Origin of the sequence: Streptomyces sp. NPDC000404, assembly GCF_040300365.1 — a bacterium.
GTDB lineage: Bacteria > Actinomycetota > Actinomycetes > Streptomycetales > Streptomycetaceae > Streptomyces > Streptomyces ramulosus.
The window spans coordinates 1-228,694 of the sequence record NZ_JBEPDN010000009.1; the positions used below are offsets into that span (position 1 = coordinate 1).

Here is a 228,694-nt window from a genome sequence, read left to right on the forward strand (position 1 = left end):
GGTCTCCCCCTCCCGTCCGTGCAGGTCAGCGCAGGCCCATGGCCTCACGCAGGGTGCTGAACAGATCCGTCTGGTTGCTGCAACACCACCCCCGACCCCGCCACCGCACCCACCACGCACCGCGGCCCCCGCCCTCCCCCCGCCGGGCAGGCGCCCCCACGCTACGGTCAGAACAAAGACCTGCAAGAGCGGAGACGCAAGTGACCGGTACGCCAATGGTCCGCGGGGAGACCGAGGGCTCCGACCCCTTCGGCACCTCACGGCTGCGGCGCGGAGTGCTGGAGGCCTGGGCGGCCTCCCCCGCCCGCTTCCGCGAGGACGCCAACGCCGAGGAGGACCTCGCCCTCGGCGGCTACCGCGACCGCCTCGTCGTCGAGCTGGCCCAGAACGCCGCCGACGCCGCAGCCCGGGCCCAAGTGCCCGGCCGCCTGCGGCTGACCCTGCACCCGGCCGAGGCCGACGACCCCGCCGTGCTCGTCGCGTCCAACACCGGCGCCCCGCTGGACGCCACCGGCGTCGAATCGCTCGCCACCCTCCGCGCCTCCGCGAAGCGCGAGGCCGGCGTGGCGAGCGGCGCGGTCGGCCGGTTCGGCGTCGGGTTCGCCGCCGTGCTGTCGGTCTCCGACGAGCCGGCGCTGATCGGCCGCACCGGCGGCGTCCGCTGGTCGCTGGCCGAGGCGCGCGAGCTGACCCGCGAGATCGCCGCCCACAGCCCCGGCCTCGGCGGCGAACTGCGCCGCCGCGACGGCCATGTCCCGCTGCTGCGCCTGCCGCTGCCCGCCGAGGGCACCGCGCCCGAGGGATACGACACCGCCGTGGTGCTGCCGCTGCGCGACGGCGCCGCGCTGGACCTCGCCGAGCGGCTGCTCGCCGGCATCGACGCCGCCGTCCTGCTGACCCTCCCCGGCCTCGCCGAGATCGTCGTCGAAACCCCGGACGGCGTACGGGAGTTGCGGCGCGCGGACGACGGCGAGCTGGTCCGGATCGAGGACAGCGTGCGCGGCGACACCCGCTGGCGGGTGGCGACCGACGGCGGCCCGCTGGAGCCCGCCCTCCTCGCGGACCGGCCGGTCGAGGAGCGGCTGCGCCCGGTGTGGTCGGTGACCTGGGCGGTGCCCGTGGACGCCGACGGCGCCCCGGCGGCGCCCGGCACCGCGCCCGTGGTGCACGCCCCGACGCCGACGGACGAGCCGATGGGCCTCCCGGCGCTGCTCATCGCGTCGTTCCCGCTGGAGCCGACCCGGCGCCACGTCGCGCCCGGCCCGCTCGCCGACTTCCTGGTGGAGCGCGCCGCCGCCGCGTACGCCGCGCTGCTCGGCGCCTGGCGCCCGCTGACCACCGCCGCCCTGGACCTGGTCCCGGGCCCGCTCGGCAAGGGCGGGATCGACGGTGAACTCCGCGGCAAGATCCTGGAGTTGCTGCCCCGGACGCGCTTCCTGCCCGCCGCCGCCCCGGCCGCCGCCCCGCCCACGGCGCTCGACGACACCTGGGACGAGCCCGAGGGCGCCGCCCGCGACGGACTGCGCCCCGCCGACGCGGAGATCCTGGAGGGCGGCGGCGCCGCCACCGTCGCCGTCCTCGCCGAACTCTTCCCCACGCTGCTCCCCGCCGGGCTCGAACGCCGCCCGGAACTGCGGGCGTTGGGCGTCGCCCGGGTCCCGCTCGGCGAGATGATCGACCGGCTGGCGGGTGTCGAACGCGCCCCGTCCTGGTGGTGGCGGCTGTACGACGCGCTGGCCGGCACCGACCCGGACCGGCTCTCCGGGCTGCCCGTCCCGCTGGCCGCGCCCGGCGGCGGCGCCGTCCGCACCACGCTCGGCCCGCGCCAGGTCCTGCTGCCGGTACCCGGTGAGGAGGCGGCGGACGCGGCGGACGACGCGGCGGCCCGGTACGCCACGCTGACCCGCCTCGGCCTGAAGGTCGCCCACCCCGACGCCGTCCACCCGCTGCTGGAGAAGCTCGGCGCGCTGCCCGCCTCACCGCGTGCGGTGCTGACGACGCCGCAGGTCAGGGCCGCGGTCGCGGGCTCCCTCGACGCCGACGAGGACGCCTGGGACCTGCTCGCCGACCCGGACGGACCGGGCGCGCCGCCCGGCGCCGACGAGATCGCCGAAACGGTCCTCGGCCTGGTCCGCGACGCCCGCCTCGCGCCCGGCGACGAGCCGTGGCTGGCCGCGCTCGCCCTCCCCGACGAGGACGGCGAACTGGCCCCCGCCGGCGAACTGGTCTACCCGGGCAGCGCCTTCGAACAGGTCCTCCGTGCGGGTGAACTCGCCGCCGTCGATGCGGAGTTGGTGGACCGCTGGGGCGAACAGCCGCTGACCGCCGTCGGCGTGCTGGCCGCCTTCGCACTGGTCCGCGCCACCGATGTGGTCCTCGACCCGGACGAACTGGAGCCGCGCGAGGGCGACTTCGCCGAACCGGACGACGCCGGACTGCTCGACGCCGTCGACGTCTGGTGCGAGGACATCCTCGACGCGCTGCCCGACACCCCTGTCCCGCCCGTCGTCACCGAGCTGATCGCCGTCCGCGACCTCGACCTCGTCGACGACGACGCCTGGCCGCAGGCGCTCGCCCTGCTCTCCCAACCGCCGCTGCGCGACGCCCTGACCGGCCCCGTGCGGGTCCTGCTGCCCGACGGCACCACGGAATCCGTCCGCCCGTACACCGCCTGGTGGCTGCGCGGCCATCCCGTCCTCGACGGACGCCACCCCGCCGGACTGCGCTCCGCGGGCGGCGATCCGCTGCTCGCCGGGCTGTACGAGGCGGCCGACGCCGGGGACGTCGATCCGCAGGTGCTGCGGGCGCTCGGGGTGCGCACCTCGCTGGCCGCGCTGCTGGACGAGCCGGGCGGCGCCGCCGAGCTGCTGGGCCGCCTCGCCGACCCGGACCTGCCGGTCACCGCCGCCCAACTCCACGCGATCCACGGCGAGTTGGCGCTGCTCGACCCGGAGGCGGTGACGCTGCCGGACGCGCTGCGCGCGGTCGTCCCGGACGCCGACGGCGGGCCCGGCGGCGAGGTGCGGGTGGTCGACGCGGCCGAGGCGCTGGTCGCCGACGCGCCGGACCTGATGCCGCTGGCGGCCGGGCGGGCGCTGCTGCCCGTCGCCCCGGACCGCGCCGCCGCACTGGCCGAGCTGCTCCAGGTCGCGCGGCTGAGCGAGGCGGTGGCGGCCGAGGTGCGCTCCGCGGGCGTCCGGCACGCGGTGCCGGACGAGGTCCGGGCGCTGCTGGGGCCCGCCACGCCCGAGGCGTACACCGAGCACGAGGAGCTGCTGGTCGGCGACGGCGACGCCACGGCCGAGCTGGACTGGCGGCTGACGCCGGACGGCGACCTGCACGCGGCGACGCTGGAGGGCGTGGCCGCCGGACTGGCCTGGGCCGCCGGCCAGTGGCCCCGCCGCTTCGAGGTCGCCGCCCTCCTGGAGGAGCCGGACCGGGGCGAGGAGCTGGCGCGGGCGCGCTGGTTCGACTGACGGACGCGACGCGGGGCGGCCCCGGCCATCGCCGGGACCGCCCCGCGTCCTGCGCCGAGCCTGGGCGGTTCAGCGCCTCATCCGGCGAACTTCCTGATCAGCCCCCAGATGATGGCCCCCGCGCCGACCAGCAGGATGAGCCATTCCCACCACTGGATCGGCCCGGAGCCGCCGCCGGACGAGTGGTAGGAGTGGTGGTAGTGATGCGACCGTGCCAGTACCTCGTGGGTGAGGTCCCCCGTGGAGAAAGCCATGGGCAGGGACCCTAGGTGGCGAGGCGGCGAGGGCGCCAGCCGGGCGAGGGCACTGTGACAGGGCCGGTACGCCCCGCCGTACGGCCGCCCCACCGGCCCCCGTAGCACGCCTGTGACGCACAACGGACATTCGGCGCAAGGGAGTTCACGCTTCCGCCAACCGGGCCGGATAGATCTGCGGGCATGCCGCGGTGGATCCGCCACCGCCTCACGAAAGCGTCCGCCATGCCCTCTTTCCTCACCCCTCGCCCGGCCCTGCGCGCCGCGGCCGCCCTCGCCCTCGTCCTGACCGCCGGGGCCGCCGCCCCGAGCGCCTTCGCCGCCGCCCCGCAGGCCACCGCCGCCGTCGCCGGCAACGGCCGGGAACTCGCCTACACGGCCGCCCCGGGCCAGGCCAACGACGTCACCGTCACCGAGACCTACGACGGGGACGACCGCACCCGCCTCATCTATGTGATCGACGACCGCGTGCCCGTCACCGCAGGTCAGGGCTGCACCCACCCGGACGCGGCGGACGCCACCAAGGTCCGCTGCACGGTCGGGACCGTCGAGAGCCAGTCGCCCTACGCCGCCCTGACGATGGACCTCGGCGACCGCGACGACCGCCTCGCGCTGACCAACACCGCCGGGGAGACGTACTTCTTCAACCGCATCCTGCTCGGCGCCGGCAACGACACCGCGACCACCGGCGGGAGGGCCGACGGCAGCACGGTCGTCGGCGGCGCGGGCGACGACCGGATCACGGTGGGGGAGGCCGCGACCGTCCTCGGCGGCGAGGGCCGCGACACGATCGAGGCGAACGGCGACTCCGCCCTCGCGCAGGGCGGCGCCGGCGACGACGTCCTCAAGGGCGGCCCGGGCGACCAGGACCTCTCCGGCGACGACGGCGACGACACGATCTACGGCGGCCCCGGCGACGACATACTCAACGGCGGCGCGGGCGACGACATCCTGTACGGCAACAGCGGCAACGACCACCTGTACGGCGGCCCGGGCAAGGACCAGCTCTCCGGCGGGCCGGGCGAGGACGTCGTCCAGCAGGACTGAGCCGGGCGGCGGGGGAGCGGGCCGTCACCGCTGCGAGGCGGCGAGCGCGGCGCCCCGCGCGGCGACGGCTCGGCCCGCCCACCAGTGTCGCCGCTCGCCCCGGAGCCCGCCCCGCTCCGCACGGCAACGCCCGCCCCGGGACCCGCCCCTCATGGCAACGTGCGCCCCAGCCGCCGCCAGACGATCTCCAGCGTGATCCCGGCGGCCGCCGCGACCCCCACGGCCGTCCACGGCAACACCGTCCCCACCAGCCGCAGCGCGAAGAAGTGCTGCAGCCACGGCACGGCCAGCACGATCAGGAAGGCCGCGCCCATCGCCGTGACCAGCGCGATCCGCCACCAGGTGTAGGGGCGGGCGATGATCGCCAGCACCCACATCGCGGTGAGGAAGAGCGTCAGCGTCGCCGCGCTGGTCTCGGCGGGCAGCGCGCCCGGCCCGGTGTAGTGGTGGCGCGCCAGCAGATACGTCACGAACGCGGCGACGCCGGCGATCAGCCCGGACGGCACCGCGTACCGCATCACCCGGCGGACGAAGTGCGGCCGCGCCCGCTCCTTGTTGGGCGCCAGCGCCAGGAAGAACGCCGGGACGCCGATGGTCAGCGTCGACAGCAGCGTCAGATGGCGCGGCAGATACGGGTACGGGATCTGCCAGCAGGCCACCAGCAGCGCCAGCAGCACCGAGTAGACCGTCTTCGTCAGGAAGAGGGTGGCGACGCGGGTGATGTTGCCGATCACCCGGCGGCCCTCGGCGACCACCGACGGCAGCGTGGCGAAGCTGTTGTCGAGCAGCACGATCTGCGCGACCGCCCGCGTCGCCTCGGAACCGGAGCCCATCGCGACGCCGATGTCCGCGTCCTTCAGCGCCAGCACGTCGTTGACGCCGTCGCCGGTCATCGCGACATGGTGGCCGCGCGACTGGAGGGCGGTGACCATGTCCCGCTTCTGCCGCGGCGTGACCCGGCCGAAGACCGTGCCGTCCTCGACCGTCGCGGCCATCGACTCCGGCGCGTCGGGCAGCTGCCGCGCGTCCACCGGCGCCGCCGCCCCCGGCAGCCCCAGCCGCCCGGCGACCGCGCCCACCGACACCGCGTTGTCGCCCGAGATGACCTTCGCGGCCACGTCCTGCTCGGCGAAGTACGCCAGCGTCGCCCCGGCGTCCGGCCGCAGCCGCTGCTCCAGCGCCACCAGCGCCGCCGCCTCCACGTCCCGGGCGAGCGCCGGATCGTCCAGCGCCCGCGCGCTGCGGGCCAGCAGCAGCACCCGCAGCCCCTCGGCGTTCAGCTCCTCGGTCTCGGCGAGCGCCGGATCGCCGGGCGGCAGCAGCACGTCGGGCGCGCCCAGCAGCCAGGTCGCGCGGCCGCCCGCGGGGTCGTCGAGGACGGCGCCGCTGTATTTGCGGGCGGACGAGAACGGCAGCGCGGCGGCGCACCGCCAGCCGTCCTGTTCGGGGAAGGCCGCGATGATGGCCAGCAGGGAGGCGTTCGGCCGCGGGTCGGCGCCGCCGAGCGCGCCGAGGATCTGCCGCAGCCGCGCCTCGTCGGCGCCGTTCAGCGGCCGCAGCGCGCTGACGTCCATGCCGCCCTCGGTGAGCGTCCCGGTCTTGTCCAGGCAGACCACGTCGACCCGGGCCAGCCCCTCGATCGCCGGCAGCTCCTGCACCAGGCACTGCTTGCGTCCCAGCCGGATCACCCCGATCGCGAACGCCACCGACGTCAGCAGCACCAGCCCCTCGGGCACCATCGGCACGATCCCGGCGACCATCCGCCGCACCGCGTCGTCGCCCGCCATGTGCAGGGTGAACAGGTGGCTGAGGATCAGCCCGAGCGCGGTCGGGACCATCATCCACGTCACGTAGCGCAGGATCGTGCTGATGCCGGAGCGCAGCTCGGAGTGGACGAGCGTGAAGCGGCTGGCCTCCTCGGCGAGCTGCGCCGCGTACGCCTCGCGGCCGACCCGCGTCGCGGTGAACGCGCCGCCGCCGGCGACCACGAAGCTGCCCGACATCACCGGCTCTCCGGGTTTCTTCAGCACCGGATCCGCCTCGCCGGTCAGCAGCGATTCGTCGATCTCCATGCCGTCCGCCTCCAGGACGGTGCCGTCCACGACGACCTTGTCGCCGGGCCCCAGCTCGATGACGTCGCCGAGGACCACCGCGGAGGTGGAGAGCGCGGTGGCCCGCCCGTCGCGCCGGACGGTCGGCTTCGCCTCCCCGACGACCGCGAGGCTGTCGAGCGTCCGCTTGGCGCGCAGCTCCTGGAAGATGCCGATGCCGGTGTTGGCGAGGATGACGAAGCCGAACAGCCCGTCCTGGATCGGGCCGACGATCAGGATGATCACGAAGAGGACGCCGATGATGGCGTTGAAGCGGGTGAAGACGTTGGCCCGCACGATGTCCGGCACCGAGCGCGAGGAGCGCACCGGCACGTCGTTGACCTCGCCGCGGGCGACCCGCTCGGCGACCTCGGCGGCGGTCAGCCCCGGATGCGCGGGCGGCCCGCCGCCGCGCCCGGGCGCCGTGCGGGCGCTGCCGCCGTCCGGCCCCGCGGAGCCGCTGTCGTCCGGCGCCGGGCCACCGCCGGGTTTCGCCCACTGCGTCATGGTTCGACGGTACGGGGACGGGGCCTGGCGCACCCGCTGGGCGGGTGGCGCGGTGGATCAGGCGGCGTCGGGTGCGCTCTCGGCGGCAGCCTCGGCGGCGCGCTTGATGGCGGCGTCCCGCTTGCGGACGTACCAGATCCCGAGGCAGCCGAGCCCGCCGCCGGCCAGGCAGGTCCACACCCACCAGGCGTGGCCGGCGCGGGCGAACAGCGGATAGAAGGGCAACTGGCCGAGGAAGAGGACGAACCAGATGATGGTGCCGCCGGTGATCGTGCCGACGACCGGCCCCTCAAGCGGCGCCGGAGCCGCGCGCAGTTCGGACTTCTTCCACATGGGCCCCAGCTTACGGGGGCCGTCCGGCGGACCCGCGCCCGGCCGTGGCCGGTTCCCGCGGCCCGGGGGCGGTCGTGCGGCGCCGGGGTCTACGCGCGAAGATAGCGATCAACGAATTGTTTATTCATACTGAACTCTTCCGGATCTGACTGGTTTGAATCGTTGATTGCTCCAAACTGATCGGGAAACTAGCTGTCCGTGCACCCGTCCCGGGATCCACCCGGGCCGAGCCCCCGCGCCTGACCCAGGCCCGTCCCACAAAGGTCCCGCCCATGTCGTCCTCGGCCACCACACCGGTCGAAAATGCTCTTCGGAGCCCAGGTCACCCGCCCAAGAACGGGCTCGACCGCTTCTTCAAGATCTCCCAGCGGGGCTCGACGGTGGGCCGCGAACTCCGCGGTGGCCTGGCGACCTTCTTCGCGATGGCCTACATCATCGTGCTGAACCCGATCATCCTCGGCGCTGGTGTGGACAAATACGGCCACCAGCTCGACAACGGGCAGCTGGTCACCGCCACCGCCCTGATGGCCGGTCTGAGCACCGTCCTGATGGGCGTCATCGGCAACGTCCCGATCGCCATCGCCGCGGGCCTGGGCATCAACGCCGTCGTCTCCCTCCAGCTTGCCCCCAAGATGAGCTGGCCGGACGCGATGGGCATGGTCGTCCTCGCCGGTCTGGTGCTGATGATCCTCGTCGCCTCCGGTCTGCGGCAGCGCGTCATGGACGCCATCCCGCCGGGGCTGCGGCGCGCCATCGCGATCGGCATCGGCATGTTCATCTCGCTGATCGGCCTGGTCGACGCCGGGTTCGTCAGCCGCAACCCGGACGCCGCGCACACCACCGTGCCGATGGGCCTGGGCCAGGGCGGTCAGCTCAAGGGCTGGCCGGTGCTGGTCTTCGTGCTGGGCCTGGTGCTGATGTTCATGCTGGTGGTCCGCAAGACCAAGGGCGCGATCCTCATCGGCATGGTCGTCATGGCCGTCGTCGCGATCATCATCAACGCCATCGCCACCATCCCGGACGCCGCCTGGGGCCTCGCCGTCCCGAACGTCCCCGACAAGATCGTCGACACGCCGGACTTCGGGCTCATCGGCCACATCAGCCTCTTCGGCGGCTTCAAGGAGGTCGGCTGGCTGACCGGCTGCCTCTTCGTCTTCACCGTGCTGCTCTCCGGCTTCTTCGACGCGATGGGCACCATCATCGGCGTCGGCGAGGAGGCGGGGCTGACCGACGAGAACGGCAACCTGCCCGGCATGGGCCGCATCCTGATGGTCGACGGCATCGCCGTCGCGGCGGGCGGCGTCGGCTCCGCCTCCGCCAACACCTGCTTCGTCGAGTCCACCGCCGGTGTCGGCGAGGGTGCCCGTACGGGCCTGGCGAACGTCGTCACCGGCGGGCTCTTCCTGCTCGCGCTGGTCTTCACGCCGCTGGCGACCGTGGTGCCCGCGCAGGCGGCGACGCCCGCGCTGATCGTCGTCGGCTTCCTGATCATGGCGTCCAACGTCCGGGACATCGACTGGGGCGACTTCACCGTCGCCATCCCGGCGTTCCTCACCATGATCGCGATGCCGTTCACCTACAGCATCACCAACGGCATCGGCATCGGCGTGCTCGCCTTCATCCTGCTGCGCACCGCCACCGGCCGCTTCAAGGAGATCCCCTGGCTGCTCAACGCCGTGGGCCTGTGCTTCCTGGTGTACTTCCTGCTCAACCCGATCGAGCAGCTGCTCGGCAAGTAACCGCTTCCCGGGAGGTGCCGGCGCCGCGTCAGCGGGCCGGCACCTCCGGTGTTTCCGGGGCCGCGTCGCGCACCGTGCGGGCGGCGCCGATCAGCAGCAGCGGGGTGGTGAGGGCCAGGAGCCCGGCGGTGAGTAGCGCGGTCCGCGGCCCGGCGACGGCGGCGAGCAGACCGCCCAGCGCGGTCAGTGCCGCGATCGACGCCCGGGACGTCACCGACCACGCCGCCAGCACCCGCGCCACCCGGTCCGCCGGAATCCGTTCGAGCCGGTACGTCACGAGCACCGGGTTGTAGACCCCGATGCAGCAGATCATGGCCAGCTCGACGGCGACGACCAGCGCGAAGCCGCCCACCCCCGGCCCGGTCAGCGCCAGCCACGGCAGCCAGCACACCCGCAGCGTCCCCGCGGTGAGCAGCACCGCCCGGCGGCCGTAGCGCGCCACCAGGGGCCGGGCCAGCCGGGAGCCGAGCAGCCCGCCCGCGCAGGGCAGCGCGAAGGCCAGCCCGTACGCCCAGGGCGCGAAGCCCAGGCGCTCGACGAGCAGCACGGTCAGCAGCGGCTCGGTCGCCATGATCAGGCCGTTGACCAGCATGGTGTTGAGGAACAGCGGCCGCAGCGCCGGGTCGCCCAGCAGGAACCGCCAGCCGGTGAGCAGATCGGCGGCGCGGGTACGGGGACGGGCCGCGGCCTCGCCGGGCTCCGGGGCGCCCGGTCCGGAGCCGTCGGCCTCCGCGCCGCCTGCCCCGGGCCCGCCCGCCTCCGCGCCGTCCGGTGCCCGCCGCCCCGCGTCCGTGTCCCCGCCGGGCGCGCTCTCCGTGCGCGGCCCCGGGACACCGCCCGGCCGGGGCTCACCGCCCCCGACCGCACGCAGCCCCAGCGCGGACAGCAGATAGCTGACAGCGTCCACCGTCACCGTCAGCATCGGGCCCAGCACGCCGACCGCGGCGCCGCCGAGCGGCGGGCCGAGCATGGTGGTGGTCCAGGTGGTGGCCTCCAGCCGGCCGTTGGCGCGTAGCAGGCGCTCCGGCGGCAGCAGCGACTTGAGGAACGCGCCGCTCGCCGCGGCGAAGGCGATGTCGGCGGCGCCGACCACGACGGAGACCACCAGGAGCTGTACGAATCCCAGGAGGCCCAGCGCGTACGCCGCGGGGATGCTCAGCATCGCCGCGCACCGCACCAGGTCCGTCGCGATCATCACGGGCCGTTTGCGGCGCCGCTCCACCCAGGGCCCGAGCGGGACGGCGGCGACCGCCCCGACCGCGGCGCCCACCGCTGACAACGCCGCCACCTGCGTGGGCCCGGCGTGCAGCAGGAGCAGGGCGGTCAGCGGCAGCGCGTTGAACGCCAGCCGGGTGCCGAAGGCGCTGACGGTGTACGCCGCCCACAGCCGGTTGAACCGCCGCCCGAGCGGCTCCCTGGACCCCGTCACGCCCGCGCTCTCCTCGCCCTGCGGCCGCACCTCGCGCGCGACCGGCCGAAGCTAGCGGGCCGCGGCCGCCGGAGCAAACGGATTGACGGGGAGCGGCGCGGCGGCCGGGCGGCGGCCCGCCGCGGTCACCGGGGTGAGGCACCCGGAGCAATCAACCGCGCACCACGGGCGACCCGCCCGGAGTCGTCAACCGCGCACCACGGGCGGCCCGCCCGGAGTCGTCAACCACGTGCCGCGGGCGGCCCGCCCGGGACCGTCAACCGTGCGCCGCCGGAGATCCGTCGGCCGCCTCCGCCTCCGCCGCCGTGTCGCCCCAGCCGCCGAGGCGTTCCGTCGCGTCGACGGAGGACTGGAAGCGTTCGTCGAAATCCTCGCGGACGAGCGTCCGGACGACGTAGTCCTGGACGCTCATACCGCGTTTCGCCGCGTGCTGCCGGATGCGCTCCAGCAGTTCGTCGTCCAGACGCAGGCTGAGCACTCGCGATCCCATGAGGACACCGTCTCCGCAGACACCCGTCAGGTGCGTCGTTTTCCCGCGCGTCCTCACTCGTACGGGTGATGCGGATGCGTCCGTCTCCCATGGCTTTCCTTAGAAAGGGTAATGAGTTACGCTAACAAACATGCCGGACCTGTCCCGCGGCGACGACGCTGCCGCCGTGAGCGCCCTGCGGGGCGCCGTGATGCGCCTCTCCCGCCGCCTCAAGCACCAGAGGGTCGACGAGTCGCTGAGCCCTACCGAGATGTCGGTGCTCGGCACCCTCGCCCGCTGCGGCCACGCGACCCCCGGGGAGCTGGCCCGCAAGGAGCATGTGCAACCGCCGTCGATGACGCGCATCGTGGCCATGCTGGAGGCCAAGGGGCTCGTCCGGCTGGAGCCGCACCCCGACGACCGCCGGCAGAAGGTCGTCACCCAGACCGAGCAGGCCGAGGCGATGCTCGCCGAGAGCCGCCACAAACGCGACGCCTGGCTCGCCGAGCTGGCCACCGGGCTGGACGACGACGAGTGGGCGAAGCTGCGCGCCGCCGCGCCGGTCCTGGAGAAGCTCGCCCAGCTGTAGCGACACCGAGCCGAGGAGGCGAACCGACGTTGAGTACGGGATCCGGATCAGACTCCGTCCCCGCACCGTACACCCCGCACGAGACGGCCCCCGGCACCTCGCCCGAGGCCACCGGGCGCGGGGCGCCCCCGAGCGCACCCGCGGCCGCCCCGCGCAAGGGCATGTTCAGCTCGCTGCGCGTACGCAACTACCGCCTCTTCGCCACCGGCCAGGTGGTCTCCAACACCGGCACCTGGATGCAGCGCATCGCCCAGGACTGGCTGGTGCTCAGCCTCACCGGCTCCTCCGCCGCCGTCGGCATCACCACCGCCCTGCAGTTCCTGCCGATGCTCCTGTTCGGGCTGTACGGCGGCGTGCTCACCGACCGTTTCTCCAAGCGGAAGCTCCTGCTGGTCACCCAGTCCGCGATGGGCGGCACCGGGCTGGCGCTGGCCGCGCTGACCCTCACCGGCTCCGTCCAGGTCTGGCACGTCTATCTGACCGCGTTCCTGCTCGGGCTCGTCACCGTCGTCGACAACCCCTCGCGGCAGGCGTTCGTCGTCGAGATGGTCGGCAAGGAGGACCTGCGCAACGCCGTCAGCCTCAACTCCGCCAACTTCCAGTCCGCCCGCCTCATCGGCCCGGCCGTCGCCGGTGCGCTGATCACCGCCTTCGGCAGCGGCTGGGCGTTCCTGCTCAACGGCCTGTCGTTCGCCGCGCCGATCGCCGGACTGCTGATGATGCGCACCGCCGAGCTGCACAAGGTCGAGCGGGTGCCGCGCAGCAAGGGGCAGCTGCGCGAGGGGCTGCGGTACGTCTCCGGGCGGCCCGAGCTGATCTGGACGATCGTCCTCGTCGGCTTCATCGGCACCTTCGGCTTCAACTTCCCGATCTGGCTGACCGCCTTCACCTACCACGTCTACCACCAGGGTCCGGGCACCTACGCGCTGTTCAACTCGCTGATGGCGGCCGGTTCGCTGGTCGGTGCGCTGCTGGCCGCGCGGCGTGCGTCGTCCCGGCTGCGGCTGCTGGTCGGCGCCGCCGTGCTCTTCGGCGTCCTGGAGATGGCCGCCGCGCTCGCCCCGTCGTTCTGGATCTTCGCGGTGCTGCTCGCGCCGATCGGCGTGGTCGGCCTGACGATCAACGTCACCGCCAACTCCAGCGTCCAGCTGGCCACCGACCCGCTGATGCGCGGCCGGGTGATGGCGCTGTTCATGATGGTCTTCGTCGGCGGTACGCCGCTGGGCGCGCCGCTCGTCGGCTGGATCACCGACACCTTCGGCCCGCGGATCGGCTTCCTCTCCGGCGGTCTGGTCTCGCTGCTCGCCGCCGTCCTCATCGGACTGATCCTGGCCCGTACGGGTGGACTGCGGCTGAAGATAGACCTCCGCCGCGGCCACCAACACGTCGCCTTCGTGCCCCGTGTCGCCCTCCCGGAGGACGGCGCGGAGCCGGCCGCCTCCCGGGACAAACCGCTGCCGGTCGCCTGACCCCGGCCGCCCGCTCGCCGGCCCCCGCCTCCCGAGGCGGGGGCCGGCGGCTTTCCGGGGCCGCGGCCAAAGCCGTTTCCGTGCGGCGGCGCCCGCGCGACACTGGCCGGATGAGACTCTTCGCCGCGGTGCTGCCGCCCGGATCAGCCGTCGCCGAGCTGGCCCGGCAGGTCGAGGCGCTACGCACGCTGCCGGGCGCCGGGCGGCTGCGCTGGGCCGGGCGCGACGGCTGGCACTTCACCCTCGCCTTCTACGGCGAGGTCCCCGACGAAACCCTGCCCGAGCTGCGCGAACGCCTGGCCCGCGGCGCCCGTCGGCACGCCCCGTACGGGCTGCGGATCACCGGCGGCGGACGGTTCGACGACCGGGTGCTGTGGGCGGGCGCGGACGGCGATCTGGCGGCGATGCGGAAGCTGGCCGGCACCGCCGCGGCCGCCGGCCGCCGCACCGGCCTCATCGTCAACGGGCGCCACGGCTACACCCCGCACCTCACCCTGGCCCGCAACCGCGACCCGCGGGTGGACCTCGCACCGTTCGCCGCCGCGCTGGAACCCTTCGACGGCAGCCCCTGGACCGCCGCCTCGCTCGCCCTCGTCCGCAGCCACCCGCCCGCCCCGGGCGTCGCGGGCGCCCACCCCCGCTACGAGACGGTGGAGGCGTGGCCGCTGGGCCACCCCGGTCGCTGAAACGTTCGGAACGGGCCCGGTACGCTCACAGGGTGGACCCGAAAACCCGGAACCGGATCATGTCCGGCCTGCTCGCGCTGCTGCTCGTCGTCGTCATCGTGGCGGCCGCCCTGCGCTGATCCGTATCCCGCACCCGGCGGCCCGCCCCCGGGAGGACGGACCGCCGCATCAGGGCCGCGCGGTCACCGGGCGGCGGCACGGTCACCAGGCGAACGCCTCCGGGGAGGCACCCGGTCCCGGGAAGATCTCGTCCAGGGCCGTCAGCAGCTCCGGCGGCAGCTCCAGGGCGACGGCGCGGAGCGCCGAGGCGAGGTGTTCCGGGGTGCGCGGGCCGGTGATCGGGCCGGTCACGCCGGGGCGGGTCAGCAGCCAGGCCAGCGCCACCTCACCGGGCTCCAGACCGTGCTCGGCCAGCAGATCCTCGTACCGCGTCAGCTGTGCGCGCACCACGGGATCGGCGAGCGCGTCGGCCGCCCGGCCGGAGGTGGTGCGCGCCGCGCCGCCCTCCCGCTCCTTGCGCAGCGCGCCGCCCAGCAGCCCGCCGTGCAGCGGCGACCACGGGATGACGCCGAGGCCGTAGCTCTCGGCCGCCGGGATCACCTCCATCTCGGCCCGCCGCTCCGCGAGGTTGTACAGGCACTGCTCGCTGACCAGCCCGTACGAGCCGCGGCGGCGGGCGGTCTCGTTGGCTTGTGCGAGATGCCAGCCGGCGTGGTTGGAGGACCCGGCGTAGAGGATCTTGCCCTGCTGGACGAGGACGTCGATGGCCTGCCAGATCTCGTCCCACGGCGTCGCGCGGTCGACGTGGTGGAACTGGTACAGATCGATGTGGTCGGTGCCCAGGCGGCGCAGCGAGGCGTCGACCGCGCGGCGGATGTTCACGGCGGAGAGCCTGTCGTGGTTGGGCCAGGCGGGCGCGCCGTCGGGGGCCATGTTCGCGTAGACCTTGGTGGCCAGCACCACCTTGTCCCGGCGCCCGCCGCCCCGGGCGAACCACGAGCCGATGATCTCCTCCGTACGGCCCTTGTTCTCGCCCCAGCCGTAGACGTTGGCGGTGTCGAAGAAGTTGATCCCGGCGTCCAGGGCGGCGTCCATGAGGGCGTGGCTGCCGGCCTCGTCGGTCTGCGGGCCGAAGTTCATCGTGCCGAGAACGAGACGGCTGACCTTGAGTCCGGTGCGTCCGAGCTGCGTGTACTCCATGCAGGCAGCCAACGCCTTCGAGCGCGCTCGAAGCAAGGAGGGGCGGGGTGTGGCGGCTCAGCCCGCCGCGTACTCGGGGGTCCGGGCGCCGGGCGCCGCCGCGTACGGGCCGCCGATGCCCCATGCCGCGTGCAGCGTTTCCGCGAACGCCGCGGCGAGGGCGTGCTCACCGGCGGGGGAGGGATGGGTGCCGTCGTAGGTGTGGTGGGCGAGGTCCCAGGGGCTGGGGGCCGGGGCGAGGAGGAAGGGGGAGGCGGGGGTGGTGAGGTCGGCGGCGGTCTCGGCGAGGAGAGTGTTGAAGCGGGCGCACTCGGCGGCGAACTCCGGGTCGTCGGCGGCGCGGGAGTTGGCGAGGACGGGCAGCAGCACGGCCCGGATGCGCGGGTCGGCGCGGCGGGCCGCGGTCAGGAACGCCCGTACGTTCGCCGCGGTCTGGGCCGCGTTGGTGTAGAAGCCGAGGTCTATCAGGCCGAGCGAGACCAGCAGGGTGCCGGCGCGGTGGGCGCGTACGGCGTCGCCGATCAGCGGCGCCATGTGCAGCCAGCCCTCGCCCCACCCGGCGAGGTGGCGACGGGCCTCCGGCGGGAAGGCCGGGTCGGCGTAGCGCTGCGAGGTGGCGGCGTCGGCGGCGGTGTCGTGCAGCCCCGCGCGCGGCCCGACCAGCGAAAACGGCCCGTCGTGGGTGGCGCGCAGGTGCTGCCACAGGCGGTAACGCCAGGTGAAGTCACCGCAGCTGCCGATGGTCATCGAGTCACCGACGGGCATGATCCTCATCCCGCCATGATCTCCGACGCCGTTACCGGGCGGTACGTGACCCTGCCCACGCGGGTCGCATATCGGGTGCGGGCGGCGCACCGGGCGCGGGCGGCGCCGCGCGCCCCGCGCCCGCTCCTCCCGGGGTTGTCCACAGGCTGTCCCCTGCCGGACCGCGGGATGGCACCCTGAGCCCATGCGTTCGCTTCTGTGCGCGGCCGGTGCCGCGGGGCTTTTGATGAGTGGGGCCGTCGCGCCCGCGGCCGCCGACGAGCCGGACGGCTTCCGGATCAGCGACCACCGGATCACCGAGTCCAGCGGCCTGATCGCCAGCCGCACGCACCCCGGCGTCTACTGGACCCACAACGACAGCGACGACGGCCCGTACGTCTACGCCGTCGACTCCCGCACCGGCCGCACCGTCGCCACCGTCACCCTGCGCGGCATAGGCGACCCCCGCGACGTCGAGGCGATCTCCATCGGCCCCGACGGCAACATCTACGTCGGCGACATCGGCGACAACCTCGACGGCACCTGGGACCACGTCTGGATCTACCGCTTCCCGGAGCCGAAGCAGCTGCGCGACCAGACGGTCACCGCCACCCAGTTCGACGTGAAGTACGCCGACGGCCCGCGCGACGCCGAGGCGCTGATGGTCCACCCGAAGACCGGCCGGGTCTACATAGCCAGCAAGAAGCAGGGCGGCGGCGGTGCGCTCTACGCCGCCCCCGAGCAGCTGTCGACGTCCCGAACGAACGTCTTCCGCAAGGTCGCACCGATCGACCTGTGGGTCACCGACGGCTCGTTCTCCCCCGACGGCACCCGGCTGATCCTCCGCAGCTACTTCGGCGCCCGCATGTACGCCTGGCAGGACAACCGCCCCAAGGACCTCGGCAGCGTCGGGGTCCCGGTCCAGCAACAGGGCGAATCGGTGAGCTTCACCCCCGACGGCCGCACCCTGATGTTCGGCTCCGAGGGCGCGAACAGCCCCGTGGAGCCGGTCGGCCTGAGCGGCAATCAGCTACCCGAGTCGGCAGCGGGCCAGGGCCCGGACAACGGCAAGAACGGCTCCGGCAGCTCCGGGGACGACACGACCCTCAGCCCCGGACTGATCAAGGCGGGCCTGGTGCTCGTCCTGGCGACGGTGGTGGTGACGGGGCTGCGGAGGGTGTTCAGACGGAAGGGGTGAGGGGCTGTTCCCTGGTCGAGGGGGCGCACCTTCTGGCCGCGGCAGTTGTTCGCCCTGCCCGCGACGATGGCTGCGGCGACTGTCTTCCTGGATAGGGCTGATCACATGGGCAAGAGCACCGAACTGGCGCCGGGCGTGAACCTTGCCGGGCTGAGGAAGGAACGCGGGCTCACCCAGAGACGGCTGGCGAGGCTGGCCAATGTCAGCGTTTCTTTGCTCTCCAAGATCGAAGTGGGGGACCGCACCCTGACCCCGGCCATCGCTGCCGATCTGGGCAGGGCCATGGGAGTGAGCATGGCCGAGGTGCTGGGCCAAGCCTCGGTGCCCCAGGGGGATGAAGCGCGTCTGGCGGGCCTCCGGTCGGCGGTCCGGGATTACGATCTGCCCGGGTGTCAGGCAGTCGAGGGAGACGCTCTCCGGGCTTCCGTACGTGCCGCCGGACGCCACCGGGACAAGGCGGAGGTGGACCGGCTGCTGGCGCTGCTCCCCGGGCTTCTGCGGAACGCGACGACGTATGCGTATGCGGCCCACACGACGGAGGGCTGGATGGCGCTGTCCGAGGTCTACAGCAGCGTCTACTGGCTGGCCGCCCGGCATCGTTGGATGGACATGGCCGAGCCGGCCGTGACGCGTCAGAGCTGGGCCGTCGAGCAGAAGGCCACCCCGCTGGGCAGGGCCATTGCCGCTAGGGACAGGGCCGGGGCCTATCTGAACGGCGGCGACTTCGAGGGCGGCCTCATGGTGGTGGACCGGGCCATCGGTCAGGCGCAGGCCGGTCTGTCGGGGCAGGAAAGGGCCTTCGCGGTCGGACTTCTGAACCTTCGGGGGATGACCTTGGCCGGACGTCTCAAGGACAAGAAGGAAGGAAAGAAGGAAAGAAGGAAGGAAAGAAGGAGGCGGAGCGCCACATCGCTTCGGCCTGGGAGGCCTCCGCATGGTTCCAGCGGGACCGGAACCGGCACAGCATGATCTTCGGGCCCCGGAACACGACCACGCACGTTCTGGCCACCCGGCTCGACCTGGGGAGGCCCCGCGAGGCGCTGAAGGTGGCGGAAAACCTGGATGCGGCCCTGGCGGGCCTGCCCGCCACCCGTGTCGCGCCGTCCCGGATGAACCTCGCCAGGGCCCGGCTGGACGTGGGGGACCGCGACGGGGCTCTGGAGTCCTTGTCGGACGCGTGGGAGGCCGCTCCGCAGATGGCCCGGATCCACCCCATGGCGATGGAGGTCTTCCGCGTCCTGTCCGCCCTGCACCGCCGCAGCAATCCGGAGCTGCTACGACTGTCCAAGTTGTCCGGCATCCCGGTGTGAACCAGCGTCATCCCGCTGTCCGGCGAGGGCGGTCGTCAGGCGAGGGCGTTGGCCCCGCCCCTGCGGCACGAGGCCAATGCCCCCGCCGGCGAGCCCCCTCACGGCCCCGAGCGGAAGCGGCTCCGGCTCAGCGCGGTGTGCCGAGGATGCAGAACTGGTTGCCTTCCGGGTCGGCCAGGACCTTCCAAGGGGTGTCGCCCTGGCCGACGTCGGCGGTGGTGGCGCCCAGGGCCTGCAGGCGGGCGGCCTCGGTCTCCTGGTCGTCGCCGCGGTACGGCATCACGTCGAGATGGGCGCGGCTCGGCGCGGACGTCGGGCCGGTGCGGCGGATGAGTTCCAGGTAGGGGCCGACGCCCTGGGCGGAGCGCAACACCGCGCGGTCGTCGGTCACTTCGTGCAGGGTCCAGTCCAGCGCCTCGTCCCAGAACCGGGCCAGGGCGCGCGGGTCCGCGCAGTCGACGACCAGCGCGGCGATCGGGCCGGTGTCCCGGTAGATCTCGCGCGGCTCCAGCACGCAGAAAACATTGCCTTCGGGATCGGCGAGGACCGTCCACGGCACGTCGCCCTGACCCACGTCGGCGGGGGTGGCGCCGAGTTCCAGCAGGTGTGCGACCAGCTCCTTCTGGTGGTCCGCGGAGGTGGTGGCGAGGTCGACGTGCACGCGGTACCGCACCGTTTCGGGGTCCGGGACCTTGACGACGTCGACGCAGACCGCCTCGGGGGCGGGCCAGCGGAAGTCATGGGGCTCCACGTTGGTCACCCCGGGGCCCTCGCTGGACAGGCCCCAGCCGAGGGCCGCCGCCCAGAAGCGGCCGAGCGCCGCGTCATCGCGCGCCTTGAAGTTCACGTTCACCAGTCGCAGTGCCATGCGGTCGATCGTATGTGCTGGTCGTTGACGGGGGACGGTGGTGGGGGATTGGAGTGTGGGTGTGGCAACTCGCGTGCCGGTGGCGGCAGTTGGTGGTCGGCGGGTGGCCGTTTGGCCGTGGCCGTGATCGTGGCCGTGGTGGTGGCTGTGGTGGCTGGTGTGACGGAACGGGTGAAGGCGGGCGGTGGGGGCGAAAGTGCAGGTCCGGGGCTTCCGGGTGATCATCGGCATGGGGCCGGCAGGGGTCCGGCAGGGGTCCGGCAGGGGTTTCGGGAGGTGTTAGCCGCGCGTTAGCGGGACGCCAGCGCGAGGGCGCACCTTGGAGGGGTCGAACCTCACGGCCCGGCGCTCCGGGCAGGCCGCTCCCCCCATGGCAAAGGAACGCACCCTCATGTCGCACCGCACCCTTCTCCGTCCGGTCCGTACCACCGCAGCTCTCGCGCTCGCCGCGGCCGCCGCCTTCGGCCTGACCGCGTGCGACAACTCGGACGGCGGCGCGGACGCGGCCGGCAAGTCCTCCGCAGCCTCGGCGTCCGGTGCCTCGGGCGGTCAGGCGTCGAGCGGCGGTCAGGCGTCCGACGACGCGAAGCCGGGCGCCGCCGGGACCTCCGGCGGCTCGGGGACCTCCGGCGGCTCGTCCGGCGGTTCGACCGGTGGCTCCGGCGCCGGTGCGGCGACCGCGCGGGAAGCGGCGGCGGCCGCCTCGCAGGACAACGCGAGCGACCGCTGCGAGGCCGACGTCCTGCGGCTGGAGCTGGGGCAGAGCGACACGGGCGCCGGCAACATCCGCTACCCGCTGTCGTTCACCAACACCGGCAAGAAGACCTGCACCCTGCGCGGCTACCCCGGCATCGCCCTGCTCGCCAAGGACGGCTCGGCCATCGGGCACCCGGCCGACCGCGAGGGCTCCGTGGACGGCGCCGTGACCCTCGCCCCGGGCGGCTCCGCGCACACCGTGCTGCACACCATCAACGAGGGGCTCAAGGACGGTGGTTGCTGGAAGGACGCCGCGCTGGTCCAGGTGTACGCGCCGGGCTCGAAGACCAAGATGACCGCCCGCGCCGCCGACGGCCTGCGGGTCTGCGGCAACGAGTTCCTGGTCTCCGCCCTCGCCTCGGGCAGCGGCAGCTGACCCCGGGCCCGCTGCGGGCCCTTCGCGCCCGGGCCGTCGCGCCCGGGCCCACGAACCCGGCTCAAGGGAGTGCCTGCCCCCTTGAGCCGACCCACGGCCCCGGGTCACCCGGCGCCGGCACCGGACCTCCCCCGCACGGTCCGGCGCCGGGTGGCGACCGGGGCCAACCCTGCCGGATGCCGGCACCGCCCCCCGTCGGTGCCGGCCTCCGGTGCGTTCACCGCCGTACGGATGCCGGGTGCCCGGGCCGCGGCGCCGGCCGCTACAGCGCCCCGCCCTCGTTGTCCCAGCGTTTCTCCGCCGCCGCGTCGGCGTCCCTGGCCTCGGGCTCCTTCAGGCCGGTCAGGCGCAGTTCGTAGTGGAGCGTGGTGTCGCGCATGATGCGGTGGGCGATCGGGACGAACAGGCCGTGCAGCAGCGGGTACTTGCGGGTCAGGCTGCGGCCGGCGCGGCGGTACTCGCGGGTCGCCGGATCGAGCAGCCGCACCCGCGCCCGGTAGGTGGGGCCGGTGGGGCGGCCGCGCCAGGTGGAGCAGCAGATCTCCACCTCGGGGAAGTTCCGCATCCGCTTGACCTTCGCCGCCTTGCCGTACGTACGGAAGTACGCGTGGTCCCCGTCGACGGAGAGGTTGACCGGGGTGCCGACACCGGTGCCGTCCCGTTTGAAGGTGGTGAGCAGCACCGCGCCCTGGCGTACGAAGGAGGCGAGGTCGGGGTCGGTGGGTGGAGTGCTCATACCTCCCATGGAGGCACAGGCGGCGGCGTTCGGCCCGTGGGGGCGGGGCCGTTCGGGCGGACGGCCGCCCCCGGGCACGGACGCGGCGCGGCCCCCGGATCCGGGCGGGATCCGGGGGCCGCGGTGCCGTACCGCTCCGGGGCCGGCCGCCGGACGGCCGTGCCCCGGGAGGGTCAGAGCTTGCCGATGACGTGGTCGATGCAGACCGTCAGCGCCTCGACGTCCGCCGGGTCGATGGCCGGGAACATCGCGATGCGCAGCTGGTTGCGGCCGAGCTTGCGGTACGGCTCGGTGTCGACGATGCCGTTGGCGCGCAGCGCCTTCGCGACCGCGGCGGCGTCGACCGAGTCGTCGAAGTCGATGGTGCCGATGACCTGCGAACGCTTCGCCGGGTCGGTGACGAACGGGGTGGCGTACGACGACTTCTCGGCCCAGCCGTACAGGGCGGCGGCGGAGGCGGCGGTGCGGCCCGTGGACCACTCCAGACCGCCCTGGCCGTTGATCCACTTCAACTGCTCGTCGAGCAGGAAGAGGGTGGCCAGCGCCGGGGTGTTGTACGTCTGGTTCTTCAGGGAGTTGTCGATCGCCGTCGGCAGCGAGAAGAACTCCGGGATGTGCCGGCCCGAGGCGTGCACGGCGCGGGCGCGCTCCAGCGCGGCGGGGGAGAAGGCCGCGAGCCACAGGCCGCCGTCGGAGGCGAACGACTTCTGCGGGGCGAAGTAGTAGACGTCGCTCTCGGTGATGTCGACGGGCAGACCGCCCGCGCCGGAGGTGGCGTCGACCAGCACCAACGCGCCCTCGTCGGCGCCCGCGACCCGCTTGATCGGGGCGGCGACACCGGTGGAGGTCTCGTTGTGGGTCAGGGCGTAGACGTCGGTGCCCGCCTCGGCCCGCGGCTCGGGGTGGGTACCGGGGTCGGACGCGACGACGGTGGGCTCGGCGAGCCACGGCGCCAGCTTGGCCGCCTTGGCGAACTTCGAGGAGAACTCGCCGAAGGTGAGGTGCTGCGACTTGTTCTCGATCAGGCCGTGGGTCGCGATGTCCCAGAAGGCGGTGGAGCCGCCGTTGCCGAGGATCACCTCGTAGCCCTCGGGGAGCTGGAACAGATCGCGTACGCCGTCGCGCACCGAACCGACCAGGTTCTTGACCGGGGCCTGGCGGTGGGAGGTACCGAGCAGGGAGGAGCCGGTGGCGGCCAGCGCGGCCAGCGCCTCCGTCCGCACCTTGGAGGGGCCCGCGCCGAAGCGTCCGTCGGCGGGCTTGATGTCAGCGGGAATCTGGATATCAGCCACGCAGGCAGCCTAATCCGTCCCCGATCCGGGCCCGACGCCCCGTCCACCGGGTGAGATGGGCCGTCCTGCGTGTGGGTGGGCACGACGGGGGCCATCGGTAATGAGCAGGTAAAAGGACGACAAGGATTTCTGCCGGCCCCCGGTTTCACGGCGCGGGCGGACGGCGCGCCATCCCTCGTGAGGGTGACCGTGCGTACCCGTGTTGACCTGGGGGAAATCGCTTCGTCCAGGAGGGCGGAACGACGGATCGGCTTGCGTGTCGCAAGGCAATCAACGGGCAAAATTTGCAAAGTTCTCTACGGCCCCGCAACGAGCGAGGACTCCCCTTCCTTTCGATATGACGCCTCCCTTCGGCGTGCCCGCCAAACGCCGGGTGCCGACGGGGAGGGGTGATATTCCCGCCTACCCGAAATGAGGACCCCATGACGTACGGAAACGCGCTGCGCGAGGAAATCCGATCTCCCGGAACGACCCCGCTCATCGGCGTCTACGACATGTACTCGGCATCCATCGCGGCGAGTCGGTACAACGGTTTCTTCGTCTCCGGATTCGGCTTCGCCGCCTCGCATTACGGGCTGCCCGACATCGGTTTCATCGCCTGGCCCGACATGGCCGCCTTCGTCGAAAGGCTGCGGCTGGCCTTTCCGGACCACCATCTGCTGGTCGACATCGACGACGGCTACGTGGACCCCGAGGTCGCCTGCCACGTGGTGCAGCGCCTGGAGCGCGGCGGCGCCTCGGGCGTCATCCTGGAGGACCAGATGCGCCCGCGCCGCTGCGGGCACGCCGACGGCAAGCTGGTCCTGCCGCTCGACACCTATCTGGAAAAGCTGAACCTGGTGCTGGCGAGCAGACAGGACATGGTGGTCGTCGCCCGCACCGACGCGACGGAGGAATCCGACATCCTGCGCCGCGCCGCGGCACTCGCCGAGACCGACGCGGACGTGGTTCTCGTCGACGGCGTCCGCAGCGTCGAATGGATCCGCCGTATCCGTAAGGTCATCGGCGACAAACCGCTGCTCTTCAATCAGATCGCCGGCGGAAAATCCCCCCGCCTCTCCCTCTCCGAACTCGCCGATCTGGGCTGTCAGGTCGCCATCTACAGCACGCCCTGCCTTTTCGCCGCGCACCGTGCGATCGATGTCGCCCTCGAAGACATTCAGCATTCCGACGGCCGGTTGCCGGAATTCTCCGGAGCCGGGGCGATCGGCGTCCAGCGCTCCACGGAATTGCTGGAGAAGAACCTCAGCCGGCATCGCGCTCCGCAACGGGCGACGGCCCGCGTCTGACGGCCTGCGGGGCGCCGGACCCGGTGGCCGTGGTCCGCGCCGCGCCCCCGGGCCGTGGCCGGAGAGAGGGCAGAGGAGAGGAACGACATGAGCGGACGGAGAACACAAGTGGCGGGAGCGACGGGCCGCAGGCGGCGGAAGCCACCGGGAACAGGGCCGATCCGGAAGGCGGGGGCGGCCGTGGCCGTGGCGGTCGGCGCCTGCTGTGGGGTGCCGTGGGGCGCCGCCCCGGCCGCCGCCGACGCCCCCGACGGCGGGATGGAGACGCACCACGGCCCGGCGCTGCTCTGGATCGACAACTCCAACGCCGACTCCTGGCTGGAGGTCGACCGCACCCTCAACATCCTGGCCCCGCTGAGCAAGGGCACGGCGGGCAGCGACCACGACGGGGGCGGCGGCGCGATCGACCAGCGGGTGGAGAACGGAGAGGGCGTCAAACAGAAGACGGTGCCGCACGACGATCCCCGCTCGGAGGACGAGGACGAGGAGGAGGACACCCCGCCGCGCCACGAGAGCGCGGCCACCGGGGGCGACGACCCCGAAGGGGACGCGGACCACGACGACCGGCCGTCGCGTCGGGAGGCGGCGAAGCGGGGCTGACCTGCGGCTCCGAGCGTGGCCGTGGTGGCGCCGGGGGATCCGGTCGGTCCAGGACCGCGATGGCTTCGGCCTCGACCGGATGCCCGGGGCGTCGAGCGCCGCCACGCCCAGCAGAGCTGCCGGGGCCGACCGGTTGGCCCCCGGCCTCGCGGTCACCCGGTCCGACCGCCCTCGTCCCCCGCCGCCGCTTTCCGGACCCGTGCCCGGGAGGGACCATGGAAGGAGGACACCTGCGGGCGCCCGCCGTGAAGCAGCCGCTGACGTGGGGAAGTGAGCCGTGATGATGTTCTGGTACGGGAACGGCGGCGGATGGCTGTGGCCGTGGATGCTGGTCGGCCACCTCCTGTTCTGGGCAGTGATCGTCATCGTCGCCGTCCTGCTCTTCCGCGCCGTCACCCGCCGCCCCGGCCCACCCGCCGGCGGACACCCCACCTGGGGCACCCCGCCCGCATCCGGCGCTCCCGGCACTCCTGGCCACGCGCCCGGCGCCGAACAGATCCTCGCCGAGCGCTACGCCCGCGGCGAGATCGACGAGGAGGAGTACCGCCGCCGGCTGGCCACGCTCCGGGGGGAGCCGCCGGGTGCCGGGCCGCAGCCGGGGGCCGCGCCGCCGTCGGGGCCGGAGCCTCCGTCAGGGTCGACGGGGCAGTGAGCCGGTCCGAGTTCTACGACGACCCGCCACCCACCCCACTACGCCGTCCGCCCCCCCCATCCGCCCCACCCGGCCACGCCGTAACGCGGGAATCGGGTGTCCCGTGGGCAGGCTGCCTGCATGGGTGAACGTACCGAGAAGCAGCGGCAGGACCTGGTCCGGGAGTTGGCGGGGGTGGTGCGGGGGGAGGTCTCCGGGGACCCGGGTGAGCGGGCGCTGGTGACGATGGACGCGTCGAACTACCGGCGGGTTCCGGAGGCGGTGGTGGCGCCGCGGGATGCGGGGGACGTGGCGGAGGTGTTGCGGGTCTGCCGGGAGCGGGGGGTGCCGGTGGTGCCGCGCGGGGGCGGGACGAGCATCGCCGGGCAGGCCACCGGGGTCGGCGTCGTCCTCGACTTCACCCGGCATCTGCGGGGCATCGCGGACCTCGACCCGCAGACGCGGACCGCCACCGTCGAGCCGGGCGTGATCTGCGACGACCTGCGGGCCGCCGCCGCCCGGCACGGGCTGACGTTCGGACCCGACCCGTCCACCCACAGCCGCTGCACCGTCGGCGGCATGATCGGGAACAACTCCTGCGGATCGCATTCGGTCGCCTGGGGCACCACGGCCGACAACGTGGTGGAGCTGTCGCTGCTGACGTACGGCGGGGAAGCGGTGCGGGCCGGGCGCGGCACCGATGCGGCGGGCGCGCCGACCGGGCTGCCGCCGCGCCTCGCGGACGGCGTACGGACGCTCGTCGGGCGGGAATTGGCCCTGCTGCGGACCGGGTACCCCGAGCTGCCGCGGCGGATCTCCGGCTATGCGCTCGATGCGCTGCTGCCCGAGAACGGAAGCGATCTGGCCCGGGCGCTGACCGGCAGCGAGGGCACGCTCGGGGTGCTGACCGAGGCGACGGTGCGGCTGGTCGAGGCGCCGGCCGCGCGGGCGCTGGCGGTGCTCGGGTACGCGGACGAGTCCGGGGCCGCGGAGGCCGCCCACACGCTGTTGCCGTACGGGCCGCTGACCGTCGAGGGGATGGCCGCCGACCTGGTGCGGGACGCCACCGGGCTGCCCAGGGGCGGGGCCTGGCTGTTCGTGGAGACCGGCGGGGGGAGCCCGGCGGAGGCCCTCGCGCGGGCCGAGGAGATCTGCCGGGCGGCGGGCGGGGAGACCACCGGGCACACCGTGGTCGCCGATCCGGCGGGGCAGCGGGCGCTGTGGCGGATGCGGGAGGACGCGTCGGGTACGGCGACGCGCATGCCCGACGGCAGTGAGGCGTGGCCCGGGTGGGAGGACTGCGCGGTGCCGCCCGCCCGGCTCGGGCCGTATCTGCGGGAATTCCGGGCGCTCCTGGCCCAGCACGGGCTGCGCGGCACCCCGTACGGGCACTTCGGGGACGGCTGCATCCACGTCCGGATCGATTTCGATCTGCTGAGCGCGGCGGGCGTGCGGCGCTTTCGGGAGTTCTCCGTCGATCTCGCGGACCTCGTCGTCGCGCACGGCGGGTCGCTGTCCGGGGAGCACGGCGACGGACAGGCGCGGGCCGAGCTGCTGCCGCGGATGTACGGGCGCGAACTCATCGGCGTCTTCGAGGAGTTCAAGGCCCTGTGGGATCCGGCGGAAGGGCTCAACCCGGGGATGTTGGTGCGGCCCGCGCGGCTCGACGAGAACCTGCGGTTCGCGGCGTTGCCGCGCGGACCGGTGCCGGTGGCGTTCGGGTACCCGCACGACGGCGGGGACTTCTCCGCCGCCGTACGCCGCTGCGTGGGCGTGGCCCGGTGCCGTACGGAGCAGGTCGCGCCGGGCTCGTCGGAGGTGATGTGCCCGTCGTTCCGGGCCACCCGGGAGGAGAAGCACTCCACGCGGGGGCGGGCGCGGCTGCTGCACGAGATGCTGGCCGGGGAGGTCGTCACGGACGGCTGGCGGTCGCCGGAGGTGCGCGAGGCGCTCGATCTGTGCCTGGCGTGCAAGGGGTGCCGCAGCGACTGCCCGGTCGGCGTGGACATGGCCACGTACAAGGCGGAGTTCCTGCACCACCACTACGCGGGGCGCAGGCGGCCCGCCGCGCACTACAGCATGGGGCGGCTGCCGGGCTGGCTGCGGGCGGCCGCGCCGCTCGCGCCGCTGTTCAACGCCGCGGCGCGCACCCCGCTCGCCGCCCTCGGCAAGCGGCTCGGCGGCATCGCGCCGCAGCGCCGGATCCCGGAGCTGGCGGCGGAACCGTTCACCCGGTGGTTCGCCCGGCGCTCCCGGGGGCGGACGGCGCCGCTCGACGCCGCGCGGACCGTCGTGCTCTGGCCCGACACCTTCACCACCTACCTCGCGCCGCAGGTCGGCCGGGCCGCCGTCCGGGTGCTGGAGGACGCCGGGCAGCAGATCGCGATGCCGGGGCCCGGCGTCTGCTGCGGGCTGACGTACGTCTCCACCGGGCAGCTCGATGCCGCGCGCACGGTCATGCGCCGCACCCTGGACCGGATGGAACGCGCGGCCGGCCATCCGCTCGTCGTCCTCGAACCGAGCTGTGCGGCCACCCTCCGCACCGATCTGCCGGAGCTGCTGCCCGACGATCCGCGGGCCGCCGCGCTCGCCGCGTCCGTACGGACCTTCGCCGAGGCGCTGGAGGAGCGCGCCCCCGACTGGCGGCCGCCGCGGCTGGACCGGCCGGTCGTCGGCCAGACCCACTGCCACCAGCACGCCGTCCTCGGTGACGCGGCCGACCGGCGGCTGCGCGAGAAGGCGGGCCTGACCGGGACGCTCAGCGGCGGCTGCTGCGGGCTGGCCGGCAACTTCGGCTTCGAGGACGGCCACTGGGACGTCTCCGTCGCCTGCGCCGAGGAGCAACTGCTGCCCGCCGTACGGGACGCACCGGACGGCGCGGAGGTCGTCGCCGACGGGTTCTCCTGCCGCACCCAGCTCGACCAGCTCGGGCCGCGCCCCGGGCGGCATCTGGCGGAGGTGCTGGCCGAGGGGCTGGACGCGGCGGAGCGGGGCACGGCGGGCGGCTGAGGCGGGGCCGGGGCCCGGGAGACGGGCCCCGGGCGGGTCAGGGCCGGGGCGGGCCGTCGCCGAGGATCTGCTCGGCGGTCGCCGTCAGATCGGCACGGCCTGAAGCAGGAACCCGGTGGCGGGCCGGATCCGTACGGGACTTGACCCGGCGCACGGGGAGCGCGAGGGCGCGCTCTCAGCGGCTCTCCGGCGCGCCCAGCACCTTCCGCGCCAGGCGCCGCAGATCCGCCAGCACCGGATGCCCCGGCTCGTCGCGCCAGGCGAGGACGACCGGGACCGGCGGGGCGTCGGTCAGCGGGACGTACGCCATGGCCGGCAGCGGATGCATCCGGGCGGTCGCGGTGGTGGTGACGCCGACCGCCCGGCCGCCGGTGATCGCGGCCAGCCAGTCGTCGGTGTTGCCGATGGTCACCGTGGAGGCGGGCCGGGCGTGCGGGGGCCACAGGTCGAGGGTGGTGGTGCCGGAGACGGTGTTCAGGGCGAGGGTGCGGTCCGCGAGGTCGGTGAGGGAGAGGTGCGGGCGGGCGGCGAGCGGGTCATCGGCGGCGAGGCCCGCCACCCGTTCCTCGGTGAGCAGCTGTTCGGTGACGAGCCCCGGCGTGCGGACCTCGCCGCGCAGCAGCGCCGCGTCCACGTCCCCGCGCGCCAGCCCCGCCGTACGGTCGTCGATCCGCAGCAGCTCCAGCGGCGTCTCCGGGTGCTCGCGGTGCCAGCGGCGCAGCAGCCGCGGGGTGTACGGGCCCGCCGCCGACCAGGCGTGGCCCAGCCGCAGCGGCCAGGCGGCGCCGCGGGCGAGGCGGAGCGCCCGGTCGAAGGCGGCGGTCGCGAGCGCCGCCTGATCGCGGAAGCGCAGCCCCTCGGGGGTGAGCGCCAGATGGTGGGTGGAGCGGTCGACGAGCCGGACGCCCACCTCCTGCTCCAGCTGGCGCAGGGTGCGCGAGACGGCGGGCTGCGTCAGATGCAGCCGCTCGGCGGCGCGGGTGACGCTCAAGGTGTCGGCGATGGCGAGAAAGCAGCGGAAGTGACGCAGCTCGATGCTCATACGCGCGGAGCATAACAACAGGAAAAACGGCATTTCACGGACCGGATCGGCGGGCCTTAGCGTGGTGGCGTGAATTCCTCGTCCCCCCGTCCCGACGGCGCCCGCGCGCCCGCCTCCGCCTCGTCCGCCGCCGCACCGCGCCCCGGTCCGGCGGCCCCGGACCCGGCGGGCCTTGAGCATGCCGTTCCGCCCTCGCCGGAGGTCGCCGCGGCCGAGGCGGCGGACGGTGCGGGCGCGGCGCGCGGCCGGTTGGTGTCGGCGGCGCTGGTGATCGGCGGGATCGTCTCGCTGCAGTTCGGCTCGTCGGTCGCGGTGCTGCTCTTCCCGCGCGCCGGGGCACTGGGCGTCGTCACGCTGCGTCTGGTGGCGGCGTCCCTGGTGCTGCTGATCGCCTGCCGCCCGAAGCTGCGCGGCTACGGGCGCGGCGACTGGGCCACCGTCGTCGGCTTCGGCTTCGCCCTGGCCGGCATGAACTCCCTCTTCTACCTGGCGATCGACCGCATCCCGCTGGGCGCGGCGGTCACCTTGGAGTTCCTGGGCCCGCTGATCCTCTCGGTCGCCACCTCCCGGCGGGCGCTGAGCCTGCTGTGGGCGGCGCTGGCCCTGGGCGGCGTGGTGCTGCTGGGGCGGGAGGGCTTCGACGGGCTGAACCTCGCCGGCGCCGCCTGCGCGCTGGCCGCCGGCGGGCTGTGGGCCGCGTACATCCTGCTGTCGGCGCGGGCCGGGCAGCGCTTCCCGCAGGCCGACGGGCTGGCGCTGGCGATGACCGTCGCGGCGCTGCTCACCCTGCCGCTGGGCATCGCCACCGCCGGGCGCGCGCTGCTCGACCCCGTCACCATCGGGCTGGGCGCCGCCGTCGCCCTGATGTCGTCGGTGGCGCCGTACACCCTCGAACTCCTCGCCCTGCGCAAGCTCCCGGCCTCCGGCTTCGCCGTGATGATGAGCCTGGAGCCGGCCGCCGCGGCCACCGCCGGGTTCCTCGTCCTCGGCCAGGCGCTGGGCTGGGCGGAGATCGTCGCCATCGGCCTGGTCGTCGTCGCGAGCGTGGGCGCGGTACGGAGCGCGCGGGGCGGGCACGGCTGAGCCGGTCCCCGTACGACGCGCGGGGCGCGGGCCGGACGGCTCGCGCCCCGTTTCCGTACCCGGCCCCGCTGCGCGCTTCCGGGCGCCCGCCCGTCCGGCCAAAAACCATGCAGGCATGCTTGATTGTTTCTCCGGGTGCTGCCACGCTCGGACCGCACCCCGGGCCCGCCGCCGCGACCGGGCGGACGCGGGCGCTCCCCGGGTGCGTACGCCGAGCACCTCGGCATCAGCAAGCAGCACGTCGCACGCAGAACGCAGGCAGGGCAGCTGATCCGGGTCCGTCCACGGCGGGCCGGGGAGGGAGTGTCGCGTGGCCGATCCCGGCGCCGTACTGGCGGATCTCAGGGACGAGAGCGAGGAGCTGGACGCGCTGGTGGCCGCGTTGCCGGCCGGGCGGTGGGCGGAGCCGACACCCGCGCCCGGATGGTGCATCGCGCACCAGATCGCCCACCTCGCCTGGACCGACCGGCAGGCGCTCGCCGCCGCGAGCGACCCACGCGCCTTCGCGCGCGCCGTCGAGCACGCCCTCGCGGCGCCGGACACCTTCGTCGACGAGGGCGCCGAGGAGGACGCGTGGCAGGAGCCCGCCGCGCTGCTCGCCGGCTGGCGGGCCGGACGCGCGGCGCTGCTCACCGCGTTGCGGGCGGTGCCGGACGGGGTGAAGCTGCCGTGGTTCGGCCCGCCGATGAGCGTCGCGTCGATGGCCACCGGGCGGCTGATGGAGACCTGGGCGCACGGCCAGGACGTCGCCGACGCGCTCGGCGTCGTCCGCACGCCCACCGCCCGGCTGCACCACGTCGCCCGGATCGGCGTCCGGGCCCGCAACTTCGCCTACACCGCACGCGGCCTGACGCCACCGGACGAGGAGTTCCGCGTCGAGCTGCGGGCGCCCGACGGGACGGTGTGGGCGTACGGGCCGCCGGGCGCCGGGCAGCGGATCACCGGCGACGCGCTGGAGTTCTGCCTGCTGGTGACGCAGCGCGCGCACCGCGACGACCTGCCGTCGCTGCGCGCCGAGGGCGCCGACGCCGACCGCTGGCTGGACATCGCCCAGGCCTTCGCGGGCCCGCCGGGGCCGGGCCGGGCGCCGTCCGGCAGGGGCGGGGGAGCGGCCGGATGAGCGGGCGGACGAGCGGGCAGGCCCGGCAGGACCGGGACGTGCTGCGGATCGGCAACGCCTCCGGCTTCTACGGCGACCGCTTCGACGCGCTGCGGGAGATGCTCACCGGCGGGCCGCTGGACGTCCTGACCGGCGACTATCTCGCCGAGCTGACCATGCTGATCCTCGGCCGCGATCGTCTCAAGGACCCGAGGCGCGGCTACGCGAAGACCTTCCTGCGGCAGCTGGAGGACGGCCTCGGGCTCGCCGCCGAGCGCGGCGTCAAGATCGTCACCAACGCCGGCGGGCTCAACCCGGCCGGACTCGCCGACGCCGTGCGGGAGCTGGCGGACAAGGCCGGCGTGCCCGTACGGGTCGCCCACGTCGAGGGCGACGACCTGCTCGCCACCGGGGACCGCACCCGCTGGGGCGACGGCGTGCTCACCGCCAACGCCTACCTCGGCGGCGACGGCATCGCGGCGTGTCTGCGGGGCGGCGCCGATGTGGTGGTCACCGGGCGGGTCACCGACGCCGCGCTGGTCAGCGGCGCCGCGGCGGCCCACTTCGGCTGGGGACCGGACGACCTCGACGCGCTGGCCGGGGCGGTCGTCGCCGGGCACGTCCTGGAGTGCGGCACCCAGGCCACCGGCGGCAACTACAGCTTCTTCGGCGAGCTGGACGTGCGCCGCCCCGGCTTCCCGCTCGCCGAGATCGCCGCCGACGGCAGCGCCGTGATCACCAAGCACCCCGGCACCGGCGGCGCCGTCACCACCGGCACCGTCACCGCCCAGCTCCTCTACGAGACCGACGGCGCCCGCTACGCCGGACCGGACGTCACCGCCCGGCTCGACACCGTACGGCTGCACCAGGAGGCGCCCGACCGGGTGCGGATCGACGGGGTGCGCGGCGAGGCGCCGCCGCGCGCGCTGAAGGCGGGGCTGACCCGGCTCGGCGGCTGGCGCAACGAGGTCACGTTCGTGCTGACCGGGCTGGACGTCGAGGCCAAGGCGGCGCTGGTCCGGGCGCAGATCGAGGCGGCGTTCGAGGCGGCGGGCGCCCGCCCGGCCGAGGTGCGGTGGACGCAGGCGCGCACCGATCACCCCGACGCGGCGGTCCAGGAGGAGGCGAGCGCGCTGCTGCGGCTCGTCGTCCGCGACCGGGACGAGGCGGCCGTCGGCCGGGCGGTCAGCGGCGCCGCCGTCGAACTGGCGCTGGGCAGCTACCCCGGCTTCCACGTCACCGCACCCCCCGGCAAGGGCGCCCCGTACGGCGTCTTCGAGGCGGTGGCGGTGGCGCGCACGGAGGTGGCGCACACGGCGGTGCTGCCCGACGGCACCCGCCGCGCGGTGGCGCCGCCCGCCGCCACCCGGGAACTGGTGCGGCTGCCCGACCCGGAGCTGCCGGAGCCGCCTGCCGCCGGGCTGCCGGTCCGCCGCGCCCCGCTCGGCGCGGTCTGCGGCGCCCGCAGCGGCGACAAGGGCGGCTGCGCCAACGTCGGGGTGTGGGCGAGGACGGATGCGGCGTGGCGCTGGCTCGCACACACCCTGACCGTCGAGAAGTTCCGTCAACTCCTGCCGGAGACACGGGAGTTGACGATCGACCGGCATCTGCTTCCCGAACTCCGGTCGCTGAATTTCGTGGTCGAGGGGCTGCTGGGGGAGGGCGTCGCCGCGCAGGCGCGCTTCGATCCGCAGGCCAAGGCGGTGGGGGAGTGGCTGCGCTCCCGGCACCTGGAGATACCGGAGGTATTGCTGTGACCGTCCTGGCGACCGCGCTCGACACCGCGGACGAGGCGTACGCACAGCGGCGTGCGGAGATGCTGGCGAAGCTCGCGGAGGTCGAGGAGGCGCACGGGCAGGCGCTGGCGGGCGGCGGCGAGAAGTACCTCGCCCGGCACCGCAAGCGCGGCAAGCTGCCCGCCCGGGAGCGCATCGAGCTGCTGATCGACCCGGACACGCCGTTCCTGGAACTGTCGCCGCTGGCAGCCTGGGGCAGCGATTACGCGGTCGGCGCCGCGCTGGTCACCGGTATCGGCGTGGTCGAGGGCGTGGAGTGTCTGATCACCGCCAACGATCCGACGGTGCGCGGCGGCGCCTCCAACCCCTGGACGCTGAAGAAGGCGCTGCGGGCCAACGAGATCGCGTACGCCAACCGGCTGCCGGTGATCTCGCTCGTCGAGTCCGGCGGCGCCGATCTGCCGAGCCAGAAGGAGATCTTCATCCCGGGCGGGGCGCTCTTCCGGGACCTCACCCGGCTCTCCGCCGCCGGGATCCCGACCGTCGCCGTGGTCTTCGGCAACTCCACCGCCGGCGGCGCGTACGTCCCCGGCATGTCCGACCACGTGATCATGGTCAAGGAGCGCGCCAAGGTCTTCCTCGGCGGACCGCCGCTGGTGAAGATGGCCACCGGCGAGGAGAGCGACGACGAATCGCTGGGCGGCGCCGAGATGCACGCCCGCACCTCCGGGCTCGCCGACCACCTCGCGCTCGACGAACCGGACGCGCTGCGCCAGGCCCGCCGGGTCGTCGCCCGCCTCAACCGGCGCAAGGCGCACCCCGATCCGGCGCCCGCACCGCCGCCGAGGTACGACGCCGAGGAGCTGCTCGGCATCGTGCCCGGCGACCTCAAGGCGCCCTTCGACCCCGGCGAGGTGATCGCCCGGATCGTCGACGGCTCCGACTTCGACGCCTTCAAACCGCTCTACGGCACCAGCCTGACCTGCGGCTGGGCGGCGCTGCACGGCTATCCCGTCGGCATCCTCGCCAACGCCCGCGGGGTGCTGTTCAGCGAGGAGTCGCAGAAGGCCGCGCAGTTCATCCAGCTGGCGAACCAGCGGGACATCCCGCTGCTCTTCCTGCACAACACCACCGGCTACATGGTCGGCAGGGAGTACGAGCAGGGCGGCATCATCAAGCACGGCGCGATGATGATCAACGCCGTCGCCAACTCGAAGGTCCCGCACCTCTCCGTCCTGATGGGCGCGTCCTACGGCGCCGGCCACTACGGCATGTGCGGCCGCGCCTACGACCCCCGCTTCCTCTTCAGCTGGCCGACCGCCAAATCCGCCGTGATGGGCCCGCAGCAACTGGCCGGGGTCCTGTCGATCGTCGCCCGCGCCTCCGCCGCCGCGAAGGGGCAGCCGTACGACGAGGAGGCGGACGCCGGGCTGCGGGCGATGGTCGAGCAGCAGATCGAGTCGGAATCGCTGCCGCTCTTCCTCTCCGGGCGGCTCTACGACGACGGCGTCATCGACCCCCGCGACACCCGCACCGTTCTCGGCCTGTGCCTGTCCGCCGTGCACACCGCCCCCGTCGAGGGCGCGCGCGGCGGCTTCGGCGTCTTCCGGATGTGAGGCAGCAATGACCGATCGGACCCCAACGCCCCCTTCCCCCCTCACTCTTTCGAGTGTTCTTGTCGCCAACCGCGGGGAGATCGCCCGCCGGGTCTTCCGCACCTGCCGGGAGCTGGGCCTCGCCACCGTCGCCGTGCACTCCGACGCGGACGCCGACGCCCCGCACGTCCGCGAGGCCGACACCGCCGTCCGGCTGCCCGGTGACGCCCCCGCCGACACCTACCTCCGCGGCGACCTGATCGTGAAGGCCGCCCTCGCCGCCGGCGCCGACGCGATCCACCCCGGCTACGGCTTCCTCTCCGAGAACGCGGCGTTCGCCGCCGCCGTCACCGACGCCGGGCTGACCTGGATCGGTCCGCCGCCCGCGGCGATCGAGGCGATGGCGTCCAAGACCCGCGCCAAGGAGCTGATGGCGGCGGCCGGGGTCCCGCTGCTCGACGCCGTCGACCCGGCCACCGCGACCGCCGCCGACCTTCCGCTGCTGGTCAAGGCCGCATCCGGCGGCGGCGGTCGCGGAATGCGGATCGTCCGGGAACTCTCCGCACTGGACGGCGAGTTGACGGCCGCGCGGGCCGAGGCCGCCGCCGCGTTCGGGGACGGCGAGGTCTTCGCCGAGCCGTACGTCACCGGCGGCCGCCACATCGAGGTGCAGATCCTCGCCGACGCGCACGGCGGCGTCTGGACGCTCGGCACCCGCGACTGCTCCCTCCAGCGCCGCCACCAGAAGGTCATCGAGGAGGCGCCCGCGCCCGGGCTCCCCGACGGGCTGCGCACCACGCTGCACGAGGCCGCCGCCCGCGCCGCCCGCGCCATCGGCTACCGCGGCGCCGGCACCGTCGAATTCCTGGTCTCCGCCGACGGCCGCGCCTTCTTCCTGGAGATGAACACCCGCCTCCAGGTCGAACACCCCGTCACCGAGGAGATCTACCGCCTCGACCTCGTCGCCCTCCAACTCTCCGTCGCCGAGGGCCGCCCGCTCGACGCCGCCCCGCCGCTGCCGCGCGGCCACGCCGTCGAGGCGCGCCTGTACGCCGAGGACCCGGCGGCCGGCTGGCGGCCCGGCACCGGGAAGCTGCACCGCCTCGCCGTCCCCGGCGCCGTCCGCCTCGACTCCGGCGTCCGGGACGGCTCGGTGATCACCGCGCACTACGACCCGATGCTCGCCAAGGTCATCGCCTGGGCCCCGACCCGCGCCGAGGCCGTCCGCCGCCTCGCCCACGCCCTCGAACGCGCCCGCATCCACGGCCCGGTCACCAACCGCGACCTGCTGGTCCGCTCCCTGCGTCACCCCGCCTTCACCACCACCGACGGCCTCGACACCGGTTTCTACGACCGCCATCTCGCCGACCTGACCGGCCACGACCCGGCGCACGAGGCCCGCGCCCGGCTCGCCGCACTGGCCGCCGCCCTCGCCGACGCCCACGGCCGCTCCCGCTTCGGCGGCTTCCGCAACCTCCCCTCCCAGCCGCAGGTCAAGAGGTACGAGGCCGGTGGCGAGACCTACGAGATCCGCTACCGGCTGGTGCGCGGCGCGCTGCACGCCGAGGACTTCCCGGGCGTACGGCTGCTGGCGCAGGCGGCGGACTCGGTCGTCCTCGACGTCGACGGGCTGCGCCGGGAGTTCGCGGTGGCGCGCTACGGCGACCGGGTCCATGTCGACACCGCCACCGGCGGCCACGCCCTCACCGCGCTGCCCCGCTTCCCCGACCCCGCCGACCGCACCGAACCCGGCTCGCTGCTCGCCCCGATGCCCGGCACCGTCGTCCGCCTGGCCCCCGGGCTCGCCGAGGGCGACCGGGTCGAGGCCGGGGCGCCGCTGCTCTGGCTGGAGGCGATGAAGATGGAGCACACCGTCACCGCCCCCGCCGCCGGCACGCTGACCAGCCTGCCGGTGCGCGTCGGCACACAGGTGGAGGTCGGCGCGCTGCTGGCGGTGGTGAGCGCCTGACACCCGCCCGCGCCGGACGCCCGCCCGCGCCGGACGCCCGTCCGTGCCCGACGTCCGCCGGACCGTGCCCGACGCCTGCCTGCGCCGGACGCCCGCCGACCCGCGCCCGCCCGGCCCCGCCCCCGCGCGGCCCCGGGCCCCGCCCCCGTACACCCACTCCTCCCGACACCCCACTCCTCCCGCACGTCTCCAGCACCTCACCCACCGCACAGAGGGAGCCGTCATGAGCACCGCCCTGCGCAACTTCGTGATCGAGACCGAGGAACAGCGTGATCTGCGCGCCGCCGTCGCGGCGCTCGGCAAGCGGTACGGCCGGGAGTACTTCACCCGCGTCGTCGCCGAGGGCCGCCACACCGACGAACTCTGGGCGGAGGCCGCCGGGCTCGGCTACCTCGGCGTCAACCTCCCCGAGGAGTACGGCGGCGGAGGCGGCGGAATCGTCGAACTCTCCCTCGTACTCGAAGAGTTGGGCGCCGCGGGCTGCCCGCTGCTGATGATGGTGGTCTCCCCGGCCATCTGCGGTACCGTCATCGCCCGCTTCGGCACCGAGGAGCAGAAGCGCGCCTGGCTGCCGGGGCTCGCCGACGGCAGCCGCACCATGGCCTTCGGCATCACCGAACCGGACGCCGGCTCCAACTCCCACCGGATCACCACCACCGCCCGCCGCGACGGCGCGGACTGGGTCCTCACCGGCCGCAAGGTCTTCGTCTCCGGCGTGGACATCGCCGAGGTCACGCTCATCGTCGGCCGCACCGAGGACGCCCGCACCGGCCGCCTCAAGCCCTGCCTCTTCCTCGTCCCGCGCGACGCCCCCGGCTTCGGCCGCAGCCCCATACCGATGGAACTCGCCGCCCCGGAGAAGCAGTTCGAGCTGACCATGGACGACGTCCGGCTGCCCGCCGACGCGCTCGTCGGCGACGAGGACGCCGGACTCCTCCAACTCTTCGCCGGGCTCAACCCCGAACGCATCATGACCGCCGCGTTCGCCCTGGGCCTGGGCCGCTACGCCCTCGCCCGCGCCGTCGACTACGCCCGCACCCGGCAGGTCTGGAAGGACCCCATCGGCGCCCACCAGGCCATCGCCCACCCGCTCGCCCAGGCCCACATCGACCTGGAATGCGCCCGCCTGATGATGCAGAAGGCCGCCCACCTCTACGACGCGGGCGACGACGCCGGGGCCGGCGAAGCTGCCAACATGGCGAAGTACGCCGCCGGGGAGGCCGCCGTCCGCGCAGTCGACCAGGCCGTCCACACCCTCGGCGGCAACGGCCTCACCCACGAATACGGCCTCGCCTCCCTCGTCACCGCCGCCCGCGTCGCACGGATCGCCCCCGTCAGCCGGGAGATGATCCTCAACTACGTCTCCCACCGGACGCTGGGCCTCCCCAAGTCGTACTGAGGGTGTCCTCCCGACCGGAAAGACACCCCGGGCAGCGGGATCGGGGGACTCGCAGGACCACCTCCCCGAGCGCGGCGCAGGCGCGTGCGCACCGCCACGCGTCCGCGCCGCGCTCCGCCACGGAAGGAACCCCGGCATGGCAACCCACCTGTTCCACAGCGACCACCCCCCGCTCGCGCCCGTCAACGAGCCGGTCCACTCCTACGTCCTGGCCGGCGCCGCCGCCCGCGGCGACCACCCCGCCCTGATCGACGCCACCGACGGCACCACCCTCGGCTACGCCCGCCTCGACCACCTCAGCCGCCGCCTCGCCGCCGGACTCGCCGCCGCCGGGCTCGCCAAGGGCGACGTCCTCGCCCTGCACAGCCCGAACAGCGTGCTCTTCCCCGTCGTCTGCTACGCCGCCTGGCGCTGCGGCGCGGCCGTCACCACCGTCCACCCGCTCGCCACCGCCGAGGAGTTCGCCGGTCAGCTCGCCGACTCCGGGGCGCGCCGCATCGTCACCACCGCCGCCCTCCTCGCCACCGCCCGGGACGCCGCCCGCCGGGCCGGCCACGTCGTCGAGATCCTGCTCTGCGACCGCGCCGCCGGTCACCGCTCGGTCCTCGACCTGGCCGAGACCACCGCGCCGGAACCGGACGTCGCCCTCGACCCCGCCGCCGACCTCGCCGTCCTGCCGTACTCCTCCGGCACCACCGGCTCCCCCAAGGGCGTGATGCTCACCCACCGCTCCGTCGCCACCAACCTCGCCCAACTCGACGCGTTCCTCACCGGCGGACCCGACGACCGCATCCTCGCGGTGCTGCCGTTCTTCCACATGTACGGCCTCACCGCCCTGATGAACGCCCCGCTGCGCTCCGGCGCCACCGTCGTCGTGCTGCCCCGCTTCGACCTGGAGCAGTTCCTCGACGCGCTCCAGCGCCACCGCATCACCGCCGTCTACGCCGCGCCCCCGATGGTCCTCGCCCTCGCCAAACACCCCTCGGTGGACGACTACGACCTCTCCTCGCTGAAGTACCTGGTCTGCGCCGCCGCGCCGCTGGACGCCGGGCTCGCCGACGCCTGCGCCCGCCGCCTGGGCCTGACGTCCGTCCTCCAGGCGTACGGCATGACCGAACTCTCGCCCGCCAGCCACCTCGTGCCGCCGGACGCCGACGCCCCGCCCGGCACCGTCGGCCGGCTGCTGCCCGGCACCGAGATGCGGCTGGTGTCGCTCACCACCGGCGAGGACCTGCCGCCCGGCGCCGACGGCGAGATCGTGCTGCGCGGCCCGCAGGTGATGAAGGGCTACCTCGGCCGCCCCGAGGACACCGACGCGCTGATCGACGCGGACGGCTGGCTGCACACCGGCGACATCGGCCGGATCGACGCCGACGGCTGGCTCTACGTCGTCGACCGCGTCAAGGAGCTGATCAAGTACAAGGGTTACCAGGTCGCCCCCGCCGATCTGGAGGCGCTGCTGCTCACCCACGACGACATCGCCGACGCCGCAGTCATCGGCGTCACCGACACCGACGGCAACGAGATCCCGAAGGCGTACGTCGTCCGCCGCCCGGGGGCCGCCCTCGCCGCCGACGACGTCCTCACGTACGTTGCCGGACGGGTCGCCCCGTACAAGCGGGTGCGCCGCGTGGAGTTCACCGACACGGTGCCGCGCGCGGTGACCGGCAAGATCCTGCGACGCGAACTGCGCGCCAGGGAAAGGAGTTCCACGACCCGATGACCGACACCACGCCAGGCACTGACACCGCGTCAGGCACCGCCACGGACGGCGCCGCCCCGCTCGTCCGCACCGCCCACGACCAGGGCGTCACCACCCTCACCCTGGACTCCCCGCACAACCGCAACGCGCTCTCCACCCGCCTCGTCGGCGAACTGCACGCCGCCCTCGCCGCGGCCGCCGCCGACGACGCCGTCCGCGCCGTCGTCCTCACCCACACCGGCACCACCTTCTGCGCCGGCGCCGACCTCACCGAGGCGACCGGCGGCGCCCCGACCGACGCGCCACTGGGGCTGACCCGGCTGCTGCGCGCGGTGGTGGAGCTGCCCAAGCCGGTCGTCGCCCGCGTCACCGGGCACGTCCGCGCCGGGGGCACCGGGCTGCTCGGCGCCTGCGACATAGCGGTGGCCGGGCCCGGCGCCACCTTCGCCTTCACCGAGGCGCGCCTCGGACTCGCCCCGGCCGTCATCTCGATGCCGCTGCTGCCCCGCCTCGACGCCCGCGCCGCCGGCCGCTACTACCTCACCGGCGAACGGTTCGACGCCGCCGAGGCCGCCCGCATCGGCCTGGTCACCGTCGCCGCCGACGACGTCGACGCCGCCCTCGCCCCGATACTCGACGGGCTGCGCCAGGGCTCCCCGCAGGGCCTCGCCGCCTCGAAGGCGCTGGTCACCGCCGAGGTGCTGCGCACCTTCGACCGCGACACCGAGCGGCTCGCCGCCGAGTCCGCGCGGCTGTTCGCCTCCGCCGAGGCGCGCGAGGGCATGACCGCCTTCCTGGAGCGAAGGGCCCCGCGATGGGCGCGCTGAACTCCACCCGCGCCGCCAAGGCGCCCCAGCAGGAACGCAGCCGGGCCACCCGCCGCGGGCTGCTGGAGGCGGCGGTGGCCTGCCTGGCCGAACACGGCTGGGCGGGCTCCACCGTCGCCGTCGTCGCCGAACGCGCCGGGGTCTCCCGCGGCGCCGCCCAGCACCACTTCCCCACCCGCGAGGACCTGTTCACCGCCGCCGTCGAGCACGTCGCGGAGGAACGCTCGCAGGCGCTGCGCGACCTCTTCCCGGCGACCGCCGGCGCCGCCACCGACCGCCGGGCCGTCGTCACCGCCGTCGTCGACCTCTACACCGGCCCGCTCTTCCGCGCCGCCCTCCACCTGTGGGTCGCCGCTTCGTACGAGGACCAGCTGCGCACCCGCGTCACCGAACTGGAGGCGCGGGTCGGCCGGGAGTGCCACCGCACCGCCGTCGACCTGCTCGGCGTCGACGAGTCCGTGCCCGGCGTCCGCGAAACCGTCCAGGGCCTGCTGGACATGGCCCGCGGCCTGGGCCTGGCCACCTTGCTCAGCGACGACACGGTCCGGCGCGAGCGCGTCGTCGACCAGTGGGCCGGGCTGCTGGACGAGGCGCTGGGCTGAGACGCCGCCACGGTGCGGCGTCACGCGGCGGAGCCATCGCGGGCGGCGTAGCGCGCCGGCACCGCGCGGCGGGCCGCACACCGGGAGCCGTCCCGGCGTGCGGCCCACCGCGAAGCCGCGCCCGTCCGCGCGCTCCGCCCGGCCGCCGCGTCAGTGCGCGGCGGTGTCGAACCCGGAGATCTCCCGCGGGTCGCGCGCCGCCGGCCCCACGTACCGCGCGGACGGCCGCACCAGCCGCCCGGTCCGCTTCTGCTCCAGGATGTGCGCGCTCCACCCGGCCGTGCGGGCACAGGTGAACATCGAGGTGAACATGTGCGCCGGGACCTCCGCGAAGTCCAGCGTGATCGCCGCCCAGAACTCCACGTTCGTCGCCAGCACCCGGTCCGGGCGCCGGTTGTGCAGCTCCTCCAGCGCCGCCTTCTCCAGCGCCTCGGCCACCTCGAAACGGGGCGCGCCCAGCTCCTTCGCGGTCCGCCGCAGCACCCGCGCCCGCGGGTCCTCGGCCCGGTAGACCCGGTGCCCGAAGCCCATCAGCCGCTCGCCCTTGTCCAGGGTCTTACGGACGTACGCCGCCGCGTCGCCGGTCCGCTCGATCTCCTCGATCATGCCGAGCACCCGCGACGGCGCCCCGCCGTGCAGCGGCCCCGACATCGCACCGACCGCCCCGGACAGCGCCGCCGCCACGTCCGCGCCGGTCGACGCGATGACCCGGGCGGTGAACGTCGACGCGTTCATGCCGTGCTCCGCCGCCGACGTCCAGTACGCGTCGACCGCCGCGACATGCTTGGGGTCCGGCTCCCCGCGCCAGCGCCGCATGAAGCGCTCCACGACGGTCTCCGCCTTGTCGATCTCCCGCTGCGGCACCATCGGCAGCCCCTGCCCGCGCGCCGACTGCGCCACGTACGACAGCGCCATCACGGCGGCGCGCGCCAGATCGTCGCGCGCCGTCCGCTCGTCGATGTCCAGCAGCGGTTTGAGGCCCCACACCGGCGCCAGCATCGCCAGCGCCGACTGCACGTCGACGCGGATGTCGCCGGAGTGCACCGGGATCGGGAACGGCTCGGCCGGCGGCAGCCCGGGGTCGAACGCCCCGTCCACCAGCAGCCCCCACACCTTGCCGAACGACACGCTGCCGACGAGGTCCTCGATGTCGACACCGCGGTAGCGCAGCGCACCGCCCTCCTTGTCCGGTTCGGCGATCTCCGTCTCGAACGCGACGACACCCTCAAGTCCTGGTACGAATGCGGACATCTGGCGACTCCTCAAGGTACGGACGGCCCACGGTCGGTGACCGGTTGCCGTGCGATCGGCTCGGTGTGCGGCGCCGGAACGGTTCCGCGGCTGCGCCCGGCAGCTCGCGGTCCGCGCCGGTCACCGGATGCCTCGCTAAGGCATGGTGACGCGATTTTCTGCCCGGGGTGGACGGCCCTCGGGCGCGGCTGGGGTGTGCTGGGTGGTCCACGGGACGCGCGGCCCCGGCGAGGGACGGCGGAGGCCCGCCGGTCCGGAATCGATGGTCGCCGATGTACGAAGTCCACACAGCACCGACCCGCAAGTTTGGCGCTTTCCCCACCTGCAAGGAAGCGTGACGTCCGGCACACTGGTCGATTCGCCTACGAGAGGGTTACGTCCGGGCGACGACGGGCAGACTTCCCGGCCCGCGCCCTGCCCCCACGCGCGGCGATGCTGCAAGATGAGGCCGTGCACTCCGCCGACGCGCCTTCCTCCGATGCCCACGAAACCCTCGATCCCTCGTCGATGCGCGCCCATTACCGCGCCGAGGGGCTGACCGAGCCCGAGCTGGCGGCCGAGCCGTACGCACAGTTCGCGCGCTGGTTCAAGGAAGCCGCCGCGTCCGGCATCCACGAGCCCAACGCCATGGTCGTCTCGACCGCCGACGCCGCGGGCCGCCCCAGCTCACGGACGGTGCTGCTGAAGGCGTTCGACGACCGCGGCTTCGTGTTCTTCACCAACTACACCAGCCGCAAGGGCCGCGAGCTCGCCGAGAACCCGCACCTCTCGCTGCTCTTCCCCTGGCATCCGCTGGCCCGTCAGGTCATCGTCACCGGCACCGCCGCCCGCATCGGCCGCGACGAGACAGCCGCCTACTTCCGCTCCCGCCCGCACGGCTCCCAACTCGGCGCCTGGGCCAGCGACCAGTCCACCCCGCTCGCCTCCCGCGCCGAACTGGAGGACTCCTACGCGGCGTTGGCGGCCCGCTACCCCGAGGGCGAGCAGGTCCCCGCGCCGCCGCACTGGGGCGGCTACCGCGTCACCGCCGAGACCGTCGAGTTCTGGCAGGGCCGCGAGAACCGCCTCCACGACCGCCTCCGCTACGTCCGCGCCGCCTCCGGCTGGACCGTGGAGCGCCTCGCGCCGTGAGCCGGACGCCCTGATCCCCGGGCGGCGCCCGGAAACGACGAACGGGCCCTTGCGAAGCGAAGGGCCCGGGGATCGGGGAGCGGCCCCGCACGGGCCGCGGTCCGGGCCCGGGGCCCGGAAAACGCAGACGACCCGTGGGCCGCTTCCGCCGCGCCGGGTGGCGCGGCGGCCGGTCGGACGGACCGGGGCCCACGGGTCGGGTGACTGCTGGGATTGGCCGGCGACGCATCTGCAGTATGCGCGGACCGGCGCTGCACTGGGTGTGAAGCGACGGCCCTAGGCCGCAGCCACCTCACGCGTCCGGTGAGAAATCATTGGCCGAACCACCTCCCTTCTCGTGTGCGCACCAGCCTAGAAACGGCCCCGGACCCGCACAAGCGAATTAATTTCCCGCGACGGACGGGGCGGCTGCGGCCCCCGGGGCGCCCGCGTCGGCCGGGGCGCCCCGACCGCGCGAACGGGCCCGGGATTTCGGCGAAGGGGGTGTGTGCTGCGTCACGTTCGAGTTGAATGTTCCCAGGTCCAGCACGCGCCACCGCGTCCGTAGGGGGTTCAAGTGACCGCTTCGTACGGCTCCGCTTCGTACGGTTCCTCGGCGGAACGCACCCCGGACACGGCCGCCGCGCCGCCCGGCCCGGTCGGGCCCGCCGACGACACCGGGCTGCTCGCCGCCCTCCTCGACGGCATGGACACCGCGCTCCTCGCCCTCGCCGCGGACGGCACGGTCACCCACTGGAACCACGAGGCCGAACAGCTCCTGGGCTGGCCCGCCGCCGAGGCCGTCGGCCGCCGCGGGCTGACCGGCTGGGCAGTCCGCGGCGAGGACGCGGGCGCCACCGAGTCCGCCCTCCTCGCCGCGCTCCGCGCCCCCGGCCGGCAGGTGAACGACTACGCCCTGCTCACCAAGGACGGCCGCCGCGTCCTGGTGCGCGGCCAGACCTGTGCCGTCCGCGACGCCGACGGCCGGGCCGCCGGCGTCTACTGCGTCTTCACCGCCGTGCACGCCCAGATCGGCCTGGAGCGCTCCCTCGCCCTGAGCGAGGCGCTCTGCGACGACGCGCCCTGGGGCGTCCTCCTCGTCGACGCCGACCTGCGGCCCGCCGTCGTCAACACCCCCGCCGCCCGGGCGCTGGAATCCGGCCGCGACGCCCTCCTCGGCCGCCCGCTCGGCGAACTGCTCGACCAGGGCGCCGAGGAGCTGGAGGCGGTGCTCCAGCACGTCCTGGCGGAGGGCGAGCCGCCCGGGCTGAGCGATCTGTGGGTGACGCTGCGCGCCCCCGACGCCGAACGCCCCCGCCGCTGCTGGCGCAGCGGCTTCGTCCGCCTCGCCTCGCCGCTCTCCGAGGAACCGGCGCCGCTCGGCGTCGCCTGGCTCTTCCAGGACGTCACCGACGCCAAACAGGCCGAACAGGACGGCGCCCTGCTCCGCTTCCGCACCCAGCAGCTGCACCGCGCGAGCCGCGCCGCAGCCGACTGCCCCGACCCGCGCGAGGCGGCCGCCGTCCACCTCGACTACGCGCTGGCGGGCTTCGCCGACCACGCCCTCGTCGACCTCGTCGCGCCCGCCCGGGGCGGCGACGACGCCGGAGCGGACGGCGACGGCGCCCCGGCCCGGCTGCGGCGGGCCCTGGCCTCCCCCGCCGGTTCGCCCGGCCCGTGCGCGTCGCCGCAGCCGTCCGCCGTCCCCGTCGCGTACGCCGCCGGACACCCGGCGCTCCAGGCGTACGCGCGCGGCGGCTCGGTGCGGGCGAGCGTGGGGCCGTCCGGCGACGACGGCTGGGCGGCGGCCCGGCGGTGGCCGGACGGCACGGTCCACGCGCTGTGCGTGGTGCTGCGCAGCCGCGCCCGCACCCTCGGCGTCGCCACCTTCCTGCGCACCCCGGCCCGGCGCCCCTTCGACCGCGCCGACGCCGCCTACGCGGAGGAGGTCGCCGTCCGGATCGCCGCGGCCCTGGACCTGGCGTCGTCCGCCGGCGGCTGAACGGTTCCTGCACCCGGCGGCGGGCCGCCGGGAAGGCGGCGCGCCCGGCTCACTGCCGGTAGAAGATCCGGTCCGCGTACTCCCGCATCACCCGGCCGTTCCACTCGTGGCCGCCGTCGACGTTGCCCGACCGCAGCAGCGGCGGTTCGACGCCCCGCTCGGCGAGCGCACCGGCGGCCGTCGCCACCACCGCCTGCATGATCGCGCTGGTGACGACCGTGGAGGCGGGGGCGAACGGCGCGTCGATCCCCGGGAGCCGCAGCTCCGCGTCGCCCACCGCGATCCGGCTGTCGAGCACCAGGTCGCAGTGGTCCTTCAGGAAGGTGCCCGAGACGTGCCGGGAGGAGGTGGCGTCCGCGTAGGCGACCGACGTCAGGCCGATGACCTTGATGCCGAGCGCCCGCGCGTTCATCGCCATCTCGACGGGCAGCGCGTTCCGGCCGGAGAGCGAGATGATCACCAGCACGTCACCAGCCCGCAGCGGGCTGGTGTCCAGCACCGCGGCGGCCAGCCCGTCGACCCGCTCCAGCGCGCTGCCGAGCGTCGCGGGCCGGACGTCCACGCCCACCACCCCCGGTACGGACAGCAGGTTCATGATCGCGAGGCCGCCCGCCCGGTAGACGGTGTCCTGCGCGGGCAGCGAGGAGTGCCCGGCGCCGAAGGAGAAGACCCGGCCGCCCGCCTCGACGGTGTCGGCGATCAGCCGTCCGGCGGCGGCGACGGCGGGACCTCCCTCGTCGCGCGCCTGCCGCAGCAGCTCGATCGCGGCATCGAAGTACTCCCCGGCAAGCCGGTCGCTCTCAGCCATTCCCGCGGTCTCCCTCGTCGCAGCTCATGGTTTCCCCCGCCCCGGTTCGGATGCGGCGCACCGGACGGCGGGCGTCCGTGGCGCGGATCACGTTGCGGTCTGGACCAGCGCGCTGTCAATACGGCCGACAGGACAGCCCCCGGACGGCTTGTGTGCGGCCCCGGGCGGCAGCCGCCCCGGGCCGAGGCGGCGCCGTTGTCGGTGGGATGCGTCAGAATTGAATCCAGGGCCACCCGCACGACACAGCTAGGGGCACGCATGTCCGGACTGATCGACACCACGGAGATGTATCTCCGCACCATCCTCGAACTCGAAGAGGAAGGTGTGGTCCCGATGCGCGCCCGGATCGCGGAGCGGCTCGAACAGAGCGGCCCCACGGTCAGCCAGACCGTCGCCCGCATGGAGCGGGACGGCCTGCTGTCCGTCGCGGGCGACCGCCATCTGGAGCTGACGGAGGAGGGCCGCCGGCTGGCGACGCGCGTGATGCGCAAGCACCGCCTCGCCGAGTGCCTGCTCGTCGACGTCATCGGGCTGGAGTGGGAGCAGGTGCACGCCGAGGCGTGCCGCTGGGAGCACGTGATGAGCGAGGCGGTCGAGCGCCGCGTCGTCGAGCTGCTGCGCCACCCGACGGAGTCGCCGTACGGCAACCCGATCCCGGGCCTGGAGGAGCTGGGCGAGAAGGCGGAGGCCGATCCGTTCCTGGACACCGGCATGGTCAGCCTCACCGAGCTGGACGCCGGTCCGGACGGCAAGACCGTCGTGGTCCGCCGCATCGGCGAGCCCATCCAGGCGGACGCCCAGCTGATGTACACGCTGCGGCGCGCCGGGGTCCAGCCGGGCGCGGTCGTCAGCGTGACCGAGGCGCCCGCCGGCGTCCTCGTCGGCAGCAGCGGCGAGGCGGCGGAGCTGGAGTCGGAGATCGCCGCGCACGTCTTCGTCGCGAAGCGCTGACCCACCGCGCCCGGCCCGCGGATCCACCGCCGCGTCCGGCGGCCGCCCCACGCCCCGTGTCGTTGAGCACGGGGCGTCGGTGTGTGCGGACGCCGGTGCGCGGCCGCCCGGCGCCCGACCGTCGCGGTGGCGCGCCGCCGTCCGGCCGGGCCCTGTTTCCTCCGCCGTTCTCCCCTCGTGGCCGTTTCGTCGGCCGCCTCACCGCCCTGACCTGCGCGGAGACGGGGATCCATACGTGGTGACGGCGCCTCGGCGGGGCGGGTGCGGGATGAGGAATTGCGCGAACCGGTGCGGAACGGCCGGGGACGTGTCACCCTTGGCGCCCACACGGATGCTCGCTGTGGTGCCGACCGGCATGCGGACGGGCCCGTTCCGGGCTGCGGCGGCCCGGTGGGGAGCGGTACGGGGGAGCCGCGGGCTGACGGCTTCCGGGGGAGGAGGCGCGGTGGGGGCAGCGGAACCGGACCGAGCGTGGCGCCCGGCGGCGCGGCGCGGAGCCTGCGCACGACGGCGCCCGGCGACCCGGCACCGGCCCTGTGATGTCTCGGGGCCCCGGCGCTGCGAGCATCCGGGGCCCCGCCTCCCCCAGCTCCCCCGTCAGGACCTGGAGCCCCGAGCTCTCAAGGTCCCGCGCTACGGACCCCCTGTCCGGCCGGGTCCGTCCCCCGGTAGCTGTCTCCCCGTGCGGATCCCCGGCTATCCCTACGCACTGTCACCCGAACGAGGGGACTTCCGCACGGGGCCGCCGAATTCGAATACAGATTCGATAGTGTGGAGTGGGTCAAGGGACGAGTGGGGGTGCCAGGGCACATGGTGCGGCGCATCGAGGTGACGGGGGCCGGCGGGGTACGGCTCGCGGCCTGGGAGTTCACCGACCCGCCCAAGGGCGACGGCGGGCCGGAGGGCGGTGAGCGGCGCCCCGGCGTCCTGCTGCTCCACGGGCTGATGGGGCGGGCGTCCCACTGGGCCGACACCGCCCGCTGGCTCGGCGCGCGGTATCGCGCCGTCGCCCTCGACCAGCGGGGTCACGGCCGCAGCGAGAAGCCCGCCGACGGCCCGTTCGACCGCGCCGCCTACGTCGAGGACGCGATCGCCGCCGTCGAGCAGCTCGGCCTCGCCCCCGTGACCGTCATCGGTCACGCCATGGGCGCGCTGACGGCCTGGCAGCTCGCCGCCCGGCGGCCGGATCTGGTCGGCGCGCTGGTCATCTGCGACATGCGGGCGTCCGCGCTGGGCGCCGCCTCGCAGCGCGAATGGGCCGAGTGGTTCGCCACCTGGCCGCTGCCCTTCGCCACGCTCGCGGACGTCCGCCGCTGGTTCGGCGAGGAGGACCCGTCGCTGGAGCGCCCCCGCCCGGCGCGCGGCGCGTTCTTCGCCGAGGTGATGGCCGAGCGCGCCGACGGCTGGCGCCCGGTCTTCTCCCGCCGCCAGATGCTCACCGCCCGCGAGACCTGGGTGACCGACGCCCACTGGGAGGAGCTGGCCGAGGTCCGCTGCCCCGCCCTCGTCGTCCGGGGGCAGGACGGCGAGTTGGGCCGCGCCGAGGCGCAGGAGATGGTCCGCGTCCTCCCGGGCGGCAGCTACGCCGAGATACCCGACGCGGGTCATTTGCTGCCCTGGGAACACCCCGACGCCTGGCAGCGCGCCGTCGAGCCGTTCCTGCGGGCCGCGATACCGGGGTGAGGGACGCCGGGTGACGGCCCCTCGGTTTCGCCGCTCGGGTGGGGCCGCGTGTGCCGCTGGGGGCTGATGAGCTGTGACCGGAGGCCCGGGGGTCGTTTGTTGCGGGCGACCGCGGCGATGGTGCCTGCCCTGGCACCCCGGTGCCCCGTGTCCCGGCGCTCGTTGCGTGGTGCCTGACGCCGGGGGTTGGTGACCGGAAGTCGGGAGCACTGGCGACGAGGGGCGGAAGTTGGGATCCGGAAGCCCCGGCGGGAGGCGGAAGGGTGCCCGTGGTCGTCGGGCAGGCGGTCGCCGGAAGGGGCGCGTACGGGCCGGCCGAGGCCGGGTGGGGAGGTGCGTGCCCGGGCCGGGGGCCGGGGTCGGGGGCCGGAACTGGGGCGTCGGACGCATCGGGAGGTGCCGGATTTCGGCCAACGCTACGATGCACTGCCGTGCCGCGTCGGCCGTCGTCCGCGTGGGGAACTCGCGGGTGGCGCCCGCGTGGCCCGTTCCCCGTATCTCCCGACAGACGTGGAAGGCCCGCGATGGACCCCTTGCTTCCGGACGACCCGCAAGCCCTCGGGCCCTACCGCCTGTTGGGCCGGATCGGCGCCGGCGGGATGGGCCGGGTCTATCTCGCGCGGTCCGCGGGCGGACGCACCGTCGCGGTGAAGGTGGTGCGGCCGGATCTGGCGCAGGACACCGGGTTCCGGGGGCGGTTCCGGCAGGAGGTCGAGATAGCCCGCGCCGTCTCCGGGCGGTACACCGCACCGGTCGTCGACGCGGACACCGAGGCGTCGCTGCCCTGGCTCGCGACCGCCTTCGTCCTTGGGCCGTCGCTGACCGAGGTCGTCGAGGAGCACGGCCCGCTGCCCGGGCACAGCGTCCGCGCGCTGGGCGCCGGGCTGGCCGCGGCGCTGACCGACATCCACTCCGCCGGGCTGGTCCACCGCGACCTCAAGCCGTCCAACGTCCTGCTCGCCGCCGACGGCCCCCGCGTCATCGACTTCGGCATCGCGCGCGCCGTCGACGGGAACCGCATGACCCAGACCGGCGTGGTCGTCGGCTCGCCCGGCTACATCCCGCCCGAGCAGGTGCTCGGCCGGCGCGTCGGCACGGCGGGGGACGTCTTCGCGCTCGGCGCGGTCCTCACCTACGCCGCCACCGGGCACGGCGCGTACACCGACGCCACGCCCGCCGCCGTGCTCTACCAGGTCGTGCACGGCGAACCGGACCTCGACGGGGTGCCCGGCACGCTGCTCGGGCTGGTCACCGCCTGTCTGCACCGCGATCCGGACCGGCGGCCCGCCCCCGCCGAGGTGCTGGCCGCGCTCGCCCCGGAGGGCACCGGCACCGCCTTCGCCAACTGGTTGCCCGGCGCCGTCGCCTCGACCATCGCCACCCACGCCGCCCGCCTCCTCGACCTGGAAACCCCCGCCGACCCGCCGCGGCCCGCCACCGGTACGCCGCCCGTGGGCAACCCCGCGACCCCGGGCCCGACCCCGCCGGGCCCCGCCGCGTCCCAAGGGCCCGTCGCCCCCCAAGGGCCGGGCGCGGCGCAGGGGTTCGGTACGGCGCCGACGTATCTGCTCGGCACCGGGCGGGACGTCACATCCGGCGCCGAGCAACCCGGAATACCCGGCGCCGATCACCCCGGCACACCCGGCGGCGTCCCCGTGCCCGCCGGGCCCGGTGCCGGCGCACCGTACGCACCGGCCGGTCCCGGGACACCCGCGCCGATCGGATCGCCCGCGCCGACCGGGACACCTGCGCCGGCCGGGGCGCCCGCCCCGGCCGGAACGACCGCCCCCCTCCAGTCCGGTGACGCCCCGGCACCGTCCCGGCGGCGGTTTCTCGGGCTGGTCGCCGGGGGTGTGGCGGGCGTGGCCGCCCTCGGTGGGGCCGGGGTCTGGGTGATGAACGGCCGGGCGGGCGGCGCGACCGACGGCGGCGGGGACGGCGGCGCCACCCCGGAGACCGACGGCTTCACCACCCCGCCGCCCGGCACCGCGCCCGCCGTTCTCTGGCACCGCACCGCCGAGACCGACAGCCTCAACAGCGACCGGCCGCTCGCCGTCCACAACGGTCTGCTGCTGATCAGCGGCGATCCGCTGGTCGCCCGCCGCGCGACGACCGGCGCCACCGTCTGGAGCCGGAAGGGCGTCGCCGCCGCCGGTGCCCCGCTGATCCTCGCCGACCGCAAGCTCTTCCTCGTCAGCACCGAGTACAACGGCGACGTCATCGGCCTCGACCCGGACACCGGCAAGGAGGCGTGGCGCAGCCGCCTCGGCGGGGGCCTCACCGTCCAGCGCATCCTCGCGGCCGATGCGGAGCGCCTCTACGTCGTCGCGTCGGTCCGCACCGAGGACACCACCCAGCGGCTGACCGCCGTCGCGGCGATCAACATCCGTACCGGCCGGACGGATTGGAGCAAGCCCCGCGACGAGGGGACGATGGACTTCGACCTCGAAGGCACCGTCTCCGGGAACCGGCTCGTCTACACCGACGGCCGGAGCAACGTCACGGTGCGCGACATCGCCGACGGCCGTCAGCTGTGGAGCCGCAAGCTCGGCGACGACATCGCCTGGCGGCCCGCCGTGTCCGCCCGGCGGATCTTCCTCGGCGGCCCCCGGCTGCGCGCCGTCCATCTGGAGACCGGCGAGCAGGACTGGTCGCTCTCCTCCGCCGGGCGGCTCAGCTTCTACCAGCCGATGGTCGTCGGCGGCGTGGTGTACGCCGCCGATCACAGCGGGGGCGTCTGGGCGGTGGACGCGGTGCGCGGCCGGAAGCTGTGGCTCTGCGAGGACCCGGGCGCGCGCCGGGCGCCGACCGAGTTCCTCGCCGTCCGCGGCACGCTCTACGGCGCGTCCTACGACGACGCCGGCGGCATCTTCGCCCTCGACCCGGCGACCGGCAAGGCCCGCTGGCACTACAACGACAACACCGGAAGCCTGAACCAGTGGCACGTCGCCGCCGCCGGCCGCCGCCTGCTGGCCACCCACGGCGACGAGATCTACGCGCTGCCCGCGGTCTGACCCGGGCGGCCGCGGCGCCGGGCCCGGCGGGCGCGCGGCGTCGTCACGGCGTCGCCGCCCGCCTGCGGTACTCGCCGGGGGAGGTGCCCAGGACCCGTTTGAAGGCGACGCTGAGGGCGCTCTCGGAGCCGTACCCCACGGAGCGCGCGACGGCGGCGAGGGTCGTGCCGCCCTCCCGCAGCTGCCGGGCGGCCAGCTCGATGCGCCACCGGGTGAGGTACTCCAGGGGGCCCTGGCCGACCGACGCCTTGAAGCGGGCGGCCAGCGCGGAGCGGGACACCGCGGCGGTGCGCGCCAGTTCGGCCACGGTCCAGGGGCGGGCCGGATCGCCGTGCAGGGCGGTCAGCGCGGTGGCGACCACGGGGTCGGCGAGCCCGGCGAGCCAACCCGACACCGCGTGCGGGGCGCGGGCGAGGTGCAGCCGCAGCACATGCACGAGCATGACGACCGCGAGATGCTCCGCCACCAGCGACGACGCGGGCTGCGGGTGCGACAGCTCCCGGTCGATCTCGGTCAGCGCCCAGCGGACCGTCTCCGCGCGCCGGGTGCCGGACGGCAGATGGACGACCGGGGGCAGCCGGTCGAGCAGCCACTCCTGGGCGCGGGGCCCGAAGGAGAAGCGGCCGCCGATGAGCAGCACGTCGTCGCCCCGACCGGCCCGCGCGGTGCCGCCCTCGGCCGCCGCGAACAGCGGGCCCGCCGGGAGGGGGGAGGCGTCCGGATCGCTGCGGAGCGTGAAGGCGCGCGGGCGGGTGAGGAGGTAGCAGTCGCCCTCCGCCAGCTCGATCGGCGCGCCGGCCCCGTCCACCTCCAGCAGGCAGGAGCCGCGCCGGACGGCGTTGAACTTCACTCCCCGGGGAGCGTCGAACCGTACGGCCCACCGCCCGCCCGCGGTCAGGCTCGCGGACAGCTGACTGCGGGTCTCCAGCAGGGTCAGCACGTCTTCCAGAGGATCGATCCGCGATCACCTCCTCGTATTGGACTCTTGCTAAAGAATCTGGGACTTCTAATCATAGTCCGTCCGTCTTGCTCGCCGTAGCGTGACGGTATGACCAGGAACTCCCGTCCCACCGGACCCACCCCGCACGACCCCGCCCGCCTCCTCACCACCCCCTTCCCCGCCCGCGCCGGTGCGGCGGAGGTCATCGACGGCGTCGACCTCACCGGACGGCGCGCCGTGGTCACCGGCGGTAGCTCGGGCCTCGGCGCCGAGACCGTCCGGGCGCTGGCCGCCGCCGGTGCCGAGGTCACGATCGCCACCCGCCGCCCGGAGTCCGCCGCGCCGCTGATCCGCGAACTCGCCGGCCGCCCCGGCGCCGGCCCGGTGCACGCGGAGGCGCTGGAGCTGTCCGACCTGACCTCGGTCGACGCCTTCGTACGGGCCTGGCGCGGGCCGCTCGACATCCTCGTGGCCAACGCCGGGATCATGGCGCTGCCCGAGCGGGTCCTGGCCGCGGGGGGCTGGGAGATGCAGCTCGCCACCAACCACCTCGGCCACTTCGCCCTCGCCACCGGCCTGTACCCGGCCCTGCGGGACGCCGGCTCGGCCCGTGTCGTTCTCGTCAGCTCCGGCGCCCACCGGAGCGCGCCCTTCGACTTCGGCGACCCGCACTTCGCCCGGCGGCCGTACGACCCCTGGGCGGCCTACGGGCAGTCCAAGTCCGCCGAGGTGCTGCTCGCGGTGGGCGCCCGCCGCTGGGCGGCCGACGGGATCACCGCCAACGCGCTGAACCCGGGCTTCATCCTCACCCGCCTCCAGCGCCACCTCGACGACGACACCCTGCGCGCGTTCGGCGTGCTGGACGGCGAGGGGAACAAGACGCCGCTGCCGTACTACAAGAGCCCCGCCGAGGGAGCCGCCACCTCCGTCCTGCTGGCCGCCTCCCCGCTCGTCCAGGGCGTCACCGGCCGCTACTTCGAGGACAACCAGGAGGCCCGCGTCGTCCAGGGCGACGAGGAGCGGCCCGGCGGCGTGGCCGCCCACGCCCTCGACCCGGAGGTGGCCGACCGGCTCTGGGAGTACGCCACCGCCGCCCTCCACGCCGCCTGACGAGCGGGCCGGGCGCACGCCCTCGGCCCCCGGGGCGTGCGCCCGGAACGGGGCCCGTGCCCTAGGAGGCGTCCAACGTGCGGGTGAAGTCGCCGCGTTGGACGCGGGCGGTGAGGGAGTCGCCGGGCTCGCCGGATATCAGGGAGCCGTAACCGGTGGCGGCCCAGAGGCTGTGCGCGGCGTCCACCTCGAAGTACGGGACCGGGCGGTCGTCCACCCGGTCGGTGAGGACCTCGGGGGCGCGGCGGGACCGTATCGCGCGGATGCAGGACTCACAGGCCGCCACCCGCAACTCCTCGCGGCGGCCGAGCGGACGCCACGGCAGGACGCGGGCGGCCGGTCCGTGCAGCGGGTGGAAGAAGCACAGCGGAAGCGGGGCCTCGGCGGGGCCGAGCGCCGTGCGGCCCTCGGCGATCAGCGCGAACACGCCCGCCAGATCCGGCACGCCCCGCGCGCGGTCCAGCACCGAACCGGCCGCGGCGTACGCGTCCAGGGCCCGCCCGACGGCCCGCGGATCGCCCTGCGCGGCGCGCGCCTCCTCGCCCAGCCGCACCACTTCCTCCGCAGCGCGGTCGCGCAGCTCCGCCTCGTCGGCCCGCCGGGCGGCGGCGAACACGGACCGCGGCAGCGCGAACGGCGTGGCCAGATCCCGCACGCGGGCACGTCGCCGCCACAGCAGCCCCACCGCGCCGAGCAGCAGCAGCGGCCCGGCCACCAGCGTGAGCGCCCGGACCACGGGAGAGCCGGCGGACTTCGCGGCATCCGACGGCTCCGCGGCGGCCGGATCACCGGCCCGCGCGGACGGTGCGGGGGAGTTGGGGTCGGCGGTGGCCTTCTCGTACTCCTTCTCGCCGTCGCCCGCCGCGATGATGTCGATGGCCCGCTCGATCCGGCGGGCCGTCCCCGCGCCCTCCATGTCGTCCTGGTGGAAGACGGCCGCCGCGGCCCGCTGTGCCTGATGCGCGTCCGTCGGCCATTCCCGGGCGGCGATGTCGTCGTGGAACTCGCCGAGCGTGATGATGATCGACGGATCGCTGCCCAGCCGGTCGTGCACCACCTCCGCGAGCTGCGCCGGATCGCCGCCCCAGCTGTCGCCCTCGACCAGCGGCACCAGCACCACCCGGATCGGCAGCTGCGTCCCCCGGATCTGCGCGACCAGCCGCTTCTGGTCCGCCGCGCCGACCGCCGAGTCCAGCGACGGATCGACGTAGACGGGGGAGCGGCGCAGCGCATCGGCGATCTTCTGCCCCGGGCTCCCGGCGGCGGCCCCCGGCGACGCGGTGCACCACACCAGGGCGAGCGCCGAGACGACGGCACCGGCCACGGCGGGCATCCGGCGGCGCGCCCCGGCGCGGCGCGGGCGGCGGAGACGAAGGTCAGTGAACACCGAAGTACTCCCGTACGTCGCGGGTGAGTTGATCGATCCGGGTGCCGGTGGCGAGCGAGGCCAGCGGCCCGGGCAGCTCGGGGTACGGCACGCGCTGGGCCCGGCCGCTGTCCGCCGCCGGACCCAGCCGCAGCACCGGCGCCGGGACGGCACGGCACCGCCCGCAGACCGGCAGCGGCCGGGGGCGCCCGCCGCTCAGCGGGGAGATACGGCGGGTGCCCTGCGCCGCGCCGTGCAGCGGATTGCGGTGGCACAGCCGCTCCGGCGCGGCGGACTCCGCGACGGCCGTCCGGCCCGCGCGGGCCAACGCGACGGCGCAGGCCAGGGACGAGGGGGTGGCGTCCGCGTCGACCCGGCCGTCGCCGTCGCCGTCGATGAGCAGGGCGGCGGCGTCCAGACACTCCCAGGCCCGGCGGTGCGCCGGCTCCGGCAGGGCGTCGTGGGCGTCCAGCGCGGCGGTGAGGGCGTCGGCCTCCTGCCGGGCGGTGCGCCGCAACCACGCGAGGGACGGCTCGGCCGGCGCCTCGGCCGCGACCGGGACGCCACCGGGGGCCCGGCCGCCGGCCGTGCGGCGCCGCCACGCCGCACCGACCAGTGCCCGCACCGCGGCCACCAGCCCGAGCAGCAGTCCCGCGAGGAACGCGCCGATCATCAGCCCCGGGGCGAAATCCGCCGCGAACACGCTGGGCAGCACCTTCTCCGCGACCGGATCGTCCGCGGTCCCGGGGTCGTACGGCCGGGTGGCCGTCGTGTCCCGCGGGGCGCGGGCGACATCGCGGAGCACCGCGTCGATCCGGTCGCCGAGCGTGCGGGTGTCGCCCCGTTCGGGGAGCCGGAAGTGGCTGTCCGGCAGGGCGTACGCATTGACGGGCGCGCCGTCGTTGACGACGGAGAGGGTGTCCGTCAGTGGGTCGGCGAGGACGAACAGCGCGTCGCGGCCGAGGCGTTGGCGGAGCGTGTGGACGAATATCTCCTCGTCGCCGCCGGATTCGTCGTCGGTGAGGCTGGGGACCGCGACGACCAGCACCGGGACGTCGAGCGCGGTGAGGCGCTCGTGCAGCCGGGTGCGCTCGGCGGCGGTGAGGACCGGCTCGCTCTCCGGATCGGTGTAGAGGGGGTCGTGGCGCAGACCGGCGGTCACCCGCTCGATGCGGGCGCGCATGTCGGCCGGGGTCGGGACGGCGTCGGCGGCGTAGGAGCGGTCGTCGAAGAGGCGCGCGGCGGTGAGGGCGAGCCCGCCCCCGAGGGCCACCGCCACGATCAGCAGCACCGCCACGGCCCGGGGCGGACGCCGCAGTCCGGCGAAGCGCCTGGTGGCGGCCGTGGTGTCCGTCCGCTTGCCGCCGCCCTGCGGGGCGCGCCCCGGCGTCCGGCCTCCGTGCTTCTCGTCCGGTGCGTCGCCGGGCTTGCGGAGGGAGGGCGCGGCGGGGCCGCGGGCGGTGCGCGGGCCCGGGACCGGCGCCCCGCCGCGCGCCCGGCGCAGCCGGAGCCGGCGGCGTACGTAGAGGCCCACCAGCACGACGGAGAGCGGGATTCCGGCGACCGCGATGCCCGTGACGAAGCTCTGGTTCTCCCGCTCGGTGGTGTCGGGGTGCAGCCTCGGCACCACGGCGCCGTGCTCGGACGCGATCCGGCCCGCCTCGGCCCGTTCGTGGGCCCGCCCGGAGACGAGGACGTCGACGAAGTGCTGGAAGATCTCGCGGGCCGTCGCGTCGTACGGCAGCTCGTAGAGCGTGGCGCGGGCCGCGTCCCGGGCGCCGGGCACCGCCACGCCGTACGCCTGCACATCGGGCATACCGGGCCCGCTCAGCGCCACGTACAGACCGTCACGGCCGAGCCGGTCGTGGACACCGGCGAGGAACCCGGCGCCGTCGGCGCCCAGCGCGGTGTCGGGCAGGACCATGACGTAGACGGGCACCCGGAGCCGCGCGGCCTGCGCGGCGAAGACCGGGGCGCTGGAGCGGGGGGCCTCGCGCGGCACCTGGTCGCTGATGTACACGGGATCGCGGCGCAGCTGCTCGGCGAGGAACGCCTGCCCGCTGCGGTCGACGTCCGGGCCGGACGGGCCGGATGGGACAGATGGGGTGGCCGCGGGGGCCTTGGCGGCGAGCGCCTCGGCCGCGCGTCCCGGGGCGGAGGGCCCGGCGACCGGTCGGCCGGAGGCCGGCTGCCCGGGCGGCGGGGGCGACGGCTGCGCCATCGCCGGGGCGCCGCTCAGCAGCACCGCCAACCACCCCGTGACCAGCATCAGCGCGCCTCGACGCACCGCCCCCACCCCCTCGTTCCGCATGACGCCCCGACGCTACCTCCCGCGCGCGGACGCCGTCGGAGCCTGTGGACAACTATCCGTGCACGACGGCGCGAGGGCGTCGGCGGGGTGTGTCGGCGGGCGTACGGACCGGAAGCGGCGGCGAGGGGCGGCGTCGGGGACGGGAGGCCGGGCGGGGGCGCCGGGCGGGGCACCGGCCCGCTCGCCCGGCGCCCCGCCCGCGCCTCACCCCTTGCGCACCGCCGCCAGGATCTCCGGCACCCGGCGCACCACCAGCGGCGCCGCGACCCGCAGGCCGAGCTGGGCCATCGCCGTGCCGTAGACCACCCCGGCGGGCAGGAGCGTCCACAGCAGGTCGTGATGGCCCGCCAGGTGCAGCCAAAGGGTCAGGCCCACCAGCGGCGCGCTCAGGACCAGGCCCACCAGCAGGCCGCCGAAGAGGCTGAACCAGGCGATGGACGCCTGGCCCGGCGCGATGTTCTTGTTGCCGTCGGACGGGACGGAGTAGGGGAACAGCGTCGAGGTGAGCGCGCCCGTCGCCACCAGCGCGCCGAGCAGCGCCAGCGACAGCCCGTAGACCTCCACCAGCGACGACCAGGCGTCGAGGAACGCGACGGTGCCGACCACCACCAGCGTGACGTACGGCACCGCCACCAGGCAGAGCGCCAGGGCGCGGGCCCGCAGTTCGCGGTAGGCGTCCCGGGGCGTGGCGAGGGTCGAGGCGACCATCCAGAACGCCGAGGTGTCCTGGCCGAACTGGTTGTACATCTGCATGCCGATCAGCGCGGGGCCGACGAACGCGGTGTAGACCGTGCCATTGCCCTGCGCCGCGTAGACGATCGGGATCAGCAGGCCCACGCCCAGCGACGTCGCCCAGCTCATCTTCGACTTCGGGTCGCGCCAGGCGTAGCGGAGCGTGCGCAGCACGACCGCGCCCGTGCGGCCGTCCGGCAGCAGCCGGGCCAGGCCCCGCGCACCGCCCTTCGCCGCGCGCCCGCCGTCCTTCTCCGCCGGCTGGAGCGTCGAGCTGTCGGGCGACGTCATCAGGGTGGTCAGCATCCGCTGCCACCACCACAGCAGCAGCACCAGGGCCAACGCCGTCAGCGCCAGCCCGGCGGCGGCCGGGCCCCAGGCGCCCCGGCCCGCGTCCGCCACGGCGCTCATCGCCGACGCCGGCGGCACCCAGCGCAGCACCTCGCCGACCGGCTCCAGGACGGCCAGCCCGTCGGGCCGGCCCAGCTTCTGTGCGGCGATGTTGACGAGCTGTCCGCCGAGGGCGACGAACAGACCGCCGAGCACCGCCAGATCGCGGCCCCGGCGGCTCGTCAGCAGCCGTATCGACGCGGTGGCGACGGCCCGCGCCAGCGCCACGCAGACCAGCACCGTCAGGGGCACCGCGCACACCGCGACCACCGTGGCGGCCGGACCGTCGGCGACCGCGACGGCCGCGCCGGTGGTCAGCGCGAGGGTGACGAGCGGGCCGATGCCCACCAGCGACGCCGTCAGCAGCGCCGTGATCAGCGGACGGGGCCGCAGCGGCAGCATCACCAGCCGCGTCGGGTCCAGCGTCTCGTCGCCGGACGGGAAGAACAGCGGCATCACCGCCCAGCCCAGCGTGAGCAGCCCGGTCAGCAGCACCACCAGCGCGTCGATGTGCGCCGCCCCGCGCAGCAGCACCAGCCCGGTGGTCGCCCCCGCGGCGCACACCACGCCGAAGAGGAGCGAGGCGACGTAGGCGGCGGCGCGGCCGGGCGAGCGGCGCAGTCCGTTGCGGAGCAGGGAGAGCTTCAGGCGGACGAACAGCGGGGTCAGCGCGGGCGGGGCCGGCTGCCCGGGGGCGCCCGGCGCGAATCCGGCACTCATCGGGAGCCGCCCCCCAGCCAGTCGAGGCTCTGCCCGGCGCGGGCGCGGCTGCCGGCGCCGACCAGCTCCAGGAACGCCTCCTGGAGCGACGGCGCATCGCCCCGCACCTCGGCGAGCGGGCCGTCCGCCCGGATCCGCCCGGCGGCGATCACCGCGACCCAGTCGCAGAGCGATTCGACCAGCTCCATCACATGACTGGAGAAGATCACCGTCGCCCCGGAGGAGGTGTACCGCTCCAGGACGCCGCGGATGGTCTGCGCCGACACCGGGTCGACGCCCTCGAACGGCTCGTCCAGGAAGAGGATTTCGGGGTTGTGCAGCAGCGCCGCGGCCAGGCCGATCTTCTTGCGCATACCGGTGGAGTAGTCGACGACCAGCTTGTGCTGCGCGCCGGAGAGACCGAGGACGTCCAGCAGCTGATCGGCGCGCTTGTCGGTCTCGGCGCCGCCCAGGCCCCGCAACCGGCCCATGTAGCCGAGGAGTTCGCGGCCCGACAGGCGCTCGAAGAGCCGCAGCCCCTCGGGCAGCACCCCGATCCGCGCCTTGACGGCCACCGGGTCGCGCCACACGTCGTGCCCGCCGATGAGGACCTCGCCGGAATCGGGCCGCAGCAGCCCGGTGACCATCGACAGCGTGGTGGTCTTGCCCGCGCCGTTCGGCCCCACCAGCCCGATGAAGCGGCCCGCGGGCAGCGTCAGATCGATGCCGGCCACCGCGGTCTGCTCCCCGAAACGCTTGGTCAGCCCGCGGATCTGCACCGCCACCCCGCCCTCGGGCGCCCCGCTCCGCGGTGGCGCGGCCACCGGCTCCCCGCCGACCCGCTCGGCCGGCTCCCCGCTCTTCCCCGTTCCGTTCGCCACCGGTCCTGCCCTTCGACGTCCCCGCAGGGGCCGGATCGCCCCCGTCTCCTTCACGATACGGACCGGCACCGACAGCGGGCCGGGCCCGCCCGCCCGCGGCGACGAACCGCGCCGCCCCCTGCCCCAGGGACGGCCCCGGGGCGACCCATACCGCCCGGAGGGACCGGAAAGAGGGACGGCGAAAACGCGTGTCCCGGGCGCACCTACCGGCACGTGGGGCGCATCGAGGCATCGGCGGGGGCGCGTAGCGGTGGTGAGCCGGGTGCGGGGTAGCGACCCGCCCTCCCGGGCAAGCAGGATCGCGGCATACGGACCGTGGGGGCGAAGGGCCGTGGAAGCACCGGGACGCACCCGGCGCCGCGGCGCCCCGTGCGGACACCGCCGTCACCCGGTCCCCGCGTACCGACGCACCCGCCGCAGGCACACCTCACTCGTATCGCCGATATCCGGAATCTCCCGGATATCCGGGAATACACGGGGAATTGATCGCAACCAATCGCTCCGAACGGCGTTCACCGGTGAACGCACACAGCCGCAACAGGGGGTACCAACATGGCCGCAAGGCCACTCGTCGCTCGTCAGCCCAACGAGCGTCTCCAGGCGCTGATCCAGGAAGCCGCCTGCTCCAACGCGGGTCTGGCCCGCCGCGTCAACATGTGCGGCGCCGAGCACGGTCTCGACCTGCGCTACGACAAGACCTCGGTGGCCCGGTGGCTGCGCGGACAACAGCCACGCGGCCGGGCGCCCGCCATCATCGCGGAGTCCCTGGGACGCAAGCTCGGCCGCACGGTCACCATCGACGAGATCGGCATGGCGGACGGCAAGAACCTCGCGTCCGGTGTCGGGCTGCAGTTCTCCCCGACCGTGCTCGGCGCGATCGAGCAGGTCAGCGAGTTGTGGCGGAGCGACGTCGGGCGGCGGGACTTCCTCAACGGCTCCTCCGTCGCCGCCTCCGCGCTGGTCGAGCCCAGCCGCGACTGGCTGATCACCGGAGCCGACCCCCAGGTGGCGCGCAGCGCGGGCGCCCGGGTGGGGCGCGCCGACGTGGAGGCGGTGCGCGCCATGACCACGGCGCTCGGCGACCTCGACCACCGCTTCGGCGGCGGCCACGTCCGGCCGGTCGTCGTGCACTACCTCAACAGCGTCGTCTCCGGACTGCTCGCCGGCTCCTACCGGGAGTCGGTGGGGCGGGAACTCTTCGCCGCCGTCGCGCGGTTGACCGAACTCGGCGGCTACATGGCCGTCGACACCGGTCAGCCCGGCCTCGCGCAGCGCTACTACATCCAGGCGCTCCGCCTCGCGCAGGCCGCCGACGACCGCGCGTACGGCGGCTACGTCCTCGCCGCGAGCATGAGCCATCTCGCCGCCGAACTGGGCACTCCCCGCGAGATCGCCCAACTCGCACGGGCCGCGCAGGAGGGGGCGCGGGGCCGGATCACGCCGCGCGCCGAGGCGATGTTCTGCGCCGCGGAGGCGCGCGGCCATGCGCTCATGGGGGACGGCCGGGCCTTCCAGTCGGTCGCCGCCCGCGCGCTGACCGCGATGGAACGCGCCGAGGCGGAGGGCGACGCGGGCGACGACCCGGACTGGATCGGCCACTTCGACCGGGCCTATCTGGCCGACGAACTCGCCCACTGCCACCGCGATCTGGGGCAGGCGGCCGCCGCCGAGGAGCAGGCCCGGCTGGCGCTCCAGGGCCTGCCGCGCGGCAAGGTGCGCCGCCGCGCGATCGGCATGGTGCTGCTGGCCGGGGCGCAGGTGCAGCAGCGCGAGGTCGAACAGGGCTGCCACACCGCCACCGAGGCCGCGGAGCTGCTCGGCGAACTCCGCTCGCACCGCGGCGTGGAGTACCTCGACGACTTCCGGCAGCGCGTCGAGCCGTACCGGGACGAGCCGGTGGTACGGGAGTTCGGCGCGCGGCTGGAGTTGCGCGTCGCGGTGTGAGAACGCCGGTCCCGCGACGGGCCCGTGGCGCCGCGCCTGGTGCGCGCCGCCGCGGGCCCGTTCCGTACGGGCGTCAACAGGCCGGAGGAATGCGGCGAATGTGCGGATTCGAGGGTGTGCTGCCCCGGGGCGTGCGGTGCGTTCCCCGAAGGCGCCGCTCCGGCCGCCGTCCCCGGGGCGGGCGGCGGGCCTGACCGGGGGACGTGGTCGAACGCCTCGGCGACCCGGTAGCGTGAGCCGACGATTCCGTAGGTCTGCAGAGGTAGGAGTCCCGGTGACGCAGAGCGGACAGGGTCACGACCCGCAGAATTCTGCGGCCGGTCCCGCGCGAGAGGGTGTGGTGCTGCCCGCGGGCGGCGAGTCATGGGCGCCCGCCCAGCAGGCCGCGCCCCCGGCCGGCCAGCCCTGGGGGCAGCCCTGGGGCCCCGACCAGCAGAACCCGCAGACGTACGGACAGCCCCCCGAGCAGCCTCAGGGACAGATATCCGGGCAGTACCCGGGTGCGTCCCAGGGCTACGGTCAGGGTCAGACCCCGACGCACGGTCAGGGCCTGCCGCCGCAGCAGGGCGGGCAGCCCCAGGGCTACGGACCGGGCCAGGCGCCGCAGCCGTACGCCCAGCCCCAGCCGTACGGCGAGCCCCAGCAGGCCCCGGCGTTCCCGGCCCCGCCGCAGCCGCCGGTGCCGCCCGCCGCGCCCCCGCAGGGCTCCGGCCAGCTGCCGCCCGCGGTGCCGGACGCCGAGGAGACGGCGCTGATCCCGCCCTTCACCGCGCCGGGCGCGCTGCCGCCCGAGGGCGCCGCGGCCACCCCGCCGACCGGGCAGCTGGTGAAGTCCGCCCCGCAGCCGGCCGCGCCGCTGCCGCCCGTCGCGGGCGCCGCGGACGCCACCACCGTGCTGCCGCCGGTCGGCGCGCAGCCCGGGGCCGCGCCGCTGCCGCCCGAGACCTCGGGGCGCCCCGAGACGCCCGGCGAGTCGACCCAGATGCTCCGCAGCATCAAGCCGCCCCGTAACCGCGCGGCCGCGCCGCCCGCCGCCCCCGCCGCCCCCGGGGACTCCGAGGCGACCCAGTACCTCCCGCCGGTCGGCGCCGGGGCGCCCGCGCCGCAGCCCGGTGGTGCGCCGTTCGGCGCGCAGCCCGGCGGCGCGGAGCGGCCCACCCCGGCCGAGTTCGAGGGCCTGTTCCGCGCCGACTCCGGTGCCGTTCCGCCCCCGGCCCCCGACGCCACCGCCCAGCTGCCGCGCTTCGACGACCAGGCCCCGCCGCCGTACGGCCCCGGGGGCGGCCGGCCGGGCTTCGCCTCCGGTGGCCACCAGCCGCACCAGGGTTACGACGACGCGCCGGCCGGTCGCCGCCGTCTGAGCCCGGTGGTGATCATCGGCGCCGTCGTGGTGGCGCTCGCGGGCGCCGGGCTCGGTCTGGGCTGGGCGCTCAGCGGTGGCGACGACACGAAGAAGGAGGCGCCGAAGGCCAATGCGGCCGGGTCGGCGCCCAAGGACTCCGCGCCGCCGTCGCCGACCGCCGACCCGGTCGAGGAGCAGGCCAAGAAGCTGGACGCGCTGCTCGGCGACAGCAACAACAGCCGGTCCGCCGTGGTCAACGCCGTCGGGTCCATCCGCAACTGCGACAACCTCCCGGGCGCCGCGAAGGACCTCAAGGACGCCGCCAACCAGCGCAACCAGCTGGTCAGCCGCCTCCAGGGGCTGCCGCTCGACAAGCTCCCGCAGCACGCCGAGCTGACCGCCGCCCTGACCACCGCGTGGAAGTCGTCGGCCGCCGCCGACAACCACTACGCCGCCTGGGCCGGTCAGGTCGCCGGAAAGCACGGCTGCCACAAGGGCCACGCCCGCAACACCGGCCAGGTCGCCCAGGCCACCGCGGCCAGCGGCACGGCCACCAAGGCCAAGGAGAAGGCGGCCGGTCTCTGGAACCCGATCGCCCAGAAGTACGGCCTGCGGGCGCACCAGGCCGGCGACCTCTGAGCCACCGGCCGGGCGGCCCGCCGGGCGCTTCGGCGCTCCCGGTGGGCGCCGCCCGGCCGCGGCCTCCCGGGAGCGCCCGCCGGCGCCCCGCGCCCGTCTTCGTACGCCCCCGGCGCCCGCCGCCGCGGGCGCGCCCCTACCGGTCCGCGCGCCGCCGCTCCAGCGTCCTGGCGACGTTCACGAAACCGTCCGACGCGGCGAGGACCTGGCCGTCCGCGACCGTCTGGTACATCACCATCCCGTTGACGATCCGCGGGAAGTCCTGCACGGCGAGCATGTCCTCCGCGCGCCACCGCAGCTTCGGCGTCAGCCCGCCGGTGTCCACCGGGTGCTTGCCCTGGTCCAGCACCTTCTGGAGCGCGTACGGAGTGATCTCGTCCACCCCGTCCGCGTCGAGCTGCTCCACCATCGCGCGCAGCACCGTGTAGGCGATCCACGTCGTCTGCACGCCCTGATCGGCCGGGTCGACGCGGTTGTCGCCGAAGGCGTGCTCGTTGATGACCCGGCGCATCGGGTTCCACCGCGGATCGCCCGCCGCCGGGTACCAGCCGGTGACCAGCGCGCCCTCCAGCGGCCCGGACCGGCCGCCGGTGCGGTTGACCAGCGCCTGCCCGACGCTGCCCAGCACCGAGGCGACATGCACCTTCGGGCTCTGCTGCTGCAGGCGCCGGAAGGAGTCGAAGAAGGCGTCGGTGTGATCGCCCAGCGACGCCGCCACACAGGAGCCCGGCGCCTCACCCCCGTACGCCGCCACCCCGTAGCGCGCCGGATCGGCGCCGACGGCGTCCAGCGCGCGGTGCACCGCGGCGGAGTAGTCCGTGCCGTCCTCGGGCGCCCGGACGTCGGTGACCGGCGCCCGGTGGCCCTGCTGGAGACCGGAGTCGAGGAACGAGGGCATCTGGTCGCCCTGGATGGTGTCGGGCCGCACCAGGGCGACCCGGTCGCACTCGCGCGCCAGCTGGCGGCCGTTCCCGGCCAGCAGCGACGCCTGCCCGCCGTTCACCGGGTACGACAGCGGGCTCTCGAACTCCTCGTCGGAGGCGCCGTAGCCGCCTATGTACGGCACGCCCTTGACCTCCAGCGGCGACATGAACGACCGGCCGAACTGGCTGTACGCGCCGACGACCGCGACCGCGCCCTCGTCGACCGCGCGCTGCGCGCAGCGGGTCGCGCCCACCGAGTCGTTGTGATCGTTGCAGGTCAGGACCTTGAGCGGATGACCGGCGAGGCCACCGGAGGCGTTGACCCAGCGCGCGTACGTCTGCGCCATCGCCGGCATGCCGGGCATGTTGGTGGCGCCGGTGCCCTCCGGGGCCCAGGTCATCACCGTGATCGGGGTCTTCTCCGCGGGCCCGGTGCCCGGCAGGGAGCCGCAGCCGGTGAGCAGCGACGCCAGCACCGCCGTACCGGCTGCCCACCGGGCGGTCGCGGAGGCGGTCGGGGAGGGGCGGGGAGAGGGGCGGCGCCGTCCGGTCATGGTCCGTGAGCCTCGCGGCCCGCCCGAAACACATGAGTGATTCCAGGTCAGCGGAGGGTGACGGCGAGGTGAACTCCGGGGGGCGGTAGGTGATCGGGAACGCGGAACGTACGATCGAATACTGTGCAAGGTTCGGAGAAGTCTTCCCGTCGCGGCCGCCGCTCGACCACCATGGACGGCATGCCACACAACGACATGCCGTGGTGGCGCTGGCGCAGCAATGTGCGCTCCGCGCTGCACATGCTCTCCGACCCCGTATTCCACCAGGAGACCTGGCTGACCGGCCGCCCCGGGTACGGAGACGTGACCGACGCCGTCTACCGGCTCGTCGAGGACACCTGGCTGGACAACTGGTCCGCGGAGAAATACGTCGGCACGATCTTCCGCGACACCCAGGAGGCGGCGCTCGTCGACGCCACCGTGCTGCGGGTGCTGCGGATCATGCACCAGGTCGGCGCGGACTCACCCGTGACCGCGTACGTCGAGCACCCCGGCTGGCCCGAGGCGGTCCAGGCGGCGCGCGAGGCGCATGTCTGGCTGGCCCGGGCGGACGGCGACGATCCGGACGCGCCGCCGCTGTCGCTGGCGGCGTTGGCGCAGCTGACCGGCGGTGTCGCGGCCGGCGCCTGAGCCGACGCGCCACCGAGCCCCGCGTCCGGGCGGTGTCCGGGTATGCGACCCTATGAGGTCATGAGCGAGTCGCAGTCCTCCACGCCCGGGCCGAACGACGGGTCCGCCACCGGCGGTTCCGACCAGGGCCGTCCCACCGATCAGTACGTCCTGACGCTGTCCTGCCCGGACAAGCAGGGCATCGTGCACGCCGTGTCCAGCTTCCTGTTCATGACGGGTTGCAACATCGAGGACAGTCAGCAGTTCGGTGACCGCGACACCGGACTGTTCTTCATGCGGGTGCACTTCAGCGCGGACGCGCCGGACAGTGTGGAGAAGCTGCGCGCCAGCTTCGCCGCGGTCGGCGACTCGTTCCGGATGGACTGGCAGATCCACCGCGCCGACGAGAAGATGCGCATCGTCCTGATGGTGTCGAAGTTCGGCCACTGCCTCAACGACCTGCTCTTCCGCTCCCGGATCGGGGCGCTGCCGGTCGAGATCGCCGCGGTGGTCTCCAACCACACCGACTTCGCCGAGCTGGTCGCCTCGTACGGCGTCCCCTTCCACCACATCCCGGTGACGAAGGCGACCAAGGCGCAGGCCGAGGCGGAGCTGCTGGAGCTGGTGCGGGCCGAGCAGGTCGAGCTGGTGGTGCTGGCGCGCTACATGCAGGTGCTCTCCGACGACCTGTGCACCGCGCTGTCCGGCCGCATCATCAACATCCACCACTCCTTCCTCCCGAGCTTCAAGGGCGCCCGGCCCTACCACCAGGCGCACGCCCGCGGGGTGAAGCTCATCGGCGCCACCGCCCACTACGTCACCGCCGACCTCGACGAGGGCCCGATCATCGAGCAGGAGGTCGAGCGGGTCGGCCACGGCGTCACCCCCGACCAGCTGGTCGCCATCGGCCGGGACGTCGAGTGCCAGGCGCTGGCCCGCGCGGTGAAGTGGCACAGCGAGCGCCGGGTGCTGCTCAACGGCACCCGGACGGTCGTCTTCGCCTGACCGCCGGCCCCACCGGCACCCCGCCGCCTCCCCTCCCGTCCCTGCGGATCTCCGCTCAGAGACGGGAGAGGGAGGCGGTGGCGTAGAGGACGTCGCGGATCGCCTCGCGTTCGCCGTCCGAACCGGCGGCGGCCTCGTCCGGGACGATGTGCCCGGCCGCCAGCTGGCAGAACTCCTCGCCGTCGAGCGCGATGTGCGCCACGGTGTGCTCCGGCGAGCCGACCGCCGCCGGGGAGTCCAGGGCTATGTACCAGTGGCCGCCGCCGTCGCCCTCGATCTCCAGATGGAGCGTCCGGCCCGGGGACCCGGCCGCCACCAGCTGCCGCGGCGGCGCGGCGAGACCGGTCTGCCGCAGGTGGGCGAGGGCCCGCGGCAGCAGCCGGGCGGCGAGGTCCACCAGGCTGTGGAGGTGATCGGCGGCCGGGCCCTCGTGCGGATAGGCGACCGCCTCGGCGATGTCACCGGCGTGCAGCCAGCAGCCGAAGGCGCGGTCGAGGAAGGCGTCGCGCAGCGGCAGCTGGACCGGGCCGTACGGCACCGTGAGGTCGCCCACCCCGCCGCCCGCGAACGCGGCGGTACGGATCAGCGTGTGGCTCTGCTCGCGCCAGGGCCGGTGGAGGGCTGGTGTCCGGGGCGCCTCGCCGAGGGCGCGCCACAGGGCGCGGGTACGGGCGCCGGGCCCGGCTCTTGCGGTGGGCGCGGCGTCGCCGAGCGGATCGGGCAGGCCCAGGGCCGTGGCGACCAGCCCGTCGACCGCCAGCAGATGCCCGAGCACCCCGGCGGCGGTGGTCTCGCGGTGCACCGGCCGCTCGCCGTCGAACCACCGCAGCCGTACCGGGGCGCGCCACTCGGCGTCGCCCATGTCGCGCAGCAGGGCGTCCAGCTTGGCGGTCTCCGCGTCGTACGGCGCGGCCCACTCGGGCACCGGGATACGGGCCGGGCGGCGGCCCAGGCAGCCCTCCAGGACGCGGGAGCGCAGCAGCGGGTCGAGGTCGAGGCTGTCGGCGGGGTGGAGCAGGCCGACGGCGTCGCGCAGCCGCAGCGCCTCGTCGGCGCACGAGGCGCAGTCGGTGAGGTGCGCCTCGACGGCGGCGGTCTCCTCGGCGGAGCAGGCCGCCAGCGCCCAGGCGCCGAGCAGCGACGTCAGCACGCGGTGCGGCAGCTCGGGCCGCCCGCCGCCGGGCCGCGCGTCACCGGGGGCCGCCGGGGCGCCCGGAGGAGGGCCGCCGGCGGACGCGGGTCTGCTGCGGCCCGGCTCCGGCGCGGGGCGCTCCGGACCGCCGGGCAGCGGGCCGTCGTTCTCCGCCGAGGCGCGCGGGGACGGTATCCGGGGCCGGGCCGCGGGCGGGCCCGGGGCGGCGCCGGGCGGCTCGCCGGGCCCGCCGTGGTGCGGCGGGTACGGGCCCTCACAGTCGTACCCCTCCCATTCCTCCGGGCCGTTCACCGGGGCGCTCCGTTTCCCTCGCCGGGCCCGTCGGGTGGCGGCGTCCGGTGGTGGGCGGTGGACAGCAACTGCAGGCCGAGGCGGAGCCGGCGGCGGGCCTCGTCCGCGGTGACGCCGAGGTCCGCGGCGGTCTGGCGGTAGTCGCGGCGCTGGAAGTAGGCCAGCTCCAGGGCGGCGCGCAGCGGGGCGGGCATGGAGGTGACGATGTAGTCGGCGCGGGCGGCGGTGGAGGCCTCGCGGATCTTCCGCTCGATCTCGGCGGGCGCCGCCCCGTCGCCGGCGAGGGCGGCCTCGCTCTGGCGCAGCCGGTGGACGGCCTGGCGCTGGGTGAGGGTGGCGACCCAGGAGCGCAGCGAACCCTGCCTCGGGTCGTAGGCGTCCGGGTTCTCCCAGATGTAGCCGAAGACCTCGCGGGTGACGCGGTCGGCGGCGTCCTCGTCGCCGAGGACGCGGTGGGCGAGGCTGTGCACGAGCGAGGCGAAGCGGTCGTACAGCTCGCCGAGCGCGGCGGCCTCACCGCGGGCGAGCCGCTGCTGCATGCGTCTGTCCCAGCGTGGTGGTGCGTCCCTGGCCATCGGCCCCTGCCCCGTCCCGTCGTACGGACCGCCCGTGGCGCGGCCGGACGCGCCGTCGTGCGGTCAACTCCTTGCCCGCGTCCCGCCCGTGGGTGGCACGCGCCAACGAATGTAGTCGGGGGGTCCGACAGTGCACGCTTCTTTGCGGCAAACCATCCCGGAACAAGGGTGCGGATGGTAAAGGAGTCGTCACTTTGGGGTGGGAATGCCCGGTCAGGCGGGTTCGAAGAAGATCGCTCCCGCTCAATTCCGCGAATGCGTTACCGGGGTGTGACCGAAATTCGGCAAAGAGTGACCGCGCGCTGGGCATAGCCTTGTACGGGAATTGCCCAGTGCGCCACGCATTCCGCAGTGTTTCAGGGGAGAGAGGCCGGGCAGTCGAGCCGGGGAAGGGTGTGTTCCGGATATGTCCGGGAGCATCCCGTCCGCAAGCGAGCGAAAGGCTTCGAGCGCGTGTCGTTGAAGGTGGCAGAAGACGAACAGGGCCGGTGGGCCGTCCTCCAGGTGTCCGGCGAGATGGACCTGGTGACCTCGCCCGCGGTCCGCCAGCACGTGCACGACGCGGTGGCCGACGGCCGGCGCAACGTCGTCCTCGACCTGTCCGAGGTGCGGTTCTGCGACTCCAGCGGCGTCGGCGTGCTCATCGCCGCCCGCCGGCTGATGCGCTCCTGCCAGGGCCGGCTCCGGCTGATCCTCCCCGCCCAGGGGGCCGTCGACGGCTCGCACGTCAACCGCGTCCTCGCCGCCCTCGGCGTCCGCCGCCTCTTCGAGGTCTACCCCGACCTGCACACCGCCGTCGACGAGACCGCCGCCCCGCTGTCGGCCTGAGCCCGCCGCCCCCGGGCGACGCGCCCCGGGGCCGTCACCCCGACCCGTACGGGGAGTCCGTCCCGTAAGGGGGCTCCGCCCGGTACGGGAACCGCGCGCAGACGAGGAAGCCGCCCTCGGAGGTGTGCCGCGTCTCCAGCGTCCCGCCGAGGCTCTGCGCCCGCTCGCGCAGCCCCACCAGCCCGTGACCGCCGCCCGGCAGCGCCGGAGCCGCCGCCGTGGCGTCCGGCGGTCCGTTGCGGATCTCCACCCGTAGCCCGCCGGTGGCCGCCGCGTCCGTGGTCCGCCCGGCGTCCGGCGCCCGGAGCGGATCGATCCGGACCAGGACCCGCGCCCCCGGGGCGTGCTTGCGGACGTTGGTCAGCGCCTCCTGGACGGTACGGAACGCCGCCCGCTCCACGGTCTGCGTGCCCCGCCCGCCCGCCACCACGCCCGGCTCGTACGTCACATCGAGGCCGCTCATCCCGATCAGCCGGGGCAGCTCCGCGAGGTCCGGCTGCGGCGCCGGGCGGCGGGCCTCCTCCGGGCCGCCGGCCGCCCGCAGCACGCCGACCATGTGCCGCAGCTCCTCCAGCGTGCGCACCGACAGCTCCCGGATGGTGCGCGCCCCGTCCCGCGCCGCCTCGTCGCCCGTGCTGACCTGCACCGCGCCCGCCTGCAGGCTGATCAGGCTGACCTGGTGGGCGACCACGTCGTGCATCTCCCGGGCGAGGCGGGCGCGCTCGGTGGCCTGGACCCGGTCGGCCAGCAGCCGGTCCTCGCGGCGCAGGCTGCGGGTCAGCTCCTCGACCCGCGCGGCCAACTCGCCCCGGGTGCGCACCAGCAGCCCCAGCGTGATCGGCGCCGCCGAGGTGACGCACGCGTCGATCAGCACCAGGGTGTTCTCCCGGTACGCGGTCAGCTCCAGGTCCGAGAGCGGATACGGGAAGAAGTGCGCGGCGATCAGCAGCGCCGCGCAGATCCCCAGCCGCAGCCGCCCCGGGCGGCGCGCCGCCACCGTGTAGAGCGCGATCATCGGCGCGAACCAGATGTAGCCGATGTACAGCCCCGGCAGCGTGAACAGGAAGACCAGCAGCGGGAAGCGGCGGCGCAGCAGCAGCGCGGCCGCCGCGACCAGCGACACGGTCAGCTCCAGGAGCATGTGGAGCCCGTTGACGAGGAACGCGTCGGCGATCCCCAGCAGGGCCGGGACGACCACCGGGGCGGCCCGGCGCAGCCACCGCGGCACCCGCGCCCCCCACCCGCCGCGCGCCCCCGGCGCGACGGCCGCGCCCCGCGCCCCCGGCTCCGGCTCGTGCCCCCGCGCCGCGGGCACCGCCGGAAGCCGGCCGCCGGGCTCTTGCGGCGCCCCGTGGCCCTCGCGCGCGCCCGCCGCCTCCCCGGGAGCGGGCGCCTGCCTCGCGTCCGCCACCGTCAGCACGTCCCGCGGGGTATACGGGCGACCAGGCCCGCGCGGTCGGCGACGATCGCCGCCTGGATGCGGTTGAGGCCGCCCAACTTGCCCAGCAGCGCCCGGACGTGGTCCTTGACGGTGCTGGGCGCGAGGCCGATGCGGTCGGCGATCTGGGCGTTGGCCAGCCCCTCGCCGAGCAGCGCCAGCACCTCCGACTCGCGTGGCGTCAGGCCCGCCACGGCGCGTGCCGCGGCGGCCTGGTCCTCGGCGGTCAGATAGCCGCCGATCACCGCCCGGGTCACCCCGGGGTCCAGCACGCTGCCGCCCGCCGCCAGCGTCCGCACCGCGCGCACCAGTTGCTCCGGTTCGGAGTCCTTGAGCAGGAAACCGGCGGCGCCCTCGCGCAGCGCCGCGGTGAGGTACTCCTGGGCGTCGAAGGTGGTCAGCATCGCGACCACCGGGGGCTTCGGGGCGGCGCGCAGCTGCCGCAGCACCGTCAGCCCGTCGACGTCCGGCATCCGGATGTCCAGCAGGACGACCTCGGCGCCGCTGTCCAGCACCGCCTTGACCGCCTCGCCGCCGCCGCAGTCGGCGACCATCTCGATGTCCGGTGCGGTGCCCAGAATCATCCGCAGCCCCGACCTGACGAGCCGTTCGTCGTCCACCACAGCGACACGGATCACCGGGCGCCCCTCTCTCCTCGTGCGTTCCCACCGGGCGCGCCCACCCCGGGGAGGCCGCCCTCCGGTGGCCCCGTACCCCCGCCGACCGGCGGGGGTGTGCCCGGGACCTCGGGACGATGCCTCACCGGGGCGTACACCGGCAGAGTGCCTTTCATGCTGCACCACCGACCGGGCCACCGGCACCGGAGGCGGTGCAGCTCACAGCGACGGCCGCCGCGGCCCCCACACGCGGCGGCCGCCTCTGCGCGGGCCCGCCGCCGCGCCTCAGCGCCCCGCGGCCGCCGTCCGCAGGCTCTCACCGCGCGCCGGGCCGTACGGCCCGCCCGGCCGCCCCGAGGAGAGCACCACCACCGACGTCATCGCCGCCAGGCCGTAGGCCGTCGTCGCCAGCCACAGCACGCCCTGCGGCGTCTCCAGCGACCGGTTGAAGTAGTCGGTCACGGCCAGCTGCACCACCGACCGCACCGTCAGATAGAGCTGCACCGCCCCGTACGCCAGCAGCGCGCTGCGCACCTCGCACCGGCCGCACCAGGCCAGCGCCCCCAGGGCCAGCAGGACCAGCGCCGCGCCCGCCGCGGTGAACTCCGGCGGCGCCGCGAGCCCCACCGTCCCCGTCGCGGACGCGTCGACGACCGCCCGCAGGAACCGCCCCGGGTGCCCGGAGGCGAGCAGCGGTCCCTGCGCCGTCCAGCCCAGCTGGACCACGCCCATCACCAGGAACAGCACCCCGCAGATCCGCGAGGAGCGGCGCCGCCACGCGCCCGGCGGCGCGTCCGGTTCGCCGGGCGCCCCCCGGTGCCCGTTCCCGACCGGCAGCAGCGCCCCCAGCACCACCAGGGCGGTCACCAGCCCCAGGCACCGGGTGGCCAGCAGCCAGCCCCACTGAGGGGCGGTCACGTACCGGGCGAGGTAGGCCTCGTCGCACAGGCCGACGGCCTCCCGCAGCGCGGCCGCCAGCAGCACCCAGCCGAGCAGCAGCGCCGCCGCCCGCGCCGCCCGCCGCCCGGCCACCGCCGGACCGGCCACGCCCAGGAACGCCACCGCGAACGCCCACTCGTACGGCCCGAGCAGCGGCGCCGCCCCGGGGAGCGCCGGATGGAACAGCTCCTCGACGAAGTCCCAGACGCCGCCGCCCCCTTGGACGACGCCCCGCACCGTCCAGCCCGCCAATGCCAGCCCCAGCAGCCCCAGGCACGCCCCCGCGGCGCGGTACCGGGCCCGGTGCGCCGGGTCGGCCCGGCCCGGATCGGGATCCGGGCGGATGTCCACCGCGCCGTCGTCCTGCATCGCCATGCCCCAGACCCCCGCTCCGCCCGCCGGCCGCGATAACCGGACCGTCCCGTACCGCAGCCTCACTGTGCCAAGGACGGCAGGAGCGGCGGGGGAGGTTCCCTGCCGTGTCGGGGCGCGGTCGCCGCTTCCCGCGGCCCGGCGTGAGCAGCCGCCGCGGCCGCCGAACTCCCGCCGCGGGCTGGCATGATGCGGCCATGACGGAAACGGGGGAGGCACCGGACGGCCGGGCCGCGCACCACGGCGGCGTCCGCCTCACCCGGCGCGGCCGGATCGCCGTGGGCGCGCTCGCCGTGGGTGTCGCGGCGGCGCTCACCGCGGTGCTGGTCAGCGCCGCGGACCCGTTCGGCACGGACGGCGCGCGCCGCGCCGCACCCGGCGTGTCCCGTCCGCCGCGCGCCGTCCCCACGCCCTCGCCCACCGCCCCCGTCGTCCTCGACTGGGAGGTCCACCACGAGCGCAGGCTCCGCGCCTGGCCGGCCGTCCCCACCACGTACGCCACGGTCGTGCACGACGACGGCGACGCCTCGTACCGGCGCCGTGGCAGCCGGATCGTCGAGTACGTCGTCCCGGGCGACGACAGCAACCGGCTGCGGCTCACCACCTACGCCCACCGCCCCCGGACGCTCACCGCCTGGGGCGCCCAGGAGGCGGCGCAGCTGCGGGGGTACTGGCCGGACGCCGAGGTGCACACCGAGCCGGTCCGCTTCCGGGGCCGTCCCGCGCTCCTCCTGGACGCCACGTACACCTTCTCGCCGCAGACCCCCACCAGGACCCGGCGGCTCCAGCTCCTGACCACCACGGCGAGCGGCCGCTCCTACGACCTGTACGTCGAGATGCCCCGGACCCCGGCCGCCGAGCACATCGGCCGCGCGGTGTTCGAGGGCGCCCGCGACCGGCTGCGCATCGACGGCGCCTGACGGGAGCGCGGACCGCCCCGTCCTTGTGCGTCGTCGCTGAACAGCAGCGTTGCAGCCAGCAACCACTGGCGTGATGTGAGGACGCCGAAAAGGTATTACCGCCGGGTACACAAAGCGGCCGCGGCCGCATTACGCTCGCCCGCATGACGGACTCGCAGGACACCGGAACGCTCGACGCCGCCCACGGGGCGGCAGCGCCCGCCGTGGCGGCGCCCGCCCCCGCCCCCGAGGCGCCCGCGCCCGCCGCACCCGAAGGCGGCAACCCCGTGGCCGCGACCGTGCCCGGTGCGCGCACCGCCGCCGGCGTCGTCACCCCGGAGGTCGTCGCCCAGCTCCTCAGGGGCGTCAGCGGCAGCGGCCGCACCGCCAACCACACGCCGTTCACCGGTGAGAAGCTCGCCGACCTGCCGGAGTCCACCCCCGAGGACGTCGCCGCAGCCTTCGACCGCGCCCGCGCCGCCCAGGAGCGCTGGGCCCAGGTCCCGCTCAAGCAGCGCGCCGCGGTCCTGCTCCGCTTCCACGACCTGGTGCTGCGGCGGCAGGCCGAGGTCCTCGACCTCATCCAGCTGGAGACCGGCAAGGCCCGGCTGCACGCCCACGAAGAGGTGCAGGCGGTCGCCGTCGCCGCCCGCCACTACGGCCGCAAGGGCCCCGCGTATCTGCGCCCCAAGGGCCACACCGGCGTCGTCCCGGTCCTGACCAAGGTCAGCGAGTTGCGCCAGCCGCGCGGCGTCGTCGGCCAGATCGCCCCCTGGAACTACCCCCTGGAGCTGTCCGTCGGCGACGCCCTGCCCGCCTTCGTCGCGGGCAACGCCCTCGTCATGAAGCCGGACACGGAGACCGCGCTGACCGCCCTGTGGGCCCGGCAGCAGATGATCGAGGCGGGGCTGCCCGAGGACGTCTGGCAGGTCGTCATCGGCGAGGGCCTGGTCGTCGGCCCGGAGGTCGTGCGCCACGCCGACTACGTCTCCTTCACCGGCTCCACCCGCACCGGCCGCGAGGTCGCCCAGGGCGCCGCGGCCCGCCTCGTCGGCGTCTCCCTCGAACTCGGCGGCAAGAACGCCATGCTGGTGCTCGCCGACGCCGACGTCGAGAAGGCCGCCGCCGGCGCCGTCCGCGGCTGCTTCTCCTCCGCCGGCCAGCTCTGCATCTCCATCGAGCGGCTCTACGTCCACGCCTCCGTCGCCGACGCCTTCCTGGAGAGCTTCGCCGCCCGCACCCGCGCCATGCGGCTGGGCACCCAGCTCGCCTACGGCGCCGACATGGGCTCGCTGGCCGGTCCCCGCCAGCTGGCGGCCGTCAGCCGCCACGTCGACGAGGCCGTCGCCAAGGGCGCCCGCGTCGTCGCCGGCGGCCGCGCCCGCCCCGACATCGGCCCGTACTTCTACGAGCCGACCGTCCTCGACGGCGTCGGCGACGCGATGGCCGTCTGCGCCGAGGAGACCTTCGGCCCGGTCGTCTCGGTCTACCGCTTCGAGGACGAGGAAGAGGCGATCGCCGAGGCCAACGGCACGCCGTACGGCCTCAACGCCAGCGTCTGGACGCGGGACTCCCGCCGCGGCCGCGCCGTCGCCGCCCGGCTGCGCGCCGGCACGGTCAACGTCAACGAGGCGTACGCCGCCGGCTACGGCAGCGCCCGCTCGCCCATGGGCGGCATGGGCGACTCCGGTCTCGGCCGCCGCCACGGCTCCGAGGGCGTCTTGAAGTACACCGAGGCGCAGACCATCGCCCAGCAGCGGATCATGCCGCTCGGCCCGTCCTTCGGCCTGACCGACGAGAAGTACGCCGACCTGATGACCCGCAGCCTCCAGGCGATGAAGGCGTTCCGGCTGCGCTGACACGCGTCGGGCGGGGCCCGCCGCGGTCCCGCCCGCCCACACCCAGGAGAGCCCGTGCCGCAGAAGAACTCCGCCCACCGTCCGCTCCCCGGGCAGCGCCGGGAGGCCGGCGACCCGTACGACTACGACGTGCTCGTCGTCGGCTCCGGCTTCGGCGGCGCGGTCTCGGCCCTGCGGCTGTCCGAGAAGGGCTACCGCGTCGGCGTCCTGGAGGCCGGCCGCCGCTTCAGCCGCCACTCGCTCCCCAAGAACTCCTGGGACCTGCGCAACTACCTGTGGGCCCCGGCCCTCGGCTGCTACGGCATCCAGCGCGTCCACCTGCTCGGCAACGTCATGGTGCTGGCCGGCGCCGGCGTCGGCGGCGGCTCCCTCAACTACGCCAACACCCTCTACGTCCCGCCGCCGCAGTTCTTCCGCGACCAGCAGTGGGGCCACCTCACCGACTGGCAGGAGGAGCTGGCGCCCTACTACGACCAGGCCAAGCGGATGCTGGGCGTCCGGCTCAACCCGACGACCACCCCGTCCGACGTCCACCTCAAGGAGGCCGCCGAGCGGATGGGCGTCGGAGACTCCTTCCACCTCGCGCCCGTCGGCGTCTTCTTCGGCGACGGCAAGGACGCCGACGGCGAGAGCCGCGCCGAGCCCGGCGGGCAGGTCCCCGACCCGTACTTCGGCGGCAAGGGCCCGGCCCGCACCGCCTGCACCGAATGCGGCGAGTGCATGACCGGCTGCCGCCACGGCGCCAAGAACACCCTCAACGAGAACTACCTCCACCTCGCCGAACGGGCCGGAGCCGTCATCCACCCGATGACCACCGTCGTCACCGTCACCGAGGACTCCCGCGGCGGCTACGCCCTCGGCACGCTGCCCACCGACGACCGGCGCCGCGGCCGCGGCCGGATCCTCACCGCCCGCCGCGTCGTCCTCGCCGCCGGCACCTACGGCACCCAGACGCTGCTGCACCGGATGAAGGACAGCGGTCTGCTGCCCGGCATCTCGCCGCGGCTGGGCGAGCTGACCCGCACCAACTCCGAGGCCCTGGTCGGCTCGCAGACCAGCGACCGCCGCTACCGCAAGAAGTACGGCACCCGGCCCGACTTCACCCGCGGCGTCGCGATCACCTCGTCCATCCACCCGGACGAGAACACCCACATCGAACCGGTCCGCTACGGCAAGGGCTCCAACGCCATGGGGTCGCTCTCCATCGTGCAGGTGCCGCTCGCCGCCCGCCGCGGCCGGCGCGCCCTGGCCTGGGTGGCCCGCAGCCTGCGCCACCCGGCCCAGACCGTGCAGTCGCTCTCCAACCGCCGCTGGTCGGAGAAGACCATCATCGGCCTCGTCATGCAGTCCCTGGACAACTCCCTGACGACGTACCGCAAACCGCGTGGCCCCGGAAAGGGCCTGCTCACCGCCCGCCAGGGGCACGGCGCCCCCAACCCGGAGCAGATCCCCGAGGCGCACGAGGCGGCCGGGCACCTCGCGCAGGCGATCAACGGCTTCCCCGGCAGCAACGTCGGCGAGCTGATGGGCACCCCGCTGACCGCGCACTTCCTCGGCGGCTGCCCCATCGGCGAGGACGCCGACCACGGCGTCATCGACCCGTACCACCGCCTCTACGGCCACCCGGGCATCTCCGTCGTCGACGGCGCCGCGGTCTCCGCCAACCTCGGCGTCAACCCGTCCCTGACGATCACCGCGCAGGCCGAGCGGGCCATGGCGTTCTGGCCCAACAACGGCGAGGACGACCCCCGGCCCGGCCCGGGCGAGGCGTACCGGCGCCTGACCCCCGTCGAGCCGGTCGCCCCCGCCGTCCCGCCGTCGGCGTTCGGCGCCCTGAAGCTGCCGCTGCTCGCCGTCCCGGTCGTCCCGCCGAAGCGCACCGGCGGCGCGGGCCCGGAGCCGGCCGGCGACTGACCCGCGGGCGCGCGAAGGGCCCCGCGGCGCCGTCCGCAAGAGGGGAGGGCGGACGGCTACGGGGCCCTTGCCACCGGTGCCGGCGTCAGGGCGGCGCGGGCACCGGGGAGCGGCGCCGGGGGGGATGCGCCGCGGGATCGGTGGAGCGGGACGGAGAAGCTGAGCAGCAATGCCGCCGGGAGGCGGGAGTGCCGGGCGGGACGCGTGGTGTCGGATGCGGCCGGTCCCGGGCGTCCCCAGGACCGGCCACCCATCGACGTGACCGGGCTGCTGTCCCCTGCTGACCGGTCACCTCACCGGAGCGAGGTCCCACGACGCGGGCCGCCGAGCGGCCGGCGTCTCATCCCTCCGGCGTTCCGCCCCGGGGGCGGCGTCTACGCGTAGTCCTGCCTCCCGCGCCTGGCTGACGCGGCACACGGCACAACGAAGTGGTTCCGCGGCTGGTCACGCGCCGTACGGGTGAGAGGCCAACCGAACTCAGATCCGCCCGCTGCGCCCGGCGCGCGCGGCCCGTCCGCGCGCCGGGCCGCATCCGACGTCCGGCCCCTCAGACACGGCCGCGGGACAGCTCCAGCAGGGTCATCGCCAGCGCGGTCCCGGACCGGCCGAGCTGCCCGCGGTAGTGGTCGAGGATCTCCATCTCGCGCGAGAGGTTCACCCGGCGCCCGCCGGACGCGATGCGCTCGCGCTGGATGACGGCGGAGACCGCCATCCGCTCCTGGACGAGGCCGATGATCCGGCCGTCCAGATCGTCGATCCGGCCGCGCGCGTCGGTGATCGCCCCGACCGCCTCCGGGGTGCGCGCCCCGGTGTCGGCGGCGGGCGCGGTCGCGGCGGGGGCGGTGGTGGTGTCGCTGCTCATGTTCGGTTCTCTCCTGGGGGTCGGTGGCCCCCGGAGCCGACGGGCGGACCGGGAACGACACAGGCGCCCCGGGCCTTGTCGGCCCGGGGCGCCTGGGAAGTCGCTGGTCAGATGATCAAGCAGCACGTCCATGGCAGCCGGCCGGGCCGGTGCCATAGGTAAAGTCGAAGGTCAGCTGCTTGGACATGGCGCTCAGTATGAGCCCGTTAGAATCGAAAGTCCAACCCCTGCTCCACACCGCCGGAAGGCCGCCGAAGTGCCATCAGCGCCCCCTGCCGCCGCCCCGGACGTCGTCCTCGTAGTCGACTTCGGCGCGCAGTACGCCCAGCTCATCGCCCGCCGCGTCCGCGAGGCGCGGGTCTACAGCGAGGTCGTCCCGTCCACCATGCCGGTGGCCGAGATGCTCGCGAAGAACCCCAAGGCGATCATCCTCTCCGGCGGACCCTCGTCGGTCTACGCCGACGGCGCCCCCAGCGTCGACCGCGCCCTGTTCGAGGCCGGTGTCCCGGTCTTCGGCATGTGCTACGGCTTCCAGCTCATGGCCACCTCCCTGGGCGGCACGGTCGACAACACCGGCGCCCGTGAGTACGGCCGCACCCCGCTGGCCGTCTCCAAGCCCGGCTCCACCCTCTTCGAGGGCACCCCGGCCGAGCAGTCCGTGTGGATGTCGCACGGCGACGCCTGCTCCGCCGCGCCCGAGGGCTTCACCGTCACCGCGTCCACGGACGTCGTCCCGGTCGCCGCCTTCGAGAACGACGAGAAGAAGCTCTACGGCGTCCAGTACCACCCCGAGGTCATGCACTCCACGCACGGCCAGCAGGTGCTGGAGCACTTCCTCTACCGCGGCGCGGGCATCGAGCCCAACTGGACGCCCGGCAACATCGTCGAGGAGCAGGTCGCGGCCATCCGCGCCCAGGTCGGCGACAAGCGCGCCATCTGCGCGCTCTCCGGCGGCGTGGACTCCGCGGTCGCCGGCGCCCTGGTCCAGAAGGCCATCGGCTCCCAGCTGACCTGCGTCTATGTCGACCACGGCCTGATGCGCAAGGGCGAGACCGAACAGGTCGAGAAGGACTTCGTGGCCGCCACCGGCGTCCAGCTGCGGGTCGTCGACGCCTCCGAGCGCTTCCTGGGCGCCCTCGCCGGGGTCTCCGACCCCGAGGAGAAGCGGAAGATCATCGGCCGGGAGTTCATCCGGGTCTTCGAGCAGGCCCAGCTGGAGATCCTCCAGGAGGAGGGCCCCGAGGTCGCCTTCCTCGTGCAGGGCACCCTCTACCCGGACGTCGTCGAGTCCGGCGGCGGCGAGGGCACCGCGAACATCAAGTCGCACCACAACGTCGGCGGTCTCCCCGACGACATCGAGTTCGAGCTGGTCGAGCCGCTGCGGCAGCTGTTCAAGGACGAGGTCCGCCTGGTCGGCTCCGAGCTGGGCCTGCCGGACGAGATCGTCCAGCGCCAGCCGTTCCCCGGCCCGGGCCTGGGCATCCGCATCGTCGGCGAGATCACCAAGGAGCGGCTGGACCTGCTCCGCGAGGCCGACGCCATCGCCCGCCAGGAGCTGACCGCGGCCGGTCTCGACACCGAGATCTGGCAGTGCCCGGTCGTGCTGCTCGCCGACGTCCGCTCGGTCGGCGTCCAGGGTGACCACCGCACCTACGGCCACCCGATCGTGCTGCGCCCGGTCTCCTCCGAGGACGCCATGACCGCGGACTGGACGCGTATGCCGTACGACGTCCTGGCGAGGATCTCGACCCGGATCACCAACGAGGTCGCGGACGTCAACCGCGTCGTCCTCGACGTCACCAGCAAGCCCCCGGGCACCATCGAGTGGGAGTGACCCGCTGACCGGTCCGCCGGTCCTCCCGCACGCCCGACGCCGACGCCGTCGCTCCTTGTGAGCGGCGGCGTCGGCGCGTTCCGGGGGCGGCGCGTTCCCGGAGGGCGTTGACGTCGGCGGTCGCAGGGCGTTGACGTCGGCGGCGTCAGCTCGCATCATGGCGGCGGAGATTTCGTATCACGGTATCGAGTGTCCGTGATGCGGAAGTTCCGGACGGTTGTTGATGGTGCGGGCCGCGGGGCGGTGGCGTACCGGTGGAACAGTGAGGAGCGGCGCGCGATGAGCACGATCGGATTCATCGGACTCGGCATCATGGGCAGCCCGATGGCGGTGAACCTCGCCCGGGCCGGGCACACCGTCCGCGGCTGGAACCGCAGCCCCGGCCGGGCGGCCGCGCTGGTGGCGGCCGGCGGGCAGGAGGCGGCCTCGATCGCCGACGCGGTGCGCGGGGCGGATGTGGTGATCACCATGGTCCCGGCGTCCCCGCAGGTCGAGGCGGTCGCCTACGGCCCGGACGGAATCCTGGAGCACGCGGCGCCCGGCACCCTGTTCATCGACCACTCCTCGATCACCCCGCAGACCTCGGTCGACCTCGCGGCCGCCGCCGCGGCCAAGGGCGTACGGGTCCTGGACGCGCCGGTCTCCGGCGGTGAGGCGGGAGCCGTCGAGGGCGTGCTGTCGATCATGGTGGGCGGCGCGGCGGAGGACTTCGAGGCGGCCCGGCCGTTTTTCGACACCGTCGGCACCACGGTGGTCCACTGCGGCCCGCACGGCGCCGGACAGACGGTCAAGGCCGCCAACCAGCTGATCGTCGCCGTCAACATCCAGGCCGTCGCCGAGGCGGTGGTCTTCCTGGAGAAGTCCGGCGTGGATCTGGACGCGGCCCTGGAGGTGCTGGGCGGCGGCCTGGCCGGCTCCACGGTGCTGACCCGGAAGCGGGCCAACTTCCGCGACCGCGACTTCACCCCCGGCTTCAAGCTGGAACTCCACCACAAGGACATGGGCATCGTCACGGACGCGGCCCGGACGGCGGGCGTCCCGCTGCCGGTGGGCACGGTCGCCGCCCAGCTGATCGCCTCGGCAGTCGCCCGCGGGGACGGCGGCCTCGACCACTCGGGCCTGCTGCGGGGGGTTGAGCTGCTCAGCGGGGGTGGGGGCGGGCGGTAGCGGGGGAGGTGGGGGCCGCGCTGTGTCGGGTGGGCCGGGGGCGTCGGGCGGGGCCCGGTCCGGCCCTGCCCCTCAGGCCAGCCGCAGGTCGATCCAGGGGATGGTGTCGCCCGGCAGCAGATAGCGCTCGGTCTCGACGAAGCCGTTCCGGAGGGCGAACCGCAACCCGTCCTCGTTGGACGCCAGGACCACCGTCTCGACGGTCTCGGCGCCCAGCTGCCGCGCCCGCTCCAGCCCGCGGGCGTACAGCTCCGTGCCGTGACCCCGGCCCCGGTACGGAGCGAGGACTCGCGCGATCACCGTCGCCGTGCCGTCCACCGGCGGCCGGACCGTCGAGCAGCCGACCAGCGCGCCGTCCAGGTGGGCGACCTCCAGCCGGTGGCGCGCCGCCCGCTCCCGGGCATCGTCCAGGGACAGTGCGTGGGTCGGGATGACGGTGTTGTGGACATGGCGCCAGTCCCGGAGGGCGGCGTCGTCGGCGGGCGGGACGATACGGAGACGGGACATCGCAGCAGGAAACGCGGGGCGGCGCGGGGCGTCAAGCGGTTTACGCCGGGACGGTCGGCGCGCGCCTCCGGGGCGGCCGGTGCATGCCTCCGCACGGGAGCGCCCGCGCGGGTACCCCCCGGGAACGGCCGACCGGGACCGGCTCCGGGCCGTCGGAGTTCCGGCCCGGCTTCGCCGCCCGGCGAAGTCACGAGGGGTGTCGCCGTGGTCAGTTGCGCGCGAGGAATCCCCGGGCCGCCGTCACGAACGCGGCGCGCGCCGCCGTGTACGTCTCCCATGCGTCGTCGGGCACCACGTTGAGGCGGTGCAGCTCCCGGAGGCGGTCCATCAGCTCCCGGGCCTGGTCGACCGGGCCCACGCCCTCCACATCGAGCACATTGAACGCGGCTTGGGTCGCCGCGTAGCTCTCCCGCGTCGCCGCGAGGGCGGCATCGAGGGAGTCGTAACGGCCCTCCACCCGGCGCCAGATCACCGCGCCCTCGGCGTCGCTCGCGGTGAGGAACGCGGCGTACGCGTCCCGCCGCGCGAGATACATCAGGGGATCCTTCGGCACCGGCCACCTCCACCGTGCGGGGACAGGGCGGCAGTATCGGCCGCCCGAGCCGACTAATGAAGAGCCGGAACGCCGTAATGAAGGGCCGGTGCGCCGGCGGATGCCCGGCGGTCTCGGGCGCAGGGCGGGGCGTCAACCCGGGCGCGGCGTGTTCACCCGCCGCCATCTGGACGTTTTCCCGCACCACCCGGCACCTGCGGCACACTTCCTTCGAACGTAATCCCTTGCAGGGGAAGGAAGTTGACGCCGGACGCGGCCCAAGGGCGGCACGGGGTCATGGCGAGCGGCGGTGACGTAGCGGTGGAAGCGGCAGACGGGGCGATGGGGGCGCCCGGTGCGGGTGTGACTTCGGGGGTGGGTGATGGCCCCGGAGGGGAGGGGTGCCGCTGCGGACGGTGCGGACACGGGGCGCGCGCCGCGCACCGGAAGGCGGTCGCGGCGTTCGTGGCGCTGCGCGAGGAGTACGCCGCCGGGCGCGGCATACCGGCCGGCCTGACCCGCTCCGCCGGAGCCGCCCGCCAGTGGATCTCCGACGAACTCACCCTCTCCGCCCGCAACTTGACGGAACACGCCGCCGCCACCCGCGCGGCCTGGCTCGACTCCGTGCACCGCGGCACCTTGCGGACGCTGTGGGGCGCGGCCGCCGTGCTGCTCCTCGGGCAGGCGCTGACCGCGGTCGGCAGCGGCTGGACCGCACACCGTACGGCCACGCTGACCGCCGCCGTCGCCCTGGCGCTCGGCGGCACCGTGACGGCGTGGCGCCACCGCGGGCACGGCGGTGTGCTGGCGCCGCTCACCGGCGAGGACCAGCGGCTTTCCACCTCCCGTACGGTTGCGGCCGGTTGGTTCGGCGTGGCGGTCTTCGCGGTGCTGACGGCCGTGGCCGGGAACGTACTGCCCGGCGGGGCCGTGCCGTCACCGGTGGCCGCGGACGGCGCGCTGTCCGGGCGGGCCGCGCTCTCCCCGCCGATGCTGCTCGTCCTGCTGACGGTGTGCGGCACGGCGGTGGCGGCGCGCGCCGTGGTGGCCGCGCGGGTGCGGGCCGGGCGGCTCCAGAAACCGGCGGCCGAACGCCCCCGAGCCGTCGACCTGTTCGCCGACGACGGCGGCCGCGCCGACCTCGCCGCCACGCAGTATCTGCTGGTGAACGCGGTGGTGGCGGCGCTCGCCCTGACCGTGGTGATCGGGCCGCCCGGGCTCGTCCGGCCGTCGGCGGGCTGGGTGGCGGCCGCGCTCGTCGTGGTGTCGGCCGCCGGCTACCTGGCCGCCAAGTGCGACGAGGGCGGCCGGCCCGTCATCCTGTCGGTGGTCCGCGCCCGGGAGCCGGGCGATCTGCCCGCGCCGATCCGGCCGGGCGACGACATCGAGATCCGCGGCACGGGCTTCGTCCCGCCGGGCGCCCGCACCCCGGACCTGCTCTCCCGCATCGTCGTCCGCATCGGAACGGTGCACGTACCGGTGCCGCTGGTGCCCGGCCCCGGCGGCTTCAGCAGCCCGGCGGACGCCGCCCTGACCGTCCCCGTACCGGCCGACATCGAACCGGGCCCCACGGAGATCCGGGTGATCACCGCCTCCGGCGCGGAGTCCGCGGCGCGGGTCGTGGAGATGGGGGAGTAGGCGCTCGGCCCGGGGCCGCCGTTGCCGTTGCCGCGCCGTTGCCGTTGTCCGCTGCGTGAAGGCGGCGGCGAGGGCGTCGGGGATCCCCGGGCCGGCGGGGTGCCCCTGCCTGCCGGCGCACCCCGGTCCGCCGGCTCTCCTTGTACTCGCCCCGCCCTGCCCCGTCGCGCCGTGGCCGTGCCGTCGGCTCGTCGCTACCGCTCCGTGCCCGGGCGCCCCCGGCGGGCGACGGCCCAGACCACGGCGGTGATGCCGGAGGCCAGCAGGCCGGCCGGTATCGCCAGGAAGAGCCAGGGCCCGGGCGCATGCCAGACGCCCAGGCCGTCGAGGCCGTATCCGAGGCCGACGGCCACCGCGGCCAGCCCGCAGATCAACCGTGCCGGTTCGAAGGGGTGACGCGTCATGAGGTGCCTCCTTGGGACGGCCGGGCGCCGAGCACGGGAGCGATGGCGCGGGGATCGGCGGCGGACGGGGCCGGAGCGGTGGGTATGCGCTCGCCTTCCGCCGCCGGCGGGCTGACCGTGCCGGTCGGGCTGACTGTGCCGAGCGGGTCAATCAGGCCGACCGATGTGAGTGGCGCGAGCGCGGCAGCCGGGAGGGCCTGGGACCGTGAACCGGCCGACGGCGGGGAAGCCGCCCCGGACGGCGACGGCGACGGGGGCGAGGGCTCCGCGGGCGGTGGCGGGGGAGCGTGGCGGACATCGATCTGGCCGGCGCCCACCCGGAGCGTCAGGTCGAGGAAGCCGCGCGGCTTCTCCCCCTTCTTCAGCCCCTTGGCGGGCAGCGTGACCGTACGCGGCCGGTCGCCGGCGGAGATCCGTACGTCGTCGGCGGGCTCGCCCGGCAGCCGCACATCGCCGAGCCCCAGCGACAGATGCACCGTCGTCTCCACGCCCGGCGGAAGCGTCACCTCCAGGCGGCCCGCGCCCACCTCGGCGCCGGTGCGGATCGTGCGACCGTCCTTGACGGGCAGCCCGCCGAGGTCCAACCTGCCTTCTCCGGAGCCGATTTCGTAATGTCGCTGGACGGCGGCGACATCGGTGGGGGTCCAATGACGGTTCTGCCAGTCGGCGCTGAGGTTGTCCGGCAACACCGTCGCCACCGCGAGGAGTGCGGTGGTCAGCACCACCATGAAGACGGTGCCGCCGCCCGTCCGCCCCAGCCAGGCGCTGACCGCCAGCCCCAGCCCGAACACCACCAGCGCACACGCCAGCCCCGCCTGCAACGCGTGCGAGAACGGGGCGTGCCGTTCGACGCCGGACGCCGTACCGACGCCGCCGAGCACGGCCAGCAGGAAGACCAGGCCTCCGATCCGCCGCCCGGCCCGCGGCCGGCGCCGTGGCGCGGCCGGCGCACCGTCCGGACGGGCCGCCGCTGCGCCGGGGCGGAATCCGGGCTGCCGCACGGGACCTCCGGGTACGCCGTGACCGCCCTCGTAGGTGATCTCGACGCGCTCCGGGCCCCACAGATAGATCAGCCCGGCCGTCTCCTTGCCGAGCGGCCCCCGCCACCACGACGGTGTGTGCGGACCGGGCGGTGCCATGGTCTCCGGCGGTGCGTCGGCGACGGCCTGCGCGGTCGCCGCGTCCCGGGGGCCGGGCCCCTCCGGGCCGCCGCGGTGGCGGCGCGACCAGTACGCGGCGCCGGCCACGGCCAGCGTCAGCAGCACGGCGAAGGACATGACGCTGCCCTTGCCCAGCGTCGTCAGGAACAGCCCGCAGCCGACCAGCGCGAACAGCAGCGCCGTCAGCGCCGATCCCTCGACCCGGCCGGAGAGCAGCCGGCGGCCCTCGTTCTCCTCCTCGCCGTGGAGCGGGATGATCAGCCAGGCGAAGCCGTAGAAGATCAGCCCCAGGCCGCCGGTGACGGAGAGCACGGCGAGGACGATCCGGAAGATCACCGGATCGAGATCCCACTGCCGGCCCAGGCCACCGCACACGCCCGCGACGACCTTGTGCCGTCGGCTGCGGCGCAGCGGCGGGCGCGGCGGGGCGGTGCCGTCGGGCGGTGCCGATTCCTCGGCGGGGGCTGCTTCGTTCATGAAGCCATGGTGACAAGCGCGAGGGATTCCCGGCATCCGTGGAAACCCTGGCCGAACCCTGAGATCGACCCCGAGCAACCCCGATATCACCCGCGGGTTCGCATATCCCCCCGAGATACGCCGACGCGGTGGACGGACCGTGCGCAGGGGCGGCGGGTGGGGGCCGGATCGGCCGGGTCGGAGACTATCGTTGCGCCCTGGATACGTACGGGTTTCCGAAGGGGCGTGCGGTGACGGAGGCGGCGTCGGTGGACGAGGGGCGACTGGTCGCCGGGCGGTATCGCCTGATCGAGCGGATAGGCCGCGGCGGTATGGGCACCGTCTGGCGGGCCCGGGACGAGGTCCTCGCACGCCAAGTGGCCGTCAAGCGTCTGCACGTCTCGCCCCAGTTGGACGCGGAGGAGCTGGCCCTCCGCCACGAGCGGACCACCCGGGAGGCGCAGGCCGCGGCGCGCATCAACCACCCCAACGTGGTCAGCGTCCACGACGTGGTCCTCGACGACGGGCTGCCGTGCATCGTCATGGAGTACGTCCCCGCCGGGACGCTCGGTGACCTCATCAAGCGGGCGGCGCGGGAGAACCGTTTCGTGGATCCCCGGGAGGCGGCCCGGATCGGCCGCGGCATGATCGCCGCGCTGCGCGCCGCGCACGCCGCCGGGGTGCTGCACCGGGACGTCAAGCCGGGCAACGTCCTCCTCGGCGACGAGGGCCGCGTCGTCCTGACGGACTTCGGAATCGCCGTCGCCACCGGTACGTCCACCCTCACCAAGACCGGTGAACTGGTCGGATCCATCGACTACCTGGCGCCCGAGCGGGTCAAGGGCGGCACCCCGGGGCCCGCGTCCGACCTGTGGGCCCTGGGGGCGACGCTCTATCAGGCGGTCGAAGGGCGGCCCCCGTTCCGTAAGGCCACGGCGGTCGAGAGCGCGTACGCCATCGCCGTCGACCCGTTGGAGCCCCCGGCGCACGCCGGGCCGTTGGCGCCGCTGATCGAGGCGCTGCTGGTGAAGGAGCCCGGCGACCGGCCGTCGGCCGAGGTCGTCGAGCAGGCGCTGCGCACCGCCGAGGCGGACGTGGACACGGCGCTGATCGGCTGGCCGACGCTGGCCCTGGGCACCGTCGGGCGCAGCGGCTCCGACACGTCGGGCGGCTCCGACACGGCCGGTGGCTCCGAGGCGCCGACCCGGCCGGTCGTGCCGTCGGACACCGCGGGCGACGGGCGGTCCGCCCAAGGGAGAGGCGGGACGGGCACCACCACCGGGCGCGCCGGGAGAGCCACCGCTGCCGGCGCGGTCGCCGACCCCCGGATAGCCGCCTCCCTGGGCAGCGCCGCCGCGCCCACCGACACCGGCACCACGGCCACCGATTCCGCGGACACGTCCGCCACCGGCCCGGTCACGGGAGCGGTGGCGCAGACGCGTGGCCTTGCGGGTGCGGACGCGGAGGTCCGGCGGGTCGCCGAGGCGGACACCGGCTCCCTGGGCGGCGCGCTCCTCCCGGCCGCCACCGGGGCGGCCGTCGCGGCGACCGACGACACGGGCCGGATCGCGGTGGCCCCGCCACCCCGCAAGCGGCGCGGACGGGTCGTCCTCTGGTGCGCCCTCGGGGTGCTGGCGGCCGGCGGCGGCGCGGGCGGCGCCTGGTACGCGCTCCACGGGACGGGCGGCGGCACGGGACAGCCGGGGAAGAACAGCACACCCGCGCAGTCACCCGTCTCCGAGCGCCCCGTCGGACCGCCCCCGCCCACCCCGGACGGCATGCACCGGGTGGAGGAGCGGCAGCTCGGGGTCTCGTATCCGGTGCCGGACGGCTGGACGCGGCAGGTGAAGGACGGCGGCCGGCAGATCGTCTACATCTCCCAGGCCGCGCTCGCGCAGCTGACGATCAGCGTGCTGGACTTCTCGTCCGGCGACCAGGTGGCGCACTTCAAGCAGGTCGAGGGGGACCTGCAGAAGGAGTACCCGAGCTACTCGCGCAAGCGGCTGCAGGACACGATGTACCAGAACGACCCGGCCGCCATCTGGGAATTCACCTTCCAGGGCAAGGTGCGGGAGTACCGCGGCATCGACCTCGGATTCGGCCGCGAGGGTGAGAAGGAGTACGCGATCTACGTCTCCGCGCCGAGCGCCGACTGGGCCACCTACCGCGACCTCTTCTCCAAGGTGAAGGACGGCTTCCGCAAGAGCGAGGACGCGAGCTGAGCGCCGGGCGCGCCCGCTCCGGGAGCCCGGCGTACGGCTCCCGCACCGCCGCGGGACGCCGGCGACGGAACCCGTAAATCTCAGGGACCGAGTCAGGGTCCACCCTGATGTCCCCGGGCCCGCCGCGTGTGACGATCAGTGCATGACGACAGCCCCGCCCCGCGCCGGATCGCACCACGCGTCCGCGCGGGAATCCGACGAGCCGCCCGTGCGCAAGCTCTACCGCAGCGCCGACGGACGGCTGCTCGGCGGCGTCGCGCGCGGACTCGCGGGGCATCTGGGACTCCCCGTCTCCTGGGTCCGGGTCGTCTTCGTCGCACTGTTCCTGGCCGAGGGCATGGGCGCGCTGCTCTACGCCGCGTTCTGGTTCTTCGTCCCGCTCGGCGTCGGCGGGGTGGAGGACCGCCGGGCCACGGCCGACGGCGCCCGCCGCGCCGGGTTCCGCAGACCCGACACGGGCCAGGTCATCGCGTTGATCGCGCTGCTGGCCGGGTCCGCCTTCGTCGCCTCCCGGTTCCAGCTGGGCATAGGCAGCGGATATCTGTGGCCGGTGTTGCTGATAGCCGCGGGTGTCGCCCTCGTCTGGCGGCAGGCGGACAACGCGCGCCGCGCGCAGTGGCTGGAGCTGGGCCGCCGCAAGGGCGTCCTCCCGGCGCTGCGCGGTGCGGCCGGCGTGGTGCTCGTCTGCGTCGGGGTGACCGGCATCGTGCTGCTCCAGGGCTCGGTGGGCCACCTCGGCTCGGTGCTCCAGGCCGCGCTCGCCGTCGTCGTCGGCATCGCCCTGCTCGCCGGCCCCTATCTCGTCCGCCTGATACAGGATCTGTCCGAGGAGCGGCTGATGCGCATCCGCGCCCAGGAGCGGGCCGAGGTCGCCGCCCACGTCCACGACTCCGTACTGCACACCCTCACCCTCATCCAGCGCAGCGCCGACGACTCCCGCGAGGTCGCCCGGCTCGCCCGTGCGCAGGAGCGGGAGCTGCGGGCCTGGCTGTACCGGCCCGAGGGCCGCACGAAGGAGGAGGACGAGGAGCCCGCGACCCTCGCCGATGCGGTGCGCACGGCGGCGGCCGAGGTCGAGGACCACCACGGCGTACCGATCGAGGTCGTGGTCGTCGGCGACTGCCCGCTGGACGAGGCGCTGGGCGCGCAGATGAAGGCCGCCCGCGAGGCGATGGTCAACGCCGCGAAGTACGGCGGCGACGGCGGGCCGGTGCAGGTGTTCGCCGAGGTGGAGGGCCGCACGGTCTTCGTCTCCGTGCGCGACCGCGGGCCGGGCTTCGATGTGGACGCCGTTCCCGACGACCGGATGGGCGTCCGCGAGTCCATCATCGGCCGGATGGAACGCAACGGCGGGACGGCCCGGCTGCGGTCCGTGCCCGGCGGCGGCACCGAGGTCGAGCTGGAGATGGAGCGGGCCGAATGACCGCGGCCCTCGTCCCTCCTCCCGCTCCGTTCCACCCACACCCGCAGCCCCCACGACCCTCCCCGCGAGTGCCCCGACGAGCACCCCCATGACCCGTACCGCGCCCGCCGGGCGCCGCATACACCGCGGCGGCGACACCGCCCGCCGCACCGCGCGATGATGACGACGCAGACCACGAGGGACGGACGGAAGAAATGAACAGCGACGGCGCACAGCAGGGCATGAGCGGCGACGACGCCCCCCTGAGCACACCGGTCGGCACCGGCACCCCGGCCCCCGGCACCACCGCGGCAGCCGACGGGCCCGCGACCCTGGGGCCGGTGGACGGTTCCCCGGCCGACGGGTCGGTGGAGGAGCGCACCGTACGGGTGGTGCTCGTCGACGACCACCGGATGTTCCGCACCGGTGTCCAGGCGGAGATCGGGGTGACGGAGCGGACCGGTGTCGAGGTGGTCGGCGAGGCGGCCGACGTCGATCAGGCGATCATGGTCATCACCGCCACCCGCCCCGAGGTCGTCCTCCTGGACGTCCATCTGCCCGGGGGCGGCGGCGTGGAGGTGCTGCGCCGCAGCATGACGCAGATGGCCGACCCGGAGCGGCCGGTCCGCTTCCTGGCGCTGTCGGTCTCCGACGCGGCCGAGGACGTCATCGGCGTCATCCGGGGCGGCGCGCGCGGTTACGTCACCAAGACGATCACCGGGAAGGACCTGGTCGACGCGATCTTCCGGGTGGCCGACGGCGACGCGGTGTTCTCGCCCCGGCTGGCCGGGTTCGTCCTCGACGCGTTCGCCTCGACGGACGCCCCGCCGGTGGACGAGGACCTGGACCGCCTCACCCAGCGGGAGCGCGAGGTCCTGCGGCTGATCGCCCGCGGCTATGCGTACAAGGAGATCGCCAAGCAGCTCTTCATCTCCGTCAAGACCGTGGAGTCCCATGTCTCCGCGGTGCTGCGCAAGCTCCAGCTCTCCAACCGCCACGAGCTGACCCGCTGGGCCGCCGCCCGCCGCCTGGTCTGACACCGGGCCGGGCGCGGGGGAAGGCCGGGCCCGGCGCGCCGCCGCAGGTGCCCCCGGGCCCGCCACCGCAGGGAACTCCGGCCCGCCGCCCGGGGAAATCCGGGGGAGATCCCGCCTCACCAGGGGCGGGGCCCGCGCACCCCGCCGAAGATCCGTCCGGCAAAAGGAGGAAAGAAGCCCGCGAAGAGGGGCAACCAGGACGTCGTGGAACACCGTCTAACGGCGAGGAAAGGCTCGCTGCCGTCGGCGCGGCCACCACCCCGCCGATCACGTACACGCCGTACACGTCCTGGAAGCGAGACCCCGATGAGCCTGACGGGCACGCCCTTCTTCCTCACCTCGCTTCTGCTGCTGGTCGTCGCGTTCGTCCTGCCGCTGGCGCTGTGGAGCCGGATAGCCGGGCCGCGCCTGGTGCGCGGCGCCGTACGGCTGGTGATGCTGCTGTTCGCGCAGGTCACCGCCATCACCGTGGTCTTCGTGCTGGTCAACAACGCCAACAACCTCTACGACACCTGGGACGACCTCCTCGGTACCGGCAGCCACATCGAGGCGGCCCACGACCTCGGGCCCGACGGGCTGGGCGGCCGCCAGATCTCCGCCGAGCCGCGCCGGGCCCAGTCGTTCCGGCCCGCCGACGATCCGGCGGTCGGCCCCGGTGTGCAGATGACGGACCTCGAAGGCCGCATCTCCGGCGTCAGCGGCGAGGTCTACGTCTGGCTGCCGCCGCAGTACCACGACCCGGCGTACCGCACCAAGAAGTTCCCGGTGGTCGAGCTGCTGCCCGGCTATCCCGGCTCGGCCAAGTCCTGGCTCGGCACGCTGGCGGCCGGCCGGCAGCTCCAGCCGCTGATGGAGAGCGGGGAGGTCGAGCCGTTCATCCTGGTCGCGCCGCGCACCAACATCTACCGGGGCGCCGACACGGGCTGCGTCAACATCCCCGGGAAGGTCAACGCCGACAGCTGGCTGACCGTCGACGTACGCCAGATGATCATCAACACCTTCCGGGCCGGGGACCGCGCCGACTCCTGGGCGCTGGCCGGTTACTCCGCCGGGGCGCACTGCGCCACGCGGCTCGCGCTGGCCCACCCCGACCGCTACCACGCGGCGGTCGGCATGTCCGGGTACAACGACCCGGCGGGTGAGCGCACCTCGCTCGCCGGCAAGGACCCCAAGCTGCGGATCGAGAGCAACCCGCTGCACGAACTGCGCGAGGCCAACCTGGCCGGCCGCCCGCCGCACACCGCGCTCTTCCTCTCCGGCGCCTCCGGCGACGGCTACGAAGCGGGCCTCGGACTGCAGCGAGAGGCCCGGCGCCCCACGACGGTGACCGTGCAGCGGATCGGCAAGGACGCTGGCGGCCACACGAGCGCGGTCTGGCGCGAGCAGGTCCCCGAGGTCTTCCGGTGGCTGAGCCGGCAGGTCAGGGGCTGACGAGCCGGGCCGGCGGACAGCTCACACCCGCGCCGCCTCACCCCTCGCGCACCACCGCCGTGACCGGGGAGCGCAGCTGCCACCCCAGGGCCTCGTACAGCTTCCGGCCGGGCGGGCTGGCGACGAGTACGCCTTCGAGGGCGCCCCGCCGGACGGCGGTGGTGGTGAGCACCGCCATCACCAGGCGGCCCAGGCCCCGGCGGAGGTGTTCCGGTTCGGTGCCGATCATGTCGTAGACGGCGGACACCGGGGCACCGCCCGTGCCGCCGGTGAGCGCGGTCCGGCCGCTCGCGGCGGGCCGGTCGGCGGCCGTCGGTCCGTTGGTGGCCCACACCCGGACGTCCGTGATCCCGTCGCACTCCTCGGTGACGAGGCGGTAGCCGGGCGGCACCGCGGTGACCAGGGGAGATGGCGGCAGCGGGGCGGTCATGAGGTACTGCGGTTCGTCGTACCGCCAGCCCGCGCGGAGCAGCGGCGCGACCCGGTCGCGGGGCGCGCAGATCTTGAGCCAGATGTCCGGCGCCGTCACCGTGCGGGCCAGCTCGCGCACCACCGCGGGGTCGGCATCCGGGAGGACGTACCGTGCGGCCTCCCGCGGGCGGCCGACCTCGATGCGGAAGCCGCCGGGGACGATCTGCGGCACCGGCGTCGTGCGCGCCCGCGCCCACCCATACGCCCAGACCCCGACGACCCGTACGAGACCGGCCCGGTCGGCGGTACCGACCGGACCCCGTGCAGTGGCGCACCCGCCGTTCCCCAGCTCCATGCGCCGCAGCCTAGGACCGGCCGCCACGGCGCGGACAGGACACGAACAGGCCAGAAACAGCTACCGCCAGGCCCCCCGAAGGCGGTATGGGGGAGACCGTTACGATCCGTCGTATGGACGTAGTAATCAATGTCTTCGTCGGCCTGCACATCATCGGTATCGCCTCCCTGCTGGGAGGCTTTCTCACGCAGATGAAGGCGATGAGCGCGGGCACCGCCCGGTTCGTGCCGGCGATGCTGCACGGTGCGCTGACGATGCTGGTCACCGGCATCGCGCTGGTCGGCCTGAACCAGGCCCAGGGCAGCTCGGTCGACAACATCAAGATCGGCATCAAGCTCGCCGTACTGGTCGTCATCCTGGGGCTGGTCTACGTCAAGCGGGACGAGGAGAGCATCGCCAAGCCGCTGTTCGGCACGGTCGGCCTGCTCACCGTGGTCAACATCTTCATCGCGGTGCTCTGGACCTGAGTCCGAGCGGGGCGCGCGGCCATCTCCCCGCGCCCCCGGCACACCCCGCGTACGCCGCCGGCCCGGCCCCTCGTCGAAGGGGCCGGGCCGGAGCGTTTCCCAGGAGACCGCGGCGGCTCCCGGAGGGCGTCACGCCGGGCGGACGCTGCCGTAGATCGGCATGTAGTAGATCGACTCGATGCGCACGCTGGCGCCCGGCTTCGGGGCGTGGATCATCTTGCCGTCGCCGATGTACATCCCGACGTGGCTGATGTCGTCGTAGAAGAACACCAGGTCACCGGGGGCGAGATCCTTGGTGGCGACCCGCTGGCCGACCTTGACCTGGTCCCAGGTCGTCCGCGGCAGGCTCACCCCGGCCGCCTTCCACGCGGCCTGCGTCAGCCCGGAGCAGTCGTAGGAGTTCGGCCCGGTGGCGCCCCAGACGTACGGCTTGCCCATCTGGGCGCGGGCGAACGCGAGCGCCTTCTCGGCCTTCGTACGGTACGAGCCGTCGGCCGTTCCGCCGCCCTGGCCGGGGTCGGGCGTACCGGGGTCGGTCGTGCCCGTACCGGGGGAGCCGGCGTCCGAGCCGCCACCGGGCTGCTGCTCGCGCTGCTTGCGCGCCTCCTCCTCGGCCTTGCGCCGGGCCGCCTCCTCCTTCTGGCGCTCCAGCTCCGCCAGGCGCGCCTTCTCCTGGGCGGTCAGTTCGGAGAGCAGCTGCCGGGCCTCGGCCAGCTTGCCCTGGACCGTCCGCTTGGAGCCGGCCAGCTCGGACTGCGACTCCTGGAGGCGGTCCAGGCTGCGGGTCGCCTCGGCCCGCTGGTGGGCTGCGGCGGCCTGCTGCTCCTGGTAGGCGTCGACGGCCTGCTGCTGCCGCCCGGTCAGCCGCTCCATCAGGTGGCTGCGGTCGGCGAACTGCTGCGGGTCCTTGGAGAACATCAGCTGGGCGGTCGGGTTCATGCCGCCGCCGCGGTACTGCGCGGCGGCGAAGGTGCCCAGCTCGCGGCGGGCCTCGTTGAGCTTGCCGGTGCGGCGGGCCGCGGCGTCCTGGAGGTCGCTGACCTCCGCCCGCCGCGCGTCGACGCGCTCCTTGACGGCGTTGTACTTCTGGGTCGCGACCTCGGCCTGGCGGTAGAGGGTGTCGACCTTCTTCTTGACCTCTTCGACGGTCGGCTTCGGGGAGCGGGGGGACGCCTCGGCCGACTGCGAGAGCAGGGTGACCGTGGCGAGCGCCGCGGTCGTCAGACCGGCGGCCGTCCGGCGGCTGCCGGGCGAGGTGAGAACGCGGGTACGCGGCTTGCGGTGCGACGGCAAGGCCGGCGACTCCTTCCGTGGACCGCCTACCGGGTTAGCTGTCGGGTTCGGGCGGTGTCGCAGACGGAAGGCTTGCCCTACGGTCCGTACGTCCGCACATGTGCGGCGGTACCGACCGATTCACCCCGGTGGTGCTGGTGGGTCCCCGGCTCCGGGTGCCGTGGGGCAGGGCCGGACTCGGCGGAGGCGGCCCGTGCGGACGCTGTCGTCCACGGGATGCGGGCAGCCCGAGCGTGAACCTAGCCAACTCGTGTGGCTCCTGTGAAGGCAGATGTTCGATTTGCCCGAAACCTTTTCGTGACCTGTGTGCATGAGGTGACGTTCCTGTGGGCAGGGCGGGGCTTCTGCGTGAAATGCCGGGTTCGCGGGGCGGAGGGGAGCGGAACGCCCGGACTTCCGGCCTTTCCCCGGCTCCGGCCCCGACTGTCAGTGGGGCGGCCTAGACTCGGTGGGCGATGAGCAGCCTCTTTGACGACAGCTTCCTGGCGGACCTCGCCCCCAAGGACGAGGAGCCCCCGCCGCCCCCCGAGGACGAGCACGGCCCGGCCCCGGAGGAGGTCCCGCACGACCTCTTCAGCGGGAAGTTCGACGCCCCCGTGCCCCGGGACGCGCACTACCGCGACGGCGCCGCCCGCCCCGCCGTCGATCCGGCCGCGCTCCTGGAGGGGCTCAACGACGCCCAGAAGGCCGCCGTGGTGCACTCCGGCGGCCCGCTGCTGATCGTCGCCGGAGCCGGTTCCGGCAAGACCCGGGTGCTCACCCACCGCATCGCGCATCTGCTCGCCGCCCGCGGCGTGCACCCCGGCCAGATCCTCGCGATCACCTTCACCAACAAGGCCGCCGGTGAGATGAAGGAGCGCGTCGAGGAGCTGGTCGGCCCGCGGGCCAACGCCATGTGGGTCTCCACCTTCCACAGCGCCTGCGTCCGCATCCTGCGCCGCGAGTCCAAGCACCTCGGCTTCACCTCGTCGTTCTCGATCTACGACGCCGCCGACTCCAAGCGCCTGATGGCCCTGGTCTGCCGCGATCTCGATCTTGACCCCAAGCGGTTCCCGCCCAAGTCCTTCAGCGCCAAGGTCTCCAACCTCAAGAACGAGCTCATCGACGAGGAGACCTTCGCCGGGCAGGCGGCCGACGGCTTCGAGAAGACCCTGGCCCAGGCGTACGCGCTCTACCAGGCGCGGCTGCGCGAGGCCAACGCCCTGGACTTCGACGACATCATCATGACGACCGTCAACCTCCTCCAGGCGTTCCCGGACGTCGCGGCCCACTACCGCCGCCGCTTCCGCCACGTCATGGTCGACGAGTACCAGGACACCAACCACGCGCAGTACACCCTCGTCCGCGAGCTGGTCGGCCCGGCCGAATCCGCCGCCGAGCTGTGCGTCGTCGGCGACGCCGACCAGTCGATCTACGCCTTCCGCGGCGCCACGATCCGCAACATCCTCCAGTTCGAGGAGGACTACCCGGACGCCACGACGATCCTGCTGGAGCAGAACTACCGCTCCACGCAGACGATCCTCTCCGCCGCCAACGCCGTCATCGAGCGGAACGAGAACCGCCGCCCCAAGAACCTCTGGACCGAGGCCGGCGAGGGCCCCCGCATCACCGGGTACGTCGCCGACACCGAGCACGACGAGGCGCAGTTCGTCGCCGAGGAGATCGACCGCCTCACCGACGCCGGCGACGCCCGCGCCTCGGACGTCGCGATCTTCTACCGCACCAACGCCCAGTCCCGCGTCTTCGAGGAAATCCTTATCCGCGTCGGACTGCCCTACAAGGTCGTCGGCGGCGTCCGCTTCTACGAGCGCAAGGAGGTCCGCGACATCCTCGCGTACCTGCGCGTGCTCGCGAATCCGGAGGACACCGTCCCGCTCCGCCGGATCCTCAACGTCCCCAAGCGCGGCATCGGCGACCGCGCCGAGGCGATGATCGACGCCCTGTCGCTCCGCGAGAAGATCAGCTTCCCGCAGGCGCTGCGCCGCGTCGACGAGGCGTACGGCATGGCCGCCCGCTCGGCCAACGCCGTCCGGCGCTTCAACACCCTGATGGAAGAGCTGCGCACCATCGTCGAATCCGGCGCCGGCCCGGCCACCGTCCTGGAGGCGGTCCTGGAGCGCACGGGGTACCTCGCCGAGCTGCAGTCCTCCACCGACCCGCAGGACGAGACCCGGATCGAGAACCTCCAGGAACTCGCCGCCGTGGCCCTGGAGTTCGAGCAGGACCGCGTGGCCGGCCCCGCCGCGGCGGACGCGGACGCCGAGGAGCCGGTCTCCGGTGGCACCCTCGCCGACTTCCTGGAGCAGGTCGCGCTGGTCGCCGACTCCGACCAGATCCCCGACGAGGACGAGGACGGCAGCGGCGTCGTCACCCTCATGACCCTGCACACCGCCAAGGGCCTGGAGTTCCCGGTCGTCTTCCTCACCGGCATGGAGGACGGCGTCTTCCCGCACATGCGCGCCCTCGGCCAGACCAAGGAGCTGGAGGAGGAGCGCCGCCTCGCCTACGTCGGCATCACCCGAGCCCGCGAGCGCCTCTACCTCACCCGCTCCACGATGCGCAGCGCCTGGGGCCAGCCGTCGTACAACCCGCCGTCGCGGTTCCTGGAGGAGATCCCCGCGTCGTTCGTCGACTGGCGGCGCACCGGCCCGGCGACCCCGTCCGCGACGATGGGCGGCATGCGCTCCGGCGGTGGCGGCATCGGCTCCGGATTCGGTACGCCGCGGGCCAAGAGCGGGCCGAGCGGTTTCGCCACCCGGCGGAGCAACGACCGTCCGGTGGTGGCGCTCGCCGTCGGCGACCGCGTCACCCACGACAGCTTCGGCCTCGGCACGGTCACCGGCGTCAAGGGCAGCGGGGACAACGCCGAGGCGACGATCGACTTCGGCGGCGAGAAGCCCAAGCGGCTGCTGCTGCGGTACGCCCCGGTCGAGAAGCTGTGAAGCTGTGAAAAGGGCCCGGCCCCCAAGGGGGCCGGGCCGCCACGCGGGCGCCTGCCGGTGGGACCGGCGGGCGCCGGGCGTCAGTTGGGGTTGAGCCCGTGGCTCTGCAGCCACGGCAGCGGGTTGACCGGCGAGCCGCCGCCCGGCCGCACCTCGAAGTGCAGATGCGGGCCGGTGGAGTTGCCGGAGTTGCCGGAGTAGGCGATCTGGTCCCCGGCCTTGACCGAGCCGGAGCGGATCTTGGTGCTGCTGAGGTGGCAGTACCACGTCTCGGTGCCGTCGGGCGAGGTCACGATCGCCATGTTGCCGTAGGCGGAGTTCCACTGGGTGCGGACGGTGCCGTCGGTCGCGGCCATCACGGGAGTGCCGTACTGCACGGGGAAGTCGATGCCGGTGTGCACGGACATCCAGTTGACGCCCGCCTGGCCGAAGAGCGCGCTCAGTCCGTGCTGCGCGACCGGCAGCAGGAACTTCGGCCGCTCGGCCTCCTTGCGCCGCGCCTCTTCCTCCTTGCGCTTCTTCTCGGCGACCTGCCGGGCCTTCAGGTCGATGCGCTCCTGGGTGCGGCTGGCCCGGTCGGCGAAGTCGTCGGCCCCGGCGCTGAGCCCCGCGAGCTGGGTGTCGAGCTTGCTGTTGGCCGTCGACGGCTTGACGCCCCCGGCCTCCGGCGCGGCCTGCGCCGCCTCGTCCCGCTCGTCCCCGCCGAAGCTGCCGACCGTGGCCGCCGCGGCGGCGCAGACCCCGAGGGCGGCGACGGAGGGCACCGCGATGGTCAGCAGCGCCGAGCGCTTCGCCGTCCGGCGGCGGCCCCGGCCCCGGCCCGCCGGGGCGGCGGCGCGACCGCGGTCGGCGGCCCGGCCGTGGTCGGGGGTGTCGTCGGCGGCGTCGGACGGGACGACAGGGACCGCCTGGGTCATCGCATCGGCGACCGCGGCGGCGCGCGCCCCCGAACCGGCCCCCGGGGATCCGGCCTCGGGCGGCCGGGCGGGCTCGTGCGGCAGGGAGTCGACGGCCGGGGGGCCGCTCTGCGCCGGGATGATCGCGGTGGCCGCCTGGTCGATCGTCGGCCACACGGCGGTGGCGTCATGCCCGGACGCGTCGTGCGTGGTGTCCTCGGTGACGGCGGGCCACACGGCGGTGGCGTCGTGCCCCGACGCGTCGTGCGCGGCGTCCTCGGTGACGGCCGGCTGCACCATCGTGGCGGTGGCCTCGTAGCCGCCGGTGCCGTACGCCGTCCGGTCGTCGTACCCGGTCGTGTCGTAGGTGCCGGTGGAGTAGGCGCCGTTGCCGAGGGGGTCGCCGGCGTAGCCGTACGCGCCGGTGCCGGGGGCGTCCGCGGTGAGCCCGGTCGGGTCGTAGGCGCCGGTTCCGTAGGCGGCGTGGTGGGTGCCGGTCGCGTAGGCGCCGCTGTGGGTGCCGTATCCGTCGTCGTAGCCGTACGCAGGGGTGCCGGCGCCGGGCGTCTCGTGGCCGGTGTGGGCGTACGGGTCGTAGCCGCCGCCCTGCGGGTCCGCGCCGTAGCCCGTCCCGTACGTCACGGCGTGGTGCGTGCCGGTGTCGTAGCCGGTGGTGTCGTACGCGCCGGTGGCGTAGGAGCCCGTGTCGTGGGAGCCGGTGCCGTACGAGGACGCGGCGTAGGAGCCGGTGTCGTAACTGCCGGTGCCGTACGGATCGCCGTAGTTGGCCGTCGGGTACTGCCCGGTGCCGTGGTCGGCGGGCAGGGATCCGAAGAGCGGATCGCCGCCGTCGTAACCGGCGTAACCGGTCGCGTGATGCTGCTGCCCATAGGAGTCGTACGCGGCGGAGTGCCCGTACGAGGCGTCCGGAGCGGGGCCTGTCGGGAGCGGACCCTCCGACGGGTGACGGTCGTTCACCACCAGCTTCTCTTTCGCCTCGGCAGCAGGAGAATTAGCGGCGACTGTACCCGGCGGTACGCGACGCCGACAATCTTCCTCAGGTTTCGAGTGGGACCGGGACGGGCATTTGGTCGCCTTTCGGTGGCATCCATGCCTCCTCTTGGCGTCCCGTTCGAGAGCGCACGGGCGTGGCACCCGACGCATGCACCCTGACCGGGCCCGCGGGGGCGGAATTCCCTTGCGGTGTCCGGCGCGTACCGGGCATGCCGTTCGTGGCGATATCGAATACGGATATCGCGCCACGAAATGACGAGGGATGGCTTGATATCGATCTTTTGGTGGTGAGGGAAGCTCCGAGAAGGGTGGGTGGCGACGAAGGGTGTCGGGAATGCCGGGCTGTGCATTTCGGTGGGTGCGGTGCGGTGCGGTGCGGTGCGGTGCGGCGCGGCGCCGGTGCTGCGGGCCGGGGCCCGTGTGGCGTGCGTAATCCGGGCAGGAGGCGGGGCCCGGACTTCGGGGCGCGGCAGGGGCGTTCGCGTGTGATTTCCCCCTCCCCGCATGTCACGGGGCCGCCGGGTGCGCGATGCTGGGGATAACGTTCGTTCACTTGCGGCCACCGGACCGGACGGCCGCGCGATCGGTTGTCGGCTCGGCGGCACACACGACGTGCCGTGCATGACTTGGAGGCGGTTATGGGTGTGGCACGGCATGACGAGGCGCAGGCGGGCGGCCGCGGCACGGCCGGTACGTCGGGGCCGATCCGCGTCGTGGTGGCCAAGCCGGGGCTGGACGGCCACGACCGGGGCGCCAAGGTCATCGCGCGGGCGCTGCGCGACGCCGGTATGGAGGTCATCTACACCGGGCTGCACCAGACTCCGGAGCAGATCGTCGACACCGCCATCCAGGAGGACGCCGACGCCATCGGCCTGTCGATCCTCTCCGGCGCCCACAACACCCTCTTCGCCAAGGTGATCGCGCTGCTCAAGGAGCGCGACGCGGACGACATCAAGGTCTTCGGCGGCGGCATCATCCCGGAGGCGGACATCGCACCGCTGAAGGAACAGGGCGTCGCGGAGATCTTCACCCCGGGCGCCACCACCACCTCGATCGTGGAGTGGGTGACCGCGAACGTGCGGTCCCTGTCGGCCTGAGACGGCGCACGGCCCCGGCCTGCCTTCGGGCAAGGCGACGCGTCCCGGCGGTGATTGGCGGTCTGCCCGCCGCCGGGCGGGGCGCAGCGGTGCGCCGGTCATGGGCTCACTCCGTTCCGGGCGGGGGCGGCGCGTCGGGCGCTGCGGCGGGAGCCGGGGCGTCGGCGGGGCTCCCGGGCTCCGGGGCGCCGGTGCCTGGGGTGCCGACGAGTTCGGCGAGCATGGTGGCGCGCAGGCGGAGGGTGCCGACGAGGCGTTGGAACGCCTCGGACCAGTAGCCCCCGGCCCCCGGGGACGCCCCCTCCGGCTCGTCGGTGACCGCCGTCAGCATGTCCAGCCGGTCCGCCGCGGCCGGATCCAGACAGCGTTCGGCCAGGCCCATCACGCCGCTGAAGCTCCAGGGGTAGCTGCCCGCGTCCCGTGCGATGTCCAGCGCGTCGACCACCGACCGGCCCAGCGGCTCGGCCCACGGCACCGCGCAGACCCCCAGCATCCGGAACGCGTCGGCCAGACCGTGCGCCGCGATGAACCCCGCCACCCAGGCGGCGCGTTCCTCGGGCGGCAGGACGGTCAGCAGCTTCGCCGTGTCGCGGGACGAGCCGCCCGATGCGTCCCCGGCGTCCTCGGGGGCCGTCCCGGGGGCGCCCAGCAGGGCCCGCGCCCAGGCGGGGTCCCGCTGCCGGATCGCCGCGCGGCACCAGGCGTCGTGCAGCTCGGTGCGCCAGCCGTCCGCCACGGGGAGGGCGACGACGTCCTTTGGCGCCCGTCCGCCGAACCGCTCCGACCAGCGGTGGAGCGGTGCCGCCTCCACCAACTGACCCAGCCACCAGGCGCGTTCGCCCCGCCCCGAGGGGGCCTTGGCGACCACGCCGTCGCGCCGCATGCCCTCGTCGCAGGCGCGTGGCGGCATCACGCCGATCTCCGGGCCGGACGGGCCGGTCGCCCCGGGGGCGAGGGTGACGCAGGCGTGGGCGCGGGCCGCCATCCGGGTGGCGAAGGCGGACTCCGGGAGCGTGGAGAGGAGTTCGGCGGCGGTGGCCCGGACGGTGCGGCTGCGGTCGGCCAACGCCCGTTCCAGAAAAGCCTCGTCGGCCGGCGCGAGGCCCTCGCGCAGCGTGTCGAGGAACAGCAGACGGTCCTCGGCGTGCTCCGTCGGCCAGGTGCCGGCCAGTAGTTCCCGTCCGGCGTCCGGCGCGCTCCGCCGTACCGTGGTCAGCAGGGCCACCCGCTCGGCGAACAGCCCCTCGTCCCACAGCCGCCGCACCGCCGCGGGGTCCTCGGCGCCCGGCGTCGCCCTGGTGCCGTTGGCGCGCAGGGCGAACTTCCAGTCGGCGTGGAACCGCGCCAGCCAGAGGGCCCGCGGACCGGCCAGCGCCAGCGCGGCCGGACGCAGATCCGTCCGGGCACGGGCGGCGTCGAGCAGGGCGGGCAGCAGTGCCTCGGGGGCGCGGTAGCCGTGTGCCTGGGCGGCGGCCAGCCACTGGGGCAGCAGCTCGGTGAGGTCGGGCGCGGTGCCGCGCCGGCTGCTCGCGCCCGTCCCGCCGCGGTCCGCGAGCAGCAGCGCCAGACGGCGGCGGGCGGCCGGAGGTATCACCGGCCGCGGGTCGTCCGGGGCGGGCGCCGGGCGGTCGGCCGCGAGCGCGGGCCGCAGCGCGGCGCGGCGGCGCACCGTGCTGATGGCGGCCGCGTCCAGCAGCGCGGCGGCGGCGCTCTGCCCGGGCCGCACCGCCACGGGCGGCGTCCGCCGCTCCGTCCCCAGCAGCGCCGCGCTGACCAGGACGGACCAGGGGACGGACGGGGGCGCGGTGAGGGCGTCGGCCGGGCCGGCCGCCTCCCCGGTGGCGGCGCCGGCCGGGGCGGCCGAAGAAGCGGAATCTGCGGGTTTCATGCCGTGCTCCACGGGTGTCATGCCGTGCTCCAGGAGTCGTCGGGTGAGGGGCGGGGCCGGAGTCGTCGGGAGGGCGGGAGAGAGGGGGCGCGGGGCGGTGGCCGTTCGGGTGTGCTGCGGGTGAGTCCCCGTACGGACGCGGGGCCGCCTCGGCCCGCGCGGATGCGGGCTCCGGGCCCCGGCTCGCCAGGGACCGGCTCCTGGTCCGGGCTCAGAGGGAGACCGGCTCCGGGTCCCAGGTGGTCAGGGGGAGGAAGCCGCGGTGGCCGCAGGTGCCGAAGACCGTGACGGGGCGGCCGCCCGATATCGCGGTCAGCCGCCACAGGCCCGGTCGGGGCAGGGCGCGCGGGTCGAGCGGCAGCGCGGATTCGCCGTCCGCATCGGCCAGTTGCCAGCCGGTCTCGTCGTCCCCCGGTATCGGTGTGACGTCCGCGAGCACCACTGGCCAGGAGTCCAGCCAGGGGTCGTCGCGCAGCGCCTCGCCGTACGCGCGAAGCGCCGCGTCGATGCCGCACCCCGACGGCACCGGGCCCTGGACGGGCGGGGCATGGCGCTCGCCCAGGGCGGCCCGCAGCGGCCGGGCACCCGGGTAGAAGGCGAGGTCGGCGTCGAGCAGCAGACCGGGCGGCAGCGTCGGCTCCAGGGGGCGGCCGCCGCCGGAGTAGGAGAGATGGAGCGCCATCCGGCCGGTCCGCTCGCCCCGCAGATGGATGCGCCGGGCGGTCAACCGGCCTTCGTCGGCATCGTGTTGGGACAGCACCAGCCAGCGGTCCCGCACCGGCGACGCCTCGGGGCCGGTCAGCAGCTCGGCGGTGTCCGTCGTCAGGCCCACGCGGGCGCGGACCGTCGCGGCGAGTGGGGGCGGCAGCCGCTCGATGGAGAGAAAGCCCTGGTCGAGGAGGTGGAGCAGGGAACATTCCGCCAGCAGGCGGGAGGGCCAGTCGCCGCCCGAGGCGGGCAGCGCGCCCAACTCCCGGGCCCGTGCCGCGAGTCCGGGCGCCTGGGCGTCCACCATGCGGGCGGCCGTCTCGTCCCAGGAGGCGTAACCGGCGCCCTCCGCGGCGGCGAGCCCCGTGTGCAGCAGGTCCTCCAACCGCTGCTCCAGCTCCGTCGCGCCCGCGCCGATCCGGGCCGCCCGCCGCGCCGCGCGTCGCGCCGCGGACTCCGTGCCGGCGGGGGCGCGTGCCGGTGCCTCGCCGCCGGACGGTGCGGCCGTCTGGCGGCCGGCCCGCTCGCGGCGGCCCGTCAGCCACTCGTCCGCCCAGGCCGGCGGCGTGCCAGGGGCGACGGTGTCGCCGCCGCCGGACCAGAGCAGCAGCAGGCCCAGCGCGTGCTTGCACGGGAACTTGCGGCTCGGGCAACTGCAGCGGTACGCGGGGCCGGTGAGGTCGACGACGGCGCGGTACGGCGTCCGGCCGCTGCCCTCGCACAGCCCCCACACCGCGCCGCCGTCCGTGCCCGCCCCCGACCACGGCCCGGGCCCGGCGAGCCTGCCGCCCGCCTTGCGTGATGGATCGTCAGGCGCCAGCGCGAGCACCTGATCCGTCGTCCAGCGTTCCCCCTGCGGATTCATGTCACCGACGCTACGACCCGCCACTGACAATCGACCGGGCCTCGGAGTGAAAGTGCAGGTCAGGGCGGGTTTCGGGGCCGTTGTCAGTGGTCGGGTGCAGAGTGGAATCCGCAAGCGGCCGACCGCCTGCCGGGCGTCGGTGACAGTTCGTTCGATGAGGGGGAGCCATGTCCGCGGACGGGTGGAAGACGACGGCGGAACCGACGGCGCAGACGCCGGGCGGGGCGCGCCGGGAGCCGCGCGAGCAGGCGGGGAAGGGCGCGGCGGGCGGCGCCGGGGGAGCGGTGCTGCGGCCGCACGCGGAGGAGACGTTCGCGGACGAACTCGCCGCGCTGGCCGCCGCCGACGACCGCCCGCGGCCGGAGCGCTGGCGCCTGTCGCCGTGGGCGGTGGCGACGTACCTCCTCGGCGGCACGCTCCCCGACGGCACGGTCGTCACGCCGAAGTACGTCGGCCCGCGCCGCATCGTCGAGGTGGCGGTGACGACGCTGGCCACCGACCGCGCGCTGCTCCTGCTGGGGGTGCCGGGGACGGCGAAGACCTGGGTGTCCGAGCATCTGGCCGCCGCGGTCAGCGGCGATTCGACACTGCTCGTCCAGGGCACCGCCGGCACCCCCGAGGAGGCGATCCGCTACGGCTGGAACTACGCCCGCCTCCTCGCCGACGGCCCCGGCCGGGAGGCGCTGGTGCCCAGCCCGGTGATGCGGGCGATGGAGCGCGGTGCGACCGCCCGCATCGAGGAGCTGACCCGCATCCCGGCCGACGTCCAGGACACCCTCATCACGATCCTGTCCGAGAAGACCCTGCCCGTCCCCGAGTTGGGCGAGGAGGTGCAGGCGGTCCGCGGCTTCAACCTGATCGCCACGGCCAACGACCGAGACCGCGGGGTCAACGACCTCTCCAGCGCCCTGCGCCGCCGCTTCAACACCGTCGTCCTGCCGCTGCCCGAGACCCCCGACGCCGAGGTGGAGATCGTCTCCCGCCGGGTCGGGCAGCTGGGCCGCTCGCTGGATCTCCCGGCCGTCCCCGAGGGGTTGGCCGAGATCCGGCGGGTCGTCACCGTCTTCCGCGAGCTGCGCGACGGGGTGACGGAGGACGGACGCACCAAGGTCAAGTCGCCCTCCGGGACGCTGTCCACGGCCGAGGCGATCTCCGTGGTGACCAACGGCCTGGCGCTGGCGGCCCACTTCGGCGACGGCGTGCTGCGCCCCGGCGACGTGGCCGCCGGTCTCCTGGGCGCCGTCGTGCGCGATCCGGCCGCGGACGGCGTCGTCTGGCAGGAGTACCTGGAGACGGTCGTCCGCGAACGGGACGGCTGGAAGGACTTCTACCGCGCCTGCCGGGAGGTGACGGTATGAGCGGGTCCGCAGGCGTCAACGGGCCCGGTGGCGCGGGCGGGTCCGGCCGGGCGCGCCGGGACGGGCCCGCGGAGCCGGTGCTGCTCGGGGTGCGGCACCACGGCCCCGGCTCGGCGCGGGCGGTGCGTGCCGCGCTGGAGCAGACCGCCCCGTGCGCGGTGCTCATCGAGGGGCCACCGGAGGCGGACGCGCTGGTGCCGCTCGCCGGAGACCCCGGGATGCGCCCGCCGGTCGCCCTGCTCGCCCATGTCCGCGACGCCCCGGGGCGGTCGGCGTTCTGGCCGCTGGCGGAGTTCTCCCCGGAGTGGGTCGCGCTGCAATGGGCCCTGGAGCGGGAGGTCCCGGTCCGCTTCATCGACCTCCCGGCCGCCCACTCCCTGGCGATGCCGGAGCCGGAGCCCGGCCCGGAGGAGACACCCGGCCCGGGGGACGCGTCCGCGCCCGCCCCAAAGGCGCCGGACGCCGCGCTGCGGACCGATCCGCTGGGGGCGCTCGCCCGGGCAGCCGGGTACGACGACGCCGAGGCGTGGTGGGAGGACGTCGTCGAGCACCGCACGGCGGCCGGCCCCGGGGCGGCGGACGCCCTGGCGCCGTTCGCGGCGGTCGCCGAGGCGATGGCCGCGCTGCGCGAGGCGTACGGCGACGGCGGGCATCCGCACGACCCGGTCCGCGAGGCCCATATGCGGCTGCGGCTGCGGGCCGCCCAGCGGGAGTTCGGGGAGCGGGTCGCCGTCGTCTGCGGCGCCTGGCACGTCCCGGCGCTGACCCGCCGTACGACCGTGACCGCCGACCGCCGTCTCCTGTCCGGCCTGCCCAAGGTCAAGACCGAGCTGACCTGGGTGCCCTGGACCCACCGCCGCCTCTCCCGGCACAGCGGATACGGCGCCGGAATCGCCTCGCCCGGCTGGTACGGCCATCTCTTCCGGGTGCCCGACCGGCCCGTCGAGCGCTGGCTGACCCGGGCCGCCGGGCTGCTCCGGGAGGAGGACCACGCGATCTCCCCGGCCCATGTCATCGAGGCGGTGCGCCTCGCCGAAGGGCTCGCCGCGGTCCGTGGCCGGCCGCTTCCCGGGCTCGCCGAGACCACCGACGCGATCCGTGCCGTGATGGGCGACGGCTCCGACGTCGCCGCCGCACTGATCCACGACCGGCTCGTGGTCGGCGACGCCCTCGGCGAGGTCCCCGACGACGCACCGGCCGTCCCCCTGCAACGCGATCTGACCCGCACCGCCCGCACCCTGCGCCTCAAGCCGGAGGCCGCCGAGCGCGAGCTGGAGCTGGATCTGCGCAAGGAGACCGACGCCGGGCGCAGCCGTCTGCTGCACCGGCTGCGGCTCCTCGGCGTCCCCTGGGGCGAGCCGGTCCGCTCGCGCGCCACCACCGGTACGTTCCGCGAGACCTGGCGGCTGCGCTGGGAGCCCGAGCTGTCGGTGAAGGTCGCCGAGGCCGGGATCTGGGGGACGACCGTACGGTCCGCGGCCACCGCCAGGGCCGAGGCGGACGCGGCGGCGGCCACCGCGCTCGCCGAGGTCACCGCCGTCGCCGAGAGCTGTCTGCTCGCCGCGCTGCCGGACGCCTTGCCGCAGGTCATGCGGGCCCTGGCGGACCGCGCCGCACTGGACACGGACGTCGGTCGCCTCGCCCGGGCGCTCCCCGCCCTCGTCCGCGCCGTCCGGTACGGCGATGTGCGCGGCACGGACGGTGCGGCGCTGCGCGAGGTGGCCGCGGGCCTGGCCGAGCGGATCTTCGTCGGCCTGCCGCCCGCCTGCGCCGGTCTCGACGCGGACGCCGCCACCGCGCTGCGCGACCACCTCGACACCACCCACCGGGCGGTCACCCTGCTGAGCCGCCCGGAGACGACGGAGACGACGGAGAGGACGGAGACGACCGAGGGTGCCGGGGAAGCCGCCGAGGCCACCGTGGACGCCTCCATCGCCACCGCGGAGGGGCCAACCGTCACCGGCTCCACGGATTCCGCCGCGGAGGCCCCGACCGCCGCCGGCCCCACCGGCCCCACGGGCTCCGCCGCCACCCCCGCCGACCGCTGGGCCCGGGCGCTGCGTACCGTCGCCGGGCGGGAGCGCGTCCCGGGCCTGTTGCGGGGCCGGGCCGTGCGGCTGCTGCGCGACGACGGACGGCTCGGCGACGACGGCGTGGCGCGGCTGATGGGGCTGGCCCTGTCGCCCGCCGCCCCGCCCGCGGACGCCGCCGGCTGGGTCGAAGGGTTCGCCGGGGGCGGGGACGGCGACGGCATGCTGCTGGTCCACGACGAGCGGCTGCTGGCACTCGTCGACGGCTGGCTGACGAGGGTGTCACCCGAGGCGTTCACGGACGTCCTCCCGTTGCTGCGCCGGACGTTCGCCGGATACGGACCCGGGGTGCGCCGCGCCCTCGGCGAGCAGATACGCCGGGGCCCCGCCGCCCTCGCACCGCGGGCGACGGGGCCCGGCCGGAGCGCGGGGCCGGACGACGCGGTGCCGATACCGGGCTTCGGCCCCGGCCTCGACCGCGACCGCGCCGCCGCCGTCCTGCCCACCCTCCATCTGCTGCTCGGCTCCGCCCCGCACGTCAACGACCCTCTGGGGAAGGCATGTTGAACGCCACCGACCACATGGATCCGCAAGAAACCCCGGCCCCCGCCACCGGCCGGGCCGCCGCTCCCGCCGTCCCCGCCGACGAGCGCCTGCGGCGCTGGCGCATGGTCCTCGGTGGGGGAGAGGCGGACGGCACCGGGCGCGAACTGCGCGGCCGGGACCGGGCGATGGACGAGGCGCTCGGTGCGCTCTACGGGCGAGCCGGCGCCGGACGGGACGGCGCGGGCCGGAGCGCCGGGGGCCGCCGTGCCGCCGGGCTCGGCGCGTCCGCGCCCGGCGTGGCGCGCTGGCTCGGCGACATCCGTACGTACTTCCCCTCCCCGGTCGTCCAGATCATGCAGCGCGACGCCATCGACCGCCTCGGGCTGGCCGCGCTGCTGATGGAGCCGGAGATGCTGGAGGCGGTCGAGGCGGACGTCCATCTGGTCGGCACCCTGCTCACGCTCCACAAGGCCATGCCCGAGACCACCAGGGAGAGCGCGCGAGCGGTCGTCCGCAAGGTCGTCGCCCAGCTGGAGCAGCGGCTGGCGACGCGGACCCGCGCCACCCTCACCGGCGCGCTGGACCGCTCGGCCCGGACCGCCCGCCCCCGCCACCGCGACATCGACTGGGACCGCACCCTCCGCGCCAACCTCAAGAACTACCTGCCCGAGCACCGCACGGTCGTCCCCGAGCGGCTGATCGGATACGGCCGTGCCGCCCGGTCGGTGCGTAAGGAAGTGGTGCTCTGCGTCGACCAGTCCGGCTCCATGGCCGCCTCCGTCGTCCACGCCTCGGTCTTCGGCGCGGTGCTCGCCTCGATGCGGACCCTCGACACCCGGCTGGTCGTCTTCGACACCTCCGTCGTCGACCTCACCGACCAGCTCGACGACCCGGTCGACGTCCTCTTCGGCGCCCAACTCGGCGGCGGCACCGACATCAACCGCGCGCTCGCCTACTGCCAGTCCCGCATCACCCGCCCCGCCGACACCGTCGTCGTCCTCATCAGCGACCTCTACGAGGGCGGGGTCCGCGACGGCATGCTCAAGCGGGTGGCCGCGATGAAGGCGTCGGGGGTGCAGTTCATCTGCCTGCTGGCACTCTCCGACGAGGGCGCGCCCACCTACGACCGGGAGCACGCGGCGGCGCTGGCGGCCCTGGGCGCACCGGCCTTCGCCTGCACACCTGATCGCTTCCCGGAGGTCATGGCCGCCGCAATCGAAAAACGCCCCCTATTCATACCGGACATGCCGGAGCAACGGTGACGGGTCGTACCGAGGGTCCTTGCGGCGCGGCTGCCGTGGCGGGCAAGGTCGCCGTATCGCCCACGACGTGAGCGGTACCGCGGTTCCGGGCCGCGGCCGCCCCCGTCCTCCTGGGCAGCACTCCCCGTTTCCGTCACCTCGCTCACCCCTGCCCGTGTACGCACGGTGCAAGGGCGATCGGTGTGCGACGGGCACGGCGCACCCGCACCACGCACGTCCGACTTCGTCGGTGGCCGTCGCCAACGGGCTGCTGGGGAAGGCCGGTTGTGCACCTGTTCCCCCCTCGCCGGCGATCCGGCACACGGGGCGGGCAGGGCAATCCGTCAGCTGCAGAAGCGAAGGACCGTCACCATGCGTCATCCCGTTCGCCGTTCCCTGGCCCTCGCCGCCGCCACCGTCGGCCTGCTCGCCTTCGGCGCCACCGCCGCCCACGCCGACAGCGACGACTGGCTCCCCACGGAGCAGACCCCTCCGGTGGTCTGGAACGCCGTCGCCGCCACCGACGGTGACCGAGTGATCCTTCCGCCGAGCGACGGCGGCTGCGACGCCGCACCCGGCGAGACCTGCCGGACGTACCCGGAGGACCCGAGCGGCTACTCCGTGGTGCCGCAGGCGTCGACCCTGTCCGACGACGAGGGGAAGCTCATTCCGCGCATCCCCGCCGAGGACGGCTTCCCCCCGGTCCGCTGCACGCCTGACGACGGTGGCCGCATCGTCTGCATGCCCGTCTGATCGGCAGCCGCGCCAACTGACCTGATGAGCGGGCACGGCGGCGACGCCGTGCCGCCCTCTCACCGGTGCGCCCGAGCGCGCACCGGCACCCCGAACCGCCGGGTGGTCCTCTGTGGGGGAGGATCACCCGGCCTCGGCGTTTCCGGAGCGGGACGCCGTGCCGCAGGTGACGAGATGTCATGTCCTCGCCGATCCGGCCGGGGTTCGGCGGCGAATCGCCGGTAATTCGAAAGCTGTTCGTACGTCATACCGGACATGGCGGAGGAACGTGACAGGAGCGCCGAGGGGACTTGCGGGCGCCCTGGCCCCTCGTGCAAGGATCGGTACATCGCTTGATCACCCGTGACGAGAGCGACGCCGTGGCCCCTGCCCGGCGTGTCCGTCACTTCCGGGAAGGTCTCCTCCGTTGTCTGCTGTGTTCGTCGTGCCTGCCGCCGTGCGCCTGCCGCGCACCGTGGCCGTGCGGCGTGCGCTGCTGGCGGGGCTCTTCCTGGTGGGTTTCGTGGCCCTCGGCTTCGCCTTCGGCCCCGGCGCCCACGCGGACGACCGCACGGCGGCACTGCCCGGGACGCTCTCCCCGGCAGCCGCCGGGTCGACCGTGGACCAGCCGTCGTCCCAGGTCCGGGCCGTGCCCGTGGACCGGGCGACGGCCTCGCCCGCCAAGGCCACGGCCGAGGCGGCGGCACCGGTCCGGGCCGCCACCCGGACCGCGTCGCCGGACCGGCTGGAGCCCTCCGAAGCCGCTATCGAGCGGCAGGGAGCCCAGGCGGGCGCGGCGGCCGAACGCCGGGCACGGGACGCGGCCGGTGACCTCACCGACGCCGTACGGCCCGCCGCCGAGCGCGCCGTCCGGATCACCGACCCGGTGACCGGCCTCGTACGGCAGGTGGGCGGTGCGGCGGGTGCCGTGCTGCCGCAGCCGTCCACAACGCACCCGGAGCATCCCGGGGACGGCGGCCGGCCGCAGCACGGCGGTGCTTCGCACGGCGCTCCGCAGGGCCCGGCGCACCGCGTCGGACCTGCGAAGAAGGCGAACGCACCGGCCGGTGGCGAGGTGCGGGCGAAGGACGGCGAGGGGGCGCGCAGCGCCGCTCGTACGCCGGGTGCGCCGAGCCGGGACGGTGCCACGGCGCCGCTTCCCAGAGGGACGTTCGCCCCCGCCTCGTCGAGCACGGGCGACGGTCACGGTCCCCGTGGCGATCAGCACGCCGCCTACGTGGCGGAGACCGCGCACACCGGGCTGATGCCCGGCGGCGCGCACCGGGCCGAGGGCGCGCCGACGCGTCACCGTCCCCACGACATCCTCGAATTCCCGGGCTAGGGCAGGCCGTTCCGCGTCTTTGACCTGCCGCGCGGGGGCGGCACAGGTCTGCCCGTCACACCCCTGAATTCGAAGGACCTTTCACATGCGTATCGCCATCCGCCGTTCCATCGCCGTCGTCGCCACCGCCACCGGCCTGCTGGCCCTCGGATCCGTCTCCGCCAACGCCGCCGAACTGCCCGGCACTTCGGACCTGCCCGCCGTCGGCTCGCTGACCGACGCGGGGAAGAAGGTGTCGGACACCGTTCCCGCCGTTCCCGCCGGGAAGGACCTCCCGGCCGGTCTGACGAAGGCGGCGAAGAAGGCCGTGAAGAAGGCCGGGCACGCCCTTCCCGCGCAGCACGGCGTCCCGGCCGACCTGTCTAAGGCGGCGAAGAAGGCCCAGCGCTCGATCCCCGCGCTGCCCGCCACCCCGGGCGTGCCGGCCGCCTCGGACCTGCCCGCCACCCCGGGCGTTCCCGCGCTTCCCGCGCTGCCCGGCGTGCCGGCCGCCTCGGACCTGACCACCGTTCCGGCCGTCCCGGCGCTGCCCGCCACCCCGGGTGTTCCCGAGGTTCCGGCGCTGCCCGCGACGGACGCGCTGCCCGTCACCGGTGGTCTGGGCCCGGTGCTCAACGCCCTGGGCGGGATCCACGCCTCGATCGCCAAGGGCGACCAGTACGGGCGTCTCCAGGAGGACCTGAACCGCGCCGTCCCCGGCACCGGCCTGGGCGACCCGGTCAACCTCACCAGCCTGGCCGACCCGGCCCAGCTCACCGCCCTGGCGGACCCGGCGCAGCTCACCGACCTGGCCGACCCGGCGCAGCTCACCGGCCTGACCGGTCTGGCCGACCCGGCGAGCCTCACCGCTCCGGTCGGCCTCGCCGACCTCACCCGGCTGACCGGCCAGGTGCCGTCCGTGCCGGCGCTGCCCGCGAAGCCGGGGCTGCCCAAGGTCCCGGGCGTCCCGGGGGTCCCGGGCGTTCCCGCGATCCCGGCCGTTCCGGCCGCCTCGACCGTGCCGGCCGTTCCCGCCGTCCCGGCGCTCCCCGGTAAGCCCGCGCTGCCCGGTGCCGCCGGCTCCGTCGTCGACGGTGCGACGGCCCTCGTCCTCCCGGCCGCCGCGCGGACCGTCGACGGGGTGAACCCGGCCGCCGTGCAGCACGTCGTCGTGACGCTGCTGCCCGCCGGCACCGTGCCCGCCGACCTGACCGACCCGGCCAACATCCCGGCGCTGCCGGGCGTCCCGTCCGTTCCCGCCGTCCCGGGCGTGCCTTCCGTGCCTTCCGTGCCCTCCGTTCCGGGCATCCCGGCCGGTGTGCCGTCGGTCCCCGGTGTGCCCGCCGGTGACGCCGTGCCCTCGGTCCCGGGCGTCCCCGCCGTCCCTGCGCTCCCGGCCCAGGGCGTCTGACGGCGGTAACACCGCGATGCTCCCCCTGCGCGGGTGACATCGCGTCATGAACAGCCGGGTGGCCCTCTGTGGGGGAGGGCCACCCGGCATCGTCATGTCCGGGGCCGGGCCGCTGCCGGCCCGGCCCCGGATGCGCGAACGGGCCCGGGGAGGGGTCCTGCCACCGGACGCCGCCGCCGGGCCCGTCCCCGGGCCGCCGGCGCCACGAAGCGGTGCTACGTCCCCGGGCCGCCGGTGCCGCGAATCGGTGCTACGAAGCGGGAACCTTCAGCCGGTCCCAGCTCGCCCGGCCCGGGATGCCGTCCGCGTCGTCGCCGTCGAAGCCCAGTTTCCGCTGCCAGGCGGCGTACGAGTCGCGGTCCGCGTCGGTCCACCGCGGGCCCGGGCCCTGCTGGTAGCGGCCGCAGCCCTCCGCGACCAGGCGTTCGCCCATCGCGGTGACGATCGCGCTGCTGGTGCCGGACCGGAAGAAGTCCGGCCCGGGGAACGGCTCGTAGGACGCGGGCCGCCCGCCGCCGTCCTCGCTCTCCCCGCCGTCCTCCGCGTCCCCGGCGTGGGCCGGCAGGGCGAGGCGGGCGCGGATGAGGGAGCGCAGCGTGTCCATGGAGAAGCCGCGCGGGTCGACCTTCCCCGGCTGCCACTCCAGATGGCCGATGACGGAGCGCTCGCCCCAGCCGTGGGCGCGGCAGAGCGCCGCCGATGCCCGGACGATCGCCCGGATCTGCTCCTCGGGCCACGGGTCGTCGCCGTCGCCGAGGTTGATGCACTCGAAGCCGTAGAAGTGCGGATTGCCGTCGGTGTCGGCGGCGTTGTCGTGCGGCAGCGCGCTCTCGCGGACGACGGCGCGCAGCACGTCGCCGTCGCCGGGCCCGGCGTGGTTGGCGCGGCCGTTGCCGACGAGGTGGACCTCCCCCTTCTTGTCGATCACCCCGTGGCACAGCGGTCCGGGCAGATCCGACCGGCCCTCGTAGCAGAGGGCGACGGAGTCGTCGGTGCCCTTGGTGGCGGTGTGGTGGATCATCACGCCGTTGAGCGGGCCCCAGGCGCCCTTCGCGTTGCGGTTGTGGGTGCGCCAGTCGCGCACCTCGTGGACGGTAAGACCCTCGTCGCGCAACGCCTTGAGCAGGTCGGATGCGGTCAGCGGTGTCGCCATCGATCTCCCCCATGCAGTGGATGTGGCCGTCGCCGGGCCGCCGCACCGCGGTGCGAGGGCCGGTTCCGGCAGCCGCGCGCCGGCCGGTCCGCGGGCGGCCGGACGGTGCGGGCACCCGGCCCCGGGCCGGGCACTCCCCTTGTACCCAGGCGGGCGGCGGGTAGTGCACCGGGGAGTGGTGCGCGGTCCGGCGCCCGGGCGGGAGCGTGCGCCGGGCGCTCGGGCCGCGGCCCGAGCGGGAGCGCGCTCGGTGGCCGGAATGTGGTGCGGAATCCGTGGCGGGGGCCGTTCGGGCGGTGACGTGAGGCGTTCCACAGTGACGGGGCCGGGCGGGGGAAAAACCGCCGGTCCCAGGCCTCCGTACGGGCGCTGCCTGGGATTCTGTGACCGTAATCACCGCTCCGGCGTGAGCTGTGATTTAGGGCCGCACCGCCTGCGGCGATAACCTGCGAGACGGACATGCCGCGTATTCGGTCACCGTGTACGCCTCCCCTGTGACAGCGCCGTCACGTTGCCCTTCGCGGCACGCCCATCGCAGAGAACGACCCGCGATCACTACGGCGATTCTGAGAAGACAAGGGACGGACGCGCGTGGACCTGTTCGAGTACCAGGCGAGGGACCTCTTCGCCAAGCACGGTGTACCGGTGCTGGCCGGTGAAGTCATCGACACGCCTGAGGCAGCCCGCGAGGCGACCGAGCGTCTGGGCGGCAAGTCGGTCGTCAAGGCGCAGGTGAAGGTCGGCGGCCGCGGCAAGGCCGGTGGCGTCAAGCTGGCCGCCACCCCCGACGAGGCGGTCGAGCACGCGACCAACATCCTCGGCATGGACATCAAGGGCCACACGGTCCACAAGGTGATGATCGCGGAGACCGCTCCCGAGATCGCCGAGGAGTACTACGTCTCGTACCTCCTCGACCGGACCAACCGCACCTTCCTGGCCATGGCCTCCGTCGCCGGTGGCATGGACATCGAAGAGGTCGCGGCGACCACGCCCGAGAAGCTCGCCAAGATCCCGGTCGACGCCAACGAGGGCGTCACCAAGGAGAAGGCCCAGGAGATCGTCGCCGCGGCGCAGTTCCCGGCCGAGGTCGCCGACAAGGTCGCCGACGTCCTGGTCACCCTCTGGAAGACCTTCGTCGCCGAGGACGCGCTCCTCGTCGAGGTCAACCCGCTGGCCAAGGTCGCCTCCGGTGACGTGCTCGCCCTCGACGGCAAGGTGTCCCTGGACGCCAACGCCGAGTTCCGCCAGCCGGAGCACGAGGCCCTGGAGGACAAGGCCGCGGCGAACCCGCTGGAGGCCGCCGCCAAGGCCAAGGGCCTGAACTACGTCAAGCTCGAGGGCGAGGTCGGCATCATCGGTAACGGTGCCGGTCTGGTCATGTCGACCCTGGACGTCGTCGCCTACGCCGGTGAGAACCACGGTGGCGTCAAGCCCGCCAACTTCCTCGACATCGGTGGCGGCGCCTCCGCCGAGGTCATGGCGAACGGCCTGGAGATCATCCTCGGCGACCCGGACGTCAAGTCCGTCTTCGTCAACGTCTTCGGTGGCATCACCGCCTGTGACGAGGTCGCCAACGGCATCGTCCAGGCCCTGGAGCTGCTGAAGTCCAAGGGTGAGAACGTCAGCAAGCCGCTGGTCGTGCGCCTCGACGGCAACAACGCGGAGCTGGGTCGCAAGATCCTCAGCGACGCCAACCACCCGCTGGTGCAGCGCGTGGACACCATGGACGGCGCGGCCGACAAGGCCGCCGAGCTCGCGGCTGCGAAGTAAGGGACGAGGTCAGACACCACCATGGCTATCTTCCTCACCAAGGACAGCAAGGTCATCGTCCAGGGGATGACCGGCGCCACCGGCATGAAGCACACCAAGCTCATGCTCGGTGACGGCACCAACATCGTCGGCGGCGTGAACCCCCGCAAGGCCGGCGAGAAGGTCGACTTCGACGGCACCGAGGTGCCCGTCTTCGGCACCGTCGCCGAGGCGATGGAGCAGACCGGCGCCGACGTCTCCGTCATCTTCGTGCCGCCGAAGTTCGCGAAGGCCGCCGTCGTCGAGGCGATCGACGCCGAGATCGGTCTCGCCGTCGTGATCACCGAGGGCATCGCGGTCCACGACTCCGCCGCCTTCTGGGCGCACGCCAAGACCAAGGGCAACAAGACCCGGATCATCGGTCCGAACTGCCCCGGTCTGATCACCCCCGGCCAGTCCAACGCCGGCATCATCCCGGGCGACATCACCAAGCCCGGCAAGATCGGTCTGGTGTCGAAGTCCGGCACGCTGACCTACCAGATGATGTACGAGCTGCGTGACATCGGCTTCACCTCGGCCGTCGGCATCGGTGGCGACCCGGTCATCGGCACCACCCACATCGACGCTCTGGAGGCCTTCGAGGCCGACCCGGAGACCGAGCTGATCGTCATGATCGGTGAGATCGGCGGCGACGCCGAGGAGCGTGCGGCCGACTTCATCAAGGCCAACGTCACCAAGCCGGTCGTCGGCTACGTCGCGGGCTTCACCGCGCCCGAGGGCAAGACCATGGGCCACGCCGGCGCCATCGTCTCCGGCTCCTCCGGCACCGCCCAGGCGAAGAAGGAGGCCCTGGAGGCCGCCGGCGTCAAGGTCGGCAAGACCCCCTCGGAGACCGCCCGCCTGGCCCGCGAGATCCTCGTCGGCTGACGGCAGTCCTTCCGGTGACACCGGGCCCGTACCCCTTCGGGGGTGCGGGCCCGGTGTCGTTTTCCGGTCAGCGGGGCGAGCGGCCCGGTGTGGTTTCCCGTCAGCGGGGCGACGGGCCCGGCGGGGACGGATGGGCCGCCGGGGGCGGGACGGCGCGGGGTGCGGCGGATCCGGGGGTGGCCGGTACCGGTGCGGCCGCTTGCGGCGGGGCCGGGGCGGGCGCGGGCGGTGGCGCCGCCGCGGACGCGGCCGGTCCGGGTGGCGGGGGCGGGGCGTCCCTCTGTGGGGCGGCGGAGGGCGCGGGGCCCGGGGCCGGTGGCGGGCCGGGGTGGCCGCCGGGCGCGGGGGAGGGGCGGACGGGCTTGCCGTCGCCGTCGTCGTCCACCGCGCCTACGCCCTCGCCGTCCCGGGCGGGCGGGGCGTCCCCGTAGGCGTCCGGGCCGTCGGCGGAGGCATCGGGCGCCGGGCTGCCGTGCGGGGCCTCGGCGGCGTCGTCGGGGGGCCGGTGGGTGCTCGGGTCCGTGGCGGGGCGGGCGGGGATGGACGCCCGGGGGTGCGGCGGGGGCGCGGGCTGGTCGTGCCATACGGCGGTGACCAGGGCGAACACCGTGGTGGCGGCGAGCAGACCGGACAGTCCGAGCGCGCCGTAGGTCAGCCGGCGCACGCTCAGATCGCTGCCACCGCGCACCGCCTCGGGGGCGGGCGGCGCCACCGGCTGGGCGGCGGCGAGCGCGGCGAGCCGGTCGTGCAGGATCGCGCCCTGCCGCTCCGGGGACCGGGCGGACAGCTCCAGCTCGGGCAGCCGCTCCGCGACCGTCGACCGCGCGTGGGTCAGCCGCCCGGCCGCCGCCCGGGTGCTGGCCTCCACCTCGGCGGCGGTCGCGCGCAGCCCGAGCCCGACGCCGTCGTGCAGCACCAGCGCCCGCCGGTAGGGGGCGGGCAGCTCCAGCAGGGCGCCCAGCAGTGCCCGGTCGCCGGGGTCGGCGGGCGGCGGCGCGGGCGCGGTGGGCGTCGGCCGCTCCGCCGTCCGGGTGCCGGCGCGCAGCCCGTGCCACGGCGACAGCGCGTACTCGTGGGCGGCGGCCCGCACCCAGCTGACCGGATCGCGGTCCACGGCCACCTCGGGCCACCGCTGCCACGCCAGCCGGAACGCCCGCTCGACCGCCTCCTGCGCGCGCCGGGGCCGCCCGGTGAGCAGATACGCCTGCCGGATCAGCGGCTCGGCATGGCGCGCGTACAGGGCGTCGAACGCGGCGACGGCGGCGGCGCCGGGGTCCTGCACCGGGCCCGGACCCGGGCCGGTGCGGACGCCGGGCCGGGGCGGGGTGATGGTGATGACCGGGAACTCCATGGTGTCCGCCGGGTCGCCGGTGAGGATCGGCAGCTCGGCGGTGTCGTCGAGGTCGGGATCGGGCCCGGGGCGGCGGTCGGCGCCGGGGACCGGTCCGGTGCCGTGCGGCTCGGTGCCGTGCGGCTCGGGGGCGGGCCCCGGATCCCGTTCCGCCGGCCCGGCGCCGGGCGCGGGTGTCGGCGGGGTGGTGTTCCCCCGTGCCGGGGGGTGCCGTGGGTGGCGCTCCGGGTCCGGTCGGTCCGGTTGCTGTTGGTTGCGGTGACTCATGCCGTCCTCTCCACGCGTCCCGGGCGCTCCGGGCGGTACGCGGTACGTGGTGCACAAGGGGGTCGGTCGCCGGGCGAAGTGGCCTCGGGGGCGGGCAAGGGATCGAGGGGACGAAGGATCGGGGGATGGAGAGATTTGGGGATGGAGGGATTGAGGGATCGGGAGGTTGGGAGGTCGTGAGGTCGGGGGAACATCCGGAACACAAGACAGTGTGAAAAACCGAATAAGCGGATCATGTGCGACACGTCGATCATTTGGTCACTACGCGGATGAATCGGGTGTTGTTGGCAGCATGGCGCCGTGAGCCAGCTGACCGACCGTGGCCCCGGAACGTTCCCGCGCGAGCGCCCCGCCGCGCTCGGCCCGTCCGCGCGCGGCCCGTCCGAGACCGGCGCGGCCCTCTTCGGCGGAATGACGGCCGCCGGGCTCGGCCTCGGCGCGGTCACCGTCGCGGTGCTCCTGGTGTGGGTCGCCTCGCCCTACCCCGGCGGCGACCCGTCGGAGGCCCTGCACCTCGCCGCCGACCTGTGGCTCCTGGCGCACGGCGCCGACCTGGTCCGCACCGTCACGCTCTCCGGCGCACCGGCCCCGGTGGCGCTCACCCCGCTGCTGTTCGGCGCGCTGCCCGTCTGGCTGCTCCACCGGGCCGCCCGCCACCTCCTCGACGCCCCGGACGGCGACGGCCGCCACACCGCCGCGCCGGACTCCCCCAACACCTCGACGGCCGCCCGGCTGGCGCCCCTGCTCGCCGGATACCTGCTGGTCACCGCCGGTGTGGTCGCCTACGCCTCGACGGGCCCGCTGCGCGTGGACCCGCTCGGCGCCGCGCTCTGGATCCCCGCCGTCGTCGCCGGCACGCTCGCCCTCAGCGTCTGGTACGAGCACGGGCGGGACGAGGCGCTGCCGCCGGGCGCGCGGATCGCTCCGGGAGGCGCGCGGAGCGCGGCCGTGCGCCGGGCGGCGACCGCCGCCACCCTCGCGCTGCTCGGCTGCGGCGCGGCGCTCACCCTCGTAGGACTGGTCCGGCACGCCGGGGCCGCCCGGCACGACCTCCTCGTCCTCGCCCCCGACTGGGTCGGCCGCGGCACCGTGCTGCTGCTCTGCCTCGCCCTCCTGCCGAACGCGGCCGTCTGGGGCGCCGCATACGCCCTGGGGCCCGGCTTCACCGCGGGCGCGGGCGCCCTCGCGGGCCCGCTGGGCACCTCGGCACCGCCCGCCCTCCCGCGCTTCCCGCTCCTCGCCGCCCTCCCGGAACCCGGCCCCGGCACGCCGCTGACCTGGTCCGTCGCGGCCGGGCCGCTCCTGGCGGGGGTGCTGCTCGGCCGATACGTGGCCCATGCCGCGGCGCGGCCGGACGCCGGAGGGCCCTGGCGGCGCCGGACCACCCTGGGCGTGGCCGCCCTCGCGGCCGGGACCTGCGGCGCCATGACGGCGCTGCTCGCCGCGCTGGCGGGCGGCGCCCTGGGCACCGGGAGCCTGGCGCTGTTCGGCCCGGCCTGGTGGCTCACCGGCCTCGCCGCCACCGCCTGGACCGCCCTGACGGGCCTCCCGTGCGCCCTCCTGCTGCGCGCCTGCCGCCTCCACTCCCAGCGGAAGCGGGACCGGGAGGCGACCGGCGCGGTGCCGGCGCCCTCCGGGGCGTACGCCGGTGACGAGGCGCACGCGCCCGCCGGCGAGCGCCGGTCCCGCCGTACGGACGGCGGTGCGAAGGACGGCCCGGACGAGACCCGGCGGCCCGGACGCAAGGCCCGGCGCGCGGCGCGGAAGGCGGAGAGATCGGAGAAGACGGAGAGATCGGAGAAGTTGGAGGGGGAGAGGGCGAAGGCGGAGCGGGGAGCCGCGGCGGAGGCGCATGAGACCGCGAAGCCGGACCGTGAGGCGACGAAGCCGGACCAGGAGACCGCGAAGCCGGACCGGAAGGCCGTGAAGGCGGAGCGCAAGGCCGCACGGGCGGAGCGGAAGGCGGCGAAGGCGGAGCGCAAGGCCGCGAAGGCCGAGCGGATGGCGGCCGGGGCCGCGGGGGCGGGCGCCGGGCGGCAGGGCCGTGACCAGGAGTCCTGTGACGAGTACGGGCTCGACATCCTCCTGCACCGGTTCGACCCCTGGCACGAGGACGGGAGCAGCCCGGCGCGGTGGGCCGAGCCGCGGGCCCACTCGGACGGGGAGCCGCCGGAGCAGCGGGAAGAGTGCGGTCCGACGGCGCCGGCCGTGCCGGCCGGGAGCCCCGCCGCGGCCGCCCCGGCGCCGGAGAACCGGCGAGCCCCCTGACGCGGCCGCGGATCCGGCGGCACGTCAGGGGGCTCGAAGCGCTCCCGGGCACCCGGGGCGACCGGGGCACCGCCCCGGCGCGGGCGATCAGGTCACCGCCCCGGCTACTCCTCCTGGGAGCCCAGCAGCGGGCGGAACTCCTTCGGGAGCAGCTTTTCGCAGGACTTGGCGGAGGCGCGGGTCAGGGCGTCGTCGACGCAGGTGAAGTAGTCGCGGTAGGCGAGCTTCACGAAGAACGTCGCCGCCACCATCAGCAACGCCAAGGACGCCGCGACCAGACCGCTGACCGCCGCCGTGGTCTGCGGCCGCCGGCCGGCGGACGGCGCGGCCGGGCCGGTTCCGGAGGGGGCGGCGGACGGCGTCGGGCGGCCCTCCATGGCCGCCGTCGTCGCAGCGGCGGACGGCTTCCCGGCGCGCGGCTTGGCGCGCAGCGAGCTGATCCCCCAGTAGAGGGCGAGCGCGCCGAGCAGCAGCGCCACCTCCGGGAGGCTGAAGAGGGCGAAGAAGAACGCCCACATGCCGGCGAGCAGCGCGTAACGGGCGCGCCGCTGCGCCGGGTCGGTCGGGTCCCAGCGCAGTCCGCCGGGGCGCCCCTCGGGGCCGGTCTGTCCGGTGGGGCGCCCGGGGCGGTTGCCGAAGCCGCCGCTCTGCCGGCCCGGCTGCCGGCTGCTCCACTGGCTGCCCCAGGCCGGCGGCCCCTCCTCGCCCTGACCGCCCTCGGGGTGCGAGCCCTGGGAGCCGTCCTGCCCGGCCCGGCGGCGCGGGCGCCACTCCTGGTCCGGAGCGCCCTCGGGCGGCGGCGCGAAGGGATTGCGCTCCTCCTGACCGGAGCCGGAGCCGGAGCCCGTGCCCGATCCCGTACCGGAGCCGTCGTCGGACCCCGAGCCCGTACCGGACCCCGGCTCCGTGCCGTTCCCGGACCTCCCGGGCTCCTCCGACCGCAGCGCGAGGCCGCCGCCGGGGGACCGCAGGGAGAACGGGGCGGAGGAGGCAACGGCGGCGGAGGGGATGCCCTCTCCCGGCAGGCGGGCCGTCCCGGGGGACGTCGCGGGCAGCGGGAGGAGGGGGGCCGCGCGGCGGCGTCGGTCCGGCATCTGGAGTGAGTCTTCCCTTTGTCTCGGCCGCCCTTCCGGCCCGGGGCCGGGGGGACGAGCACCACGAACTACATGCGTTCCTGCGCCTGACGCTACCTCCCGTGCCCGCCCCCGTCCCGTGGGGGCCGCGCGGTGTGCCGGTATCGTTGCTGACGGTCGGCGCCTTCGTAGGGTTCCCCGTATTCACGCGACCCATGGCTTCGTACGACCGCACAAACGCCGGACAAGGTCGTCGGGCGGTGCGGGCACCGGCCCGCAGCACCCACGCCCACCGCACCGCAGCAGCACCCCGCGAGAAAGACCCCCACCGTGGATCCCCTTCTCCCCCCGCGCCGCCCGGACGCCGAGGCGTCCCCGGTCCGGCTCGTCGTTCTCGTCTCCGGCTCCGGCACCAACCTCCAGGCGCTGCTGGACGCCGTCGAGGAGGCGGGGCCCGCCGAGTACGGCGCGCAGATCGTCGCCGTCGGCGCCGACCGCGAGAACATCGCCGGTCTGGAGCGCGCCGAGCGCGCCGGGCTGCCGACCTTCGTCTGCAAGGTCCGCGACCACGCCTCGCGCGCCGAGTGGGACGCCGCGCTCACCGCCGCCACCGCCGCCCACGCACCGGACCTCGTCGTCTCCGCCGGGTTCATGAAGATCCTCGGCCCCGCGTTCCTGGCCCGCTTCGGCGGCCGGGTGGTCAACACCCACCCCGCCCTGCTGCCCAGTTTTCCCGGGGCCCACGGCGTCCGCGACGCGCTCGCGTACGGCGCGAAGGTCACCGGGTGCACCGTCCACTTCGTCGACGAAGGCGTCGACACCGGGCCGATCATCGCGCAGGGCGTGGTGGAGGTCCGGGACGAGGACGACGAAGCCGCGCTGCACGAGCGCATCAAGGAAGTCGAGCGCACTCTGCTCGTCGAGGTCGTGGGGCGTCTGGCCCGTCACGGCTACCGCATTGAGGGACGAAAGGTACGTATCTCTTGACCGCCACCGCCGAAGACAGCAAGCGACCGATCCGCCGGGCGCTGGTCAGCGTCTACGACAAGTCCGGCCTGGAGGAGCTGGCGCAGGGGCTGCACGCGGCCGGTGTCCAGCTGGTGTCGACCGGCTCGACCGCCGGGAGGATCGCCGCCGCCGGTGTGCCGGTCACCAAGGTCGAGGAGCTGACCGGCTTCCCCGAGTGCCTGGACGGCCGGGTCAAGACGCTGCACCCCAAGGTGCACGCGGGCATCCTCGCCGACCTGCGGCTGACCGAGCACCAAAAGCAGCTGGCCGACCTCGGCGTCGAGCCGTTCGACCTGGTGATCGTCAACCTCTACCCGTTCCGGGAGACCGTCGCCTCCGGCGCCACCCCCGACGAGTGCGTCGAGCAGATCGACATCGGCGGCCCCTCGATGGTCCGCGCCGCCGCCAAGAACCACCCGTCGGTCGCCGTCGTCGTCAACCCCGCCCGCTACGGCGAGGTCCTCGAAGCCGCGGCCCAGGGCGGCTTCGACCTCACCGCCCGCAAGCGGCTCGCCGCCGAGGCGTTCCAGCACACCGCCGCCTACGACGTGGCCGTCGCCTCCTGGTTCGCCGCCGACTACGCCGCCGCCGACGACTCCGGCTTCCCCGACTTCCTCGGCTCCGCCCTGGAGCGCAAGAACGTCCTGCGCTACGGCGAGAACCCGCACCAGGGCGCCGCGCTCTACCTCGACCCGGCCACGCCGGGCGGCCTCGCCGACGCCGAGCAACTGCACGGCAAGGAGATGTCGTACAACAACTTCACCGACACGGACGCCGCGCGCCGTGCCGCGTACGACCACGACGAGCCGTGCGTGGCGATCATCAAGCACGCCAACCCCTGCGGCATCGCGATCGGCGCGGACGTCGCCGAGGCGCACCGCAAGGCCCACGAGTGCGACCCGCTCTCCGCGTTCGGCGGCGTCATCGCCGTCAACCGCCCGGTCAGCAAGGCGATGGCCGAGCAGGTCGCGGAGATCTTCACCGAGGTCATCGTGGCGCCCGGCTACGAGGACGGCGCGCTGGAGGCGCTGACCAAGAAGAAGAACATCCGGGTGCTGCGGGTGCTCGGCGCCCCGGGGGCGTCCGTCGAGGTCAAGCCGATCGACGGCGGCGCGCTCCTCCAGGTCACCGACTGCCTCCAGGCCGACGGCGACGACCCGGCCAACTGGACGCTGGCCGCCGGCGAGGCGCTGGCCGAGGACGAACTGGCCGAGCTGGCCTTCGCCTGGCGCGCCGGGCGGGCGGTGAAGTCCAACGCGATCCTGCTCGCCAAGGACGGCGCCACCGTCGGCGTCGGCATGGGCCAGGTCAACCGCGTCGACTCCGCCAAGCTCGCCGTGCAGCGCGCGGGCGAGGAGCGGGCGCGGGGCGCGTACGCCGCCTCCGACGCGTTCTTCCCCTTCCCCGACGGCTTCGAGGTGCTGGCCGAGGCGGGCGTCAAGGCCGTGGCACAGCCCGGCGGTTCGATCCGCGACGAGCAGGTCGTCGAGGCCGCCAGGAAGGCGGGCGTGACGATGTACTTCACGGGGACGCGGCACTTCTTCCACTGAGCCGGGACCCGGACGGGCCGCGCATCCTCCGTGGGATGCGCGGCCCGCGTGCGCTCAGCCCTGGACGGAGCTGGCCTTGTTGTCGAACGAGCCGAGGGTCGCGGCGTACCCGGGGGCGCTGAGGTTGATCTGCGTTCCCTTCCCGCCGCGGTACTGGGCCAGCCAGGCCCGGTCGCCCTTCTTCTGGTTGTTGCGCCAGGACGAGGTGCGGTTGTCGAAGCCGTAGTTGTCCAAGTCGTCCCAGTAGTCGTCGTTGAAGATCATCCGGCGGCCGCCGCCGTGCGAGTACTGGTACAGGCACACCCAGCCGTTGGCGCACGCCGGGATGGACGCGGCACCGGCCCGGGCGTTCTGCCGCAGCGGGTCGGTGGACGCCCGGTAGCCGGTGGCCTTGTCGGCGGCGGCCGTGGTGGCGTAGCAGCGGATGTCGTCCGCCGCGAACACCGCGCAGGCCTCGGCGCCCTGCCAGCCCTTGGCCAGATCGATGGTGCGGCCCTGGTACGCGGCGAGCGCGCCGTGGGCGGAGCCGCTCTCGGCCTGCGCGGTTTGGGCGAGGCCGGTGAGCGCGATGCCGCCGGCGAGCGCGGCGGCGGCGACGGTCCTGCGGATCGATCGCATGGGTTCTTCCCCTCTCCGTGCCACCCCCGTGATGGCACCCTCACACCATCCCGGGGCCGCCCGCCGCCGGGAACCTCGGACCTGCGAGGGTGCTCAAGTCGCCGCCGGCGTGTACTCCTTGAGGTGCCGCGCGACCTCGTCCGCGTACGGCTTCTCCTTGGGGAGGACACCGCCCGCCTCGTTCACCTTCTGGACCGACGTCCGGTACGCCGCCGCCATCGCCGGCCGCCGATCCCCTTTGACGTCCGCCGACAGAGACCGCGAGATGTCGCACAGATACCGCCCCACCGCCGGGATGGACACCTCCGGCGGGAACGGCGGCTTCATCGCGCGCTCGCCGCCTCGGGGACGCCGGTCGGGCGGCAGCCAGTAGTAGAGGACGGACGGGGTCCAGCGGGCGATGCCGTACTCGTTGGCCGCGGGGTCGGAGAGGTTCGGGTCGAAACCGGACTCCGTCCTCAGCAGGGCGGCGATCAGGGGGCTGCTGACCTCGGAGCTGTCGCAGGAGTGCGCCGCGTCGACGATCAGCTTGCGGTAGGCGACCGGGATGCCGCGGTCGGTGCGGAGTTCGGCCGCGCCGTACGCCGCCGGGTCCGGCGGGGCGTCGCGCAAGGTGTAGAGCCCGCCGCCGAGTGCCGCGAGGGCGATGGCCGCGGCCACCCAGACGCGCGGGCGGACGCGGCGCGGGCGCAGCCGGGGCAGGCGCGGCGAGGGGCCGGTGCCCGCGGCCGCCTCGACGCGGCGCAGCAGCGTGGCGGCGTCGTGCGCGGCGCGGGCGGCGTGGTCGCGGGCCAGGCAGTCGGTGACGATCTCCCGCCAGCCGTCCGGCAGCTGCGGCGAGAGGCGTAGCTCCTCGGTGCCGCGGGCGTACCGCAGCAGGGCGTCGCGGCGGGCGGCCGGGGAGCCGCCGGGCAGCGGCGGGACGCCGGTCAGCAGCAGATGGGCGAGGACGCCGAAGGCCCAGATGTCGGCGGTCGGGCGGATCTGCCGGCCGTGCGCGGAGACCTCCGACCACAGCAGCTCGGGCGGGGTGTAGTCGGGCGTGGCGAACGCCGGGGCGTAGGCGTGGGTGCCGTCCATCTCGGCGGCGAGATTGAAGTCGCCCAGCCGTACGCAGACGGCGTCCGGCCCGCCGCCGTCGGTGTCCGGCGGCATCAGCAGGACGTTGGCGGGCTTGAGGTCGCCGTGCACCCAGCCCGCGTGGTGGAGCTGGGACAGCCCCTCGCAGACCTGCGCGAGCAGCGCGGGCGCCGCGGGCACCGGCCCGGGGGCCGAGCGCCGCAGCAGATCCTCGACGGACCCCTCGGCGCGCTCCAGGACGAGCACGGTCGCGCCGTCCAGCGCCGGGCGCCGCGGATCGTCGACGGTCAGCGTCTCGAACATCCTGATCAGGCGCGGCCGTTGCAGCCTGCGGTGGACGTCCAGCTCACGGCGGGCCAGGTCCTGGAGGTGGCGCAGCTGGCGCGGGGTGCGGGTGCCGGTGGGCAGGAACTTCAGCGCCGCGGTGTCCGGCAGGCCGTCGCCGGGGCCGGTGCGGCGGGCGGCGTAGACGCTGCCGAACGCGCCGGAGGCGAGCGGTTCGCGGACCGTCCAGCGGCCGATGCGGTAGCCCACCGGGACCGTGACGGTGTGCCCGGCGCGCTCCGTCATGCCGCGGTCCGCCCGTCCAGGACCGCCAGATCGTCCTCGTCGACGAGGTTGAAGCGCAGCGCGAGCGAGACCAGGCTCTCCTTCTTGCCGTTGAGCCGCGGCCCGCCGCCGGCCGCCTCCGGCGGTTGTTTGAGGCGGAGTTTGACGGCGAGATAGTCGACGTTCCACTGGACGGCGGCGCGGCCCGCGGCCGGCCACACCGGGCGCAGCCGCGCGGTGATCTGCTCGACGGTCGGCAGCGGCGCGTGCGGGGCGCCGCGCAGCCGCGGCTCGCAGAGCGCGGCGAGGACCTGGAAGTACCGCTTGGTGCGGTCCAGCGGGAAGGCCGGGGCGGTGAGTTCGGCGGCCGGTTCGCCGTCGGATCCGTCCGGCGCCGCCGGGTCCGCGTAGTCGTGGCGCGGCGCCCAGACCTCGAAGCTCAGCAGATCACCGGCGGCGGGCAGCACCACGCGGGAGAACTCGAACGGCACCGGCGCATCGAGCCGGCCCGGCGCGATCTTGATGTGCTCCCCGGCGCCCTCCGGGTTCTCCACGACGTACGTCTGGCGCGCGCTGAGGTTGCCGATCGTCCAGTACGTGCCGGTGGCGGTGATCCGGCCGGCCGTACGGGAGACGCCGCCGTGGGCGAGCGGGAGATGGCGGGCCGGGTCGGGGCCGGTGGTGCGGCGGCCGAAGGTCAGGGATTCGCCGGGTGCGAGACGGAGCTGCGAGGCCGGTCCGGTGCTGTGCGCGGGCACGACGATGATGCTGTGCACGGTCATTCCTTCCCCCGAGAACGCCAGGGGCAGGGTAGCGGCGGAGGGAGATCGCCCTCTCCCCGTCGCGCAAAAGTGTGACGAACGGTCAGGGTGGGGCGGCCGGACGGGATGTCCGGGTCGTCCACGTCCGCCCATTCGGTCGAGGTTCCCGCCGACCGGCCCGAGGATGCCGCGCCCCGGCGCCACGAGCCCCTACCCTGCCGACGTGACGCACACCGCATCGTCTCCGACCAGGCCGCCGACGCCGGAAGAGGTCGGCGCCAGCTACGACGAGCTGGGCCCGCTGTTCCCCCTGATCTTCGGCCGTACCGCCCTGCACATCGGGCAGTGGAGCGAGCCCGGCGCGCCGGCGCCCGTCCGCGATCTGCCGGAGCTGTCGGACCGGGCCATGGACCGCCAGACCGACTGGTACACCCGGCTCCTCGCGCCGGACGCGGACACCCATGTCCTCGACATCGGCTGCGGCACCGGGGGCCCGGCCCTGCGCATCGCCCGGCGCACCGGGGCGCGCGTCACCGGCATCACCATCAGCCGTACGCAGGCCGCCGAGTGCGCCGACCGGGCGCGGGAGGCCGCACTCACCGACCGGGTCACGTTCGACCACGGTGACGCGATGAACCTGCCGTACAGGGACGGAAGTTTCGGGGCGGCGCTGGCCGTGGACTCGCTGTGCCATATGCACGACCGGCCCCGCGCGCTGGCCGAGGCCCGCCGCGTCCTGCGGCCGGGCGGCCGGCTGCTGCTGACGGAGTTCACCCTGCGGGGCAGGCCCAGCCGTGAGCAGCTGGCGGCGCACCACGGGATGTGGATCAGCGCGCCGCTGGTGACGGTGGCCGAGGTGCTGGCGATGGCCGAGGGCGCCGGATGGGAGATGGAGCAGGTCATCGACGACAACGCCAACATGGCCATGACCGGTGAGGTGATGGCCCTTCTCTACCGCGATCGGCACGACGAGGTGCTGGACCGCCTCGGCGCCGAGGCGACGGCGCGGCTGGACGCGTCGATGCCGCTGCTGCGCAGCTTCAACCGCGACCACCTCGGGCACGCGGTGTTCCTCCTCCGCAGGCCCTGACGAGTGCGCCCCCGGACAGCCCGCAGGCCCCCTCCCGTACCGGTGGGAGGGGGCCTGCGGGGAGCGGCGGCGCGTCAGTAGCGCGGGCGGTTGAACCAGGCCTTGGCGTCCTCCTTCGAGCTGAAGGCGATGATCATGACGCCCAGCACGGAGTGGATCAGGCCGAAGGGGAAGACGAAGAAGCTGACGACCAGCGTCGCCGCGCCGAAGACGGCGGCGCCGACCCGGACGCCGTTGCCACCGCTCGCGAACTGCAGCGCCAGCACGACGGCCAGCACGGTGAAGATCGCGATGAACACGATCAGGACGATCAGCAGGCCCTTGCCGACGTTGGCCGCGGCGTGGTTGTCGTCCGTGATGGCGTCCTTCGCCGCCTTGCTCACCGCGCCGAGCCCGGTCACCGCCAGGCACAGCCCGATGAGGTTCAGCCCGGCGAGCACGAACAGCAGCACCCGGGCGGCCTTCAGCCCGCCGGGCATGCCGGTGAGCTGCGGCCCGGGCACCCCGCCCGGCGGCATCCCCGGCGGCATCCCGCCGCCCGGGTAGGGCCCGTAGGGGGCGGGCGGCTGAGGGGGGCCGTAGCCGGGCTGGGGGACGGGCGGCTGGCTGTAGGGGTTCTGGTTCGGGTAACTCACGGGCGCTGTCCTTCAGGCGGGAGGGCCGGATGGTCCGGGGCGCGGTGGCCGGGTCCCAAGGCGCCGCGAAGGCCCCGGCCGCGGGGCGGCGAGGGCCTTCGGGGCGACGCGGGGGAGCGGCCCCGCACCGGCTCACTGGGTCTTGACGACGACCGAGCTGACGATCTTGTCGGCGAAGGTCTGGGACTTCTCGTCCCACAGCGGCCACCAGTAGCCCAGACCGCACAGCGGACCGTCCACGGCGTGGCAGATCTTCCGGAGCAGGGCCATGCCGAAGCCCAGCGGCTGGCCGGTGGCCTCGCTGACGACCCGGATGTTCAGCGCCTTCTTGCCGGGCGTCTGACCGGTGCTGCCTTCCTTGACGATCAGGAAGATGCCACCGGCCAGCGAGATCAGGCCCGCGAGGGCGAACAGGATCAGGGCGAACACCGGGGCGCCGGAGGACGTGGAGTTGAGGGCGTCGTTGACGCACTGGCTGTCGCCCGGCGCACAGCTGTTGATGTCCGACTGGGTCGAGCTGGCCGACGAGGCGGCGACGATGATCCCGATGATGTAGAGGATCATCGGCAGGACGCCGATGATCAGGCCGTCGATCAGGGTCGCGCCGACGCGGGCGCCCCAGCTCGCGTAGCCCGTGGGCATGCCGGGCATCCCGCCCTGCTGGGGGTAGCCGCCCTGCTGCGGGTAGCCGTAGCCCGGCTGCGGCGCCGCCTGCTGCTGGGGGTAGCCGTAGGGCTGCTGGGGAGCGGCGGGCTGCTGCTGGGGGTAGCCGTAACCGGGCTGGCCGCCCTGCGGCGGGACCGGCGGCTGCTGGCCGTACGGCGCCTGCGGCGGCTGCTGCGGCTGCTGGCCGTACGGGTTGTTGGGGTCGCCGAAGCTCATGTGGTGTTTTCCTCCGTTGGGTCAGTGGGGGACGACGCGGTGCGACCTCGGAGGAATACAGGTTGTTTCACTTGGCTTGCCCCCGATGGTGCCTGCGGCACTGGCCGACAATCCTTCTAGCTGTCGATGAACGTTGTCCAGTCGCGGCGGGAAGGTGTTGTGCAAGTGCAATGATCAAATTCCGTTTTTCGGGCATCGACCGGCCCTGACCGGCAGCGGCGGGCCCTGATTGGAACGCGACCGCCTCCATCCGGGAGGATGGGGGTATGAGCGCCCAGATTCTCGATGGCAAGGCCACCGCCGCCGCGATCAAGTCCGAACTGACCGAGCGGGTGGAAGCGCTGAAGGCCAAGGGCGTGCAGCCCGGTCTCGGCACCGTCCTGGTCGGCGACGACCCCGGCAGCCGCTGGTACGTCAACGGCAAGCACCGCGACTGCGCGCAGGTCGGCATCGCCTCCCTCCAGCGTGAGCTGCCCGCGAGCGCCACCCAGGAGGAGATCGAGGCGGTCGTCCGGGAGCTGAACGACAACCCCGAGTGCACCGGCTACATCGTCCAACTGCCGCTCCCCAAGGGCATCGACACCAACCGCGTCCTTGAGCTGATGGACCCGGCCAAGGACGCCGACGGCCTGCACCCGATGAGCCTGGGCAAGCTCGTCCTCGGCGAGACCGGCCCGCTGCCCTGCACCCCGTACGGCATCGTGGAGCTGCTGCGCCGCCACGGCGTGCAGATCAACGGCGCGCACGTCGTCGTGGTCGGCCGCGGTATCACCATCGGGCGCCCGATGCCGCTGGTGCTCACCCGCAAGTCGGAGAACGCCACGGTCACGCAGTGCCACACCGGCACCCGCGACCTGTCCGCGCACCTCAAGCAGGCGGACATCATCGTCGCCGCCGCCGGCGTGCCGCACCTCGTCAAGCCCGAGGACGTCAAGCCGGGCGCGGCCGTCCTCGACGTCGGCGTCAGCCGGGACGAGAACGGCAAGATCGTCGGCGATGTGCACCCCGGCGTCGCCGAGGTGGCCGGCTGGGTCGCCCCGAACCCGGGCGGCGTCGGCCCGATGACCCGCGCCCAGCTGCTGGTCAACGTCGTCGAGGCGGCCGAGCGCCTGGCCGGCTGACCGGCCACCCACGACCGAGGACGACGGACGGCACGACGATGAACACGGAAGGACGGGCGGCCATGGGCGATGCAGCGCATCCGGACGGCGCGTCCGGGATCCGGCGCCTGACGCGCCGCTTCCCGCAGCTGACGAGGGACACCGCACGCCCGCAGGGCGGCGGCCGGGCGGCACCGGGCGACGCCCCGGCACCGGCCCGCCAGTGGCCGCTGCTCGCGGTCATGGGCGGCGTCGGCCTCGGGCTGCTGCTCGTCGCGGTGGACGTCTTCCGGCTCGGCGCGATCGTGATCGGCCTGGCCCTGCTGGGCGGCGCCGCGCTCCGCTGGTCGCTGCCCTCGGTCGGCATGCTGGCGGTCCGCTCCCGCTTCACGGACATCCTGACGTACGGCGTCCTGGGCTTCGTGATCGTGATCCTGGCCCTGATGGTGCAGCCCAAGCCGTGGCTGCACCTGCCGTTCCTCGACGATCTGGTGCATCTCACGGTGCGGTAGGCGCCGCAGCCGAGCCGCTGCCGACAGGCCGCCTTTCCCTTGGGGGAGGCGGCCTGTCGTTGTGCGTGCGGCCCGCATCGGGCCCGGGGCGCCGTCCATCAGTCCGTACGTAACGGGCGGTGGCCGGGGGCCGGGCCGGTGCCTCCGGGCGGTGACCCGGTCCGCCTGCTGGGGCGCCGGGGGCGGGCGTGCCTCGGGGCGGGCGTGGGGCCGGGGAGGGAGCGCGGAGCGCGGGCGCGTGGGGCCCCGAACGCGCCGGGAAGGCCTCACCGCCCCCGTTTCCGCCGCTCACCCGGAGCGGAAATCTTGCTATTTGTAGGGAGATGGAGGCGCCTCCTTGCCGGGAGACACCGCATGCCTGTGGGGTGAACATGGCGCGTTGGCAGGAACTGCCCGTCCCTCCGGACCAGCGGGTGCGACAACTCGCGGCACGGATACGGATGCTGAAGGACCACAGCGGGGTGAGCCTCTCCACCCTCGCGGCGCGGACCCCGTACAGCCGCGCGTCCTGGGAGAGCTACCTCAACGCCGAGAAGCTGCCGCCGCGCGACGCCGTCGAGGAGCTGGCGCGGCTGTGCGGGGCGGATCCCGTGGGGCTGTTGATGCTGTGGCGGTCGGCCGCCGAGGCGTGGGAGGAGCGGCGCGCGCGGCCGGTCGCCCGCTACGGGACGCCGGGCCACCCCGGGGTGCCCGCCCAACTGCCCCGCCCCGGGGCGCCGCAGCCGGCCGACGGCGGCGAGGACGGCGGCGACGGCGGCGTCCGGCCCAAGGTGGTCGGGGTGCTGGGCGGCGTGGTGCTGGCCACGTTCGTCGCCGGACTGCTGGCCGGCCGCCCCTGGCTGGGCCCGGAGCCGGCCGATGTGGCGCAGGGCGTGTTCACCGTCCGCCGCGGGCAGGAGCGCGGCTGCGCGGTGACCCGCAGCGGCGGCTTCCTGCACGCCGGGCACAGCCGTACCGAGGTCCGGCTGCTGGACGTCGGCAGCACCGGCTGGGAGGTCGTCGAGGCGCAGTGCCTGCTGCGCCACCGCGGCTACGAACCGGGCGCCGCCGACGGCGTCTACGGCCCCCGGACCAAGCGGGCGGCCCGCGCGTTCCAGCGGGCGTCGGGACTGGCTCCGGACGGCGTCGTCGGGCCGGACACCTGGGGGGCGCTGCGCCGGTGAGCGGCGGCCCGCGCGCCGCGCCGGACCGCGGCCACCGGGAGCGCCGGGGCGGGGCGGCGCCCGAGGACGGCGCATCGGCGGGGGCGCCTGCGGTGCGCCGCCGGACGGTGCGCCTGGAGGGGTCCGGCGCCGCGTCCGGTGCGGCGCCGGGCCCTTCGGCAAGGGCCGGTCCCGGTCTCGCCCTGCCGCGGGAGCGCGGCCGGGCCCGCGGGGATCCGCCGGCCGGGGCCGGATCCCGTAAGGGGGCCGAAGTGGCCTGCCGGGCGGCCGGGTTGCGGAGGGGCGCGGCCCATGGGGAGCCCGTGGGGGAGCGGCGCGCGGGGCGGCCGTGAGCGCCGGGGGCGTGCGTGGGGAACGGACGGGCCTGGTTCGATGGGGCGGGGGATCTGAGGGTTGGCCGGTGCCGGTGGGCGGCCCGGGGACGGACGGCGACCGCAGGCGTGACGCACGCCTGCGGGGAGAGGGGACGGCATGCCGCGCTGGCGGGCGCTTCCGGAGGAACTGGAGCCGGAGATCAGGGAGTTCGTCCGGCAGTTGCGCGGTGTGGTGGACCGCGGCGGGCTGAGCGTGTCCGACGTCGCGGAGCGGACCGGTACGCCGCGCGCCGACTGGGTGCGCTACCTCGACGGGCGGCAGCCCCCGCCGCGCGCCGCGCTCGCCGCCCTCGCCCGGGCCGCCGGGGTGCCCGCCGCGCACCTGGCCGCCATGGGGGAGGACGCCGCCGCGGCCTGGCGGCGCCGGGCGGAGCGCGGCGACGGCCCGCCCGGGGCACCCGGCGACGGCGCGCGGGCCGGCCGCCGGCGCCGGGCCGCCTTGGCGGCGGGCGCGGGCGGCGCGCTGCTGCTGGTGGCCGCCGCGGCGCTGCTGGTCCGGCCCGGCAGCAGCGATGCGGCGCCCCGGACACCTGCGTCCGCGCAGCCGGCGGAGCGGAGCCCCCTTCCGCCGCCGGGCGTCCGGTGCACGGCCGACGGCTGCATGGGGCACGATCCGGAGACGTCCGGCTGCGCGGCGAAGGCGGTCACCACCGCCCGGGGCACGGCGGGCGATGTGCTGATCGAGGTCCGCTACAGCGCGGACTGCGAGGCCGCCTGGGCCCGGATGGTGGGCGCCGACCCCGGCAGCCAGGTCAGCGTCAGCGCCCACGGCCACAGCGCCCGCGCCACCGCGGGCCGCAGCGGCGCCGCCACCACCCCGATGGTCACGGTCCCGGGTGCCCCCGGCACGGCCACCGCCTGCGGCACCACCGCCCGGGGCGCCCAGGGGTGCGCCCAGCCCCTTGCCACGCCGGTACCGGTGGCGCCGCCCGGATCCGGGGCGTAGGGGCGCGGGGCCTCGCTCCCGGGGGCTCACGGCGGAACGCTCGGCCCCGGGCGGCCTGTACGGGTACCGGCCTCTCCCGGGAGCGCCCCGTGCGGCCCGCCTCATGGGCCGCGCTCCCACCCTCCGTACGGGCGCGCCCGGCGCCGGCGCACCCGCCCCGGGCCCGCCCCACCGGACAGGGTCACGCCCTCGGGCTCACCCACCGCCCCGGCGCCACCCGGCCCGCCCGCCGTATCCCGGCCGACCCACGCACCCCTGACACCACACCAGGAACCCGCGCCTCCGCCGAGGTTCCCCAGGTACCGGCGGTGCGCGGCCGTGCGCAGGGGCGGAGCGGGGGCCCGGCGAACTGGCCGGTAATCGCCGACGGGCCCCGGGCGGCCCGTACCGCGGGGCATGCCACCGTCCAACCAGGGCAGGCGGACAGCAACCCCCCACGGGTGTGTCCGACCCGGCGGCCGCCCGCGCCCCTCCTCCAGCGGGCGGCCGCCGCGTCGTACGGGCGGGGCGCGGCACACCCGGCACCACGCGCCCCGCGCCGCCCCTACGGGCAGAGCAGGCGGGCTTACACCGTTCCCGTAAGGGACGGGCCGAGGCGGGCCGGACCCCGGGAGGGACGACCCCGGGACCGGCCGCGTACCCCCGGCCGGCCGCCCTCCCGCCGTCCCGGTGAGCCGCGCCACACCGGCCCGTCGTCGGGGCCGGGGCGGGGTCCGATAGCCTGGCGGACAGGTCTCTCGATACCAAGAGACTCGTCGAGAGTCGTCGATGAGACCTCGAAAACGGGCAGACACCCACCGCCACCCAAGGTGGACCGGGGCTTGCCCCCGGAACACATCGCGCAGGAGATCGCCATGACCCGCACTCCCGTCAATGTCACCGTCACCGGCGCCGCCGGCCAGATCGGTTACGCCCTCCTCTTCCGCATCGCCTCCGGTCACCTGCTCGGCGCGGACGTGCCGGTCAAGCTGCGCCTGCTGGAGATCCCCCAGGGCCTGAAGGCCGCCGAGGGCACCGCCATGGAGCTGGACGACTGTGCCTTCCCGCTGCTCCGCGGCATCGACATCTCGGACGACCCGAACGTCGGCTTCGACGGCGCCAACGTCGCCCTCCTCGTCGGCGCCCGCCCCCGCACCAAGGGCATGGAGCGCGGCGACCTGCTGGAGGCCAACGGCGGCATCTTCAAGCCGCAGGGCAAGGCCATCAACGACCACGCCGCGGACGACATCAAGGTCCTCGTCGTCGGCAACCCGGCCAACACCAACGCCCTCATCGCCCAGGCCGCCGCGCCGGACGTGCCGCGTGAGCGCTTCACCGCGATGACCCGCCTCGACCACAACCGTGCGCTCTCGCAGCTCTCCAAGAAGACCGGCGCCCCGGTCTCCGAGATCCGCAAGCTCACGATCTGGGGCAACCACTCCGCCACCCAGTACCCCGACATCTTCCACGCCGAGGTGGCCGGCAAGAACGCCGCCGAGGCCGTGAACGACCAGGCGTGGTTGGCCGACGAGTTCATCCCGACCGTCGCCAAGCGCGGTGCGGCGATCATCGACGCCCGTGGCGCCTCCTCCGCCGCCTCCGCCGCCAACGCCGCCATCGACCACGTCCACACCTGGGTCAACGGCACCGCCGACGGCGACTGGACCTCCATGGGCATCCCCTCGGACGGCTCCTACGGCGTCCCCGAGGGCCTCATCTCGTCGTTCCCGGTCACCACCAAGGACGGCAAGTACGAGATCGTCCAGGGCCTGGAGATCAACGACTTCTCCCGTGAGCGCATCGACGCCTCCGTCAAGGAGCTGTCGGAGGAGCGCGACGCCGTCCGCGGTCTCGGCCTGCTCTGATCCGTGCCGCCGGTGGCCGACCGCCCCGGCGTACGCACCCGGCGCACGGCCACGGGCCCGCGCGGTCCCAACGGATCGCGCGGGCCCGGCCGTTGCGCCGTCCGCGCGGCGAACACGCTGGCCGGAAAGCGGCCGTCTCCCCTATGCTGCCGCTCCGTAGACCGCGCGGCGGAGGGGCTGTTCAGGGCCCGGGTCTCGGTTCCGGACCGCGCTTGGGGGGAAGAGCGGTGAGTCAGACGAACGTGCCTGCCCAGCCGGGCGACCACGACCGGACATCCTTCGACAAGGGGCCGGCCACGCCGCCGCCCCCGGGGGCGCCACCGCCCGCCTCCGTCCCGCCCGCCGCCAGCGAGGCCACCCGCCTGCTGTGCGCCGGCACCTACCTGGACGGCGCCTACCGCGACGCCGTCATCGAGGAGCTGTACGTCCACGAGGAGCGGTTCGCGGCGCCGTCCCTGGGCATCGACGCGGCCCGCGTCCTCGCCCACGCCCTGCGCGCCCGCCGCCTCGAACTGGGCTGGGCCGCCGCCCTCCTGGGCCTGTGGCTCGCCTCCGTCCCGCTCTCGTACGGCCTGACCATGCTCTACGCCTGGCCCGTGGTGCTGCTGGGCCTCGGCAGGTTCGTGCGGCGGCTGCCGCTGCCGTACTGGCTGGCGGCCGGTATCGCGTTCCTGTTCCGCTGGTGGGGACGGTTCAGCGCGGCCTGGATCGCGGTGTTCCTGGTGGCCGGGGCGTTCGGTGCCACTGTGTCCCTGCTGGAATGGCTCCTGCCGTGGTCGTCCGGTAGCAGCTACTCCAGCTTCGGGGTCGAGGGCACCGAGTCGAGCGGCTGGACCGAGTCCGGCGCCTTCGACGACAGCGCCTCGTCCGGTCCGAACGCCTTCCACATGTGGGTCACGCTGCTGCTGCCGGTCGCCGTGGCCGCCCTCGTCGCCCTGCAGCGCCACCGGACCGCCCGCGTCCTCCAGGAGGAGCTGTCCCGCACCCGCTTCCCCGACCTGCACCGCGACCCGGCCGAGCAGCACACCGGCGCCCGCTTCCAGCGGCTGCGCGCGCGGATCCGCACCGAGCAGCACGGTCAGCTGGTGATGTACCGGCCCGGCGACCCGTTCCGCGGCGCCGGGGAGGCGTACGGCACCTGGTCGCTCTCGGTGGAGCTGCGGCCCCGTAAGGACGCCGAGGTCCGGCAGCTCGACAACGCCGCGTTCCTGGAGCGCATCGTCCCCCTGGTCGAGGCGCTGCGGGTGCCCTCGGCGTACCGTTCGCCGCAGGCCAGGGCCGTGGTCCGGGACCGGCTGCGGGAGCTGGAGGCCGATGAGTGCGTCTTCCTGCCGGCGGACGGCATCCCGGCGCGCGCCGCGGCCCCGTACGCCCCCGCGGAGCTGGCCCGGCACCGCGCCGAGGCGGTCGAGGAGGGCGGCGAGACCCGCCGCCACTTCCTGCGCATCCGGATCGGCGGCTGGCACGAGGGCCTGGTGACGACGGTCTTCGTCCGGGTCCACACCCAGGGCGGCATGCTGATGCTGGAGGTCGCGCCGCATGTGCTGTGGCCGGTGCGGCAGGAGTTCCAGGACGCCGACCGCCTCGCCCACCACGAGGCGCACCTCCACCCCGTCGTCCGGGGTCTGCGGGCGCTGACCGGCACGCCGCGCGCCGGGGGGCGTGCGGTCGCCACCCTCGCGCGGGGGCTGCGCTCCGTGTGGCGGCTGGCCACCGGCGGCCACGCGGCCGCGCTGCCCGAGGGCCCCGGCCTCTCGGTGCGGGAGCTGGGCTCGTACGGCGACGCCTCGCTCTTCCAGGACATGGACGCCGCCCGGTACCTCAAGACCGTCCAGCAGCGGGTCGCGGCCGGGGTGACCACCGCGCTGCGGGAGGCCGGGTACGTCACCGAGGAGTTCGAACAGCGCGTGGTCAACGTCGCCGAGGGCGGCGTCTACATCGAGTCCGCCCAGGGAGCGGTGGGCATCGGCGATCACAACACCGTCACCCACAACGACCGGCGCGGTGGCGCGCCCACGGAAGGGGCCACACGTGGCAACCGCTGACGACCAGGGCCAGGGCATCCGCATCGGCACCGTGAACGGTGCCCTCGCCATCGGGAACAACAACACCGTCACCCAGAACAACGGCGCGGTCCCGGCCACCGACCCGGCGCACGAGGAGCTGCTGCGTGCCGTCCGGGAACTGCGCCAGGACCTCGCCCGCGCGGTGACGACGCCGCAGATCGAGGCGCTGGGCGGGGAGTTGGCGGAGACCGAGACGGAGATCGAGGCACAGGGCGCGGCGGGCGCCGGGCGGCTGGCCCGGCTGCGGACCGCGCTCGCCGACGCCGGTTCCGTCGTCGGACTGCTGGCCTCCGGAGCGGCGGTCGCCGAGGCCGTCGCCGGGCTGGTGGGCGGATGACCGCACACGGCGGTGGCGCCGCCCGTTGGAACAGCGAGACGCAGCAGTGGGACGACGGCGCCCCGCCGCCCGCGCCCTACACCGGCCCGCCGCCGCCCCGCCCGGCCTGGACCCCGCCGCCCGCCCCGGCCACGCCGCCGGCGCCGGCGGGCGGCGGCACACCGGACGGCACCGGGACGCCCCCGCCCGCGGCTCCGGCCGCCCCGGCCGCTCCGCCGCCCGCCGCCCCGGACCCCGCTCCGTACCCCGGTCAGGCCGCGCTGGACGCGCTCCCGGGGAGCATGGCGTGGGACGAGCGGCCGACGGTCGCCGGGCGCCGCTCCTCGCGCCGGACGGTCGCGCTGGCGGCGGGCGCCGCGGTCGCCGTCATCGGGCTGGGCTTCGGCGGCGGCTGGCTGCTGTGGGGACAGCACGGCGCGCCCGCCGCGAAGCCCGCCGCGCCCACCACGGCGGCGAGCAGCCGGACGTCGTACCCGGAGCTGCCCGCGGAGCCCACCGAGCCGTCGCCGACCGGCACCGGTCTCCCCGAGGGCTTCCATCTCGTCCACAACACCGAGAAGGACTTCACCCTCGCCGTACCGGAGGAGTGGCAGCACGACTCCCGTACGGACGGCGAGTTCTACACCTCGCCGGACGAGCGCGGGCTGGTGCAGGTCTTCGAGATACGCGAGCCGGACGAGACGCCCCGCCACTCCCTGGCGACCGCCGCGAAGAACCTGGCGGGCAACCCCGGCTACACCGAGATCGAGCGCGGCGATTTCGGCGACGGCGCGCCCTCCCCGGACGCCGCCAAGCTGGTCTACGCCTACGACAGCGCGCAGCTGGGCGAGCGGGTGCAGGTGGTGGACTGCGCGTTCACCACCGACGACGGCCGGCAGTTCGCGGTCCTGGTCCGCGGCCCCGCCACCGACTGGCCGCAGCAGGAGACGACGCTCCGGGCGGCGCTCAACGCGTTCGTCCCGCACGCCTGAGTGACACGCCTGAGTGAGGGGCGTCCGCCCGGCGCCCGACGACGTGGCGGACGCCGGGCGCCGGGCCCGGATCCTGACGACACGGCATACGCCCGGCGCTCGACGGCGTGACGGGCGTACGCCCTGATGGCGGGCCGGGCGCGGCGGCCCGCCCGGCCACTGAGCCCGGTGGTCCGCCGCCGGGCGTCCGGCCCGCCGCTCACCCCGGAAGCTCGGTCCGCTCCCACCACTCGTAGACCGGCAGCCGGCCCTCCTCCGTCTCCTCGTGCCGGCCGGTGGCGCGGAAGTGTTCGTAGCCGTTGCGCCAGGCGATCTTGATCTCCGGTCCCGGTGGCTCGATCGGCACGATCCGCTCCGGGAAGTCGGCGGGCCCGCCGCTCAGCACTGCCTTCGTCTCCGTGTCAGCCATGCCCGGATTGTCGTCCCGGGCCCGCCGTCGCCGGGCGGCACCACGCCGACGCGGTACGCGCCGGGGCGGCGACGGGCGCACGGACGGCGGACGCTTTCCGGCCGGGCACCGGCACCACCCCCACAGGTGGTTTGCCCGCCGACCCGACGCCCTACGGGCGGCCCGCTGCTCACACTGCGGGCATGACGGAAGACGGTGAGGAAGTCCCCGCGTACCGCACCATCCGGGTCACCGCGCAGGACGGCCCGGTGGCGGAGCTGTCCGAGGAGGAGGCGTGGCGGGCGCGGGAGCGCTATCCGGAGATCCTGGGCACGGGCGGCCCGGTCTTCTGCGCCGCGCGCGAGCGGGAGGAGGGCGGCTGGGAGGTGCGGTGCGTCGGTGGCAGCGGGCCGCAGACCGCCCGGGACGCGCTGGCCGCGGAGTTCCGGCGGCGGGCCCGGCACTCCGCCCGCACGGCGCACGCGCCCGCGTATCTGGCGGCCGCCGCCCGTCTGGAGCGGGAGCGGCCCGACGAACTGACCGTCCTGGGGGAGCGGTACCGCGTCGTCCGCTGTGAGGAGTTCGTCCGGATGGGCCCCGACGGGCCCGAGCCGCCGCGCCCCTCGGACCCGGACCCGGCGATGTGCGGCGACGCCTGCCGCCCAAGCCGGACGAAGGGCTTCATCATCGATCCGGCGGTCGGCACGGGCATGTCGGACGGCGTCCTCAAGCTCGATCTGCTGCAGTTCGTCCGGGCGGAGGGCTCGGCGCCGCCGGACGTCGAGCGGGACGAGCGGCGGGCGGCGGTCAGCCATCCCGGCGGGGTGCTGCTCCCGGCGGCGTTCATGGTCGCCGAGCGCACCGGCGGCGAGTGGCAGGCGCACACCGCGTCCTGCGACACCCCGCAGGACGCCCGCGACGCGCTGACGATGTGGCTGCGCGTCCTCGCCCCCGTCACCCTCAAACTGGCCGGCGCGGAGCGGGAGGCGTACGAGCGGGCCGGCGACCGGCTGGCCCGGCGGCCCGGCAACGACGTGCGCGTCGAGGGCCGTCCGGGCCGCTGCTTCAAGGTGGTACGCGTCGAACGGCTGGTCCGCATCGGCCCGGACGGCCCGGAGGGCCCGCGCCCCTCCGACCCGGACCCGGACACCCCGTCCGCGGAACGGGCCCGGCAGCCCGACGGCGCCCCGGAACGCGGCCGGAGCTGAGGCAGGGCCCCGGGGAGCGGTCAGTCCCGGGGGAAGTCCTCGGTGGCGAGCGTGATGCCGACGACCGTGCCGGTCAGGTCGACGGGCTCGCCGTAGGCGAGGGTGAGGTCGCTCTTGTAGTCGCCGTCCTGCGGGTGGGTGAAGACCCGGCAGCGGGCGGTGTACGGGTCGGCGATCAGATACACCGGCACCTCGGCCCGCGCGTAGGCGGTCTTCTTGGGGCCGTAGTCGTTGACCCCGGTGCCCCGAGCGACCACCTCGGCGACGAACTCGATGTCCTGGTGGCGCCAGCGGCCGTGGGCGTCCTTCTCGGCGTCGGCGGTGAGCGCCACCACGTCGGAGGCGAAGCCGTTCATATGCCCGGGGAAATCGATCCGGACGTCGGACTTCACCCGGTTTCTCGGGTAACGGTCCCGCAGCGCCTCGATGATGATGAGAATGATCTCCCAGTGCGCATCCCGCTGCGGCGACATGAAAACGGTCCCCTCGACGATCTCGACCTTGTAGCCCTCGGGGACTGGCATCTTCTCCAGGCGCCCGAACAGCTCGTCCAAGCTGAGGTCGCCGAACTGGGGCATGTCGATCCTGTCGGTCTCGATTACGTCGGTCCGTACGAGGCTGATGGTCATCGTGCCGCTCCTCCCCGCTGCCGCGCGGCGCGGGCAGCCGCACGGTCCAACGACACGCGCGGGGGTGCGTTACGTGCGTACGTGCGAAAAACGTTCCTCTTTGCGTACGGGGAGAGGGAGTTGGCGCGGCCCCCGTCCCTCCCTCACGTCTTCTGGGGCGGCGGTTTCGCCCCCGGGAGCTGGTCCTCGACCTCGGTGATCTCCATCGTCCGGGCGGCGGCCGGGGTCTTCGGTGAGACGTGGGTGCCGTAGTTGCTGAGGAGGATCGTCGCGGTCTGGTGGTCGACCTCGGCGGTGAGGCGGCGGGGGACGTGTTTGCCGTCGATGGCGACGTAGAGGGTCTGGCGGGCGCCGCCGCGGGTCTTGAGGATGGGCAGGACGCGGGTGCCCTCCTGGACGGTCGGTTCGCCCTTGGACAGGGTGAGCTTCGGCTGGGGGGAGGCGCCCGGCGGGGTCGGGGTGGGGGATTCGGGGCTGCCGGAGCCGGCGGTCTGCTTCTGGAAGGCGGCCAGGTCGCAGGCGGCGGCGATGCTCGCGGGGAGCGGGTCGTCGGTGGTGCCGTGCAGGTAGCGGCCCTTGACGCGGGCGATCACGGAGGCGGCGGCGTCCGCGGAGAGCTGGCCCTTCCAGAACGCGTCGTCCGGCTTGAGCCAGACCTGCCGGCCGTGCTTGATCAGCTCGACCTTGCCGTAGCGGCCCTTGCTGACGGCGCCGGTGCAGTCACCGGAGCGGTTCATGGTGACGTCGAGGCGGGTGGCGTCGACGCTGGTGCTGGTGCGCAGCCGCAGCGAGGTCGCCGCGAGCAGTTCCTTGCGGGCCAGCTCCGAGATCTGTTCGGCGGATTTTCCCGCCAGATCCCCCTCGCCCCCGGAGTCGCGCGGCTGCGCGCTTCCGGTGCCCGCGAGGCCGCCCAGAAGGGCCGCGCCGCAGGTCAGGGCGGTGATGCCGGTGGCGGTTCGGCGTCTGCTGATCATCCATGGACCTCCGCACCGAGGGAGCCGTACGTGGGGACGTACGGCTATTCAGGGTACGTATGGGGACATTCGGCCGCACATTGAGTGACTCGGGCCACTTTCAGCGAATGGTTGGGCATAGCTGTAGAGGTTTCGGGGAGGGGTCCCCGTTGCTGGTGTGAACCAGTGGAAGAAAGATCGGTAACGGAAGGCAGAACAGCGTGTCGGCAAGCGAGACCATTCACGTAGACGGGGTGTGGCGCGCCGCCGCATCCGGCGCCACGCGGGAGGTCCTCGATCCCGCCGACGCCACGGTGATCCAGCTGGTGGCCGAGGGGGGCGCGGAGGACGCCGACGCGGCGGTGGCCGCGGCCCGCCGCGCCTTCGACGACGGCAGCTGGTCCGCCACGCCGGTCGCCGAGCGCGCGGCCCTGCTGCGCCGCGTCGCCGACCTGCTCCAGCGCGACCGCGAGGAGATCGCGCTCATCGAGAGCCGCGACACCGGCAAGACGCTGGAGGAGGGCCGGGTCGACGTCGACGACGTCACCAACGCCTTCCGCTACTTCGCCGACACCGTCATGAACGAGAGCGGCGGCCGGGTCGTCGACGCCGGCTCCGCGGACGTGCACAGCGTCGTCGTCCACGAGCCGGTCGGCGTCTGCGCGCTGATCACGCCGTGGAACTACCCGCTGCTCCAGGCCAGCTGGAAGATCGCCCCGGCGCTCGCCGCGGGCAACACCTTCGTCATCAAGCCCAGCGAGGTCACCCCGCTGTCGACGGTGCACCTGGTGAAGCTGCTGGCCGAGGCGGGTCTGCCGAACGGCGTCGCCAACATCGTCACCGGCGCCGGCGTGCCGGTCGGCCAGCGCCTCGCCGACCACCCGGACGTCGACCTCTTCTCCTTCACCGGCGGCCTGGTCAGCGGCACCAAGGCGGGTGCCGCCGCGGTCTCCGGCGCCAAGAAGATCGCCCTGGAGCTGGGCGGCAAGAACCCCAACGTGGTCTTCGCCGACGCCTGCGCCACCGAGGAGGGCTTCGACACCGCCGTCGACCAGGCGCTGAACGCCGCGTTCATCCACAGCGGCCAGGTCTGCTCGGCCGGCGCCCGCCTGATCATCGAGGAGTCCGTCAAGGACCGCTTCGTCAGCGAGCTGGCCCGCCGCGCCGAGAAGATCAAGCTCGGCCGCGGCACCGAGGACGGCGTCGAGTGCGGCCCGCTCGTCTCCCAGCAGCAGCTGGACAAGGTCGAGGCGTACGTCGCCTCCGCGCTCGCCGAGGGCGCGCAGCTGCGCAGCGGCGGCTCCCGCCCCGAGCCCAGCGACATCCGCCCGGCGACCGGCTACTTCTACTCCCCGACCGTCCTCGACGGCTGCCACCGGGAGATGAAGGTGGTCCGCGAGGAGACCTTCGGGCCGATCCTCAGCGTCGAGACCTTCACCACCGAGGACGAGGCCGTCGCGCTCGCCAACGACACCGAGTACGGCCTGGCCGGCGCGGTCTTCTCCGGCAACTCCGCCCGCGCCCGCCGCGTCGCCGCCCGGCTGCGCCACGGCACCGTGTGGATCAACGACTACCACCCCTACCTCCCGCAGGCGGAGTGGGGCGGCTTCGGCAAGTCGGGCATCGGCCGTGAGCTGGGCCCGTCCGGTCTGGACGAGTACCGCGAGTCCAAGCACATCTACGAGAACCTCCGGCCCGAGCCGGTCCGCTGGTTCGGCGGCTGATCAGGCCGCACGGCGGGCGGCGTCCCCGACGGCCGCCCGCCGCCCCGCCGGGGCCCGGCCCCGGCCGCCCGGGGCCGCCCCCGCCCCGCGTCGCCGCCCACCCCTCCGCGGCACCGCACCCCCCACGCAGCAGCTCAGGCACTGTGCACGAAGGAGTACCCGTATGCCCCCGTCTTCCTCCGCAGCCCGCACCGTCACGGCCGACTACGTCATCGTCGGCGGCGGTACCGCGGGATCGGTGATCGCCTCGCGGCTGACCGAGGACCCGAACGTCAGCGTCGTCGTCATCGAGGGCGGCCCCACCGACATCGACCGTGAGGACGTGCTGACGCTGCGCCGCTGGCTCGGCCTGCTCGGCGGCGACCTCGACTACGGCTACACCACCACCGAGCAGCCGCGCGGCAACTCGCACATCCTGCACAGCCGCGCCAAGGTCCTCGGCGGCTGCTCCTCGCACAACACGCTGATCTCCTTCAAGCCGCTGCCGTCCGACTGGGACGAGTGGGAGGCCGCGGGCGCCACCGGCTGGGGCGCCGCGAAGATGGACCCCTACTTCGGCAAGCTCCGCAACAACATCGTGCGGGTCGCCAAGAAGGACCAGAACGCCATCGCCACCGACTGGGTCGAGGCCGTCAAGACCGCGCTGGACGTGCCCGAGGTCGTCGGCTTCAACGACCAGCCCTTCGACGAGGGCGTCGGCTTCTTCGACCTCTCGTACCACCCGGAGAACAACAAGCGCTCCTCCGCCTCCGTCGCCTACCTCCACCCGCACATGGAGGCCGGCGACCGCCCCAACCTCACGCTGCTGCTGGAGACCTGGGTCGACAAGCTGGAGCTGGACGGCACCCGCGCCACCGGCGTCCACGCCCGTACGAAGGACGGCGAGGAGCTGTTCGTCGAGGCCGGGCGCGAGGTGCTGCTCTGCGCCGGCGCGGTGGACACCCCGCGGCTGCTGATGCTCTCCGGCATCGGCCCGAAGAAGGACCTGGAGGCGCTGGGCATCGATTGCGTCCTGGACCTGCCGGGCGTCGGCGAGAACCTCATCGACCACCCGGAGTCGGTCATCGTCTGGGAGACCAACGGGCCGCTGCCCGGCAACTCCGCGATGGACTCCGACGCGGGCCTGTTCATCAAGCGCGACGCGGACCACAAGGGTCCCGACCTGATGTTCCACTTCTACCAGATCCCGTTCACGGACAACCCGGAGCGACTGGGCTACGAGCGCCCCGAGCACGGCGTCTCGATGACCCCGAACATCCCCAAGTCCCGCGCCCGCGGCCGCCTCTACCTCACCTCGGCCGACCCCGAGGTCAAGCCCGCCCTCGACTTCAAGTACTTCGAGGACGACGAGGACTACGACGGCCGGACCCTCGTCGACGGCATCAAGCTGGCGCGGAAGGTCGCCGAGGCCGAGCCGTTCAAGAAGTGGCTCAAGCGCGAGGTCTTCCCCGGCCCCGAGGTCACCGACGACGCGGAGATCAGCGAGCTGGTCCGCAAGGCCGCGCACACCGTCTACCACCCCGCCGGCACCTGCAAGATGGGCGCCAAGGACGACGAACTCGCCGTCGTGGACCCGGAGTTGAAGATCCGTGGTCTGTCGCACGTGCGGATCGCCGACGCCTCGGTCTTCCCGACGATGCCCGCGGTCAACCCGATGATCGGCGTCCTGATGCTGGGGGAGAAGGCCGCCGAACTGCTTCAGGAAGCCCCGGCCCAGGGAGGTGATGCCTGATGGCTGCCACCGCCGCCGACGCCTCCGGCATAGCCACCGCCGACGCCGGGACCGACGCCGGGGCCCAGGCCCCGGCGGTCCCCGCCCCCGTCCCCGCCCCTGCCGCCGGCGAGGAGAGCACCGACCGCGACGTCGTCTTCTCCGCCCGCAACCTGTGGAAGGTCTTCGGCCCCAAGGCCGACCGCATCCCCGACGACGCCACCCTGACCGGCCTGAGCGTCGCCGAGGTGCGCGAGCGCACCGGCTGCACGCCCGCCGTCCGCGACGTCTCCTTCGACGTCCGCAAGGGCGAGGTCTTCGTCGTCATGGGCCTCTCCGGTTCCGGCAAGTCCACCCTCGTGCGCTGCCTGACCCGGCTCATCGAGCCGACCGGCGGCACCCTGGAGATGGACGGCGAGGACGTCCTCGGCATGGACCGCACCACCCTGCGCGACCTGCGCCGCCGCCGCGCCGCCATGGTCTTCCAGCACTTCGGTCTGCTGCCGCACCGCACCGTCCTCGACAACGTCGCCTACGGCCTGGAGATCCAGGGCGTCGGCAAGGCCGAACGCCGCGAGCGGGCCGCCGAGATGGTGGAGAAGGTCGGCCTCGCCGGACTGGAGAAGCGCCGCCCCGGCCAGCTCTCCGGCGGTCAGCAGCAGCGCGTCGGCCTCGCCCGCGCCCTCGCCGTCGACCCCGAGATCCTGCTGTTCGACGAGCCGTTCAGCGCCCTCGACCCGCTCATCCGCCGCGACATGCAGGAGGAAGTCGTCCGCCTGCACCGCGAGGAGGGCCGGACGATGGTCTTCATCACCCACGACCTCGCCGAGGCGCTGACCGTCGGCGACCGCATCGCCCTGATGCGCGACGGCGAGATCGTCCAGCTGGGAACGCCCGAGGAGATCGTCGGCTCCCCGGCCGACGACTACGTCCGCGACTTCGTCCGCGACGTGCCGCGCGAGCAGGTCCTCACCGTCCGCCGCGCCATGCGCCCGGCCGAGGACGGCGAGGCCGACCAGGGCCCGGCGCTGGCGCCGACCACCCTCATCTCCGACGCCATCGAGGCCGTCGCCCGCTCCGGCGGCGCCGTCCGCGTCGCCGAGAACGGCCGCTGCCTGGGCATCGTCGACCACGCCTGCCTGCTGAACGTCGTGGCCCGGATGGACGGCGCCCGCACCGAGGTGGCCGCCTGATGTACCCCGCCACCCCCCACGGCGTCGCCCTGCGCGGCGCCCGCGTCCCCCACACCCCCGTGCTGCCGCGGCTGCGTGCCGCGCTGCGGCGGCACTGGCGCGAGGCGCAGCGCGCCGCCGCCATGAACGTGCCGGCCGGCACCGTGAAACGGGGCCGCGCATGAGTGCCGCCACCGTCACCACCGCGCCCGACGCCTCGTCCGCCGGCCCGCTGAAGGCCCTGCTGCGCCACCGTTCACTGGCCAAGCTGGTGCTGCTCGCCGTCGTCGCCGCGGTCCTCGTCCCGCTGCTGCACGCCAAGTGGTCCGGCGGGGCGTGGCCCGAGGCGCTGACCGTCGATCTGTCCAAGCCGCTCGGCAGCGCCAGCGACTGGATCATCGACAACCGCGACAGCCACCCGCTGTTCGTCTACTTCCTCGGCCACCTCTCCAACGCCGTCGTCCTCTCCGTCCGCGGCGTCTACCTGGTGCTGCTCGCACTGGGCTGGACGGGCGTGACCGCCGGCGTCACCCTCGTCGCCTGGCGCGTCGCCGGCTGGCGCATCGCCGCCACCGCCCTGCTGTCCTTCCTGGTCAGCGGCGTGCTGGGGATGTGGGTGCCGACGATGCAGACCCTCGCGCTGATGATCGTCGCGGTCATCGCCTCGGTCGTCGTCGGCGCGCTCCTGGGCCTGGCCGGCGGGCTGTCGGACCGGATGTTCCGGCTGCTGCGCCCGGTCCTGGACACCATGCAGGTGCTCCCGGCCTTCGCCTATCTGCTGCCTGTCGTGCTGATCTTCGGCATCGGCGTGCCCGCCGCGCTGCTGGCCACCGTCGTCTACGCGGCGCCGCCGATGGCCCGGCTCACGGCCCTCGGGCTGCGCGGCGCGGACGCCGGTGTCCTGGAGGCCGTCACCTCGCTGGGCGCCACCGGACGGCAGCGGCTGCTGACCGCCCGGCTGCCGCTGGCCCGCAAGGAGCTGCTGCTCGGCCTCAACCAGACGATCATGATGGCGCTGTCCATGGCCGTGATCGCCTCGATGATCGGCGCCGCCGGTCTCGGCGACCGCGTCTACCAGGCCCTCGCCTCCGTCGACGTCGGCGCGGCCCTGGCCGCCGCCGTCCCGATCGTGCTGCTCGCCATCGTCATGGACCGCACCACCGCCGCGGCGGGCGAGAAGGCCGGGGCCGCGGGCGCCACCGGACCCGCCCTGCTGCGCGGCTGGCGCGGCTGGGCCGGCGTCGCCGCCGTCACCGCCGCGGCCGTGGCCGCCGGACGGCTGGCCGGCTCCACCGTCTGGCCGACCGGCGCGACCGTCGCCATCGCCCGGCCCGTCAACGACGCCAAGGAGTGGATGGTCGACCACCTCTACTCCGGCGTCCCCGTCGTCGGCGGCACCGCCGACTGGGCCGCGCACTTCACCAACTGGGTCCTCAACCCGCTGCGCGACGGCCTGACCGCCCTGCCCTGGTACGCGGTGCTGCTCATCGTCGGCGCGCTGGCCTGGCTGATCGGCACCTGGCGCACCGCGCTGACCGCCGTCCTCGCGATGGCCGCGATCGGCGTGCTCGGCGTGTGGAAGCCGTCGATGAACACCCTGTCGCAGGTGCTCGCCGCGCTCGTGGTGACGCTGGTCATCGGCGTCGGCACCGGCATCCTCGCGGCCGGCAGCAAGCGCCTGGAGGCGATCCTCCGCCCGGTCCTGGACGTCATGCAGACCATGCCGCAGTTCGTCTACCTGATCCCGGTCGTCGCGCTGTTCGCCGTGGGCCGCGCCCCGGCCGCCGCCGCCGCGGTCGTCTACGCGCTGCCCGCCGTCATCCGCATCACCACCCAGGGCCTGCGCCAGGTCGACCCGGCGGCGATGGAGTCGGCGACCTCGCTCGGCGCCACCCGCTGGCAGATCCTGCGCCAGGTCCAGCTCCCGCTGGCCCGCCCGGCGCTGCTGCTCGCCGTCAACCAGGGCGTGGTCCTCGTCCTCGCCGTCGTCATCATCGGCGGTCTGGTCGGCGGCGGTGCCCTCGGCTACGACGTCGTGACCGGCCTCGCCACCGGCGATCTGGCCCTCGGCCTCGTCGCGGGCGTCGCCATCGTCTGCCTGGGCCTGATGCTCGACCGCGTCACCCAGCCCACCCAGCGCCGCGCCGCGAAGGGAGCCTGACCATGTCCCGTATCCGCAAGATCGGCACCACGGCCGGGGCCTCGCTGCTGGCGGGGGCGGCGCTGCTCGCGCTGTCCGGCTGCGGCAAGGCCGACATGACCAAGCAGGCGTCGCCGTTCGCCGCCGCCAAGGGCACCAAGTCCGTGACGCTCTCCGTCCAGACCTGGATCGGCGCGCAGTCCAACGTCGCGGTCGCCAAGTACCTCCTCGAACACGAGATGGGGTACCACGTCGACACCGTCCAGGTGGATGAGATCCCCGCCTGGGACGCGCTCAGCCAGGGCCGCGTCGACGCGATCCTGGAGGACTGGGGCCACCCGGACCAGGAGCAGCGCTACGTCAAGGACAAGAAGACGATCACGGACGGCGGCGGCAACGGCGTCACCGGCCACATCGGGTGGTTCGTCCCCAAGTACTGGGCCGACAAGCACCCCGAGGTCACCAGCTGGAAGAACCTCAACAAGTTCGCGAAGCAGCTCCGCACCCCGGAGAGCGGCAACAAGGGCCAGCTGATGGACGGCTCGCCGTCCTACGTCACCAACGACAAGGCGCTGGTGAAGAACCTCGGCCTGGACTACCAGGTCGTCTTCGCCGGCTCCGAGGCGGCGCAGATCACCCAGATCCAGCAGTTCGCCAAGGAGAAGAAGCCCTTCCTGACGTACTGGTATGAGCCGCAGTGGCTCTTCAACCAGGTCCCGATGGTCGAGGTGAAGCTGCCGAAGTACACCGACGCGTGCGCGGAGAAGGGCGCGAAGGACCCGTCGACCATCGACTGCGCCTATCCGACGACACCGCTGAAGAAGTTCTTCAACACCGACTTCGCGAAGAGCGGCAACGCCGCCTCGAAGTTCCTGAAGTCCTTCCACTGGACCAAGGACAACCAGAACGAGGTCTCCGAGATGATCGCCGCGGACCGCCTGACCGCCGACGAGGCGGCCGAGCGCTGGGTGAAGAAGCACCCGGACGTGTGGAAGAAGTGGGTGCCGAAGAAGTGACCGCCGACGGCCGGTGAACGCATCCGGGGCGCGGCCTCGTATCCCTTCGGGGACGCGGGCCGTGCCCCGGATCGTTCTCAGGGTGCGCCGATGGATCAGACGGTGCCGAACTGCCCGTCCTTGACGCCTGCCACGAAGGAGGAGAACGCGGCGGCGGGGAAGGCGAGGGCCGGGCCGTGCGGGTCCTTGGAGTCACGGACGGGGACGATGCCGCGCGCGGCGGCGAGGTTGGCGGCGACCTCGATGCACTGGCCGCCGTTGCCGCTGTAGGAGGACTTGAACCAACGGGGGGATTCGGTCGTCACGGGGAGCCCTTTCGCAACTGCTCGATCATGGCCACGGATTCCGCCTGGGAGAGCGCTTCGGCCTGTAGCTGATGGTAGGCCGTCAGTATGGGCAGTACGAACGAACTTTCCCGTTCGAGATGGCCCCGGTGCGTGGACTCCGCGTAGGACATCAGCGAGCGGTCCGGCATCGTGAGCAGGGTGACGGGCAGGCTGAACGGTCTGCGCGCTCCCATGGAGAACGGCGCAATCTGCAATACGGAGTTCGGCAGCTCGGCGAACTCCAGCAGGCGTGCGAACTGGGCAGCCATGACAGCGGGCGCGCCCATCGGACGGCGGACGCATCCCTCGTCGAGCACCGCGAGGATCAGCGGCGACGGCGACCGCATGAGGGCGGCTTGCCGCTGCGCCACCAGATCAACCCGCTCGTCGGCTTGCTCAGGGGTGATCGCCTCCCGCCGTACCGCGTCCGCTTCCAGCGCCGCCGCATACTCCGGTGTCTGGAGCAGCCCGGGGATGACGCCTACCTCGTACAGCCTGATCTCCGCGGCTCTCGCCTCATGCGTGACGTACTCCGGGAACCCTTCGATGAGTGCGGTGTAACGCACGGCCCGCGCCTGGCGTTGCAGCCGGTCTCCCGCGCCGAGGGCCCTGTCAGCGCTCACCGCGAAATGGGGAGTTGGCGGGCGGCGCCCGGTTTCGACGGCGGAAATGTGCGTACCGGAGCACCCCATGCGCTCCGCCAGCTCGTCCTGCGTCCAGCCGTGCTCGTCCCGCAGTGCGCGGAGCAGCTGCCCGAAGCGCGCTGCGGGTGACCTTTCGGGGTCCAGTTCCTTGCGGTTGACCACCTGGACAATCAACTCCCCCATTGAGCGGCGCAAGTTGAGGATGGCCCGACTGCAGGGCACGGCGAGCCTCACTGGTGGTGGAGTCACTGCCAGGAGTTAAGGGGTGCTCTCGTGACCGAACAGGACGCGGCCGTACGGGGCCGGGAGGTCGTCCCGGCCCCGCCCCCGTCATACGCCCCGCAGCTCCCGCGCCGCGGCCGCCACCGCCGCCATCGCCCGGCGCTGCTGCCCCGGGCCGAAGGTGACGCGGGAGGCGCCGAGCGCGCCCAGCTCTCGGGGGGACGGGCCGTCGGGCGTGGCCAGTGCGTTGAGCGGCAGGCCGATTCCGGCGGCGAGCGCCGCCAGGTCCGCCGGGGGAGCCAGGATCGGATAGACGCAGTCCGCCCCGGCCGCCGCGTAGAGCCGCCCGCGCCGCACGGTCTCCGCCGTCCCGCCCGCGCCGCGGACGTAGGTGTCGATCCGGGCGTTGATCACCAGCGCGTCGCCCGCCTCGGCGCGGACCTGTGCCAGCCGCTCGGCCTGGCGTTCCGCGTCGACCAGCCCGGCCGAGGCGCGGTCGCCGTCCTCCAGGTTGCAGCCGACCGCGCCCGCCTCGGCCAGCCGCGCCACCAGCTCCTTGGCGCCGAGCCCGTAGCCGTCCTCGACGTCGGCGGAGACGGGCACGTCCACCGCTCGGGCGATCCGGCCGATCGCGGCGAACATCTCGTCCGGCGGGACGTCGCCGTCCGCGTACCCGAGGGACGCGGCCACCCCGGCGCTGGGCGTGGCGAGCGCCGGGAACCCGGCGTCGGCGAAGACCTTCGCGCTGCCCGCGTCCCACGGGCCCGGCAGCACCAGCGGCAGCCCGGGCCCGTGGTGCAGCGCGCGCAGCGCGGCGGCGCCGGTCAGCACGGCGCGCCGCCGGGCCGGGCGGGCGTCAACCCCGCGGCCACCGGATTCACACCTGACCCGGGGCCATCCGGGTGGTCACCGCGATGCGGTTCCACGCGTTGATGGTGATGATCAGCGAGATCAGCTGGGCGATCTCGGCCTCCTCGAAGTGCGCCGCGGCCCGCGCGTACACCGCGTCCGGCACGAAACCGTCGGTCAGGACGGTCACCGCCTCGGTCAGCGCCAGCGCCGCCTGCTCCTTCTCGGTGAAGAAACCGGCCGCCTCCTCCCAGGCGCTGAGCAGGTAGATCCGCTCCTCGCTCTCGCCGTTCTTGCGGGCGTCCTTGGTGTGCATGTCCAGGCAGAACGCGCAGTGGTTGATCTGCGAGGCGCGGATCTTGACCAGCTCGGCCAGGGCCGGGTCGATGCCCTTACGGGAGGCCGCGTCCAGCGCGATCATGGACTTGTAGACCTCGGGGGCCAGCTCGGCCATCCGCAGCCGGGGGGCGTGGGCGGTCGGGTTCTCGGTGGTGTTCGTGGTCGTCATGGCACCGAATCTACGACCGCAATGGCTCTCGCGTATGGTCCACTTCCATGGACAATTCCTGGGCCACTTCCTGGGACGCCTTCGGCCGCGACCTCCATCTGGACCTCGCCGGACCGGGCGGCCTGCGGGCCGGCCTCATACGGGCGCTGCGCGAGGCGGCCCGCACCGGACGGCTCGCCCCCGGCACCCGCCTGCCCTCCTCCCGCACCCTCGCCGCCGACCTCGGCATCGCCCGCAACACCGTCGCCGAGGCGTACGCCGACCTCGTCGCCGAGGGCTGGCTCAGCGCCCGCCAGGGCTCCGGCACCCGTATCGCCGACCGCACCCCGCCCCGCCCGGTGCCCGCCCGCCGCACCCCGCCCACCGGCCGCCCCGCGCCCCGCTTCGACCTCACCCCCGGCACCCCGGACGTCTCCGCCTTCCCCCGCGCCGCCTGGCTCGCCGCCGCCCGCCGGGCGCTGAACGCCGCCCCGAACGACGCGCTCGGCTACGGCACCCCGCAGGGCCGCCCCGAACTGCGCACGGTCCTCGCCGACTACCTCGCCCGGGTCCGCGGCGTCCGCGCCGACCCGGACCGCATCGTGATCTGCGCCGGGTTCATGCAGGGCCTCGCCCTCGTCGCCCGCGCGCTGACGGCCGCCGGCGGCCCGGCCGCCGCCCCCGCCGTCGCCACCGAGGGCTACGGCCTCGGCTTCCACCGCGACGTCCTCACCCGCGGTGGCCTGCGCACCGTCCCCCTCACCGTCGACGCCCTCGGCGCCCGCACCGCCGAACTCCCCTCGCACCAGGGGCTGTCGGCGGCCCTGCTCACCCCGGCCCATCAGTTCCCCACCGGCGTCCCGCTCCACCCCGACCGCCGCGCCGCCGCCCTCGACTGGGCCGTGGCGCACGACGGCTGGATCCTGGAGGACGACTACGACGGCGAGTTCCGCTACGACCGGCAGCCGGTCGGCGCGCTCCAGGGCCTCGACCCGGACCGGGTGGTCTATCTGGGCACCGCCAGCAAGAGCCTCGCCCCGGCGCTGCGGCTGGCGTGGCTGGTTCTGCCCGACCGCCTCGTCGACCCCGTCCTCGCCGTCAAGAGCGGCGGCGAATGGCAGTCCGGCGCCCTCGACCAGCTCACCCTCGCGGAGTTCATGACCTGCGGCGGCTACGACCGCCATGTGCGCGGCTCGCGGCTGCGCTACCGGCGGCGCCGCGACCGTCTGGTGGCGGCCCTCGCCGCGCACGCCCCGCACATCGAGGTCTCCGGCATCGCCGCCGGGCTGCACGCCGTCCTCGAACTCCCGCCCGGCACCGAGCAGTCCATGATCGAGGCGGCCCGCTGGCAGGGCCTCGTACTGAACGGGCTGAACGCCTTCCGCGACCCGGCGGCCCGCGCGATGCCCGCCCGCGACGGCCTCGTCGTCCCGTACGGCCGACCCCCGGAACACGCCTTCGGCGGCGCCCTGGAGGCCCTGCTACGGGCCCTGCCCCCCGACCCCGCCGCGGGCACCCACTAGGGTTGGCATGTTCCTGCTACTGCTCCACGGGGGAGACGGAAGATGGCCGAAAAAGCACACCGCCGGCTGCGCTCGGGCACGGTGATCCTCGGCGGCATGGGCGTCCTCGCCGCGACGCTGACCGCCTGCAGCTCGGAGCCCGACAAGCGCTGCGTGGACCGCAACAGCTACGACGCCGCCCGCGGCTACCGCGTCGTCGACGCCAAGTACTGCAGCCCCGGCAGCGACACCTCGTCCCACTACGGCACCGGCAACCGCCGCACCGGCAAGCAGTCCGTCAAGGGTCAGTGGTACTACGGCGGCTCCGGCAAGTCCGGCTCCTACGCGGGCGACGGCTCCTTCAGCAAGGGCGGCTCGGTCAGCCGCGGCGGCTTCGGCCACTCCGGCTCCAGCGGCGGGTGAGCGAGCGTGCAGCGCCACACCCTCACCCCGCGCCCCGGCTGGCAGCAGACCGTCGAGGAGCAGGGCCTGATCTACCCGCTCACCCGCTACCCGGACGGTGAGCTGCGCCCGTACTGGGACGAGAGCGCCTACTACTCCTTCACGCTGCCCGAGGTCGAGGCGCTGGAGGAGACGGTCGAGGAGCTGCACACGATGTGCCTGGCCGCCGCCGAGCACCTCGTCACCCACGGCCGCCTCGCCGACCTCGGCGTCCGCGACCCGCGCGTCGCCGAACTGATCACCGAGTCCTGGCACCGCCGCGCCGAACTCCCCTCCCTCTACGGCCGGTTCGACCTGCACTACGACGGCACCGGCCCGGCGAAGATGCTGGAGTACAACGCCGACACGCCGACCTCGCTGGTGGAGGCGGCGAGCCCGCAGTGGTTCTGGATGGAGGAACGCTTCCCCGGCGCCGACCAGTGGAACTCCCTCCACGAACGCCTCGTCGACGCCTGGAAACGCCAGGCCCCGCTGCTCCCGCCCGGTGCCCCGCTGCACTTCGCGCACTCCGCCGGGGACGAGCTGGGCGAGGATCTGATGACCGTCGCCTACCTGGAGGAGACCGCCCGCCAGGCGGGTCTGGAGACGGTCGCGATCCCCGTCGAGGAGATCGGCTGGGACGGCCTGACCGGCCGCTTCGTCGACCAGCGGCTGCGCTTCATCCGCGCCTGCTTCAAGCTCTACCCCTGGGAGTGGCTGACCACCGACGCCTTCGGACCGCACGTCCTGGACACCCTCGACAACGGCGGCGGCACCGGTACCACGCTGTGGATCGAACCGGTCTGGAAGATGCTGCTCTCCAACAAGGCGCTGCTGGCCATCCTCTGGGAGCTGTACCCGGACCACCCCAACCTCCTCCCCGCCTACCTCGACGGCCCCCGCGAGCTGGCCGCCACCACCGGCTACGCCGCCAAGCCGCTGCTGGGCCGCGAGGGCGAGGGCGTCACCCTCCACCCGCCGGGCGCCCCGGCGGCGCCGCGCGAGCCCGAAGACCGCTGCTGCTACCAGCAGTTGGCGCCGCTCCCGGACTTCGACGGCAACCGCACCGTCCTCGGCGCCTGGGTCGTCGAGAACGAGGCGGCGGGGCTGGGCATCCGCGAATCGTCCGGGCTGATCACGGACGAGTACGCGCGGTTCCTGCCGCATGTGATCCGCTGAGGGCGCGGGGGCGGGCGCGGGATCCCGGCCCGCCCTCCCGCCGCGCTCCCCGCACGCCCCGCGGTCCCCGGAGTACGCCCCCGCGCCCGCCGGACGGGCCCGCGCGCCCCGGGTGCCGCCGCCCGCCGCCGACCTCGCGCGGGAGAGTTTCCCGGACCTGAGACAATCGACGGCATGGCTCACGATCTCCCGCGGGTGCTCTCCGGCATCCAGCCCACCGCAGGCTCGTTCCACCTCGGCAACTACCTCGGTGCCGTCCGCCAGTGGGTGGCGCTCCAGGAGTCCCACGACGCCTTCTACATGGTCGTCGACCTGCACGCGATCACCGTCCCGCAGGACCCCGCCACGCTGCGGCAGAACACCCGCGTCGCGGTGGCACAGCTGCTCGCCGCCGGGCTCGACCCGGAGAAGTGCACCCTCTTCGTGCAGAGCCATGTGCCCGAGCACGCCCAGCTCGGCTGGGTGATGAACTGCGTCACCGGTTTCGGTGAGGCGTCGCGGATGACGCAGTTCAAGGACAAGTCCGCCAAGCAGGGCCAGGACCGCACCACCGTCGGCCTGTTCACCTACCCCGTGCTGATGGTCGCCGACATCCTGCTCTACCAGGCAGATCAGGTCCCGGTCGGTGAGGACCAGCGCCAGCACCTGGAGCTGACCCGCGACCTCGCGGACCGCTTCAACGCCCGCTTCGGCGACACCTTCACGGTCCCCAACCCGTACATCGTCAAGGAGACCGCGAAGATCTTCGATCTTCAGGACCCGTCGATCAAGATGAGCAAGTCGGCGTCCTCGCCGAAGGGCATCATCGACCTCCTCGACGACCCCAAGGCCACCGCGAAGAAGATCAAGAGCGCCGTGACGGACACCGACACCGTCATCCGCTTCGACCGCGAGGCCAAGCCCGGCGTCTCCAACCTCCTCACCATCCTCTCCACCCTCACCGGCACCGGCATCCCCGAGCTGGAGAAGGAGTACGAGGGCAAGATGTACGGCGCCCTCAAGACCGACCTGGCGGGCGTCATGGTCGACTTCGTCACACCCTTCCGGGACCGTACGCAGGGTTACCTCGACGACCCGGCGACGCTCGACGCGATCCTCGCGAAGGGCGCCGAGAAGGCCCGCGCGGTGGCCGCCGAGACCCTGGCCACCGCCTATGACCGGCTGGGATTCCTCCCCGCCGCTCGCTGACCGGCACCCCGCCGGGCCGGTCGTACACCGGCCCGGCGGCCCCCGGACGGACCACCGAAAGCGGCCCCGCCGGCCGCCCCGCCCCGCCCGCCCGGGGCCCGCACCGCCGCCCGGCGGTGCCCACACGCGTCACACTGGTCACGGTGCGACGCCTCGGACGAAGCGGCGCACCCCGCCGTGCGGCCCCCTGCGGGGCGGCCGCCGGCACCGCGCACACAGTGGAGGGAGAACTCAGTGGGGACCGTAACGCTGGGCGTTTCGATCGCGGTCCCGGAGCCTTACGGCAGCTACCTCCAAAGGCAGCGCGAAGGCTTCGGCGACGCCGCCGCACACGGCATCCCCACCCACATCACCCTGCTGCCACCGACCGAGGTGGACCGGGCGGCGCTGCCCGCCGTCGAACGGCACCTCGCCGAGGTCGCCGCGGGCTGCCGCCCCTTCCCGCTGCGGCTGGAGGGCACCGACACCTTCCGCCCGCTGTCGCCCGTCGTCTTCGTGAAGGTCGCCGAGGGCGAGGAGGGCTGCGCCGCCCTCCAGGCCCGCGTCCGCGCCGCGGGCGGGCCCTGCGCCCGCGAACTGCAGTTCCCGTACCACCCGCACGTCACCGTCGCCCACCACCTCGACGACGCCGCGATGGACCGCGCCCAGCACGAACTCCGCGACTTCCGCGCCACCTGGACCATCGGCGGCTTCGCCCTCTACGAGCAGGGCGCCGACGCGGTCTGGCGCCTGGAGCGCGAGTACCCCTTCGGCCCCCGCCCCGTGACCGTCCCCCGCCAGGCAAATCTGACGCGGCCCCCGGCCCCTTCCTGCTGAACGGACGCGCGGCGGGCGCACGGCGGCGGCACGACGGCCGCACGACGGTCCTACGGCGGTGAGGACGCGGGCCCCGCGGCGCCGGGCCCACCGCTCGGGGTCCCCGGCCGCACGAGGGCCATCGCGATCCGGCCCGTACGAGGCGGCCGCACCCCGGCCCGCACGAGGCGGCCGCGCCCCGCGCCCCTCGCGCCTACAGCGCCAACCGCCGGAACGTCCGCCGCGGCAGATGCCGCACCGCCGCCATCACATACCGCAGCTTCCCCGGCACCCACACCACCTCCGACCTGCGCCGCAGCCCCGCCTCGACCGCCTCGGCGACCTCCTCCGGCGTGGTCACCAGCGGCGCCGGCGCCAGCTCCGGCGTCATCCGCGTCCGCACCCGGCCCGGCCGCACGACCATGACGTGTACCCCCGCCCCGTGCAGCGCGTCGCCGAGCCCCTGCGCGAACGCGTCCAGACCCGCCTTGCTCGATCCGTAGAGGAAGTCCGAGCGCCGGGCCCGTTCGGACGAGGCGGAGGACAGCACGACCAGCGAGCCACCGCCCTGGTATCGCAGTTCCTGGCCGCAGATGAGGGCGGCGGAGACGGCGCCGGTGTAGTTGGTCTGCGCGAGCCGGACCGCGTGCCGGGTGTCGCGTTCGTCGCGCGGCTGGTCGCCGAGCACGCCGAACGCCAGCAGCACCACGTCCAGCTCGCCCTCGGCGAAGACCGCCTCCAGCGTCTCCCGGTGGCCGGCCGTCTCCAGCGCGTCGAACGCGACGGTCCGCACCCGCGCGCCGTACGCCCGCAGCCGGTCCGCCGCCTCCTCCAGGCCCGGCGACGGGCGCCCGGCCAGCCAGATCGTCCGGGTGCGGCGGGCGGCCAGCCGCGCCGCGGTGGCCAGGGCGATCTCGGAGGTCCCGCCGAGCACCAGCAGCGACCGCGGGCTCCCACAGGCGTCGTTCATGCCGCGACCGTAGACGGTGTGACATCCCTACTAGTCGTCCGAACCGCCCGCCCCGACCACGTCTCGCCCGAACGGGTGGCCGCCTCCGTACACCGCACCGCAACCGCCACCCGTAGGCATCCGCTGACGGGGTATGCGGACGCTAAGGTTCCGGATCACCCGGCCCGACGACGCGCTACGAGGGGAACGCCATGGACTGGCTGAGCAGGCTGCCGCTGATCGGACCGGCGGTGACCTGGCTGATGACCACTCACCTGTGGCGGGCCTGGACCCGGATACAGCGGGTGCACTGGACCCGGCTGGCCGCGGCGATCACCTTCACCAGCTTCGTCGCGCTCTTCCCGCTGATCACCGTCGGCGCCGCGATCGGCGCCGCCGTCCTCAGCCAGAGCCAACTCCACTCCCTGGAGACCCGGCTCGCCGCCCAGATCCCCGGCATCTCCGGCCAACTCGACCTGGGCGCACTGGTCGACAACGCCAAAACCGTCGGCCTCATCGCGGGCGCCGCCCTGCTCTTCACCGGCATCGGCTGGATCCAGGCGCTCCGCGACTGCCTGCGCGCCGTCTGGGAGCGGGCGGACGACGACACCAACTTCTTCCTCGGCAAGCTCCGCGACGGCGCCGTCCTCATCGGTCTCGGCGGCGTCGCCCTGCTCTCCGTCGCCTGCTCCGTCTTCGCCTCCGCCGCCGTCGGCCGCGCCGCCGACAGCGTGGGGCTGGGCGGTGGCGGCGCCGGCGGCGCCCTGCTGACCGCCGCCGGCTTCTGCATCGCCGTCCTGGCCGACTTCCTGCTGCTGATCTACGTCCTGACCCGGCTGCCCGGCGTCCGCCCGCCGCGCCGCGCCCTCCTCACCGCCGGACTCATCGGCGCCGTCGGCTTCGAACTCCTGAAACTGCTGCTCAGCGGCTACCTCCAGGGCGTCGCCGCCAAGAGCATGTACGGCGCCTTCGGCACCCCCGTCGCCCTCCTCCTGTGGATCAACTTCACCGCCAAGCTCCTGGTCTTCTGCGCGGCATGGACGGCCACGCAGCACCCGGAGGACGAACCGGCGGGGACGGAGCCGCAGCCGGCGGACGGGGCGGACGACGGCGGGAAGCCGACGAGGCCGGGCGGGCCCGAGGCCGGGAAGCCGGCGGAGCCGGGCGGGCCCGAGGCTGGGAAGCCGGCGGAGCCTGGCGGGCCCCCGACCACTCCGACCGGGTGACCGTCCCGCCGGCCGCCCCGCCCCACTTCCTCACCTCACCGACGCCGCCGCGACCCCCGCCGTACCGCCTCCGGCAGCGGTCGGCGCCGGCGCACCACCAGGGCCACCGCCCCCACCGCGACCAGCGCACCGCCGGCCACCGCGACCGCCGTCCACGCACCGCCCGACGAATCGGTCGCCTCCAGCGCGGAGGAATCCTGGCCCTTCCCGGACTTGCCGTCGTCGCCACCGGCGCCGTGGTGCCCGGCGGCCGTCGCGTCCCCCTCCTCGCTCCGCGGCCCGACCAGCCGCCCGACCGGCTCGACCTTGCCCGCCGCCGAGAACCCCCAGTCGAAGAGCGCCGCGGCCTCCTTGTACGCCTCGTTGCGCTCCTGCTTCGCCGGGTTCATGACGGTGACCAGCAGCTTCCGCGCCCCGTGCTGGGCGACGACGGTGAGCGTGTTCCCGGCGTGCGTCGTGTAGCCGTTCTTCACCCCGGCGATCCCCGGGTACGGCTCGAGGCCGTAATCGCCGCTGAGCAAGCGGTTGGTGTTCTGGATCCCGAACGACGTCCGCTTGCCGTTCTTGTCCTTGTCCCCGGGGAACTGCGCATTCGCCGTCGAGCAGTACTCCCGGAAGTCGGCGTTCTGCAGCCCGGCGCGCGCGAACAGGCTCAGGTCGTACGCGCTGGAGACCTGGCCCGGCGCGTCGTAGCCGTCCGGCGTGACGACATGGGTGTCGACGGCGTTCAGGTCCTTGGCCCGCTGCCGCATCTCCGCGACCGTCGCCTCCGTGCCGCCGTTCATCGCCGAGAGCGTGTGCACCGCGTCGTTGCCGGACCGCAGGAAGACCCCGAGCCACAGGTCGTGGACGGTGTACGTCAGGTTCTCCTTTATCCCGACCAGGCTGCTGCCCGCGCCCATGCCCTCCAGATCCGCCGGCTTGACCGTGTACTTCTCGTCCTTGCGGAACTTCGGCAGAACCGTATCGGCGAACAGCATCTTCAACGTGCTGGCCGGCGGCAGCTGCCAGTGCGGGTTCTTCGCCGCCAGCACCTCACCGGACTCCGCGTCGGACACGATCCACGACCGCGCCGAGATCTCCTTCGGCACCTTCGGCGCCCCGTCCCTCAGCTGCACCTGCACACCGGGCACGCCCAGCCGCTCACCCCCGACCCGCGACATCACCGCAGGTGGCGCGGGTTCCTTCGGCTGCTTCGCCCCGTCACCGTCCGCGGCGTACGCGGCGTGGCCGCCGGCCACCACGGGCGGCACCAGCAGCGCGGACAGGGCGAGCGCGGAGACGGCCCGGCGGCCACGCGGGGCGGGGACACGGGGCGCGGAGGCGGGCGCCGTACGGGGGCCCGGGACCGCACCGCCCGGGGCACCGGCCGAACCCGGACGGGCGCCGGCGGGCGCGGACGCGGCGCCCCGGCGGAAGGCACCACGAGGCGCGGGCGAGGGGACCGAGGAGGAGGACATCATCGACACGTTTGCGAACGTACCCGCCGCCCCTGCGCCGCCGCCCGCCACCCTGCGAATTCTTGCCCCGGTACGGGCCTCCGCGACGTCCTCCCGCCCCGGGCCCCGGCCCTCGTCCGCCCCGGGGCTCTGAAACCGGCTCACTGGATCACCTTTCCGCGGTCACTCGACACAGGACGGCGACCAGGCGGAAGATCAGTCCGGACCGGTGCCGCCGCTGTCGCCTCCCTGTTGGATGACACGCACGCCCACCGGGTTGCGCCCCTGGTCATCCGAAGACGCACCGTCCGAAGACACGCCATCCGAAGGCGCACCGTCCGAAGACGCGCCATCCGAAGGCGCACCGTCCGAAGACGCGCCGCAACGGTCCCGGACCGCTACGCGTTCTCCTCATCCCGCAGCCGCGCATGCGCCCGCACGCCACGGAAACCGATCACACCGATCGCCGTTCCCAGAAGGAAAGAGGTAATCGCCAACACGAGATGCACCCAGAAATACCCGGTCGGATTCCCCGCCCCGTCAAAGGCGAGCCCACTGGCATCCTTGACCAGGTTCTTGACAAAGGTGACCCACACCACCCACGACCACACCCCGAAGGCGAGCAGGAACCACGAAACGGAACGGCTGAGCTTCACGGACAAGCTCCTTTACTAAGGCGAAGGGACTTCCAGTATCCCGCCCTCGCCCCGCGCTTTACCGTCGAGGTGCCGACGGGAGCGACGGATGCGGCCTCCGCTCCTCCGGGCCCCCACTTCACCACCGGGAGAGCCGAGTTGACCGGCCCCTTCGGCCTCGGGCGCCGAGCGTCCACCTCGATGTACCGACCGCGCGGAAGGTTGCCTCGACTTGGTAACAACACCTCTACAGAGCGTGGCGTCATCTGGCGCTAAATCGGACACATCAGGACTTTCGATGTTGCCCGAGCGGACCCTAACTCCCTAGTATTGACACTCTTTACGCTGCCCTTAGAGAAGCTCAGCCGGGCACGAAATGCAGGACAACGGGGGAGTGGTCACTGTGAGCGAGAAGTTCCAAGTCGATCTCGACGAGCTGGACGGGGTCGTGCGCCGGCTCAAGCACCTGCAGGCCGACATGGACGAGCCGAACGAGAAGATCAAATACAGCACGGTCATCCCCAAGTCCGCATTCGGTGTCGACTTCGACGAGGCGCATGATCTCAGCAGTGCGCACGACGAGATGCACAACTACATGACACAGGTCATCACCGCCCTCCAGGACCTCATCCGGGACTTCAGCGGGAAAGCCGAGCGCAGCCACGGTGCATACGACGACCGGGAGCAAGAGACGAAGGCATCGATGAGTAGCTGACCTCGGGGTGCGAGGGCGGCTGTATCGGCGATGACTAGGGGGAGAAGACCATGCCGGGCACGATGGACAACGACGGCAACAAGGCGTACGCGAAGCAGATCGATCAGAAGCACCGCACCGAGGGGATGAAGCAGTTCGACGGGTACAAGCCCGTCAAGAAGTCCACCTCGGACTTTCATCACCACGGCATCAACGCGTTGCGCAAGATGCTGGAGAACGCTTCCCCGGAGGCCCTGGAGCGATCCGGTGACCATTGGCGGGCATCAGCCGATCGGCTCGCGGGCGAGGACGGCCGAGGCGGGATCCGCAAGGCTTTCGCCGACGCGGTGGACCACGCATCGAAGCACTGGAGCGGCACGGCCGCCGACGCGTTCCGGCGTGAGTCGGTGAAGGTCCTGGAGAAGATCGATCGCACCTACCTCCATGCCCGCAAGATCGAAGCCGTGCTCATCGGCAGCCGGTCGGCGGGGCCCCAGGCCAGCGTCGCCCACAGCCTCCGCGAGGCCAAGAAGGCCATGTCCAAGATCGAGGATCCGGGCAAGGTCGAGAGCGCCTTCAACTCTTCGGGTGACGACTCCCAGTTCCACAAGGACATGGCGAATCCGAAGATGGACGCCAAGATGGCCCTCGAACTCAACCGGGACAAGCTCTCGCTGAGCAAGGAGCGCCAGGTCGAAGCGGTCATCGTGATGGAGGAACTGGCCGCGAACTACCGTGCCCAGCACCAGCAGATCACGCCCGGCCCACCCCCTGGAGGGGGAGGGGACTGGCCCACCAAGCCTGATCCGTACTCGCCTCCGGCCCCGGTCAACATGCCGATCACAGGAGGGACTTCCCCCACTCCGGGATCGGTTTCGCCCCACGTTCGAGGCGGCGGCGCGGGCATCCGGCGTGATGCGCTCGGAAACATCAAGTCGCTCGGACCGGTCCCTCAGACCGACCTCGACAGTGTCCACGGCGGACTGCCCACACCGACGACTCCCGCCATCGGCAGCGGGTTCCCCGGAGGTGGGGGCGGCTCCGGCAGTACCAACTCAGGCGGTGGGATCGGCGGAATGGGCGTGCCCGGTCTCATCGGTATGCCGGGCGCCGGAGGTATGCGGTCCGGCACCGGTGCCGGTATCGGCGGCGCGCGCCCCGGAGCAGTGGGAAGTGGTGTCCCCGGTGCCGGAAAGGGCAAGCCCGGCGGCCCGGCCGGCGGCCTGAAGCAGGGCGGCGCCGGTCTGCACCGCAGCCGCGGCGGGGCCCAGGGCGGACCGGGCATGGCCGGCGCCGCGGGCAAGGGCAAAAAGGAGAAGAAGGCCGAGGGCAAGGAGCGCCCCGACTACCTTGTCGAGGACGAAGAGACGTGGACCTCGCAGCGTAATGTGGCGCCCCGCGTGATCGAGTAGCACGAGACGACGGCTCCGGCGGCCCTGCCGGTGCTCAGAGGTGCCCCGCACGGCCTGGTGCGGGGCACCTTCGCAGGCGGTCGGCTGCCGCCCGGGACGAAGCAAGTGAGGAGCAAGGCATGAGGGTCACACGTACCCTTCGCGCGACCGTTGGTGCTGCGCTGACCGGAGCGCTTTTCCTCGGCACCGGTGGGTGGGCCGCCGCGGATGAGTCCGGCAGCGGTCAGTGGCCGCTGGGTTCCACTGCTTTTGATGCGGCGAGCACCCATGAGCAGGCGACAGGAAAGGGCGTAACGGTTGCCGTGATCGATGGTGGGTTCTTCACGGACCACCAGGACCTCACCGGGAAGTTTCTGGCGGGACACGAATTTCCGAATTCCACCGCCGAAGGTGAGTACCAGCCCGAGCCGGGCGAGAATCCGCGTACCCATGGCACCAGCATGGCTGCCCTGATTGCCGGTCACGGGCACGGACCGGGGGGAAGTCAGGGCCTCAAAGGTCTGGCTCCTGGCGCGAAAATCTTGCCTCTCACAGCGGACAAGAATTCTTCCGAGGCCGTTCGGTACGCAGTTGACCACGGCGCCGACGTCATCAGCATGTCGTTCGTGGCGGACAAGAACACTCCGGACCTGTGCGAATCGCTTCATTACGCCGTCGAGCAGGGCGTGGTGGCCGTGGCGGGTGTCGGCAACGACGGGCTCTCGGAAAAGAATCTTCCCGCGGGCTGCCCCGGCGTGATCGGTGTGGGCGCGGTTGACGAGTACGGCAAGGTCTGGGACGGCAGCAACTACAACTCCAACGTGGACCTCCTGGCCCCGGGTGTTGACGTCCCCGTCCTCAGCGCCGACGGCAAGAGCTACGGCAAGTCCAGCGGTACCTCCATCTCCACCGCTTACGTCTCCGCCACCGCGGCTCTTCTCAAGGAGAAGTTCCCGGACCTCACGCCTGGGCAGATCGCCAACCGTCTGGTGAAGACCGCCGGACTGCCGGCATCGGCGGAGAAGGACGGACTCAAGCTCCCCGACGCGCACTACGGCTACGGCTTCATCAAGCCGCTGGTGGCGCTGACGAAGGACATCCCTGCCGGTCCTGCCGCCGGTCCGCTCCCCATGCCGGAGGGGAAGGCGTCGAAGACGCCGGTTGTTGCGGGGGCGGACAAGGGGCAGGATCCTGATCCGCCGATGGGTGGGAAGCAGGCGGTGCTGTTGTACGGGGGTATCGGGTTGGGTGTGGTGATCGTGCTCGGTGTGGTCATCGGTGGCGTGATGCTGGTACGGCGTCGGGGGAACTCGGGCAGCCAGTCCTGGGGCTGAGGTCCCGCGTAGGCATTCCGAACGAACGTCAGAGGGCCGTCATCCGCCGCGGTGGGTGACGGCCCTCCGTCCATGGACCATCCCTGCCTCGACGGCATCGCATGCCCCTGCCCCGGTCGTGAAGGGGGGAGGAGATCGAGCCCGGCCAGGGACGTCGCGTCCAGACAGCAGAGCGAGAGGGAGCGAAGATGAGGGTCACCCGGGCATTGCGCGCCACGGCGGGCGCCGCGTTGACGGGAGCGCTGCTGCTGTCCGCGGGCGGAGCTGCGCAGGCGGACTCCGTTCGCAGCAATCAGTGGCCGCTGACGGCCTTCAAGGCGGAGAAATTGTGGGAGTCGGCCACCGGTAAGGGCGTCACCGTCGCGGTCCTCGACGGAGGGTTCCGGGAGACTCACCAGGACCTGAGCGGTCAGTTCGTCGCGGGGAAGAACTTCGCGAACACCTCGCAGGGCGACGGTTCCGACTCGCTGGGCGAGGACGAGGACATCCGCGATCACGGCACCGCGATGGCCGGGATCATCGCCGGGCACGGGCACGGAGCCGGCGGCTCCGAGGGCGTGAAGGGGCTGGCGCCCGGGGCCAAGATCATGCCGGTGCCGACGTACAAGAACGCCGCGGCGGCGACCCGTTGGGCGGCCGAGCACGGTGCGGACGTCATCAACATGTCCTTCATCGAGACGCAGTCGACGGACATCTGCCCGGCGATCCACTACGCCCTGGAGAAGGGCGCGGTGGTGGTGGCAGGTGTCGGCAACGACGCGGTCGCGGACAAGGAGTTCCCCGCGGCGTGCCCGGGGGCGATCGGCGTCGGGGCGGTGGACGAGTACGGCGAGGCGTCCGACTCCAACAACTACAACTCCACCCTTGACCTCCTCGCCCCAGGGGTGAAGATCCCGGTCGCCATGGGCAAGAGCGATGCCGACTACCGCACCGCGGACGGCAGTTCGGCGGCCACCGCCTATGTCTCCGCCACCGCGGCTCTCCTCAAGGAGAAGTTCCCGGACCTCACCCCGGGGCAGATCGCCAACCGTCTGGTGAAGACCGCCGGGCTGGCGCAGGCGGAGAAGGACAAGAACCTCAAGCTCCCCGACGCGCACTACGGCTACGGCTACATCCAGCCCGGTCCGGCGCTGCGGGAGGACATCCCCGCCGGTCCCGCGGCCGGTCCGCTCCCCATGCCGGAGGGGAAGGCGTCGAAGACGCCGGTTGTTGCGGGGGCGGACAAGGGGCAGGATCCTGATCCGCCGATGGGTGGGAAGCAGGCGGTGCTGCTGTACGGCGGTATCGGGTTGGGTGTGGTGATCGTGCTCGGTGTGGTCATCGGTGGGGTGATGCTGGTACGGCGTCGGGGGAACTCGGGCAGCCAGTCCTGGGGCTGAGGCGGCCCGCCACGTCGCGCGCAAGCGCACCGGTCGCGCACAAGCGCACCATCGCGCGTAAGCGCACCAAGGAATCCGCGACATCGGTCGCGTTCACGGTTGAGGCCGCTGCCCGGCACCGGGTGGCGGCCTCAACCGTGTGCGGGGGCGGGGGCAGGGAAGGCCGTCCCGGGCGGGCCGGGCCGGGTCGTCCCGGCGGGCCAGGCGGGACGTTCCGGACGGGTCCCGGGCGGGCCGTTCCGGGCGGGAGAAAACCGGACGACATGCCCGCCTGCCCGCTGCTACGTTCCTGCTCATGGACCCCATAGGCGAAAAGCAGATCCGTGCCTCCTTTGTGAACTGTTCGAAGGGGGAGGCGGGGCGGATCAATCTGCCCCGGGAAATGGGGGAGCTGCCGTGGGGGGACCTCGACTTCCTGGGGTGGCGGGATCAGGGGGCGCCGGACCGGAGCTATCTCGTGGTGCCGCGGGCGGACGGGCTGACGGGGGTCACGCTGCGGGTGCCGCAGGGGGTGCGGCGGAGTTTCACGAAGACGACGGTCTGCTCGGTGTGCCTCACGGGGCATCCCGGCTCCGGCGTCAGCCTGCTCGCCGCCCGCCGCGCGGGCGCCTCCGGGCGCGAGGGGAACACCGTGGGGGCGTATTTCTGCGCCGATCTCGCCTGCTCGCTGTACGTCCGCGGGAAGAAGCGCTCGCAGCTCGCCGCCCGGTACGAGGAGACGCTGCCGGTCGAGGAGCGGATCGCGCGGATGATGCGGAATCTGGACGAGTTCCTGGAGAAGGTGACGGCGGGGGCGTCGGCGGCCCGCAGGCGGTAGAGGGCAGGGCCCGCCGGGCGGCCGCGCCTTGGCGCCCGGTCCGCCCGGGGCCGCAGGCTTCCCATGGGAAAGGCCCCGCACCCGGAATCCGGATGCGGGGCCTTTCCCATGCCCCTGGGTCCCCGGCCGCCGTGCGGCGGCCGGGGACGGAGATCAGAAGCGCCGGGTGATCAGCGCTCGCTTGACCTCCTGGATGGCCTTGGTGACCTCGATACCGCGCGGGCAGGCGTCCGTGCAGTTGAAGGTCGTGCGGCAGCGCCAGACGCCGTCCTTGTCGTTGAGGATTTCGAGACGCTGCTCGCCACCCTCGTCACGGCTGTCGAAGATGAAGCGGTGCGCGTTGACGATCGCGGCGGGGCCGAAGTACTGACCGTCGTTCCAGAACACCGGGCAGGACGACGTGCACGCGGCGCACAGGATGCACTTGGTGGTGTCGTCGAAGCGCTCGCGGTCCTCGGGGGACTGCAGGCGCTCGCGGGTCGGCTCGTTGCCCTTGGTGATCAGGAAGGGCATCACGTCGCGGTACGCCTGGAAGAACGGCTCCATGTCCACGACCAGGTCCTTGAGGACCGTCAGGCCCTTGATGGCCTCGATCGTGATCGGCTTCTGCGGGTTGATGTCCTTGATCAGCGTCTTGCACGCCAGACGGTTCTTGCCGTTGATGCGCATGGCGTCGGAACCGCAGATGCCGTGGGCGCAGGAGCGGCGGAACGTCAGGGTGCCGTCCTGGTCCCACTTGATCTTGTGGAGGGCGTCGAGGACACGCTCCTTCGGGTCGATGTCGAGCTGGAAGTCCTGCCAGCTCGCCTCCTCCGAGACCTCCGGGTTGAACCGGCGGATCCGGAAGGTGACCGTGATCGTGTGGGAAGCGGTGTTCTCGGCCGCGTCCAGCGCCGCGGAGTGCTTGTCGAGAGTCGGGGTGCTCATCAGTACTTACGCTCCATCGGCTGGTAGCGGGTCTGGACGACCGGCTTGTAGTCGAGACGGATCGACTCCTTGCCGTCCGCGCCGACCTCGCGGTACGCCATGGTGTGCCGCATGAAGTTGACGTCGTCGCGGTTCGGGAAGTCCTCGCGGTAGTGACCGCCGCGGGACTCCTTGCGGGCCAGGGCGGAGACCGCCATGACCTCGGCCAGGTCGAGGAGGTTGCCCAGCTCGATGGCCTCCAGCAGGTCGGTGTTGAACCGCTTGCCCTTGTCCTGGATGGACACGTTCAGGTAGCGCTCGCGCAGCTCGCCGATCTTCTCGACCGCGGTCTTGATCGTCTGCTCGGTGCGGAACACCATCACGTTGGCGTCCATGCACTCCTGCAGCTCCTTGCGGAGCTCGGTGACGCGCTCGGTGCCGGTGGAGTTCCGCAGCCGCTCGACCTGGTCGACGACCTGCTGCGCCGGGTTCTCGGGCAGCTCGACGAAGTCGTGGCCCTCGGAGTACTCGGCGGCGGCGATGCCCGCGCGGCGGCCGAACACGTTGATGTCCAGCAGCGAGTTGGTGCCCAGGCGGTTGGCGCCGTGGACGGAGACGCAGGCGACCTCGCCGGCGGCGTACAGACCCGGGACGACGGTGGTGTTGTCCGCCAGGACCTCACCCTCGACGTTGGTCGGGATGCCGCCCATGGCGTAGTGCGCGGTCGGCTGGATCGGGATCGGGTCCGTGTAGGGCTCGATACCGAGGTAGGTCCGCGCGAACTCGGTGATGTCGGGCAGCTTGGCGTCCAGCTGCTCCGGCGGGAGGTGCGTGAGGTCGAGGTAGACGTGGTCGCCCTCGGGACCGCAGCCGCGGCCCTCACGGATCTCGGTGTAGATGGAGCGCGAGACGACGTCACGGGACGCGAGGTCCTTCATGACCGGCGCGTACTTCTCCATGAAGCGCTCGCCGTCCTTGTTGCGGAGGATGCCGCCCTCACCACGGGCGCCCTCCGTCAGCAGGATGCCCATGCGCCAGATGCCGGTCGGGTGGAACTGGAAGAACTCCATGTCCTCCAGCGGCAGACCCCGGCGGTAGCAGGCGGCCTGGCCGTCACCGGTCAGCGTGTGCGCGTTGGAGGTCACCTTGAAGAACTTGCCGGTGCCGCCGGAGGCGTAGATGACCGACTTCGCCTGGAAGACGTGGATCTCGCCGGTGGCCAGCTCGTAGGCGACGACGCCGGCGGACTTCTTGACGCCGTCCTCCTCGACGACCAGCTGGTCCAGGACGTAGAACTCGTTGAAGAACTCCACGCCCTCCTTGACACAGTTCTGGTAGAGCGTCTGGAGGATCATGTGGCCGGTGCGGTCGCCCGAGTAGCAGGCGCGGCGGACCGGGGCCTCACCGTGGTTGCGGGAGTGACCGCCGAACCGGCGCTGGTCGATCTCGCCCTTGGGCGTACGGCCGAACGGCAGGCCCATCTTCTCCAGGTCGAGAACGGCGTCGATGGCCTCCTTCGCCAGGATCTCGGCGGCGTCCTGGTCGACCAGGTAGTCGCCGCCCTTGATCGTGTCGAAGGTGTGCCACTCCCAGTTGTCCTCCTCGACGTTGGCCAGGGCGGCGGCCATGCCGCCCTGCGCCGCGCCGGTGTGGGAGCGGGTCGGGTAGAGCTTCGTCAGGACCGCGGTGCGGCTGCGCTTCGTCGACTCGATCGCCGCGCGCATGCCCGCGCCGCCGGCGCCGACGATGACGGTGTCGTACTTGTGGATCTTCATTGGTCTCGTCAGCCCCGGCGTTAGCGGATGTTCGGGTCGAAGGTGAAGATCACCAGCGTGCCCAGGAGGACGGTGAACACCGTGGCGGTGTACAGCAGCATCTTCAGCCAGAAGCGGGTGTTGTCCCGCTGGGCGTAGTCGTTGATGACCGTACGCAGGCCGTTGGCGCCGTGCAGCATCGCGAGCCACAGCATCAGCAGGTCCCAGCCCTGCCAGAACGGCGAGGCCCAGCGGCCGGCCACGAAGGCGAAGCCGATCTTGGAGACGCCGCCGTCCAGCACCAGCTGGATCAGCAGGTGACCGAGGACCAGGACGACCAGCACGATGCCGGACAGCCGCATGAAGAGCCAGCCGTACAGCTCGAAGTTGGTCCGCGTCGACTTCGGGGTCTTCCCGGTGCGCTTGCGGGGCGGCTCGATGACCGGCGCCGGGTTGTCCACGTCGTAGAGGGTGACGTCGGAGGCACCCGCGGGGGAGGTCGTTTCAGCAGACATCTCGCGTCATCAGCTCCCGAACAGCGTGCGCAGGGTGTGCTGCAGCACGGGGTAGAAGGCACCGGCCATCAGCACGACCCAGACGCCCACAACGGTCCACAGCATCTGCTTCTGGTACTTCGGGCCCTTGGACCAGAAGTCCACGGCGATGACGCGGAGACCGTTGAGTGCGTGGAAGAGGATCGCGGCGACGAGGCCGTACTCCAGCACGTTGACGATGGGTGTCTTGTACGTCGCGACGACGTCGTCGTACGCCTCGGGCGAGACGCGGACGAGAGCGGTGTCGAGGACGTGCACGAACAGGAAGAAGAAGATGAGGACGCCAGTGACTCGGTGAGCCACCCAGGACCACATGCCTTCCCGGCCGCGGTACAGCGTTCCAGCCGGCACGGAAAAACCCTCCGGGAGCGGGGATTGGGGCCTGCCGGCTTCTCTGTCGGTCTGGCCCGGCCGGATACGGTCCACCGGCCCTGGTCATCGTAGCGACGCCTTGTCGGTTCATTGCCCCGGGGCCCTACAGGTGTGATCAAACAGCCACCAACGGGCTATCACACAAGAGCAAAACGGGATGTTATGGGCATCCCGTGATAAGGCGCGCCAGACGCCCGCGAACGGTGCGGCGCAGCTCATCTGCCGCGATCGCCCGCTCCTCGTCCGGGTCGTGCCCGAGCCGGGTGCGGATACCGGCCAGCATCTGGTCCAGCGCCTCGTCCTCGCCGTAGCCGTCGAGGCAGATCACGAAGGCGTGGCGGAAGCGGCGCTCGTACTCGGCGTGGGCGGCGCGCAGCGCGGTGTGCGCGGCGAGGGTGCCCGGGCCGGGGGTGCCGAGCGCCGGCATCGGGGAGGCCGATTCGGCGGCCAGCGCGTCGTCCAGATCGGCGGCGGAGAGGTCGTAGCAGCCCTCGTCGGAGGCGGCGAGCAGCGCGCCGAGGTCCGGATACGGGCGGTGCCGGGCCAGCCGCTGGGCCCAGCGGCGGCTGCCGCAGCAGGTCAGCAGCGCGGCGAGGGCGTCGTCCGGCGGCAGGGCGTTGAAGGTGGCGGGCACGGCGGTGTCCGAAAGCGGGGGCCGGGCGCCGTGGCTCTGCGAGGGTATGCCGCGCCAGGGCGCGCACGGCGGGCGCAGCATCGTCGGCCGGGCGGCCGGGGTGTCACCGGACAGCGGGGGCTCCTCGGGAGGATCGGACGAGCGGGTGGTGCGGGCCGGGTGTGCGGCGGCTGACGGAGGCGGTGCGGGTTTCGGATCGCGGACGCGGCGGCCGGGGCGTGTCGTGACGACGGGGCGTCGGCCGGGGCCGTCCGGAGATCCGGACGCCCTGCGCGCGGTGTGATGAACCGAAACGCCACCGTAACGACGCCGGGTGGCCCTTGTCCGACGGATGCGCGAATTTCACCCGGATGAGAGAGGTTTTCCCTAGGGCGTGTCCCCGGGGTTCCGTCCGCTTCGCGACGGGACGTCAGGGACACGCCCGAGGGACCGCCTTCGGTGCGACGGGGTCCGTCCGCGGGCCCGTGCGCCGGGGGCGGCCCGCCGCGCCGGGCGGCGCACGCCCGCGGGGCCAGCCCCGGGAAGGCGGCGCCCCGGGGCACGGCGGGACCCGCGCTCCCCGTACCGGTGCGTCCGGCCGCGGGCAGGCGCGGCACGGCGAGGAGAGAACCGAGCAGTAAGGAGCGTGCGATGTCGTACCCGAGTCGGCCAGGACACCCTGAACGGCCGAAGGCGGCACCGGAGAATGCGCCGCCGGGCCGGCGGACGGGCCGGTGGCGGGGGGAGCCGGGCGGGAGACGGGCCGTGCCGCCCGGCGGGCGGTCGCCGGTGGCCCGGGCGGCGCTGCCCGCCGCGCTGGTGGCCGCGGCGCTCACGCTGTCCGCCTGCTCCGACGCGGCGGACACCCGGGCGCCGGGCGCCACCGGCCGCGGGGCCTCCCCGCTGCCCACCCCCACCTGGCAGAAGGTCACCGGCACCCCGCGCACCGTCCCCGCCGTACGGGACTTCCGACCGGCCGACGGGCAGGGCTGGCGGCCGTCCAAGGGCGCCCGGATCGTGGTGCCCGCCGGGGAGAAGTCCACCGTCGCCGACGAGGCGCGGCTGCTCGGACAGGATCTGGGCGGGATGCCCGTCGTCTGGGGCGACGAGCTCGTACGCCCCGGGGACGTCGAGGTGAAGCTCGCCGGGACGAACGGCAAGGGGCTTCCGGTGCGGCCGGACAACGCGCCCACCGGCGACACCGCCGACGAGGCGTACACGCTGACCGCCCGCGGCTCCCGGCTCACCCTCGCCGCCCCGACCGACGCCGGGATCTTCTACGCCACCCGGACCGTCAAGCAGGCGGTCCGCGCCGCCGGCGGGCTGCCCGAGGGCACGATCGAGGACCGGCCGGACCGGGCGCAGCGCGGGATGCTGCTGGACAACGCCCGCAAGCCGTTCACCGCCAGCTGGATCGAGGACCGCGTCCGGGAGCTGGGCGACCTCAAGCTCAACCAGCTCCAGCTGCACTTCTCCGACGACCAGGGCTTCCGGATCGAGAGCGAGAGCCACCCGGAGATCGTCTCCCAGGACCATCTGACCAAGGACGAGGTCCGCCGCATCCTGCGCCTCGCGCACTCCCGGCACATCAGCGTCATCCCCGAGATCGACTCGCCCGGACACCTCGGCGCCGTCCTCGACCACCACCCCGACCTCCAGCTGCGCAACGCGAGCGGGAAGGTGCTGCGCGGTGCGATCGACATCTCCAAGCCGGCCGCCGGGAAGCTCATCGACGACCTGATCGGCGAGTACGGGAAGCTCTTCGAGGTGCCGAAGGGCGCCGTCGCCTACTGGCATCTGGGCGGCGACGAGTACCAGGCGCTGACGGTCGCGAACCCGGCCGCCTCGTACCCGGGCCTCGCCCAGGCCGCCCGGAAGAAGTACGGCGCGAACGGCACCATCGAGGACCTCGCGACCGGCTGGCTCAACGACCGGCAGCGCGCCGCCGAGAAGGCCGGGCGCGACCGGATCGAGGCGTGGAACGACGGCTTCTTCAAGGACACGCGCGTCCAGGCGGACAAGAACCGCACCGTCGGCTACTGGACCGGCAAGGAGATCGGCGCCAACGACCCGGCCCGCTTCCTGCGCGAGGGCCGCAAAGTGGTCAACCTCAACGACGAGTACCTCTACTACGTGCTCGGCGAGCCGAATCAGTTCACCTATCCGACCGGTGAGCGGATCTTCCGCGAGTGGACGCCCGCGGTGCTGCGCCACACCTCGCCCGTCGACGTCCCGGCGAGCATGACCACCCCGGACCGCATCCCGGGCGCGCGCTTCGCGATCTGGTGCGATCTCTCGCACGCCCAGACGCCGCAGCAGATCGCCCAGGGCATCCGGATGCCGCTGGCGGCGCTGTCGCAGAAGGTGTGGGACCCGCGGAAACCCTCGATGAGCTGGACGGACTTCAAGGAGCTGGCCACGAAGGTGTCGAGCAAGGGGTGAGGCGGCGGCCCCGGCGCGCACCCGGCGGCGGGGCCCGCGGGACGGCCGGGGCCGCCACCCCCCACAGGAGAGGCCCCGGCCGTCGTTCGCGGGAGAGGCCCGTCACGGACCCCTCAACCGATACAGCGCCGTACGCGCCAAAAGCGTCACAGGGGGTGCGGAAGGCGGCACCCCGGCGGGTCTGGACGGCGGCCGGGCGGGGCCCGTAACGTGCCACTTCGCGCCGGTCGGCGCGCTTGTCGTACAGCTGCCGCGGCCGGAGCCGGGCCGCCGTCAACGGGGGGGTTCGATGGGTCGATGCGCGCGATACGCGCAGTACGTCCCGGGCCGCGCGTGGCCGATTCCGGGCCCGGGGCAGGCCGCGGTGATCAGCCGTTATACCGTCTGCGGAACCACCGGGGTTACCGGGGGTTCCGCAGCTGTCGCCGGAGGCGGCGGCCGGTAGCGGGCAGTGGGGCAGGAGCAAGGACCGGGCAGCGGAGATTCCGCACGTGACAGGAATGGACCCGTGCGAGGGGACGACACCCAGCCGGACGACAGCCGGCTGACCGCTGCCGTGCAGGCGGCACAGGACGGCGACGAGGCGGCGTTCCGCGAGGTCTACCGTGCGGTGCACCCCCGGCTCCTGGGCTATGTGCGCACGCTGGTGGGCGAGGCGGACGCGGAGGACGTCGCCTCGGAGGCGTGGCTGCAGATCACCCGTGACCTGGGCCGGTTCAGCGGTGACGCCGACCGGTTCCGCGGCTGGGCGGCCCGCATCGCCCGTAACCGTGCGCTGGATCACATCCGGATGCGCGGCCGCCGCCCGGTGAGCGGCGGCGACGAGAGCGAGCTGGTCGAGACCCCGGGCCCGGCCGACACCGAGGGCGAGGCGCTCGCCGCCCTCGGCACCGGCCGCACGATGCGGCTGATAGCCGCGCTCCCGCAGGACCAGGCGGAGGCGGTGGTGCTGCGGGTCGTCGTCGGGCTGGACGCCAAGAGCACCGCGAAGGTCCTCGGCAAGCGGCCGGGCGCGGTCCGCACCGCGGCCCACCGCGGGCTGCGCCGGCTGGCCGAACTCCTCGGCGACCGGGCGGAGCACGAGGACGCCGCGGCCGGACCGGTGACCGGGAGTGACGGCGCGGCCGAGGACGCCCCGGGCCGCCGGGCGCGCGGCGGAGGACGCGGGGGTGGTGGAACGATGGGCGGGGTCCCCGTACAGGGGCGAAGACGCCGTGACGGCGTGGCGGAATCGTACGTACCGGGTGTGACGGAATCGGCCGCGCGAACGCAGAAGGACATGTGATGGCCGACGACCGGTACAACTGGCTCGACAACGATGCCGCGGAGCGCCTGCTGCGCGGCGAGCCGGTCGGCACCACCGCACACGGCGCGCAGGAACTCGCCCGGTTGCTGGACGACGCGGCCCCCGCCGGGCCGGGCACCGGGCCGCTGCCCGGGGAGGAAGCCGCGGTCGCCGCCTTCCGCCGGGCCCGCCCCGCCGCACCGCCCCGCCCGGCGGCCCGCGCCGGTCTCGCCCGGCCCTTCCGGCGCGGTTTCGCCGTGGCGCTGGCCGCCTGCGCGCTGGGCGGGGTGGCGGTCGCCGCGGGGACGGGCGTGCTGCCCAGCCCCTTCCGGCCCGGTCCCGATCCGGCCTCCGGCGTCAGTACGGACGTCAGCCCCGGCACCCTCGAATCCCCGGATCCCGGCACCACCGCCCCCGGCTCCCCGGGGCCGACGGCGGGGCAGAAGCCGACCGACGACCCGACGACCTCCCCGACCCCGGACGCCTCGCACTCCACCACCGCCCCGCCGTCCGCCGGCGCCACCCGGGGCCCGGGCCGCGGGGTGCCCGGCGTGCCGGGCAACGGCAAGAACGGTTCGGCGGAGCGGCGGGCCGTGGTGCTGGCGCTCTGCCGGGACTACGAGGCGGGCCGGCGCGGCGACATGGACCGCGAGACCCTTCAGCGTCTGGAGCGTGCCGCCGGGGGCCCGGCGAAGGTGCACGCCTTCTGCCGCCGCTACCTCCAGCAGCAGGGCAACGGCGACGGCGGCGGCAACGGCAAGGGCGACGGCGGCAACGGCGGCGGAGGCGACGGGAACGCCGACGGCGGCGGCACGGGCGCAGGCCAAGGCGGCGGCCACGGCGGCGACGAGGACGGTGACGGACAACCGTCCACCGCACCGGAGCCCTCCACCCCCGGCGCCCCGCCGCCCGCCCCCGGCTCGCCGGAGCCGTCCGCCTCGGACACCGCGGTCCCGACGCCTTCCACCAGCGCAAACGCCACCGCTCCCGCTTCGGTGTGACGTTTTTTCGGCGCCCGGCGCAGTACTGAGTGAGCCGACTGGTCATCGGCGGCGCGCGGGCCGGGTTCCCCCCGTACCCAGGCACCTCGCGCACCTGGCGCGGGCGGGGCACGTTCCCCCGGCCCTGCCCGCGCCCCCCCACTTCTTCCGTGCCTTGCGGGTCTCTCCGCCGCGTTCTTGGTGTCCGCCCGTCGGCGGGCGGTCCGGCCGCCGGGCGGGGCGTGCGGGGGCTGCGTCACACTGGTGGCATGTCGTCACCCCGCCGCGCGTGCCCCGTCTGCACCCGAGAGATCGCCGTCGTCGGCGGCCGCTTCGCCCGCCACGACCCGCCCGGGCGGCGCACGGTGCTGGAGCTGGTCTCCTGCCCGGGGTCGCGGCGGATCGCCCCGATGATGGCGCCGGCGGAGAAGCTCTTCGACCCGGAGGAGCCGCCGTTCCCGGGCCAGCAGCCGCTGTTCTGAGCGGCGTGCCCCGCGGCCGTTACGGTGCCAGCACGTCCAGTTCGGCCATGGCGCCGACCGTGATCTGACGCGTCAGCTCCTCGGCGCGCGCCGCGTCCCCGACCCGTACCGCCTCGGCGACCTGGACGTGCAGCGAGACCGCCGCCGGGTCCGGGTCGGTGAACATCACATGGTGCGCGGTGCGGCCGGTCAGCACCGCGGCGACGACATCGCCGAGCCGGGCGAACATCTCGTTGCCGGAGGCGGTCAGCACCACGCGGTGGAACGCGGTGTCGTGCACCAGATACGCGTCGAGCTGCTGGCCGCGGGAGGTGGCGACCATGCCCATGGCGTGTTCGGTGAGCGCGGCGCACTGGGCGGGGTCGGCGTGGTGGGCGGCGAGCCCCGCGGCGACCGGCTCCACGGCGGAGCGCAGCACGGTCAGCGAGCGCAGCTGCCGGGGGCGGTCCCGTCCGGCCAGCCGCCAGCTGATGACCCGCGGGTCGTAGACGTTCCACTCCTCGGGCGGCAGTACCGTGACGCCGACGCGGCGGCGGGAGGTCACCAGCCGCATGGATTCCAGGACCCGGATCACCTCGCGGACGACGGTGCGCGAGACGTCGAACTGAGCCGCCAGCTCCTCGGTGCGCAGGACGGTGCCCGGTGTGTGATCGCCCGCGGTGATCGCCGGACCGAGGGCTTCGAGCACCCGTGTGTGCGGCCCCTGCCCCTGGTTCTCCATGGGGATCACCCTACGTTCCGCCCGACTGCCACTTTAAGTATGACGTTTGCGCCACACTCTCTTGAATAAGTCATACGTAATGGGTTTCAGTGGGGTGTCCTACCGAGGTCGAAGAAGACAGCGAAGACAGCGAGGTATCCGGGAATGAGCACGCCCCACGTCATCGTCGTGATGGGAGTTGCCGGCACCGGCAAGACGACGATCGGCCCGCTGGTCGCCGAGGCGCTCGGCGTGCCGTACGCCGAGGGCGACGACTTCCACCCGCCGGCCAACATCGCCAAGATGTCCGCCGGGACCCCGCTGGACGACGCCGACCGCGGCCCGTGGCTTGACGCCATCGGCGCCTGGGCCCATGAGCGGGCCGGGCACGGCGGCGTGGTCAGCTGCTCCGCCCTCAAGCGCGGCTACCGCGACCGGCTGCGCGCCGCCGCCCCCGACGTGGTCTTCCTCCACCTCACCGGCGACCGCGCGCTGATCGAGCATCGGATGGCCGAGCGCAAGGGCCACTTCATGCCGACCGCGCTGCTCGACTCGCAGTTCGCCACCCTCCAACCCCTCGGCGCCGACGAACGCGGCGTGGCGGTGGACGTCTCGGGCACCCCCGAGGAGATCGCCGCCCGCGCGGCCGACGCGCTCCGCGCCCTGGCCGTCTGACCCCCGGGCCCTCGCGCCCACCCACCCCCGGGCCCGCCCCACGGGCCCTTTTCTCCCCTCCTCCTAGGAATCGCCGTGACTCATCTCAGCGTCGAGATGCTCGCAGCGGACGCGGTCGAACCGATCACCTCGGCCGGTCATGCGCAGCTGGGCATCGCCGTTCTGGCGGGCATCGCCGTCATCGTTGTGCTCATCACCAAGTTCAAGCTGCACGCCTTCCTGTCGCTGATCATCGGTTCGCTGGTGCTCGGTGCGGCCGCCGGTGCGCCGCTGGACAAGGCCATCGCCAGCTTCTCCACCGGGCTGGGCTCGACGGTCGCCGGTACGGGCGTGCTGATCGCCCTCGGTGCGATCCTCGGCAAGCTGCTCGCGGACTCCGGGGGCGCCGACGAGATCGTCGACACGATCCTGGCGAAGGCGAACCGGCGGTCGATGCCCTGGGCGATGGTGCTGATCGCCTGCGTCGTCGGGCTGCCGATCTTCTTCGAGGTCGGCATCGTGCTGCTGATCCCGGTGGTCCTGCTCGTCGCCAAGCGCGGCAACTTCTCGCTGATGCGCATCGGCATCCCCGCACTGGCCGGGCTCTCCGTCATGCACGGCCTGATCCCGCCGCACCCCGGGCCGCTCGTCGCGATCGACGCGGTCGGCGCCAACCTCGGCATCACCCTCGCCCTCGGCGTCGTCGTGGCGATCCCCACCGCGATCGTCGCCGGGCCGCTCTTCGCCCGCTACGCCGCCCGCTGGGTCGACATCAAGCCGCCCGAGAACATGGTTCCCGAGCGCGCCTCGGCGGAGCTGGCGAAGCGGCCGCGGTTCGGCGTCACCGTCGCCACCGTGCTGCTGCCGGTCGTGATGATGCTGGCCAAGGCGCTGGTGGACATCGTCATCGACGATCCGAAGGACTCCGTGCAGCGGGTCTTCGACGTCATCGGCTCCCCGATGATCGCGCTGCTGGCCGGCGTCGTCGTCGCGATGTTCACGCTGGGCCGCGCGGCCGGGTTCACCAAGGGCAAGATCGCCACCACCGTCGAGTCCTCGCTCGGCCCGATCGCCGGTGTGCTGCTGATCGTCGGTGCCGGCGGCGGCTTCAAGCAGACGCTGGTGGACGCGGGCGTCGGCCAGATGATCCTGGACATCTCCAAGGGCTGGAACATCTCCGCGCTGCTGCTGGCCTGGCTGATCGCCGTCGCCATCCGCCTGGCGACCGGCTCCGCGACGGTGGCCACCATCTCCGCGGCGGGCCTGGTCGCCCCGCTCGCCGCCGACATGAGCAGCACCCATGTCGCGCTGCTGGTCCTCGCCATCGGCACCGGCTCGCTGTTCTTCAGCCACGTCAACGACGCCGGCTTCTGGATGGTCAAGGAGTACTTCGGCATGAACGTCGGCCAGACGATCAAGACCTGGTCGGTGATGGAGACGCTGATCTCGGTGGTCGGCATCGCCTGCGTGCTGCTGCTGTCGCTGGTCGTCTAGCGCGGTTTTCTTCGCGAGGGGTCGTACGGGCGGGATGCCGCCGGTACGGCCCCTCGCGTATCCGCGTATCCGCAGATCAGGGGGCTTTCGGCGGCCTTTTCAGCAGGACGATGCCGTCCTGTTCGGTGATCTGGTGGTAGCCGTGGGCGCGGTAGAGGTCGAGCATGCGGGCCGTGCCGGCCGCCGGGCAGGGGGTCTTGACGGTGGGGTCGGTCCGGTCGGAGATCACCCAGTCCGGCAGGCGGGCGGGCAGGCCGGTGGGCGCGGCGGGGTCCGGGCCAGTGCCGAAGCAGACCAGGGAGACGGTGGTGCGGCCGGTCAGCATCGGCGCCAGCCGGTTGGACGAGGCGACGCGCGCGCCGTCGGGGATGCGCGCCGCCACCGCCTCGGCGGTGCGGACGTGCGCGGGGGTGCGCCAGGCCGAGGGCAGCACCAGGTCGTGGAAGGGGTAGACGGCCGCGGCGATCAGCGTGAACGTCGCGGAGAAGGCCAGCACCCGGCGGCGCCGGCGGCCCGGGAACAGCTCCGGCCGCCGGTGGAGCACATCGATCAGACCGGCGAAGACGAGCGGCATCAGCACGGCGTTGTAGTGGAAGTTCGGCTGCCAGTAGTGCTCGTTCCCGGCCACCAGCCGCCAGCCGAGAGTGGGGAGCGTCAGCACGGTCAGCGGGGAGCGCAGTCCGATGAAGGCGACCGGCGCGGCCAGCATGAACAGCAGCAGCCACTTCATCGGCGGCCAGAAGAGGTGCAGCGCCGCCGACACGAGACCGGCCCCGCCGCCGGACGGCGCCCCGCCCGGCAGCTGCTGCCAGTAGTCGAAGCCGCCGTGCGGATTCATGGCGGGCAGCAGGACGAGCATCTCCACCGCCGTGCCCGCCACCCCCGCCACGACGGCGGCGAGCCCGAGCCACCACGTCCCCCGCGACCGCTCCCCGGCGCGGCGCTCGCGTCCCGTCCGCCACATCACATAGCCGCCGACCGCGGCCAGGGTGAGCCCGAGGTCCTCCTTCACCAGCAGCAGCGGGACGGACCAGGCCACCGCCGCCCGCCACCGCCGCTCGCCGAGCGCCGTGACGGCGAAGGCGAGCAGCGGCACGGCGAAGCAGATCTCGTGGAAGTCCTTGGTGACCGCCGTGGCGATGCCCCACGAGGCGCCCATGCCGCAGCCGATGACGAGACCCGCGACCGGCCCGGCCGCGCGGTGCGCCCACCGGGTGAGCGGATAGCAGGCCGCCGCCATCAGCGCCGCCTGGACGACGAGCAGCGTGGTGGCGCCGGGGAAGAGCCGGTAGACCGGGGCGACGAGCACCAGGATCGGGTGGAAGTGGTCCCCGAGCAGGTTGAAGCCGGGGCCCTTCAGCTCCACGACCGGGGCCCGGCCGTGGGCGTAGGCGCGGATCGCCTGCTCGAATATCCCCAGGTCGTAGCCGGCGTTGAGCATCTGGCGGTGGCGCAGGAGCGCGACGAGCGTGTAGAGGACGAAGCAGGCCGCGGTGAGGGACCAGGCCAGCGGCCGGGGGCCGGGGAGGCGGTCGCGCAGCGCCGCGAGGAGGCGCTCGGCGCGGCGCCCGTCGCGCTGCCGGGCACCTGTCGCCGGGGGTGCGGCGGCCTCCGGGACGGCTGCCGGCCGGGGCGCGGTGGCCTCCGCCGGTTTCCGGGTCCCCGGTATGCGGCCGGTGTCCGCAGGCTCCCGGGCGGCGGGGGTGCGCCCGGCCTCCGCGGGTATGCCGCCGGTCCGCTCCGCTGGCTGTGTCATCGCTCCACCTGTGCTCGGCCCGCCTGTGCTCGGCCCGCCGGATGGTGCCGCCCGCCGCGGGCCGGCGCGGTGTCCGGCGCGCAGCCGTGGCGCCGGGCGCCCGGGCCGCGACGGGAGTGTAGGCAGGGCGGTGCGCCCGCCGGTCCGTCCATGGCGCGGCGGGGAACGGGTGGTGTCCGCACGCCCGCCGGCAAAGCGGGGCCCGGCCGCGGCGTCAGCCGGTCAGCTCCACGTCGGCCAGGACGTTCACGCCGTCGGTCCACGCGGTGGAGGCGTTGGCGCAGCGCACCGGCAGACCGCGGCCCGGGAAGTCCGGGTCGGGGAGGGCGAGGCCGAGGCGGTGGACGCCGCGGGTGCCCCGGGGGACGGGGAGCCGGGCGCGGAGGGTGGTGGGCGCGGGGGCGGTGTGGTCGTCGTCCGTCTCGGTGCGGCCCCGCGGCTGCCAGGTGCGCCAGTCGGCCCGGGTGTCCGCGGCGGAGACCGTCCGCCCGTCCGCGTCCAGCAGCACCAGACGGACCGGCCGCGGATGCTTCGGCGGGGCGAAGCCGCGGTTGACCACGTCCACCTCGACCGGCAGCAGTCCGTCCCGGTGTACGCCCGACGGATCGTGGCGGGCCTCGCGTATCTCGATGCGGTAGCCGAGGTGGTCGCGGAGGTACTCGAAGGCGGTGCGGGGGACGGCGCGGCCCGCGCGGTCGTGGAAATAGCCGTCCGAGACCGGCAGTTGGGCCTCGGTGACCTGTGCCTCGGTGAGGTCCGTGGTCCGCCACGCCGGGAGGGTCACGGTGGCGTTGTGGACCAGCGACAGGCTGTCGAAGCGGAGCGTCTGGAGCCGCCGGGCCGCGGGGAGCGCGGGAATGACGGTGCTCCAGGCGTACGGGTCCGTGCTCTGGCCCTTGTCCCAGGGCATCTCCCCGTCGGTCATCCGCTCCCGGGTGGCGTCGAGATACGTCGGCCAGCCGGGGTTGCCGGGGACGTAGTAGTCCCATTCGCCCTCGCCCAGCGTCACGTAGTCGTTGTGGAAGCCGATCCGGTCCAGCAGCGCGGTGTCGGTGATCAGATCGCGGTGGGCGGCCTGGCGGAGCTGGGTGTGCAGGCCCGGCGGCAACGCGTCGACCAGCGTCGTCATGATGGCCGTGACGGCGTCGGGGTAGGTCTCGTGGGCGTAGTAACTGCCGTGCCACTCGCCCCAGTTGCCGAGGAAGCCGGCCTGCCAGACGGCGACGGTGTCGCTGTGGCGGGCGATCAGGGGTGCCAGCTGTCCGATGTGGCGCTGGATGTCCTGCACGGTGTAGCGGCGCGGTGCGCGGACGCCGTCGTCGTAGGCGAAGCGCAGCACCGCCGCGTAGCCCTTGCTGCGCAGGCCGCGCAGCACGCTCTCGATGTTGGCGAGCGCGCTCGGCGGGATGGGGGAGGTCGCGAACTCCCAGAGGTAGAAGTAGAGCTGGGTGAGGTTGGCGCCGCGCCCGTACCGGCGCTCCAGCAGGTCGAGGGTGCGGGCGGCGTCGGGGGAGTGGTCGTGTTCGTTCTCCCAGGGGCTGGTGAGGTCCACGGCGTTGTACGACATCTCGTAGCGGAAGCCGCGCCGCGGATTGGCGAGCGGGGCTCGGCCGTCCGGGTCGTCGGGGCGGATGCCGCGGTGCGGGACGCGGTGCCAGGCGCCCGCGGCGCGTGCCGGGGAGGCGAGGGCCGGGGACGCGAGGGCCGGGGAGGCGCCGAGCGGAACGGCGGCCGCCGCGCCCAGCGCGGTCGTCAGCAGGCGTCTGCGCGGCAGCGGCATGGGTGTCTCCTCGGGGACGGGTACGGAAGGTGGCGCCGAGTGTCGCGGGCGGCCACCGGCCGGGCCATGGACGGAACGCGCCGGGGGCTGGACTTTTCCCGCCCCGGAGGCGGCGGCCCGGCGGCGTGCGCGGGGCGTCGCGCACGCCGCCGGGCCGCCTCGGCTCACCGCCCGGGCGCCTCCTCCCCGAAGAAGGCGCGCAGGGCCTTCGCCGCGCGTCCGGCCGCGCCCTCCGCCGGTGCCGCCCAGGCGATGTAGCCGTCGGGGCGTATGAGATACAGCGCGGAGTCCGGGCCGTACGCGTCCCGGAGGTGGCCGTGGGTGTCGAGGAGGTCGGGGGCCGGGCCGCCGGCGCGGACGAGGCGTAGCTGCTCCGGGCCGGCCGGGAGCGCGGCGGCGTCCAGCGCGGCATCGCCCAGCGCCAGCAGCGTGAAGTGCGGGCCCCGCAGCAGGTCGAAGAGGCGGACGGGGGTGCCGTCGGGGGCGGTGCAGGGGGCGTCGGGGGCGCGGTCGCCGGCGTGCGGGGCGCCCTCGGGGACGTGCGGGCGCAGCTCCTGGGCGAGGGGGCCCTCGCGGTAGCCGATGCCGAGTTGGTGGAGGTCGCGGCCGCGGCGCCAGTTGCGGTCGCGGTGGAGGCGGGTGCTGGTGTCGAGGATGTGGTCGGCGATCGGCAGGCGTTCGGCCTCGTAGGTGTCGAGGAGGGTGTCGGGGGCGCCGTGGCGGATCACCTGGCCGAGCTTCCAGCCGAGGTTGTAGGCGTCCTGCACACCGGTGTTGAGTCCCTGGCCGCCGGCCGGGGAGTGGATGTGCGCGGCGTCGCCGGCGAGGAAGACCCGGCCGGCGCGGAAGGCGTCGGCGCGGGCGGCCCGGGGACGGTAGACCGACGTCCACAGCACCTCGCGGATCTGCTCGGGGACGAGATGGGTGTGGCGGGCGAGGGCGGCGCGGGCGCCTTCCTCGCTGGGGTCCGGGGTCTCGTCCAGGGACATGACGAACGCCTGGAAGAGGTCGGTGCGGGCCAGCGGGAGCATCATCACCATGCCCCGCCCGTCCGGCAGGACCCAGCGGTGCCAGTGGTCGCGGTCGAGCCCCTCGACGCGGAGGTCGGCGAGGAGCGCCGCGCCCTCCTCCAGGGACGGCCCGCTCATGGTGATGCCCAGGGCGCGGCGGACGGTGCTGCGGCCGCCGTCGGCGGCGACCAGATAGCGGGCACGGACCGGCTGCGAGGCGCCGCCGGGCCCGCGGAGGGTGGCGGTCACCCCCTCCGTGTCCTGGGCGAACGTGGTGAGTTCGGTGCCGAGGCGGACCTCGCCGCCCAGCTCCCGCAGCCGGTCGTGGAACAGCTCGACGGCGCGGAAGAGCGGCACCATCAGGATGTTGGCGTACGGGGTGGCGGGCGTCGGATCGTAGCGGGCGATGGCGGCGAAGGACTTGGCGATGCGGCCGTCGCGCCAGATCCCTATCTCCGGGTACGGGCCGCCCGCCGCCCGGACGGCGTCCAGCAGCCCGAGGTCGTCGTAGACCTCCAGGGAGCGCGGCTGGTGGCCGGTGCCGCGGGCGCCGGGGGAGAGGGCCTGCTGCCGCTCGACGACGAGGGCGCGCAGACCGCGGCGGGTCAGGTCGATGGCGAGGGCGAGGCCGGTCGGGCCCGCTCCGGCGATGAGGACGTCGACCTGCCCGCCGGAGCCCTCGGCGGCGGGGCGGCCCGGGGCCGCGGCGGGGGCGGGCGGAGCGGCGGCGCCGGCGGCAGCGCTGGTGTCAGGGGGCGTGGCAGGGGTCGTCGAAGGAACGTCCTTAACGTTGTTAAGTTCCATGCTTCCGAGGCTGCGCTTAACGGTGTTAAGTTGTCAACATGGTTTCGCGCATCGACCGGAAAAAGATGGTGGACACCGCCCTCGACGTCCTCAACGACGCCGGTCTCGACAAGCTCACCGTCCGCCGCATCGCCACGGAGCTGAACGTCCAGGCGCCCGCGCTCTACTGGCACGTCCGCAACAAGCAGGAACTCCTCGACGAGATGGCCACCGAGATGATGCGCCGGATGGCCGCCCCGCTGATGGCGGAGCCCGATCCCGCCACCCCGTGGCAGGAGCAGCTGGCCGAGGTCTGCCGCGGGCTGCGCCGCGGACTGCTCGGCTACCGCGACGGTGCCAAGGTCTTCAGCGGCACCCGGATGGTCGGCCACGGCTACGCCGCGCCGTACGACGCCTTCATCCGGCGGCTCGTGGAGGCGGGCTTCCCTCTGGGTGAGGCGGCCCGCGCGTGGTGGACCGCGTACAACTTCACCGTCGGTCTGGTCATCGAGGAGCAGTCGGTCCACCCGGATCCGGCCCGCCCGGAGTACCGCGATCCGGCGTACGACGACGCCGAGCGCACCGCGCGGCTCGGCGACCGCTATCCGTACGCGGCGCGCGCCGGTGCCGAGCTGTTCGGCGACATCGAGCGGAACTTCGAGACCGGGCTGCGGATCATCATCGCCGGGATCGAGGCGACGGTGGAGACACGGCCGGGCGCCGCGGACTGAGCCGCCGCGGCGCCCGGGGGCACGGCCGACGCGCACCGGGGGCGCGGGCCCGATCGGCCCGCGCCCCCGGGCGCCCTCACCGCTTCGGGTCGATCGCCCGTTTCAGCAGCGGTGTCAGCGGGCGTTCCACCAGGCGGTGGAGCAGCCACGCCAGCAGCAGCATCGCGGTGACGGTCAGCGCCAGCGTCGCCTGCGACGGCAGTCCGGCGCCGCGGTGCAGGGCGTGCACGACGACCCAGCCCAGATGCTCGTGGACGAGGTAGAAGGGGTAGGTCAGCGCGCCGGCGACGGTCAGCCAGCGCCAGTTCGCCCAGCGGAAGTGGCCCAGCGCGATGGCGCCGACGAGGACGAAACCGGCGGTGACGACCGCGACGATGCCGAACTGCGAACGGTAGGAGAAGCCGCCGGCGGACGCCGGGTGCCACAGCCCGGCCACCGCGAAATGCTGGCCGGTCAACCAGCTGACCAGCACGATCGACCAGGCGATCGGATCGCGGGCGCCGTAGCGGTGCAGCAGGTACAGCCCGATGCCGCCGATGAAGAACGGCGCGTACTCCGGCATCAGGACGGTGTCCAGCAGCGGTTCGTTCGCCGCCTGCGCCAGCGCCGCGGCCAGCGTCCAGCCCGCGCAGAACACCACCACCCGGCGCCGGGTCGCCCCGGGCAGCACCACACAGAGCGCGAAGAGCGCGTAGAACCGCATCTCCGCCCAGAGCGTCCAGCACACGCCCAGCACCCGGTGCGCACCCAGCGGCATCTGGAGCATCGTCAGATTGGTCAGCACCTCGCTGGGCTGCACGGCCTTGTAGACCACGCCCGGCAGCGCGAAGACGACCGTGACCAGCAGGACCGCGACCCAGTACGCCGGATACAGCCGGGAGATCCGGGAGGCGATGAACGCCCGCAGGGTGCGTCCCCAGCCGCTGAGGCAGATCACGAAACCGCTGATCACGAAGAAGATCTGCACGCCCAGACAGCCGTAGGCGAAGAAGCCCGAGGCGGTCGGGAACTGCGCGGCGGGCGAGGAGCCCCACGCCGTGCCGATCTCGCCGTCGCGCCCGCCGTAGTGGTACGCGGCGACCATCAGCGCGGCCAGCAGCCGCAGCCCGTCCAGCGCCCGCAGCCGGGACGGCGCGCGGCGCGCCCGCTGCGGGGCGGCGGCCGGCGCGTCCGCCCCGGCGGCGGGCGGCAAGGCGGTCAGCTGCCCGGTCATCCGGTCGCGACCCGCTTCTTCAGCCGCCGCTGCACCGCCCGCGCCCGCCGCGCCACCCGCAGGACGGCCGGGTTGCGCGGCAGGAACGCCAGCTGCGACGGGAGCGCGCCGGGCAGCGCCAGCGCGGTCAGCCGCCGCCGCTTGAAGTAGCGGCGGGTGTGCGGCGTCAGATGCGCCGTCAGATACCGCTCGGCGGCCGGGCGCAGCCGCGGGTAGATCTGGTGCTGCATCGCATAGCCGACCGCCTCGATCAGCCCCGGCGGCACCGGCGTGACCGCGGTGGCCGCCGGATCGTCGAGGTCCGGCACCGTCGCGTCCACGATCGTCACCGGGATGCGGTTGCTGTTCTGGTACGGCGTGAGCCGCTCCAGCAGCAGCCCGGTGCCGGTGCGGGCGACCGGCAGCCCGTAGAACGCGGACGCCGTCAGCAGCGCGGTGGAGAAGCAGCCGACGACGAGATCCGGCCGCATCCGGGCGTAGACGACCTCGGCGAGCACCGGGGTCTCCAGCACCGTCAGCGCGACGTCGAGCCGTTCCGCCTCCCGCTCCAGCAGCCGCGACCAGCGGGCCGGGGCCGACGGATGCGGCTTGAAGGCCAGCGTGCGGTGACCGCGCGCGACGGCGCCGCGCACCATCCGCACATGCAGATCCTCCTCCTCCTGCGGGGTGAGGATGGAGAGCGCGGAGAGGTACTGCCCCAGCAGCAGCGCCCCGCCCTCCGGCAGCTCCAGCGCGCCCGCCGCGTCGTCGAGTTCGCCGAGGACCTTGGTGAACGCCTCCGTCGGCACGGTCTGCGCCGCCACCCCGAACTCGGTGAGCAGCAGCGGGACGAGGCCCGGCACCAGATCGAGGTGGAGGAGGCGGTCGATGCGGGTGCCGACCAGCGGGTCGAGCTTGTTGCGGGTCGGGCCGTAGCTCATCAGCCCGTCCGCGTAGACGTCGACGGGCGCGTCCGGGAAGAGCTGCGCCACCGCCAGCGCCGGGTTGACCTGGATGGACTCGACGACCAGCGCGACGCGGTCGTCGCCCAGCTCCCACTCCTTGCGCAGATACCGCTCCCACAGCGGTACGTCGTCCGGGCGCGGGGACCAGCCGCCCGGGTGGAAGGGGTGGATGGTCGCGTTCCAGGACAGCACGCCGTCGAAGCGGGCGCGCAGCTTTTCGAAGCCGGGCGCCGCGTCCAGCGCCGGGGTGGTCTCCGGCGTCGCCGCGTTGTTGCAGATCAGCAGCAGGTTGCGGTCGGCGGGGGAGAAGGCGCCGGTGTCCAGGGCGGCGGCGAGGGTCGCCGCGCCGTAGAGGGTCGACGCCAGGAAGATGCGGGTCAGCGGCCGGGTGGTCATCAGGCGGCGACCCCCGAGGTGACGGGCCGGCGGCGCAGCCGCCGCAGCCGGGACGCACGCTGCACATCCATGGAATCCAACGCTTCCTTCAGTACGTCCTGCGGCATGCGCCGCAGCGCCGCCGCACTCAATTCCCGCAGGGCACGCGCCACCTGCGGCTCGAAACGTTCAATGGAACCGAGATGGTGGGAAATGATCGCGCAATACGTCCGGACCGCCTTCGGCAGCAGTTTGTCCGCATCGCGGTCCTGCGCGGTTTCCTCGATTACCTGATCGAATGCGCGCAGGAAATCCAATTGCCTCACGTCGCCGATCTGCGTGAGCGACGAGGCGACCCCGCGCCGGTAGAACACGCCGAGCAGCCCGACCACCGCCATCGATTCCGCCTCGCGGTGCAGCCGCCAGATCCACGGCCGGTCCTCCGCCGTCCGCAGCCCGTCCCGGAACCGCAGCACGCCGCTGTCCAGCAGCCGCCGGTGGTAGATGCCCGCCCACGCGTACGCGTAGTCGACCGAGGTGGAGCGGTCGGCGGGCAGGATCACATCGCGCGGGTTCATCACCACGCCGCGCCGCCCGTGCGGCACCCGGCTGATGGTGCGGGCGCGCGCGGTGCACTGGACGTGGTCGGTGCGGACGAAGTCGCACCCCAACTCCTCGATGGCGCCCAGCAGATCGCTCAGATGGCCCGGCGCCAGCCAGTCGTCGCCGTCCAGGAAGGTGAGGTACTCGCCGCGCGCCGCGTCCAGACCGGTGTTGCGGGCGGTGGCGAGTCCGCCGTTCTTCTCGTGCCGCAGCAGCCGGGCGCCCGGCAGCTCGCGCTCGGCACGCTGCAGAATCTGCGGGGTCTCATCGCGCGAGCAGTCGTCGACGAGCAGGAATTCGAAGTCCTCCCGGGCGTTCGCCGCCAGGCTCTTGAGGGTGTCGGGCGCGTATGTCTGCACGTTGTAGAACGGCACGATGACGGAGAGCTTAACCACCCGGGTGACGTTAGGGGCGGCGCCGCCATTCGTCTTTACCGCGGGCGGGCGGCACGGTGAACGAAGAATGTCGGGACGGTTAACCCGCCCGAATCCGGGGCCGGTTCGCCATTCGGCGACCCGCTGTTAACCCTTTGTTGCGCGGTGGTTGGCCCGCCGAACCGAATCGATTCCTAGCGTCATCGACGTGCCCTCACGTACCTCTTCTACGCCGCGGGTCGCAGTACTCGCCGATTCGGACACCCGGTGGAAATGGGGCGCTTTGACAGCGTACCGAATCCACCCGGAGGCCCGGCTCGACGGCTACCTCCTGCGCGGCCGCGCCACCCCCACGGTCCGTCAGCTCCACGAGGTCGGCGCCCGTGCGGAGACGCTGCGCGAGATCCGCGGGATCGACTTCCTCGACCTGATGCGCGCCGACGCCGGCTCCGCCGAGCCCTACGACACCGTCGTCCTCGCGCTGGTCGGCGGCGGTGTCCAGGCGATGCTGCACGGACTGGCCCGCGCCTGGGAGGACACCGAGCGCCGCCCCGCCGTCGTCACCGGCTACGTCGGCGTGGTCTACGAGAAGCTCGCCGACGGGCTGCTGCTGCGCCACGGCGCGGACGTCGTCCTCGCCAACTCCCGGCACGACGCGGACCGCTTCCGCGCGGTCTACCGCGGCGTCGGCGCCGACGACTCCGCCGTCACCGAATGCGCCCTGCCCTTCCTCGGCGGCGACCGCCACACCGGTGACCACGACCCGTACACCGTGGTGTTCGCCGCCCAGCCGTCCGTGCCCGACAACCGCGCCGACCGGGCGTACCTGCTGCGCCGCGCCGTCGAGCACGCCCGCCGGCACCCCGGGCGCGAGGTGCTGATCAAGCTCCGCAGCAAGCCGGGCGAGCACACCACGCACATCGAGGAGCTGCCGTACCAGAAGCTGGCGGCGAAGGCCCCCGGCGGACTGCCCGCCAACTGCCGCCTGGTCTACGGCAACATGGGCGAGGTCCTGGACCGCACCGACCTGATGGTCACGGTCTCCTCGACCGCCGCGCTGGAGTCGCTGCACCGCGGGGTGCCCACCGCCGTCCTCACCGACCTCGGCATCCGCGAGGTCCTCGGCAACCACCACTTCCTCGGCTCCGGCTGCCTCGCCTCCTGGGACGACCTCGACGCCGGCCACCGGCCCGAGCCCGACCCCGAGTGGCTCGCCCGCCAGGGCGTCTGCGCCGACGGCAGCTACGACACCGCCTTCGACGCGGCCCGCGCGAAGGTCGCCGCCCTGCACGCCGCGGGCCCGCTGCCGCCGCTCGCCCCGTACTACACCGCCCGCACCGCCCCCGGTTACCTCCCCGGCATCCTCGCCCGGCACGGCTTGGACGCAGCCGGGAAGCCGGTCGCCGGCTACGCGCCGGAGGGCCGCGAGGCGCCCGGCGGGCTGCGCAAGGTCGCCCGCGACGCGGTCCGCGAGGCCGCCCGCGGCGCCTACCGCCACGGCGTCCAGCGCGTCGCCCCCGCCATCCGCCGCTGGGGGCAGCTGTGACCGTTCCGTCCGCCCGCCAGGGGAGCCCGCGCGGCCCCCGGAAGGAGCCCGCCATGCCGCACCGCCCGCCCGTCACCCCGCCCGTCGTGGTGGCCGTCATCCCCGCGCGCGGCGGCTCCAAGGGCGTCCCCGCCAAGAACCTCGCGGCCGTCGGCGGCGTCCCGCTGGTCGCCCGCGCGGTCCGTGCCTGCCGCGGCTCCCGGCTGATCACCGACGTCGTGGTCTCCACCGACGACGACGCCATCGCGGCGGTCGCCCGCGGCGCCGGCGCCGTCGTCGTCCGCCGCCCCGGCGACCTCGCCGGCGACACCGCCACCAGCGAAGCGGCCGTGCTGCACGCCATGGACGCGTACGAGGCCGAGCGCGCCACCGCGGTTGACGCGGTGCTGCTGGTCCAGTGCACCAGCCCGTTTCTCACGCCCGAGGACGTCGACGGGGTCGCCGCCGCCGTCGTCGAGGGCGGCGCCGACACCGCGCTGACCGTCGCCCCCTTCCACGGCTTCGTCTGGCGCGACGCCGACACGATGGCGGAGGCCGCCGGAGCGCTGGAGGACGGCGCGCTGGAGACGGCCGTGGACGCCGCCCCGGCCGGCCGCCGCGCCACCGCCACCGCCCTCGCCCCGTCCGGCGGCTACGGCGTCAACCACGACAAGTCCTTCCGCCCCCGCCGCCAGGACCGCCCCCAGGACCTGCTGGAGACCGGCGCCGCCTACGCCATGGACGCCACCGGCTTCCGCGCCGTCGGCCACCGCTTCTTCGGCCGCACCGAACCGGTCCGCACCGACCCGGCGCGCGTCCTGGAGATCGACGACCCGCACGACCTGGCCCGCGCCCGCGCCCTCGCGCCGCTCCTCGACGCGGAGGTGCCCGGCGTGCTGCCCGGCGCGGACGACATCGACGCGGTCGTCATGGACTTCGACGGCACCCAGACCGACGACCGGGTGCTGATCGACGCGGACGGGCGGGAGTTCGTCTCCGTCCACCGCGGCGACGGCCTCGGCATCGCCGCGCTCCGCAAGGCGGGCCTGAAGCTGCTGATCCTCTCCTCGGAGCAGAACCCGGTGGTCGCCGCCCGCGCCCGCAAGCTCCGCATCCCCGTCCTGCACGGCATCGACCGCAAGGACCTCGCCCTCAAGCAGTGGTGCGAGGAGTCGGGCATCGCGCCCGAGCGGGTGCTCTACGTCGGCAACGACGTCAACGACCTGCCCTGTTTCGACGTCGTCGGCTGGCCCGTCGCCGTCGCCGGGGCGCACGACGTGGTGCGCGGCGCGGCCCGCGCCGTCACCGCCACACCCGGAGGCAGCGGCGCCGTCCGCGAGATCGCCTCCTGGCTCCTGGGCCCGTCCCTCTGAACACCCCGCACCACACCGCACACCCGGGCACCGCGCCCGGTACCCACCCACACACGAAGGACCTCCCCATGAGCAGCAACTCCCGCATCCGCAACCTCGGCAACCGCGAGGCCGGCCCCGGCCGTCCCGTCTACGTCACCGGCGAGATCGGCATCAACCACAACGGCGACCTGGAGAACGCGTTCGCGCTGATCGACGCCGCCGCCGACGCCGGCTGCGACGCCGTGAAGTTCCAGAAGCGGACCCCGGAGATCTGCACCCCGCGCGACCAGTGGGACATCGAGCGCGACACCCCCTGGGGCCGGATGACGTACATCGACTACCGCCACCGCGTCGAGTTCGACGAGGAGGGCTACCGCGCGATCGACGAGTACTGCAAGAAGCGCAGCATCGCGTGGTTCGCCTCCCCCTGGGACGTCGAGTCCGTCGCCTTCCTGGAGAAGTTCGACGTCCCCTGCTACAAGGTCGCCTCCGCCTCCCTCACCGACGACGAGCTGCTGCGCGCCATGCGCGCCACCGGCCGCACCGTCATCCTGTCGACGGGCATGTCCACCCCGAAGCAGATCCGCCACGCCGTCGAGGTCCTGGGCAGCGACAACATCCTGCTCTGCCACGCCACCTCGACGTACCCGGCGAAGGCGGAGGAGCTGAACCTCCGGATGATCAACACCCTCCAGGACGAGTTCCCGAACGTCCCGATCGGCTACTCCGGCCACGAGACCGGCCTGCAGACCACCCTCGCCGCGGTCGCCCTCGGCGCCACCTTCGTCGAGCGCCACATCACCCTCGACCGCGCCATGTGGGGCTCCGACCAGGCCGCCTCCGTCGAGCCGCAGGGCCTGTCCCGCCTCGTCCGCGACATCCGCACCATCGAGGAGTCCCTCGGCGACGGCGTCAAGAAGGTCTACGAGAGCGAGCTGGGCCCGATGAAGAAGCTGCGCCGTGTCACCGGCGTCGTCGCCGAGGCGGAGGCCGCGGCCCCCGCCGCGGTCTGACCGGCCCAGGGAAAGGGCGGACACCCCCGTGACCGCATCCGACGGCCCCCGCGCCGAGCCGCCCGCGCCCGGCGCGGCGGCCCCGCCCCAGGAGGCGGCGGGCACCCCCCGCCGCCTCCCGGGGGTGCCCCGCCCCCGCGACCGCGCCGCCAACGGCGCCACCGCCCTGCCCCCGGCCACCCTCGCCTTCGTCGAAAGCCCGGTTCAGCTGCTGAACGTGCTGGAGTGGGCCTACGAGGAGGGCGGCGCGGGCCCGCTCGGCGGCGCGTCCGCTCCCGACGCCCCGGCCGCTCCCGGCGCCCCGGCGGAGGCGACCGCCCCGGCGCACACCTCCGGCCCGCCGGTCGCCCCGGGCCACGTCTGCGGCCCCCCGGCCGCCGCCGCGCCCCCGGAGCGCGCGCCCGCCGCCACCGCCCTCACCATCGTCGTGCTCTCCCCGCACGACCCGATGACCCGCGGCCAGCTGCGGCGGATGGCCGAACTCGCCCGCGAGGAAGGCCACTCCGTCCGCTGGGAGGACGCCCGCGGCGGCGCCACGGCCCCGCTGCGCACCATCGGCGGCCTCGCCCCGCTGCTGCGCCGCGCCGAACGCATCGTCATCGGCGACCCGTTCTCCCGCTACGTCCAACTGCTGCTCACCCTCGCCCGCGCCCGCGATCTGGTCGTCGTCGACGACGGCACCGCGACGATGGAGTTCATCGCCCAACTGGCCCGCGGCGAACGGCTGGTGCGCTGGCACCGGCACGGCAGCGGCCGGGGCGCGCGCGATCTGGTCTTCGCGCCGTTCGCCCGCGCCGCGCGCCGCCGCCTCACCCCGGCGCCGGAGGGCGGCCGCCGCACCGTCGGCGTCTTCAGCTCCATGCCGGTCGAGGCGCCGCCCGGCGTCCGCATCGCCACCAACGCCTTCGCCTGGACCCGCCGCCGCTTCGGCCCGCCGCGGCTGACCCGCGCCGCCGACATCGTCGGCACCTCCCTCGTCGAGACCGGCGTCGTCGACCTCGACCGCTATCTGGCGGCCGTCGCCCAACTGGCCCGTACGCACGGCGCCACCCGCTACTTCGCCCACCGCCGCGAGCACACCGACAAGCTGCACCGGCTCGCCACCGAGACCGGTCTGGAGGTGGTCCGCCCCGACCTCCCCCTGGAGCTGATCGCCCGCCGCGGACCCATCGGACGGCTGATCGTCAGCTTCCCCTCGACGGTGGTGCACACCCTGCCGCTCGCCCTCGTCGGCACCGGCGTCCGCGTCGCGGTCTGCGACGTCGACCCGGCCTGGCTCACCAGCCGCGCCTCGCCGCGCGCCCAGGGCTTCCTGGACGACGTCACCGGCACCGCCCGCGGCGTCGACCGCCTGCCACCGGAGTCCGCCACGGAGCCGGAGCCGCCCACGGCAACGGAATGAGGCGACGGCCCTCGGGGGCGCACCGACGGTCCGGAAGCGGTCGCGTACGGTGCAAAAACAAAAGGAAATACCCCACCGCGAGGTCATCCATGCGGCGTACGGCTCGAAAATCTTCCCCTGACGGGCTGAACTTTTGTTGATCCAGGGACAGTTGCCCCCGCGGGGACCGTAACCTTCCCCGCGTGAGCCAACTGATGTACCCTGCCGCCGCCCCTGACCCGACCGACCCGCAGGACCTGCTCCCCGGAGTCCTCTCCGAGGCGTTGCACACCGAACTCATCGCCTTCCGGCGCGACCTGCACATGCACCCCGAGCTGGGTAATCAGGAGTTCCGCACCACCGAGGCGATCCGCAGCCGTCTGGAGGCGGCCGGTCTGCGGCCCCGCGTCCTCACCGTCGGCACCGGCCTGATCTGCGACATCGGCACCGACCCGGCGGACATCACCCGCGTCGACCTCCCCGCGGGCGACGGCCCCGACACCCGCCCGCTGCTGGCCCTGCGCGCCGACATCGACGCCCTGCCCATCCCGGACACGAAGACCGTCGCATACCGCTCCACCGTCGCCGACCGCGCCCACGCCTGCGGCCACGACGTCCACACCACCGTCGTCCTCGGCGCCGGACTGGTCCTCGCCGAGCTGGCCCGCAAGGGCCAACTGCCGTACCCGGTACGGCTGCTGTTCCAGCCCGCCGAGGAGGTGCTGCCCGGCGGCGCCCCCGACGCCATCGAGTCCGGCGCGCTGGACGGCGTCGGCCGCATCCTCGCCGTCCACTGCGATCCGCGCGTCGACGCCGGCCGCATCGGCCTGCGCACCGGCCCGATCACCTCCGCCTGCGACCGGCTGGAGCTGGCCCTCGACGGCCCCGGCGGCCACACCGCGCGCCCGCATCTGACCACCGACCTGGTCACCGCCGCCGCCCGCGTCGCCGTCGACGTCCCCGCGCTCGTCGCCCGCCGCGTCGACGCCCGCTCCGGCCTCGCCGTCACCTGGGGCCGCCTGGACGCCGGGCACGCCTGCAACGTCATCCCGCAGCACGCCGAACTCTCCGGCACGGTCCGCTGCCTCGACCTGGACGCCTGGCGCCGCGCCCCCGACCTGGTGCACGCCGCGATCGACGAGATCGCCACCCTGCACGGCGCCAAGTCGCAGATCACCTACGTCCGCGGCGTCCCGCCCGTCGTCAACGAAGCGACCTCCGCGCAGCTCCTGCACGACGCGATGACCGCCCGCTGCGGTCCCACCGCCGTCGAGTCCACCGAACAGTCCCTGGGCGGCGAGGACTTCTCGTGGTACCTGGAGCACGTGCCCGGCGCCATGGCCCGCCTCGGTGTCCGCGTCCCCGGCAGTGGTGACCGCCTCGACCTGCACCGCGGCGACTTCGACGTCGACGAGTCCGCGATCCGCACCGGCGTCGAACTCTTCACGGCGGCCGCCCTGCTGTCCGGAGCGGCACCGCTCTTCTGAACCCCGCGCCCGAACCGGCCCCCGACGGCCCCCTGCACCCGGCGGCCCCGGGGGCCGTCGCGTTCAGGTCCGCCGGGCCCGCTCCTGGTGGCGCCGTGCCTTGAGCCGGTTGCCGCAGGTCTTCATCGAACACCAGCGGGCGGTGTTGGCGCGGCTGCGGTCGAGGAGGAAGAGGCGGCACTCGTCGTTGCCGCACGGCCGCAGCCGTCCCGGCCGCCGCTCCTGGACGTCGTACCAGGCGAGCACCAGCTCCACCGCGAGCCGCCGCTCGGCCGGCGCCTCCAGCCGCCACCGCAGCCCCGCCGCGCCGACCTCGGGCCGGCGGCGGACCCCGGTGAGCACCTGCCGCAGCGCCGCCTGCGGCACCGGCCCGCGGGTGGCGTCCTGGAGCACATCGCGCACCGTCCGCAGCCAGCCGAGCGCCGCCGCGTCCCCGGGCCCGCCGTGCGCCCGCGCCCACCGCCGCACCGCCGCGTCGTCGGCCCACAGATCCTGCGCCCGGCCGTCCACCACCGGCGTGCTGTTCAACGCGTCGAGCAGCGCCTCCTCGCTGACCTGCGCCTCTTCACCGGCCTGCGCCTCTCCGCCGGCCTGTGCCTCTCCGCCGACCCGCGCCTCTTCACCGACCCGCGCCGTTTCGTCGCCCATCTCCACCCACCTCGCTCCGGCCACCCGGTGGCGCACCACGTGCTAACCCTCTTCCCGGGCTTGACAGGTTACTCCGCATCCACTCCACTGGAGATACGGAGTAACCCTTAAAGCAGCTTAAGAAGGTTAGTCAGCCATGGTTGAGATCCATCACCGGTACGCCACCGTCCACGGCCACCGCGTCTTCTACCGCGAGGCCGGCCCCCGCGACGCCCCCGCCGTCGTCCTCCTGCACGGCTTCCCCACCAGCTCCCGCATGTTCCGCCGGCTGATCCCCGAACTCGCCGACCGGTTCCACCTCATCGCCCCCGACCACCTCGGCTTCGGCCACTCCGACGCCCCGCCCGCCGACACCTTCCGGTACACCTTCGACACTCTCACCGACGTCACCGAAGCCCTCCTGGACCACCTCGGCATCGCCCGCCACGCCGTCTACGTCCAGGACTACGGCGCCCCCATCGGCTGGCGGCTCGCGCTGCGCCGCCCGGACGCGCTCACCGCCGTCATCACCCAGAACGGCAACGCCTACGACGAGGGCTTCGTCCCGGACTTCTGGGCGCCCGTCTGGGCCTACGCGGACGCCCCCGGCCCCGCCACGGAACCGGCGGTCCGCGCCGCCCTCGGACTCGACGCCATCCGCTGGCAGTACCTGCACGGCGTGGCGCGGCCCGAACTCGTCGACCCCGACACCTGGACCGCCGACCACCGCGACCTCGCCCGCCCCGGCAACGACCTCGTCCAGCTCGCCCTCTTCCGCGACTACGCCACCAACCCGCCCCTCTACCCGCAGGTCCACGCCTACTTCCGCGAGAGCCGCGTCCCGCTGCTCGCGGTCTGGGGCGCCGGCGACCGCATCTTCGGCCCCGACGGCGCACGCGCCTTCGCCCGGGACCTGCCGGACGCCGAGATCCACCTCGTCCCGGACGGCGGCCACTTCCTGCTGGAGAGCCACCCGGACAGCACCGCCGCCACCGTCCGGGACTTCCTGACCCGTACGGTGGCGGTCGCCGGGCGGTGACGGCCGCGCGCCCGGCGGCGAGGTTCAGTCACCTGACGGCCCGGACGGCTCCTGGGTTCCCTTGGGCAGGACGGGCTCCCGGACCTGGATCGCGCCCGACTTGTCGATATGCAGGAATTCGGCTTTTCCGTCTCCGTCGACGTCGGCGAACTGAATCTCCTCCGGCGGGGCGCCGGTGTCCGGCACGATCTGATGGATGTCGATGGAATCGATGCCCGATTCCGCGCCGCTCAGGTTGAGCCAGGCATTTGCGCCACCGTTGGGGGTGATGAGGATCTGGTCGGCACGCCCATTTCCGTCGAGGTCGGCAAACCTCAATTCACGGTTGTAGACGGTCGTGCTGGTCCTCGTGGGAGGGGACCATTGCAGTCGCTTTTCCCCTCCTGCATCCGTGAAGCCCCGGTTGAACCAGACGGTCACCTTGCTGCTCGGCTCGACCCACAGGTAATCGACTTTTTTGTCCCCATCGATGTCCGCGAACTGGATCTCCTTGAGGTCCGGTACGCGGTCGGCGGTGGCGAGCAGGGGGACGTCGGCGTCGCCGTCGTACCTGCGCATACACATGCGGCGGCCTGCCTTGTTCTCTTTGACCCAGGTGTGGACGGTCAGCTTGCCGGTCGGGTCCACCACCATGCAGTCGGGCCACTGGTCACCGTCGATGTCGCCGAAGCGCAATGCGGCGCCGTCCGCGCCGGGCGCAGGGGAATACAGGTTCTCCCCCTTCCCTCCGTAATGCAGACGCCCGTTCTTGACCCCGCCGTTCCACCAGAATTGGAATTTCTGGTTCTTGTCGACCTTGAGAATTTCGGCCTTCTTGTCTATATCGGGGTTGATCTGGGCAAACCAGAATGCGTTCGTGGCCGGGGCGGGCGGGGCGACGCCGCCGTCCGTCTGCTTCGGGTCCGGAGTGCTCGAACCGGTCCCTGCGGCAGGTGACGTGGAGTCCTCGACAGATGAGGTGTCGGTCGATTTCCACGGCATCGGAGCGAAATACAGGACCGCGGCGACGGCGGCCAGCGCGGCGGCCGAGGCGATCACGGTCACCTGGCGCCGCCGCTTCCCGGAGGGCTCTTCCCCGGCCGGGGTATGCGTGAAGGCGCCCGCCGGTTCGGGCCTCGCCTCCGGTTCCGGCCCGGGTACGTACGGTTCGCTGCGCGTGGCGAGGAGGTGACGGCGAAGAGTGGTGAACGTCCGGTGCTGAGGCGAATCGGCCTTGAGGATGCTGAAGTGGTCGCCCGGCAGGGCGGATCGGTCCGAAAAGGAGGAGTGTGCCGAGGCGCGGGAGACCACGCGGTCGCTCTCGCCCGCGTAGACCGACACCGGGATGGGGCAGGTCCGATCGGTGATCGCGGTGGCGTGCACGACATCACGGATGACCGTGTGCAGGGCCTCATTGGCCCGGTCGGCCAGCGGGCGGAGATCCTTCTCCTGCGGATTGCGCGCGCCCAACGCACGACGTCGCAAGGAGAGTGCCAGTTCGGAGCCGTTGCTCGGGCAGGCGAGCATGACCAGCCGCTGGATACGGGCGAGTTCGCGGCCTTTGCCGTCGTGGAGCATGCGGGCCAGATAGCGCTGGGCGACCAGTCCGCCCTGGCTGTGGGTGACCAGGAGCAGCTGGTCGAACGCGCCGGCTTCCGTGGTCAGGTATTCCTTGAGGCTGTCGGCGACCGTGTCGATCGACGGGATGGCCCGCAGCGGATGGACCGGCAGCAGCCCGGTCGCGTACTCGAACGCCAGCGGTGCGACGAACCCGAGCCCCCGGTCCGCGGCGATCAGCTCGCGCAACGGCTCCCACACCTTCGGTCCGGACATGAACCCGTGGATCAACACGAGTCCCAGTCGGCTGTCCCCCACAGTGCCGGTCCCTTCTCCAAATGATGGAGCGCTCACCATATTCCTGCTCCTGGCCCCTTCCTCATGTGCAACACGAGGGTGGCCAAAAGCCGTCTCCGGAACCAGAGTTGGGGGCGCCTTGTCGGGCGCAGGGGCGCTCGGCGGGGGGCGACCGGAAGGCCCCGGGGGCTGCGGCCCCTTCAGGCGCGACGGACGCAGGTGCCGCCGTTGCCGCTGTAGGAGGACTTGAACCAGCGGGGAGATCCGTACGTCATGTCAGGCCCCTTCGCCGCTTGTCGGTGTGCTCACGGTCGTCCCGTCCGAGGATAGGAGTCCGCCGCCACCGTCCGGGACTTCCTGACCCGTACGGTGGCGGCGGCGTAGCACTGACGCGGTCTACGGGTGGTACTTCTCCGCGACGACCTCGGCGGCGCCGAGCTTGCCGTCCAGGGTGACGCGGACGGTCACGCTGTTGGTCTTGGCGGCGGTCTCCAGCTGCTCCACGTCGCACTTGTAGGTGCCGAAGCCCTCCTTGTCGACGGCGACGTTGCCCTCGGGGTCACCGCAGATCGCGGCCGCGCCGAGCACCTTCGTGGCGTTGGCGACCAGGAATGCCTGGTCCATGCCGCCGTTGTCGGGCTTGACGATCAGCTTGCCGGGCGCGAGGTAGGACAGCTTGCCGACGAGCGTCCGCGCCTGCCCCGGCGCATCGCCCGCGCCGTTGCCGCCCCCGGTCGATCCGCCGCCGCTGCCCCCGGTGGTCCCGCCCTCGGCGCCCTCGGCGGGCGCGCCCTCCGGCGCGTGGTGCTCCCCGGCGCCCGCGCTCTTCGGCGTCCCCTGCGCGCCGGACTGCGCCTGCCCCTCGTCCTGCACCTGCGACGACGCGTTCACCTTGCCCGCCCCGGTGTCGCTCTGCCCGCACGCGGTGAGGCCCGTCCCCAGCGCCGCCGCGACGGTGACGGCAAGGGCGATACGGCGGCCGGTGCGACCGCGGAAGCGGTGGGCGGTGGCGGTGATCATCATGGGCTCCCGTGGCTCGGTTTCTGTCGTCTCGTTCCCGGACGATCACCACTCTGGAAGACCGGCCTGCCGTTCCACTAACGGGGCGCTAATGCCGCGAGATCGCCTGCCGTTACCGCCGTGAGCAGGGCAAACGAAAGCCCCGCCCGGCCCTCTGGTCGGGAGGGCCCGGCGGGGCTTTCGTGCGTACGCGCTCCGGCTCAGGCGCGGAATTCTCCGGCCTTGACGCCCGCGACGAACGACGCGAACGCGGTGACGGGGACGTTGAGCGCGGGACCGTTGGGGGCCTTGGAGTCGCGGACGGGAACTATGCCGGTGGCCGCCGCATGGGCAGGGGCCCACTCGACGCAGGAGCCACCGTTGCCGCTGTAGGAGGACTTGAGCCAGGTCAGGGGGAGGGAGTCGGTCGTCACGGGGTGCCCTTTCGCTGTTTTCAGCGCGCTGACGGTCGTCCCGTCCGAGGGTAGAAGCCGGGTGTCGCCGCCACGAGAGGGCAAACGAAGGCCCCGCCCGGTCCTCTGGTCGGGAGGGCCCGGCGGGGCTTTCGTGCGTACGCGGCCTGGCTCAGGCGCGGAACTCTCCGGTCTTGATGCCTGCGACGAACGACGCGAACGCGGTGGCGGGGATGCTGAGCGCGGGACCGTGGGGGGCCTTGGAGTCGCGGACGGGGACGATGCCGCGCGTGGCAACAAGGTTGGCGGCGACCTCGATGCACTCGCCGCCGTTGCCGCTGTAGGAGGACTTGAGCCAGGTCAGGGGGAGGGAGTCGGTCGTCACGGGGTGCCCTTTCGCTGTTTTCAGCGCGCTGACGGTCGTCCCGTCCGAGGGTAGAAGCCGGGTGTCGCCGCCACGAGAGGGCAAACGAAGGCCCCGCCCGGTCCTCTGGTCGGGAGGGCCCGGCGGGGCTTTCGTGCGTACGCGGCCTGGCTCAGGCGCGGAACTCTCCGGTCTTGATGCCTGCGACGAACGACGCGAACGCGGTGGCGGGGATGCTGAGCGCGGGACCGTGGGGGGCCTTGGAGTCGCGGACGGGGACGATGCCGCGCGTGGCAACAAGGTTGGCGGCGACCTCGATGCACTCGCCGCCGTTGCCGCTGTAGGAGGACTTGAACCAGGTCAGGGGGAGTTGGTCGGTCGTCACGGGGAGCCCTTTCGCAACTGCTCGATCATGGCTACGGAATCCGCTTGGGACAGCGATTCGGCCTGCAACTGATGGTAGGCCGACAGCACGGACAGTACGAACGTCGCTTCCCGGTCCAAGTGCCCCTGCGCTTGGGACTCTGCGTACGCGATCATGGACCGGTCCGACATCGTCAGCAGGTTGATCGGCAGATTGAAGGGGCGCCGCTCGCCTATGTCGTACGGGGCGACCTGGAGCATGGAGTTCGGCAGCTTCGCGAACTCCATGAGGTGCCGCAGCTGGTCGTTCATGACCTCAGTGCCACCGACCGGACGACGAATGCAGCTCTCGTCCATCACCACAAGCATCGTGGGTAGCCTGGGGCGTGTCAGGGCAGCCTGACGCTCTGCCAGGATCGAGACACGCTCATCGGCCTGCTCGGGAGTGATCGTTCCCCGCCTCACGTTGCCCTCTTCCATTGCCCTTGCATACGCGGGTGTCTGGAGTAGACCGGGAATCACGCCGATATGGAACATCCGGAGTTCGACGGCTCGTGACTCGAATCCCACGTACTCCGGAAAACCTTCCAGCAGGCTTCCGTTGCGGATTTCGCCCCAGCCCCGCTCGAACGATTCCGGGGTCCCCGCGAGGCTCAACGCCGCGTCAAGACTGCGCGAAAACCGCAGAGTCGGCGGCTTGCGGCCGGTTTCGATTGCCGAGATGTGTCTGCCCGAGTAGCCGACCATCTCGGCGAGATCGTCCTGCTTCCAGCCCCGCGCTTCGCGGGCGCTGCGTACACGTGCGCCGAAGGCGGCCTGCGGGCTTGCCTCAGGGGTCAGTTCCTTGATGTTGACCAACATGCCCTCCGGAAATGCAACGTTGAAGACGGTGTCGATGCCAGGCCACGCTAACCCCTCGCCGGTAGTGGAATGACTACGGAGAGGGACGGCTATGCCTGTCGGGATTGCTCCGAATTGTGATGCTGACCGCGTGAAACGCCAGGGGCGCGCCATATCCCGCGCCACCCCGCGCTTCCGAAGTGACCTGCGGTGACGGTCTCCGTCGCCGAAATCCGTTGCGAGGGACGCGCGTTCGGCGCTCGGACCCGCATTTCACACGTCCCGGGCACCTCTCGAACGCTCTCGCCCCCGCTCGTCGAAGATCCCTGGAGTCAGCCGTGAACGAAAGCCCCGAGGGACGGCCCGCGGTCGCCCCGAGTCTCATCGACGCCGATCACGCCCACCACGTCCGCGTCCTGCCGTGGACCGCCGACGGCAAGCTCTGCGTCCTCAGTACCAGCGGACCCGGCAGCTTTCTCTCCCGTCTCGCCGACAGTCTCGAAGAAACCCAACTCGCGGCCGGTCGCGACGCATTGCTGCAGGCGAGCGCCGTACTCTCCGACCCGATGTCTCCATATGGAGAGTTGCGCTACGCCGGCGTCCGCCTCGCCGAATGCCTGCGGGACGCACTGTGCGTCGCCGATTCCCGGGGGCTGCGGATGGCGGAGCCGGGAGGAGAAGCAGCGGAAGCTCCGGCCGGGGAGTGAGTCGTCCGTCAGGACAGTGAACCGTCCGAGCCCACCTGGAATATCTTTCCGTGCACCGCGAAATCGTTGGCGCCGTCGAAGTCGGACCAGGCCACGAGGGAATGCAGCGGAAGGTCGCTGAAATCGGTCGTGACGCAGACCTGGTTGCGGTTGTCCGTGGTCATGGTGCTGGCCTGGACCTCGGGTCCGACGGCTCCCTTGGTCCCGCCGCCGAGCGCGTCCGAGGCGCCGGTGAACACCCTGGCCATGACCGCCGGAGGGGTCGCGAAGGTCTCGGCGCTGCGTTCCACCCAGGAGAGCAGGAATTGCCCGCCCAGCAATCCGGAAAGCGCCACCCAGGAGGAATTGACGCCCTGACTGTCCTTCGTGACCGCGAACAGGCCTGCGGGGGATCCGGTGGACTCGTAGATGTTCACCCCGGCATTGCTCTGCATGACGCCCAGGTCGCTGGGGACGGAATGCGCCACTTCGGCCAGCGCGAATCTGCCGTCCACATCGAGGAGGGCGACGGCTTCGAAGGAGCCGTCGCTGCCCGAGATGTCGGGCACGACCTCTCCCGTCTGCGGCGTTCCGTCGAAGTCGAAGATGCGGAAGGCGGGGTGCCGCGGATCGTTCTGGCCGGGTCCCCAGGCGATGACGTAGAGCGAGCCGTCCCCCACCGACGAGACCACCGGCCGCTGAAATGTCCCCGGAGTGATGTTCGCGGTGAACTCGGGACCGGCTTTGTTGCACTGGGAATCGAATCGCTGCACGCGAATGCGCTGCCCCGGGTCCGGACTCGTCCAGGTGGCGACGAAACCACCGTCGGTCATGAACGCCATCGCCGGAACGGCGTCCGGGTCGCACGGGGCGATGACCTTTTCCGGTCCAGGCGTGGCACCGCCATGGGTGAAGTGGCGAAGCTTCAATTGGGAGCCGGGATTGCTCTGTCCCTCCCGCCACACGACGCCATAACCCTCGAATCCGACACGGCATATCGCGGGAGCGCTGCGCACCTGCGGGGTCGGATCGTTCACCGTGGTTTCCCCGTCGGGCAGGGTTCCGTTCGGGAGTACCCTGCGCGTCTTGATGGCATTGTTTCGGTAGTTCGACCAGGCGACGACGAAGTCGGAACCGGAAGATATTGCGGCCGGGAAATTCGCGCCTACGGCCTCGTTGAAGACGATGTCATTCATGAGTCCGAGCCCTTACGGGACATGGTTTTGGAGGTCCCTCTCCCAGGCTCCCACCACCGGAGGCACCGTGCAGCCCAGCCGGACCGCCGTTCCGCGCGGCTGCGGTGCCCGGGTGCGGCGGCGGGGCGACAGCGCAGGCCGCCGCGAGGGAGGAGCCGGCTTCCGGGTGAAGGGGCGCTTCCTGGGGCGCGCGGGCTCCCCCTCCCGCGGCAGGGCTCAGGCCCGTTCGCGGCAGGCCGTACCGTCCCTGCGGGCAGTCGAGCCGCGGGTAGCCGAGCCGTGGGTGACCGAGCCGCGGGCCGCCAGGCGGCGGGCGATGCAGGCGGTGATGGCGGGCACGACCGTGGTCATCGCCGGGCGCCAGCCCGGGACGGCGTTCACCTCGCAGAGGGTGTAGCCGTCGTCCGCGGTGAAGAGCAGGTCGACCCCGGCGATGTCCAGGCCCAGCACGGCGGCGGCCTCGACCGCGATCCGCTCCGCCTCCGGATAGCGGCCCGAACACAGGGCGGCGGAGCCGCCGTTGCCGATGTTGGCGGCGAGGGCGTCACCGCCGGAGGTGTGCAGGACGGCGCCCACGGGCTCGCCGTCGACCACCACCACGCGCAGGGTGCGGCCGTGCGAGGCGGCCACGTGTTCCTGGAAGAGGAACGGCACCTCCTGTGTGAGGCTGCCGGCCACATCGCGCAGCAGGCGCTGGTCAGGGGCGAGGAAGACCTGATGCCCCTTGGTGCCGCGGACGGCCTTCACCACGCAGGGCGCCGCCACGTTGCGGACCACGCCCTCCAACGGGGCGGTCGCGTAGGAGAGGGTGTCGGGGACCGGCAGCCCGGCCGCCGCCAGTTCCTGCAGCTGCCAGATCTTGTTGCGGCACAGGAGGTGGGCATCGGGACGGTTGACGAGCGTGCTGCCCATGCGCTCCAGGTGCCGCAACAGGGTGACCTCGCGGTTGTCGCGCATCGAGCCGGGCATCTGGCGCACGCACACCACTTCGGGGGCGGGCACGTCCGCGCCGCCCAGCGTGCGCAGCACCAACCGGCCGTCCGCCACGCCGAAGAGGAGTTCATCGGTGTGCCAGACCGCGAAGCGGGGGCCGTGGGCGGCGGCCAGCGCCGTGGCGAGCGCCTGGGTGGCGTTCCCCAGCATCGACGGTTGCTCCCGTACGAGCATCCACACATCGGCGGGCGCCGGGATCACCGACGGGGCACCTTCTGCTGTCTTCACCTGGGCTCCTCACCCTTTGCCCCTCTGGGGGCACGACGGCCGAACCGGGTCCACTTTCCCAGTTCCGCCCACCGGGCCGCGCCGGACTGCGCCACGAGCGAACGGAAGCTCCGCCGGTCTCCGGCCCGGAGGGGCGGGCGGGGCCCGGTCCGCATACCCCGCCCGCCGCAGCGGCCGGACGCGCGGCAAGCGGCAAGTCGGCGCGCCGGCGGACTTCCGGACGTCACGGACACCGCACCGGAGACCAGCCGCCTGACCGCGGGGCTCCGCAGGACGGAGCCGGCGGGCGATCGAGCCCGGCGGTCGAGCCCGATGGTTGACTCTCCCACCGAGGGAGAGTTGAGGGTGGGGCGCATGCACGTCGGTGAGGCCGGGCCGTGGAACATCGGGGAGATCGCGCGGAAGACCGGGCTGTCGGTGAAGCTCGTCCGGCACTGGTCCGACGCCGGGGTGGTACCACCGGCCGGACGGACCGCCGCCGGCTACCGCCGCTACGACGCCACGTCCCTCGCCCGGCTGGAGATGGCGCGGACCCTGCGGGACCTGGGCCTGGGCCTGGGGCGGATCCGTGCCGTCCTCGACCGCGAGCACACGCTCACGGAGGTGGCCGCGGCCCACGCCGACGTGCTGGAGGTGCAGATCCGCGCGCTGCGCACGCAGCAGGCGGTGCTGCGCTCCGTCAGCCGCCGCTCCGCCACCGCCGAAGGACTCGCCCACATGACCCGCACCGCCCGGATGTCCGCCGCCGAACGCCGCACCCTCATCCACGAGTTCGTGACCGACACCCTCGCCGACATCGACGTGCCCGCCTACCGCCGCGGACTGCTGGCCGCCACCCCGGACCTGCCCGAGAATCCCACCGACGAGCAGGTCGACGCCTGGCTCGAACTGAGCGAACTGGTGACGGACCCGGACCTGCGCACCGGAATGCGGCGGATGGCCCGGTACGCCGCCGAGCACGCGCCCGGCGACCACGACGACAGCACGCTGCAAGACCTCCGGCGGCTCACCGACGACTGGACGCAGCGGGTGAACACCGCGATCCGGGACGGGATCGCCCCGGACTCACCCGCGGCCGATCAGATCGTCGCGGCCGTCGTCACCGCCTGGCTCCCCACCCAGACACACACCCGCGCCGCCCCGGTGGCCGACGGCGCACCGGCCCGCCGCATCCTGCTGGAGCAGCTGGAGGTCGCCTCCGACGCGAAGGCCGAGCGGTACTGGCAACTGATCTGCCTGATCAACGGCTTGCCCGTACGGCCCGGCATGGCGGCCCCCGGGGACTGGCTGAAGACCGCGCTGCGCGCCAACCCCGCGCCCGGCGCCCGGGCCGCGGAGCTGGGCGGCGTGTACGACGCGGGGCCCGACGCCTGGCAGCCCGCGGGCGTGCTCGACGCCTGCGCCCGGGTACTGGCCGCCGTGGAGGAACTGGTCGGCGCGGTCTCCCCGGACCAGTTCGGCCTGCCGACGCCCTGCGCCCGGTGGGACGTACGCGCCCTGCTCCAGCATCTCGTCCGGGAGAACCTGCTCTGGACCGGCCTGGCCGACGGCGCCCCGCGCACCGATCTCGCCGCCGACCACCTCGGCGAGGACCACCTCGCGGCGTTCCGCGCCGCCGCCCAGGGCTCACTGACCGCCTTCCACCGCCCCGGCATGCTCGACCAGCGCTACGGGCCCGCCCCGGGCCGGCGGATCGTCGAGCAACTGGTCATGGAGATGCTGGTACACGGCTGGGACCTGGCCACGGCCCTAGGCCACCCCCGCGACCTCGTCCCGGACCTCGCCGAGGCGGCCCTCCCCCTGGCACACGAGATCTACGGCAACCTGCCGCGGACCCCGGGCGGCTCCTTCGCACCACTCCGGCCCGCGCCCGAGGGGGCCACGGCCCTGGACCGGCTCGCCGGATACCTCGGGCGGAGCGTCGGCTGAACGGTGGGCGGCCGACCGATCACGCGGGCCCGGGGCGCGGGGCCGCCGACCCGGAGCGCCTGCCGCCGTCGAGCGACGGGCGGGTCAGCGCCGCGTTCCGCGCCGGGAGGGACGGCGGTCCGTGCGGTCCGCTGGGCCGTTCCCTCAGGCGATCGCCGCGATGTCCCCGTCGTCGAAATAGATGGCCTGGTGCAGACGCCCGCCCAGAGCCACCGCGAAGCGGGCGAGGATCTCCTGGCCGGAGACATGCCCCTGCTCGATCTGCGAGACGCGCCCCTTGGTGACGCCCATACGGTCCGCCACGTCCTGCTGGGTCAGACCCCGGGAACGCCGCAGTTCCGCCAGACGGCGACCGGTCATCTCGGCAAGAAGCTCCTCCTTGCCCGCCCGTACGGCCTCCTCGCCTCCGGCCCGGGCGACATGCTCGGCGCGGATGTCCTGCCAACGCGTGTAACCGCTCACGATCGGCCTCCTTCTTGCTGGGCTCGTTCCTTCACGTAGCTTTCGTAGCGCCCTTCGGCCAGCGGGATCGCTTCCCGGTACCACTCGTTCCAGCGCCCTGCTTTGTCCCCGGCGACCAGCAGAATGCTGCAACGCCACGGGTCGAAGGCGAACAGGATCCGCACCGTGCCGGGACGTAGTTCCTTGAGGTTCGCCATGGAAGAGCCGTGGATGGTGTCCACCAGGGGGCGACCGAGTCCGGGGCCGCCTTCTGCCAGTGCGTCGAGCGCCTGCACCACCCGGGCGTGTGTCAAGTCATCGAGGCCCGTGATCCAGTCGCGCACCTCGTCGACCAGGAAGATCTCCCACTCGCCGTCCATGTACCGAGTATAGCGAAAGCTATACCTTTCAGTACCTTCAGTAAGGGCTGAAGGTACTGAAAGAGTGATGTGTACTGGCTGACGCCGCGTGGCACCGGGTGACGCCCCCCCGCGGTGACCGCACCAGATCACCCGCCGACAGCCTTCGCACGCATACCGCTCAGCCCGCCGCCCGTTCCCCCGCGCTCCGCTCCACGCAGAACTCGTTGCCCTCCGGGTCCCGCAGGGTCGCCCAGCCCGAGCCGTCCGGCCGCCGATGGTCCTCGTGGAGGGCGGCGCCGAGGGTCAGCAGGCGGGTGACCTCCTCGTCGCGGGTGCGGTCCTGGGGCTGGAGGTCCAGGTGGACGCGGTTCTTCGCGGTCTTGGGGCCGGGGGTGCGGACGAAGAGGAGGGTGCCGGCGGTCGTTGCGACCGTGGCCTCCGGGTCGCCCGGGAAGTCGTCGTCGGCGAGCGTGCCGTCCAGGACACCGGCCCAGAAGAGGGCCAGCGCATACGGGTCGGCGCAGTCGACCGTGGTGTGGCGAATGAGGGAGGCCATGGCGGCCAGCCGATCACGCGCCCGCAGGCGTGTCCAGAGCCGGGCCGCACCGTCCCGGCCGCCCCGCACCCGTTGCCGCCCCGGCCGCCCCGCCCCTCGCCACGCCAGGGCGCCCGACCACTTCGCGCCCTCGCGCCCCCGGGCGCCGCCCCTTCACGACGAATCGATAACGGCACCGCCGTAGAGGGTTTTGCGCCATGTCTACGCGCGTTAATCTCCCGCTAAGCCGGAGCCACAGGGGGCTCCGGGAGCGAAGGGAAGGCCCCGTGCGTCGGGTCACCAGGATTGCCGCCGCGGCCAGTGCCACCGTGGTTCTCGCGCTCACCGCCACCGCGTGCGGGCAGAGCTTCGCCGAGGCGAATCGCGCCAAGCACGCGGGTGTCGGGCTCGCCTTCGACATCGGTGGCCGGGACGACCACTCGTTCAACGAGGCGGCCGCGCGGGGCACGGAGAACGCCCGGAAGGATCTCGGCGTCAACGTCAAGATGCTCACGGCGAAGAACGGTGAGACCGAGGCCGACCGCGAGCAGCGGCTCTCGTCGTTCGCGGAGGCCGGGTACAACCCCGTCATCGGCGTCGGCTTCGCGTACAGCCAGTCGGTGCAGAACGTCGCGAAGGACTTCCCGGACACCACGTTCGGCGTGGTCGACGCGGTGCCGACGGGCAAGAACGTCGATGCGATGGTCTTCGCCGAGCACGAGGGCTCGTATCTGGCGGGCGTCGCCGCGGCGCTCAAGAGCAAGACCCACAAGGTCGGCTTCATCGGCGGTGTGAACAACGCGCTGATCCAGAAGTTCCAGGCCGGGTTCGAGCAGGGGGTGCGCGCCACCGACCCGAAGGCCAAGGTCGTCTCGCAGTACCTCTACCCGAACAACGACAAGGGCTTCAACGACCCGGCGGCGGCGAAGGCCAAGGCCTCGGGCATGCTCGACAGCGGCATCGACGTGATCTACTCCGCGGCCGGTCAGTCCGGCGCCGGGTCCATCGAGGCGATCAGCAAGCGCAAGGGCGCCTGGGCGATCGGCGTCGACTCCGACCAGTACCAGCAGGCGGGCCTCGCGAAGTACCGGGACTGCATCCTCACGTCCGTCGTGAAGAACGTCGACGTGGCCGTGTACGACCTGATCAAGAGCGTCGAGGACGGCAAGCCGCTGACCGGCATCCACGCCTACGACCTCAAGAAGAACGGCGTCAAGCTCGCCACGTCCGGCGGCTTCATCAAGGACATCCAGCCGCAGATCGACGCGGCCCGGAAGAAGATCGTCGAGGGCAAGGTGAAGGTCAAGGAGACGCCGTAGCCCGGGACGGCACCGCCCCGGCGGCCCGGTCAGGGCCCGGAGGGGCTCAGCTGCCGTGCCCCTTCGTGACCCTCGCGCGTCACACCCGCCCCTTCCGCTCCTTCATCCCCGAGGGGAGTGCGCCATCAACGCAGCACCCACGAGCAGCGCCCCGGCCCGGCCGGACGCCCCTGCCGTAGAACTCCGCGGAATCACCAAACGGTTCCCGGGCGTCGTCGCCAACCACGACATCCACCTCACCGTCCGCCGCGGCACCGTCCACGCCCTCTGCGGCGAGAACGGCGCCGGCAAGTCCACCCTGATGAAGATCCTCTACGGCATGCAGAAGCCGGACGAGGGCACCATCGCGCTGGACGGCACCGAGACCGCGCTGAACACCCCGGGCGACGCCATCGCCCACGGCATCGGCATGGTCCACCAGCACTTCATGCTCGCCGACAACCTCACCGTCCTGGAGAACACCGTCCTGGGCGCCGAGAAGCTGCACGGCATCGGCGGGCGCGCCCGCACCAGGATCATGGAGATCTCCGACGCGTACGGCCTCGCCATCCGGCCCGACGTCCTCGTCGAGGACCTCGGCGTCGCCGACCGCCAGCGCGTGGAGATCCTCAAGGTCCTCTACCGCGGCGCCCGCACCCTCATCCTCGACGAGCCGACCGCGGTCCTCGTCCCGCAGGAGGTCGACGCGCTCTTCGCCAACCTGCGGGAGCTGAAGTCCGAGGGCCTGACCGTCATCTTCATCTCGCACAAGCTGGGCGAGGTGCTGTCGGTCGCCGACGACATCACCGTCATCCGCCGCGGCACGACCGTCGCCTCCGTCGCACCGGACGACACCACGCCCAAGCAGCTCGCCGAGCTGATGGTCGGCAGCGAACTGCCGTCGCCCGAGACCCGCGAGTCGACCGTCACGGACGAACCGATGCTCCAGGTCGAGGGGTTGCACCTGTCGGCCACCGACTCCGACGGCGTGGTCCGCACCGTCCTCGACGGCATCGGCCTCACCATCCACAAGGGCGAAGTCCTCGGCGTCGCCGGGGTGGAGGGCAACGGCCAGGCCGAACTGGTCGAGGCGATCATGGGGACCCGCACCCCCGACCGCGGCACCGTCACCCTCGACGGCGCCGACCTGTCGGGCACCTCCACCCGCCGCCGCCGCGAGGGCGGCATCGGCTACGTCCCCGAGGACCGCCACCGCCACGGCCTGCTCCTCGAAGCGCCGCTGTGGGAGAACCGCATCCTCGGCCACGTCACCGAACGCCCCAACAGCAAGGGCAAGCTCCTCGACCCGGCCGGTGCCCGCAAGGACACCGCACGGATCGTCGAGGAGTACGACGTGCGCACCCCCGGCATCGAGGTCACCGCCGCCTCGCTCTCCGGCGGCAACCAGCAGAAGCTGATCGTCGGCCGCGAGATGAGCCACCACCCCAAGCTGTTGATCGCCGCGCACCCCACCCGAGGGGTCGATGTCGGCGCGCAGGCGCAGATCTGGGAGCAGATCCGCACGGCCCGCCGCGAGGGCCTGGCCGTGCTGCTGATCTCCGCCGACCTGGACGAGCTGATCGGCCTGTCCGACACCCTGCGGGTGATGTACCGCGGCCGGCTGGTCGCGGACGCGGATCCCGCCGTGATCACCCCGGAGGAGTTGGGCTCCGCCATGACCGGTGCCGCCAGCGGCCACCTCACCGCGGACGGGGACGCCGACACCGGCCGTCCCGCGTCCGCCGAGACCGAGCCGAACGGCGGTGACCAGGCATGACCGTCGCCAAACTGCCCGCGCCCGGCGGTGCGCGCAGCGCCACCCGCGACAAGGTGATCCTCGCCCTCGCCGCGCCGCTGCTCGCCGTCGTCGCCGCGATAGTGATCAGCTCGCTGGTCTTCCTGGCGTCCGGCGAGAACCCGCTCCGCGCGTACGGGATCATGGCCGATTACGGCCACTACAGCGACAGCCAGGTCTGGATCGTCAACAAGGCGGTCCCGTACTACCTGTCGGCGCTCGCGGTCGCCATCGGCTTCCGGATGAACCTCTTCAACATCGGCGTCGACGGCCAGTACCGCCTCGCGGCGTTCGCCGCCGCGGCGGTCGGCGGTTCGCTGGTGCTGCCCGGCGCGCTCCAGATCGTGCTGCTCATCGTCGTCGCGATGCTGGTCGGCGCGGTCTGGTCCGGGATCGCCGGACTGCTGAAGACCACCCGCGGGGTCAGCGAGGTGATCACCACGATCATGCTGAACTCCATCGCGGCGTCGGTCATCGGCTACTTCCTCCAGGACGGCCGTCTCGCGATCAAGGACGGCAACCTCCTGCACACCAAGTTCCTGCCGGAGTCCAGCCACTTCTTCTCCTTCCCGACCCACCCCAAGCCGGTCTACGGCTTCGTGGTGATCGCGGTGATCGCCGGAGCGCTCTACTGGTTCCTGCTCTCCCGCACCCGCTTCGGCTTCGACCTGCGGGCCGTCGGCGCCTCCGAACCGGCCGCCGAGGCCAGCGGCGTCAGCGTCAAGCGGATGGTCGTCATCTCGATGCTGCTCTCCGGCGCCGCCGCCGGTCTGGTCGGCATGCCCACCCTGCTCGGCGAGTCCTTCCAGTACGGCACCGACTTCCCCGCGGGCATCGGCTTCACCGGCATCGCCATCGCCCTGCTCGGCCGCAACCACCCGGTCGGCATGGCCTTCGGCGCGCTCCTGTGGGCCTTCCTCGACCGCACCGGCTCCCGCCTGGAGTTCGAGGGCTACGCCCAGGAGATCGTCGGCGTCATCCAGGGCGTCATCGTCCTCTGCGTCGTCATCGCGTACGAACTGGTGCGCCGCTACGGCCTGCGGCTCCAGCAGCGCAAGGTCGGCGAGGAACTGGCGGCAGCGGCCCGTACGACGGGTGAGGCGACCGGCAACAACGACAAGTCGGAGGTGTCGGCGTGAGCGCGGACCTCAAGCCCGCGGCGCAGCCCGCCGCGGCCACCGCGAAGGGCGGGCGGCGCAGGCTGACCTACCCCTGGATCCTGCTGATCCTCGCGGTCGCCCTGCTCGCCGTCGCCGGGCTGCGGGCCCTGACCGGCACCGCGGACCTCACCTCCACCGGCCAGTTCGGCGCCGCGCTCTCCGCCGCCGTGCCGATCGGCCTGGCCGGTCTGGGCGGCCTCTGGTCCGAGCGGGCCGGCGTGGTCAACATCGGCCTCGAAGGCATGATGATGCTCGGCTCGTTCGCCGCCGGCTGGATCGGCTGGCAGCACGGGCCGTGGGCGGCGGCCGCCGCGGGCATCGTCGGCGGCGCGCTCGGCGGGCTGGTCCACGCGGTCGCGACGGTCACCTTCGGCGTCGACCACATCGTCTCCGGCGTCGCCATCAACATCCTCGCGCTGGGCGCCACCCAGTACCTCGCCACCCTCTGGTTCGGCCAGGAGGGCAGCGCGGCGCAGGCGGCGGGCGGCAACGACAAGCAGTCGCCGCCGATGCCGGACATGCCGACGTTCACCGTCCCGGGCCTGTCGGACTGGCTGAACTCCATCGAGGCGCACCACTGGTTCTTCGTCTCCGACCTCGCCGGCATCCTCGGCGCGGCCGTCACCAACGTCTCCTGGCTCACCCTCGGCACCGTCGGCCTCTTCGTCGCCACCTTCTACCTGCTGTGGCGCTCGTCGTTCGGCCTGCGGTTGCGCTCGTGCGGTGAGGCGCCGCTGTCGGCGGAGTCGCTGGGCGTCAACGTCTACGCGTACAAGTACGCGGCGGTGCTGGTCTCCGGTGCGCTCGCCGGGCTCGGCGGCGCGTTCCTCTCCATCGGCGTGCACTTCTACCAGGACGGCCAGACCGGCGGCCGCGGCTACATCGGCCTCGCCACCATGATCTTCGGCAACTGGCGGCCCGGCGGTGTCGCGATGGGCGCCGGACTCTTCGGCTTCATGGACGCGATGCAGCTGCGCAGCGGCGGCCCGACCGTCCACGCCCTGCTGCTCGGCCTCGCCGCGCTGCTCGCCGTCCTCGCCCTGCTGCGGCTGCGCGCCGCCAAGCGGGCCCAGGCAGCGGTGTCCGCCGTCGTCGCCGTGGCGCTGGTGGTCTGGTACGCCGTCGCCGATACGGTGCCGCTGGAGCTGGTCGAGGCCAGCCCGTACATCGCCACCCTGCTGGTGCTCGCGCTCTTCTCGCAGCGGCTGCGGCCGCCGAAGGCGGGGGGCCGGCCCTACCGCCGAGGACAGGGCGCATGACCTCACAGGAGCCGGTCGACTGGACCGCTCTGCGCGCGCGGGCCCGGGACGCGATGTCCCGGGCCTACGCCCCGTACTCCGGGTATCCCGTAGGGGCCGCGGCGCTCGTCGACGACGGGCGGACGGTCACCGGCTGCAACGTCGAGAACGCCTCGTACGGCCTCGGGCTGTGCGCCGAATGCGGCCTGGTCTCGGCGCTGTTCGCCACCGGCGGCGGTCGCCTCACGGCGTTCACCTGCGCGGACGCGGCGGGCGAGGTGCTGATCCCGTGCGGGCGCTGCCGTCAGCTGCTGTACGAGCACGGCGGCCCCGAGCTGCTGGTCGACACCGCGTCCGGCATCCGTCCGCTCGCCGAACTGCTGCCGGATCCGTTCGGGCCGCAACACCTGGCCGGCTGAGGGCGGTTGACGCGCCGAGCCGCCTCGGGGGTACGTGCCCGGGGCGGCTCCGGGCTTTCTCCGGGGATTTTCCGGGACGGGCCGGGGGTGTTTCCGGGCTTTCTCCGGGACGGGCCGGGGGCGCCCCGGAGCGTGCGCGCGGGGCGCCTGCGCCGGTGGTCCCACGGCGCCCGGGGCCGTACGCGCCGGGTGCTTCCGTGCCGCTCCCGCGGGACCGGCCCGTGCGCCGCACCGGCGCACGCCGCCCGGGGTGGCGTTCCGCGCCGTCCGCCCTCGCTCCGGCCGTTCTATGCGTGTAGAAAAAGGGATAACCGTTCGAAAGGAAGTCTCCATGGACGTCATCTCCGTCATCCGCACCAAGCGGGACCGCGGTGAGCTGACCGCCGATCAGATCGACTGGGTCATCGGCGCCTACACCCGCGGCGAGGTCGCCCACGAGCAGATGTCGGCGCTGGCCATGGCGATCTTCCTCAACGGCATGAACCGCACGGAGATCGCCCGCTGGACCGCCGCGATGATCAACTCCGGTGAGCGGATGGACTTTTCCTCGCTGACCCGCCCCACCGCCGACAAGCACTCCACCGGCGGCGTCGGCGACAAGATCACCCTGCCGCTCGCCCCGCTGGTCGCCGCCTGCGGCGCCGCCGTCCCGCAGCTCTCCGGCCGCGGTCTGGGCCACACCGGCGGCACCCTGGACAAGCTGGAGGCCATCCCCGGCTGGCGCGCCCAGCTCAGCAACCCCGAGATGCTGGACGTGCTGCGCGACGTCGGCTCCGTCATCTGCGCCGCCGGCGACGGGCTCGCCCCCGCCGACAAGAAGCTCTACGCGCTGCGCGACGTCACCGGCACCGTCGAGGCGATCCCGCTCATCGCCTCCTCGATCATGTCCAAGAAGATCGCCGAGGGCACCGGCTCCCTCGTCCTGGACGTCAAGGTCGGCTCCGGCGCGTTCATGAAGAACCTCGACGACGCCCGCGAACTCGCCGCCACCATGGTCGAGCTGGGCACCGACCACGGCGTGCGCACCACCGCCCTGCTCACCGACATGGCCACCCCGCTCGGCCTCACCGCGGGCAACGCCCTGGAGGTCCGCGAGTCCGTCGAGGTGCTGGCCGGCGGCGGTCCCCGCGACGTCGTCGACCTCACCCTCGCGCTCGCCCGCGAGATGCTGGACGCGGCCGGGCTGCCCGACGCCGACCCGGCCAAGGCGCTCGCCGACGGCTCCGCCATGGACCACTGGCGCCGCATGATCATCGCCCAGGGCGGCGACCCGGACGCGCCGCTGCCCGTCGCCCACGAGCAGCACACCGTCACCGCCACCTCCACCGGCATCCTCACCGAGCTGGACGCCTACGCCGTCGGGCTCGCCGCCTGGCGGCTCGGCGCGGGCCGGGCCCGCAAGGAGGACCCGGTGCAGGCCGGCGCCGGCGTCGAAATCCACGCCAAGCCGGGCGACTTCGTCGCCGCCGGCCAGCCGCTGCTGACCCTGCACACCGACACCCCCGAGAAGCTCCCCTACGCCCTCGAAGCCCTCGACGACCAGGTCGTCGTCGGCCCGGCGGACACGACCTTCGCGGCCACGCCGGTCGTGCTGGAGCGGATCGGCTGAGCCGGTACGGGGGCGGCGGGCCCGTGGCGGTCGGCTCCGTGCCGCAGCGGACCCGCCGGGCCCCGGCCACGCCCAGCCGGGCGGGACGGCGGCGTGCCCCGGAACTGCGTGGGCCGGGTGTGCGTGGGCCGGGCCTGTGCGCCCGGGGCCTGCGTGCCCCGGACCTGCACGGGCCGGACCTGCGCGCTCTGGGCCTGCGTGCCCGGGCCTGCGTGGGCCGAACTTGCGCGCCCCGGACCCGCACGGGCCCAGCCGCACCGGGCCGTCCCGGCGCCCGCCGCCCCCGTCAGCAGTGCACCCGCGGCGGCAGCCCGCGCGCGTCCGCCGGCCGGTCCCGGTACGCCTCGGCGACGAACTCCAGGAACGCCCGCACATCGCCCGCACCGGACGAGACGCCCAGCGACACCCGCACCGCGCCGCCGAACGGCAGCCCCAGCGCCCGTACGTAGTCGTCGACCGTGCCCGTCGTGCGGTGGCTCGCCGCCGCCAGCGCGGCGCGGGGTATGCCGAAGGCGGTCTCGCCCGCGCCCGGGTTGCAGAAGCAGCCCGTACGGAGCGAGATGCCACGGGCGGCGGCGTCCCGGGCGACGGCCCGCTCGTCGAGGACCGCGCCGTCCGGGGTGAGCAGATGCAGCGCGACCGTGCCGCCCCGCATCCGGGTGCCCTCCGGTCCGTACACCCGCGCCATGGGGGCGCCGTTGCCGTGGCGCAGCGCCCGCAGCCCGTCGAGGAGGCGGGCGGTGAGCGCCGTGACGTGCGCGTGGACCGCGTCGATGCCGACGGCGTCGAGCCACTCCAGGCCCGTGGCGACGTCCGGGATGCTGAGGTAGTTGAGCGTGCCGTCCTCGAAGGCGCTCTCGTCGTCGGTCATCCGGTGCCAGCCGCCCTGGGCGCTGGCGACCTGGACCGTGCCGCCGGAGAACCACGGCCGCCGCAGCGCCGCCAGCGCCTCCCGCCGGGCGACGAGCGCGCCGAGCCCGGTCGGATAGCCGAAGACCTTGTACCAGCTGAGCGCCACGAAGTCGGGGCGCACCCGGCTCAGGTCGAGGCGGTTGGTCGGCAGATGCGCGGCGGCGTCCACCAGCACCCGCCAGCCGCGCTCGCGCGCCCGCCCGATCCAGTCGAGCGGATGCCGCACCCCGGTGAAGTTGCTCTGCGCCGGATAGGCCAGCAGCCGGGGCGCGCCGCCCGCGTCCGCCTCGCCGAGCGCGCGGTCCACCTCCGCGTCGGATATCCGCAACTCCCGCCCGGAGAACGGTATGTACGCGACGGACGCGCCGCCCGCGGCGGCGAACGACCGCAGCCCGACGACGGAGTTGTGGTTGTCCAGCGTCAGCGCCAGCCGCCCGCCGGGGGCGAACGGGAACGCCTCGCCGACCAGGCGGCAGGCGCCGGTGGCGTTGGCGGTGAAGACGACGGTGTACTCCGCCGGATCGGCCCGCAGATACCGCAGCACCCTCGCGCGGGTCCGCTCGATCAGCGCGGTGGAGGCGGCGGAGGCGGGGCTGCCGGAGTGCGGATTACCGAAGCAGCCGGCCGATATCCGCTCGGCGTGGGCGCGCAGACTGCTGCGGGCCGGGAGACCGGCGCCCGCATGGTCGAGATAGACGTGACCCTGCTCGTCGAGGTAGCCGAATTCGGTGGCGCGCAGCGCGTCGATGCCCTGCGCGGGGGGTGCGGGAGTGGTAGCTGCGTCGGACATGGTCTCTCTTCGAGGGGAAAGTGGGGGAAGGGACGCGACCACGCGGTTCCGCGGGGCGTCCGTCTCTCAACGTACGCCCCGTGATGGCTCAAACACCCTACGTAGAGGGCGGATTAAGGGGATTCCCGGAGGGATTTAGGGGTTTTGTTCGAACGGCCCAGACGTGCCGGAGCCCGTCTCCCGGGCCGGGGAGCGCGTCCGCCCGGCGCGACCCGCCCGGCCCCCTCCGCCTCGCCGGTGGCGCCGGAACGTATCGGATGACCTGGGGTTTCCCGTTCGGGTGACGATGATTCGTGGACGGGGTGCCGATCGGCTGGGCGTGCTGGGGTCGGTGACATGCCTGTAGAGAAGACCGCCATGAGCGCACTCACCGTCGACCGCGCTCCGGACCATGACCGCGAGTGGGACGGCCTCGTCCGCATCTGGGAGCAGACGAAGGCGCCGGTGGGCTGCAAGGTGGAGATCATCGAGGGGATCGTCACCGTGTCACGCCCGCCGGACGGCCCCCACTGCCTCATCGTGGAAAAGATTCATCGCCGGCTGTGCGCCGCGCTCTCCGACGAGTGGGGGATCTACCGGACTCTCGGCACGGAGATCCCGTTCCGCAACGGGCTCTACGTCCCGGATCTGGCAGTGGTTCCGGACGCCGTCGTCCGCGGCGAGCAAGGGCGCCGCATCCCGGCATCCGCCGCCGAGCTGATGGTCGAGGTCACCTCGAAATGCAACGCGAGCCACGACCGGATCGCGAAGGCCGCCGGGTACGCCCGTGCCGGTGTTCCGCTCTACCTCCTCGTCGACCGGTGGGCCCCCGGCGGGCCCACCATCACGCTCTACGGGGAGCCGGCAGGAGACGTCTACCGCGTACTCCAGGCCGTGAAGTTCGGCGACGGGCTGGCCCTTCCGGCACCTATCGACCTTCTGCTGGACACGGGAATCTTCCCCACCGGCTGACCACCCCAAGACGAAGGGCCCGCCCCACCAGGACAGGTGGTGGGGCGGGCCCTCCGGGTTCGGGGGTGGTTACGCGGTCTTCTGAAGCCGCAGCAGCCGTTGTTCGGCGAGGGCCTTGCGGGTGGCGTAGAGGGTGATCGCGGCGGCGGCGACCATCGCCAGCAGGCCGAGGACGACGGTGCCGTCCCAGCCCGCCGCGTGGAAGGCGATCGCGCCGAGCGCGCCGCCGACGCTGCTGCCCGCGTAGTACGCGCACTGGTACAGCGCGGACGCCTGGGCGCGGGCCGACTTGGCGGCGCGGCTGACCGAGGAGGAGGCGACCGCGTGTCCGGCGAAGAACCCGGCGGTGATCAGGATCAGCCCGGCCAGTACGCCGGCGACCGCGTCGGAGAGGGTCAGCAGCAGCCCGGCCGTCGTCGTCCCGACCGCGAGGTAGAGCGCACCGCGGCGCCCCATCCGGCCGACCAGCTTGCCCGCCGCCGCGGACGACACCGTGCCGACCAGATACACCAGGAAGATCGAACCGACGACGCCCTGCGGCAGGTTGAAGGGCTCGGAGACCAGGCGGTAGCCGATCACCGTGTAGACCGCGCCGAAGACCGTCATGAACAGCGCGCCGATGCCGTACAGCCGCCGCAGCAGCGGGTCGGCGAGGTGGCCGCCGAGGGTGCGGGCGAGGGCGCGCGGGCCGACCGCGCGGGGGGCGAAGTGCCGGGCGCGGGGCACCAGCACCCGGAAGACCACCGCGCACACCACGGCCATCAGGCCGACCGCGGCGAGCGCCGCCCGCCAGCCCCATGCCTGCGCGACCCAGCCGGTGACGATCCGGCCGGACATCCCGCCGATGCTGTTGCCCGCCACGAACAGGCCGATCGCGCCGACCAGCGCCCGGGGGCGGACCTCCTCCGCGAGGAACGCCATCGCCGACGCGGGCAGCCCCGCCAGCGCCACGCCCTGGGCGACGCGGAGCGCGATCAGCCAGCCCAGCGAGGGCGCGAACGGCACGAGCAGGGCGAGCAGCGCGGCGACGGTCAGCGAGGCGGTCATCATCGTGCGGCGGCCGAAGCGTTCGGAGACCGCGCTGAGCGGGATCACCGCGAGCGCGAGGCCGAAGGTGGCGCCGGAGACCGTCCAGCTCGCCTGGTCCGGCGAGACGTGCAGGGACGCGGAGATCGCGGGGAGCAGCGCCTGCGTCGAGTACAGCAGCGCGAAGGTCGCGAGCCCCGCGGCGAAGAGGGCGAAGCTCATCCGGCGGTAGCCGGGGCCGCCCGGGTGCAGCTTGGCCGCGTCGGGGTCGACGGCGGCGGCCGCGGAGGAGGAGTCGGGGGACGGCAGGGGAGAGGCGACCGCACGGGTGGTGGCGGTCGCCCCGGTATCAGCGGGAGGCATGGTGTGAACGTAGGCCGTGCGTGTTTTATGCGTCCAATGCATGGAAACGCCATAATCGATGTGGTGACGTATGACAGCAGCTCAGCGCGGGCTGTGTCACCGCTTCGCAACAGAAAAGACATGCGGGACGGGCAGCGGAAGGACACCGGACGATGGCGAAGGAGCGGGCACGGGGGCGGAGCGGGGGAGCGGGCGCCGGCGCGGGCCGGACGTCCGGGGCGGCGCATCCGTCCGCCGGGCGGCGGTCCCCGGGGCGTCCGTCCGGCGGGGGTCCCCGGCCCGCCGCCACCCCGGCGACCGGCACGCCCGGCGCCTCCCGCGTCCCCGCCGAGGCGTCCGACGGCGTCGACATCGGCGACGGCTCGTGGGCGCTCGCCCTCGCCCCCCGTCTCGCGCAGTTCACCGCGGTCGCCCGGTACGAGCACGTCACCCGCGCCGCGCAGGAGCTGGGCATGCCGCAGCCGACGCTGAGCCGGGCGCTGGTGCGGCTGGAGGACGAGTTGGGCGTCGCCCTCTTCGCCCGGCACGGCCGCACCCTCTCGCTCACCCCGGCGGGCCGCGCCTTCCGCGCCCAGGCGGAGAAGGCGCTCGCCGATCTGGACCGCGCCACCGAGGACGTCCGCGCCGACGCCGATCCCGCCGCCGGGAAGGTCGCCTTCGGCTTCCTCCACACCCTCGGCTCCGAGACCGTCCCCGGACTGCTGCGGACCTTCCGCGCCGACCATCCCCGGGTCCGCTTCCAGCTCGTCCAGAACCACGGCGAGGCGATGATCGAGCGGCTGCGCGTGGGCGACCTCGACCTGTGCCTGACCTCGCCGGTGCCCGACTACCCCGACCTCGTCGCCCGCCGCCTCGACGAGCAGAAGCTGCGCCTCGTCGTCCCCGACGACCATCCGCTCGCGGTCCGCAAGCGCATCCGGCTGGCCGAGGCGGCGAACGAACTCTTCGTCACCCTGGAGCCGGGCTACGGGCTGCGCCGGATCACCGACGCGCTCTGTGCCGAGGCGGGGTTCGCGCCGCGGATCGCCTTCGAGGGCGAGGAGGCGGAGACGCTGCGCGGGCTGGTCGCCGCGGGGCTCGGCGTGGCGCTGCTGCCGCCGCCCGCGGTGCCCCGGCCCGGCGTCGCCGAACTGACCGTCACCGCGCCCCGGGCGGTCCGCGAGATCGGCGTGGCCTGGCTCGACGGCCACCCGGACACCCCGCCGGTCGCCGCCTTCAAGAAGTTCCTGCTGAGCCGCCGGGGGCTGCTGCTGCGGTGACCCGCCGACTCTCCCGCGTGCGAAGGAGAGCCGGACCGGGCGCTACCGCCGCAGCGACGCCCCGAACCCGGCGGCCAGCGGCATCCGCAGGCCCAGCGGCGGCGGCGCGGCCATCGCGTCCTGCACCGGACGGGCGAAGTCCTGGGCGAAGAGCGCGCCGAGCAGGAAGTCGACGGCGAGCGCGTGGACCTCGGAGCGGTGCTGGAGCAGCGCATGGCCGTCGGAGTGCACCTCGAACCGGCAGGTGTCCCGGTTGATCTTCTTGGCGCGCTCGGCGTAGCGGTACGACAGCTCGGGGTCGGTGCGGCGGTCGTTCGTCCCGTGGACCAACAGGACGTGCCGGCCGACGAGTTGCTTGACGGGATCGGCCGCGTGCCGGGCCGGGCCGTCCGCGGACGCCTGCGGGCCGGACGCCGCCGCGCCCCCCGGCCCGGCGTCGTCCGCCGCCTCCGGGCGGCCGCCGTCCGCGCCCGGCTCCGGGAACCACGGCGCCAGCCCCAGCACCGCGCCGACGGCCGGATGGCCCGCCGCGTGCAGCGCCGCCCGTGCGCCCATGCCCGCGCCGACCAGGCAGACGGGCACATCGCCGTAGCGGCGCACCACCTCCGCCACCGCCCAGGCGGCGTCCCGCGCCGGATCCGCCGCGCCGCCGTTCCAGCCCCGGCGGCGGTAGCGCACCACATGGGCGGTCAGCCCCTCGGCGCGCCCCGCGCGGGCCAGCCGTCCGGCGAGCGGCCGGACCGCGAGCGCCGGCAGCGGCGACGGGCGCCCGGTGCCGCCCGGGGAGCCGTCCGGCAGTAACAGCGCCACCCCGCTCACCGAACGCCCGGACCGGCCCGCGCCGCCTCGCCGCAGCGTGGCGCGGGCCCCTTCGTCACCGGACGCTCCCAGCGGTTTTCCCAGCCGGGCGTCGCGCTCCGGCAGTGCTTGCTGAGCCATGACGGAAACGATGGCAGATCGTGGCAAGGGGGCCACCCCGCAGACGGGTCACCGTTACGTATCGGTCGATGAGTTCTACGCGCGTAGGCGCTACAGTGCCGCAATGACGAGCGAGACCACCACCCTCCCGACCAGTGACCAGATCCGGCGCGCACCGAAGGTGCTGCTCCACGATCACCTCGACGGCGGACTGCGCCCCGCCACCGTCGTCGACCTCGCCCGCGCCGGCGGCTACGCCGGACTGCCCGAGACCGACCCGGAGAAGCTCGGCGTCTGGTTCCGCGAGGCGGCCGACTCCGGTTCGCTGGAGCGCTATCTGGAGACCTTCGCGCACACCTGCGCCGTCATGCAGACCCGCGAGGCGCTGATCCGGGTCGCCGCCGAATGCGCCGAGGACCTGGCCGCCGACGGCGTCGTCTACGCCGAGATCCGCTACGCCCCCGAGCAGCACCTGGAGGGCGGGCTGAGCCTCGAAGAGGTCGTCGAGGCGGTCAACGAGGGCTTCCGCGAGGGCGAGCGGCGGGCCCGCGCCGCAGGCAACCGCATCCGCGTCGGCGCGCTGCTCACCGCGATGCGGCACGCCGCCCGCGCCCTGGAGATCGCCGAACTCGCCAACCGCTACCGCGACCTGGGCGTCGTCGGCTTCGACATCGCGGGCGCCGAGGCGGGCTACCCGCCCACCCGCCACCTCGACGCCTTCGAGTACCTCAAGCGCGAGAACAACCACTTCACCATCCACGCGGGCGAGGCGTTCGGCCTGCCGTCGATCTGGCAGGCGCTCCAGTGGTGCGGCGCCGACCGGCTCGGCCACGGCGTGCGGATCATCGACGACATCCAGGTCGGCGACGACGGCACCATCACCCTCGGCCGGCTCGCCTCGTACGTCCGCGACAAGCGCATCCCGCTGGAGATGTGCCCCAGCTCCAACCTCCAGACCGGCGCCGCCCCCTCGTACGCGGAGCACCCGATCGGGCTGCTGCGGCGGCTGCAGTTCCGGCTCACCGTCAACACCGACAACCGGCTGATGAGCGGCACCACCATGTCCCGGGAGTTCGAGCACCTGGTGCGGACGTTCCGCTACACCCTCGACGACATGCAGTGGTTCACGGTCAATGCGATGAAATCAGCATTCATTCCTTTCGATGAACGTCTTGCCATGATCAACGACGTCATCAAGCCGGGCTACGCGGAGCTGCGCGCGGAATGGCTCTTCCCGAAGGCGGCCCCAACTACCGCCTGACGCACGGCTCCTGAGGCGGTGTGAACCGCCCGGCGGGGGAGCGCACGGGACGGCCGGTGCGGTGCGCACCGGCCGTTTTCCCGTGCCCGCGGATGTTTGCGGCACCCCGGGGCGCTCACTACGTTGCGGTGCCGGTCGACTCCCCATCACGAGGACGTAATTGCGATGAAGCAGGCAACCATCAAGACGCTCGGCACCGCCCTTCTCGGCGTGGCCTTCGCCGCCACCGCCACGGGCTCCGCGTCCGCGATCGACGTCGGTCAGCTCGGCGGCACGCTCAACAAACTGCCCGTGAAGCAGGCGGCCAAGACCGTCTCCGGCGTCTCCAAGGACGCCCACGCGGCCACCGGCGACATCAAGGCCACGCCCAACGCCAAGGGCAACCGCCTCCTGGGCGGCCTGCCCACCAACGCCCTCGGCAAGGTGCTGGGCGGCTGATCCGGCACCGCCGCCCGTGCCCCGGTCCGACACCCCCGTCCGGACCGGGGCACCGCCGTGCCGGGGCCCGTACGGCGCACGTCACCAGGCGGAGGCGGCGCCCTCCGACTCGGACGGCAGCAGCAGCCACAGCGCCAGGTAGACGAGGAACTGGGGACCGGGGAGCAGACAGGAGACGACGAAGATCACGCGCATCGTCGTCGGCGTCGTACCGAAGCGACGGGCCAGGCCCGCGCAGACTCCGGCGATCATGCGGTTGTTGCGAGGGCGGACCAGTGCGGCGGCCATGAGGGCTACTCCTTCTCGGGCGGTGCGGAGCGGTTGCCCCGACACCTCAAAGGTAGGGACGCGACGCGGAGAGGACATCAGCCTTCGGAAGGGGGCCGACCCTGGTGATTTTCGGGGTCGCACCCCTGAGATCCTCCGCCCGGCGGCGGAGCCGCGCCCGCGCCCTGGGGACGACGGCGAGATGCGCCAGGGCCACCCCCAGGACGTTCAGCAGTAGCGTGTCGATGTCCGCCACCCGGCCCGGCACGGAACTCGCCAGCGCCTGAAGGACCAGCGCCAGCAGCCCGCCCGCACCCACCGTACGCAGCAGGGAGAGCACCGGGGAAACGTTCAGGCGCCCGCCGGCGAGCGGCAGCAGCACGCCCAGCGGCGCCAGCATCAGCAGCGGGACCCCGATGCCGCACACCGCCGCCCACGGGCCGCGGGCCAGCGCCGCGCCGATCGTCGCCAGCGGTTCGAGATTGGCCTCCGGGACCCAGGGCACCGCCCGCGGCCACAGCATCAGACGGCCGACGATCAGCAGATGCACCACGAGGAGAATCCGTCCGGTGGCGCGCATACGGAAGGTGGCGAAAACGCCGGGGCCAAGCTGCACACAGCCCAGGACGCCGCGAACGGCGGCCGCGGTTCCGCCCGCATCCACCCGAGTCGGGCAAGGCGGCCGGAATCCCGCGCGGCGCCGCGCCACACGCGCCCCGGCCCGCCCTACGGCACGATCGGCGTCTCCGTGACCGTGTCCCGCCCGGCGTCCGGGTGGGCGCGGACATCGGCCGTACAGGCGTAGCGGTGCGGAGCGGTGTCGTCCGGGCCGCCGAGGACCGCCGCCCGGTGGCGGCCGAGCGCCGGGGAGTCGCCCCAGGTGCAGGCGAGCTGGGCCAGCGCGAAGGACGGCAGGGCGTCCGGCGGCACGCTCAGCCGCAGGGTCCCCGCGGGATCGCCCGGCCGCGCCGCGGCGACCGTCAGATCCTCCGGCACGGCGGACGCGAACCCGGCCTCCTCCTCCCGCGGCGACGGCGGACGCCGCAGCTCGCCGAGGAGCGCCTGCGCCGCCCGCAGCGCCGCCGTCCGCGCCGGGCGCTCCGCGGTGCGCGGCACCGTCCGGGTGACGGGAACCAGCGACCCGCTGCACACCAGGTACACCGTGGCCGGTATCCGGTCGGGCGCCTCCTGCGCCGCGTTCCGCTCCCGTACCTCGCAGCTGACCCGCGACGGTGCGCCGCCGGCGTCCACCGGGACCGTCGTACCGCGCACCCCGCAGCCGGCCAGCGCCAGCGCCGCGACCGCGCTCAGCGCACCGGCTGCGGCACGCCGCAGCCGCCCCGCCCGGCTCACCGGCCGTCCTCCGCGCCGCCGCGGGCACCGTCGTCACCGGCGCCCGGCGTCCGGGCCGCGCCACCGTCGTCGTCCGCGCGCTCGTCCCCGGCCAGCAAGGAGGCGTCCATCGGCAGCCGCAGCGTGAAGACCGCGCCGCCCTCGGGCAGGTTGGCCGCGGTGATCTCGCCGCCGTGGATGTGCGCGTTCTCCAGGGCGATCGACAGCCCCAGACCGCTGCCGTCGGAGCGGGGCCGCGACGCGCTCGCCTTGTAGAAGCGGTCGAAGACGTGCGGCAGGACCTCCTCGGGGATGCCCGGGCCGTGGTCGCGCACCCGGATCAGCAGGGCGCCGGACGCCGGCCCGTCCGCCGGCTCCGCACCGGACGGCGCCGCGCCGCTGCCGGCATGGACCGCGCCGGGCGGGCACCGGTGCTCCGTCCCCGACGCGTCCTCCGTACGGATCGACACCCGCACCGGCGAACCGCCGTGCTTGAGGGCGTTGCCGATGAGGTTGGCGAGGATCACGTCGAGGCGGCGCGGGTCGAGGCGGGCGACGATGCCGCGGTCGGCGTCCAGCTCCACGGCGTCCAGCCACGCCCGCGCGTCGATGCACGCCGTCACCTGGTCCGCGACGTCGACGTCGTCCAGCACCAGCCGGGCGGTGCCCGCGTCGAAGCGGGTCACCTCCATCAAGTTCTCCACCAGGTCGTTCAGCCGCCGGGTCTCGCTGACCACCAGCCGCACCGCGGGCTCGATCATCGGGTCGAGGGAGTCGGCCTCCTCCTCCAGGACCTCCGAGACCGCGGTGATCGCCGTCAGCGGCGTGCGCAGCTCGTGCGACATGTCCGCGACGAACCGCCGCGACGCCGCCTCCCGCGCGCTCAGCTCCTCCACCCGCTGCTCGACCTGCTCCGCCGTACGGTTGAACGTCCGCGACAGATCGGCCAGTTCATCGGTGCCGGTCACCCGCAGCCGGGTCTCCAGCCGCCCCTCGCCCAGCTGCCGCGCCGCGTGCCCGAGCCGCTGCACCGGACGCAGCACCATCGTCGCGGCCGCCTGCGCCAGCAGCGCCGAGCCGACCAGCGCCAGCGCCGTCGCGATCCCCAGCGACCAGGCCAGCGAGTTGAGGTCCTGCCGCTCCGTCGCCAGCGACTTCATCAGATAGCCGGTCGGCCCGCCGCCGGTCACCTTCGCCCCGGCGACCAGGTACGGCACGTCCCCGACCTCCTTGCGCTGCCAGTACAGGTGGTGCGAGAAGCGGTTGGCGTCGTCCACCGGGCGCGCCGTGTCGACGGCCGTCCGCAGCGAATCCGGCACGCTCTGCGGCGTCAGCAGCTCCCGGTCCGTCGCGGCCACGCACTCCTTGCCCTCGGAGTCCGTGCCGATCAGCAGCACCGCGTAGTTCTGCGGCCCGGCCGCCATCTGCCGCGCCGCGTCCTGGAGTTCCCCGCACCGCGGCTGCACCGGCAGCGCCCCGGCCCGCTCGCCCAGCGCCGTACGGAAGTCCTTGAGCACCGCGTTCTGGGTGCGCTCCAGCACGGTGTTGCGGTTGAGCCAGTACGCGATCCCGGACGCCGAGACCGCAGCCGTCAGCGCGACCAGCGCGAAGACGAACACCAGCCGCATCCGCAGGCTCGTCCAGCGCAGCAGCCCCGCCGCCCGGCGCCGGAACCGCGGCAGCCGCCCGGCGCGGCCGTCCGCCCCCGGGGAGCCGTCCGTCACTGCGGGGTGTCCAGCCGGTAGCCGACCCCGCGGACCGTACGGATCAGCGTCGGCGACGACGGGACGTCCTCGACCTTGGCCCGCAGCCGCTGCACACAGGCGTCCACCAGCCGCGAGTCGCCCAGGTAGTCGTGCTCCCACACCAGCCGCAGCAGCTGCTGGCGGGAGAGCGCCTGACCGGGGCGGCGGCTCAGCTCCAGCAGCAGCCGCAGCTCGGTCGGCGTCAGCTGGAGGTCCTCGCCGTTCTTGGTGACCGTCATCGCCGAGCGGTCGATCACCAG

Annotated in this window: 195 protein-coding genes and 1 riboswitch (1 of these 196 cut by a window edge); of the genes, 110 read left to right on the forward strand and 85 right to left on the reverse strand. The window is 74.0% G+C overall.

The features are described from left to right. The first annotated feature begins 215 nt into the window (after positions 1 to 215). Complete coding sequence (locus ABT345_RS18455; protein WP_345079884.1) at positions 216 to 3,476, forward strand: sacsin N-terminal ATP-binding-like domain-containing protein; 3,261 nt, start codon at positions 216 to 218, stop codon at positions 3,474 to 3,476. Between the two features lie 77 nt (positions 3,477 to 3,553). On the opposite strand, the gene ABT345_RS18460 is transcribed toward ABT345_RS18455, so the two are convergent. Further along, positions 3,554 to 3,730 (reverse strand): hypothetical protein, encoded by a 177-nt coding sequence (locus tag ABT345_RS18460; RefSeq protein WP_345079423.1) that lies wholly within the window; start codon positions 3,728 to 3,730, stop codon positions 3,554 to 3,556. Between the two features lie 225 nt (positions 3,731 to 3,955). Between ABT345_RS18460 and ABT345_RS18465 the strand changes: the two genes are divergently transcribed. Further along, positions 3,956 to 4,777, forward strand: coding sequence for a calcium-binding protein (locus ABT345_RS18465; protein ID WP_345079426.1), 822 nt, complete (start codon positions 3,956 to 3,958; stop codon positions 4,775 to 4,777). Between the two features lie 149 nt (positions 4,778 to 4,926). Here the strand turns inward: ABT345_RS18465 and ABT345_RS18470 are convergent, their stop codons facing one another. Beyond that, positions 4,927 to 7,374, reverse strand: a complete 2,448-nt coding sequence (locus ABT345_RS18470; protein ID WP_345079429.1) for an HAD-IC family P-type ATPase — start codon at positions 7,372 to 7,374, stop codon at positions 4,927 to 4,929. A gap of 57 nt (positions 7,375 to 7,431) precedes the next feature. Continuing rightward, positions 7,432 to 7,707, reverse strand: coding sequence for a DUF2530 domain-containing protein (locus ABT345_RS18475; protein WP_345079432.1), 276 nt, complete (start codon positions 7,705 to 7,707; stop codon positions 7,432 to 7,434). 272 nt (positions 7,708 to 7,979) lie between these two features. On the opposite strand from ABT345_RS18475, the gene ABT345_RS18480 reads away from it, so the two are divergent. Next, complete coding sequence (locus tag ABT345_RS18480; RefSeq protein ID WP_345079434.1) at positions 7,980 to 9,446, forward strand: NCS2 family permease; 1,467 nt, start codon at positions 7,980 to 7,982, stop codon at positions 9,444 to 9,446. A gap of 28 nt (positions 9,447 to 9,474) precedes the next feature. On the opposite strand, the gene ABT345_RS18485 is transcribed toward ABT345_RS18480, so the two are convergent. Both ABT345_RS18485 and ABT345_RS18490 read right to left on the reverse strand, forming a co-directional pair. Beyond that, positions 9,475 to 10,875 carry an MFS transporter gene (locus ABT345_RS18485; protein WP_345079436.1) on the reverse strand — a complete coding sequence of 467 codons (1,401 nt, stop codon included), beginning with the start codon at positions 10,873 to 10,875 and terminating at the stop codon, positions 9,475 to 9,477. Positions 10,876 to 11,131: 256 nt separating this feature from the next. Further along, the gene (locus ABT345_RS18490) at positions 11,132 to 11,365 is read right to left on the reverse strand and encodes a ribbon-helix-helix protein, CopG family (RefSeq protein WP_345079439.1); all 234 of its coding nucleotides are present in this window, start codon (positions 11,363 to 11,365) and stop codon (positions 11,132 to 11,134) included. A 130-nt stretch (positions 11,366 to 11,495) separates the two neighbouring features. On the opposite strand from ABT345_RS18490, the gene ABT345_RS18495 reads away from it, so the two are divergent. From ABT345_RS18495 to thpR, 3 genes are all read left to right on the forward strand, one after another. Next, positions 11,496 to 11,933, forward strand: coding sequence for a MarR family winged helix-turn-helix transcriptional regulator (locus tag ABT345_RS18495; RefSeq protein ID WP_030285761.1), 438 nt, complete (start codon positions 11,496 to 11,498; stop codon positions 11,931 to 11,933). Positions 11,934 to 11,962: 29 nt separating this feature from the next. Beyond that, positions 11,963 to 13,402, forward strand: a complete 1,440-nt coding sequence (locus tag ABT345_RS18500) for an MFS transporter (protein WP_345079443.1) — start codon at positions 11,963 to 11,965, stop codon at positions 13,400 to 13,402. A gap of 110 nt (positions 13,403 to 13,512) precedes the next feature. Then, a complete protein-coding gene (gene thpR / locus ABT345_RS18505) occupies positions 13,513 to 14,088 on the forward strand; it encodes an RNA 2',3'-cyclic phosphodiesterase (RefSeq protein ID WP_345079446.1) in 576 nt (191 codons plus the stop codon). Positions 14,089 to 14,289: 201 nt separating this feature from the next. Here thpR and ABT345_RS18510 read toward each other — a convergent pair whose 3' ends face one another. Then, positions 14,290 to 15,288: an aldo/keto reductase gene (locus ABT345_RS18510; protein WP_345079449.1), complete on the reverse strand. Its 999-nt coding sequence runs from the start codon at positions 15,286 to 15,288 to the stop codon at positions 14,290 to 14,292. A 57-nt stretch (positions 15,289 to 15,345) separates the two neighbouring features. Then, a complete protein-coding gene (locus tag ABT345_RS18515; RefSeq protein ID WP_345079452.1) occupies positions 15,346 to 16,062 on the reverse strand; it encodes a GDSL-type esterase/lipase family protein in 717 nt (238 codons plus the stop codon). A gap of 175 nt (positions 16,063 to 16,237) precedes the next feature. Here ABT345_RS18515 and ABT345_RS18520 point away from each other — a divergent pair, with 175 nt between their 5' ends. The 3 genes from ABT345_RS18520 (at position 16,238) to ABT345_RS18530 (ending at position 18,540) form a co-directional block, all read left to right on the forward strand. Next, positions 16,238 to 17,230 carry a TolB-like translocation protein gene (locus ABT345_RS18520; RefSeq protein ID WP_345079455.1) on the forward strand — a complete coding sequence of 331 codons (993 nt, stop codon included), beginning with the start codon at positions 16,238 to 16,240 and terminating at the stop codon, positions 17,228 to 17,230. A 105-nt stretch (positions 17,231 to 17,335) separates the two neighbouring features. After that, entirely contained in the window at positions 17,336 to 18,199 is an 864-nt protein-coding gene (locus ABT345_RS18525; RefSeq protein WP_345079458.1) for a helix-turn-helix domain-containing protein, read from the forward strand. Beyond that, the gene (locus ABT345_RS18530; RefSeq protein WP_345079461.1) at positions 18,196 to 18,540 is read left to right on the forward strand and encodes a hypothetical protein; all 345 of its coding nucleotides are present in this window, start codon (positions 18,196 to 18,198) and stop codon (positions 18,538 to 18,540) included. The genes ABT345_RS18525 and ABT345_RS18530 overlap by 4 nt, the downstream gene beginning before the upstream one ends. Positions 18,541 to 18,667: 127 nt before the next feature. On the opposite strand, the gene ABT345_RS18535 is transcribed toward ABT345_RS18530, so the two are convergent. Then, complete coding sequence (locus tag ABT345_RS18535) at positions 18,668 to 19,408, reverse strand: VOC family protein (protein ID WP_345079463.1); 741 nt, start codon at positions 19,406 to 19,408, stop codon at positions 18,668 to 18,670. Between the two features lie 391 nt (positions 19,409 to 19,799). On the opposite strand from ABT345_RS18535, the gene ABT345_RS18540 reads away from it, so the two are divergent. Next, positions 19,800 to 20,540: a DUF4232 domain-containing protein gene (locus ABT345_RS18540; protein ID WP_345079466.1), complete on the forward strand. Its 741-nt coding sequence runs from the start codon at positions 19,800 to 19,802 to the stop codon at positions 20,538 to 20,540. Between the two features lie 262 nt (positions 20,541 to 20,802). Here ABT345_RS18540 and ABT345_RS18545 read toward each other — a convergent pair whose 3' ends face one another. Further along, positions 20,803 to 21,276, reverse strand: coding sequence for a PPOX class F420-dependent oxidoreductase (locus ABT345_RS18545; protein ID WP_345079469.1), 474 nt, complete (start codon positions 21,274 to 21,276; stop codon positions 20,803 to 20,805). A gap of 173 nt (positions 21,277 to 21,449) precedes the next feature. Further along, the gene (gene serC / locus ABT345_RS18550; protein ID WP_345079472.1) at positions 21,450 to 22,568 is read right to left on the reverse strand and encodes a phosphoserine transaminase; all 1,119 of its coding nucleotides are present in this window, start codon (positions 22,566 to 22,568) and stop codon (positions 21,450 to 21,452) included. A gap of 422 nt (positions 22,569 to 22,990) precedes the next feature. On the opposite strand from serC, the gene ABT345_RS18555 reads away from it, so the two are divergent. From ABT345_RS18555 to ABT345_RS18570, 4 genes are all read left to right on the forward strand, one after another. Further along, entirely contained in the window at positions 22,991 to 23,857 is an 867-nt protein-coding gene (locus tag ABT345_RS18555; protein WP_345079475.1) for an isocitrate lyase/PEP mutase family protein, read from the forward strand. 180 nt (positions 23,858 to 24,037) lie between these two features. Further along, the gene (locus ABT345_RS18560) at positions 24,038 to 24,457 is read left to right on the forward strand and encodes a hypothetical protein (protein WP_345079478.1); all 420 of its coding nucleotides are present in this window, start codon (positions 24,038 to 24,040) and stop codon (positions 24,455 to 24,457) included. 280 nt (positions 24,458 to 24,737) lie between these two features. Continuing rightward, positions 24,738 to 25,109, forward strand: a complete 372-nt coding sequence (locus ABT345_RS18565) for an SHOCT domain-containing protein (RefSeq protein ID WP_345079887.1) — start codon at positions 24,738 to 24,740, stop codon at positions 25,107 to 25,109. A gap of 120 nt (positions 25,110 to 25,229) precedes the next feature. Beyond that, positions 25,230 to 28,097 (forward strand): FAD-binding and (Fe-S)-binding domain-containing protein, encoded by a 2,868-nt coding sequence (locus tag ABT345_RS18570; protein ID WP_345079481.1) that lies wholly within the window; start codon positions 25,230 to 25,232, stop codon positions 28,095 to 28,097. A gap of 175 nt (positions 28,098 to 28,272) precedes the next feature. On the opposite strand, the gene ABT345_RS18575 is transcribed toward ABT345_RS18570, so the two are convergent. After that, the gene (locus ABT345_RS18575) at positions 28,273 to 29,139 is read right to left on the reverse strand and encodes a LysR family transcriptional regulator (RefSeq protein ID WP_345079484.1); all 867 of its coding nucleotides are present in this window, start codon (positions 29,137 to 29,139) and stop codon (positions 28,273 to 28,275) included. A 69-nt stretch (positions 29,140 to 29,208) separates the two neighbouring features. Here ABT345_RS18575 and ABT345_RS18580 point away from each other — a divergent pair, with 69 nt between their 5' ends. The 9 genes from ABT345_RS18580 (at position 29,209) to ABT345_RS18620 (ending at position 41,151) form a co-directional block, all read left to right on the forward strand. Next, positions 29,209 to 30,222, forward strand: a complete 1,014-nt coding sequence (locus ABT345_RS18580; RefSeq protein ID WP_386459498.1) for an EamA family transporter — start codon at positions 29,209 to 29,211, stop codon at positions 30,220 to 30,222. 310 nt (positions 30,223 to 30,532) lie between these two features. Continuing rightward, positions 30,533 to 31,342 (forward strand): TIGR03084 family metal-binding protein, encoded by an 810-nt coding sequence (locus tag ABT345_RS18585; RefSeq protein ID WP_345079487.1) that lies wholly within the window; start codon positions 30,533 to 30,535, stop codon positions 31,340 to 31,342. Then, a complete protein-coding gene (locus ABT345_RS18590) occupies positions 31,339 to 33,078 on the forward strand; it encodes an acyclic terpene utilization AtuA family protein (RefSeq protein ID WP_345079489.1) in 1,740 nt (579 codons plus the stop codon). Before ABT345_RS18585 ends, ABT345_RS18590 begins: the two co-directional genes overlap by 4 nt. Next, a complete protein-coding gene (locus tag ABT345_RS18595; protein WP_345079491.1) occupies positions 33,075 to 34,673 on the forward strand; it encodes an acyl-CoA carboxylase subunit beta in 1,599 nt (532 codons plus the stop codon). The genes ABT345_RS18590 and ABT345_RS18595 overlap by 4 nt, the downstream gene beginning before the upstream one ends. 7 nt (positions 34,674 to 34,680) lie before the next feature. Beyond that, the gene (locus ABT345_RS18600) at positions 34,681 to 36,621 is read left to right on the forward strand and encodes an acetyl/propionyl/methylcrotonyl-CoA carboxylase subunit alpha (protein ID WP_345079495.1); all 1,941 of its coding nucleotides are present in this window, start codon (positions 34,681 to 34,683) and stop codon (positions 36,619 to 36,621) included. Between the two features lie 223 nt (positions 36,622 to 36,844). Continuing rightward, positions 36,845 to 38,020: an acyl-CoA dehydrogenase family protein gene (locus ABT345_RS18605; RefSeq protein ID WP_345079498.1), complete on the forward strand. Its 1,176-nt coding sequence runs from the start codon at positions 36,845 to 36,847 to the stop codon at positions 38,018 to 38,020. Positions 38,021 to 38,156: 136 nt separating this feature from the next. Next, a complete protein-coding gene (locus ABT345_RS18610) occupies positions 38,157 to 39,743 on the forward strand; it encodes a 4-coumarate--CoA ligase family protein (RefSeq protein ID WP_345079501.1) in 1,587 nt (528 codons plus the stop codon). Continuing rightward, positions 39,740 to 40,549 (forward strand): enoyl-CoA hydratase family protein, encoded by an 810-nt coding sequence (locus ABT345_RS18615; RefSeq protein ID WP_345079504.1) that lies wholly within the window; start codon positions 39,740 to 39,742, stop codon positions 40,547 to 40,549. Before ABT345_RS18610 ends, ABT345_RS18615 begins: the two co-directional genes overlap by 4 nt. Further along, positions 40,537 to 41,151, forward strand: coding sequence for a TetR/AcrR family transcriptional regulator (locus tag ABT345_RS18620; RefSeq protein WP_345079507.1), 615 nt, complete (start codon positions 40,537 to 40,539; stop codon positions 41,149 to 41,151). The genes ABT345_RS18615 and ABT345_RS18620 overlap by 13 nt, the downstream gene beginning before the upstream one ends. Before the next feature lie 150 nt (positions 41,152 to 41,301). On the opposite strand, the gene ABT345_RS18625 is transcribed toward ABT345_RS18620, so the two are convergent. After that, positions 41,302 to 42,402: a citrate synthase 2 gene (locus ABT345_RS18625; RefSeq protein ID WP_345079510.1), complete on the reverse strand. Its 1,101-nt coding sequence runs from the start codon at positions 42,400 to 42,402 to the stop codon at positions 41,302 to 41,304. 507 nt (positions 42,403 to 42,909) lie between these two features. Between ABT345_RS18625 and pdxH the strand changes: the two genes are divergently transcribed. Then, positions 42,910 to 43,533, forward strand: a complete 624-nt coding sequence (gene pdxH / locus ABT345_RS18630) for a pyridoxamine 5'-phosphate oxidase (protein ID WP_345079893.1) — start codon at positions 42,910 to 42,912, stop codon at positions 43,531 to 43,533. A 556-nt stretch (positions 43,534 to 44,089) separates the two neighbouring features. Next, the gene (locus ABT345_RS18635) at positions 44,090 to 45,514 is read left to right on the forward strand and encodes a PAS domain-containing protein (protein ID WP_386459505.1); all 1,425 of its coding nucleotides are present in this window, start codon (positions 44,090 to 44,092) and stop codon (positions 45,512 to 45,514) included. 49 nt (positions 45,515 to 45,563) lie between these two features. Here the strand turns inward: ABT345_RS18635 and ABT345_RS18640 are convergent, their stop codons facing one another. Then, positions 45,564 to 46,322 carry an SIS domain-containing protein gene (locus ABT345_RS18640; RefSeq protein WP_345079513.1) on the reverse strand — a complete coding sequence of 253 codons (759 nt, stop codon included), beginning with the start codon at positions 46,320 to 46,322 and terminating at the stop codon, positions 45,564 to 45,566. Between the two features lie 258 nt (positions 46,323 to 46,580). Between ABT345_RS18640 and ABT345_RS18645 the strand changes: the two genes are divergently transcribed. From ABT345_RS18645 to ABT345_RS18655, 3 genes are all read left to right on the forward strand, one after another. After that, entirely contained in the window at positions 46,581 to 47,273 is a 693-nt protein-coding gene (locus tag ABT345_RS18645) for an iron-dependent transcriptional repressor DtxR (protein WP_345079516.1), read from the forward strand. 810 nt (positions 47,274 to 48,083) lie between these two features. Next, positions 48,084 to 48,956, forward strand: a complete 873-nt coding sequence (locus tag ABT345_RS18650) for an alpha/beta fold hydrolase (protein ID WP_345079519.1) — start codon at positions 48,084 to 48,086, stop codon at positions 48,954 to 48,956. Positions 48,957 to 49,480: 524 nt separating this feature from the next. Next, entirely contained in the window at positions 49,481 to 51,970 is a 2,490-nt protein-coding gene (locus tag ABT345_RS18655) for a serine/threonine-protein kinase (RefSeq protein WP_345079522.1), read from the forward strand. 43 nt (positions 51,971 to 52,013) lie between these two features. On the opposite strand, the gene ABT345_RS18660 is transcribed toward ABT345_RS18655, so the two are convergent. Further along, positions 52,014 to 52,928, reverse strand: coding sequence for an AraC family transcriptional regulator (locus ABT345_RS18660; RefSeq protein ID WP_345079899.1), 915 nt, complete (start codon positions 52,926 to 52,928; stop codon positions 52,014 to 52,016). A 90-nt stretch (positions 52,929 to 53,018) separates the two neighbouring features. Between ABT345_RS18660 and ABT345_RS18665 the strand changes: the two genes are divergently transcribed. Next, on the forward strand, positions 53,019 to 54,020 hold the full coding sequence (locus ABT345_RS18665) for an SDR family NAD(P)-dependent oxidoreductase (protein WP_345079525.1): 1,002 nt from the start codon (positions 53,019 to 53,021) through the stop codon (positions 54,018 to 54,020). Positions 54,021 to 54,081: 61 nt separating this feature from the next. On the opposite strand, the gene ABT345_RS18670 is transcribed toward ABT345_RS18665, so the two are convergent. From ABT345_RS18670 to ABT345_RS18685, 4 genes are all read right to left on the reverse strand, one after another. Next, the gene (locus ABT345_RS18670; RefSeq protein WP_345079528.1) at positions 54,082 to 55,407 is read right to left on the reverse strand and encodes a hypothetical protein; all 1,326 of its coding nucleotides are present in this window, start codon (positions 55,405 to 55,407) and stop codon (positions 54,082 to 54,084) included. Beyond that, positions 55,397 to 57,697 carry a hypothetical protein gene (locus tag ABT345_RS18675; protein WP_345079531.1) on the reverse strand — a complete coding sequence of 767 codons (2,301 nt, stop codon included), beginning with the start codon at positions 57,695 to 57,697 and terminating at the stop codon, positions 55,397 to 55,399. The genes ABT345_RS18670 and ABT345_RS18675 overlap by 11 nt, the downstream gene beginning before the upstream one ends. Before the next feature lie 204 nt (positions 57,698 to 57,901). Then, the gene (locus ABT345_RS18680) at positions 57,902 to 59,539 is read right to left on the reverse strand and encodes a transporter (RefSeq protein ID WP_345079534.1); all 1,638 of its coding nucleotides are present in this window, start codon (positions 59,537 to 59,539) and stop codon (positions 57,902 to 57,904) included. Next, a complete protein-coding gene (locus tag ABT345_RS18685; RefSeq protein WP_386459512.1) occupies positions 59,536 to 60,399 on the reverse strand; it encodes an ABC transporter ATP-binding protein in 864 nt (287 codons plus the stop codon). The genes ABT345_RS18680 and ABT345_RS18685 overlap by 4 nt, the downstream gene beginning before the upstream one ends. A gap of 552 nt (positions 60,400 to 60,951) precedes the next feature. Between ABT345_RS18685 and ABT345_RS18690 the strand changes: the two genes are divergently transcribed. Further along, the gene (locus ABT345_RS18690) at positions 60,952 to 62,343 is read left to right on the forward strand and encodes an NsdA family TPR-like regulatory protein (protein WP_030288310.1); all 1,392 of its coding nucleotides are present in this window, start codon (positions 60,952 to 60,954) and stop codon (positions 62,341 to 62,343) included. Positions 62,344 to 62,617: 274 nt separating this feature from the next. Continuing rightward, on the forward strand, positions 62,618 to 64,324 hold the full coding sequence (locus tag ABT345_RS18695) for a hypothetical protein (protein WP_345079540.1): 1,707 nt from the start codon (positions 62,618 to 62,620) through the stop codon (positions 64,322 to 64,324). A gap of 136 nt (positions 64,325 to 64,460) precedes the next feature. On the opposite strand, the gene ABT345_RS18700 is transcribed toward ABT345_RS18695, so the two are convergent. Further along, the gene (locus ABT345_RS18700) at positions 64,461 to 65,801 is read right to left on the reverse strand and encodes an ABC transporter substrate-binding protein (protein WP_345079543.1); all 1,341 of its coding nucleotides are present in this window, start codon (positions 65,799 to 65,801) and stop codon (positions 64,461 to 64,463) included. 171 nt (positions 65,802 to 65,972) lie between these two features. Between ABT345_RS18700 and ABT345_RS18705 the strand changes: the two genes are divergently transcribed. Next, positions 65,973 to 66,431 carry an SCO4402 family protein gene (locus ABT345_RS18705; protein ID WP_417833169.1) on the forward strand — a complete coding sequence of 153 codons (459 nt, stop codon included), beginning with the start codon at positions 65,973 to 65,975 and terminating at the stop codon, positions 66,429 to 66,431. A 60-nt stretch (positions 66,432 to 66,491) separates the two neighbouring features. Next, positions 66,492 to 67,415 (forward strand): formyltetrahydrofolate deformylase, encoded by a 924-nt coding sequence (gene purU / locus ABT345_RS18710; protein WP_345079548.1) that lies wholly within the window; start codon positions 66,492 to 66,494, stop codon positions 67,413 to 67,415. A gap of 55 nt (positions 67,416 to 67,470) precedes the next feature. On the opposite strand, the gene ABT345_RS18715 is transcribed toward purU, so the two are convergent. Both ABT345_RS18715 and ABT345_RS18720 read right to left on the reverse strand, forming a co-directional pair. Next, entirely contained in the window at positions 67,471 to 68,859 is a 1,389-nt protein-coding gene (locus ABT345_RS18715) for a zf-HC2 domain-containing protein (RefSeq protein WP_386459517.1), read from the reverse strand. After that, a complete protein-coding gene (locus tag ABT345_RS18720) occupies positions 68,856 to 69,434 on the reverse strand; it encodes a sigma-70 family RNA polymerase sigma factor (RefSeq protein ID WP_345079551.1) in 579 nt (192 codons plus the stop codon). Before ABT345_RS18720 ends, ABT345_RS18715 begins: the two co-directional genes overlap by 4 nt. Before the next feature lie 453 nt (positions 69,435 to 69,887). Between ABT345_RS18720 and ABT345_RS18725 the strand changes: the two genes are divergently transcribed. Next, complete coding sequence (locus tag ABT345_RS18725) at positions 69,888 to 70,262, forward strand: STAS domain-containing protein (RefSeq protein ID WP_030288295.1); 375 nt, start codon at positions 69,888 to 69,890, stop codon at positions 70,260 to 70,262. A 34-nt stretch (positions 70,263 to 70,296) separates the two neighbouring features. On the opposite strand, the gene ABT345_RS18730 is transcribed toward ABT345_RS18725, so the two are convergent. From ABT345_RS18730 to ABT345_RS18740, 3 genes are all read right to left on the reverse strand, one after another. Further along, complete coding sequence (locus ABT345_RS18730; RefSeq protein ID WP_345079556.1) at positions 70,297 to 71,490, reverse strand: sensor histidine kinase; 1,194 nt, start codon at positions 71,488 to 71,490, stop codon at positions 70,297 to 70,299. A gap of 185 nt (positions 71,491 to 71,675) precedes the next feature. Continuing rightward, positions 71,676 to 72,338 (reverse strand): response regulator, encoded by a 663-nt coding sequence (locus tag ABT345_RS18735; protein WP_345079558.1) that lies wholly within the window; start codon positions 72,336 to 72,338, stop codon positions 71,676 to 71,678. A gap of 264 nt (positions 72,339 to 72,602) precedes the next feature. After that, positions 72,603 to 73,631, reverse strand: coding sequence for a hypothetical protein (locus ABT345_RS18740; protein ID WP_345079561.1), 1,029 nt, complete (start codon positions 73,629 to 73,631; stop codon positions 72,603 to 72,605). A 194-nt stretch (positions 73,632 to 73,825) separates the two neighbouring features. Here ABT345_RS18740 and ABT345_RS18745 point away from each other — a divergent pair, with 194 nt between their 5' ends. The 3 genes from ABT345_RS18745 (at position 73,826) to ABT345_RS18755 (ending at position 78,300) form a co-directional block, all read left to right on the forward strand. Then, entirely contained in the window at positions 73,826 to 74,548 is a 723-nt protein-coding gene (locus ABT345_RS18745) for a hypothetical protein (protein ID WP_345079564.1), read from the forward strand. A gap of 143 nt (positions 74,549 to 74,691) precedes the next feature. After that, positions 74,692 to 76,386 (forward strand): succinic semialdehyde dehydrogenase, encoded by a 1,695-nt coding sequence (locus ABT345_RS18750; RefSeq protein WP_345079567.1) that lies wholly within the window; start codon positions 74,692 to 74,694, stop codon positions 76,384 to 76,386. 54 nt (positions 76,387 to 76,440) lie between these two features. Beyond that, entirely contained in the window at positions 76,441 to 78,300 is a 1,860-nt protein-coding gene (locus tag ABT345_RS18755; RefSeq protein ID WP_386459523.1) for a GMC family oxidoreductase N-terminal domain-containing protein, read from the forward strand. Between the two features lie 547 nt (positions 78,301 to 78,847). Here the strand turns inward: ABT345_RS18755 and ABT345_RS18760 are convergent. After that, complete coding sequence (locus ABT345_RS18760) at positions 78,848 to 79,162, reverse strand: chorismate mutase (protein WP_345079570.1); 315 nt, start codon at positions 79,160 to 79,162, stop codon at positions 78,848 to 78,850. A gap of 256 nt (positions 79,163 to 79,418) precedes the next feature. Here ABT345_RS18760 and guaA point away from each other — a divergent pair, with 256 nt between their 5' ends. Both guaA and ABT345_RS18770 read left to right on the forward strand, forming a co-directional pair. After that, positions 79,419 to 80,996, forward strand: a complete 1,578-nt coding sequence (gene guaA, locus ABT345_RS18765) for a glutamine-hydrolyzing GMP synthase (protein WP_345079573.1) — start codon at positions 79,419 to 79,421, stop codon at positions 80,994 to 80,996. Between the two features lie 198 nt (positions 80,997 to 81,194). After that, entirely contained in the window at positions 81,195 to 82,163 is a 969-nt protein-coding gene (locus ABT345_RS18770) for a 2-hydroxy-3-oxopropionate reductase (RefSeq protein ID WP_345079912.1), read from the forward strand. A gap of 72 nt (positions 82,164 to 82,235) precedes the next feature. Here ABT345_RS18770 and ABT345_RS18775 read toward each other — a convergent pair whose 3' ends face one another. Both ABT345_RS18775 and ABT345_RS18780 read right to left on the reverse strand, forming a co-directional pair. Further along, complete coding sequence (locus ABT345_RS18775) at positions 82,236 to 82,670, reverse strand: GNAT family N-acetyltransferase (RefSeq protein ID WP_345079576.1); 435 nt, start codon at positions 82,668 to 82,670, stop codon at positions 82,236 to 82,238. A 208-nt stretch (positions 82,671 to 82,878) separates the two neighbouring features. Next, positions 82,879 to 83,223: a hypothetical protein gene (locus ABT345_RS18780; RefSeq protein ID WP_345079579.1), complete on the reverse strand. Its 345-nt coding sequence runs from the start codon at positions 83,221 to 83,223 to the stop codon at positions 82,879 to 82,881. 321 nt (positions 83,224 to 83,544) lie between these two features. Here ABT345_RS18780 and ABT345_RS18785 point away from each other — a divergent pair, with 321 nt between their 5' ends. Next, positions 83,545 to 84,840 (forward strand): hypothetical protein, encoded by a 1,296-nt coding sequence (locus ABT345_RS18785; RefSeq protein WP_345079915.1) that lies wholly within the window; start codon positions 83,545 to 83,547, stop codon positions 84,838 to 84,840. A 194-nt stretch (positions 84,841 to 85,034) separates the two neighbouring features. On the opposite strand, the gene ABT345_RS18790 is transcribed toward ABT345_RS18785, so the two are convergent. Beyond that, positions 85,035 to 85,244 (reverse strand): hypothetical protein, encoded by a 210-nt coding sequence (locus ABT345_RS18790; RefSeq protein ID WP_345079582.1) that lies wholly within the window; start codon positions 85,242 to 85,244, stop codon positions 85,035 to 85,037. Next, complete coding sequence (locus ABT345_RS18795; RefSeq protein WP_345079584.1) at positions 85,241 to 86,881, reverse strand: PspC domain-containing protein; 1,641 nt, start codon at positions 86,879 to 86,881, stop codon at positions 85,241 to 85,243. Before ABT345_RS18795 ends, ABT345_RS18790 begins: the two co-directional genes overlap by 4 nt. A 230-nt stretch (positions 86,882 to 87,111) precedes the next feature. On the opposite strand from ABT345_RS18795, the gene ABT345_RS18800 reads away from it, so the two are divergent. From ABT345_RS18800 to ABT345_RS18815, 4 genes are all read left to right on the forward strand, one after another. Further along, a complete protein-coding gene (locus ABT345_RS18800; protein WP_386459528.1) occupies positions 87,112 to 89,082 on the forward strand; it encodes a serine/threonine-protein kinase in 1,971 nt (656 codons plus the stop codon). A gap of 142 nt (positions 89,083 to 89,224) precedes the next feature. Then, positions 89,225 to 90,505, forward strand: coding sequence for a PspC domain-containing protein (locus ABT345_RS18805; RefSeq protein ID WP_345079587.1), 1,281 nt, complete (start codon positions 89,225 to 89,227; stop codon positions 90,503 to 90,505). Positions 90,506 to 90,726: 221 nt separating this feature from the next. Next, on the forward strand, positions 90,727 to 91,521 hold the full coding sequence (locus ABT345_RS18810; protein ID WP_386459659.1) for a LuxR C-terminal-related transcriptional regulator: 795 nt from the start codon (positions 90,727 to 90,729) through the stop codon (positions 91,519 to 91,521). 306 nt (positions 91,522 to 91,827) lie between these two features. Next, positions 91,828 to 92,952, forward strand: coding sequence for an alpha/beta hydrolase (locus ABT345_RS18815; protein ID WP_345079593.1), 1,125 nt, complete (start codon positions 91,828 to 91,830; stop codon positions 92,950 to 92,952). Positions 92,953 to 92,989: 37 nt separating this feature from the next. Here the strand turns inward: ABT345_RS18815 and ABT345_RS18820 are convergent, their stop codons facing one another. Further along, entirely contained in the window at positions 92,990 to 93,718 is a 729-nt protein-coding gene (locus tag ABT345_RS18820; RefSeq protein WP_345079596.1) for a GNAT family N-acetyltransferase, read from the reverse strand. A 113-nt stretch (positions 93,719 to 93,831) separates the two neighbouring features. Here ABT345_RS18820 and ABT345_RS18825 point away from each other — a divergent pair, with 113 nt between their 5' ends. Further along, a complete protein-coding gene (locus ABT345_RS18825) occupies positions 93,832 to 94,185 on the forward strand; it encodes a hypothetical protein (RefSeq protein ID WP_345079599.1) in 354 nt (117 codons plus the stop codon). A gap of 129 nt (positions 94,186 to 94,314) precedes the next feature. On the opposite strand, the gene ABT345_RS18830 is transcribed toward ABT345_RS18825, so the two are convergent. Next, positions 94,315 to 95,478 carry a C40 family peptidase gene (locus ABT345_RS18830; RefSeq protein WP_345079602.1) on the reverse strand — a complete coding sequence of 388 codons (1,164 nt, stop codon included), beginning with the start codon at positions 95,476 to 95,478 and terminating at the stop codon, positions 94,315 to 94,317. Between the two features lie 8 nt (positions 95,479 to 95,486). Continuing rightward, positions 95,487 to 95,671: riboswitch (cyclic di-AMP (ydaO/yuaA leader) on the reverse strand. Between the two features lie 262 nt (positions 95,672 to 95,933). Here ABT345_RS18830 and pcrA point away from each other — a divergent pair. Continuing rightward, positions 95,934 to 98,420 carry a DNA helicase PcrA gene (gene pcrA / locus ABT345_RS18835; protein ID WP_345079605.1) on the forward strand — a complete coding sequence of 829 codons (2,487 nt, stop codon included), beginning with the start codon at positions 95,934 to 95,936 and terminating at the stop codon, positions 98,418 to 98,420. A gap of 80 nt (positions 98,421 to 98,500) precedes the next feature. Here the strand turns inward: pcrA and ABT345_RS18840 are convergent, their stop codons facing one another. After that, positions 98,501 to 100,294, reverse strand: a complete 1,794-nt coding sequence (locus ABT345_RS18840; RefSeq protein WP_345079921.1) for a M23 family metallopeptidase — start codon at positions 100,292 to 100,294, stop codon at positions 98,501 to 98,503. Between the two features lie 674 nt (positions 100,295 to 100,968). Between ABT345_RS18840 and ABT345_RS18845 the strand changes: the two genes are divergently transcribed. Beyond that, complete coding sequence (locus ABT345_RS18845; protein WP_345079608.1) at positions 100,969 to 101,427, forward strand: cobalamin B12-binding domain-containing protein; 459 nt, start codon at positions 100,969 to 100,971, stop codon at positions 101,425 to 101,427. Positions 101,428 to 101,533: 106 nt separating this feature from the next. Here ABT345_RS18845 and ABT345_RS18850 read toward each other — a convergent pair whose 3' ends face one another. After that, positions 101,534 to 103,315 (reverse strand): DUF5691 domain-containing protein, encoded by a 1,782-nt coding sequence (locus ABT345_RS18850; RefSeq protein WP_345079611.1) that lies wholly within the window; start codon positions 103,313 to 103,315, stop codon positions 101,534 to 101,536. 211 nt (positions 103,316 to 103,526) lie between these two features. After that, complete coding sequence (locus ABT345_RS18855; RefSeq protein WP_345079615.1) at positions 103,527 to 104,888, reverse strand: SWIM zinc finger family protein; 1,362 nt, start codon at positions 104,886 to 104,888, stop codon at positions 103,527 to 103,529. 167 nt (positions 104,889 to 105,055) lie between these two features. Here ABT345_RS18855 and ABT345_RS18860 point away from each other — a divergent pair, with 167 nt between their 5' ends. The 6 genes from ABT345_RS18860 (at position 105,056) to ABT345_RS18885 (ending at position 113,527) form a co-directional block, all read left to right on the forward strand. Beyond that, positions 105,056 to 106,246 (forward strand): ATP-binding protein, encoded by a 1,191-nt coding sequence (locus tag ABT345_RS18860; RefSeq protein ID WP_345079618.1) that lies wholly within the window; start codon positions 105,056 to 105,058, stop codon positions 106,244 to 106,246. Next, complete coding sequence (locus ABT345_RS18865; protein ID WP_345079621.1) at positions 106,243 to 108,843, forward strand: DUF5682 family protein; 2,601 nt, start codon at positions 106,243 to 106,245, stop codon at positions 108,841 to 108,843. The genes ABT345_RS18860 and ABT345_RS18865 overlap by 4 nt, the downstream gene beginning before the upstream one ends. A gap of 14 nt (positions 108,844 to 108,857) precedes the next feature. Then, positions 108,858 to 110,084 (forward strand): VWA domain-containing protein, encoded by a 1,227-nt coding sequence (locus ABT345_RS18870; protein ID WP_386459662.1) that lies wholly within the window; start codon positions 108,858 to 108,860, stop codon positions 110,082 to 110,084. A 351-nt stretch (positions 110,085 to 110,435) separates the two neighbouring features. Next, positions 110,436 to 110,816, forward strand: coding sequence for a hypothetical protein (locus ABT345_RS18875; protein ID WP_345079624.1), 381 nt, complete (start codon positions 110,436 to 110,438; stop codon positions 110,814 to 110,816). A gap of 406 nt (positions 110,817 to 111,222) precedes the next feature. Continuing rightward, positions 111,223 to 112,137 carry a hypothetical protein gene (locus ABT345_RS18880; protein WP_345079627.1) on the forward strand — a complete coding sequence of 305 codons (915 nt, stop codon included), beginning with the start codon at positions 111,223 to 111,225 and terminating at the stop codon, positions 112,135 to 112,137. A gap of 85 nt (positions 112,138 to 112,222) precedes the next feature. Further along, the gene (locus ABT345_RS18885) at positions 112,223 to 113,527 is read left to right on the forward strand and encodes a hypothetical protein (protein ID WP_345079630.1); all 1,305 of its coding nucleotides are present in this window, start codon (positions 112,223 to 112,225) and stop codon (positions 113,525 to 113,527) included. Between the two features lie 250 nt (positions 113,528 to 113,777). Here ABT345_RS18885 and ABT345_RS18890 read toward each other — a convergent pair whose 3' ends face one another. After that, positions 113,778 to 114,680, reverse strand: a complete 903-nt coding sequence (locus ABT345_RS18890) for a peptidoglycan-binding protein (RefSeq protein WP_345079633.1) — start codon at positions 114,678 to 114,680, stop codon at positions 113,778 to 113,780. A 591-nt stretch (positions 114,681 to 115,271) separates the two neighbouring features. Here ABT345_RS18890 and sucC point away from each other — a divergent pair. After that, complete coding sequence (gene sucC / locus ABT345_RS18895; protein WP_345079636.1) at positions 115,272 to 116,450, forward strand: ADP-forming succinate--CoA ligase subunit beta; 1,179 nt, start codon at positions 115,272 to 115,274, stop codon at positions 116,448 to 116,450. Positions 116,451 to 116,471: 21 nt separating this feature from the next. Then, positions 116,472 to 117,356 (forward strand): succinate--CoA ligase subunit alpha, encoded by an 885-nt coding sequence (gene sucD / locus ABT345_RS18900; protein WP_345079639.1) that lies wholly within the window; start codon positions 116,472 to 116,474, stop codon positions 117,354 to 117,356. A 100-nt stretch (positions 117,357 to 117,456) separates the two neighbouring features. On the opposite strand, the gene ABT345_RS18905 is transcribed toward sucD, so the two are convergent. Next, the gene (locus tag ABT345_RS18905; protein ID WP_345079641.1) at positions 117,457 to 118,974 is read right to left on the reverse strand and encodes an RNA polymerase sigma factor; all 1,518 of its coding nucleotides are present in this window, start codon (positions 118,972 to 118,974) and stop codon (positions 117,457 to 117,459) included. 300 nt (positions 118,975 to 119,274) lie between these two features. On the opposite strand from ABT345_RS18905, the gene ABT345_RS18910 reads away from it, so the two are divergent. Then, positions 119,275 to 121,242, forward strand: a complete 1,968-nt coding sequence (locus ABT345_RS18910) for a cell division protein PerM (protein ID WP_345079644.1) — start codon at positions 119,275 to 119,277, stop codon at positions 121,240 to 121,242. A 104-nt stretch (positions 121,243 to 121,346) separates the two neighbouring features. Here the strand turns inward: ABT345_RS18910 and ABT345_RS18915 are convergent, their stop codons facing one another. Further along, positions 121,347 to 122,336, reverse strand: coding sequence for a hypothetical protein (locus ABT345_RS18915; protein ID WP_345079647.1), 990 nt, complete (start codon positions 122,334 to 122,336; stop codon positions 121,347 to 121,349). 309 nt (positions 122,337 to 122,645) lie between these two features. Here ABT345_RS18915 and purN point away from each other — a divergent pair, with 309 nt between their 5' ends. Further along, positions 122,646 to 123,302 (forward strand): phosphoribosylglycinamide formyltransferase, encoded by a 657-nt coding sequence (gene purN / locus ABT345_RS18920; RefSeq protein WP_345079650.1) that lies wholly within the window; start codon positions 122,646 to 122,648, stop codon positions 123,300 to 123,302. Next, on the forward strand, positions 123,299 to 124,873 hold the full coding sequence (purH, locus tag ABT345_RS18925; RefSeq protein WP_345079653.1) for a bifunctional phosphoribosylaminoimidazolecarboxamide formyltransferase/IMP cyclohydrolase: 1,575 nt from the start codon (positions 123,299 to 123,301) through the stop codon (positions 124,871 to 124,873). Before purN ends, purH begins: the two co-directional genes overlap by 4 nt. 54 nt (positions 124,874 to 124,927) lie before the next feature. Here purH and ABT345_RS18930 read toward each other — a convergent pair whose 3' ends face one another. The 3 genes from ABT345_RS18930 to ABT345_RS18940 form a co-directional block, all read right to left on the reverse strand. Then, a complete protein-coding gene (locus ABT345_RS18930; RefSeq protein ID WP_345079656.1) occupies positions 124,928 to 125,491 on the reverse strand; it encodes a peptidase inhibitor family I36 protein in 564 nt (187 codons plus the stop codon). Between the two features lie 93 nt (positions 125,492 to 125,584). Continuing rightward, the gene (locus ABT345_RS18935) at positions 125,585 to 127,141 is read right to left on the reverse strand and encodes a serine/threonine-protein kinase (RefSeq protein ID WP_345079659.1); all 1,557 of its coding nucleotides are present in this window, start codon (positions 127,139 to 127,141) and stop codon (positions 125,585 to 125,587) included. Next, positions 127,138 to 127,896 carry an FHA domain-containing protein gene (locus ABT345_RS18940; protein WP_345079662.1) on the reverse strand — a complete coding sequence of 253 codons (759 nt, stop codon included), beginning with the start codon at positions 127,894 to 127,896 and terminating at the stop codon, positions 127,138 to 127,140. Before ABT345_RS18940 ends, ABT345_RS18935 begins: the two co-directional genes overlap by 4 nt. Positions 127,897 to 128,104: 208 nt before the next feature. Here ABT345_RS18940 and ABT345_RS18945 point away from each other — a divergent pair, with 208 nt between their 5' ends. Then, a complete protein-coding gene (locus tag ABT345_RS18945) occupies positions 128,105 to 128,971 on the forward strand; it encodes an SAM-dependent methyltransferase (protein ID WP_345079665.1) in 867 nt (288 codons plus the stop codon). 74 nt (positions 128,972 to 129,045) lie between these two features. On the opposite strand, the gene ABT345_RS18950 is transcribed toward ABT345_RS18945, so the two are convergent. After that, positions 129,046 to 129,606, reverse strand: coding sequence for a hypothetical protein (locus ABT345_RS18950; RefSeq protein WP_345079668.1), 561 nt, complete (start codon positions 129,604 to 129,606; stop codon positions 129,046 to 129,048). 132 nt (positions 129,607 to 129,738) lie between these two features. Continuing rightward, the gene (locus tag ABT345_RS18955; RefSeq protein WP_345079672.1) at positions 129,739 to 130,488 is read right to left on the reverse strand and encodes an RDD family protein; all 750 of its coding nucleotides are present in this window, start codon (positions 130,486 to 130,488) and stop codon (positions 129,739 to 129,741) included. A 266-nt stretch (positions 130,489 to 130,754) separates the two neighbouring features. On the opposite strand from ABT345_RS18955, the gene ABT345_RS18960 reads away from it, so the two are divergent. From ABT345_RS18960 to ABT345_RS18995, 8 genes are all read left to right on the forward strand, one after another. Next, positions 130,755 to 131,609 (forward strand): bifunctional methylenetetrahydrofolate dehydrogenase/methenyltetrahydrofolate cyclohydrolase, encoded by an 855-nt coding sequence (locus tag ABT345_RS18960; RefSeq protein WP_345079675.1) that lies wholly within the window; start codon positions 130,755 to 130,757, stop codon positions 131,607 to 131,609. A 62-nt stretch (positions 131,610 to 131,671) separates the two neighbouring features. Beyond that, entirely contained in the window at positions 131,672 to 132,100 is a 429-nt protein-coding gene (locus ABT345_RS18965) for a DUF3017 domain-containing protein (protein WP_345079678.1), read from the forward strand. A gap of 371 nt (positions 132,101 to 132,471) precedes the next feature. After that, complete coding sequence (locus tag ABT345_RS18970; protein WP_345079680.1) at positions 132,472 to 133,263, forward strand: peptidoglycan-binding protein; 792 nt, start codon at positions 132,472 to 132,474, stop codon at positions 133,261 to 133,263. A 471-nt stretch (positions 133,264 to 133,734) separates the two neighbouring features. Continuing rightward, positions 133,735 to 134,583: a DUF2690 domain-containing protein gene (locus ABT345_RS18975; RefSeq protein ID WP_345079683.1), complete on the forward strand. Its 849-nt coding sequence runs from the start codon at positions 133,735 to 133,737 to the stop codon at positions 134,581 to 134,583. 854 nt (positions 134,584 to 135,437) lie between these two features. After that, positions 135,438 to 136,427, forward strand: coding sequence for a malate dehydrogenase (locus ABT345_RS18980; RefSeq protein ID WP_345079686.1), 990 nt, complete (start codon positions 135,438 to 135,440; stop codon positions 136,425 to 136,427). Between the two features lie 227 nt (positions 136,428 to 136,654). Then, entirely contained in the window at positions 136,655 to 138,472 is a 1,818-nt protein-coding gene (locus tag ABT345_RS18985; RefSeq protein WP_345079689.1) for an AbeC-like domain-containing protein, read from the forward strand. After that, positions 138,459 to 138,830, forward strand: a complete 372-nt coding sequence (locus ABT345_RS18990; protein ID WP_345079692.1) for a hypothetical protein — start codon at positions 138,459 to 138,461, stop codon at positions 138,828 to 138,830. Before ABT345_RS18985 ends, ABT345_RS18990 begins: the two co-directional genes overlap by 14 nt. Further along, positions 138,827 to 139,801, forward strand: a complete 975-nt coding sequence (locus ABT345_RS18995; protein ID WP_345079695.1) for a serine/threonine kinase C-terminal domain-containing protein — start codon at positions 138,827 to 138,829, stop codon at positions 139,799 to 139,801. The genes ABT345_RS18990 and ABT345_RS18995 overlap by 4 nt, the downstream gene beginning before the upstream one ends. Before the next feature lie 199 nt (positions 139,802 to 140,000). Here the strand turns inward: ABT345_RS18995 and ABT345_RS19000 are convergent, their stop codons facing one another. After that, a complete protein-coding gene (locus ABT345_RS19000) occupies positions 140,001 to 140,210 on the reverse strand; it encodes a DUF5988 family protein (protein ID WP_345079698.1) in 210 nt (69 codons plus the stop codon). 182 nt (positions 140,211 to 140,392) lie between these two features. On the opposite strand from ABT345_RS19000, the gene ABT345_RS19005 reads away from it, so the two are divergent. Continuing rightward, positions 140,393 to 141,397 (forward strand): DUF5954 family protein, encoded by a 1,005-nt coding sequence (locus ABT345_RS19005; RefSeq protein WP_345079701.1) that lies wholly within the window; start codon positions 140,393 to 140,395, stop codon positions 141,395 to 141,397. Between the two features lie 20 nt (positions 141,398 to 141,417). Here ABT345_RS19005 and ABT345_RS19010 read toward each other — a convergent pair whose 3' ends face one another. Both ABT345_RS19010 and ABT345_RS19015 read right to left on the reverse strand, forming a co-directional pair. Then, positions 141,418 to 142,026 carry a Uma2 family endonuclease gene (locus ABT345_RS19010; RefSeq protein WP_345079704.1) on the reverse strand — a complete coding sequence of 203 codons (609 nt, stop codon included), beginning with the start codon at positions 142,024 to 142,026 and terminating at the stop codon, positions 141,418 to 141,420. 143 nt (positions 142,027 to 142,169) lie between these two features. Beyond that, entirely contained in the window at positions 142,170 to 143,000 is an 831-nt protein-coding gene (locus ABT345_RS19015; protein ID WP_345079707.1) for a hypothetical protein, read from the reverse strand. Between the two features lie 200 nt (positions 143,001 to 143,200). Between ABT345_RS19015 and ABT345_RS19020 the strand changes: the two genes are divergently transcribed. The 6 genes from ABT345_RS19020 to ABT345_RS19045 all read left to right on the forward strand — a co-directional run bounded on the left by ABT345_RS19020 (position 143,201) and on the right by ABT345_RS19045 (position 150,742). Continuing rightward, a complete protein-coding gene (locus ABT345_RS19020; RefSeq protein WP_345079710.1) occupies positions 143,201 to 144,703 on the forward strand; it encodes an aldehyde dehydrogenase family protein in 1,503 nt (500 codons plus the stop codon). Positions 144,704 to 144,866: 163 nt separating this feature from the next. Continuing rightward, a complete protein-coding gene (locus ABT345_RS19025; protein ID WP_345079714.1) occupies positions 144,867 to 146,435 on the forward strand; it encodes a GMC family oxidoreductase in 1,569 nt (522 codons plus the stop codon). Then, positions 146,435 to 147,607, forward strand: coding sequence for a quaternary amine ABC transporter ATP-binding protein (locus tag ABT345_RS19030; RefSeq protein ID WP_345079717.1), 1,173 nt, complete (start codon positions 146,435 to 146,437; stop codon positions 147,605 to 147,607). The genes ABT345_RS19025 and ABT345_RS19030 overlap by 1 nt, the downstream gene beginning before the upstream one ends. After that, positions 147,607 to 147,771 carry a hypothetical protein gene (locus tag ABT345_RS19035; protein ID WP_345079720.1) on the forward strand — a complete coding sequence of 55 codons (165 nt, stop codon included), beginning with the start codon at positions 147,607 to 147,609 and terminating at the stop codon, positions 147,769 to 147,771. The genes ABT345_RS19030 and ABT345_RS19035 overlap by 1 nt, the downstream gene beginning before the upstream one ends. Next, the gene (locus ABT345_RS19040) at positions 147,768 to 149,747 is read left to right on the forward strand and encodes an ABC transporter permease (RefSeq protein ID WP_345079723.1); all 1,980 of its coding nucleotides are present in this window, start codon (positions 147,768 to 147,770) and stop codon (positions 149,745 to 149,747) included. Before ABT345_RS19035 ends, ABT345_RS19040 begins: the two co-directional genes overlap by 4 nt. A 2-nt stretch (positions 149,748 to 149,749) precedes the next feature. Next, positions 149,750 to 150,742, forward strand: a complete 993-nt coding sequence (locus tag ABT345_RS19045; protein ID WP_345079726.1) for an ABC transporter substrate-binding protein — start codon at positions 149,750 to 149,752, stop codon at positions 150,740 to 150,742. Between the two features lie 95 nt (positions 150,743 to 150,837). Here the strand turns inward: ABT345_RS19045 and ABT345_RS19050 are convergent, their stop codons facing one another. From ABT345_RS19050 to ABT345_RS19065, 4 genes are all read right to left on the reverse strand, one after another. Beyond that, positions 150,838 to 151,047, reverse strand: a complete 210-nt coding sequence (locus ABT345_RS19050; RefSeq protein WP_345079729.1) for a DUF397 domain-containing protein — start codon at positions 151,045 to 151,047, stop codon at positions 150,838 to 150,840. Further along, entirely contained in the window at positions 151,044 to 151,874 is an 831-nt protein-coding gene (locus ABT345_RS19055) for a helix-turn-helix domain-containing protein (protein WP_345079927.1), read from the reverse strand. Before ABT345_RS19055 ends, ABT345_RS19050 begins: the two co-directional genes overlap by 4 nt. 168 nt (positions 151,875 to 152,042) lie before the next feature. Then, positions 152,043 to 152,765 carry an isocitrate lyase/PEP mutase family protein gene (locus ABT345_RS19060; protein WP_345079732.1) on the reverse strand — a complete coding sequence of 241 codons (723 nt, stop codon included), beginning with the start codon at positions 152,763 to 152,765 and terminating at the stop codon, positions 152,043 to 152,045. Positions 152,766 to 152,811: 46 nt separating this feature from the next. Then, positions 152,812 to 153,291 carry a carboxymuconolactone decarboxylase family protein gene (locus tag ABT345_RS19065; protein WP_345079735.1) on the reverse strand — a complete coding sequence of 160 codons (480 nt, stop codon included), beginning with the start codon at positions 153,289 to 153,291 and terminating at the stop codon, positions 152,812 to 152,814. Positions 153,292 to 153,338: 47 nt separating this feature from the next. Here ABT345_RS19065 and pdxR point away from each other — a divergent pair, with 47 nt between their 5' ends. From pdxR to ABT345_RS19090, 5 genes are all read left to right on the forward strand, one after another. Beyond that, positions 153,339 to 154,793 carry a MocR-like pyridoxine biosynthesis transcription factor PdxR gene (pdxR, locus tag ABT345_RS19070; RefSeq protein WP_345079737.1) on the forward strand — a complete coding sequence of 485 codons (1,455 nt, stop codon included), beginning with the start codon at positions 153,339 to 153,341 and terminating at the stop codon, positions 154,791 to 154,793. A 42-nt stretch (positions 154,794 to 154,835) separates the two neighbouring features. Next, positions 154,836 to 155,195 carry a hypothetical protein gene (locus ABT345_RS19075; protein WP_345079740.1) on the forward strand — a complete coding sequence of 120 codons (360 nt, stop codon included), beginning with the start codon at positions 154,836 to 154,838 and terminating at the stop codon, positions 155,193 to 155,195. 6 nt (positions 155,196 to 155,201) lie between these two features. After that, positions 155,202 to 156,392 carry a glutathionylspermidine synthase family protein gene (locus tag ABT345_RS19080; RefSeq protein WP_345079743.1) on the forward strand — a complete coding sequence of 397 codons (1,191 nt, stop codon included), beginning with the start codon at positions 155,202 to 155,204 and terminating at the stop codon, positions 156,390 to 156,392. Between the two features lie 174 nt (positions 156,393 to 156,566). Then, entirely contained in the window at positions 156,567 to 157,580 is a 1,014-nt protein-coding gene (trpS, locus tag ABT345_RS19085) for a tryptophan--tRNA ligase (protein ID WP_345079746.1), read from the forward strand. A gap of 234 nt (positions 157,581 to 157,814) precedes the next feature. Next, a complete protein-coding gene (locus tag ABT345_RS19090; protein WP_345079748.1) occupies positions 157,815 to 158,396 on the forward strand; it encodes a 2'-5' RNA ligase family protein in 582 nt (193 codons plus the stop codon). A gap of 193 nt (positions 158,397 to 158,589) precedes the next feature. On the opposite strand, the gene dprE2 is transcribed toward ABT345_RS19090, so the two are convergent. Beyond that, complete coding sequence (gene dprE2, locus ABT345_RS19095) at positions 158,590 to 159,345, reverse strand: decaprenylphospho-beta-D-erythro-pentofuranosid-2-ulose 2-reductase (RefSeq protein ID WP_345079751.1); 756 nt, start codon at positions 159,343 to 159,345, stop codon at positions 158,590 to 158,592. Positions 159,346 to 159,536: 191 nt separating this feature from the next. Between dprE2 and ABT345_RS19100 the strand changes: the two genes are divergently transcribed. Beyond that, positions 159,537 to 160,550 carry a YihY/virulence factor BrkB family protein gene (locus tag ABT345_RS19100; RefSeq protein WP_345079754.1) on the forward strand — a complete coding sequence of 338 codons (1,014 nt, stop codon included), beginning with the start codon at positions 159,537 to 159,539 and terminating at the stop codon, positions 160,548 to 160,550. 35 nt (positions 160,551 to 160,585) lie between these two features. On the opposite strand, the gene ABT345_RS19105 is transcribed toward ABT345_RS19100, so the two are convergent. Both ABT345_RS19105 and ABT345_RS19110 read right to left on the reverse strand, forming a co-directional pair. Then, positions 160,586 to 162,010, reverse strand: a complete 1,425-nt coding sequence (locus ABT345_RS19105) for a D-alanyl-D-alanine carboxypeptidase family protein (RefSeq protein WP_345079930.1) — start codon at positions 162,008 to 162,010, stop codon at positions 160,586 to 160,588. 377 nt (positions 162,011 to 162,387) lie between these two features. Further along, complete coding sequence (locus tag ABT345_RS19110; protein WP_345079757.1) at positions 162,388 to 162,645, reverse strand: SCO4848 family membrane protein; 258 nt, start codon at positions 162,643 to 162,645, stop codon at positions 162,388 to 162,390. Between the two features lie 382 nt (positions 162,646 to 163,027). On the opposite strand from ABT345_RS19110, the gene ABT345_RS19115 reads away from it, so the two are divergent. From ABT345_RS19115 to ABT345_RS19135, 5 genes are all read left to right on the forward strand, one after another. After that, the gene (locus ABT345_RS19115; RefSeq protein ID WP_345079760.1) at positions 163,028 to 163,339 is read left to right on the forward strand and encodes a DUF2563 family protein; all 312 of its coding nucleotides are present in this window, start codon (positions 163,028 to 163,030) and stop codon (positions 163,337 to 163,339) included. Between the two features lie 50 nt (positions 163,340 to 163,389). Beyond that, positions 163,390 to 164,730, forward strand: a complete 1,341-nt coding sequence (locus ABT345_RS19120) for a hypothetical protein (protein WP_345079763.1) — start codon at positions 163,390 to 163,392, stop codon at positions 164,728 to 164,730. Positions 164,731 to 164,849: 119 nt separating this feature from the next. Then, entirely contained in the window at positions 164,850 to 166,043 is a 1,194-nt protein-coding gene (locus tag ABT345_RS19125) for a S8 family serine peptidase (RefSeq protein WP_345079766.1), read from the forward strand. Between the two features lie 188 nt (positions 166,044 to 166,231). After that, positions 166,232 to 167,422: a S8 family peptidase gene (locus ABT345_RS19130; RefSeq protein WP_345079769.1), complete on the forward strand. Its 1,191-nt coding sequence runs from the start codon at positions 166,232 to 166,234 to the stop codon at positions 167,420 to 167,422. A 295-nt stretch (positions 167,423 to 167,717) separates the two neighbouring features. Beyond that, positions 167,718 to 168,239 carry an FBP domain-containing protein gene (locus ABT345_RS19135; protein ID WP_345079772.1) on the forward strand — a complete coding sequence of 174 codons (522 nt, stop codon included), beginning with the start codon at positions 167,718 to 167,720 and terminating at the stop codon, positions 168,237 to 168,239. Between the two features lie 153 nt (positions 168,240 to 168,392). Here ABT345_RS19135 and ABT345_RS19140 read toward each other — a convergent pair whose 3' ends face one another. The 5 genes from ABT345_RS19140 to ABT345_RS19160 form a co-directional block, all read right to left on the reverse strand. After that, a complete protein-coding gene (locus ABT345_RS19140; RefSeq protein ID WP_345079775.1) occupies positions 168,393 to 169,166 on the reverse strand; it encodes a succinate dehydrogenase iron-sulfur subunit in 774 nt (257 codons plus the stop codon). Further along, complete coding sequence (gene sdhA, locus ABT345_RS19145) at positions 169,166 to 170,920, reverse strand: succinate dehydrogenase flavoprotein subunit (RefSeq protein ID WP_345079778.1); 1,755 nt, start codon at positions 170,918 to 170,920, stop codon at positions 169,166 to 169,168. The genes ABT345_RS19140 and sdhA overlap by 1 nt, the downstream gene beginning before the upstream one ends. A 20-nt stretch (positions 170,921 to 170,940) precedes the next feature. Beyond that, entirely contained in the window at positions 170,941 to 171,414 is a 474-nt protein-coding gene (locus ABT345_RS19150; RefSeq protein WP_345079781.1) for a succinate dehydrogenase hydrophobic membrane anchor subunit, read from the reverse strand. 9 nt (positions 171,415 to 171,423) lie between these two features. After that, entirely contained in the window at positions 171,424 to 171,804 is a 381-nt protein-coding gene (gene sdhC / locus ABT345_RS19155; RefSeq protein WP_037678497.1) for a succinate dehydrogenase, cytochrome b556 subunit, read from the reverse strand. Positions 171,805 to 171,985: 181 nt separating this feature from the next. Beyond that, complete coding sequence (locus tag ABT345_RS19160) at positions 171,986 to 172,459, reverse strand: 2-oxo-4-hydroxy-4-carboxy-5-ureidoimidazoline decarboxylase (RefSeq protein WP_386459565.1); 474 nt, start codon at positions 172,457 to 172,459, stop codon at positions 171,986 to 171,988. Between the two features lie 630 nt (positions 172,460 to 173,089). On the opposite strand from ABT345_RS19160, the gene ABT345_RS19165 reads away from it, so the two are divergent. The 4 genes from ABT345_RS19165 (at position 173,090) to ABT345_RS19180 (ending at position 177,627) form a co-directional block, all read left to right on the forward strand. Then, positions 173,090 to 174,880: a beta-N-acetylhexosaminidase gene (locus ABT345_RS19165; protein WP_345079789.1), complete on the forward strand. Its 1,791-nt coding sequence runs from the start codon at positions 173,090 to 173,092 to the stop codon at positions 174,878 to 174,880. A 508-nt stretch (positions 174,881 to 175,388) separates the two neighbouring features. Further along, positions 175,389 to 176,165, forward strand: a complete 777-nt coding sequence (locus ABT345_RS19170; RefSeq protein ID WP_345079792.1) for an RNA polymerase sigma factor — start codon at positions 175,389 to 175,391, stop codon at positions 176,163 to 176,165. After that, positions 176,165 to 177,166 (forward strand): hypothetical protein, encoded by a 1,002-nt coding sequence (locus tag ABT345_RS19175; RefSeq protein ID WP_345079795.1) that lies wholly within the window; start codon positions 176,165 to 176,167, stop codon positions 177,164 to 177,166. The genes ABT345_RS19170 and ABT345_RS19175 overlap by 1 nt, the downstream gene beginning before the upstream one ends. Before the next feature lie 248 nt (positions 177,167 to 177,414). Continuing rightward, positions 177,415 to 177,627 carry a hypothetical protein gene (locus ABT345_RS19180; RefSeq protein ID WP_030284618.1) on the forward strand — a complete coding sequence of 71 codons (213 nt, stop codon included), beginning with the start codon at positions 177,415 to 177,417 and terminating at the stop codon, positions 177,625 to 177,627. 19 nt (positions 177,628 to 177,646) lie between these two features. Here ABT345_RS19180 and ABT345_RS19185 read toward each other — a convergent pair whose 3' ends face one another. Next, positions 177,647 to 178,348 carry a FadR/GntR family transcriptional regulator gene (locus tag ABT345_RS19185; RefSeq protein WP_345079801.1) on the reverse strand — a complete coding sequence of 234 codons (702 nt, stop codon included), beginning with the start codon at positions 178,346 to 178,348 and terminating at the stop codon, positions 177,647 to 177,649. A gap of 144 nt (positions 178,349 to 178,492) precedes the next feature. Between ABT345_RS19185 and ABT345_RS19190 the strand changes: the two genes are divergently transcribed. After that, positions 178,493 to 179,002 carry a gluconokinase gene (locus tag ABT345_RS19190; RefSeq protein ID WP_345079804.1) on the forward strand — a complete coding sequence of 170 codons (510 nt, stop codon included), beginning with the start codon at positions 178,493 to 178,495 and terminating at the stop codon, positions 179,000 to 179,002. Positions 179,003 to 179,077: 75 nt separating this feature from the next. Further along, a complete protein-coding gene (locus tag ABT345_RS19195) occupies positions 179,078 to 180,475 on the forward strand; it encodes a GntT/GntP/DsdX family permease (RefSeq protein ID WP_345079807.1) in 1,398 nt (465 codons plus the stop codon). 76 nt (positions 180,476 to 180,551) lie between these two features. Here ABT345_RS19195 and ABT345_RS19200 read toward each other — a convergent pair whose 3' ends face one another. The 3 genes from ABT345_RS19200 to ABT345_RS19210 form a co-directional block, all read right to left on the reverse strand. After that, positions 180,552 to 182,231, reverse strand: a complete 1,680-nt coding sequence (locus tag ABT345_RS19200; protein ID WP_345079810.1) for a DUF2079 domain-containing protein — start codon at positions 182,229 to 182,231, stop codon at positions 180,552 to 180,554. A 214-nt stretch (positions 182,232 to 182,445) separates the two neighbouring features. Then, positions 182,446 to 184,011, reverse strand: a complete 1,566-nt coding sequence (locus ABT345_RS19205; RefSeq protein WP_345079813.1) for a DUF4874 domain-containing protein — start codon at positions 184,009 to 184,011, stop codon at positions 182,446 to 182,448. 164 nt (positions 184,012 to 184,175) lie between these two features. Beyond that, positions 184,176 to 185,825 carry an FAD-dependent monooxygenase gene (locus ABT345_RS19210; RefSeq protein ID WP_345079816.1) on the reverse strand — a complete coding sequence of 550 codons (1,650 nt, stop codon included), beginning with the start codon at positions 185,823 to 185,825 and terminating at the stop codon, positions 184,176 to 184,178. Between the two features lie 38 nt (positions 185,826 to 185,863). Between ABT345_RS19210 and ABT345_RS19215 the strand changes: the two genes are divergently transcribed. Next, positions 185,864 to 186,535, forward strand: coding sequence for a TetR/AcrR family transcriptional regulator C-terminal domain-containing protein (locus tag ABT345_RS19215; RefSeq protein WP_345079819.1), 672 nt, complete (start codon positions 185,864 to 185,866; stop codon positions 186,533 to 186,535). A 76-nt stretch (positions 186,536 to 186,611) separates the two neighbouring features. Here the strand turns inward: ABT345_RS19215 and ABT345_RS19220 are convergent, their stop codons facing one another. From ABT345_RS19220 to ABT345_RS19230, 3 genes are read right to left on the reverse strand one after another with little or no spacing between them, the layout of a single operon-like run. Further along, complete coding sequence (locus ABT345_RS19220; protein ID WP_345079821.1) at positions 186,612 to 187,748, reverse strand: acyltransferase family protein; 1,137 nt, start codon at positions 187,746 to 187,748, stop codon at positions 186,612 to 186,614. Continuing rightward, the gene (locus tag ABT345_RS19225) at positions 187,745 to 189,088 is read right to left on the reverse strand and encodes a polysialyltransferase family glycosyltransferase (protein ID WP_345079824.1); all 1,344 of its coding nucleotides are present in this window, start codon (positions 189,086 to 189,088) and stop codon (positions 187,745 to 187,747) included. The genes ABT345_RS19220 and ABT345_RS19225 overlap by 4 nt, the downstream gene beginning before the upstream one ends. Continuing rightward, entirely contained in the window at positions 189,088 to 190,065 is a 978-nt protein-coding gene (locus ABT345_RS19230) for a glycosyltransferase family 2 protein (RefSeq protein WP_345079827.1), read from the reverse strand. Before ABT345_RS19230 ends, ABT345_RS19225 begins: the two co-directional genes overlap by 1 nt. A 187-nt stretch (positions 190,066 to 190,252) precedes the next feature. Here ABT345_RS19230 and ABT345_RS19235 point away from each other — a divergent pair, with 187 nt between their 5' ends. The 5 genes from ABT345_RS19235 to ABT345_RS19255 all read left to right on the forward strand — a co-directional run bounded on the left by ABT345_RS19235 (position 190,253) and on the right by ABT345_RS19255 (position 196,805). Next, positions 190,253 to 191,590 carry a DUF6716 putative glycosyltransferase gene (locus ABT345_RS19235; protein WP_345079830.1) on the forward strand — a complete coding sequence of 446 codons (1,338 nt, stop codon included), beginning with the start codon at positions 190,253 to 190,255 and terminating at the stop codon, positions 191,588 to 191,590. A 53-nt stretch (positions 191,591 to 191,643) separates the two neighbouring features. Further along, positions 191,644 to 192,942 carry a cytidylyltransferase domain-containing protein gene (locus ABT345_RS19240; RefSeq protein ID WP_345079833.1) on the forward strand — a complete coding sequence of 433 codons (1,299 nt, stop codon included), beginning with the start codon at positions 191,644 to 191,646 and terminating at the stop codon, positions 192,940 to 192,942. A 68-nt stretch (positions 192,943 to 193,010) separates the two neighbouring features. Further along, complete coding sequence (locus ABT345_RS19245; protein ID WP_345079836.1) at positions 193,011 to 193,937, forward strand: N-acetylneuraminate synthase family protein; 927 nt, start codon at positions 193,011 to 193,013, stop codon at positions 193,935 to 193,937. 124 nt (positions 193,938 to 194,061) lie between these two features. Further along, a complete protein-coding gene (locus tag ABT345_RS19250) occupies positions 194,062 to 195,339 on the forward strand; it encodes a hypothetical protein (RefSeq protein WP_345079933.1) in 1,278 nt (425 codons plus the stop codon). A gap of 194 nt (positions 195,340 to 195,533) precedes the next feature. Continuing rightward, positions 195,534 to 196,805, forward strand: a complete 1,272-nt coding sequence (locus ABT345_RS19255) for an amidohydrolase (protein ID WP_345079936.1) — start codon at positions 195,534 to 195,536, stop codon at positions 196,803 to 196,805. A gap of 63 nt (positions 196,806 to 196,868) precedes the next feature. On the opposite strand, the gene ABT345_RS19260 is transcribed toward ABT345_RS19255, so the two are convergent. Next, entirely contained in the window at positions 196,869 to 197,453 is a 585-nt protein-coding gene (locus ABT345_RS19260) for a CGNR zinc finger domain-containing protein (protein ID WP_345079839.1), read from the reverse strand. A gap of 136 nt (positions 197,454 to 197,589) precedes the next feature. On the opposite strand from ABT345_RS19260, the gene ABT345_RS19265 reads away from it, so the two are divergent. Beyond that, positions 197,590 to 198,471: an alpha/beta fold hydrolase gene (locus ABT345_RS19265; protein WP_345079842.1), complete on the forward strand. Its 882-nt coding sequence runs from the start codon at positions 197,590 to 197,592 to the stop codon at positions 198,469 to 198,471. 24 nt (positions 198,472 to 198,495) lie between these two features. Here the strand turns inward: ABT345_RS19265 and ABT345_RS19270 are convergent, their stop codons facing one another. From ABT345_RS19270 to ABT345_RS19300, 7 genes are all read right to left on the reverse strand, one after another. Next, positions 198,496 to 200,364, reverse strand: a complete 1,869-nt coding sequence (locus ABT345_RS19270; protein WP_345079845.1) for an FG-GAP-like repeat-containing protein — start codon at positions 200,362 to 200,364, stop codon at positions 198,496 to 198,498. A gap of 140 nt (positions 200,365 to 200,504) precedes the next feature. Further along, positions 200,505 to 200,579, reverse strand: coding sequence for a DUF397 domain-containing protein (locus tag ABT345_RS19275; RefSeq protein ID WP_351322945.1), 75 nt, complete (start codon positions 200,577 to 200,579; stop codon positions 200,505 to 200,507). A 121-nt stretch (positions 200,580 to 200,700) separates the two neighbouring features. Beyond that, positions 200,701 to 201,327, reverse strand: a complete 627-nt coding sequence (locus ABT345_RS19280) for a hypothetical protein (RefSeq protein WP_345079848.1) — start codon at positions 201,325 to 201,327, stop codon at positions 200,701 to 200,703. A 197-nt stretch (positions 201,328 to 201,524) separates the two neighbouring features. Further along, positions 201,525 to 201,737, reverse strand: coding sequence for a DUF397 domain-containing protein (locus ABT345_RS19285; protein WP_345079939.1), 213 nt, complete (start codon positions 201,735 to 201,737; stop codon positions 201,525 to 201,527). A gap of 151 nt (positions 201,738 to 201,888) precedes the next feature. Further along, the gene (locus ABT345_RS19290; protein ID WP_351322871.1) at positions 201,889 to 202,101 is read right to left on the reverse strand and encodes a DUF397 domain-containing protein; all 213 of its coding nucleotides are present in this window, start codon (positions 202,099 to 202,101) and stop codon (positions 201,889 to 201,891) included. 151 nt (positions 202,102 to 202,252) lie between these two features. Continuing rightward, entirely contained in the window at positions 202,253 to 202,465 is a 213-nt protein-coding gene (locus tag ABT345_RS19295) for a DUF397 domain-containing protein (protein ID WP_351322873.1), read from the reverse strand. Further along, positions 202,462 to 203,304, reverse strand: coding sequence for a helix-turn-helix domain-containing protein (locus tag ABT345_RS19300; RefSeq protein ID WP_345090074.1), 843 nt, complete (start codon positions 203,302 to 203,304; stop codon positions 202,462 to 202,464). The genes ABT345_RS19295 and ABT345_RS19300 overlap by 4 nt, the downstream gene beginning before the upstream one ends. A 317-nt stretch (positions 203,305 to 203,621) precedes the next feature. On the opposite strand from ABT345_RS19300, the gene ABT345_RS19305 reads away from it, so the two are divergent. Then, a complete protein-coding gene (locus ABT345_RS19305; protein WP_345090071.1) occupies positions 203,622 to 203,990 on the forward strand; it encodes a hypothetical protein in 369 nt (122 codons plus the stop codon). 8 nt (positions 203,991 to 203,998) lie between these two features. Here the strand turns inward: ABT345_RS19305 and ABT345_RS19310 are convergent, their stop codons facing one another. Together ABT345_RS19310 and ABT345_RS19315 are read right to left on the reverse strand one after the other, a co-directional pair. Continuing rightward, positions 203,999 to 205,165 carry a hypothetical protein gene (locus ABT345_RS19310; RefSeq protein WP_345090069.1) on the reverse strand — a complete coding sequence of 389 codons (1,167 nt, stop codon included), beginning with the start codon at positions 205,163 to 205,165 and terminating at the stop codon, positions 203,999 to 204,001. Between the two features lie 216 nt (positions 205,166 to 205,381). Continuing rightward, complete coding sequence (locus ABT345_RS19315) at positions 205,382 to 206,386, reverse strand: ATP-grasp domain-containing protein (RefSeq protein WP_345090067.1); 1,005 nt, start codon at positions 206,384 to 206,386, stop codon at positions 205,382 to 205,384. 354 nt (positions 206,387 to 206,740) lie between these two features. On the opposite strand from ABT345_RS19315, the gene ABT345_RS19320 reads away from it, so the two are divergent. Continuing rightward, positions 206,741 to 208,315, forward strand: a complete 1,575-nt coding sequence (locus ABT345_RS19320; protein WP_345090065.1) for a TIGR03086 family metal-binding protein — start codon at positions 206,741 to 206,743, stop codon at positions 208,313 to 208,315. Between the two features lie 144 nt (positions 208,316 to 208,459). Here ABT345_RS19320 and ABT345_RS19325 read toward each other — a convergent pair whose 3' ends face one another. From ABT345_RS19325 to ABT345_RS19335, 3 genes are all read right to left on the reverse strand, one after another. Then, positions 208,460 to 208,777 carry a helix-turn-helix domain-containing protein gene (locus tag ABT345_RS19325; protein WP_345090063.1) on the reverse strand — a complete coding sequence of 106 codons (318 nt, stop codon included), beginning with the start codon at positions 208,775 to 208,777 and terminating at the stop codon, positions 208,460 to 208,462. Then, the gene (locus ABT345_RS19330; protein ID WP_345090061.1) at positions 208,774 to 209,136 is read right to left on the reverse strand and encodes a type II toxin-antitoxin system RelE/ParE family toxin; all 363 of its coding nucleotides are present in this window, start codon (positions 209,134 to 209,136) and stop codon (positions 208,774 to 208,776) included. The genes ABT345_RS19325 and ABT345_RS19330 overlap by 4 nt, the downstream gene beginning before the upstream one ends. Positions 209,137 to 209,296: 160 nt before the next feature. Then, positions 209,297 to 209,674 carry a VOC family protein gene (locus ABT345_RS19335; protein WP_345090059.1) on the reverse strand — a complete coding sequence of 126 codons (378 nt, stop codon included), beginning with the start codon at positions 209,672 to 209,674 and terminating at the stop codon, positions 209,297 to 209,299. A 266-nt stretch (positions 209,675 to 209,940) separates the two neighbouring features. Between ABT345_RS19335 and ABT345_RS19340 the strand changes: the two genes are divergently transcribed. From ABT345_RS19340 to ABT345_RS19365, 6 genes are all read left to right on the forward strand, one after another. Next, positions 209,941 to 210,972 carry a BMP family lipoprotein gene (locus ABT345_RS19340; RefSeq protein ID WP_345090056.1) on the forward strand — a complete coding sequence of 344 codons (1,032 nt, stop codon included), beginning with the start codon at positions 209,941 to 209,943 and terminating at the stop codon, positions 210,970 to 210,972. A 124-nt stretch (positions 210,973 to 211,096) separates the two neighbouring features. Continuing rightward, positions 211,097 to 212,728: an ABC transporter ATP-binding protein gene (locus ABT345_RS19345; RefSeq protein WP_345090093.1), complete on the forward strand. Its 1,632-nt coding sequence runs from the start codon at positions 211,097 to 211,099 to the stop codon at positions 212,726 to 212,728. Then, on the forward strand, positions 212,725 to 213,885 hold the full coding sequence (locus tag ABT345_RS19350; RefSeq protein WP_345090053.1) for an ABC transporter permease: 1,161 nt from the start codon (positions 212,725 to 212,727) through the stop codon (positions 213,883 to 213,885). The genes ABT345_RS19345 and ABT345_RS19350 overlap by 4 nt, the downstream gene beginning before the upstream one ends. Beyond that, complete coding sequence (locus ABT345_RS19355; RefSeq protein ID WP_345090050.1) at positions 213,882 to 215,165, forward strand: ABC transporter permease; 1,284 nt, start codon at positions 213,882 to 213,884, stop codon at positions 215,163 to 215,165. The genes ABT345_RS19350 and ABT345_RS19355 overlap by 4 nt, the downstream gene beginning before the upstream one ends. Further along, on the forward strand, positions 215,162 to 215,563 hold the full coding sequence (locus ABT345_RS19360) for a cytidine deaminase (protein WP_345090047.1): 402 nt from the start codon (positions 215,162 to 215,164) through the stop codon (positions 215,561 to 215,563). Before ABT345_RS19355 ends, ABT345_RS19360 begins: the two co-directional genes overlap by 4 nt. Positions 215,564 to 215,894: 331 nt before the next feature. Next, positions 215,895 to 217,172: a thymidine phosphorylase gene (locus ABT345_RS19365; RefSeq protein ID WP_345090043.1), complete on the forward strand. Its 1,278-nt coding sequence runs from the start codon at positions 215,895 to 215,897 to the stop codon at positions 217,170 to 217,172. Between the two features lie 286 nt (positions 217,173 to 217,458). Here the strand turns inward: ABT345_RS19365 and ABT345_RS19370 are convergent, their stop codons facing one another. Next, positions 217,459 to 218,874, reverse strand: coding sequence for an aminotransferase class V-fold PLP-dependent enzyme (locus tag ABT345_RS19370; protein ID WP_345090040.1), 1,416 nt, complete (start codon positions 218,872 to 218,874; stop codon positions 217,459 to 217,461). A 357-nt stretch (positions 218,875 to 219,231) separates the two neighbouring features. Between ABT345_RS19370 and ABT345_RS19375 the strand changes: the two genes are divergently transcribed. After that, positions 219,232 to 219,825, forward strand: coding sequence for a Uma2 family endonuclease (locus ABT345_RS19375; protein WP_345090037.1), 594 nt, complete (start codon positions 219,232 to 219,234; stop codon positions 219,823 to 219,825). Between the two features lie 69 nt (positions 219,826 to 219,894). Here the strand turns inward: ABT345_RS19375 and ABT345_RS19380 are convergent, their stop codons facing one another. After that, entirely contained in the window at positions 219,895 to 221,214 is a 1,320-nt protein-coding gene (locus ABT345_RS19380; RefSeq protein WP_345090034.1) for an MFS transporter, read from the reverse strand. A gap of 152 nt (positions 221,215 to 221,366) precedes the next feature. Between ABT345_RS19380 and ABT345_RS19385 the strand changes: the two genes are divergently transcribed. Further along, entirely contained in the window at positions 221,367 to 222,473 is a 1,107-nt protein-coding gene (locus ABT345_RS19385) for a LysR family transcriptional regulator (protein ID WP_345090031.1), read from the forward strand. Between the two features lie 42 nt (positions 222,474 to 222,515). On the opposite strand, the gene ABT345_RS19390 is transcribed toward ABT345_RS19385, so the two are convergent. After that, entirely contained in the window at positions 222,516 to 223,412 is an 897-nt protein-coding gene (locus ABT345_RS19390; protein ID WP_345090028.1) for an alpha/beta hydrolase family protein, read from the reverse strand. A gap of 103 nt (positions 223,413 to 223,515) precedes the next feature. On the opposite strand from ABT345_RS19390, the gene ABT345_RS19395 reads away from it, so the two are divergent. Together ABT345_RS19395 and ABT345_RS19400 are read left to right on the forward strand one after the other, a co-directional pair. Further along, positions 223,516 to 224,652 (forward strand): adenosine deaminase, encoded by a 1,137-nt coding sequence (locus ABT345_RS19395; RefSeq protein ID WP_345090025.1) that lies wholly within the window; start codon positions 223,516 to 223,518, stop codon positions 224,650 to 224,652. A 165-nt stretch (positions 224,653 to 224,817) separates the two neighbouring features. Beyond that, the gene (locus tag ABT345_RS19400; RefSeq protein WP_345090022.1) at positions 224,818 to 225,090 is read left to right on the forward strand and encodes a hypothetical protein; all 273 of its coding nucleotides are present in this window, start codon (positions 224,818 to 224,820) and stop codon (positions 225,088 to 225,090) included. 81 nt (positions 225,091 to 225,171) lie between these two features. Here the strand turns inward: ABT345_RS19400 and ABT345_RS19405 are convergent, their stop codons facing one another. The 5 genes from ABT345_RS19405 to afsQ1 all read right to left on the reverse strand — a co-directional run. Next, positions 225,172 to 225,378 carry a PspC domain-containing protein gene (locus ABT345_RS19405; RefSeq protein ID WP_345090019.1) on the reverse strand — a complete coding sequence of 69 codons (207 nt, stop codon included), beginning with the start codon at positions 225,376 to 225,378 and terminating at the stop codon, positions 225,172 to 225,174. A gap of 46 nt (positions 225,379 to 225,424) precedes the next feature. Further along, positions 225,425 to 225,937 carry a VanZ family protein gene (locus tag ABT345_RS19410; protein WP_345090090.1) on the reverse strand — a complete coding sequence of 171 codons (513 nt, stop codon included), beginning with the start codon at positions 225,935 to 225,937 and terminating at the stop codon, positions 225,425 to 225,427. 146 nt (positions 225,938 to 226,083) lie between these two features. Then, on the reverse strand, positions 226,084 to 226,710 hold the full coding sequence (locus ABT345_RS19415; protein WP_345090016.1) for a hypothetical protein: 627 nt from the start codon (positions 226,708 to 226,710) through the stop codon (positions 226,084 to 226,086). Then, the gene (locus tag ABT345_RS19420; protein WP_386459670.1) at positions 226,707 to 228,512 is read right to left on the reverse strand and encodes an ATP-binding protein; all 1,806 of its coding nucleotides are present in this window, start codon (positions 228,510 to 228,512) and stop codon (positions 226,707 to 226,709) included. Before ABT345_RS19420 ends, ABT345_RS19415 begins: the two co-directional genes overlap by 4 nt. Then, positions 228,410 to 228,694, reverse strand: the 3' end of a protein-coding gene (gene afsQ1, locus ABT345_RS19425) for a two-component system response regulator AfsQ1 (protein WP_185993866.1). The gene runs 393 nt beyond the window's last position; 285 of the gene's 678 nt are visible here — the last part of the coding sequence; the start codon falls outside the window, past its right edge; it ends in the stop codon at positions 228,410 to 228,412. The genes ABT345_RS19420 and afsQ1 overlap by 103 nt, the downstream gene beginning before the upstream one ends.

Coding starts and splice junctions, on each gene's coding strand:
- ABT345_RS18455 (WP_345079884.1), top strand. CDS start 216: ATGGTCCGCGGGGAGACCGAGGGCTCCGACCCCTTCGGCACCTCACGG.
- ABT345_RS18460 (WP_345079423.1), bottom strand. CDS start 3,730: ATGGCTTTCTCCACGGGGGACCTCACCCACGAGGTACTGGCACGGTCG.
- ABT345_RS18465 (WP_345079426.1), top strand. CDS start 3,956: ATGCCCTCTTTCCTCACCCCTCGCCCGGCCCTGCGCGCCGCGGCCGCC.
- ABT345_RS18470 (WP_345079429.1), bottom strand. CDS start 7,374: ATGACGCAGTGGGCGAAACCCGGCGGTGGCCCGGCGCCGGACGACAGC.
- ABT345_RS18475 (WP_345079432.1), bottom strand. CDS start 7,707: ATGTGGAAGAAGTCCGAACTGCGCGCGGCTCCGGCGCCGCTTGAGGGG.
- ABT345_RS18480 (WP_345079434.1), top strand. CDS start 7,980: ATGTCGTCCTCGGCCACCACACCGGTCGAAAATGCTCTTCGGAGCCCA.
- ABT345_RS18490 (WP_345079439.1), bottom strand. CDS start 11,365: ATGGGATCGCGAGTGCTCAGCCTGCGTCTGGACGACGAACTGCTGGAG.
- ABT345_RS18495 (WP_030285761.1), top strand. CDS start 11,496: ATGCCGGACCTGTCCCGCGGCGACGACGCTGCCGCCGTGAGCGCCCTG.
- thpR (WP_345079446.1), top strand. CDS start 13,513: ATGAGACTCTTCGCCGCGGTGCTGCCGCCCGGATCAGCCGTCGCCGAG.
- ABT345_RS18510 (WP_345079449.1), bottom strand. CDS start 15,288: ATGGAGTACACGCAGCTCGGACGCACCGGACTCAAGGTCAGCCGTCTC.
- ABT345_RS18515 (WP_345079452.1), bottom strand. CDS start 16,062: ATGAGGATCATGCCCGTCGGTGACTCGATGACCATCGGCAGCTGCGGT.
- ABT345_RS18520 (WP_345079455.1), top strand. CDS start 16,238: ATGCGTTCGCTTCTGTGCGCGGCCGGTGCCGCGGGGCTTTTGATGAGT.
- ABT345_RS18525 (WP_345079458.1), top strand. CDS start 17,336: ATGGGCAAGAGCACCGAACTGGCGCCGGGCGTGAACCTTGCCGGGCTG.
- ABT345_RS18530 (WP_345079461.1), top strand. CDS start 18,196: ATGATCTTCGGGCCCCGGAACACGACCACGCACGTTCTGGCCACCCGG.
- ABT345_RS18535 (WP_345079463.1), bottom strand. CDS start 19,408: ATGGCACTGCGACTGGTGAACGTGAACTTCAAGGCGCGCGATGACGCG.
- ABT345_RS18540 (WP_345079466.1), top strand. CDS start 19,800: ATGTCGCACCGCACCCTTCTCCGTCCGGTCCGTACCACCGCAGCTCTC.
- ABT345_RS18545 (WP_345079469.1), bottom strand. CDS start 21,276: ATGAGCACTCCACCCACCGACCCCGACCTCGCCTCCTTCGTACGCCAG.
- ABT345_RS18555 (WP_345079475.1), top strand. CDS start 22,991: ATGACGTACGGAAACGCGCTGCGCGAGGAAATCCGATCTCCCGGAACG.
- ABT345_RS18565 (WP_345079887.1), top strand. CDS start 24,738: ATGATGTTCTGGTACGGGAACGGCGGCGGATGGCTGTGGCCGTGGATG.
- ABT345_RS18570 (WP_345079481.1), top strand. CDS start 25,230: ATGGGTGAACGTACCGAGAAGCAGCGGCAGGACCTGGTCCGGGAGTTG.
- ABT345_RS18575 (WP_345079484.1), bottom strand. CDS start 29,139: ATGAGCATCGAGCTGCGTCACTTCCGCTGCTTTCTCGCCATCGCCGAC.
- ABT345_RS18590 (WP_345079489.1), top strand. CDS start 31,339: ATGAGCGGGCGGACGAGCGGGCAGGCCCGGCAGGACCGGGACGTGCTG.
- ABT345_RS18600 (WP_345079495.1), top strand. CDS start 34,681: ATGACCGATCGGACCCCAACGCCCCCTTCCCCCCTCACTCTTTCGAGT.
- ABT345_RS18605 (WP_345079498.1), top strand. CDS start 36,845: ATGAGCACCGCCCTGCGCAACTTCGTGATCGAGACCGAGGAACAGCGT.
- ABT345_RS18610 (WP_345079501.1), top strand. CDS start 38,157: ATGGCAACCCACCTGTTCCACAGCGACCACCCCCCGCTCGCGCCCGTC.
- ABT345_RS18615 (WP_345079504.1), top strand. CDS start 39,740: ATGACCGACACCACGCCAGGCACTGACACCGCGTCAGGCACCGCCACG.
- ABT345_RS18620 (WP_345079507.1), top strand. CDS start 40,537: ATGGGCGCGCTGAACTCCACCCGCGCCGCCAAGGCGCCCCAGCAGGAA.
- ABT345_RS18625 (WP_345079510.1), bottom strand. CDS start 42,402: ATGTCCGCATTCGTACCAGGACTTGAGGGTGTCGTCGCGTTCGAGACG.
- pdxH (WP_345079893.1), top strand. CDS start 42,910: ATGCGCGCCCATTACCGCGCCGAGGGGCTGACCGAGCCCGAGCTGGCG.
- ABT345_RS18640 (WP_345079513.1), bottom strand. CDS start 46,322: ATGGCTGAGAGCGACCGGCTTGCCGGGGAGTACTTCGATGCCGCGATC.
- ABT345_RS18645 (WP_345079516.1), top strand. CDS start 46,581: ATGTCCGGACTGATCGACACCACGGAGATGTATCTCCGCACCATCCTC.
- ABT345_RS18650 (WP_345079519.1), top strand. CDS start 48,084: ATGGTGCGGCGCATCGAGGTGACGGGGGCCGGCGGGGTACGGCTCGCG.
- ABT345_RS18655 (WP_345079522.1), top strand. CDS start 49,481: ATGGACCCCTTGCTTCCGGACGACCCGCAAGCCCTCGGGCCCTACCGC.
- ABT345_RS18665 (WP_345079525.1), top strand. CDS start 53,019: ATGACCAGGAACTCCCGTCCCACCGGACCCACCCCGCACGACCCCGCC.
- ABT345_RS18675 (WP_345079531.1), bottom strand. CDS start 57,697: ATGCGGAACGAGGGGGTGGGGGCGGTGCGTCGAGGCGCGCTGATGCTG.
- ABT345_RS18680 (WP_345079534.1), bottom strand. CDS start 59,539: ATGAGTGCCGGATTCGCGCCGGGCGCCCCCGGGCAGCCGGCCCCGCCC.
- ABT345_RS18690 (WP_030288310.1), top strand. CDS start 60,952: ATGGCCGCAAGGCCACTCGTCGCTCGTCAGCCCAACGAGCGTCTCCAG.
- ABT345_RS18700 (WP_345079543.1), bottom strand. CDS start 65,801: ATGACCGGACGGCGCCGCCCCTCTCCCCGCCCCTCCCCGACCGCCTCC.
- ABT345_RS18705 (WP_417833169.1), top strand. CDS start 65,973: ATGGACGGCATGCCACACAACGACATGCCGTGGTGGCGCTGGCGCAGC.
- purU (WP_345079548.1), top strand. CDS start 66,492: ATGAGCGAGTCGCAGTCCTCCACGCCCGGGCCGAACGACGGGTCCGCC.
- ABT345_RS18720 (WP_345079551.1), bottom strand. CDS start 69,434: ATGGCCAGGGACGCACCACCACGCTGGGACAGACGCATGCAGCAGCGG.
- ABT345_RS18740 (WP_345079561.1), bottom strand. CDS start 73,631: ATGGCGATGCAGGACGACGGCGCGGTGGACATCCGCCCGGATCCCGAT.
- ABT345_RS18745 (WP_345079564.1), top strand. CDS start 73,826: ATGACGGAAACGGGGGAGGCACCGGACGGCCGGGCCGCGCACCACGGC.
- ABT345_RS18750 (WP_345079567.1), top strand. CDS start 74,692: ATGACGGACTCGCAGGACACCGGAACGCTCGACGCCGCCCACGGGGCG.
- ABT345_RS18760 (WP_345079570.1), bottom strand. CDS start 79,162: ATGAGCAGCGACACCACCACCGCCCCCGCCGCGACCGCGCCCGCCGCC.
- ABT345_RS18770 (WP_345079912.1), top strand. CDS start 81,195: ATGCGGAAGTTCCGGACGGTTGTTGATGGTGCGGGCCGCGGGGCGGTG.
- ABT345_RS18775 (WP_345079576.1), bottom strand. CDS start 82,670: ATGTCCCGTCTCCGTATCGTCCCGCCCGCCGACGACGCCGCCCTCCGG.
- ABT345_RS18785 (WP_345079915.1), top strand. CDS start 83,545: ATGGGGGCGCCCGGTGCGGGTGTGACTTCGGGGGTGGGTGATGGCCCC.
- ABT345_RS18790 (WP_345079582.1), bottom strand. CDS start 85,244: ATGACGCGTCACCCCTTCGAACCGGCACGGTTGATCTGCGGGCTGGCC.
- ABT345_RS18795 (WP_345079584.1), bottom strand. CDS start 86,881: ATGAACGAAGCAGCCCCCGCCGAGGAATCGGCACCGCCCGACGGCACC.
- ABT345_RS18805 (WP_345079587.1), top strand. CDS start 89,225: ATGACGACAGCCCCGCCCCGCGCCGGATCGCACCACGCGTCCGCGCGG.
- ABT345_RS18810 (WP_386459659.1), top strand. CDS start 90,727: ATGAGCGGCGACGACGCCCCCCTGAGCACACCGGTCGGCACCGGCACC.
- ABT345_RS18815 (WP_345079593.1), top strand. CDS start 91,828: ATGAGCCTGACGGGCACGCCCTTCTTCCTCACCTCGCTTCTGCTGCTG.
- ABT345_RS18820 (WP_345079596.1), bottom strand. CDS start 93,718: ATGGAGCTGGGGAACGGCGGGTGCGCCACTGCACGGGGTCCGGTCGGT.
- ABT345_RS18825 (WP_345079599.1), top strand. CDS start 93,832: ATGGACGTAGTAATCAATGTCTTCGTCGGCCTGCACATCATCGGTATC.
- pcrA (WP_345079605.1), top strand. CDS start 95,934: ATGAGCAGCCTCTTTGACGACAGCTTCCTGGCGGACCTCGCCCCCAAG.
- ABT345_RS18845 (WP_345079608.1), top strand. CDS start 100,969: ATGGGTGTGGCACGGCATGACGAGGCGCAGGCGGGCGGCCGCGGCACG.
- ABT345_RS18850 (WP_345079611.1), bottom strand. CDS start 103,315: ATGAAACCCGCAGATTCCGCTTCTTCGGCCGCCCCGGCCGGCGCCGCC.
- ABT345_RS18855 (WP_345079615.1), bottom strand. CDS start 104,888: ATGAATCCGCAGGGGGAACGCTGGACGACGGATCAGGTGCTCGCGCTG.
- ABT345_RS18860 (WP_345079618.1), top strand. CDS start 105,056: ATGTCCGCGGACGGGTGGAAGACGACGGCGGAACCGACGGCGCAGACG.
- ABT345_RS18865 (WP_345079621.1), top strand. CDS start 106,243: ATGAGCGGGTCCGCAGGCGTCAACGGGCCCGGTGGCGCGGGCGGGTCC.
- ABT345_RS18870 (WP_386459662.1), top strand. CDS start 108,858: ATGGATCCGCAAGAAACCCCGGCCCCCGCCACCGGCCGGGCCGCCGCT.
- ABT345_RS18875 (WP_345079624.1), top strand. CDS start 110,436: ATGCGTCATCCCGTTCGCCGTTCCCTGGCCCTCGCCGCCGCCACCGTC.
- ABT345_RS18885 (WP_345079630.1), top strand. CDS start 112,223: ATGCGTATCGCCATCCGCCGTTCCATCGCCGTCGTCGCCACCGCCACC.
- ABT345_RS18890 (WP_345079633.1), bottom strand. CDS start 114,680: ATGGCGACACCGCTGACCGCATCCGACCTGCTCAAGGCGTTGCGCGAC.
- sucD (WP_345079639.1), top strand. CDS start 116,472: ATGGCTATCTTCCTCACCAAGGACAGCAAGGTCATCGTCCAGGGGATG.
- ABT345_RS18905 (WP_345079641.1), bottom strand. CDS start 118,974: ATGAGTCACCGCAACCAACAGCAACCGGACCGACCGGACCCGGAGCGC.
- ABT345_RS18915 (WP_345079647.1), bottom strand. CDS start 122,336: ATGCCGGACCGACGCCGCCGCGCGGCCCCCCTCCTCCCGCTGCCCGCG.
- ABT345_RS18930 (WP_345079656.1), bottom strand. CDS start 125,491: ATGCGATCGATCCGCAGGACCGTCGCCGCCGCCGCGCTCGCCGGCGGC.
- ABT345_RS18935 (WP_345079659.1), bottom strand. CDS start 127,141: ATGACGGAGCGCGCCGGGCACACCGTCACGGTCCCGGTGGGCTACCGC.
- ABT345_RS18955 (WP_345079672.1), bottom strand. CDS start 130,488: ATGAGCTTCGGCGACCCCAACAACCCGTACGGCCAGCAGCCGCAGCAG.
- ABT345_RS18960 (WP_345079675.1), top strand. CDS start 130,755: ATGAGCGCCCAGATTCTCGATGGCAAGGCCACCGCCGCCGCGATCAAG.
- ABT345_RS18965 (WP_345079678.1), top strand. CDS start 131,672: ATGGGCGATGCAGCGCATCCGGACGGCGCGTCCGGGATCCGGCGCCTG.
- ABT345_RS18970 (WP_345079680.1), top strand. CDS start 132,472: ATGGCGCGTTGGCAGGAACTGCCCGTCCCTCCGGACCAGCGGGTGCGA.
- ABT345_RS18975 (WP_345079683.1), top strand. CDS start 133,735: ATGCCGCGCTGGCGGGCGCTTCCGGAGGAACTGGAGCCGGAGATCAGG.
- ABT345_RS18980 (WP_345079686.1), top strand. CDS start 135,438: ATGACCCGCACTCCCGTCAATGTCACCGTCACCGGCGCCGCCGGCCAG.
- ABT345_RS18995 (WP_345079695.1), top strand. CDS start 138,827: ATGACCGCACACGGCGGTGGCGCCGCCCGTTGGAACAGCGAGACGCAG.
- ABT345_RS19000 (WP_345079698.1), bottom strand. CDS start 140,210: ATGGCTGACACGGAGACGAAGGCAGTGCTGAGCGGCGGGCCCGCCGAC.
- ABT345_RS19005 (WP_345079701.1), top strand. CDS start 140,393: ATGACGGAAGACGGTGAGGAAGTCCCCGCGTACCGCACCATCCGGGTC.
- ABT345_RS19010 (WP_345079704.1), bottom strand. CDS start 142,026: ATGACCATCAGCCTCGTACGGACCGACGTAATCGAGACCGACAGGATC.
- ABT345_RS19015 (WP_345079707.1), bottom strand. CDS start 143,000: ATGATCAGCAGACGCCGAACCGCCACCGGCATCACCGCCCTGACCTGC.
- ABT345_RS19025 (WP_345079714.1), top strand. CDS start 144,867: ATGCCCCCGTCTTCCTCCGCAGCCCGCACCGTCACGGCCGACTACGTC.
- ABT345_RS19030 (WP_345079717.1), top strand. CDS start 146,435: ATGGCTGCCACCGCCGCCGACGCCTCCGGCATAGCCACCGCCGACGCC.
- ABT345_RS19035 (WP_345079720.1), top strand. CDS start 147,607: ATGTACCCCGCCACCCCCCACGGCGTCGCCCTGCGCGGCGCCCGCGTC.
- ABT345_RS19040 (WP_345079723.1), top strand. CDS start 147,768: ATGAGTGCCGCCACCGTCACCACCGCGCCCGACGCCTCGTCCGCCGGC.
- ABT345_RS19045 (WP_345079726.1), top strand. CDS start 149,750: ATGTCCCGTATCCGCAAGATCGGCACCACGGCCGGGGCCTCGCTGCTG.
- ABT345_RS19065 (WP_345079735.1), bottom strand. CDS start 153,291: ATGACGACCACGAACACCACCGAGAACCCGACCGCCCACGCCCCCCGG.
- pdxR (WP_345079737.1), top strand. CDS start 153,339: ATGGACAATTCCTGGGCCACTTCCTGGGACGCCTTCGGCCGCGACCTC.
- ABT345_RS19075 (WP_345079740.1), top strand. CDS start 154,836: ATGGCCGAAAAAGCACACCGCCGGCTGCGCTCGGGCACGGTGATCCTC.
- trpS (WP_345079746.1), top strand. CDS start 156,567: ATGGCTCACGATCTCCCGCGGGTGCTCTCCGGCATCCAGCCCACCGCA.
- dprE2 (WP_345079751.1), bottom strand. CDS start 159,345: ATGAACGACGCCTGTGGGAGCCCGCGGTCGCTGCTGGTGCTCGGCGGG.
- ABT345_RS19100 (WP_345079754.1), top strand. CDS start 159,537: ATGGACTGGCTGAGCAGGCTGCCGCTGATCGGACCGGCGGTGACCTGG.
- ABT345_RS19105 (WP_345079930.1), bottom strand. CDS start 162,010: ATGTCCTCCTCCTCGGTCCCCTCGCCCGCGCCTCGTGGTGCCTTCCGC.
- ABT345_RS19120 (WP_345079763.1), top strand. CDS start 163,390: ATGCCGGGCACGATGGACAACGACGGCAACAAGGCGTACGCGAAGCAG.
- ABT345_RS19125 (WP_345079766.1), top strand. CDS start 164,850: ATGAGGGTCACACGTACCCTTCGCGCGACCGTTGGTGCTGCGCTGACC.
- ABT345_RS19130 (WP_345079769.1), top strand. CDS start 166,232: ATGAGGGTCACCCGGGCATTGCGCGCCACGGCGGGCGCCGCGTTGACG.
- ABT345_RS19135 (WP_345079772.1), top strand. CDS start 167,718: ATGGACCCCATAGGCGAAAAGCAGATCCGTGCCTCCTTTGTGAACTGT.
- ABT345_RS19140 (WP_345079775.1), bottom strand. CDS start 169,166: ATGAGCACCCCGACTCTCGACAAGCACTCCGCGGCGCTGGACGCGGCC.
- sdhA (WP_345079778.1), bottom strand. CDS start 170,920: ATGAAGATCCACAAGTACGACACCGTCATCGTCGGCGCCGGCGGCGCG.
- ABT345_RS19150 (WP_345079781.1), bottom strand. CDS start 171,414: ATGTCTGCTGAAACGACCTCCCCCGCGGGTGCCTCCGACGTCACCCTC.
- ABT345_RS19165 (WP_345079789.1), top strand. CDS start 173,090: ATGTCGTACCCGAGTCGGCCAGGACACCCTGAACGGCCGAAGGCGGCA.
- ABT345_RS19175 (WP_345079795.1), top strand. CDS start 176,165: ATGGCCGACGACCGGTACAACTGGCTCGACAACGATGCCGCGGAGCGC.
- ABT345_RS19180 (WP_030284618.1), top strand. CDS start 177,415: ATGTCGTCACCCCGCCGCGCGTGCCCCGTCTGCACCCGAGAGATCGCC.
- ABT345_RS19185 (WP_345079801.1), bottom strand. CDS start 178,348: ATGGAGAACCAGGGGCAGGGGCCGCACACACGGGTGCTCGAAGCCCTC.
- ABT345_RS19190 (WP_345079804.1), top strand. CDS start 178,493: ATGAGCACGCCCCACGTCATCGTCGTGATGGGAGTTGCCGGCACCGGC.
- ABT345_RS19200 (WP_345079810.1), bottom strand. CDS start 182,231: ATGACACAGCCAGCGGAGCGGACCGGCGGCATACCCGCGGAGGCCGGG.
- ABT345_RS19205 (WP_345079813.1), bottom strand. CDS start 184,011: ATGCCGCTGCCGCGCAGACGCCTGCTGACGACCGCGCTGGGCGCGGCG.
- ABT345_RS19210 (WP_345079816.1), bottom strand. CDS start 185,825: ATGGAACTTAACAACGTTAAGGACGTTCCTTCGACGACCCCTGCCACG.
- ABT345_RS19215 (WP_345079819.1), top strand. CDS start 185,864: ATGGTTTCGCGCATCGACCGGAAAAAGATGGTGGACACCGCCCTCGAC.
- ABT345_RS19220 (WP_345079821.1), bottom strand. CDS start 187,748: ATGACCGGGCAGCTGACCGCCTTGCCGCCCGCCGCCGGGGCGGACGCG.
- ABT345_RS19225 (WP_345079824.1), bottom strand. CDS start 189,088: ATGACCACCCGGCCGCTGACCCGCATCTTCCTGGCGTCGACCCTCTAC.
- ABT345_RS19240 (WP_345079833.1), top strand. CDS start 191,644: ATGCCGCACCGCCCGCCCGTCACCCCGCCCGTCGTGGTGGCCGTCATC.
- ABT345_RS19245 (WP_345079836.1), top strand. CDS start 193,011: ATGAGCAGCAACTCCCGCATCCGCAACCTCGGCAACCGCGAGGCCGGC.
- ABT345_RS19255 (WP_345079936.1), top strand. CDS start 195,534: ATGTACCCTGCCGCCGCCCCTGACCCGACCGACCCGCAGGACCTGCTC.
- ABT345_RS19260 (WP_345079839.1), bottom strand. CDS start 197,453: ATGGGCGACGAAACGGCGCGGGTCGGTGAAGAGGCGCGGGTCGGCGGA.
- ABT345_RS19265 (WP_345079842.1), top strand. CDS start 197,590: ATGGTTGAGATCCATCACCGGTACGCCACCGTCCACGGCCACCGCGTC.
- ABT345_RS19270 (WP_345079845.1), bottom strand. CDS start 200,364: ATGGTGAGCGCTCCATCATTTGGAGAAGGGACCGGCACTGTGGGGGAC.
- ABT345_RS19280 (WP_345079848.1), bottom strand. CDS start 201,327: ATGATGATCACCGCCACCGCCCACCGCTTCCGCGGTCGCACCGGCCGC.
- ABT345_RS19300 (WP_345090074.1), bottom strand. CDS start 203,304: ATGTTGGTCAACATCAAGGAACTGACCCCTGAGGCAAGCCCGCAGGCC.
- ABT345_RS19310 (WP_345090069.1), bottom strand. CDS start 205,165: ATGAATGACATCGTCTTCAACGAGGCCGTAGGCGCGAATTTCCCGGCC.
- ABT345_RS19320 (WP_345090065.1), top strand. CDS start 206,741: ATGCACGTCGGTGAGGCCGGGCCGTGGAACATCGGGGAGATCGCGCGG.
- ABT345_RS19330 (WP_345090061.1), bottom strand. CDS start 209,136: ATGGACGGCGAGTGGGAGATCTTCCTGGTCGACGAGGTGCGCGACTGG.
- ABT345_RS19335 (WP_345090059.1), bottom strand. CDS start 209,674: ATGGCCTCCCTCATTCGCCACACCACGGTCGACTGCGCCGACCCGTAT.
- ABT345_RS19350 (WP_345090053.1), top strand. CDS start 212,725: ATGACCGTCGCCAAACTGCCCGCGCCCGGCGGTGCGCGCAGCGCCACC.
- ABT345_RS19360 (WP_345090047.1), top strand. CDS start 215,162: ATGACCTCACAGGAGCCGGTCGACTGGACCGCTCTGCGCGCGCGGGCC.
- ABT345_RS19365 (WP_345090043.1), top strand. CDS start 215,895: ATGGACGTCATCTCCGTCATCCGCACCAAGCGGGACCGCGGTGAGCTG.
- ABT345_RS19370 (WP_345090040.1), bottom strand. CDS start 218,874: ATGTCCGACGCAGCTACCACTCCCGCACCCCCCGCGCAGGGCATCGAC.
- ABT345_RS19375 (WP_345090037.1), top strand. CDS start 219,232: ATGAGCGCACTCACCGTCGACCGCGCTCCGGACCATGACCGCGAGTGG.
- ABT345_RS19380 (WP_345090034.1), bottom strand. CDS start 221,214: ATGCCTCCCGCTGATACCGGGGCGACCGCCACCACCCGTGCGGTCGCC.
- ABT345_RS19385 (WP_345090031.1), top strand. CDS start 221,367: ATGGCGAAGGAGCGGGCACGGGGGCGGAGCGGGGGAGCGGGCGCCGGC.
- ABT345_RS19390 (WP_345090028.1), bottom strand. CDS start 223,412: ATGGCTCAGCAAGCACTGCCGGAGCGCGACGCCCGGCTGGGAAAACCG.
- ABT345_RS19395 (WP_345090025.1), top strand. CDS start 223,516: ATGACGAGCGAGACCACCACCCTCCCGACCAGTGACCAGATCCGGCGC.
- ABT345_RS19400 (WP_345090022.1), top strand. CDS start 224,818: ATGAAGCAGGCAACCATCAAGACGCTCGGCACCGCCCTTCTCGGCGTG.
- ABT345_RS19405 (WP_345090019.1), bottom strand. CDS start 225,378: ATGGCCGCCGCACTGGTCCGCCCTCGCAACAACCGCATGATCGCCGGA.
- ABT345_RS19410 (WP_345090090.1), bottom strand. CDS start 225,937: ATGCGCGCCACCGGACGGATTCTCCTCGTGGTGCATCTGCTGATCGTC.